The following is a 229,330-nucleotide window of genomic DNA, read 5'->3' as shown; positions in this document are numbered from 1 at the left end:
CACGGCCCGTTTCGACAAACACGTCTACGCCCCGCACGCCCACGACGAATTCACCATCGGCGTGTGCGTCGGCGGCTCCGAGGTGATCGACTACCGAGGCGGCCACATCCGTACCGGCCCGGGCTCCATCGTCGTACTGGCCCCTGGCGAGGTGCACACGGGCGGCCCCGCCACACCCACGGAGGGCTACGCCTACCGCGCCCTGTACGCCGACCCCGCCCTGCTGGCCGACGGCACCCTCGGGGGCCTCCCGCACTTTCGCGAGCCGCTCGTCGACGACCCCGAACTGGCCACCGCCTTCCGGCTCGCCCACGCCGAACTCGCCCGCTGCCCCGACCCCCTGGAGGCCGAGGCGCGCCTCCCCTGGCTGCTCACGGCCCTGGCCCGGCGCCACTCCACGGCGAGACCGGCGTCGGACCATCTCCCGGGCGCGCACGGCGTAGCGCTGACGGTCCGTGACCGTCTGGCCGACGAACTGCTGGAGCCGCCCTCGCTGGCCGCCCTCGCCACCGACCTGGGCCTGTCCCGGTACCAACTCCTGCGCGCGTTCCGTACGACGATGGGCATGCCCCCCTACGCCTGGCTCGCCCAGTACCGGGTGACCCGGGCCCGCACCCTGCTGGACTCGGGCCTGCGCCCGGCCGAGGTGGCGCCCCTGGTGGGTTTCGCGGACCAGGCGCACCTCACCCGCTGGTTCCGCCGGGTGCTGGGGGTGACGCCGGCGGCGTACCGCAACAGCGTTCAAGACACCCGGTGGTGAGACGGCTGAAACTCGCCGTATGACTGCACGCGGCTGGTTCCTGTTCTCCCTGATGGGAGTGGTCTGGGGCATCCCCTATCTGATGATCAAGGTGGCGGTGGACGCGGTGTCCCCGTCGATGGTGGTCTTCACGCGCTGTGCGCTGGGCGCGCTGCTCCTGCTCCCCTTCGCGCTGCGCCAGGGGGGCCTGACCAGGACCGTCCGCGCCCACTGGCGCCCCATGCTGGCCTTCGCGTGCATCGAGATCATGGGCCCCTGGTTCACCCTCACCGACGCGGAACGGCATCTGTCCAGCTCCACGGCGGGCCTGCTGATCGCGGGCGTCCCGATCGTCGGCGTCGTCCTGGCCCGCTTCTTCGGTGAGACGGAACGGCTGGGCATCCGCCGGGTGACCGGCCTGGGCCTCGGCCTCGCGGGCGTCGCGGTGCTCACGATCCCCCACCTCACAGGCGGCGACGCGCGCTCACTCGGAGAGGTGTTCCTGACGGTGCTGGGCTACGCGACGGCACCCCTGATAGCCGCACGCCGCCTCAAGGACGTCCCGACCCTCCAGCTCACGGCCCCCTGCCTGGCGCTGGCCGCCCTGGTCTACGCCCCCGCCGCCGCGGCCACCTGGCCCTCCGAGGTCCCCTCCACCCAGGTCCTGGCCGCCCTCGCGGGCCTCGGTGTCATCTGCACGGCGGTCGCCTTCGTGGCCTTCCTCGAACTGATCAAGGAGGCGGGCCCGACCCGGGCCACGGTGATCACGTACGTCAATCCGGCGGTCGCGGTGGCGGCGGGCGCCCTGTTCCTGGACGAGCCCCTGACGGCCGGCATCATCGTGGCCTTCACCCTGATCCTGGCGGGATCGGTCCTGGCCACGGCCGCGGCGCCGAAGAGGCCGGCACGCCCGCTAACATGGTCCACACGGCAGACGAGCCGGGCGGACGGCCGCGTGGAGTCCCCCTAGGGGGCTTCCCGAGGAACGTCCGGGCTCCGCAGGGCAGGGTGGTGGCTAACGGCCACCTGGGGCGACCCACGGGACAGTGCCACAGAAAACAAACCGCCGGGGACCTCGGTCCTCGGTAAGGGTGAAACGGCGGTGTAAGAGACCACCAGTGCCCAGGGTGACCTGGGCAGCTAGGTAAACCCCACCCGGAGCAAGGTCAAAAGGAGCGGCTGTAAAAGGCGGCTCTGCGCGGACGTTCGAGGGCTGCCCGCCCGAGTCCGCGGGTAGACCGCACGAGGCCGACGGCAACGCCGGCCCTAGATGGATGGCCGTCGCCCCGGGCTCCGCGAGGAACCCGGGGAACAGAACCCGGCGTACAGCCCGACTCGTCTGCCGCTCCTCGTTGCTCACGCCGCGGTTGCTTACGTCGCGTCGCCGAGTACGCCGAGGGTCGCGGTCAGGAGTACGGACGCGAAGGCGTACAGGAGCAGGACGGTGCCGATACTGCTCCAGAAGTACTTCTGGCGGGCGACGTGCGCGTTGGCCCAGATCTGTTCGGCGACGGCGGTGGTCAGTTTTCTGTCGTCGGCCAGGAGGCGTGAGAGCGCTTGGGTGTAGCCGTCCTCGGGGGAGCGGTAGGCGCGGGCGATGTGTTCGAAGAACAGCAGGTTGGGTGGCTGCTCGTTGTTCCCGTTGTTCCCGTTGGTCTTCCTGCGCGGGCGCAGGACCAGGCCGGCGGCCATCGCCGAGCCCGCGGTCAGCGCAGCGCCCAGGGATGCGGCGAGGTCGAAGGGGAGGTTGCGCGGGGATGTGGTGGTGACCAGGCTGTACAGGATGCCTCCGATGACTCCCGCCGCGGTGAGCGTCACCGCCGCCTTGGCTTCGGCGTGCTTGATCCAGTCGGTGACGATCTGGAGCGTTCGCCAGGCGTTGTCCACGCCGGACGACTGCGGCGGGTGTATCCGCGGTATGGACGTCGGCCGACGTCGCGTTCTGGGCACCATAGGGGTCCCTTCGTTCCTCGGTGATACTTCCGGCGTCAGGCGGGAAGCCACAGCCACGCCTGTGCCTCGTACTCCTTGAACTCGGCGCGCACACGCCGGAACTGCTCCGGGTCCAGCCCCGGATAGCCCTCCCCGACGACGTACTCGTAGAGCGGGTCGGAGACCAGGGCGGCGAAGTCGACCTGCGGATTGTTCCGGAGAGCGGTGCGCAGGACCGCGCTGTCGAGCATGCGGCTGACCTTGATGATGCCGCTGCCCGAGTAGCCGAGGGCGCCGATTCCGACCGGTCCCACGACGGTGGCCAGGCGCAGGCGCATCCGGTCGCGGAAACGGCGGTTGTCGGCGCCGAGTTGGTCCTGCCAGGAACGCAGTACGTGCGGCAGTGCCCGGTGCAGTTCCGTCTTGTCCGGGAGGAAGATGTTCATCCCGTCTCCGGTGCCCTGGTGGTCGGTCTCCTCCAGGGAGATGCCCAGACCTCCGAGGACCTGCCGGACGAGGTGGGCGAGCCGGAATTGCAGGTCGCTCTGTTCCGGGGACGTGCGGCGGCTGTATCCCTCGATGTCCACGGCGAACCCCATACGGAGTCCGACGGGCCCCAAGGCGCCATCAGCGGGGGAGCGGGCGGAGCGGGGCTCGTCGGGCGTCGCGGACGAGCGGACGGAACCGCCGCCCGGCTGAGACGGCCCCCGTTGGGTATCGCCGCTCGGCTGAGACGGTCTCCGCTGGGTATCGGCGCCCGGCTGAGGGCCGGCCGCGTCGGGTACGGGGCCGAGCAGGCGGCGCAGATCCTCGGCGCGCAGGCGGGCGCTCGTCAGATAGTCGGCGTCGTTGCCGAGTTGACGGGGGAGCCACTCGGCGAGTTCCCGGTCGGTGGGGAAGAGGCCGGCCCGGTCCTTGGTCATGTTGTCGACCGCTATGCGCACGGTCTGCAGCATGTCCCGCACATTGGCGTGGACCAGGGCGAGTCGAGCCTCGTCGTCGCGCAGCGCACCGAGTTCGGCGGGGGCGTCGGCCGGGTGCCGACGGGCCAACTCGGGCAGCTGCTCGGTACGTTCGACGACCCGCCGGATCAGGGTGCCGATCACCTCTCCGTCGCCCCGGACCCGGGCCTGGTAGCGCAGCTTCGCCGCGTGCAGGGAGTAGCGGCACAGGGGTGGCATGTCGGGTTGCCCCTGGCTCCACGTCCAGGCGCTGAGCTGTGCGTCCTGGTCCTGCGGGGCCAGTACGACGATGCGCCGCCCGGGCCCGGTGTCGTCCGGCGAGAGCTCCCACACGGCGAAGCCCTGCTCGGTGGTCCAGCCCCGCTGCCACCAGTAGGGAGCGTTGTCGCCGTCGGGAAGAGCCCTGCGGACCTCGGCGGCCGCGAGGTCGAGCGGCGGGATGTCCGCACCGACGAACTTCGCCTGGTACACACGCGTCTCGCCCAGCAGCGCCTCGGTGCCGTCGGCGGTCAGCCCGGCCCACCACCGATCGAACTCCACCCAGCCGGGAGGCGAGGCCGAGCCGATGCGCAGGCGTCTGGAGGCAGACCCGAGCGGCGCCGCCAGAGCGACCGACAGGTTGACCACGTCGTGCTCGCGCCGCACCACCGCCTGGAAGTCCGCCGTCGGGAGCTCCTGAGCGGCCGCGGGCCTTCCCGGAACGAGGGTTCTGGGATCGGGCGGCAGCGCGGTCGGCAGGCCCGTGCCGGCGATCGGCTGGTCCATGCCGAGCTCGTCCCGGCAGCGCTCCCAGATGCGGCGTATCTGCTCGTACCCCTGCGGGGCATACGGTCCGTCAAGCGCCGTATAGAGATGGACGACGAGCTCCTGATCAATCGGCGACCTGGCCAGGTCCGTCGTCATCGCCACCTCCCCGGGTGACGGTGCCTACGCCGGGCTCGGCGCCCTGCGGCGGCGGGCCACCGAGCGAGTGGACCAGATGATTCGCCTGGTCCCGGGTGTGCGGCGGGGCCGGGATCACCGGGTCGGCACCGATCCTGGTGATCCGCACCGGCCCGGACAGCTCGAGTTCGGAGGTGACGTCGCGTACACCGTCGCCGTCACCGGCCGCCAGCGCTTCGGCGAGCTCGTCCACAAGGGCCTGCACCCGGTCCCAACGCTGGGGCGAGAGCCTCCATTCGAGCAGATCGCCCAGCACCTCCAACACGTCGGTTCGCGTCTCGTCGTCGATCGTCTGCCGACCCGTCACCGATCCCCCTCGACCCCGTACTCTTCACTTAGCGTATCCGTCGCGACACAGATCTATACGTCCGAGCCGCCGCTCCGGTTCCCCCACGTGGATCCGGACAGCGGGGCGACGGTGATCGCCTACCCGGGGGAGGGGTATGAGCATGGACACCGGGGAGCCGGACCTGCTCGCCGAGATGGCGGGCATGCTGACCGGCTCCGCCGCACAGGACGGACAGGCGCGCGGTACCGCCCTTGCCTGGTTCTCGTCCGCCGGAGCAGCGCTGTCGGAGCGGCTGGAGTCGTCGGCCGACGCGGGAGACGACGAGCGGACCGTCGCACTGGCACAGCATCTGGTGCACTTCCTGATCGCCGTACAGGACTGGGCCGCTCTGGAGACGACCAGCCGTCTCGGCCTCGCGGGCGCGGCGCGCCTCGGAACCGACCCGGTGCGTATGGACCTGCTCCAGAGCCTGGGGGTCGCGCTGCAGCACCAGGGACGGGACGCCGACGCCGAGCCGGTGTTCCAGGAGGTCGCCGACCTCGCCACCGACCTGGACGACCAGCCGGTCCGTGCCTCGGCACTGGCCCACCTCGGACAACTCCACCACCGCCGTGGTGACCTGGCCCGGGCCGCGGCCCTGCTGCAGCAGGCGGCGCTGGCCTACCGCACCGCCCGCCATCCGCGCGGCGAGGCCCGGACGTCGGGTGATCTGGCTCCGCTTCTGCACGCGCTCGGCGACCCGGACCAGGCGGCCGACTACTCGGCCCGCGCCCGGCGCCTCTTCCACGCCATGGGCGACCGGCTGAACGAGGCGCGGTCCCTGCGGCTCGTCGCGGCGGCCCAGGCCGAGGCGGGCGCCGACGAGGAGGCACTGCGCACCCTCCGGGTCGCCGTCGAGATGTTCGACGCCGACGGCGCCGCCCCCGACGCGGCAGAGGCGCTGCACACCGCCGCACGTCTGCACCGGCGGCGCGGAGACACACCCGCCGCGCGGGCCGCCGCACGCGAAGCCCTGGACAGGACACGCGCCACCGGTGCGCCCGCCCGCGAAATGGAGGAGCTCCACGCCGTCCTGGAGGCGGAGGAGGCCGTGGCCGCTCTGCTCACCGCCGAGACGAAGGAGGAACGGGACGCGGCCGTCACGGGTCATCCCGCACTGCTCGGCGGGCTGGCGCTGCAGATGCTCGTCAACCGGCGGGACGCGATCGGCTCGGTTCCGGACGCGGTCCGGCCTGTTCCGGACGCGACGGGCGGGCGGGCCGGAGAAGGCCGTCTGGACGCGGCACTGGATCACCTCGCGGCCCTGCCCGACGGCGCTCTGGCCGAGTGGTGCCGGATCGACTGGGCGGAGCTGTGCAGGGTCGCCGGGGACAACGCCGAGCCGCTGCCGTCCGGCCTGTCCGAACCGCTGCGGCAGAGGCTGCTCACGGACCGCCCCGACCGGCGCGGCGCCCTGCTCACCGAGGCGCTCGCACTCGTCCCCGCCGACCGCCATCCAGGAGCACACGGACTCCTCCTCGCCGAACTCGCCCAGCTGTACGCCACGAGCTCCGGCGGTGACCCCGAGGGCCACGACCAGTCGATCCGGCTCGCCGAGCAGGCGGCCCGGCTGCTGAACCGGCCGGAGAGCCGGGACAAGTGGGCCGTGGTCCAGGCCTTCCTGGGATCGGCCTGGCGCTCCCGCCCGCGTGGGAACAAGGCCGAGAACATCGCACAGGCACAGCGTGCCCTCCGCGGCGCCCTCACCTTCTTCCGCCGTTCCACCAGCCCCGTGGAGTGGGCGGCGACCGTCGCCAACCTGGCAAACGCCTACTGGGAGTGCCCGGCCGACCGGACCCGCAACCTGCGCCGTGCGCTGCACCGCCACCTCGCAGCCTTGACCGTGTTCACCCGGGAGGACTTCCCGGACCGTTGGGCGATCGCGCAGAGCAACATCGGTCTCGTCCTGTCCGAACCGGCGCTCGCCGCGGACCCCGACGCACTGGAACTCGGCCGGCGCCACCTCGAACAAGCAGTACGGATGCCTGAACTCAGCGGCCCCGCACGCGCCCACGCGCTGGTCAACCTGAGCCGCTGCTACCGGATGCGGCTCCAGGGCGACCACGATGCCAACCAAAGTACGGCCCTGCACCACGCGCAGCAGGCCTTCGCGCTCTACGAGGAGTCACGGCTCCCGCTCGACATGGCGAACGCCGCCACCGCCATCGCCGACGCCCTGGCCAACACCGCCGTCCGCAGCGGCTCGGCCGCCCTCGACGAGGCGGTCGCGTGGTACCGACGCGGCCTCGAACTGGCCCCCGCGGACGAGGACCCCCTCATGCACGCCTCCATCGCGGACAACCTGGCCAACACCCTCGTCCAGCGCCGCGAGGTCACGGCCGAGGAACTCGACACCGCGATCCTGCTCCACACGACGGCGCTGGAGACGTACGAAGCGCACGGCGACCACCACGAAGCGGCACGCGCCCGCTACAACCTGGCCGCCACCCTGCGCCGCGGGGACCGGCCCGACACCGAGCGAGCCGTCCAACTGCTGGAAAGCAGCCTCGAGACACGCACACCGGACACGGTGCCCCTGGAGTGGGCCGAGTCCGCCACCGAGCTGGCCAGGGCCTGGCTGACCTCTCTCAGCCCCGAGGGCAGGGGCGACCGGGTCGCCAGGGCGGTGGGGCTCCTCACCGAGGTCGTGTCGTTCGTCCCGTCGGCGAGCGCGCCCGACCACGCCCGGCGCGCCTGGGGCCTGCTGGGCGACGCGCACGCCGAGACCGGGGCCTGGCCCGCGGCGGCCGACGCCTACGAGCGGGCTCTCGAAGCGGCTGAGAACCTCTACCGGATCACCGTGCTGCCCGGCGGCAAGGAGGCAGAACTCGTCCAGACCGCCGACCTTCCCCGAGAGGCCGCCCACGCCCTGGTCCGTGCCGGGCGCCCGGAGCGCGCGGTCGCCGTCATGGAGCAGAGCCGGGCCCGGGACCTGGGCGACAGACTGCAGCGCGACCGCGTCGAACTGGACGTCCTGGGCCGGGAACACCCCGACGTCGTGGCCGACTTCCGCTCAGCCGTGCGGCGCGTTCGGACGGTGGAGGCCCGCCGGCGTGCCGACCGGGGCACGGCCGAGTCCGGCGCCCCGCGCCGCCTGCGCGCCGCGATGACGGATGCGCAGGCGCAGCTCACCGCCGCCACCGAAGCCGTCCGGGCCCTGCCCGGCTTCCACGACTTCCTGCGATCGGCGCCGATGGCGGCCGTGCGCCGGGCCGTGGCCGACGGACCTCCGCTGGTCTACCTCATCACGGCACGACACGGCAGTGTGGCCCTCCTCGTCCAGGGGCTGCCGGAGGAACCCGGAATCCGTATCGACGTCGTACAAGCACCGCTGTCCGAACCGGAGTTGCTCCTTGCGCTCGCCGCACACCCGTCGCTGGAGGAGGACGAGGACCTACGGCCGTTGCTCGACCTGCTGGGCACCCGGCTGATGGCTCCGCTGGCGAAGCGCCTGCGCTCCCTGGACGTCAGCCGTGTCGTCCTGGTGACCACCGGCATCCTCGGCGTCCTGCCCGTCCACGCCGCCCGTATTCCAGTGGAAGTTCCGGTGGAAGAAACGACGCGCTGCCTGTTCGACGACGTCGCCGTGTCGTACACACCCTCCGCGCGCGTGCTCATCGCCGCCCGGACCACGGCCACCGAGCATCCGTACCGCACGCCCCGGCTGCTGGGAGTCGCCGAGCCCCATCCGTGCGAACCACCGCTTCCCTGGGCCGGACCCGAACTCGACGCGGTGCGCGGGCTGTTCACCGACCCCGGTCGGACGCTGACCGGGGCCGACGCCACGAAGGAGAACCTGCTTCAGGCGCTTCCGGCCGCGACCCATCTGCACTTCGCCGGGCACGGCTATTACGATTCCGCCGACCCGGTCGCATCCAGTCTGGAACTCGCCGACGGCGACCGCCTCACCCTTCGTGAACTGCTGGACGGCCAGGCCCTCGCCGGCATCCGGCTCGTCGTGGCCTCCGCCTGCCGGACGGCGGTGACCGACATGACGCGCCTGCCCGACGAGGCCATCGGCCTGCCCGCCGGGCTGGTGCAGTCCGGAGCGGCCGGCGTCGTCGGAAGCCTGTGGGAGGTCAACGACCGCTCCACGGCGTTGCTGATCGCCAGGTTCTACGCCTACCACCTGCTCGGCGCGCCGGAACAGCACGAGCCGCCGATGCCGCCCGCGGTGGCACTGGCCCGTGCCCAGTCCTGGCTGCGTGACGCCGACACAGTCGAACTCAACAGGTTCGCCGCGTCCGTGGGTCTGCGCCGGGCTCGCGCCACGTACGCCGAACGGCCTTCCCATTGGGCGGCCTTCGTCCTGGTCGGCGAGGGCTGACCCGTGGGCGGCAGGTGCGAAGACCGCGTAGGGCACATCGCAAAGAGAGGCGGGGCGCGGTGACACGGGACGAACTGAGCGCGGCGGTGGCGGAACGGCTGCGCAGAGTGGCCGCGACTCGGGATCTCACCCTCGTACTGGAACCCGGCGCGGAGGACGAGGCCATCCGGCTGACCGCCCTGCTGGACGCGCACGGCTACGAGGACGAGGACGAGGACGAGAACGGGAGCGCCGGCGACGCCGAGTACCCCGGCGAGGGGGAAAGCGAGGGGGAAAGGAAGGCCGCGCTCATCGCCCGTCACCGCCTCGGTTGGCTGCATTGGTACCGCTATCGCGCTCTTCCCGACGACCGACCGGCGGAGGAGGAGAGGGAACTCGACGCCGCCGCGGCCATGTTCACCCCCTGCCTGCTCGCCGGTATGACCTCTCTCCCCGAGCCGCTCCGCCCGCTGCTGATCCACCAGGCCGTCGTGGACGCCACGGCCCTGCTGGAACTGGTGCTCCGCTCCGCCGATCCGCGCCTTCCCGACCGAGCCGTACGCCGGTGGCGCCGTATTCTCGACGTGACTCCCGGCGACCATCCCGACCGGGACGTCATGCTGGCCAACCTGGCGATCACCCTCCTGCAGCGCTTCGGCACCCAGGCATCCCCCCAGGATCTGGACGCCGCCGTCGACGCCGCGCGGGAGGCGACCCGTCTCACCCCGGCCGGCCATCCCGCTCTGGCCCGCAGACTCTCCAACCTCGGACTGACGCTCCGTAAACGGTATGAACACGGTGGTCGGCAGGCCGACCTGGAAGAGGCGATCCAGGCCGCGGAAGAGGCCGTGGTACACACTCCCGAAGGGCACCCCGACCGCCCCGCCGTGCTCGCCAACCTCGGCATGGCCCAGGCCGTCCGGTTCGGGAGGGACGGTATGTCCGGCGATCTCGACGAGGCGGTCCGTACCGCCCGAGCGGCCCTGGACCGTGTACCCGCCGACCACCCCGACCGGCCGACCATGCTCAACGGCCTCGCCGTCGCGCTGCGCCGACGAACCGGGCGCGGTGCGGGAGACGACCGGGAGCGCGACCTGGACGACGCCGTCGACGCCGCGCGGGAGGCCGTAAGCCTGACCCCGGCAGACCACCCGGACCGCGCCGGGCTCCTGTCCAACCTCGGCCTCGTGCTGCGGACACGGTACGAAATCCTCCACGAAGGGGACGGGGGAGGACGACGCGAGGAGGCTGAGGACGGAGACGGCGACGGGGACGGAGACCTCCGGGAACGCGGTGCGGAGGACATCGACGAGGCGATCGAGGCGGGCCGTGAGGCCCTCTCCCGCACGCCCCGCGACCACTCCGAGCGGGCCGCCCGGCTGTCCAACCTCGGTCTGGCGCTGCGCATACGGTTCGAGGAGCGCGGCGCTGCCACCGATCTGGACGAGGCCATCGACAAGGGCCGGGACGCCGTCGGCCTGCTGTCCCCGGACCACCCCGACCTGGCCGGCGTCTCCTCCAACCTCGGCCTCGCGCTCCGTCTCCGACACCTGACGACGCGTCAGGACCGCACCACGGCGGACGAGGACCTCCATGAAGCAGTCTCCGTCTTCACCGCTGCCGCCCGGACGAAGACCGCCGCACCCTCACTGCGCGTCTACGCCGCCCGCAGCGCGGCCGACCTGACCGTCTCCTCCGATCCCGGGCGCGCCGCCGACCTGCTGGAACACGCCGTCCGGCTGCTTCCTCAGGTGGCTCCCGGGCAGCAGGCGCGAGGTGATCAGCAGTACGAACTCGGCCGCACCGCCGGGCTGGCGGGCGAGGCGGCCTCCCTCGCCCTGGCCGGTCCGTCCGGGTCCCCCGGTGCGGAGGAAGACGGGCAACGGGCCGTGCGGGCGCTGCGGTTGCTGGAGGCCGGGCGGGCGGTCCTCCTCAGCCAGGCGCTGGACGTCCGGGGCGACCTGACCGAACTCCGTGAGCGGCATACGAACCTGGCGGAGCGGTTCACCCAGCTGCGGGCCCTGCTGGACGGGCAGTCCGGTGCCCCGGCCGACCGCCGCCGCTGGGCGGCCGGTCTCACCGATCTCCTCGCCCGTATCCGCGGCCTGGAGGGGTTCTCCTCGTTCGCCCGTCCTCCCGCCCTTTCCGACCTGCTCGACGAGGCAGGGGAGGGTGCGGTGGTCGCCTTCGCTGTCAGCCGCTACCGCAGCGACGCCCTGCTTCTCCACGGCACAGGTGTCACTGCCCTCCCGCTGCCCGGGCTCATCTGGGACGACCTGCTGGAACAGATCCGCGTGTTCCACCGTGCCCTGGAGTCCGCGGGGGACGCGGAGGCGTCCCGGCAGCAGCTCCAGGACGCTCAGAAGACACTCCGAGGTGTCCTGGAATGGCTCTGGGACCGGGTCACCGGGCCGGTCCTGGACGCGCTGGGCCATACCGCCGAACCAGCGCCCGGCGAGCCGTGGCCCAGGGTGTGGTGGGCGACCGGCGGAGTGCTGGGGCTGCTGCCGGTGCACGCGGCCGGTCATCATGGCGATCCGCCCGGCGGGCCCTCGGGCACGGGACGGCGCACGGTCATGGACCGCGTGGTCTCCTCTCACACGCCTACGGTCCGAGCCCTGAGCCACGCCCGACGCCGACGGGAGACACAACGCGAGACCCAGCGGGCAAGGACAGCGGCGACCAACCTCGGGACGGCCCAGGCGGGAGCGGCCGCGGAGGAGGACCGGTCGCTGATCGTCGCCATGCCCGTCACGCCCGGCGCACCACCGCTGCACAAGGTTCGCCTGGAGGTCCAGAAGGTCAGCGGTCGGCTGCCCCGACCGGTCGTTCTCTCCCCGGACATCTCTCCGGACCCCTCCCCGGACGAAAAGGGAAACGGAAGCGGAGACCTTCTCCCGACCCGGGACAACGTGCTGGCGCACCTGCCCGGCTGCGCGGTGGCGCACTTCTCCTGCCACGGCGAGGCCCGCGCCGACGACCCGTCCAGCAGCCGGCTGTTCCTCCTGGACCATGAGACGGCGCCGTTCACCGTCGCCGGACTCGCGCCCGTACGCCTCGATCGGGCTCAACTGGCCTATCTGTCGGCGTGCCGGACCGCGTTCAGCGGCTCCACGCGGCTCGCCGACGAGGCGATCCATCTGGTGTCCGCGTTCCAACTGGCGGGATTCCCGCATGTCGTCGGCACCCAGTGGGAGATCAGCGACGCCAGAGCCGTGGAGATCGCGGACCTCTTCTACACCGAGACACGGAACGAGGAAGGGGAATTCGACAGCGACCGGGCCGCGTTCGCGCTGCACCGGGCGGTGCGCAAGCTACGGGACCGCATCCCGCGAACTCCCTTTCTGTGGGCCGCATTTGTACATGCCGGGGCCTGACCGGGGTGCATTGCCACATACTGGTCCGGGTGTCATTGCACGATCGGATGGACGCGGTCGGACGGAGTAGGCGTTGGCGCTGTTCAGCAGGGATCGACGGCCGATCGAGGACCTGATCCGCAAAGCCAACTCGGTGTTCGAGAAGTTCTCTTCGGACGACGAGTACTTGGAGTCGGCGGTGAGGCCTTTGCTCGTGGAGCTGTGCGTCGCGGTAAAGGCCGATGAGTTCAGGACGGTGGACGAACTCGAAGCGGTTGCCGCCCCACTGCGTTCCATGCCGCCCGTCACCGCGGCGTTCTGCGCCGCGAGTGTGCTCCACACGGGTGGGCGGGTATTGGCCAAGGAGCCCCTCGGCGAGTCGCTGACGCATTTCATCGCGACTGCCGGCATGGCCGGTGCCTGGAAGGCGGTGACCCTGGTCGAGGGCAGACAGAGCGTTCACAACCTGATCAGCTCGCTCGACGTGCTGTGGCGGTACGAGCCCTCGCCGTACCGGGAGTTCGATCACGCGCAGACCGTCTATGTGAGCGGGCACCTCGCGCTCGGCCTGGGGCTCGACCACGACACGTTGGCCAGTCGCTGGCGGCAGGCTCTGCGGCTGCTGGCCGAGGCCGATCCGACAGCGGCACGGAGCGCGGCGGAGCGCGACAAACTCGCGCACACCAAGCGGCACTTGGAGCAGGAGTGGCGCGCACAGCTGGCATCGCTCTCGGCGACCTCCTGAGATGTTCCGCTCCCGAAGACCTCACCGGCACGAGGCAGCCCGCGCCGAAGCCGCCACCGGGCTGTACGAGCGGTTCGTGAACACGAAGCCGACGGTGCTCCAGACGCTGGAGGACGCGGCGATGGAAGCGATCGTCACCGGTGTCTGCTACCGGGTCACACCTCGTACCTCGCTGGGTGTCTCCCTGCCGACGCCGGACCCGGACCCGGACGCCGGCCGTAACGGTCTGCTCGCCGAGGCGATCGCTCTGCTGGATCCGGTGGTGGAGCGAGATGTCCAGCAGCCGGGCACCCTGGCCCTGATGGCACGCTGCCTGAAGGCGCTGCACCGTGAAACGGGCGACGTCGCACCACTGCGGCGCGCTGTCGCACTGTGGGAGAGGGCCGCGACCGCCGATCCGGCCTCCGCCGCTGTCCGGCACGACCTCGGCGCCGCGCTCGTCGACCTCGCCGTCTACGAGGGCGGTGCCGCGCACGTGGCCGAAGCGGCCCGCCACGCACACGAGGCGACCCGGCTGTGCACCGCCACCGACAGGCGGAAGGCGACCTATCTGTGTGGTTTCAGCCGCGCTCTGTGCGCCCTCTTCGAACGCACGGGCAAGGACGACGTCCGAAAGCTGGCGGTCAGTGAGGCGGCCTCCGCGGCGACCTTGAACGGTGAACCGGTACCCGCCGAGTGCGGGTACGCGCTCGGGGCGGCCCTTCTGACGTCCTACGAGGCGACAGGCTCCCTGCTGGAGATCGAGTACGCCGTCTCCACGCTCCGGCAGGTGGTGGATCTCGAGCCCCTTCCTGAGTACCTGCTGGCCCTGGCCCGGGCTCTGTGTCTGATGTACCCGACATGCCGGGACGAGCGGATCCTGCGCGAGGCCGTTCAGACGTCCCGGCGCGCCCTTGCCGCGGCCCTGCCCTCGGACCCCACGCGATACCGGTACCTCCAGCAGGCGGCGCACGCCCGGCTGCTCAGCCACGCGGCACACGGCGGCCGGGGAGTGGTCGACGTCGCGGTGCCGTTTCAGCGCCTGGCCATCGGTTCCATGCCCGAGGACCATCCCCACCGCGTCGACGCGATCGGGGTGCTGGCCGACATCTGGCTGGCGCAGTACGAGAAGACCAAGGAGACCGCGGACCTCGACGGGGCGTACGAGGCCACCCTCGTGGCGAAGCGGCTGAGCAAGGAACACCCCGACCACCACCGTCACTTGGCCCGGTACGGCAGGGGAGCACGGCTGGCCGTAGAGACGACGAAGGATGCTGCCTACCTTCGGCTGGGCATCAGCGCCACCACCGAAGCGCTGAACACGGACGGTCTGCCCAAGGACCTCGAGGCGTCCTACCTCCTGCAGACCGCCACCCTGCTGATCGACTACACCGACCTGCACCCCGACGACGAACTGCGACAGGCCGCCAGAAACATGTTGGCCGAGTGCACCAGGATCGACGATCAGGAACCACACGTGCTGGCCGAGGCCGCCGGCCGGTGGGCGGATCTCGCCATCGCGGCGGAGTCGTGGCTGGAAGCCGGGACGGCCCATTTCGGCGCGCTCAGCGCGATGTGGCGGATGACCGGCATGGAAGTCAGCCGCGAGTCCCAGGAAAGCACCCTGCATCGTTTCTCCGGAATGGCCTCGTCGGGCGCGGCCTGTCTGGTGCAGGCGGGAAAGCCGATGCACGCGCTCACCGTCCTGGAGCTCGGCCGCGGGGTGATGATGACGCGGGACCTGAATTTCTACGACGAGATACGGGCCTTACGACGCTCCGCACCGGAGCTGAGCCACCGGCTGTCCGAGCAGTTGAAGAAGCGCGACGAGGCGGCGGCGATGCTGGGCAGCCGACTGATCCTCGCGACAGAGGGCTTACCGGGCGACGGGCGGATCGGCGACCTGCGGCGCGTCGCCGCGCGCAATCTGAAGATGCTGGCGGCGGAGGTGCGTAAAGTCCCCGGCCATGAGCGGTTCATGGAACCGCCGTCGGACGAAGAACTGCTGGCGGCGTCCGGCCAGGGGCCGATCGTCGTCGTCAACCTCAGTCCGCTGCGGTCGGACGCGCTGGTGGTGCGGCCGACCGGTGTCACGGTGGTCCCCCTGCCCGCCATCACTCCGGAGGCGGTGGCCACGCTCGTGGATACGTTCCAGGCAGCCGTGGCGAAGGCCGACGCCGCCGCGAACGACACGATGCTCGACGGGCTCGCCTGGCTCTGGGACAACCTGGCCGAGCCGGTACTCTCCGTCGCGGCACCGGGAAAGCGCCGCGTCGGTCCCCTGCCCCGCCTGTGGTGGTGCCCCACCGGACCGTTGAGCCATCTGCCCCTGCACGCCGCCGGACACCATCGCGCGGGCGACGGACGGACCGTCGCGGAACGGGTGATCTCTTCCTACATTCCGACGATCTCGGCACTGCGGCGGGTCCGCGCTCGGCAGACGGATCCGTCGGCCGCTGACCGGGGCCTGCTCGCGGTGGCGGTCAGCCGTACCGAATCCGGCGAGCAGCCGCTTCCGGGCGCACGCTCCGAGGCCGCCGAGATCGCCAAGGTCCACCCTTCCACCCGGATCCTGGCCGACGCTGCGGCGACCAACGCCAGGCTGCTGCGCGAACTTCCCGGATACGGCCGGGTGCACTTCATCTGTCACGCTCTCACCGACACTCGCTCGCCGTCGCTGAGCCGGCTCGTTCTGCACGGTGCCGATGACGTGTTGACCGTCGATGACATCGCCCGTCTGGACCTGTCCTCGGGGAAGCTGGCCTATCTGTCGGTGTGCGAGGCCGCACGGCCCGGTGCGAAGATCACCGACGAGGCGGTCCATATCGCGGGGGCGTTCCTCATCGCCGGATACCCCGACGTCGTCGGCACCCTCTGGCCCATGCCGGACGCGGCGGGACGCCGGCTGGCGCGGCGGTTCTACCGACAGATCTCCGACGGCAGCGGCCCGGCGCACGCGCTGCACCACACCGTGACACAGGCGTACCGGCGCGCCCCCGCCAGCCCTGTTCTGTGGGCGAACCTGGTGCACATTGGCCGATGACAGCAGTTGGCGAGAACAGGCGGCGTTCTCACGGCATTTCGTGCGTCTCGTAGAGTCGCGGGGATGAAACCGGAAAATGCCGAGGAGTTGCTGCGGGACGTACACGCCCGGCTGCTGCCCGTCGATGCGTTCACCCCTGAACTCGCCGAAGCCATGCGCTACGCGCGTGTGGTGGCCGACGGACTCGTCTTCGCCTACGCCCTCGACAAGCCCACCACTGTGCGCATCCTCACCGACAACGACGTGGAGCGTGCGGGGCTGGAGAACCTGGGGCGGGCGGGGTACGCGAACCTGATGCGCGTACCCGTCGAGCACGAGGAGGTGTCGATCGGGGGACGGGCAAGGCTGCACTCGCTGTACGGAGACTCCCCGTTCGTCGCGAGCAAGGCGCTGTTCCTGTCCGAAGCGGCCCGGCAGTTCACCGGCGAGCCGCTCCCGGACGCCGGTGCCCTCGTCGTCGTACCGAACCGGCACCTGCTCGCGTACCACCCGATCACCGACGGCTCCGTGGTCGACGCCGTCAACGGCCTCGCCTCATACGCGTTGGGCACTTACGAGGACGGTCCGGACGCACTGTCCCCGCGGGTCTACTGGTGGCACCGCGGCGGGCTGACGTCGCTCACGGTCATCGACCACGACACGCGAAGCTTCTCCCTGCGGCCGCCACCGCACCTGCTCGGCCTGATGAAGGGCCTGGTCAACCTCGACCGCGCCGGCCGTCTCGCCACCGGCGGTGCGACCACGCCTGCGGACGTCACCGAACTCACCCGCACCACGGCCGAGTCGATAGCACGCGTCGCCGATTCCCCGGCGGGACTGGGCGAGGCCTTCGCGTCCGCCGTCACCCTTGCCCACGCGCACTGCGCCGCCGATCCCGGCGCCGCGGACGTCGACACGTGGGACGCGTGGGCCACCGCCGTACAACTCGGCTCTGCCCTGTACACCGGCGGGCAGCCGCAGGAGGGCTGCTTGGGCGAGGACCACGCATGGCGGCTGCCCGCCACATCCGCCGAACCACCCGCTGACGCCCGCGCCTGGCTCGACGCCCTCTATCTCGCGATCGTGTGCCGCCAGAAGGACCGGATCGGCCGGCTGTGCCAGGTGCCACTGGAGACACTGCGGCAGGACGATTCCGTCGACGAGTACGTCGTGCACTGGATGGAAACCCTGCAGGCCTATTTCTCCGAGCGTCCCATGGACGACGTCGTGGAGAAGCTGCTCGCCACCATGGAGAAGTCCATGCCCGACGCGCTGACCCACGCGCCGAAGGACTTCGTGAACCGCGTCGACTACCAGCCGGTCGCCCTCTTCCACCGCCTGATCGCACGCGACCACGACGCCTTCGCCAAGGCGCTCCCCGAAGCGCTCGCGGAGCACGGCGGCTACTGGGGTGAATCCGGGGCGCCGCGCGCCCGAGTGGCCCTGGGACCGCTCGCGATGGCGAGCATCGCGTACGACTACGGGTTCCCGGTCGCCGCGAAGCACCCGTACATGCCCGCGTATCTCCTCAACCGCGAACGGATCGAGGAAATCCCCTCGGCCTGAACCAACGATGGCCGGCGCGCCATGACCGGCTGCCCGCACGGCTAGGAACGCCGAAGAATGGCATCCATCGTCGCCTCCAGATACGCCGGGAACTCCTCGGGCGAGGGCAGCACGGTCGGCGTGGCGTGGCCGAGCTGGGCGTGCCCCAGATAGAAGCTGTACGCCATCAGCGCGCGCCGTCGGGCCTCGTCCTCGGCGAGGTCCAGTTCGGTGAAGAGCCCGGCCAGATAGCCGATCCGGCGCTCGGTGACCTGTCTCAGCGCGGCGGCCACCTGCGGGTGGTCGGTGCTGGCGAGCAGTGAGATCTCGAGCGGATCGGCCCTGGCCGGCTTGATGACCTGCGTGAACAGCCGGCGCAGGCGTTTTTCCGGGTCCGGCTCGGTCTCCACCGCCGCGATGATCTCCTCGGTGTCCGCCTCGACCCAGCGGGCGAGCGTGGCCTCGATCAGTGCCTCACGGTTGTCGAAGTGCCAGTAGAAGCTGCCCTTCGTGGCACCGAGCCGGGCCGCGAGCGGCTCGACCGCGACCGCCGAGAGGCCGCCGCCCTCCTTGATGGCGGCGAGCGCGGCATCCGCCCAGTCGCGGGCGCTGAGCCGGGCCTTCCTGGTCTGCCGCCTCTCCGCCTTCTGCCGTTGCACCATGTCCATACGCTACCGTATGGTCGACCATACGCAAGCGTATGGAGGTACGCCATGCTCAAGGACAGGCCCGTGGCCGTGGGGTTTCCCGAAGGCGCCCGGCTGATCAGGACGGCGGTGGACCGGCCCGACTACCAGGACGCGTACGCCATGGAGCTGCTGCCAGGGATGCCGCGCGACCCGGCGGCCTGGACGGGCATCCTGCGGGATGCCTTCCCGATCAAGGCGCAGCAGGACGGCGAGGCTCTCATGGACGTGAGCACGGCCGGTCTGGACGCCTGGGCCTCGATCGTCATCGACGACAAGTACGTCACCCTGTGCAGCTCGGTGAAGACCAACGCATGGCGCTCCCGGCTCTACTGGGGCGTCGTGAAGCGCGTGCACCCCTTCATGGCCCGCGCCATGATGATCCGCACCCACCGCAAGCTCGCGCTCGCCGCACAGAAGGCCGCGTAGCAGAAGGTCTCGCGGCAGGGGTTACGTCGCGGCCGGCCCCAGCGACCGCTCCGTCACCCGGGTCAGATGCCGCTCGAAGACCTCGCGCGTGTCCGGTGTCAGTGTGCGCAGGGCGACCAGGGCAGTGATCACGACGTCGCAGAGCTCGCCCTGGACGTCCTCCCACGTATGAGTGACGCCCTTGCGCGGGTTCTGACCCGTCGCGCCGATCACCGCCTCCGCGACCTCGCCGACCTCCTCCGACAGCTTCAGCATGCGCAGCAGCATGCCCTCCTGCCCGCCCTGCGGACGGTTCGCGTCCAGCCAGGACCACAGGTCGTCGATGCGGGCCCAGAGGTCGGGCAGGTCGCAGGGTGCCGTCGCGTGCGTGTCGTGATCGGTCATGCGGGCAGCCTGCCACGGCATCGCTGCGCGGTTCCCCTGCCGCTCGGCTACTCGTCGAACAGCGACTCCTGTTCCCCCTCCTTCTGCTGCCGCACCCGGCTGTTCCGCGCCCCCACCACCACCGCCGTGACCGCCGCCGTCACGCCCAGGGCCACGGGGACCATCCAGCCGCGGTCGAAGACATGGCCGAGGGCATGGTCGAGGGAGAGACGGCCGGGGCCGGTGACGGCGAGGGCGGTCGCGGCCAGGCCGAGAACCACCGGGTACTCGTAACCGCCCTCATAGGCGAAGAAGCCGTTGGGTGCGGCGATCGTGGCCGCGCCCGCCATCGCGCCGGCCGTCACCGCACCCGCGGCCGGCGTGGCCAGGCCCAGCGCCAGCAGGGTGCCGCCGCCCGCCTCCGCGAGCCCTGCCGTCACCGCACTCTCTTTCCCCGGTGAGTAGCCGATGGACTCCATGAACTTGCCGGTCTCCTCGATGCCACCCCCGCCGAACCAGCCGAGTAGCTTCTGCGCGCCGTGTGCGGCGAGCACCCCGCCGGTACCCATTCGGAGCAGCAGCAGGCCCAGATCACGTCGGTCGTAACAGGTCACGGTGACTCTCCATCAGGACAGGCAGACAGCAGGAACAAGGTCCCCTCCGCGTATCCACCGTCGCATCGGGCACACTCGCGCGGCCTGTCCGGGACGCCGTTCGGGTGGCGGGGCCCAGGGAGCGGTGTGAGTCTGGCTGGCATGACGATTCAGCCAGCCAAACTCAGCGATCCGGCCGTCCGGGCCTTCGTCACCGCTGTCAACGCCCATGACCGCGAGGGCTTCCTGCAGATCCTCGCCCCCGGCGCGACGATGTCCGACGACGGCTCCGACCGCGACCTCGCCGACTGGATCGACCGGGAGATCTTCTCCACCCACGGTCACATGGAGGTCGACAACGAGGCCCGCGGCGGCCGGGCCCTCGTCGCCCGCTACAGCAACGACACCTGGGGCGAGATGCGCACCAGGTGGAGCTTCACCGTCGAGGACGACGGGCGGATCTCCCGCTTCGAGACCGGGCAGGCCTGAATGCCCACGAACACCGCTTGTGTTCGTGCGCACTTCAACTTCTAGCTTCCCTGTCCATGGAGACCAACACCAGGATTCTGGGACGCAGCGGAATCGAAGTGAGCGCGCTCGGCTTCGGCTGCTGGGCGATCGGTGGGGAGTGGGCGGACGCCGACGGGCAGCCGCTCGGCTGGGGCAAGGTCGACGACGAGGAGTCCGTACGGGCGATCCACCGCGCCCTCGACCTCGGTGTCACCTTCTTCGACACCGCGGACGATGGGGGTACCTCCCTGCTCGAACGAAGTTGAGAGCTTGGGGGAGGCCTCGGGCACAGCGAGCGCGTGCTCGGCCGTGCCCCCGGCAAACGGCGGGACGACGTCGTCATCGCCACCAAGTGGGGCAACGCCTTCGACGAGGACACCCGCACCCTGGTCGGCGCCGACGACTCCCCGGCCCACGCCCGCCGTGCCCTCGAAGCCTCCCTGCGCCGCCTCGGCACCGAGCACATCGACCTCTACCAGCTGCACATCTCCGACGCGGATCCGGTCAGGGCCGCCGGACTCCGCGACCAGTGCGAGGAGTTCGTCCGCGAGGGACTCATCCGCGCGTACGCCTGGAGCACCGACGACCCCGAACGCGCCGCCGTCTTCGCACAGGGCGAGCACTGCACGGCCGTGCAGCACGCACTGAACGTGCTCCAGGACGCCCCGCAACTTCTGCGGCTCTGTGAGGAGTTGGAGCTCACCGGCAACAACCGCAGTCCCCTCGCGATGGGGCTGCTCGGCGGCAGGCGGCACGCCGGGCTCGAATCCGGGGACATCCGCAGCAGGCCCCCGGCCTGGCTCCCGGGATTCGGCGACGGCTCCGGCGCCGACCCGCAGTGGCTCGCCCGGGTCGACGCGCTGCGCTCCGTCCTGACCAGCGACGGCCGTACGCTCGCCCGGGGCGCCCTCGCCTGGCTGTGGGCGCGCAGCCCGCGCACCGTGCCGATCCCGGGGTTCCGCTCGGTCGCCCAGGCGGAGCAGAACGCGGGCGCGATCGCGAAGGGGCCGCTCACCGCCGGGCAGCTGGCCGAGGTCGACCGGATACGCGGCAGCTGAGCGGCCCCGACGGGAGCCGGCCGCTCAGTGGGCCTGGCCGTCGTACTGGACGTACGGCTGCTGCTGGGCGTCGTACGCCTGCTGCCGCATGCCCTGGACCTGCTGTGCGTACTGTCCGCCGCCCTGCTCGGTGAGCGTGATCTGTCCGGCCCTGATGGTGGCCAGGCGCGGGGCGCGGCGGGCGATCGACGAGTCGGGGGTGACCATGACGAAGGTGAGGCCGTGCTCCCGCCACAGGCCCTCCAGCAGGGCCATGATGTCGTCGCGGGTGCCCTCGTCGAGGTTGCCGGTGGGCTCGTCGGCCAGCAGCACCTTCGGTCGCTTGACCAGCGCGCGGGCGATGGCGACACGCTGCTGCTGGCCGCCGGACATCTCGGACGGGACATGACCGAGGCGCTCGCCGAGGCCGACCGAGTGCAGGGCCTCCGCCGCCCGCTCGCGGCGCTCGGCCGGCTTGACGCCGAGGGGGACCAGCGCCGTCTCGACGTTCTCCTGCGCGGTCAGTGTCGGGATGAGGTTGAACGCCTGGAAGATGATGCCGATCTTCTCGGCGCGCAGCCGGGTCAGCCTGGCCTCGCTGATGGTGGCGAGGTCGACGCCGTCCAGCTCGACGCTGCCGGCGGACGGGCGGTCCAGGCCGCCGATCATCTGGAGGAGGGTGGACTTGCCGCCGCCGGTGGGGCCCTGGATGACGAGCTGGTCGCCGTCCTCGATGGTGAGGTCGATGCCGCGCAGCGCCTCCACCGTCTCCTTGCCCCGGGTGTAGCGCTTGGTGACGCCGGTGAGTCTGTACATGGGTGCTCCGTGAGTAGCGAAGGCGTGGGTGAGGGCAGGGGGTGTTACGAGACGCTGCGCAGGGCGTCGGCGGGGCGCATCCGGGAGGCGCGCCAGCCGCCCATCGCGCCGGCGATCAGACCGCCGGTGACCGCTAGGCCCACCGCGAGCGCGATGGTGGTCATCGAGACGGGCGCGGTCAGGGCGCTCTCCAGCTTGCTCGCGGTGGACCGGCCGGGACCGCCGCCGCCCGGTCCGCCCATGTTGCCGCCGGGCCCGCCGCCGGTGCTGCCGAGCTGTGCGGTCAGCTTGGGGCTGATCGCGGTGACCGTGTAGGCGGCCGCGAGGCCCAGGGCGATGCCGAGGGCGCCGCCGATCAGACCGTTGACCATGGACTCGCCGACGACCTGACGGGTCACCTTGCGTGAGGGCCAGCCCAGCGCCTTCAGAGTGCCGAACTCACGCACACGGCGGGACACGGCCGAGGAGGTGAGCAGCGCGGCCACCAGGAAGGCCGCGGCCAGCACCGCGATCGACAGCCACTTGCCGACGCCGGCGGCGAGGCTGGAGGCGGTGGACAGCGAACCGGAGACGGTGGACGCCAGATCGGAGGAGGTGGTGACCGTCGTGCCGGAGATGTTCGCCTGGATCTCCTTCTTCACGGCGGAGATCCGCTGGGAGTCGGTCGCCTTGACGTAGATCGTGGTGACCTTGTTCTTGGCGTCGGCCAGCGTCTGCGCCTGCTTCAGCGGCAGATAGACGTCGGTGCTGGACTCGCTGCTGCTGGGTGTCGCGATGCCGATGACCGTGTACTTGGTGCCGGAGATCTTGAAGGTCGAACCCACCTTGTACTTCTTCGACTTGGCGTAGGACTTGCTGACCACCGCGACCTTGGCGTCGGTCTGCGACGCGGTGAACGTCCTGCCCGAGGTGATCTTCGTCGAGGCCAGCGGGCCGAGCTCCTGGTCGGTGACGTCGATGCCGGCCACGGAGTAGTTGTTGACGTCGAAGTCGGCGCCGCCGCCCTGCACCTGCGGCTGGCCGCTGCCGCCGGTGGAGCCGCCCGGTCCGCCCGGTCCGCCCTGGGCCCGGCCGTTGCTGCCGCTGCCGCTGGAGCTCTGCGCCTTGCCCTGGGTGAAGGAGCCGTCGACCTTGGTGACGTTCAGGGAGAGGGCACCGACCGCGCTCGCCACGCCCTTCTGCGCGGAGACCTTCTCGACGAGGGAGGCCTTCAGGGCCTGACCGCCCTGTGTCATCACCCGGTCGGAGCTCTGCGAGGTCTTCGAGCTCGATTTGGCGTCGAACTTGAAGTTCGGGCCCTGCGAACTGCCGGCCTTCGGTGCGGATTGTGCCTTGGTGACCGTCATGTCGGTGCCGAGACCGTAGAGCGATTTCAGGACTTTGTCCTGCGCCTGCGTCATACCGGCCGACACCGAGCTGACGGTGATGACCAGCGCGATACCGAGCGCCAGACCCAGTGCGATGACCAGGGCCGCCTTCTTGCGGCGGCCCAGCTCGCGCTTGAGATAGATGCCAAACATCCCGTTCCTCGAAGGTTCTTGGCGCCCGCTGTGGGCGCGGCCACAAGCTATGGAGGAACCTTTGCGGCGCACTGAGTAAAACGTGTGTCAGAGCTGAGAAAGCGGGCTAGGGAATCAAATTTTCATAAGACAGCAAATTCCTAGCCTGTAGAGGGCCTCCTGCAAGGAAACCGCTGTTGAGTGCGGTGTACGGTCCCGGGATGCGCGATTCTTCTCGGCTCACCCGGCGTGCCGCTCTCGGTCTGACGGCCGCCGCCCTTCCCCTGTCCGCGGCCGGCCCCGCCCACGCCACGGCCGTCATCGGCGGGGACCGGCTGGCCCGTGGCGGAATCCAGGCGCGGGGCGCCACCGGTCTGCCCAAGAAGCTCACCGCCCGCTCCTGGATCGTCGCCGACGGCGGGAGCGGGGAGGTGCTCGCCGCGTTCAACGCGCACCGGCGTCTGCCGCCCGCGTCCACGCTGAAGATGCTGTTCGCGGACACCGTGCTGAAGAAGTTCGAGCGGACCGAGCGGTACAAGGTCACCGACGCCGATCTGGCCGGGATACCGTCCGGCTCCAGCCTCGTCGGCGTCAAGCCCGGCATCACCTACACCGTCGAGCAGCTCTGGCAGGGAGTGTTCCTGCACTCCGGCAACGACGCGGTGCATGTGCTGGCCCTCATGAACGGCGGGGTCGCGAAGACCGTCGCGGAGATGCAGGCCGAGGCCGAGGACCTGCAGGCCTTGGACACCCATGTCGTCAGCCCCGACGGCTTCGACCACCCGGAACAGCTGTCCTCGGCCTACGATCTGACCCTTTTCGCCCGTCATGGACTGAAGAACGAGGACTTCCGCGGATACTGCGGCACCAGGACCGCCGACTTCCCGGCGGGCGGCAAGAAGACCTTCCAGATCCAGAACACCGACCGCCTGCTGACGGGGGCCTGGGGCCGAGGCGCGTACAAGGGGCTGATCGGCGTGAAGAACGGCTACACCAGCCATGCCGGCAACACCTTCACCGGCGCGGCCACCCGCGGCGGCCGCACCCTGCTGGTCACCGTGATGCACCCCGCCGGCAGCAACGCCGTCTACGAGGAGACCGCCGCCCTTCTCGACTGGGGCTTCGGCGCGGGGAGTTCGGCGCAGGCGGTGGGCACGCTGGTCGAGCCGCTCAGCGAGGGCGGGGCGAAGGCGAAGTCGGCCCGAGCCGCCGCGGGCGCGCCCGGCTCGGCGTCCGGACGCCCGTCGACCTGGCGCCTGCTGGAAGGGGGCGCCGGGACGGTGGCGCTGCTGGGAGGCGGCGTGTGGGCACTGCGGCGGCGCTGGGCGGGGAAGAACGCGGGCAACGCCGCGGGGAGGGCCGCAAAGAGGGCCACAGGCAAGCATGCGCGGGAGACGGGCCTGGACGAGACGGACGTGGAGCGCGCCGGCCGCGGTTGAGAAGCCGACCGACTCGGCAGCCGGTCCACGCGACAGCCGTTCCACCCACCGGTGCGTACCCCGCGGTCCCTCGCGAGGTCCACCCCCAACCCGGTCCGGTGGAACGGCTGCCGCCTCCCCCCATCGGTGTGGTCAGCGGAACCTGGATGCTCCAAGTGTGAAGTTCTTGTGGAGGAAGTTGAGCATAGGCCCGCTACCGGCCGCAATACCGCGGATGTTCAAATTCCGCTTGTGCAGGTTGGGGAGTTGACGGAGCGTGGGGGCGCTCAGCCCCGTCCCGTGTACGGCATCGTCGTCGCCAGCACCGTTGCGAACTGCACATTCGCCTCCAGCGGCAGCTCGGCCATGTGCCGCACGGTGCGCGCCACGTCGGCCACGTCCATCACCGGCTCCGGTGCCGTCTCGCCGTTCGCCTGCAGCGCGCCCGTTCCCATCCGTGCCGTCATGGCGGTGGCCGCGTTGCCGATGTCGATCTGCCCGACGGCGATGCCGTACGGCCGCCCGTCCAGCGACAGCGACTTGGTGAGGCCGGTCAGCGCGTGCTTGGTCGCGGTGTAGGCGGCCGAGTGCGGCCGGGGCGTATGGGCGGAGATGGAACCGTTGTTGATGATCCGGCCGCCCTGCGGCTTCTGCTCCTTCATCTGTCGGTACGCCGCCTGCGCGCACAGGAACGCCCCGTTGAGGTTGGTGTCCACCACATGCCGCCAGGCCTCGAAGGGCAGGTCCTCCACGGGCACCCCGCCGGGTCCGAATGTGCCCGCGTTGTTGAAGAGCAGGTCCACCCGCCCGAACCGGTCGCGCACGGCGGCGAAGAGGGCCGTGACGTCGTCGGGGTCCGCGACATCGGTGCGTACGGCGAGCGACTCGCCGTCGGGAACCAGTGCCGCCGTCCCCGCCAGCCTCTCCGTGCGCCGCCCGGCCAGCGCCACCGACCAGCCGGCGTGCATCAGCTCCACGGCGACCGCGCGCCCGATACCGGATCCGGCGCCGGTCACCACCGCGATCCTCGATTCCTTGTCAGTCATGGCACCGCAGCGTAGGCGCCGCCTCCGCGATGCGAAATCAAGTATCCGCCATACGGTCGCCTCGGGCCGCACCCATGGGCTCGGACCGGGACGCCCTCTGGGCTCAGACGGCTCAGACCGGGACCGCCTCCCCGGGGTACCGCACCCCGATCCGCTCCCGTATCGCGTCCAGCGTCCGCATCACGGCGAGGGTGCCGTCGAGCGGTACGAGCGGGGACTCGGTCTCACCGGCCCGCAGGGCCCGCATGACCTCCGTCGCCTCGTGCCGCAGGCTGGTGCGCGGCCCGTCGGCCGGGTCCAGGACGAACTCCTCCGGGTCGCGGCCGTCACGGTGCAGGACGAAGCGGTCGGGGTGGAAGAAGCCGGTCGGGATGTCGATACGGCCGAGCGATCCCGTGACCGACGCGGTGTTCGCCGTACCGCCGACGACGGAGCAGTGCACCGAGGCGAGAGCCCCGCTCTCCCAGGAGAGCAGTGCTCCCGTCTGCAGATCGACACACTCGTCCGAGAGCACCGCTCTCGCCAGCACGTCCGCCGGCTCACCCAGCAGCAACTGCGCGAACGACACCGGATACACACCCAGATCCAGCAGCGCCCCGCCGCCCTGCGCCGGATCCCGCAGCCGGTGGGCGGAGGGGAAGGGACCCGCGAGACCGAAGTCGGCGTGCACGGTGCGCACCTCGCCGATCGCCCCATCGTCGACCAGCGCCTTCAGCCGCCGGATCAGCGGGTTGCAGTACATCCACATCGCTTCCATCAGGAAGCTGCCGCGCTCCTTCGCCAGCGCGACCAGTTCCTCCGCCTCGCGCGCGTTGAGCGTGAACGCTTTCTCGCACAGCACGTTGCGCCCGGCCTCCAGACACAGCCCGGCGGCTGCCCGGTGGGCGGAGTGCGGGGTGGCGACGTACACGACATCGATGTCCTCGTCGGCGGCGAGCGAAGCCCAGTCGCCGTACGCCCGCCCGATCCCGAACCGCTCGGCGAACACCCGCGCGGGGCCGAGGCTGCGCGAGGCCACCGCCGCGATCTCCGCGTCCGGCAGGTCGACCAGATCCGCCGCGAACGCCGCCGCGATCCCGCCCGTCGCCAGGATTCCCCACCTCACGTTCCGCTCCGCCATCCCGGCCCCGCCCTCGCTCATGTGACCCTCGACACCGCGTACGAGCTGAGAGCATAGGTGTCGCTTCGAGCAAAGCGATCGACGAGGCCGGAAAACCGGAGCGGCCGAAAAAGGGGAGGGACGACACATGCCCGAGCACGCGTCAGCGGCGTCGACACCGGACATGGAGCGGCAGCAGCCCGCACCCCGGAACCCGGCCACCCGCTCGGCCCGTGGCACCGGCCTTCTCGTCACCCTCGTCCTCGGCGGCCTCACCGCCACGCCCCCGCTCGCGATGGACATGTACCTCCCGTCCCTGCCGGAGGTCACCCGCTCCCTGCACGCACCCGCCGCGACCGTCCAGCTCACGCTCACCGCCTGCCTCGCCGGAATGGCGCTCGGGCAGCTGGTGGTCGGCCCGATGAGCGACCGCTGGGGCCGCAGACGCCCGCTCCTCGTCGGCCTCGCCGTCTACCTCGTCGCCACCGCCCTGTGCGCGGTGGCGCCCACCGTCGAGACCCTGGTCGCCCTCCGGCTGGCCCAGGGCCTCGCGGGCGCGGCCGGGATCGTCATCGCGCGGGCCGTCGTACGCGACCTCTACGACGGCGTGGCCATGGCCCGCTTCTTCTCCACCCTGATGCTGATATCCGGGACCGCGCCGATCGTCGCGCCACTGATCGGCGGGCAGATCCTGCGGGTCACGGACTGGCGGGGCGTCTTCGTGATCCTCACCGTGGTCGGCGCCGTGCTCGCCACGCTTGTCTGGTTCCGGCTCCCCGAGACCCTGCCGCCCGCCGAACGCCACGAGGGCGGGGGCCGCGAGGCCCTGCGCGCGATGCGCGGTCTGCTCTCCGACCTCCCCTTCACCGGCTACATGCTCGCCGGCGGCTTCGCCTTCGCCGCGCTGTTCGCCTACATATCCGCCTCGCCCTTCGTCGTCCAGGAGATCTACGGCGCCTCCCCGCAGACCTTCAGCCTGCTGTTCGGCCTCAACTCGGTCGGCCTGGTGATCGCCGGACAGATCAACGGCAAGGTGCTGGTCGGCCGGGTGCGTCTGGACAAGGTGCTGGCCGTCGGCCTGACCGTGACCGTCCTCGCCGCGACCGCCCTGCTGCTGATGTCCACCGGCGCCCTCGGCGAGGTGGGCCTGGCCCCGGTCGCCGCCGCGCTCTTCGTCCTGATGTCCGCGATGGGCATCACCCTCCCCAACACACAGTCCCTCGCCCTGCTGCGCACCCGGCACGCCGCCGGCTCCGCCTCCGCGCTGCTCGGCACCACCTCCTTCCTCGTCGGGGCCGTCGCCTCCCCGCTCGTCGGAGTCGCCGGGGAGCACACCGCCGTACCGATGGCACTGGTCCAACTGGCCGGAGCGCTGGTGGCCCTGGCCTGCTTCGTGGGAATGTGCCGTCCCTGGACCACTTCCGCGGACGCGGAGGCCGGGGATTCCCCCCGCGCAGGCGAAACAGAAAACCCGGGGGAGGAGAACTGAGCGCACCGAGGCTCCGCGTCGACACACCGGAACGGGCCGGGCTCGACGCCGGGGAACTGCACCACCTCGTCCGCGAGGTCCACGACCTGACCACCGGCGAGAACCCCTGGGCGCCCGGCGTCGTCGTGGTGGCCGGACGTGGGCCGGTCATCGCCGTCGAGGAGGCCGCGGGCTGGGCCGCGCGGTACGCGTCGTACGACCCGGAGACCGACCAGGGCGTCGAACTGCCGCCCGAAGCCCGCGTTCCGATGACCGTCGACACCCCCTTCGACCTGGCCTCCCTCACCAAGCTGTTCACCTCCGTCGCCGCCGTGCAGCAGATCGAGCGGGGCACGCTCGGCATCGACGCGCGCGTCGGCGCCTATCTGCCCGAGCACCGCGGGGCCGCCGCGCACGGCACCACCGTCCGGCAACTGCTCACCCACACCTCCGGGCTGCGCCCCGAACTCCCCCTGTACGACTGCCTGGACGACACGGCCCGCCTCGCCCTGCTGCGGGCCGAGGAGCCGACGGGCGAACCGGGGACGTACCTCTACTCGGACCTGAACATGCTGCTGCTCCAGGCCGTGCTGGAGCGGATCACCGGACGCACCCTCGATGTCCTCGTGCACGAGGGGATCAGCAGGCCGCTCGGGATGACCGCGACCGACTTCGGGCCGTGCCGGGGCGCCGCGGCGACCGAGGACCAGCGACGGCCGTGGGCCAAGGCGGACCGGGGGATGCTGCGGGGCGTGGTCCACGACGAGAACGCGTGGGCGCTGGGCGGGGTCGCGGGCCACGCGGGCCTGTTCTCGACGGGACGCGATCTGGCGGTCTTCGGCCGGGCGTTGCTGGCGGGCGGCTCGTACGGCCCCGCGCGCATCCTCGGCCCCGACTTCGTGGAGCTGCTGCTGACCCCGCCGGGGCTGGGCTTCGCCGTCGACCAGCCGTGGTTCATGGGGGAGCTGTCGGGGCGGGGAGCCGCGGGCCACACGGGCTTCACGGGGACCTCGCTGGTCCTGGACCCGGCCACGGACACGTTCCTGGTGCTGCTGGCCAACACGGTGCACCCCAGGAGGCGCCCGCCGGACAGCGGGCCGAGGGCGCGGGCGGCGACCCGGATGGCCCGGGCGGTTCGGGAGACCTGAGAGAATCGCAAGGTGAACGCCCCCGTCTCCCCGGCCGAAAACCTCCGCGCAGCCCTCGCGGGGCTGCTCGACGGGCTCCCGCCCAAGCAGGCCACCGGTGCCGTGGAGCGGCTGATCGCCACCTACCGGGGGCAGACCCCGACCCACGCGCCCATCCTGCGGGACCGCGCGGACGTCGCCGCGTACGCCGCGTACCGGATGCCCGCCACGTTCGAGGCGGTGCGCGCGGCGCTGGAGGCGTTCGCCGAGGCCGTGCCCGGGTGGGCGCCCGGCAGTCATGTCGACGTCGGGGGCGGGACCGGCGCGGCGACCTGGGCCGTCAGCGCGACCTGGGACGGGGTCCGGCCGGTGACCGTGCTGGACTGGGCCGAGCCCGCGCTGGCCCTCGGCCGGGAGATCGCCGCCGCCAACCCCGCGCTGCGGGACGCCACGTGGCAGCGCTCTCGTATCGGGGCGGCGCTCACCATCGAGAGCACTGATCTCGTCACCGTCTCCTACGTCCTCAACGAACTCTCCGAGGCCGACCGGACCGCCCTCGTCGACGCCGCCGCTGCCGCCGCGCGGGCCGTCGTGATCGTCGAGGCCGGCACACCCGCCGGATACGCCCGCGTCATCGAGGCCCGCGACCGGCTCGTCGCCGCCGGATTCCAGGTCGCCGCCCCCTGCCCGCACAGCGCCGCCTGCCCCATTGTCCCCGGCGAGGACTGGTGCCACTTCTCGGCCCGGGTCAGCCGCTCCTCCCTGCACCGCCAGATCAAGGGCGGCTCACTGCCGTACGAGGACGAGAAGTTCAGCTACGTCGCCGCCGCCCGTATCCCGGTCGCCCCGGCCGCCGCCCGCGTGGTGCGGCGCCCGCAGATCCGCAAGGGCCAGGTGCTCCTCGACCTGTGTGAGGCGGAGGAGCAGTTGCGCCGCGCGACGGTCACCAAACGCCACGGCGACCTGTACAAGGCGGCCCGGGACGCCGACTGGGGCGACTCCTGGCCGCCGCACGATGACGACCCGTCACACCCGTAGCCCCTATTGCTCCCGCAGCTCCTGCGTGCAGCACTTCACGCTGCCGCCGCCCTTGAGGAGTTCGCTCAGATCCACGCCGACCGGCTCGAAGCCGCGCTCCCGCAGCGGCCCGAACAGCCCGGCCGCCGCCTGCGGCAGCACCACGCGCAGACCGTCCGACACGGCGTTCAGCCCGAACACGGCCGCGTCCTCGTCCCCGGCGGTCAACGCGTCCGGGAACAATCGCCGCAGCACCTCCCGGCTGCCCGGCGAGAACGCGGGCGGGTAGTACATGACCTCGTCCCGCGCGTCGTCGAGGACGGCCAGGGCGGTGTCCAGGTGGTAGTAGCGGGGGTCGACCAGCTCCAGACCGATCACCGGGCGGCCGAGGAACTCCTGTGCCTCGCCGTGCGACAGAGGGCTCGCCCGGAAGCCGCGCCCGGCCAGTACGAAGGAGGCGGTGACGGCGAAGTCGCCCTCGCCCTCGTTGACGTGGACGGGCTGGTGGAGGCGCGTGAAGCCGTGCGTGCGGAACCAGTCCAGGTGCGCGGCGGCCTCGTCGGCCCGCTCCCGGTGGGCGAAACGCGCGCCCAGCACCCGCCCGTCCACCACGGTGGCGCCGTTGGCCGCGAACACCATGTCGGGCAGCCCGGGGACCGGGGTGAGTTCCTCGACGGTGTGGCCGAGGGCGCGGTAGAGGTCACGCAGCTGTTCCCACTGGGCGACCGCGAGGGGTGTGTCGACGGGCTTGCGCGGGTCCATCCACGGGTTGATGGAGTACGTGACCTCGAAGTGCCTGGGTGAGCACATCAGATAGCGCCGGGGTGTGGCGCAGCGGGAAAGGGCCAAGGTGGGCTCCTCCGGTACCGCAGGGGGCGTTGCTGCCCATGGTGCGGTTCCGGCCGACCGGGCGCGTGTGCCGAACGGGTTGTCTTCCTGGTTAGGGCCTTGTCCGGCGGATCATGCCGGAGTCGCGGGGCATGACACGCCCATCTGCGGCGTTGTCGTCGGTTGCCGACGCTCCGCGTCGACGCCCTCCTCCGCCTTGCAGCTGGACGCACCATGCCTCGCTCACCTGCGCTGATGAGGCACCGTTGCCTGGAGCCGGCCTGATCCGCCGGACAGGCCCTAGCCTCGACCCATGGTCAAGAAGCCCGCCCCCGACGTGACCCGCCGCAGCGAGAAGTCCCGCCGCGCGATCTACGACGCCGCCCTCGCCCTGGTCGCGGAGGCCGGCTACCCGAAGACCACCGTCGAGGGGATCGCCGCCCGCGCCGGGGTCGGCAAGCAGACCATCTACCGCTGGTGGGGCTCGAAGGCGGACGTCCTCCTCGAAGCCTTCCTGGACCTCGGCGAGCAGGTGGCGCGGGTCGCGGGGCAGGAGCCGTACGAGATCCCGGACACCGGTGACCTCGCCGCCGACCTCAAGGACGTCCTGCGCGCCACGGTCGACGAACTGCTCGACCCCCGCTTCGGGGCGCCCTCCCGCGCCCTGGCCGCCGAGGGCGTGGTCAACGAGCAGCTCGGCCGCGAGTTCGTCGGAAAGCTCCTCGAACCCCAGCTCCAGCTGTACGTCGACCGGCTGCGCTCCGCGCAGACCCAGGGGCACGTACGACCAGACGTGGACCCGCGCATCGCCCTGGAGCTGTTCGTCTCGCCCCTCGCCCAGCGCTGGCTGCAGCGCACCGGACCGATCTCGTACGACTAGACCGACACCCTGGTCGACTACGCGCTGGGTGGACTCGCCCCGCGCTGACCGAAAATCGCAGGTCGGAAGCCGGGTATGTCCCGACAAGCCACCCCGGCGCACGGGACGGCGGGAGCATGGGGCATGCTGTCGGCAGCAGAGCGAGGCGAGGCGATACATGAGCGCGACGTTCGGCGGCCGCACCGGCCGGCAGGGCAAACTCTCCCAATGGCTGCGCGGACGCCGCCCGCAGGGGACGGCCGACGACGACGGCCGTGAGGCCCTGCTGCTCGCCGCCGCCGGAGCGGGACTGCCGCTCGCGCCTGCCGCGCACCCCGCACCCGGCTACGGCTGTTCCTGCGACCGCGTCGGCTGTCCCACCCCCGCCCGGCATCCGGTGTCGTTCGCCTGGCAGACGCAGTCCACCACCGACCGCGCCCAGATCGAACGCTGGGCCCGGCATCAGCCGCAGGCCAACTTCATCACCGCGACCGGCATGGTGCACGACGTCCTCGACGTCCCCCTGGAGGCCGGGACCCAGGCGCTGGAGCGGCTGCTCGGCTCCGGGGTCGAGGTCGGTCCGGTCGCCGAGAGCGATGACGGCCGCATGCTGTTCTTCACCCTCACCCGTGGCACGCCCGAGGACGAGGACGAGTGGTGGCCGTGCGAACTGGACTGCCACCCCGAGACGATGGACGAGCACCCGGGGCTGCGCTGGCACTGCCGGGGCTCCTATGTGCTGGTACCGCCCGCCCGGCTGCCCGGTGACGACGACCGGACGGTGCGCTGGGTACGCGGCCCGGAGCATGCCCTGCCCGACCCGCTCAGCCTTCTCGAGGTGCTGACCGACGCCTGCGCCCGGCACGCCGGCGAGGAACCCGGCCACACGGCGGCGGCCTGGCCCCTGCGCCACTGAGGGCGCCTTCGGCTACTCGCCCTGCGCCGCCGTCAGTCCCTGGATGCGGCCCACCATCGACACCTTGCCGTCGCCCGAGCCCGCCTTCGGGTCCAGGACGACCTCGTTGGAGACGAACTCCAGCGTCAGCGACTGCTTCACCTCGCCCTTCGTCAGGGCCTGCACGTCCTTGTTCGGGGCCGGGACGGACGTGCCCGCGGCGGCGGTCTCCTTCTCGTAGTGGTGCGTGGCGAAGAACACCAGCGCCCCGCCGTCCTTGGTGCGCAGCGCCAGCGGCGCGTAGTCGCCGTCCGTGCGCGGCTCGTCGATGTACTGCGTGGCCAGACCGGGCTTGCGGGCCTCCTCGGCGCGCGTCTTGCGCCAGCCGCTGGTGTGCTCACCGTCCGCGAAGACGCTGCCGCCGCTGTTCAGATACCTCGCGTACTGCCGGCTCAGGTCCTGCGGGCGGACGGCGAGTTCGGCGGCGGTCGCCGGTACGGCCTCGGCCCAGCCGTCCTTGTCCGTCTTGAACTCGGGCACGCTGTCCGGGGCGAGCAACGTCAGATACGCCACCTGGAAGGGCTCGGACAGGCTGTCGCGGGTGAACACGAACACCCAGCGGGCGCTGCCGCCCTTGTTGGCGGCGGTGTCGGCGACGAACCAGCGGGGCCAGCCCGCCTTCTTGGGGATGGTGAACTTCGCGTCCGACAGCTTCAGCGGCACGTGCGCCGCGTTGCCGCCGGGGTTGTTCGCATGGCCGGCCTTCAGCCGGGCACTGTCGATGTCGCCGAGGGCACCGGTGACATAGTCCGCGTCCAGGGAGCTGTCGAACGCCTGGTCCGCCCGGTTGTAGGCGTCAGTGAACCGCGCCAGCGCCTTCGCCGCCTCGGCCTTGGTGGTGGCGGGAATCACCTCGCGCTCCCCGTGCACCACCACGCACCCACTCGCCGTCAGCGACAAAGCGACCAACGAGGCCGCTCTGAGTGCGTTCCGGTCACACCTACGAAGCGTACGAGACCTGCGATCCCTGCGCATTGGCTGCTTTCACCTTCCCCTTCCCGGAGCCGAACCCTACCGGGGCGGGGCGACGGGCGGGTGGCGGGTTCCCGTACTGGTCCCGGCGCTTGGCGGGCAGAACGACGGCGGGGTCGCCCGGCCCCGTGGCCCGGGCGACCCCGCCGTTGCTCTCCGGTGCCTTGCCAGACCTTGTCAGGCATTCCTGTCAGACCTTGTCGCGGACCGCCGGAGGTGTCGGCTGTGGGGTCTTGCGGGTGAGGAGGCCCGTCGGGGCGAGGAAGACGGCCAGTGTCGGGATCAGGTACAGGAGCCATACCGTGACCTGGACGACGGTCGGGTCGGGCTGGAAGTTGAACACGCCCTTGAGGAGCGTGCCGTACCAGCTGTCCGGCTCGATGGTGTCGCTGATGTCGAAGGCCTGGTTCCGGATGCCGGGGATCCAGTTGGCCTCCTGGAGGTCGTGGAAGCCGTAGGCCAGCACGCCCGCGGCGACGACGACCAGCATGCCGCCGGTCCAGGTGAAGAACTTGGCCAGGTTGATCTTCAGCGCGCCGCGGTAGAACAGCCAGCCCAGGAGCACCGCGGTGAGTAGGCCGAGGGCCACGCCGACCAGCGGGCGCGGCGTGCCGTCGCTGGCCGCGTGCACCGACGCCCACACGAACAGCGCGGTCTCCAGACCCTCCCGGCCGACGGCCAGGAACGCGGTCGCGACCAGCGCGCCGGTGCCCATCGCCAGCGCCGCGTCCAGCTTGCCGTGCAGCTCCGCCTTCAGGTGCCGGGCGGTGCGCCGCATCCAGAAGACCATCCACGTCACCAGGCCCACCGCGATGACGGACAGCGACCCGCCGAGCGCCTCCTGCGCCTCGAACGTCAGCTCCTGCGAACCGAATTCGAGGGCGAACCCGAAGCCCATGGCGATGGCGACGGCGGTGCCGATGCCGATCCAGATGGGCTTGAGGGCGTCCTTGCGGTCCGTCTTGACCAGGTAGGCGATCAGGATGCAGACGACGAGCGACGCCTCAAGACCCTCGCGCAGGCCGATCAGATAGTTGGAGAACACGGGTCACGCCTCCTCGGAGAACAGCGTCCGGCCCCACCAGTCGCGCTTGTCCCGGACACCGGGCGGAACCGCGAACACCGCCGAACCCACATGCTGGATGTACTCGTTGAGCGCGTCCTTCGCCGACAGCTGCCGCTGCAGCGGGATGAACGCCTTGCGCACGTCACGCTGGTAGGCCAGGAAGAACAGCCCCGCGTCCAGACGCCCGAGCCCGTCCGTGCCGTCCGTGAAGGAGTAGCCCCGGCGCAGGATCGTGATCCCGTTGTTGGAGTCGGGGTGCGCGAGACGCACGTGCGCGTCCGGCTTCATCGCCTTCAGGAACGGCTTGTCGTGCTCCTTGGCCTTGCCGACCGGCGCGCCCTCGCCCTTGTCGCGGCCGAAGATGTCCTCCTGCTCCTGCAGCGAGGTGCGGTCCCAGGTCTCGATGTGCATCCGGATGCGCCGCGCGACCAGATACGACCCACCGGTCATCCACGCCGAGTTCTTGCCGCCGTCGCCCTCGCCGACCCAGACGTACTTCTTCAGCCGGTCCGTCTCCGTCCCCGCGATGTTGCGCGTGCCGTCCTTGAACCCCATGAGATTGCGCGGGGTCTGGGCGTCCGGCGTGGTCGAGGAGGTCTTGCCGAAGCCGAGCTGCGACCAGCGGATGACGACCTTGCCGAAGCCGATGCGGGCCAGGTTGCGGATCGCGTGCACGGCGACCTGCGGGTCGTCCGCGCAGGCCTGGACGCACAGGTCGCCGCCGGTGCGGGTGCGGTCGAGGTTGTCGCCGGGGAACTTCGGCAGGTCCACAAGTGCCTCGGGCCGCCGGTCCGCCAGTCCGAACTTCTCGAACAGCGACGGGCCGAAGCCGATCGTCAGCGTCAGCCGCGACGGCTTGAGGCCCAGCGCCTCACCGGTGTCGTCCGGCGGTGCCTCGGCCAGTCCGCCGTACGCGCCCTCGCCGACCGCCTTCCCGGCGGTCATCCGGTGCGCGGCCGCCGTCCAGTCCTTCAGCATCTGCACGAACTCGGCGCGGTCCTCGGTCTGCACGTCGAACGCGGCGAAGTGCAGCCGGTCCTGTACCGGCGTGGCGATGCCCGCCTGGTGGGTGCCGTGGAACTCCACCGCGGCGCCCGCCTCGGCGGCGACCGGGTCCACGTCGTCGCCGGTCCTGGCCATCGCCACCGCACCGCCGGCCGCGGCGGCACCGAGCGCGAGCCCGGCGCCGCCCCAGCCGATCAGCGAACGGCGGGTGGGAGAGGTGCTCTCCTGGGTCTCGGTCATCGGAGCGCCCCCTACTTCTTCACGACGGCGACGGCGGCGGCGAGCTTCGACAGCGGTTCCGCGACGGCGTTCACCGCGTCGGACAGCTCCTTGCGCTGGTCCTTGGTGACCTTGTCGTACGAGATGAATTCGTACGAGCTCTTGTCGGAGCGGTACTTGTCGAGCTCCGCGTTCAGCGCGGTGAACTGCTTGTCGAGCTCGGTGGTCAGCGCCTGGTCGTTCTTCGACGCGACCGGCTTGAGCAGCTCGTACGCCTTCTCGGCGCCCTCGACGTTGCCCTTGAAGTCGACCAGGTCGGTGTGCGCGTAGCGGTCCTCCTCGCCGGTGACCTTGCCGGTGGCGACCTCGTCGAGCAGTTCCTTGGCGCCGTTGGCCATGGAGGTCGGGGTGATCTCGGCCTTGCCGACCCGCTCCTGCCAGTCCTTCAGGTCGGTCACCAGCTGGTCGGCGAGGGTCTTCTCCTCGTCGCCGATCTTCTTGTCCTGCCAGAGGGCCTTCTCCAGGCGGTGCCAGCCGGTCCATTTCTGGCCGTCCTCGAGGCCGTCCTCACGGACGTCGACCTTGGGGTCGATGTCACCGAAGGACTCGGCGACCGGCTCGGTGCGCTCCCAGCCCAGACGCGAGGGCGCGTACGCCTTCTGCGCTGCGGCCAGGTCGCCGTCCTTGACGGCCTTCACGAAGGTCTCGACGAGCGGCAGCGTGGCGTCGGCCTGCTGCTGGACGTACTCGCGGTAGTCGGCGACCGCCTTGTCCAGCTGAGGGTCACGCTCGGCGGTCGAGCCGCCGCCGGTGACCGTGAGCTTCTGCCGTACGCCGTGGCCCTTCATGCCCGGGACGCAGGCGATCTCGTACGAGCCCGCCTTGACCTCGGCGGTCAGCGTGTACTTGGTGCCGGGGCCGATGTTCTCCTTCTCGGAGACGATCCGGTCGTCCGGGAAGAGGATCTCGACCTCGGTGGCCTTCGAGCCCTTGTTCTCGATCTTCAGCGTGACGTGGCCGGCCGGGACCGACTTGGCGGAGGTCTTGCACTTCGAGTCGGCAGCGGTCACCTGGATCGTGTCGCCGTCCTTGGCATCGCTTTTCGCCGTGCAGGCCGTGAGGGCGGTCAAGGCCGCCGTGGCGACAGCGGCGGTCACGGAGAGTCGGGCGGCTCGCATGCAGGCTCCAAGCGGAAACGATGTGGTGAGGCTTGCCTAACTTACATGAGGCTTACCTCACTACTACCCGCCCGGGTGGCTATTCAGCGCTGACGGAAATCTCACAGGCACGGCTTGATCTCGTCGACTCAAAGTCGACCCCAAGGAATGGTAAAGGATAAGTCAAGCGATGTGGCGGCGGGACACCTCGCCCGGCTGGTCATGGGCGTCCGGAGCGGTCACTCGGTGCAAACCCCGGCCGGTGGACCGTCGACCGCGACACGACCGGCGCACAGGATCGCGACCCGGTGCGCACAGACCACCGCAAGCGCCGGACCGTGCAACACCACGACCACCACGTCACCGGTGTGCGCCCTGTCCCGACGCGGCCTGCTGCCCGACGAGGGCACTCGGTGGGGCGAGTTGGCCCGTGCCGCAGTGTTTCAATGCCTGGGTGACTGATTACGACGTGCTGCGCGTGTTCTGCGCGGCGAACGGCGGATACGGCAACGAGCTCGGCGTCGTCCGTGACGGCTCACGCCTGCCCGACCGGGAGGACCGGCAGGCCTTCGCGGCGAAGCTCGGTTTCAGCGAGACCGTGTTCGTGGACGACCCCGAGCGCGGGGTCATCGACATCTATGCCCCCACCCTGCGCCTTCCCTTCGCCGGTCACCCCTGCGTCGGCACGGCCTGGCTGCTGGACGTGCCCGAACTGGTCACCCCCGCGGGCACCGTCGGAGCCCGGCTGGACGGCGAGTTCAGCTGGATCGAGGCGCTCCCGGAGTGGGCCCCGCCGCGCACCCTGCGCCGGTACGCCACCGCCGCCGAGGTCGACGCCCTGCCCGTCCCCTCACCCGGCGAATGGATTTACGCCTGGGCCTGGGAGGACGAGTCGGCCGGCCGGATCCGCGCCCGTGCCTTCCCCGGCCGCGACGACGGCATCGAGGAGGACGAGGCCACCGGCGCGGCGGCGCTGCTGCTCACCGCGCAGCTGGGCCGGGCACTCAACATCACGCAGGGCGCGGGCTCACAGATCCTCACGGCACCGCAGCCGGGCGGATGGGTCGAGGTGGGCGGTCGGGTCTTCCTGGAACGCCAGCCCGAGCGTCATGCCGAGAGTCAGGCCGAGCACCAGGCCTGGTCGGCCTAGACGGCCTGGACGGCCCAGGCGGCCTAGGCGCTCAGCGGAAACTCTTCGCCCAGCTCCCGGAAGAGCGCCGTGTTCAGCGCGAACGCCCGCTTGCACTCGGCGATGATCCGCTGCTTCTCCAGGTCGTCGGCGGCGACCGTGTCCAGCAGCTCCCGGTAACCCCGCTTGAACGCGGCGGGGTTGGGGATCCCCTCGAACACATAGAAGCGGACACCGTCGCCCTTCTTCGCGAACCCCCACGTCCGCTCCGCCCGGTCACGGATGATCTGGCCGCCGGAGAGGTCGCCCAGGTAACGGGTGTAGTGGTGGGCGATGTACCCGGCCGGCCACCGCTCGGCGCACTCCCGCACCCGGTCCGCGTACGCCCGCGTGGCCGACAGCGCGGTCAGCCCCGCCCGCCACCTGGGCCCGCGCAGATGCGCCAGGTCCAGCTCCAGCGCCGCCAGCCGGTACAGCTCGGGCCGCACGAACGGCCCGGCCACCGGGTCCGACGCCAGCCGCTCGGCCTCGCCCTCCAGTGCCTCGTACACGAACCACAGCTGTTCGGTGTACCGCGCGTACGCCGCCACGCCGAGCCGCCCGCCGAGCAGGTCGCTCATGAACGTCGAGGTCTCGGCCTCCACGTGCTGCTCGTGGGACGCCGTGCGGATGAGTGTCGAGAACGAGAAGGAGTCCATGGGCAATGTCCTCGGTAGGTTTGCCGACACCCTGTCGGTAAAAGTCTACAAGAGAAAGCCCGCCCTCCAAAGCCGGCGGAGGACGGGCTCAGGCGCAGGGGCGCGATCACGGCAGGGTCAGGATCTCCGCCCCGCTGTCCGTCACCACCAGCGTGTGCTCGAACTGCGCGGTCCGCTTCCGGTCCTTGGTCACGACGGTCCACCCGTCGTCCCACATGTCGTACTCGTGCGTCCCGAGCGTCAGCATCGGCTCGATCGTGAACGTCATCCCGGGCTGCATGACCGTCGTCGCGTGCGGGCTGTCGTAGTGCGGGATGATCAGCCCGGAGTGGAAGGACGAGTTGATCCCGTGGCCGGTGAAGTCCCTCACCACGCCGTACCCGAACCGCTTGGCGTACGACTCGATGACCCGGCCGATGATGTTGATCTGCCGGCCCGGCTTGACCGCCTTGATCGCCCGGTCGAGTGACTCCCGGGTCCGCTCCACCAGCAGCCGCGACTCCTCGTCGACGTCACCGACCAGGTACGTCGCGTTGTTGTCGCCGTGCACCCCGCCGATGTACGCGGTCACGTCCAGATTGACGATGTCCCCGTCCCGCAGCACCGTCGAGTCCGGGATGCCGTGGCAGATCACCTCGTTGACGCTGGTGCACAGCGACTTGGGGAACCCGCGGTAGCCCAGCGTGGACGGGTAGGCACCGTGGTCGCACATGTAGTCGTGGGCGACCTTGTCCAACTGGTCCGTGGACACACCCGGCGCGATGATCTTCGCGGCCTCGGCCATCGCCTGCGCGGCGATGCGCCCGGCGATCCGCATCGCCTCGACGGTCTCCGGGGTCTGCACCTCCGGGCCGGTGTACGGCGTCGGCGCGGGCTTGCCGACGTACTCGGGGCGACGGATGTTCCCGGGTACCGAACGGGTGGGAGAGAGCTCCCCTGGTACGAGCAGCGACTGGCCAGACATGCCAGCGAGTCTAACCAGCGGACATGGGGGAACATGTCGTTGGCGAGAGGAGCTGGTCATGGCCCTGTTCAAGAAGCGCACGGTCGGCAAGCCGGGCGAGTGGTACTACTGCCTGGAGCACAAGAAGGTCGAGGAGGGGCCGGAGTGCCCGGCCAAGGACCGCTTCGGGCCCTACACCACCCGGGCGGAGGCCGAACACGCGATGGAGACGGCCCGAGAGCGCAACCTCGAGTGGGAGAACGACCCACGCTGGCACGACGCACCGACCGGCGGCGACCCGGACGAGGACTGATCAGGCTCGGCGGGTGATAGTGCCTCGGCGGGTACGTCGGCGGCGCGGGCGAGGCCTTCGCAGGCCGCCGAGAAGGTTGCCGCCCGTCTCGAGAGACTTCCCCGGCAAACTCGTCGGCCCCTCGGAGAGGTCGGGCGGATCACCAGGGCGTGGCCGGAGGTGCCGTAAGGGGCTCCGCCAGTCTCGGCAGGCGGCCGTGGAAACCCCGTCGGGCCCTCGGAGAGAACTGTCGGCTCACCAAGGCGCAGCCGGAGGTGCTGTCAGGGTTTCTGCCAGTCTCGGCAGGCGGTCGCGGAAACCCCGTCGGGCCCTCGGAGAGAACTGTCGGCTCACCAAGGCGCAGCCGGAGGTGCTGTCAGGGTTTCTGCCAGTCTCGGCAGGCGGTCGCGGAAACCCCGTCGGGCCCTCGGAGAGAACTGTCGGCTCACCAAGGCGCAGCCGGAGGTGCTGTCAGGGTTTCTGCCAGTCTCGGCAGGCGGCCGTGGAAACCCCGTCGGGCCCTCGGAGAGAACTGTCGGCTCACCAAGGCGCAGCCGGAGGTGCTGTCAGGGTTTCTGCCAGTCTCGGCAGGCGGTCGCGGAAACCCCGTCGGGCCCTCGGAGAGAACTGTCGGCTCACCAAGGCGCAGCCGGAGGTGCTGTCAGGGTTTCTGCCAGTCTCGACAGGCGGTCGCGGAAACCCCGCCGGGCCCTCGGAGAGGCACCGTTCTCGCCTGCCGCCGCGCTCACCAGGTGCTGCACCGTGTCCAGGTCCAGTTCCGCGCCCTCCGGGACGGCCAGTGAGTCGTGGGCCATTGCCTCCAACTCGCCGCCGCCGGAGCCCAGGGCCAGTACCGTCACGCCGGAGCGTCGGGCGTCGTGTACCCGTTCCAGCAGTGGCGCGGGCTCCTCGGGGGCCACGACCAGCAGGGTCTCGCCGCGCCTTGCCGCACCGATCCGTCCCGGTCCGACCGCCAGATGCGCGGGGTCCGAGGGACGCGCGTCGTGCCGGACCAGCGTCGGGGCCAGCTCCGGCGTCCCCGACCACGCGGCCTCGTCGACCAGATGGGCCGCCAGATGCCACGGCTCGTACTCCGGTGTGCCCACGAGCAGCAGCCCGCCCCCGTGCGCCACCACGGACCCACGCAGCGCCCCGGCGAACCGCCGCGTGGCATCCAGCCACTCCGTCCCGGCAAGTACTTCGCGCAGCAGCGCGACCCGTACGGCGTCCATACGACCGCATCCTGCCGCAACCGGTCACTCGTGACGCGGAGTTCACCACAAATTCGCTCAACTCGGGGACAGCCCTGTGACCGGAGACCCACGTCCGCGTTGGGAGCCAGCCTGATGACAGCAGTCACCGTCCCCTTCCGCGCCGGCAAGGAAGGCTACGCCAGCTTCCGGATCCCGGCGGTCGTCGCTACAGCCTCCGGCACCCTGCTGGCGTTCTGCGAGGGCCGGGTCGGCTCCGCGAAGGACCACGGTCATATCGACATCGTGCTGAAGCGCTCCACGGACGGTGGCCACACCTGGGGCCCGCTCGAGGTCGCCGCGAGCAACGGCGACGACCTCGCCGGAAACCCCGCCCCCGTCGTCCTCGACACCGGCCGCATCCTGCTCGTCCACATCCGCGCGGCCGCCACCGCGAACGAGGACTCCATCCTGCGCGGCGGGGTGAAGACCGCCGACGGCCGCCGCGTATGGGTGCGGCACAGCGACGACGACGGCGTCAGCTGGTCCGAGCCGAAGGAGATCACCAAGTCGGTGAAGAGAGCGGGCTGGCGCTGGTACGCCACCTGCCCCGGCCATGCGATCCAGCTGCGCACCGGCCGGGTCCTCGTCCCCGGCAACCACACCGTGCCGCCCACCGGCACCGACCTCGGCAACGAGCCCAGGTACAACAGCGGCCACTGCCTGCTCAGCGACGACCGCGGCGAGACCTGGTTCCTCGGCTACGTCGACGAGAACACCGACGGCCGTGTCAACGTCAACGAGACCACCGCCGCCGAACTCCCCGACGGCCGCGTCTACTTCAACACCCGCAACGACTCCCCGTCCCCCGGCAACCGCGCCGACGCCCACTCGAAGGACGGCGGGAAGACCCTCGTCGAACCGTTCCGCCCGCAGGCCGACCTCACCGCCCCCGTCTGCGAGGCGAGCGTCCTCCAGCTCCGCGACCCCGACCTGCTCCTCTACTCCGGCCCCGCCGACCCCACCGACCGCGCCCTGATGACCGTCCGCGCCTCCACCGACGGCGGCACCACCTGGCGCCCGGTCCACACCGTCGACGGGCTGCCCGCCGCCTACTCCGACCTGGTCCGCGTCGACCGGGACACCGTCGGACTCCTCTACGAGACCGGCGACTTCGGGCCGTACGAGACGATCACCTTCCGGCGGTTGCCGGTCGCGGATCTCACCTGACGCGGTGCGCGAACGACGGCGGACGTAGAGTCGCCGCATGACCTCTACCGACAGTGCACAGCAGCCCGCGAAGGCCTCCGCCAAGGACCCCTGGGACCTGCCCGACGTCTCCGGGCTCGTCGTCGGCGTGCTCGGAGGCACCGGGCCGCAGGGCAAGGGCCTCGCCTACCGGCTCGCCAGGGCCGGCCAGAAGGTGATCATCGGCTCCCGGGCCACCGAGCGCGCCCAGGCCGCCGCCGACGAGCTCGGCCACGGCATCGAGGGCTTCGACAACGCCGAGGCCGCCCGGCGCAGTGACGTCGTGATCGTCGCCGTGCCCTGGGAGGGGCACGGCAAGACCCTGGAGTCCCTGCGCGAGGAACTGTCCGGCAAGCTCGTCGTGGACTGCGTCAACCCGCTCGGCTTCGACAAGCAGGGCGCCTACGCGCTGAAGCCGGAGGAGGGCAGCGCCGCCCAGCAGGCCGCCGCCCTGCTCCCGGACTCCCGGGTGACCGCCGCCTTCCACCACCTCTCGGCGGCGCTCCTCGAGGACCCGGAGATCGAGCGGATCGACACCGACGTCATGGTGCTCGGCGAGGAGCGGTCCGACGTGGAGATCGTCCAGGCGCTGGCCGGGCGCATCCCCGGCATGCGTGGCATCTTCGCCGGGCGGCTGCGCAACGCCCACCAGGTGGAGTCACTGGTCGCGAATCTGATCTCCGTCAACCGCCGGTACAAGGCGCACGCGGGACTTCGTATCACGGACGTGTGAGCACGGCTGTCACAGATGTGCGAGTGCGCGGCCACCGTCGTGCGAGACGGGCGGGCGCATGGGGGACACTGGACGCCACCAGCAGTGTCCCCCGACAGGAGCCCCCCGACATGCCCCGCCTCGCCCTCTACACCCTCGTCGTCTGTCTCCTCGCCCTGGCCGCCGCGGTCGTCTCCTTCGTCCAGGGCAGCTGGCTGGGGATCGTCTGGGTGCTGCTCGCGGGTCTGTCGTCCAACATGACCTGGTACTACATCAAGCGCGGCCGCGGCGCCGGCGGCAAGTCCGTCACGAGCTGACCGCGCAGTACTCGTCGGTGCCCAGCCAGAACCGGTAGAGCTGCTGGCCGCAGTACCGGTCGTCGCCGGTGATCCCCAGACCGCGCAGGATCGCGTCGATCACATCGAAGAACGCGTGGTTGAGGGACGGCACCCACAGCAGCGCGAACACGAACAGCAGGCCGAACGGCGCGAACGGCTCCACCTGGCGCTTCACGTTGTACGACAGCCAGGGCTCGATCACGCCGTAGCCGTCCAGGCCGGGCACCGGCAGGAAGTTCAGGATCGCGGCCGTGACCTGGAGCAGCGCGAGGAAGGCCAGCGCGTACCGGAAGTCGCGCGGCACCCCGTCCAGGGCGTGCAGCCAGAACGGGGCCGTGCACACCGCCGCGAACAGCACGTTCGTCAGCGGGCCCGCCGCCGAGATCAGGCTGTGTCGCCAGCGCCCCCGGATCCGGCCGCGCTCGATGAACACCGCGCCGCCCGGCAGACCGATCCCGCCCATGATCACGAACAGCACCGGCAGCACGATGCTCAGCAGCGCGTGCGTGTACTTCAGCGGGTTCAGCGTGAGGTAGCCCTTGGCGCCGACGGAGATGTCCCCGCTGTGCAGCGCGGTGCGCGCGTGCGCGTACTCGTGCAGACACAGGGACACGATCCAGGCCGCCGTCACGAACAGGAACACGGCGATCCCCGGCTGCTCGGCGAACCCGGTCCAGGTGGCCCACCCGGTGACCGCCGTGACGGCCAGGATGCCGAGGAAGACGGGACTGATCCGCCGGTCGCTGCGGGTGCGGGCGGTTGCGGAGGTCATCGGCGGGGCTCCCTGGGGGACTGGGGCGGTCGGCGAGCCCGACCGTACCGGGCACGAGGGGAAAACGTCTCGCGGTGCGCGGTCGGTTCCTGAAGGGTGGGGGCATGGGAATGTGGCGGGTGTTCTACGAGAGTTGGCAGATGGAGTGCTGCGGTGCACCCTTCTCGGTCGGGGAGGAGGTGAACTGGCCGCTCGCCCCCATGGACCCCGAGGACGTCAGGACGTGGATCCCGGACGAGGGACATGACCGGTACGACGGGACGGTCAGGTTCGACGCCCACGGAGACGGTTGGCCCACGACCCGGGGCCGGGTCCTCGACATCCGTCTCGTGCGCCAGGTGTACGCGGAGCGCAGCCCGGGAGCGCACACGCTCGAACCCGTGCCCGACACGAGGTCGCTCACACCCGTCGACACCTGCCCGAAGTGGTTCGAGCACGAGGAACCCCGTACGACATCGGGACTGCGCCGCGCCCACCTCACCACCGGTGCCCTCGTCACCCTCGACGCCCCGGACGCCTCGCCGCCCGAACCCCGTGACCGGCCCTGACACCACCGGAGACAATGGACCCCGTGCGCTATCGCATCCTCGGCACCACCCAGGCGCTCCGCCCCGACGGCACGGCCGTTCCCGTGGGCGGGGCGCGGCTGCGTGCCCTGCTGACCGTGCTGGCCCTGAGACCCGGCCGTACCGTGCCGGTGGGCCTGCTGGTCGACGAGGTGTGGCACGGGGACCCGCCCGCCGACGCGGCCGGGGCGCTGCAGGCGCTGGTGGGGCCAGGCTGCGCCGGGCGCTCGGCGCGGACGCGGTCGCCTCTGCGGAGGGCGGCTACCGGCTCGCCGCCGCCCCCGACGACATCGATCTGCACCGCTTCGAGCGGCTCACCGGCGACGGCCTGCGCGCCCTGGCCGACGGCGACCCCGCCAAGGCGGCCGGCGCCCTCGACGACGCCCTCGCGCTCTGGCAAGACCCCGCACTCGCCGACCTGCCCGACCGCACCGCGGAGGCCGCCCGCTGGGAGACCCGCCGCCTCGACGCCCTGCGCGGTCGGCACACCGCCGCGCTGGCCCTGGGCGAGGCCGAGCACTCCCTGCCCGAACTCACCGCGCTGTGCGACAGCCACCCGCTGGACGAGTCCCTCCAGTCCCTGCGGCTGCGCGCCCTGCGCGAGGCGGGCCGCGCGGCGGAGGCCCTGGCCGCCTACGAGGACGTACGACAACTGCTCGCGGACCGGCTCGGCTCCGACCCCGGCCCCGAACTGCGCGCGCTGCACGCGGAGTTGCTGGGCCTCTCGGCGGGCTCCCGGGAGCCGACCGGCGTGGCAGGAGCGGACCTCTTCGCCCGCGGCCGTACCGCGGAGGCCGCCGCCGAAGTCCGCCCGACCGGCATGACCGGCATGACCGGCATGACCGGCATGACCGGCAACCTCCCCGCCCGTCTCACCTCCTTCGTCGGCCGTGAGGGCGACATCGAGGCCATCCGGGGTGACCTCGCGGCCGCCCGGCTGGTGACCCTGCTCGGGCCCGGCGGGGCCGGCAAGACCCGGCTGTCACAGGAGGCCGCCGAGACCGTGCGCCATGCCACCCGGGACGGGGTGTGGCTGGCCGAGCTGGCACCCGTCGACGACCCGGACGCCGTACCGGGAGCCGTCCTCACCGCGATCGGCGCCCGCGAGACCGTGCTGCACGGCGCCGGTGCCGAGACCGTGCGAGCCGTCGCCGCCGACCGGCACGACGACCCCGTGGAGCGACTGGTCGAGCACTGCGGCCGCCGCCGCATGCTGATCATCCTGGACAACTGCGAACACGTCGTGGACGCGGCCGCCCGCCTGGTGGAGCGGCTCCTGGCACGCTGCCCGGAGCTGACGGTCCTGGCCACCAGCCGCGAACCCCTCGGCGTGCCGGGCGAGTTGCTGCGCCCCGTGGAACCGCTGCCGGAGCCCTTCGCGCTCAGGCTGCTCGCCGACCGGGGCACGTCGGCGCGCCCCGGGTTCCAGGTCGACGACGACCACGAGGCCTGCGCGGAAATCTGCCACCGCCTCGACGGCCTCCCCCTCGCGATCGAGCTGGCGGCCGCCCGGCTGCGGATGATGACACCGCGTCAGATCGCCGACCGGCTCGACGACCGCTTCCGCCTCCTCACCTCCGGCAGCCGCACCGTGCTGCCCCGCCAGCAGACCCTGCGTGCCGTCGTCGACTGGTCCTGGGACCTGCTCGACGAGGACGAACGGGACGTCCTGCGCAGCCTGTCGGTGTTCGCAGGCGGCTGCGACCTCGCGGCCGCCGAGGCGGTGTGCGGACCGGTCGCGCTGGACGCGCTCGGTTCCCTGGTCGACAAGTCCCTCGTCGTGGCCGCCCCCGCGCCCGACGGCGCGATGCGCTACCGGCTCCTGGAGACCGTCGCCGAGTACGCGGGCGAACGGCTCGACGAGGCCGGGCAGCGCAAGCGGACCGAGCGCGCGCATCTGACGTACTACCGCGAACTCGTCCGCACGACCGACCCGTTGCTGCGCGGCCCCGGCCAACGCGACGCCGTCCGGCGGCTCCAGCTGGAGTATGAGAACGTGCGCACCGCCCTGCGCCACGCCGTCGCCGAACAGGACGAGCAGGAGGCGCTCTGCCTGGTCCTCTCCCTGGTCTGGTACTGGCAGATGCGCGATCTGCGCATCGAGGCGCGCATCTGGTGCCACGAGGCCATGGCCCTCGGCCCCGACCCGTTCACCGAGCCGGCGCGCCGCGCCGAACCGGTCTGGCAGCGCTGCGTCGACACCCCGCCCCCGCTGACCGGCGAACTCCTCGCCGAGGCCCGACGCGGTGTCCACCTGGTCCATCTCTCCTGCATGGACACGGAGCTGGACGCCTGGCAGGTCCCGGCGGCGCAGACGAAGCTGCGCGTGATCACCGAGGTGTACGAGCCCGGTCTGCCGCAGACGTGCCGTGCCCCCGGCATGTACTGGTTCTTCGCCGTGATGCTGACCGGCAGCGCGGACCGGCTGCTCGAGATCGTCGACGGCTGCGTGAGCACCTGCCGACAGACGCCGGGCTTCGAGTGGGAGCTGGCCGGATCCCTGCAGATGCGGGCCAACCTCCTCGCCAACCGCACCGCCTGGGCGGGCGACGCGACCCGGGACGCGGAGGAGGCGCTGGAGATCTTCCGGCGCCTCGGCGACGACTGGGGCACCGCCGAGGCGCTCTCCGCCCGCGCCGAGGCCCGGGAACGCAAGGGCGACTACGTACGGGCCGCCGCCGACTACCGGGTGGCCGTCGAGCACGCCGAACGCCTCGGCGCCCGCGCCCAGATGGCCGTGCTCAGCGCCCGGCTGGGCAGCGTGCTCATCGAAGCGGGCGAGACGGAACGCGGCGAGAGCATGCTGCGCGAGGTCACCGCCGTCGGTGACGGCACGACCCACGAGGCCATGCCCATGGCCCGGCTCTTCCTCGCCTGCCGGCTCAGCCTGACCGGTCGCACCGGGGAGGCGCGCGAGCAACTCCGGCTGCTGCGCGAGGAGTTCAAGATCGCGCACTTCATCGTCTTCGACGCCATGATCCTCGGCCAGGAGGCCTGGGTGGACGCCGTCGACGGCCGCCACGCGGAGAGCCTGGACCGGGCCCGGGCGGCGCTGCGGCACGCCGCCGACCCGCTGTCCCGGGTCATCACCCCGCACCTGGACTCCATCTGCCTGACCGTCGCGGCGATGGCCCTGGCCGGCCTCGACGGCGGCACCCGCGCCACCGACGCCGCCCGCTGCCTGGCCGCCGCCGACGCGCTGCTGCCGCCGGGCCATGTCGCCTCCGGTACGGAGCGCGAGGTGCGCGAGCAGACCGTGGCCCGGATCCGGTCCGTGCTCGACGACGAGGCGTACGAGGCCGCGTACGCGCAGGGCGGCGGCCTCTCCCTCGCGGAGGCCACCGCCCTGGTCCGACAGGCGTGACGAACGTCAGTTCTTGGTACGGAACTTATGGATCGCGACCGGTGCCATCACCGCGGTGAGCCCCGCCGACCAGGCCAGGGTCACCCACAGCCCGTGCGTGACCGGTCCGCCGACCATCAGACCGCGCGCGGTGTCCGCCAGGGCCGACAGCGGGTTGTACTCGGTGAAGTTCTGCAGCCAGCCCGGCATCGAGGCGGTCGGCGCGAAGATCGACGAGCCGAACTGCAGCGGCATCAGCACCAGGAAGCCCATGGCCTGTACGGACTGCGCGTTCTTCATGATCACACCGAGGGTGAGGAACACCCACATCAGGGCCGAGCCGAACACCGCGGACAGACCCACCGAGGCGAGCAGCCCCGGCCAGTTGTTGATGTCGAAGCCCACGAGCACGCCGACGATGACGAGCACGACGGTCGCGAAGAGCATCCGCATCAGCTCCACCGCGATCTTGGCGAACAGCACGGAGCCACGCCCGATCGGCAGGGACCGGAAGCGGTCCATGACACCGGAGTTGAAGTCCGTGTTGAAGCCGGTGCCCACGCCCTGGGCCATGTTCATGCCCATCATGGCCATGAGGCCGGGCACGACGTACTGCACGTACTGGTCCTGACCGCCGCCCAGCGACTGCCCGATGGAGCCGCCGAAGACGTAGACGAACAGCAGGGTGAAGATCACCGGGAACAGGATGGCGTCGAACATCGACTCCGGGTCCTGCCGGATCCACAGCAGATTGCGGCGGATGAGCGCGCCGGTGTGGCGCAGATGGGCACGGAGCGGGATGGGCGCGTCGACCGCCTTCGAGGCGACTGCGTTCGGAGAGAGAGTGGTCGAAGGGGCGGCGCGAAGCGCCTCGTTCAGGGTGGTGGTGGGCGACGGGTGGGAGCTCATACGGCGACCTCCTCGCGGATCTCGGCGGGCGTGGCGTCCTGCGGGGCACTGGCGCGGTGGCCGGTGAGGGACAGGAACACCTCGTCCAGACTGGGCAGTTCGGTGGTGATCGAGGAGATGGTGATGCCGCGTGCGGTGACCGCGCCGACCACGGCGGTCAGCTGCTCGTCGCTGAGGATCGGCACCAGCAGGGAGCCCGCTTCGGTGTCCACGGTCGTACTGGCCAGACCGGTGATGCCCAGCTCGTCGAGCATCCCGGCGAGCGGGTGCAGCTCCAGCGGGTCCGCGGGCCTCACGCGCAGCGTGCGTCCGCCGACCCTGGCCTTCAGCTCCTCGATGCCGCCGTTCGCGATGACCTTCCCGCGGTCCACGACGGTCAGCTCGGAGGCGAGCTGCTCGGCCTCCTCCATGTACTGCGTGGTCAGCAGGACGGTGACCCCGTCCCCGACCATGGCCTTGACCTCGTCCCACACCTCGTTGCGGGTACGGGGGTCGAGTCCCGTCGTCGGCTCGTCCAGGTAGAGGACGGCGGGCCGGCCGATCATCGAAGCGGCCAGGTCGAGCCGCCGCCGCATACCGCCGGAGTACGTTCCCGCGGGCCGCCGGGCGGCCTCGGTCAGCGAGAAGCGCTCCAGCAGCTCGTCGGCGCGGGCGCGGGCCTCCTTGCGCGGCAGGTCCAGCAGCCGCCCGATCATGTACAGGTTCTCCCAGCCCGGGAGCTTCTCGTCCACCGATGCGTACTGCCCGGTGAGGCCTATGACCCGGCGCAGCTGCCGGGGCTGCCGTACGACGTCGTACCCGGCCACGGTGGCGTGTCCGGCGTCGGGGGCCAGCAGGGTGGAGAGGATGCGTACGAGGGTGGTCTTGCCGGCTCCGTTCGGCCCGAGCACACCCATCACGGTGCCCTCGCGCACATCCAGGTCGACACCGTCCAGTGCCCTGGTCTCGCCGTAGTGCTTGACCAGCCCCCGCACGGTCACGGCGCTGTTCGCGCCACTGGGGTTGTCGTCGATTCGCTTCATGCCCCAGACGTTGTCAGCCCCGACCGACAAACCACCTACAGACCGCCTACAGAGCCCGACGGACAACCGACAGCACCGACAATTCCCCGACGAGCACCGCAACCATCAATTGAGGAACCACGACGGCGAGCAACCAGGTCCGCGAGAGCGGCGCCGGTTTAGGCGCAAAAAGGTGACAGCCCCGCCGACGGGGGACGATCGGCGGGGCTGTCGGTGGTGCGACGGTGGCTCAGTGGCGCGGCTGGGCCTCAGCGGCCTTGCCTGCCGTTCCTCAGTGGACGGAGTGCTCCTCCAGCGGGAACGTCCCGCCCACGACGTCCTCCGCGAACTCCTTCACCGCGCTGCCCATGACCTCACGCAGGTCGGCGTACTTCTTCACGAACTTCGGCACCCGGCCACCGGTCAGACCGAGCATGTCGGTCCACACCAGCACCTGCGCGTCCGTCTCCGCACCGGCGCCGATGCCCACGGTCGGGATGTGCAGCACGCGCGTCACCTCGGCGGCGAGCTCGGCCGGGACCAGTTCGAGGACCACCGCGAACGCGCCCGCGTCCTGTACGGCCTTGGCGTCGCGCAGCAGCTGTGCGGCAGCCTCCTCGCCGCGCCCCTGGACGCGGTAGCCCATGGCGTTCACGGACTGCGGGGTCAGACCGATGTGGGCCATGACCGGGATGCCGGACTCCACCAGCAGCCGGATCTGCTCGTAGGAGCGCTCGCCGCCCTCCAGCTTCACCGCGCCGACGCCGGCCTCCTTCACCAGCCGGGTCGCCGAGCGCAGCGCCTGCACCGGGCCCTCCTGGTACGAGCCGAAGGGCAGGTCGCCGACGATCAGGGCGCGCTGGGTGCCGCGTACGACCGCGGCCGACAGCATGGTCATCTCGTCGAGGGTGACGGGCACGGTCGTCTCGTACCCGAGGTGGCAGTTGCCCGCCGAGTCGCCGACCAGGAGCACCGGGATGCCGGCGTCGTCGAAGACGGACGCGGTCATCGCGTCGTAGGCGGTGAGCATGGGCCATTTCTCGCCCCGCTCCTTGGCGAGGGCGATGTCGCGGACGGTGATGCGGCGTGTGCCCTTGCCCCCGTACAGCGCTTTGCTGCCGTCGGAGGGCTTGTTCTGGGCAGCCGATAGCTGCGTCATTGCAACGGCTCCTTCAGTCATCTCGAGGCGCCCTCACGGCGTCCCCGGATCCCCTCCATGGTGGCACCTCGTGCCAGGGAGGGCCAGGGGATCCCCGTGTGATCCCTTACGTCGTCCCTTGCTCCATCGCATCGCAGTCCGCTCGCACCCCGCCCGTGTGCCGCCCGTGTGCCGCTCGGTCCGGGGTGGGCGGTGAACGAGCGGTGCGCGGTGGGCCGTGAACGAGCGGTGCGTGGTGGGCCGTATCCGGGCGCTGTCCGATGGGCCATGGCCGCGCTGCGTAAGGTCTCGGTAAAGGAATTAAGATACGATACGGTTCCGTATTGGAAGTGGCCTAGGGTCGTCAACATGACAACTCCTGCCGACCGTGCCTCTCACGGTTCCCGGATACCTGAAGCGGTGCACCGCCGCCGCTGGGCGATCCTCGGCGTCCTGATGCTGAGCCTGCTGATCGTTGTGCTCGACAACTCGATCCTGAACGTCGCCGTCAAGACCATCTCCACCCCGGCGCCCACCGGACTGGGGGCCACCCAGAGCGAGATCGAGTGGGCGATCAACGCCTACACCCTCGTCTTCGCCGGCCTGCTGTTCACCTCCGGCCTCATCGGCGACCGGCTGGGCCGCAAGAAGGTCCTGCTCGGCGGCCTCCTCGTGTTCGGCATCGGCTCCGCCCTCGCCGCCGAGTCCGGCTCCCCGGACGAGCTGATCGCCTACCGCGCGCTGATGGCGCTCGGCGCCGCCTTCGTCATGCCCGCCACGCTCGCCGTGCTGATGAACGTCTTCGAGCGCGAGGAGCAGCCCAAGGCCATCGGCATCTGGGCCGGCGGCGTCGGACTCGCCATCGCCATCGGGCCGATCACCGGCGGCGCGCTCCTCGACCACTTCTGGTGGGGCTCGGTCTTCTTCGTCAACGTACCCATCGTGATCCTCGCGCTGGTGCTGATGATCTGGCTGGTGCCCGACTCGCGCGACCCCAAGCCCGGCCGCCTCGACCCCGTCGGCGTCGTGCTCTCGGTCGTCGGTCTGGTCCTGCTCGTCTACGGCATCATCAAGGGCGGCGAGCTCGCCGACTTCACGGACGCCAAGGTCCTGGCGACCATCGCGGCCGGTCTCGCGGTCCTGGCCGGCTTCGTCGTCTTCGAGAAGCGCAGCGACCACCCGTCCCTGGACGTCACCTACTTCAAGAACAAGGTCTTCTCGGCCGCCATGAGCGCCATCGCGCTGGTCTTCTTCGCGCTGATGGGCGTGACGTTCTTCGGTGTCTTCTACACCCAGAGCGTGCGCGGCTACTCACCGCTGGAGTCCGGTGTGCTGATGCTGCCGCTGGCCGCCGCGCAGATGATCTTCGCGCCGCGGGCCCGGCTGGTCGTCGACCGGTTCGGCAACAAGGCCACCACCACGGCCGGTCTGCTCCTCATCGCGGTGACGCTGGTCATCTTCGCCACCTTCGAGGCGGACACGCCGATCTGGATCCTGGAGGTCGACTTCTTCCTCATGGGCACCGGCATGGCGCACATCATGACGCCGACCTCCGTCGTCATCATGCAGGCCCTGCCGCGCGAGAAGGCCGGCTCGGCCTCCGCGCTCAGCAACACCTTCCGCCAGGTCGGCGGCGCCCTCGGCATCGCCGTGCTCGGCTCGGTCCTGGCCACCTCGTACCGCACCGGCATCGAGGACAAGCTGAGCCTGCTGCCGCCCGGCCTCAGGGACACGGCGGGAGAGTCCATCGAGGCCACCCTGGGTGTCGCCCGCAAGCTCGGCCCGCAGGGCAAGGATCTGGTCGGCCCCGCCAACGACGCGTTCCTGCACGCCATGCACGTCACCGCGCTGTGCGGCACGGGCGTGGCGATCATCGGCGCGATCGTGACGGCACTCTTCCTGCCGGGCAAACCGCAGGCACCGCAGGAGGGCAAGCCGGAACAGGAGTTGGTCGCCGCCGCGGACTAGTCCGCGAGGCGAAGTCCGGAGAGGCACCACGGGGGGAGGAGGCGGCTGCGGGACAATTCCCGCAGCGCAGTGAAAGGACGATACGACGTGAGTCTTGCCGACAGCCGGCCGCAGCAGCTCGGTCCCGTACGGGGCCGCCCGCGCAGCGAGGCCGTGGAACACGCCATTCTGGAAGGCGTGATGAAGCTCCTGGAGGAGGGCGTGCCCCTCGCCGAGCTCTCCATCGAGCGCGTCGCCCGCACCGCCGGCGTCGGCAAGGCCACCATCTACCGCCGCTGGAGCGGCAAGGAGGACCTCTTCGTCGACGTCATGCGCGCCGCCGAGCCCCCCGACCCCGTGCTCCCCGGCACCTCGATGCGCGACGACCTGGTCGTCCTGCTCGAATCGCTGCGCCAACGCGGGCTGGTCAGCCGCTCGTCGGCGATCCTGCACAACGTCCACGTCCAGATGAAGAGCAGCCCCAGGATCTGGGCCGCCTACCACGCCGGAGTGATAACTCCCCGGCGCAACCTGGGCCTCGAAGTGCTGCGCCGCGGACAGCGCAACGGCGAGCTCCGCGAGGACGTCGACATCGAACTGGCCAACGACATGTTCGTCGGCCCCATGCTCGTCCGCTCCACCCTGCGCCCCGACGCGGAGCTCCCGGAAGGGCTGGCGGAGCAGATCGTCGACACGGTGCTCGAAGGCCTACGGCCCGTCAGCCGACCCGGCACTTAGCCCGAATGTGCGCGTTTCGTCACAGTCCAGGTGGGTGTCGCCGCAGCCGGAACCCCTCGCGCCGACTTGTTCGTCATCGTCTTCCGTACGGCCGCCGCTCGGCGGCAGGAACGGATCCGATCATCCCCTAGGGTCGTAACCCAGGGGGAAGACGGTGCGCACGGCAGGTTGTGAGGCAGACGGTATGGCGCAGCAGGCGTACATGACGGAGACGGACAACGGCGGCTCGGGGCCCGAGCACCGGGGATCCCGGCTTCGGCACCTGCTGGGGCGCCTGCGCAGAAGCCTGTTCGACGGCTGGCGCGGAGATCCGCGCATCTGGCGTCGAGGCATCGTCACGGCCGTGATCGCGCTGCTGCTCGCCCTGGTGATGCTGGTGCACTCACGCATCCCGAACCGGGTGGGCAACCTCGGCAGTCTCACAGAGACGTTCCTGCCCTGGCTGGTCCTGCTGATCCCGGTGCTGCTCGTCCTCGGGGCCGTACGGAAGTCGGCGACCGCGCTGATCGCGGTGCTGCTTCCGGCCATTGTGTGGCTGAACCTCTTCGGCGGCCTGCTCACCGACAAGACGAACTCCGGCGGCGACCTGATGGTCGCGACGCACAACGTCAACGCCGACAACCCGGACCCGTCCGCCACGGCCAGGGATGTGGCCGCGTCCGGCGCGGACGTGCTGGCGCTCGAGGAACTGAAGGCGTCGGCCGTACCGCTGTACGAGAAGGCGCTGGCGGCGACCTACAAGTACCACTCCGTACAGGGCACGGTCGGCCTGTGGAGCAAGTACCCGCTCACCGCGGTCAGGGCCGTGGACATCAAGCTGGGCTGGACCCGCGCCATGCGCGCGACGGTGGCCGCGCCGACCGGTCAGGTCGCGGTCTACGTAGCCCATCTCCCCTCGGTACGGGTGAAGATGGAAGCCGGCTTCACCGCCCGCCAGCGCGACAAGAGCGCCGACGCACTCGGCGAGGCCATCGCCGACGAGCCACTGCGGCGGGTGGTGCTGCTCGGCGACCTGAACGGCACCATGAACGACCGTTCCCTGAACGCCGTCACCTCCCAGCTGCGCTCCACACAGGGCGCGGCGGGCAGCGGCTTCGGCTTCAGCTGGCCGGCCTCGTTCCCGATGGCGCGGATCGACCAGATCATGGTCAAGGGTGTCGAGCCGGAGAGCTCGTGGACACTGCCGAAGACGAACAGCGACCACTTGCCGGTCGCGGCACGTGTGAAGGTCGACACGTCCTCGTAACCCGCTGGAATGCCGGCCAGGGGGACTTTGTTCCGTACTTGAACATACACTGTACGGACTCCGCTCTCCCTGAAAGGCAAACCCCTCCATGCCCCTGGCCCTGCTCGCGCTGGCCGTAGGCGCCTTCGGTATCGGCACGACCGAATTCGTCATCATGGGCCTCCTGCCCGACGTCGCGACCGACCTGCACATCTCGATCCCCACCGCCGGGCACCTGGTCTCGGCGTACGCGCTCGGCGTGGTGATCGGCGCCCCGCTGCTGGCCGCGCTGACCGCCCGTATGCCCCGCCGCACCGTCCTCATGGCCCTGATGGGCCTGTTCGTCGCGGGCAACGCGCTGTCCGCCCTCGCCCCCGGCTACGACTCGCTCCTCGCGGCACGCTTCCTGAGCGGTCTGCCGCACGGCGCCTTCTTCGGCGTCGGCGCGGTGGTCGCGACGAACATGGTGACGCCGGAGCGCAAGGCCCGCTCCGTCTCCCTGATGTTCCTCGGCCTGACCGTCGCCAACATCGCGGGTGTGCCGGTGGCCACGCTCATGGGCCAGCACCTGGGCTGGCGGGCGACGTTCCTGGGCGTGAGCGCGATCGGGGTGGCGGCGATAGCGTCCCTGGCCCTGCTGATCCCGCGGGCTCGCACCGACGCCCCCTCCGTGGGCCTGCGAGGCGAGTTGTCGGCGCTCAACTCGCTGCCGGTGTGGCTGGCACTCGGTACCACGGTGACGGGCTTCGGCGCGCTCTTCGCGGCGTACAGCTACGTCACGCCGATGCTGACGGACGCCGCCGGTTACGCCGACTCCAGCGTGACGCTGCTGCTGGCGCTGTTCGGCGTGGGTGCGACGGTGGGCAACCTGGTGGGCGGCCGGCTGGCGGACCACGCGATGCGGCGTACGCTGTTCGGGGGCCTGCTGTCGCTGACGGCGGTCCTGCTCCTGTTCCCCCTCCTCATGAGCACGCCGCTGACGGCGGCCCTGGCAGTGATTCTGCTGGGCACGGCGGCATTCATCACGGGTTCCCCCCTCCAACTGATGGTCATGGAAAAGGCCTCCGCGGCCCCCTCCCTGGCCTCCTCGGCCAACCAGGCGGCCTTCAACCTCGCCAACGCGGGCGGAGCCTGGATAGGCGGCCTGGCCCTGGCGGCCGACTTCGGGGTGACGTCCCCGGCGGTGGCGGGGGCGGGGCTGGCGGTACTGGGACTCGCCGTGGCGAGTACGGCGTACTTGGTGGACCGGCACCGGGCAACTCCGTCGGCCGGCCTCGCCGAGCGGGTGGTTGCGTCACACGTGCCGGAGCAGCCGGGGGCGCTGCAGCACTGACTTGGGGGGAGCTGTCGCGGGCCCCTGCTGAGGGGTTGCTGTTGGGGCCGCTCGCTTCTTGGTCAGTGGCGTGCTTCCGCGAGGCGAGTCAAGGGCGCTCCGTTCCACTCCGCGTCGCCTTCGGCGATGGCCCTGCGGGCCACCCTTGACACGTCTCGCTCCAGCACGGGTGAGAAGCGAGCGAGCGGTCCGGAGAGACCGGTGGCCAGGCGGGGTTCGCGGGCAACTGTCGGCTGCGTCTGGGTCCGGCGTCGACGGGCGCGGGCGCGCCTCGCCAGCACGCCGGGTGGGCTTGGCGGCGAGCGGCGAGCGGTGGGTGGGGGTGGGGGAGAGTGGGGTCGGGTGGGTGGCTGGGTGGATGGGGTGGGGGCGCGCGGGTTGGTGCCGTGGGCATCCACCCCTGCTGGATCCTGCTCGTGGCCGTTGGCGGTCGTGCTCTCCAAGGCGATTGGTCGAATTGGGTCAATGGGCTCGGGCATGCCGCCAGGTGGACGGAATGGTTTGCCTCGGACGCTGGCCCAAACCGGCCAATCACCGCCTCGTGTGACTTGAGAGGCGGAAGTGACGACTTCGTGGGGCCGTGACAGCCGCAGGCCTGTGACCGCCCGCCGACCCTCCCCCTTTCTCCGGCCGCCTGCCCCCAACCCGGCCCCACCCACCGTTCGCCGCTATGAGGGTGAGCGGGCAGCGGAATCGGAGTCGCCGGAAGTGCCTCGATCCGCAACGCTGTTGCTGTGACCGCTTCCATCCACTGAGAGTCCCACGGCGCCCGTGCCGCCGCGGAGTTCGGAGTTCCGGCAGTGCTTTTCGACGTCACCCGTAGCGAACTCGCCGACATCTTCGGCGAGAACCGGATCGCGACCCTGCCCGCCACCGCCTTCCCACCCTCCACCGCGGACACAGAGGGCGCCCGCCTCCTGCAGACCGTCGGCGTTCCCACCGGGACGCTCTGGTTGCGTGAGCCCGACGAGGACGACGGCCTGCTGCCCCTCGTCCAGGACGTCGTCCACAACGAGGACTTCGAGGACGCTGTGGAAGGCACGGGTGACTGGCCCGTCATCGGCTGGCTGCTCAACGCCCACCTCGCCCTCGACCCCGGCACGGGCAAGGTGTACGCCTTCGACGCCGGCGAGGAGACCGTGCAGGAACTCCACACGGACGTCTCCTCCCTCGTCCAGGTCACCCTTCGGTTCCAGCGCCTGCTCGAGGAGTTCACCTTCAGCGGCGACGACGGCGACGAGGAAGCCGACTTCGAGCGCCTGGAGCGCGAGGTTGAGCGCATTTGTCAGGAGACGAGCAGCATTGACCCGCTCCCCTTCCAGGACGACGAGACCGTCTGGTCGGTGGTCGGCGAGGAGATCGCCATGGGTCAACGCTTCAAGGGCGACAGCCCGGGAGCCCGCTCGCTCTACGGGTGATCGCCGGCCGGTGTCGCCCACTCACCGCGCGGTCTGCGCGGTGCGCAGGCCGTTCCCCATGACTCCTTCAACGAGCCAGCCAAGAAGGGGATATGGCTACGACCAGGCCTTCCATCAGGTGCTCTAAGCGACCGTGCTGATCACAGTCCTTAACGAGCGCCTGTGACCAGCACTTTCACAACACGCCCTGGGGCCTCGCGATCATCGGCCCTACGCCGACCGCCACCTTGCGGACGCTTCACCTCTGCGGTCTCGCCATCAGAAGCGGCGTCTAAGCGCGCCCGGCGAGGGACAGCCCCCTCGGGGCCACCAACGCCGCCTCAGTTCCTCAGTTCGCACCACACCGTCTTGCGGTCCGGGGCCTGGTCCACGCCCCACCGGTCGGTCAGTGCGTCGAGTAGGGCCATGCCTCGCCCGGACTCGGAATCCTTCGTTGCCGAGGCTGACAGCAGGATGGGCAGGGTGCGGGTGTCGGGGTCAGTCACCTCGATGCGGGTGTGGCCGTGCCCCGGCTTGCCGATGACCCTGACGGTCACGGGCGTGCCCTCGCCCACGTGGTTGATGACGTTCGTCAGCAGCTCCGTCGCACACAGACGTACGTCGAAGTCGTGGTCGCGGAGATGGTGGCGGAGTTCCGGTACGGCCTTCGGCGTGGCGAGCAGCCGGAGTTCGTATGGCGTCATCGCTCGGCCACCGTCTTTCGGAGTGCGGCGGCGAGCGCGTTGGCCGTAGCCGTGTTGCAGTTCCCGAGCGCGACGAGGCCGGCGGGCGTTGCGTACGTACCGGCGAAGCTCGGCAGGTCGACGCGGAGGGAGGGCAGCGTGATGCCGTGGAGGGCGAGGGCGGAACGGAGGTCCTCGACGCAGAGGGAGACGTCGGAGGCGGTGGGGGAGCAGTCCGGCATGGGTGGCGTCGTCCTCTTCCTGTGCGTTGTGTGACGAACACCTCACAGACTGTCGTCGGGGTCGCTACCGTGAAAGGGGTTTCGCGTTCGCGACCGGGACAGCGGAAGGTGAACGATGGCACGGCGCAAGGACATTGACGGCTCGATGAGCGTCCCGACCTTCTACGGCAAGGAGTTGCGGTGGAAGCGGGAGGCGGCGGGGATGTCGTTGGAGGCGTTCCTTGAGGGCAGCTTCTACGGCAAGACGTTCCTCAGCGACATCGAGCGCGGGGAACGGAGGATGCCGATCGATCTGGCCCGGCATGCGGACCGGGTGCTCAACACCGACGGGTTCTTCGAGCGGCACTGCGAGGATGTGCGGAAGGCGCGGAGGGGACCGCATGCTGCCTACTTCGAGAAGGTCCTGGAGGCGGAGAAGTACGCGGAGTCCATTGAGGAGTGGTGCCCCATCACCTTCCCCGGGCTGCTCCAGACCGCCCCGTACGCTCGGGCGCTGGTCCGGTCGGCTCACCCGGCGGCCTCCGACGAATGGGTCGAGGAGAAGGTGACGGCCCGACTCGCCCGCGCCCGCCTCTTCGAGGAGGATCACTCCACCCCGGACTACTGGGCGGTCCTGCACGAGTCGCTCATCGCGGATCCGATCCTTCTTCCGCTGGAGATGGCCGAACAGCTGGACCGGGCCGTGGAGTTGGCCGAACGACGCCGGATCACTCCGCAGATCGTTCCGCGGACGTGCGGCCCGTATCCCCTGATGGCCGCCTCCATCAAGGTCATGACCTTCCCGGACGCACCGCCGCTGCTCTACATCGAGGCGTCGTACAGCGGTGACACCATCGACGATCCGGCCCTCGTGAAGCAGTACCGCAAGGCATACGATCGGCTCAGGGCCGTCGCGCTGTCACCAGACACGTCCCTCGACATGATCAAGGCAGCGGCAGAGGATTACCGAAATGGCAAGCAACCGGATCGACTTGAGTGACGCGCTCTGGTTCAAGAGCAGCTACAGCAATGGTGACGGTGGGGACTGCGTCGAAGTCGCCGGCGACTTCCCCGGCGCCGCCCTCTGGCGCAAGTCGAGCTACAGCAACGGCGACGGCGGCAACTGCCTCGAAGTCGCCGACAGCATCCACGGACTCGTCCCCGTCCGTGACTCCAAGGTCCCCCACGGCCCCGCCCTCATCCTCAGCGCCGCCGCCTGGGCCCCCTTCGTCGCCTCGCTCACGTCTCGGGCCGCTTCGCGGCCCGGGTCCCGGTCCGGTCGGCGCGGCTGATCGCTGAGGGCTGCGGTCTCTTGTGGGCCGAGGTCGAGAAACCGGTCATCGAAGGGAAGGTCGTCTCGGCGGTCCCGCTGAGCGGCAAGCGCCTGAGGCTTCCGCGGCGGCGAGCCGGTTCAGTGAACGCCCCTTTCGGGGATCGTCGGCAGGACCTTCTCGGCGATGTCGACGAGAGCCCCGTCGTTGGGGAGGGCGCCGGTCTGGCTCCACACGGTGATGTCGTAGTAGCCGCCGAGGTCCTTCCGGTCGAGGGCCACTGACAGCGTCCTGGCCAACGGACCCTGCTGGACCGGCGTGCCCTTCTGGTCACCGCCGAGATTGATCTCCAACTTCATGGTGTGGTCCGAGGAGAAGACCGCGGGCCGGCCGAGAACCTTGAGCGTCCTGACGTCGTTCTCGATCCTGTCACCCGCGATGTCGATCAGCCGCACGTACTGGGCGGTCGACATCTTGTCGTAGGTGGCCGAGAGCTTCACGCTGTACGTGTCGAAGTCGATCTGGGCGTCCGGCTCGGCGACCTTCCCGTCGGTCAGGGGTGCGGTGCCGCTGCTGCCGGAAGCGGAGCTCGCGACTTCTTCGGGCGTTCCCAGGAGCCGGGCCAGGTCGGGCCGGTTGAGCGCCTTGCACAGATCGTCGCCGGTCACCGCCCGGGGCGTCCTCTCGTACGCCTTCGGCAGCTTCTCGTGTTCCGTGTCCGAACAGGAGGCGGGCTGCGGCGCGTTGGCGTTGACCGGCATCACGCGGTCGCCCAGCCACACCGCGGCCGCGAGCGCCCCGAACACGGCCAGGGCCGCGACGGCCTGGCCCCAAGCGTTGTGGTCCTTCTCCGGCTTGTCCGGGCCGGGACGTGGTCCGGTTCCGGCTCCGGCATGGCTTCCGGCCGGTGCCGAGGCCGCAATCGGGTCCGCGGTGGGGGCCTGGGCCTGATCCAAGGCCGTGGCCGGGGCGGCGGTATCGGTCACCGTCCCGCCTGCGGCGGACGCCGAACCCTGGCCCTGGTTCCGGTGCGCGCGCAGCGCCCGGACCACCGTGTGGACGCGTATCGCCGTGAACACGAGGAACGCCGCCCCGATGGCGCCCGCGACCCCGTCGCTGTCGCGGGCGGCGAGATACATGAGGCGCAGGCCGAAGACGGACCCGATCACGATGAACAGGGGTTCGCGGACCCAGAAGGGCAGCACGCGCAGGAGTAGACCAAGCATCTGGTGATTTCATCAGGTACATGATCACATTTGCCGTGATGGAGGCCACAGTTCCGGGGGCGTCTCCGGCCCGCTTCCCGCACGGTGCGCCTCGGCTGGAGGCCGTGGACACCCGCGGCGGACAGGTCCTCCTCGGACCCGGAGCGGACATGTTCCGGGACATCCCCTACCGGCGCACCTGTTGATCCCGGTCAGGAGGACGGCAGGAAGACGGGAGGGACGCCCTGCTCCTCGGCGCCGCCGCCTGGGCCCCCTTCGTCGACGCGCTCACGTCTCCGGGACGTCGAACCGGGCCAGGTCCCGCAGCCAGGCCCGTGCGTTGCCGTCCGACGGTGCACGCCAGTCGCCCCGCGGGGAGAGCGAACCGCCGGCCAGGACCTTTGGCCCGTTCGGCATGGCCGAGCGCTTGAACTGCGCGAACGCGAAGTAGCGGCGGCAGAAGACCTCCAGCCAGCGCCGGATCTCCGGCAGGTCGTACGCCACCCGCTTGGCCTCCGGGAAGCCAGGGGGCCACGCCCCGGACTCCTCGTCGTGCCAGGCGTGCCAGGCCAGGAAGGCGATCTTCGACGGCCGGAAGCCGTACCGCAGCACGTGGAAGAGCGTGAAGTCGTGCAGTGCGTACGGGCCGATCTTCGACTCCGTCGACTGCATCTCCTCGCCCGGCACCAGCTCCGGGCTGATCTCCGTGTCGAGGATCGCGGCCAGCGTCTTGCCGGTCTCCTCGTCGAACTGGCCGCTGCCGATGACCCAGCGGATCAGATGCTGGATCAGCGTCTTCGGCACGCCCGAGTTGACGTTGTAGTGGCTCATCTGGTCGCCCACGCCGTACGTGGACCAGCCGAGCGCCAGCTCCGAGAGGTCACCGGTGCCGAGCACGATGCCGCCGCGCTGGTTGGCCAGCCGGAAGAGATAGTCCGTGCGCAGACCCGCCTGCACGTTCTCGAAGGTGACGTCGTACACCGGCTCGCCGGAGCCGAACGGGTGACCCATCTCCTCCAGCATGAGCCGTGCGGTCGGTGTGATGTCCAGCTCGGCCGCGGTGACACCCAGGGAACGCATCAGCGCATGCGCGTTGTCCTTGGTGTGGTCGCTGGTGGCGAAGCCGGGCAGCGTCCAGGCCAGGATGTCGCTGCGCGGGCGGCCCGCGCGGTCCATCGCGCGGGCGGCGACGATCAGCGCGTGCGTGGAGTCCAGGCCGCCGGACACCCCGATGACCACCTTCGGGCCGCCGATCGCCGCCAGCCGCTGCTGGAGGCCCTCGACCTGGATGTTGTACGCCTCGTAGCAGTCCAGGGCGAGGCGGTCGGGGTCGGCCGGCACGAACGGGAAGCGCTCCAGGCGACGGCGCAGCCCCAGGTCGGTGAGCGGCGGATCGAGTTCGAACCCAACCGTCCGGAAGTCACTCGTCCGCGCCCTGTGCGTACGGCGGTTGTCGTCGAACGTGCCCGTCCGCTGCCGCTCCTGCCGCAGCAGGTCGAGGTCCACGTCGGCCACCGCGTACTCGGCGCCGAGCGGGAACCGCTCGGTCTCGGCCAGCAGTGCGCCGTTCTCGTAGATCATGGTCTGCCCGTCCCAGGACAGGTCTGTGGTCGACTCGCCGAGGCCGGCCGCCGCGTAGACGTACGCGGCGATGCAGCGGGAGGACGCCGAGCGGCACAGCAGCTTGCGGTCCTCGGCGCGCCCGACCGTGATCGGACTGCCCGAGAGATTGACGAGGACGGTCGCGCCGGCGAGGGCCGCCTCCGCGCTGGGCGGCACCGGCACCCACATGTCCTCGCAGATCTCCGCGTGCAGTACGAGACCGGGGACGTCCTCCGCCGCGAACAGCAGGTCCACGCCGAACGGTACGGTCTCGCCGCCGGCCCGGATCGATCCGCCGCGCTCGTCGGCGCCGTCGCCGATCTGCCGACGCTCGTAGAACTCCCGGTAGTTCGGCGGGTACGACTTGGGGACCACACCGAGGATCCGGCCGCGGTGCACGATCACCGCGCAGTTGTAGACCCGGTTGCGGTGGCGCAGTGGGGCACCGACGACCAGCACCGGCAGCAGGTCCGCCGAGCCGGCCACCACCTCGCCGAGCGCCTCCTCGACCTGGTCGAGCAGCGCGTCCTGCAGCAGCAGGTCCTCGATCGAGTAGCCGCACAGCACCATCTCCGGGAAGACGGCGACGGCGACCCCCTCCTCGGCGCACCGGCGTGCGTGGCGCAGGACCGCTGGGGCGTTGGCGTGCGGGTCCGCGATGACGGTGTGACCCGTACACGCGGCGACGCGTGCGAAGCCGTGCTGATAGATCGAGAAGAAGTTCAACGGAGGCACTGGCCCAGTGTAATCGTCAGAGCGACGCGATGAGGGGCGTGGAGTGTTGTGCACCCCACGCCCCTCTACGGCATCTACCGCACCTACCGCGTCAGCGGATCAGTGACGCCGGTACGACTGCACGTAGCCGTTCGCGGGTGAGCCCACGCCGGTGACGTCGTCGTAGCCCTTCACCGCGGACAGCGAGCTGTCCTTGCCGAGGCTGCGGACCGAGGTCGCGAGGCCGCCGCTGGGCGATCCTCGGCGTCCTGATGCTGAGCCTGCTGATCGTTGTGCTCGACAACTCGATCCTGAACGTCGCCGTCAAGACCATCTCCACCCCCGCCCCCACCGGACTGGGGGCCACCCAGAGCGAGATCGAGTGGGCGATCAACGCCTACACCCTCGTCTTCGCCGGCCTGCTGTTCACCTCCGGCCTCATCGGCGACCGGCTGGGCCGCAAGAAGGTCCTGCTCGGCGGCCTCCTCGTGTTCGGCATCGGCTCCGCCCTCGCCGCCGAGTCCGGCTCCCCGGACGAGCTGATCGCGGACGCGGACCTCCCCGAAGGGCTGTCGGAGCAGATCGTCGACACGGTCCTCGAAGGCCTACGGCCCGTCAGCTCACCTGGCACTTAGCCCGAATGTGCGCGTTTCGTCACAGTCCAGACCGGTGTCGTCGCAGCCGGAACCCCTCGTGCCGACTTGTTCGTCATCGTCTTCCGTACGGCCGCCGCACGGCGGCAGGAACGGATCCGATCATCCCCTGGGGTCGTAACCCGGGGGCAGACGGTGCGCACGGGGCCCGAGCACCGGGGATCCCGGCTCCGACGCCTGCTCGAGCGCTCCCGGAGCTACTTGTTCGACGGCTGGCGCGGTGATCCCGGGATCTGGCGCCGGGGCATCGTCACCGGTGCGATCGCGCTGCTCCTCGCTCTGGTGATGCTGCTGCACTCGCGCATCCCCAACAGAGTGGGCAACCTCGGCAGCCTCACGGAGACGTTCCTGCCCTGGCTGGGCCTGCTGATCCCGGTGCTGCTGGTCCTCGGTGTCGTACGGAAGTCGGCGACCGCGCTGATCGCGGTGCTGCTGCCGGGCATCGTGTGGCTGAACCTCTTCGGTGGGCTGCTCACCGACAAGACGGGCGCCGGCGGCGACCTCATGGCCGCGACACACAACGTCAACGCCGACAACCCCGACCCGTCCGGCACGGCACGCGACGTGGCCGCGTCCGGCGCGGACGTGCTGGCGCTGGAGGAGCTGAAGGCCTCCGCCGTGCCGGTGTACGAGAAGGCCCTGGCGCCGACGTACAGGTACCACTCGGTGCAGGGCACCGTCGGGCTGTGGAGCAAGTATCCGCTCACCGGCGTCAGGGCCGTGGACGTCAAGCTGGGCTGGACGCGCGCGATGCGGGCCGTCGTGTCCGCCCCGTCCGGCCAGGTCGCGGTGTACGTCGCCCATCTCCCCTCGGTGCGGGTGAAGATGAAGGCCGGGTTCACCGCGCGGCAGCGCGACACGAGCGCCGACGCGCTCGGCGAGGCCATCGCGGACGAGGCCGTGCCGCGGGTCGTGCTGCTCGGCGACCTGAACGGCACCATGAACGACGGCGCCCTCAACGCCGTCACCTCCCAACTGCGCTCCACGCGGGGCGCGGCGGGTAGCGGCTTCGGGTTCAGCTGGCCGGCGTCCTTCCCGATGGCGCGGATCGACCAGATCATGGTGAAGGGGGTCGAACCGAAGAGCTCGTGGACGCTTCCGGCGACGGGCAGCGACCACCTGCCGGTGGCCGCGCGTGTGAAGGTCGACACATCCGCCTCGTGAGAGGGCTTCGACCACCGGGTGCTTATGTGACGTGATCACATCAGGCAGTATTCTGGGCTTCGTCGGGACCCGCACATCCGGTCGATGCAGTCTTACCTTCAGCGGGAGGCACGATGCAGCGCAAGACCATCACGGCCGAGGATCGGCACGGTTCGGAATGGGGCTGGTTCCTGGCGTGGCTCGCGGTCGGCGGGTGTCTGGCCCTGGGGCTGGTCGCCCTGTTGTCGGTGGGCGTGGTCCTGATCGCCCTGGCCGCCGCGGCCGCCGTGTTCCTGCTCCGCAAGGGACACAGGACCGCCGTCGTCGGGGGCCTCACGGGCCTGGCTCTGCCCCTCTTCTACGTCGCCTACCTGAACCGGGGCGGCCCCGGGAACGTCTGTCACGCGACGGCGGGCGGGAGCACCTGCACCGACGAGTTCGCGCCGGTGCCGTTCCTGGCCGCCGGTGCTCTCCTGTTCGCCGCCGGATTCGTGATCTTCCTGGTGCTCGACCACCGGCACAGGGGGACGCACTGACGTGCGGAACCCTTTCCGGTTCTCCGTGCTCTTCGGCCGGAAAACCGGAAAGGGATTCTCTCACTTGCTGGAGCGAGGGCTGGGCGTAACGACCTGAGTCGACGTCGAAGCGGAACCCTGGTGCATGGCCTCGTCGAATTTCGGGAAGCACACGTACCATTTACCGGAACTCTTGCAGGCCGCCAATTTGAAAGCTGGATCAGAGGTATCGCGCCGGTGGTTTTCGACGCATTTCTCGTTCTGCCGCGGCTTTACGGTGGCACCCTTCGGAATCACACCGGAGCTGCACATCTTTCCGGTCAGGACCACGGTCGCGGAATCGGCCTTCGCCTTGACGGAGCCGACCCCGAGGTCCTTTGCCCGGACCGAGGAATTGTTCATTCCGGTGAACAGTACCTTCAGCACCCCACGCTCCCGCGGGAGCACGAAGGAGGAGGCGCGGTCGAACTGGCCGGAGAACAGGGCCGTCGAGTACTGCACGGCCACCGTGCCCGGGTCCATCCCCTTCGTGTCGACTGCGGTGCCGGGTGTGCCGGTGGCGGTGGCGCCGGACGAGCATCCGGTGGCAGCCAGCACCAGGGCTGCCATGAGTGGGGCGGCGCCCCACGCGCCCGTCCGGTGAGGACGAGGCGCACGGGACGGCCCGTGGGACGGGCTCATTGTCAGGAGGTCCATCCGAAGCCGTTCGAGGTGCGGTGGTGTACCAGGTTCGAGCACCCGCCCGCCTTGCTGTCGTGCCAGGCACTGACCCTGGAGCCGTTCTTCTTGCCGTAGACGTGCACGTTGTGCTTGAAGACGGCCGTGTCGGTGCTGAAGCCGCAGGAGGCCCAGCCGGACGGACCGAGGAGGAAGAGGACGATCTTCTCGAAGTCGGTGTTCTTGAAGGTCTCGGCGCCGCCGGTGCCCCAGCCGTCGCTCTGGTAGCTGAACTTCGGCTGCGGGGTGCCGGACGTCGACCAGCCGTCGTACTTGAACTTGTACGCGTTGTTCCTGGCGCTCAGGGTCCCCACGTGGCCGTACAGCGGCCAGCGCAGGTTGGTGGTGAGGGACGTGATGGTGATGTTGACCGGGTCGATCCACGCCGTCTTGGTGTGCGCGTTGCTGTACGGCGTGCTGCTCGCCGCTTCGGCCGCGCCCGACTCGTTGTAGGGCTGCGCGGCCGGGGTGACGGTGTCGCTCGCGTCACCGGTCGAGGAGGCGGACTGCGGCGTCTCGGGCGTGTCGTTGGTGTCCGCCGGCGAGGCCAGGCTGGCTTCCTGGTTCGGCGTGATGGTCCCGGTGAGCACGCGCTCCTGGCAGGTGCTCGGGTTGTACCCGACCTCCTGCTCGTAGCTGGTGCCGGACGACGAGCTGGTGGTGGAGCCGTCGAACTGGCAGGTGCCGTCGGTCTGCACCGAGCCGTTGACGGTCTTCACGGTGCCCGTGATGCCGAACTTGGTGGTCGCGTCGTCGGAGTAGGTGATCCACCCGTCGCTGCCGATGTCCACACCCGGAACGCCGGTGGAGGAGGCGGACGGGGTCGGGCTGGGTGACGTCGTGCCGCAGCCGGGGTTGACCGTGCCCGCGGCGAATTTGCTGACCGTGTCTGTGCAGGCGTCTGGAGCCGCATGCGCCAGGCTGGGGATTCCAAGGACCAGAAGTGAAGCAGACATGACAACAGTCGCCACGGGGCGCGGCCTGAATCGGGACATGAGGTGCCTTTGCTTGAATCAATAATGAAAAATGGAACCGGGCTGATTCAGGACGGATTTCAGCACCCGCCGTGCGGCGTGGACCTCCCCCTGAGTCGGAACAACCGTACGAGTGATCGATTGTGAAGATCAAGTGCGGACTCCTTCATTCCTGCAAAGGTATCTTTTCCGTGCGCTGGTGTTTCTTTTGCTTTCTCGGGTTGCCTTTTTCCTTCGGGGTGCGATAAAGGTCAAAAAAGGGGCGTGGGGTCTTGGTGACCCCACGCCCCGTCCGCTCGGCGGATCAGCGCGTCAGCGCATCAGTGGCGCCGGTAGGACCGCACGTAGCCGCCGCCCGGAGAGCCCACGCCCGTCACGTCGTCGTAGCCCTTCACCGCCGACAGCGAACTGTCCTTGCCGAGGCTGCGGACCGAGGTCGCGAGGCCGCCGCTGGCGTCGAAGCCGTTCACGAAGTCGAGACGGGCCACCGCCAGGCCGGAGCCGGTCGGGTTGTCCGTGACGTCGTGGAAGACACCCGTCTTGCCGTACTTGCTGTAGATCCCCGGGTTGGCGAAGCCGATTGCCTTGCCGCCCTGGGCCTCCTGGGCCAGCGCCTGGACCGCCGCGATCACCGGAGCGGCAAGCGAGGTGCCGCCGATGCGGTACTCGCTGTACTGCTCGGTGCCGTCCGGGAAGGTCTGCGTCTGGCCGACCAGGAAGCCGGTGTTCGGGTCGGCGATGGCCGCGATGTCCGGGACGACGCGGTTGCCGGCGGCGTTGTTGGCCGTGGCCAGCGCCTTCGGGACGACGTTCTTCTGGTAGTACGGCTGCGGCACGGTCTTGCTGGTGCCGCCGCCCGCGCCCGAGGTGAAGGCGCCGGGGAAGCCGGTCCAGCTCTTGCCGTCGGCCGACAGGGTCGCCTTCTCGGTGCCCCAGCCGGTCTCCCACATGTACGTGTCGCCCTTGCCGACGGCCAGCGAGGTACCGCCGACCGCGGTCACCCACGCCGAGTTGGCGGGGGTGTCGACCTGCTTCGTACCGGTGTTGGCGACCTCGTCGCCGTTGTCACCGGAGGAGAAGTAGAAGCCGATGCCCTGCACCGCGCCGAACTGGAAGACCTGGTCGTAGGCGGCCGCGAGGTCCGGCGTCTGGTTGGCCTCGATGTCGCCCCAGGAGTTGGAGACGATGTCGGCCAGGTGGTTGTCGACGATCTTGCTGAGCGAGTCGAGCAGATCGTCGTCGTAGCAGGAACCGGCGCCCACGTAGGTCACGTCGGCGTTCGGCGCCACCGCGTGCACGGCCTCGACGTCGAGGGTCTCCTCGCCGTACCAGCCGGCCGCGCCGCACTCCTTGGTCTTCGTGTAGTTCTTCGGCAGCACCTGCTTCAGCTGACCGGTCCTCCACGCCGCGTCACCGTGCTTGTTCGCGTAGGACGCCGCGTCGAAGGCGATGGTCGGCGAGGCGTACGCGTCCGTGATGGCGATGCGGACGCCCTTGCCGGTGTACGTGCCGGCGCCGTAGGCGGCGCGCAGCTGCTTGCCGGTGTAGCCCTTGACGGCGTACGGGATCTTCTTGCCGTACGCGTCCGGCAGCGTGGTCGCGACGTTCGAGCCGTAGTACGAGGAGAACGGCCCGGCGTTCTTGAACACCGCGTCCGGCGGCGGCAGCTGGTCGTTGTGGGTCGCCTTGTGCGGCGCGTTGTCCAGGCCGGTGACGGTCAGGACGGCGCCCTTGAGGCTCTCCGGCACGGAGGCCGTCTTCGACGGCGCGTGGTAGGTCTTCGAGCCCCTGGTGTAGTTGTGCAGCTGGGTGCCGAACGCCTTCTCGGCGGCGGACACGTCACCGGTGACGGCGATGTAGTGCTGCGTGACCTTCGTGACCGTGAGGCCCGACGACCTGAGCCAGGACTTGACGGCGGACACCTGGGCCTTGGTCGCACCGAAGCGGGCCTGCGCCTGCTTGGCGCTCAGGTACTTGCCGTACGTCTTCGAGTTCGGGTCGGACACCGCCTTGGCATAGGCGGCGAGGCCGGCCGCGTTCCGGCCGGAGAGGTACACCCGGGCGGAGACCTGGGCGCTGTTCGAGGTGGCGCCCTTGTCCGCCTTGGTCGTGGCCCAGGCGGGCTTGGTGCCCGCGAGGGCGTTTCGGCCCGGGTTGTCCACGGCGTGCGCCGCGGGTATGCCGAACGCCAGCGCACCGGCGATCATGGGCAGTGTCGCTGCCATGCTCACACCGGCGCGCACCGTGGCACGGTTGGATCTCATAGAACCCCCTGCGATGCGGTTCGCATGCATGTAGTGGTCGGTACGTCGTGGATCCGGGCGCCGGCCCGCGGCGGTTAGGCCCGCGAATGGATCACACGATGGGGGCCACTCTTTCGATGAACCGTTCATGCCAGGGGAACGCAAAAGTCAAGAGAACCCCAAGGAACCGTCATCCAGGGGGAATTGCGGCTTTCGTCCTGGTGGCCGTGTTATGAACGCGGCTTGGCGCCCCGCTCCTTCAACATGTCGGCCATCAGCTGGATCTCGGACTGCTGCGCGTCGACCATGCCCTGGGCGAGCTTCTTCTCCACGCCGACGGTGCACTTGGCGACGCACCCCTCGGCCATGTGGATGCCGCCCTTGTGATGGTCCGTCATCAACTGGAGATAGAAGACCTCGGCCTGCTTGCCGCTGAGGGTGCCGAGCTTCTTCAGGTCGGCGTTGGTCGCCATGCCCGGCATCAGCGCGCCGTCCTTGCCGGACGCCATGTCGCCCATGCCCATCCAGGTCATCGGCGGCTTCGCCGACACCTTCGGCAGCTCCCACAGGTCCAGCCAGCCCAGCAGCATGCCGCGCTGGTTGGCCTGCGTCTGCGCGATGTCGTAGGCGAGCCGGCGTACTTCCTCGTCCGTCGTACGGTCGCGCACGATGTACGACATCTCGACGGCCTGCTGGTGATGGACCGCCATGTCCCGCGCGAACCCGGCGTCCGCCGAGTCGGCGCTCGGAGTCCCGGTCCCCGGGTCCCCGTCCTCGGCGACCGCGTAGGTGATCGCTCCGGCGGCGACGAGCACGGCCGCCGCGGCACCCGCGATCCAGCCGATGTGCCGCCTCACTTCATCATCCCGCCGGTGCACGAAGCGCCCGGCTCGGGCGTCTGCTTGCCCTGGACGTAGGTGGCGAAGAACTTGTCCACGGCCGGGTCGTCCGCGCTCTTCACCGTGAGCTGGTGGCCCCACGCCGAGAGGATGAGCGGCGCCGCCTGGTTCTCGTACGGGCTCATGAGCGTGTACGGCGTCTTCTTCACCTTGGCCGCGAGCGCGTCGACGTCGGCCTTCTTCGCCTTGCTGGTGTACGTCACCCAGACCGCGCCGTGCTCCAGCGCGTGCACGGCGTTCTCGTCCTTCACGGCCGCGGTGTAGACGTCACCGTTGCAGTTCAGCCAGACCGGGTTGTGGTTGCCGCCCACCGGCGGGTGCATCGGGTACTTCACGGTCGTGGTGACATGGGTCCGGGCCAGCTTGCCGGACCAGGTCCGCACCCCGTCCGTGCCCGTGGTGAAGTGGCCCGAGTCCCCGGAGCCGGCGCCCTTTGAGTCGCTCGCCGTGCTGTCGCTGTCCTTCTGCGAGTTCACGAGCACCACACCGCCGACGACGAGACCGGCGACCACCACCACGCTCGCGGCGATGACGAGCACCCGGTTGCGGCGCTCGCGGGCCTGCTCGGCGCGCCGCATCTCCTCGATACGTGCCTTGCGCGCGGCGTTGTTGCTGTTCTTGGCGGAACCCATGGCTGTTGTCCTTCTGGGGAAAGGGCCGGAACGGACGGGACGGTCGGGCTCACTGATCGTAATGGGGGAGAGGCCCCGTTCCGTAGGGAGGGCATGGGAAAGAATATTTGAACGCCGAATGCGCATTATTTACGCTGCGGATATGCGGCTGCTGCGCTCCACCGACCTCGCCCTGCGTCTCCTGATGCGGCTCGCCGTCGCCGGTGCGTCCACCCCCACGACGCGCCAGGTCGCGGCGGACATCGACGTGCCGTACACGCACGCCACGAAGGTGGTGGCCGAGCTCCAGCACCTCGGCCTCGTGGACGCCCGGCGCGGCCGGGGCGGCGGTCTCGCGCTCAGCGAGAAGGGGCGCCGGGCATCGGTCGGGGCCGTGGTGCGCAGGTTCGAGGGGGACGGCGAGGTCGTCGAATGCGAGGGTTCCTCGCCCTGCCCCCTGAACTCCGACTGCCGGCTGCGCGGCGCCCTGCGCCGGGCCCAGGAGGCGTTCTACGCCACGCTGGACCCGGTCACGCTGGAGGAGATGGTCGCGGGGCCGACCGGCCCCCTGCTGCTGGAGATCTCCTCGCGGCCCTAGCCTTTGCGCGTCCTCAGTTCTGCGCCAGCCACAGGTCGGGGCCGAACACCTCGTAGTGGATGTCGGCCGGGGCCACGCCCTGCTCGATCAGCTGGGTGCGCACCGCGCGCATGAAGGGCAGCGGACCGCACAGGTACGCGCGCGTGCCGGAAGCCACCGGTACGACCGTGAGGTCGACGAGCCCCGCGCGGCCGGCCGGCTCGGCGTCCTGCTCGTAGAAGAAGTGCGCGGCGCCGTCGGCCAGCTTGGCGGTGTACGCCTCGTGGTCGTTGCGCAGCGCGTGGTCGGCGGGGGAGCGGTCGCCGTGCACGACGGTGACCGGGGCGCGGTGACCGTCCTCCGCGAGCTGCGCCAGCATCGCGATCATCGGGGTCACACCGATGCCGGCGGAGGCGAGCAGCAGCGGGGCGCCGGTGACGTCCTCCAGGACCAGGTCGCCGTAGGGGGCGGACAGCTCCAGCACGGTTCCCGCCGCCACGTGCGCGTGCAGGTGGTTCGAGACCTCGCCCTCGGGTGTCGTACCGCCGGACACCCGCTTCACGCTGATCTGCCGCTCGGTCGCGCTGGGCGCCCCGGAGAGGCTGTACTGCCGGATCTGCCGGGCGCCGTCGGGGAGGGTGACGCGCACCGAGAGGTACTGGCCCGCGCGGAAGCCGCGCACCGGGCCGCCGTCCACCGGCCGCAGCCGCAGGGTGATGACGTCGGCGGTCTCCGTGACCCGCTCGGTGACCTCCCACTCGCGCCAGCCGGTCTCGTCGGCGCTCTCCTCGTACAGCCGCCGCTCGATGGCGATCAGGGCGTTCGCCATCAGCCAGTAGACCTCGTCCCAGGCGGCCGCGACCTCGGGCGTGACGGCCTCGCCGAGGACCTCGACGATGGCGGCGAAGAGGTGCTCGTGGACGATCGGGTACTGCTCGGGCGCGATGCCGAGCGAGGCGTGCTTGTGGGCGATGCGGCTCAGCATCGCGTCGGGCCGCTGGTCGGGGTGGTCCACGAGGTGCGTGGCGAAGGCGGCGATGGACCCCGCCAGGGCTTGGCGCTGGGTGCCCGCGGCTTGGTTGCCCCGGTTGAACAGGTCGCGCAGCAGTTCGGGGTGGGCGGTGAAGAGTCCGTTGTAGAAGCGCTCGGTTATCTCGCCGATGGCGGCGCCGACGACGGGAAGGGTGGCACGGACGGTGGCAGCGGACTGCTCGGACAGCATCGGGGCTCCTGGGCTCCTGTTGATGGGCTGTGGTCGTCAGCCATTAAAACTTGCATCATGAATGCAAATTAAAGCGGGGGTGGGGGAACCCGACCGGCCATTACTTATGTCACTCCGAGCAGGCAAGATGGGCTGCAGAGCAGTACACGTGCCGGACGCGAGGCGTTCAGGCCGAGGTCGGCCGGGCGATCATGGTCCGCAACGCGCGTGAAACGGTGTTGTGGTGTGATGCTCAGGTGCCCGACCGCCTCCCGGCGCCTTCCGGGAAGGGCGGCCTGACCAGCAAGGATGGGGAAGCGGAAGATGGACAAGCAGCAGGAGTTCGTGCTCCGGACGTTGGAGGAGCGCGACATCCGGTTCGTGCGCCTGTGGTTCACCGACGTGCTGGGCTTCCTCAAGTCCGTGGCCGTGGCCCCCGCCGAGCTGGAGCAGGCCTTCGACGAGGGCATCGGCTTCGACGGCTCCGCCATCGAGGGCTTCGCCCGTGTGTACGAGTCCGACATGATCGCCAAGCCGGACCCCTCGACCTTCCAGGTGCTGCCGTGGCGTGCCGAGGCGCCCGGCACCGCCCGTATGTTCTGCGACATCCTCATGCCGGACGGCTCCCCGTCCTTCGCGGATCCGCGCTACGTCCTCAAGCGTGCCCTCGCCCGCACCTCCGACCTGGGCTTCACCTTCTACACCCACCCGGAGATCGAGTTCTTCCTGCTGAAGGACCGCCCGCTGGACGGCACGCGCCCGACGCCCGCCGACAACTCCGGCTACTTCGACCACACCCCCCAGAACATCGGCATGGACTTCCGCCGCCAGGCGATCACCATGCTGGAGTCGATGGGCATCTCGGTCGAGTTCTCCCACCACGAGGGCGCACCGGGCCAGCAGGAGATCGACCTGCGCTACGCCGACGCCCTGTCCACGGCGGACAACATCATGACGTTCCGCCTGGTCATGAAGCAGGTGGCGCTTGAGCAGGGCGTCCAGGCGACCTTCATGCCGAAGCCCTTCTCCGAGCACCCCGGCTCCGGCATGCACACCCACCTGTCCCTCTTCGAGGGCGACCGCAACGCGTTCTACGAGTCCGGCGCCGAGTACCAGCTCTCCAAGGTCGGCCGCTCCTTCATCGCGGGCCTGCTCAAGCACGCCGCGGAGATCTCCGCCGTCACCAACCAGTGGGTCAACTCCTACAAGCGCATCTGGGGCGGCTCCGAGCGCACGGCGGGCGCCGGCGGTGAGGCCCCCTCGTACATCTGCTGGGGTCACAACAACCGCTCGGCCCTGGTCCGCGTGCCCATGTACAAGCCCGGCAAGACCGGCTCGGCGCGCGTGGAGGTCCGCTCCATCGACTCCGGCGCGAACCCGTACCTCGCCTACGCCCTCCTGCTGGCCGCGGGCCTCAAGGGCATCGAGGAGGGCTACGAGCTCCCGCCCGGCGCCGAGGACGACGTCTGGGCCCTGTCCAACGCCGAGCGCCGCGCGATGGGCATCGAGCCCCTCCCGCAGAACCTCGGCGAGGCCCTGACCCTCATGGAGACCAGCGACCTCGTCGCCGAGACCCTCGGCGAGCACGTCTTCGACTTCTTCCTGCGCAACAAGCGCCAGGAGTGGGAGGAGTACCGCTCCGAGGTTACGGCGTTCGAACTGCGGAAGAACCTGCCGGTGCTGTAGGCGTCGGCAGGCGGAGGGGCCACGACGTGGCCCCTCCGGTGCGAGCCTCGTGCTCCTCGCCCGCGGGGTCGCCCGTCCGGCCGTACGGTGGAGATCCGGAGCGGCTCGGCCACCGTGGACCAGGCGGGCGCGGGGGCGGAATGCCGCGCCGACCGCTTCGGAGCCGGTGTCGGACTCTCCGGTTAGGCTCGGGCCAGGACGACCTTGATCCGAGGGGAGGCCGCGGATGACGCCGGGGCGCAGGAGCAGTACCTTCACGCGGCTGCTGCGGCACGGTTTCACCGACCCCTCGGCGGCCGAGCGGCTCCTGGACAGCGCCGAGCTCTCCGCCGTCCGCGACGACCCGGTCCTCCTGGAGGCGCTGGGCGCCACCGCCGACCCGGACCTCGCCCTGCACGGACTCGTACGGCTCCTGGAGGCCCAGCCCGGCCCCACGGCCCACCGCGAGCTGCTGGACACCCTGATAGCGGCCAAGCCCCTGCGCGACCGTCTGCTCGGTGTCCTCGGCGCCTCCGCCGCCCTCGCCGACCACCTCGCCCGGCACCCGCGCGACTGGGAGGCGCTCGTCACCTACGAGCCACGCGACCTGCACCCCGGGGTCGAGGAGTTCGAGCGGGGCCTGGCCGACGCGACCGACCCGGTCTCCCTGCGCGTCGCCTACCGGCGCTGCCTGCTGTCCATCGTCGCCCGTGACGTGTGCGGCACCACCGGCGTCGCCGAAACCGCCGCCGAGCTCGCCGACCTCGCCACCGCCACCCTGCGCGCCGCCCTCGGCATCGCCGCGGCCGCCGCCCCCGACGACGCGGCCCTGTGCCGGCTCGCGGTGATCGCGATGGGCAAGTGCGGCGGCCACGAGCTGAACTACGTCTCCGACGTGGACGTGATCTTCGTCGGCGAGGCCCTGGACGGAGCCGACGAGGGCAAGGCGCTGCGCTCCGCCACCAGACTGGCCTCGCACATGATGCGGATCTGCTCGGAGACGACGGTCGAGGGCTCCATCTGGCCCGTGGACGCCAATCTCCGCCCCGAGGGCCGCAACGGCCCTCTCGTCCGCACCCTCAGCAGCCACCTCGCCTACTACCAGCGCTGGGCCAAGACCTGGGAGTTCCAGGCGCTGCTCAAGGCCCGCCCGGTGGCCGGCGACGGCGAACTGGGGCAGGACTACATCGCCGCGCTCGACCCCCTGGTCTGGAAGGCCGCGGAACGCGAGAACTTCGTCGCCGACGTGCAGAAGATGCGCCGCCGCGTCGTCGAGAACATCCCCGCCGCCGAGATCGAGCGCGAGCTGAAGCTCGGCCCCGGCGGGCTGCGGGACGTCGAGTTCGCCGTCCAGCTGCTGCAACTGGTGCACGCCCGCTCCGACGCCTCGCTGCGCAGCGGCACCACCCTGGACGCCCTCGGGGCCCTGGCCGACGGCGGCTACGTCGGCCGCGCGGACGCCGTCCAGCTCGACGAGGCCTACCGCTTCCTGCGCTCCATGGAGCACCGCATCCAGCTCTACCGGCTGCGCCGTACCCACCTCGTCCCCGAGGAGGAGGCCGACCTGCGCCGCCTGGGCCGCTCCCTGGGGCTGCGCGCCGACCCGGTGGCCGAGCTGACCCGCGAGTGGAAGCGGCACACGGGCGTCGTACGGCGTCTGCACGAGAAGCTCTTCTACCGCCCGCTGCTCGACGCCGTCGCCCAGCTCGCCCCCGGCGAGGCCCGGCTGAGCCCCGAGGCGGCCCGCGAACGCCTGGTAGCCCTCGGCTACGCCGACCCCGCCGCCGCCCTGCGCCACCTGGAGGCGCTGGCCTCGGGCGTCACCCGCAAGGCCGCCATCCAGCGCACCCTGCTGCCGGTCCTGCTGGGCTGGTTCGCGGACTCCGCCGACCCCGACGCCGGCCTGCTCAACTTCCGCAAGGTCTCCGACGCGCTCGGCAAGACGCCCTGGTATCTGCGGCTGCTGCGCGACGAGGGCGCCGCGGCCGAGAACCTCGCCCGCGTCCTGTCCGCCGGGCGCCTCGCCCCCGACCTGCTGATGCGCGCCCCCGAGGCGGTCGCCCTGCTCGGCGACGGGGACGGCGGCAGCGGGCTGGAACCGCGCGGCCGCGCGCACCTGGAGCAGGAGATACTCGCCGCGGTCGGCCGCGCCGAGAACGCGGCGCAGGCCGTCACGGCCGCACGTGGCGTGCGCCGCCGGGAACTGTTCCGTACGGCCGCCGCGGACATCGTCGACTCCTACGGCACCGAGACGAAGCCCGCCGAACCCGACCAGGGAGCGCTGGTCGACCGCGTCGGCACCGCCGTCTCCGACCTCACGGCGGCGACGCTCGCGGGCACGCTGCGGGCCGTGGTCCGCGAGGGCTGGGGCGACACGCTGCCCACCCGCTTCGCGGTCATCGGCATGGGCCGGTTCGGCGGCAACGAACTGGGATACGGCTCCGACGCCGACGTCCTGTTCGTGCACGAGCCGCGGGAGGGCGTCGAGGAACGGGAGGCCGCGGACGCGGCCAACAAGGTCGTCTCCGAGATGCGCCGCCTGCTCCAGATCCCCAGCGCCGACCCGCCCCTGCTCATCGACGCGGACCTGCGCCCGGAGGGCAAGTCGGGCCCGCTCGTGCGGACCCTGAAGTCGTACGAGGCCTACTACCGCCGCTGGTCCCTGGTCTGGGAGTCGCAGGCGCTGCTGCGGGCCGAGCCGGTCGCCGGGGACGAGGAACTGGCCGGCCGCTTCATCGAGCTCATCGACCCCCTGCGCTACCCGGCGGAGGGCCTCGGCGACGAGGCGGTCCGCGAGATCCGGCGCCTGAAGGCCCGCATGGAGTCCGAGCGCCTCCCGCGCGGCGCCGACCCCAAGCTCCACACCAAGCTGGGCCCCGGCGGCCTCTCCGACGTCGAGTGGACCGTCCAACTGCTTCAGCTCCGGCACGGCTGGGTGGAGCCCGGCCTGCGCACCACGCGCACCCGCGAGGCGCTGGCCGCCGCCCGCGCGGCGGACCTGATCTCCACCGAGGACGCGGCGACCCTGGACGAGGCCTGGGTCCTCGCCACACGCGTCCGCAACGCCGTCATGCTGGTCCGCGGCCGGGCCGGCGACACGTTCCCCTCGGAACGCCGCGAACTGGCCGCGGTCGGCCGCTACCTCGGCTACGGCCCCGGCCACGCGGGCGACATGCTCGACGCCTACCGCCGCACGACGCGCAGGGCACGGGCGGTGATGGAAGAACTCTTCTACGGAGCGTGAGCCTCCGGCGGTTCGGCAGGGGGTTCACCGGTGGTGCGGGGCTTCACTGCCGTGACGGTTCGGGGGGTGTGCGAAGGCTGTGGTGGTGCGGGTACGCGGTGAAACCGCCGGTCTCCACTGTCGTGGCCGGTCGCCGCTGCGGCAGGTCATGGGCGGGCGGCCCCAGAGGGCGGGCGCGGCTCTGTCGGGCTGCGCCGGCGCGCCGCCGGCGCACTGCTGCGAGGGATCACGACCACCCCGCTGTCGACGGTGAGGGTGCTGCGGCCGCCGCCAGGCGCAGTGGCGGTGGCTGCCTGTTGCCAGGCTGTTCTGCGGTCGGCGACTGCCGCCGATGCCACCGCATGCCGCGGCTGCAAGAACATCGCCACTCACCAGAATCCGCCGCCACGGCGCTCAGCCGCCACGGCGTTGACCGGCGGTGCCGTACTCGGCCGGACCCCCGCGGCCCCACCTGCCGCTGTCGCCCGCCGGCGGTGCCGTACTCGGCTGGACCCCCCGCGGCCCCGTTGGCAGTGCCCAACCGGCCGGACCCCCGCGGCCCCACCTGCCGCTGTCGCCCGCCGGCGGTGCCGTACTCGGCTGGACCCCCCGCGGCCCCGTTGGCAGTGCCCAACCGGCCGGACCCCCGCGGCCCCACCTGCCGCTGTCGCCCGCCGGCGGTGCCGTACTCGGCTGGACCCCCCGCGGCCCCGTTGGCAGTGCCCAACCGGCCGGACCCCCGCGGCCCCACCAGCCGCTGTCGCCCGCCGGCGGTGCCGGAAAGTTGAACCCCCTGCCGAGCCACGCAGTGGTCACGCCTTGTTCGGGAGCAGTGGGCCCACCCTGCCCCGCCCCGGTGCCACCCTCGGCATTGTGTACGGCAGGGTGCCGTACCACAGGCGTGCCACCGTGAAGCCGAAGGTGAGGCAGAGGATGCCGCCCACCGCGTCCAGCCAGAAGTGGTTGGCCGTGGCGACGATGACCAGCAGGGTCGACGCCGGGTAGAACAGGCCCAGGACGCGGACCCATGGGGTTCTGGCCAGCGCGAAGATCGTCAGGCCGCACCACAGGGACCAGCCGATGTGCATCGACGGCATCGCGGCGTACTGGTTCGACATGTGCTTCAGATCCCCCGAGGCCATCGAACCCCAGGTGTGGTGGATCATCACGGTGTCGACGAAGTGGCCGCCGTTCATCAACCGGGGCGGGGCGAGTGGATACAGATAGTAACCGACCAGGGCCACGCCCGTCGTCGCGAACAACACCAGTCGGGTCGCCGCGTAACGCCCCGGGTGGCTGCGGTACAGCCACACCAGCACGGCCAGCGTCACCACGAAGTGCAGCGTCGCGTAGTAGTAGTTCATGCCCACGATCAGCCAAGACACCGAGTTCACGGTGTGGTTGACCGACTCCTCGACGGCGATTCCCAGCCGGTGCTCGGTCCTCCAGAGCCAGTCGGCGTTGCGCAGCGCCCCACCCCGTTGCTCCGGTACCGCGTTGCGGATGAGCGAGTACGTCCAGTAACTCACCGCGATCAGCAGGACCTCGAACCAGAGACGGGGCCGCCGCGGAGTGCGCAACCGGCGGAGGAAACCCTGCTCGCCCTCGCCCGTGACTGACTGCGGAACGGCCACCTGCTCGCGACCTTCCGGTTCTGTCACGGTCGAGTCACTCATAGGCACAGAGTCTGCCAGAAAAGGCTTGTCCGACCGATCATCCCAAGGCCGGGTTCCTGCCGCACGTTCTACCGTGGGAGGACTCCCGGCCCTCCTGCCGGCGCAGCGTGCGGGATGGGGGATTTCTCCCCTTCAGGGAGGACTCTAGGAGGCTTCAGGAACCAGGCAGGAATCAGGGACGATTCCGCTCACCCGGGGCCGAAGCGGTCGAGCCGCGCACCACCAGTTCCGGCATGAAGACGAACTCGCTGTGCGGGGCGGGCGTCCCCCCGATCTCCTCCAGCAGCGTGCGCACCGCGGCCTGTCCCATCGCCGGCACCGGCTTGCGGACCGTGGTCAGCGGCGGGTCGGTGAAGGCGATCAGCGGGGAGTCGTCGAAGCCCACGACCGAGACGTCCCGGGGCACTTCCAGACCCCGCTGGCGGGCCGCCCGTATCGCGCCCAGAGCCATCATGTCGCTGGCGCAGACCACCGCCGTACAGCCTCGCTCGATGAGCGCCGTGGCGGCCGCCTGGCCGCCCTCCAGGGTGAACAGCGAGTGCTGCACGAGCTCCGTCTCGATCACCTCGGCGTTCAGACCCACCTGGTCCTGCATCGCGCGCACGAAGCCCTCGATCTTGCGCTGCACGGGCACGTACCGCTTCGGCCCCAGGGCGAGTCCGATGCGGGTGTGCCCCAGGGAGGCGAGGTGCGTCACGGCCAGCGTCATCGCCGCCCGGTCGTCCGGCGAGATGAACGGCGCCTGCACCTTCGGCGAGAAGCCGTCGACCAGCACGAACGGCACGCCCTGCGCCCGCAGCCGCTCATAGCGCTGCATGTCGGCGGTGGTGTCCGCGTGCAGTCCGGAGACATAGATGATCCCGGCGACCCCGCGGTCGACGAGCATCTCGGTCAGCTCGTCCTCCGTCGACCCGCCCGGCGTCTGCGTGGCCAGAATCGGCGTGTAGCCCTGCCGGGTCAGCGCCTGGCCGATGACCTGGGCCAGCGCCGGGAATATCGGGTTCTCCAGCTCCGGGGTTATCAGGCCCACCAGGCCCTCGCTGCGCTGCCGCAGCCGTACCGGACGCTCGTAGCCGAGCACGTCCAGCGCGGCCAGCACGGACTGGCGGGTGGTGGCGGCGACGCCCGGCTTGCCGTTGAGAACGCGGCTGACGGTCGCTTCGCTCACCCCCGCCTGCGCTGCGATGTCGGCAAGCCGTGTGGTCACGGCACCGGACTGTACCGGCCGTACCTCACCTTGCGCACCAATGGGACGCCGTGCGCGCGCGGTCCCACGGCCCGCTGCGGGTTGCTGCGTCATCGCGCTCCCTCGTCCTTCTGGTCGGCTGGTCGGCGTCCGTTCCGCAAGGGATGATTCCCGTCCTGGAAAGCGGCGGCAAGAGCTTGCAGAGTCTTGCACAAGTGTGCCACTGCCCGCAGACCTCCTGGGAAACACGGTTGCGGCGGGGTCTAGCAGAGGTCACGGCGAGGTAACCCTTGTGCTCTCTTGCACTTTTTTTCTGCAAGGTCTTTCGCAACGCTTACATGGCTGTTACGTTCTCGACGCCCGGCGGCCGCAAAGGCGCAGTCGGCAAGTCGCAGGAGCGGCGGACGGGACCGCTCTCTGCACCACTCGGGCTTTAACCCTCAAGGAGAACTCATGCGGCGTGGCATAGCGGCCTCCGCGCTGGTGGCGTCCCTCGCCCTCACGGCGACGGCGTGCGGCGGGAGCGACAGCGGCAGTGACAAGGCGGACGGCCCGGTCACCATCACCTGGTGGGACACGTCCAACGCCACGAACGAGGCACCGACGTACCAGGCCTTGATCAAGGACTTCGAGGCCGCCAACAAGAACATCAAGGTCAAGTACGTCAACGTGCCCTTCGACCAGGCGCAGAACAAGTTCGACACCGCCGCCGGCTCCAAGGGCGCCCCGGACGTGCTGCGCTCCGAGGTCGGCTGGACCCCGGCCTTCGCCAAGAAGGGCTACTTCCTGCCGCTGGACGGCACCGACGCCCTCGCGGACAAGGACAAGTTCAAGTCCAACCTGATCACGCAGGCGCAGTACGAGGGCAAGACGTACGGTGTGCCGATCGTCACCGACACCCTCGCGCTCGTCTACAACAAGGCGCTCTTCAAGAAGGCCGGCATCAGCGAGGCCCCCAAGACCTGGACCGAGCTGAAGGCCGACGCGGCGAAGCTCAAGGCCAAGGCCGGCGTCGACGGCTACTGGGGCTCCACCCAGGCCTACTACGCCCAGTCCTTCCTCTACGGCGAGGGCACCGACACCGTCGACGCCTCCGCCAAGAAGATCACGGTCAACTCCGACGCCGCCAAGAAGGCGTACGGCACCTGGCTGAACCTCTTCTCCGGCAAGGGCCTGCACAAGGCCGACACCACCGCGGACGCCTACGCCCACATCCAGGACGCGTTCGTCAACGGCAAGGTCGCCGCGATCGTCCAGGGCCCCTGGGAGATCACGAACTTCTACAAGGGCTCGGCCTTCAAGGACAAGTCCAACCTGGGCATCGCCACCGTCCCGGCCGGCTCCTCCGGCAAGGCGGGCGCCCCGACCGGCGGCCACAACCTCTCGGTCTACGCCGGCTCCGACAAGGCCCACCAGGCCGCCGCGCTGAAGTTCGTCAACTTCATGACCTCGGCGAAGTCCCAGTCGACCATCGCCCTGAAGAACTCCACGCTGCCCACCCGTGACGACGCCTACACCGACCAGGTCAAGGCCGACCCGGGCATCGCCGGCTACGGCACGGTCCTCGCCGCCGCCCAGCCGCGCCCCGCGCTGCCCGAGTACAGCTCCCTGTGGGGCCCGCTGGACACCGAGCTGCCCAAGATCGCCGGCGGCAAGGAGTCCCTGGACAAGGGCCTGAGCAACGTTGAGCTCGCGATCCAGAAGCTGGTTCCGGACTTCAGCAAGTAAGCCCCCTGTGGCCGCCGGATCTCTCCAGGAACATGGGGGAGAGATCCGGCGGCCACCGGCCGTGCCCAGCCCGTCCCCCTTGAACATCCAGAAGGTGTCGAACCATGACAGTCGCCATCGACCGCGCGACCGGCAAGCGCCGCGGTGACCGCGCGCCTCGGCCCGGGCTGGGCCAGCGCCTGAAGCACGGATTCCAGAAGCACTGGTACGCCTACGCGATGATCGCCCCGGTGGCCGTCGTGCTCGGCGTCCTGGTGATCTACCCCCTGGTGTACGGCCTCTACCTGACCCTCACCGACGCCAACAGCCTCAACACGGCCCGCACCATCGGCGTCAACCACATCGATGCGACGTACAAGTTCATCGGCCTCGACAACTACAAGGACATCCTGTTCGGCCCGACGTCGTACGACCGCTTCTGGTCGCACTTCATCTGGACGATCGTATGGACGGCGCTCTGTGTCGCCCTGCACTACGGCATCGGTCTCGGCCTCGCCCTGCTGCTCAACCAGAAGCTGCGCGGCCGTACCTTCTACCGGCTGATCCTGATCCTGCCGTGGGCCGTGCCCACCTTCGTCACCGTGTTCGGCTGGCGCTTCATGCTCGCCGACGGCGGCATCATCAACTCCTTCCTCCACACGCTCCACCTGCCGACACCTGACTGGCTGGAGGACACCTTCTGGCAGCGCTTCGCCGCCATCATGGTCAACACCTGGTGCGGTGTGCCGTTCATGATGGTCTCGCTGCTCGGCGGCCTGCAGTCCATCGACTCCTCCCTCTACGAGGCCGCCGAGATGGACGGAGCCAACGCCTGGCAGCGGTTCCGGTACGTCACCCTTCCGGGTCTCAGGTCCGTCAGCTCCACCGTCGTACTGCTCGGCATCATCTGGACTTTCAACCAGTTCGCCGTCATCTTCCTGCTGTTCGGCAACACCGCCCCAGACGCGCAGATCCTGGTCACCTGGGCCTACTACCTCGGTTTCGGACAGCAGCCGCGTGACTTCGCTCAGTCCGCCGCCTACGGCATCCTGCTGTTGGCCATCCTGATCGTCTTCACCTCGTTCTACCGCCGCTGGCTGAACCGCAACGAGCAGCAGCTCGCGATCTGAGGCAGGAGCCCCCATGAGCACCACGACACCTCCCGAGATCACCGCCGACAAGCCGGTGACCCCGCAGGCTCTCGCCGCGCTGAACCGCCGCCCCGCGCGCGGCCGCGGCGAGCGCGGCCTCATCGCCTCCCTCACCTCCCACGGCATCCTCGTCGTCGCGAGCCTGATCGCGCTCTTCCCGATCGCCTGGCTGGTCTACCTCTCGCTCGGCCCGGACAAGGACGACTACCTCCACCCCGGAGGCATCTGGTCGAAGATGACGTTCGACAACTACTCGTTCGTCCTCCAGCACACGAACTTCTTCGACTGGATGAAGAGTTCGCTGATCGTCTCGCTGGGCACCACGGTCGTCGGTGTGATGGTCGCCGCCACCACCGGCTACGCCGTCTCCCGCATGCGCTTCCCCGGCTACAAGAAGCTGATGTGGGTGCTGCTGGTCACCCAGATGTTCCCGATCGCCGTCCTCATCGTGCCGATGTACCAGATCCTCTCGGACCTGCAGCTCATCGACACCTACCTCGGTCTGATCCTCGTCTACTGCTCGACCGCGGTTCCCTACAGCGCCTGGCTGCTCAAGGGCTACTTCGACACCATCCCGTTCGAGATCGACGAGGCGGGACGCGTCGACGGCCTGAGCCCCTTCGGCACCTTCTTCCGGCTGATCCTGCCGCTCGCCAAGCCCGGCCTCGCTGTCGCCGCGTTCTACAACTTCATCACCGCCTTCGGTGAGGTCGCCTTCGCCTCGACGTTCATGCTGGACGACACCAAGTACACCTTCGCCGTCGGTCTGCAGAGCTTCGTCAGCGAACACGACGCCCAGCGCAACCTCATGGCCGCCACGGCCGTGCTCGTCGCGATACCCGTCTCCGCGTTCTTCTACCTCGTGCAGAAGAACCTGGTGACCGGCCTCACCGCCGGCGGCACGAAGGGCTGACCCCCCTTCCGGAAAGGGCTCCCGCGCGCCTGACCGCGCGGGTGGCGGCCGCGGTGCTCTATCCGACCCCGCTGGCACCGCGGCCGCCTCGCACACCCCCAGCCGTACACCCACCGCCGTACGCAGACCCCCATGACCCGAACCGAGTTACGCATCAAGGACGCCATGAGCCAGCAGCACCCTGCCGCCCCGGCCCCGACCGCCGCCGTCGTCACCGTCGCCAAGCGCCGCGACTGGTGGCGGGACGCGGTCATCTACCAGGTCTATCCGCGCAGCTTCGCCGACAGCAACGGCGACGGCATGGGCGACCTGGAGGGCGTACGCTCCAGACTTCCGTACCTGCGCGACCTCGGCGTGGACGCCGTATGGCTCAGCCCCTTCTACGCCTCGCCGCAGGCCGACGCGGGCTACGACGTGGCCGACTACCGCGCCGTCGACCCCATGTTCGGCAACCTCCTGGACGCCGACGCGCTGATCCGCGACGCCCGCGGACTGGGTCTGCGCGTCATCGTCGACCTGGTCCCCAACCACTCCTCGGACCAGCACGAGTGGTTCAAGCGCGCGCTCGCCGAGGGCCCCGGCTCGCCGCTGCGCGACCGCTACCACTTCCGCCCCGGCAAGGGCGAGAACGGTGAACTCCCGCCCAACGACTGGGAGTCCATCTTCGGCGGCCCGGCGTGGACGCGCGTGACGGAGCCGGACGGCACCCCCGGCGAGTGGTACCTGCACCTCTTCGCCCCCGAGCAGCCCGACTTCAACTGGGAACACCCGGCGGTCGGCGACGAGTTCCGCTCGATCCTGCGCTTCTGGCTGGACATGGGCGTCGACGGCTTCCGTATCGACGTCGCCCACGGACTGGTGAAGGCGGCGGGTCTCCCGGACCTCGGCTCGCACGATCAGCTGAAACTGCTGGGCAACGATGTCATGCCGTTCTTCGACCAGGACGGCGTGCACGCCATCTACCGGCAGTGGCGCGTGGTCCTCGACGAGTACTCCCCCAAGCTCTCCGAGCAGGGGGTGCCCCCAGAGCGCATCTTCGTGGCCGAGGCGTGGACCCCGACCGTCGAGCGCACCGCGAACTACGTGCGCCCCGACGAGCTGCACCAGGCCTTCAACTTCCAGTACCTGGGCACGGAGTGGGACGCCGAGGAGCTGAGGACGGTCATCGACCGCACCCTGGAGGCCATGCGCCCGGTCGGCGCCCCCGCCACCTGGGTCCTGTCCAACCACGACGTCACCCGGCACGCCACGCGCTTCGCCAACCCGCCCGGCCTCGGCACCCAGATCCGCACCGCGGGCGACCGCGAACTGGGCCTGCGCAGGGCTCGTGCCGCCACCCTCCTGATGCTGGCGCTGCCCGGATCGGCGTACATCTACCAGGGCGAGGAGCTCGGCCTGCCCGACGTCGTCGACCTGCCCGACGAGGTGCGCCAGGACCCGGCGTTCTTCCGGGGCGCCGGTCAGGACGGCTTCCGCGACGGCTGCCGTGTCCCGATCCCGTGGACCATTACGGGCTCGTCGTACGGCTTCGGCAACGGCGGGAGCTGGCTTCCGCAGCCCGCGACCTGGGGCGAGCTGAGCATCGAGGCGCAGACGGGCGTGCCCGGTTCGACGCTGGAGCTGTACCGCTCGGCGCTGAGCGCCCGCCGCTCGCAGCCGGACCTCGGTGCCGGCGACTCGGTCGAGTGGCTGCGCGCCCCCGAGGGCGTCCTGGCCTTCCGGCGCGGCGAGTTCGTGTGCGTCGCGAACACGACGGGGGAGTCGGTGACGACCCCGGCGTACGGCCGCGTCCTGCTCACCAGCGGCGAACTGACGGAGGCCGACGGCGAGGCGAAGGTGCCCGCGGACACGACGGTGTGGTGGACGACGGCGTGACGGCCGACGTCAGAGGCATTCACTGACGGCTTGCCGAGTCTCCAGGGCCTGCCACTTGTTCAGGGTGGCAGGCCCTTACCGGTATGTCCGGTGACCGACTTTCCGGAGGTGAGTGTCAGGGTCAGGGTTTGCGGTGGCGTTCTGGAGTGGGACCGAGTCCCGGCGGTTGGCCGAGGAATTTGCGGGCTTCGTCAGCGTTCGCCGCGACGCCGACAGTCACCCATGCGTGCCCATCCCGTTCCAGAAGGACCCGAGGGCCTTCGGGGTCAATGTGGGCCGCCTTCGGGCCGGGAGTGAGGGGGACGGCGCGGCGGGTGCCGGTGATCTGCCGGTCCGCTTCCCGGCGCCGGTCACGACGTGCAGCCCAGACCTCCAGCGGTTCGTCCTCGGGCTCCACGGTGCGCTTCCTACCCGGCCGAGGTCTGCGGCACCGGCTGGTCCGGCTCGTCCAGCCACACCGTAGCGCCGGACGGTTCGACGGTGAGGCCGTATCGCTCGACCGGCGGGCGCCGCGCAGCTCCCACCACCGGTGGGCGGCCCGAACCTCCTCCCACAGGCGGCGGGGGCCGCTCTGGTACACGCCGGGCGGCTCGGTGCCGGGCCGGCGGGCGGCGGCCCACGAGCGGTCACGGATGCCGTACCACCAGGCAGCCGGGGTGCCGTCCGTCTCCGTGTACGAAGTGCTGACGTATCGCGAAAGCCGGCCGGACCGGCATCACCCCGTCTACGACCGGCTCCTGAGCCGGGCCCGTGGGGTGCACGAGACCGGCCTGACCGAGTCGACCTCCGAAGCGCACATGGCCGGATCTGAAATTCTTGTCGGCCTGGCCGATCAGCTGTTGGCCGTGTGGGACGGGAAACCTGCATGGGGATACGGCGGCACAGCGGGCGTAGTGGCCTACGCCGAACGATCCGGCGTCCCTGTATGCGTGCTGTGGCCGGAGGGCGCCACCCGCTGACCGCCACCTCGACGGCTCCGCTCCCCAAGGCTGACACAGCACGGTGCGACCTGCCGTCTCCGTAACTTTTTGCATCAACTTTCAACGGCCCGCTGCCCTTTTGGGTGACGGGCCTTTAACATCTCGCCAACCGAAAGGTTTCAGCAAGGTTTCAGCAAGAGCCTTCAACGGTGAAGGAACCCCCACATGGCACGCAGAACCCTCTCCGGGGCGCTGGCCCTCACGGCCGCCGCCCTTGTCATGACCCCGACGGTCGCACAGGCCTCCCCGCCGGGCACCAAGGACGTCACCGCGGTCCTCTTCGAATGGAAGTACGCCTCGGTCGCCCGTGAGTGCACCAACACCCTCGGCCCCGCCGGCTATGGATACGTGCAGGTCTCCCCGCCTGCCGAGCACATACAGGGCCCGCAGTGGTGGACGTCGTACCAGCCGGTGAGCTACAAGATCGCGGGCCGTCTCGGCGACCGTGCGGCCTTCCAGAACATGGTGAGCACCTGCCACGCGGCGGGCGTCAAGGTCGTCGTCGACACGGTCGTCAACCACATGGCGGCGGCGAGCGGCACCGGCACCGGCGGCTCGTCGTACACGAAGTACGACTACCCCGGCCTGTACTCCTCCTACGACTTCGACGACTGCACCGCCCAGGTCACCGACTACGCCGACCGCTGGAACGTCCAGCACTGCGAACTCGTCGGCCTGGCCGACCTGGACACCGGCGAGGAGTACGTCCGCAAGACCATCGCCGGCTATATGAACGACCTGCTCACCCTTGGCGTGGACGGCTTCCGCATCGACGCCGCCAAGCACATCCCCGCGGAGGACCTGGCCAACATCAAGACGCGCCTGACCAACCCCTCCGTCTACTGGAAGCAGGAGGTCATCTACGGCGCGAACGAGGCCGTCCAGCCCACCGAGTACACCGGCAACGGTGACGTCCAGGAATTCCGCTACGCCTACGACCTCAAGCGCGTCTTCAACAACGAGCGCCTCGCCTACCTGAAGAACTACGGCGAGGGCTGGGGCTACATGAGCAGCTCGGTGGCGGGCGTCTTCGTCGACAACCACGACACCGAGCGCAACGGTTCCACCCTCAACTACAAGGACGGCGCGAACTACACCCTGGCCAACGTCTTCATGCTGGCCTACCCCTACGGCGCCCCGGACATCAACTCCGGCTACGAGTGGTCCGACGTGGACGCGGGCCCGCCGAACGGCGGCACGGTCAACGCCTGCTGGCAGGACGGCTGGAAGTGCCAGCACGCCTGGCCGGAGATCAAGTCGATGGTCGCCTTCCGCAACGCGACACGCGGCCAGTCGGTGACGAACTGGTGGGACAACGGCTACCAGGCCATCGCCTTCGGCCGGGGGAGCAAGGGGTATGCGGCGATCAACCACGAGGCGAGCGCCCTGACCCGCACCTACCAGACGTCCCTGCCCGCGGGTACGTACTGCAACGTCCAGAACAACACGACGGTGACGGTGAACTCCAGTGGGCAGTTCACCGCCACCCTGGGCGGCAACACGGCGCTCGCGATCTACGCGGGCAAGTCGAGCTGCTGACCCGGGCGAGACCCGCACCGCTGCGCCACGGCGGTGCGGGGTCACGGTAGTTGAAATTTCTTACCGATGCTTTCAAGCCCCTTGCTGTAAACCTTTCGCCAGCGATACGGTCGCGCGGGCGCCCGGCATCGGAGCCGTGCCGCGGCGTTGGGGTCGGACCCAAGAGAGCCGTAATCGCAAGGAGTTCACGCCTGTGATACCGAGATGGACGGCGCCGCGGACGCGCCGTACCCCGCAAGTGAGAAGGGTCGCGGCGACCGCCGTCGTCGCCCTCGCCGCCGCGCTCGTGCAGCCGCTCGCCGCGCACGCCGCGGCCCCCGCGCCCCCTTCGGACGCGAAGCTCGCCGCTCAGCCCGCCCGGCACGACGACACGCGCGAGCAGTTCTATTTCGTCATGCCGGATCGTTTCGCCAACGGGGACACGTCCAACGACAAGGGCGGTCTGACCGGTTCACGCCTGAGCACCGGCTACGACCCCACCGACAAGGGCTTCTACCAGGGCGGCGACCTCAAGGGCCTGACCAAGCGGCTCGACTACATCAAGGGTCTCGGCACCACGTCCATCTGGATGGCGCCGATCTTCAAGAACCGGCCGGTGCAGGGGGAGGGCGCCAACGCCTCCGCCGGGTACCACGGTTACTGGATCACCGACTTCACCCGGGTCGACCCGCACTTCGGCACCAACAAGGACCTCGAAACCCTCATCACCAAGGCGCACGCCAAGGGCATGAAGGTCTTCTTCGACGTCATCACCAACCACACCGCCGATGTCGTCGACTACAAGGAGAAGTCCTACGACTACCTCTCCAAGGGAGCCTTCCCGTACCTGACCAAGGACGGGCGGCCCTTCGACGACGCCGCCTACGCCGACCGCGCCGCCGGCGGGAAGTTCCCGGCCGTCGACACCGACTCCTTCCCGCGCACCCCGAAGGTCACGAGCAACAGCAAGGTCCCGGCCTGGCTCAACGACCCGACGATGTACCACAACCGGGGCGATTCGACGTACGCGGGCGAGTCCACGACGTACGGCGACTTCTCCGGGCTCGACGACCTGTGGACCGAGCGTCCCGAGGTCGTCAGCGGCATGGAGAAGATCTACCAGCGCTGGGTGCGGGACTTCGGTATCGACGGCTTCCGGATCGACACCGTCAAGCACGTGAACATGGAGTTCTGGACGCAGTGGGCGATGGCGCTGGACAAGTACGCCGCCGCGCACGGCCGCAAGGACTTCTTCATGTTCGGTGAGGTCTACTCCGCCGACCCCGCCATCACCTCCCCGTACGTCACCCAGGGCCGTCTCGACGCCACCCTCGACTTCCCCTTCCAGGAGGCGGCCCGCCAGTACGCCTCCCAGGGCGGCAGCGCGCAGAAGCTGGCCGGGGTCTTCGGCGACGACTACAAGTACACGACCGACAAGGCCAACGCCTACGAACAGGTCACCTTCCTCGGCAACCACGACATGGGGCGGATCGGGTACTTCCTCGACCAGGACAACCCCAAGGCCACGGACGCCGAACTGCTGAAGAAGGACCGGCTCGCCAACGAGCTGATGTTCCTGAGCCGCGGCAACCCGGTCGTCTACTACGGCGACGAGCAGGGCTTCACCGGCTCCGGCGGCGACAAGGACGCCCGCCAGACGATGTTCGCCTCCAAGGTCGCCGACTACCTCGACGACGACGAGATCGGCACCGACCGCACCCACGCGAGCGACGCCTACGACACGAGCGCACCGCTCTACAAGGAGATCGCCGCTCTCGCCAAGCTCCGGAAGGACAACCCGGCGCTCACCGACGGAGTCCAGACCGAGCGGTACGCGGCCGACGGCTCCGGCGTCTACGCCTTCACCCGCACGGACGCCAAGGCCGGCGCCGAGTACGTCGTCGCCTTCAACAACGCCGGCGAGGCCAAGACGGCCACCTTCGCGACCGGCTCCGCGGACATGACGTACCGCGGGATCTACGGCACGGACGCCACCGCGAAGACCGACGCCGACAAGAAGCTCACCGTCACCGTCCCGGCCGGCTCCGCCGTCGTCCTCAAGGCGGCCGGCACCCTCGCCAAGCCCGCCACCAAGCCGACGATCACCCTCAAGGCCCCGGACAGCGGCGCCACCGGAACCGTCGAGCTCTCCGCCGACGTCGCCGGCGGTCAGCTCAACCGGGTCGTCTTCGCCGCCCAGGTCGGCAATGGCAACTGGCGCGTCCTCGGCTCCGCCGACCACGCCCCGTACATGGTCACCCAGGCCATCGGCAAGGACGTCCCCTCCGGCACCGCCCTGCGCTACAAGGCGGTCGTGATCGACTCCGCGGGCCGGACCGCGAGCGCCATCGCCGCGAGCACCACCGGCACCCCGCCCGCCCCGGAGGTCCCCACGGCCTCCTCCCGCGACTACGCGATCGTCCACTACAAGCGCACCGACGGCGACTACGCGAACTGGGGCCTGTACGCCTGGGGCGACATCGCCGACGGCGAGGCCACGAACTGGCCCGCCAGCCACCCCTTCGTCGGCCGCGACGCGTACGGCGCCTTCGCCTACGTCAAGCTGAAGCCCGGCGCCTCCAACGTCGGCTTCCTGGTCATCGACAAGGACGGCAACAAGGACGTCTCCGCCGACCGGAGCATCGACGTCACCAAGACCGGTGAGGTGTGGGTCGAGCAGGGCAAGACGGACGTCCTGACCCAGCGGCCCGACTATCCCGCGCAGGACAAGACCAAGGCGGTCATCCACTACCACCGCGCCGACGGGAGCTACGACGGCTGGGGCCTGCACGTCTGGACGGGCGCGGCGAACCCCACCGACTGGTCGAACCCCCTGAAGCCGGTGAAGACTGATGCCTATGGCGCGGTCTTCGAGGTGCCGCTCAGCGACGGTGCCACCAGCCTCAGCTACATCATCCACAAGGGCGACGACAAGGATCTCCCCGCCGACCAGTCCCTGGACCTCAAGTCCAACGGCTACGAGGTGTGGCTGTTGAACGGCCAGGAGAAGTACCTGTTGCCGCAGCCCGCGGGCAGCGCGGCCGCCCTCGACCTGACCACCTCCAAGGCGGTCTGGATCGACCGGAACACGGTTGCCTGGAACGGTGTCGACGGTGCCGTCTCCACTCAGCTGCTCTCCTCCCACGACGGCTCGATCGCCGTCAAGGACGGGACGCTGACCAGCGATGACGAGCGTTGGCTGCGACTGACGAAGACCACGCTCAGCGACGCCCAGAAGGCCAGGTTCCCGCACCTCAAGGACTACACCGCCTGGTCCGTCGACCCGCGTGACCGCGACCGGGTGCGCCAGGCCCTGAGCGGCCAGATCGTGGCCTCGCAGCGCGCGGCGAACGGCGCGGTGCTGGCCGCGACCGGTGTGCAGATCGCGGGTGTGCTCGACGACGTGTACGACGCGACCAAGGTGAAGCTCGGACCGGTCTTCCACGACGGAAAGCCGACCCTCTCCGTCTGGGCGCCGACCGCACAGAGCGTCGCCCTGGAGCTGGACGGCTCCAAGGTGGCCATGCACCGCGACGCGGCCACCGGCGTCTGGTCCGTCACGGGCCCGTCGTCCTGGAAGAACAAGCCCTACCGGTACGTCGTGAAGGTCTGGGCCCCGAGTGTCCGCAAGGTCGTGACGAACAAGGTCACCGACCCCTACTCGGTCGCCCTCACCGCGAACTCCGAGCGCAGCCTCGTCGTCGACCTCAACGACAAGGCCCTCGCCCCGGGCGGCTGGTCGACCCTGCGCAAGCCCAAGGCCGTGCCGCTGAAGGACGCGCAGATCCAGGAGCTGCACATCCGCGACTTCTCCGTCGCCGACAAGACGGTCCCGGCGAAGGACCAGGGCACCTACCTGGCCTTCACCGACCAGGGCAGCGACGGCTCGAAGCACCTGCGTGAGCTGGCGAGGTCGGGCACGTCGTACGTGCACCTCCTGCCCGCCTTCGACATCGCCACCATCCCCGAGAAGAAGGCCGACCAGGCCACCCCCGACTGCGACCTGGCCTCCTTCGCGGCCGACTCCGACAAGCAGCAGGAGTGCGTCGAGAAGACCGCCGCGAAGGACGCCTACAACTGGGGCTACGACCCGTACCACTACACGGTCCCCGAGGGCTCGTACGCCACCGACCCGAACGGCACCGCGCGCACGGTCCAGTTCCGCAAGATGGTCAAGGGGCTCAACGACGACGGCCTCCGGGTCGTGATGGACGTCGTCTACAACCACACGGCGGCCAGTGGCCAGGCGGACACCAGCGTCCTGGACAGGATCGTGCCGGGCTACTACCAGCGGCTCCTCGCCGACGGAAGCGTGGCCAACAGCAGCTGCTGCTCCAACACCGCGACCGAGAACGCCATGATGGGCAAGCTGGTGATCGACTCGATCGTCACCTGGGCCAAGCAGTACAAGGTCGACGGCTTCCGCTTCGACCTCATGGGCCACCACCCGAAGGCCAACATCCTCGCCGTGCGCAAGGCGCTCGACGCGCTGACCCTCGACAAGGACGGCGTCGACGGCAAGAAGATCATCCTCTACGGCGAGGGCTGGAACTTCGGCGAGGTCGCGAACGACGCCCGGTTCGTGCAGGCCACGCAGCAGAACATGGCCGGCACCGGCATCGCCACCTTCTCCGACCGGGCCCGTGACGCGGTGCGCGGCGGCGGCCCCTTCGACTCGGACCCCGGCATCCAGGGCTTCGCGTCGGGGCTGTACACCGACCCCAACGCGTCCACGGCCAACGGTACGAAGGAGGAGCAGAAGGCCCGTCTGCTGCACTACCAGGACCTGATCAAGGTGGGCCTGTCCGGCAACCTGAAGGCCTTCACCTTCACCGACACCGCGGGCAAGGAGGTCAAGGGCTCCGAGGTCGACTACAACGGCGCTCCCGCGGGCTACGCGGACGCGCCCGGCGACGCCCTCGCCTATGTCGACGCGCACGACAACGAGTCCCTGTTCGACGCCCTCACCTACAAGCTGCCCAAGGACACCTCCGCGTCCGACCGGGCCCGGATGCAGGTCCTGGCGATGGCCACGGCCGCCCTCTCGCAGGGCCCGTCCCTGTCCCAGGCGGGCAGCGACCTGCTGCGCTCCAAGTCGCTGGACCGCAACTCCTTCGACAGCGGCGACTGGTTCAACGCCATCCACTGGAACTGCGCGGACGGCAACGGCTTCGGACGCGGGCTGCCCATGGCGGCCGACAACGAGTCCAAGTGGTCGTACGCCAAGCCCCTGCTCAGTTCGGTGAGCGTCGGCTGCCCGCAGATCACCGGCAGTTCGGCCGCGTACCAGGACCTGCTCAGGATCCGTACGACGGAGAAGGCGTTCTCCCTCGGCACGGCCGCGCAGGTGCAGTCCCGGCTCTCCTTCCCGCTGTCGGGGAAGGACGAGACGCCGGGCGTGATCACCATGGAGCTGGGCGATCTGGTCGTGGTGTTCAACGCGACGCCGGAGAAGCAGGAGCAGCGGATCGGCGCCCTCGCCGGGACGTCGTACCGGCTGCACCCGGTGCAGGCCGAGGGCACGGACACGGTGGTGAAGACCTCCTCCTACGCGGCCGGCTCGGGCACGTTCACCGTTCCGGCGCGGACCGTGGCGGTGTTCACCCGGGCGGCGCAGTAGGGTCGGGTCGTCGTCGTAGAACAGGAGTGTCCATGCCGCAGATCACCGTCGACTATGCGCACCCGGTCGAGGACTCCTTCGACCTGGACGGTTTCGGGCGGGCGCTGCACGAGGCGACCGTCGAGATCGCCGCGGCGAAGCCGGAGGCGTGCAAGACGCTGTTCCGGTACAGCGACTCCTGCGTGTTCGGGTACGCGGACCCCGAGGCGAACGGGCACGCCATCGTGTACGTGACCATCGGGCTCCTCGCCGGGCGCAGCGACGAGACGAAGGCGAAGCTGACGGAGGCCGTGCTGGAACTCGTCCGCAGGCATGTGACGCCGGAGGACGGCGTCACGCTGCATGCCTCCGCCGAGGTGCGCGACCTGGATCCGTCCTACCGGAAGTTCGAAGGGTAGGACGGCTAGGACGCCAGGGACATGAGCCGGCCGACCAGGTCCGTGAACGGACCGTCGGTCGGCTCTTCCTTGAGCATGTCGCGCATCACGGCCGCCATCTCCTCGTCGTGGGCGGCGCTCACCGCCGCCAGCGCGGCGAAGTCATGGACGAGCTGGACCTCCAGCTCGGCGCGCGGGATGCGACGGCCGTCCAGCCAGATCAGGGCCGTCGACTCGGCGAGCGAGACCCAGGACCGGACGACCAGTTCCAGGCGCGCGGGCGGATCGGTGATGCGCAGATGCGAAAGGATCTGTTCGTACGCGGCCTGGCGTACGGAGTCGATGAGCGCGTTCGTGGCCGACGAGCCGACCGCGGGGCCGCCGCGCATCAGGGCCGAGAAGCCCGGACCGTGCTCGTCCACGAAGTCGAAGTACCGGCGCATCACGCGCAGCAGCCGACGGCCCAGCGGGCCCTCCTGCGGTTCGACGAACCGGCCGGCCAAATCCTCCGCGGCACGCTTCAACGCGGCCTCGTACAGGCTGAGTTTGCCGGGGAAGTAGTGGTAGACCAGCGGGCGTGAGATACCCGCCGCCGAGGCTATCTCGTCGATCGAGACCTCGTCGGGCGAGCGGCGGCTGAACAGTTCGAGGGCGACGCCGATCAACTGCTGCCGCCGCTCCTCCACTCCCATTCTGCGGCGAACCCCGGTAGTCATGCGAACACCTTACCGATCGGATCCGGACCGTAACGGGCCGGACCGGTCGTTGCGTTCGCATGGAACCGTCACATGTCCAGCACGAGACGCTCACCTCGCGCACGTGAGACACAGATGAGCATCGAGTCGGCCCGCTCCGTGTCCGTGAGCAGCTCGTCCCGGTGCTCCACCTCGCCCTCCAGCACACGCTGTTGGCAGGTCCCGCAGAAGCCCTGCTCGCAGGAGTACGCCGTGTCGGGCAGTTCCTCGCGTACGGCGGCCAGCACGGTGGAGTCGGCGGGGACGGTCACCGTCCGCCCGCTGCGCCGGAGTTCGAGCTCGAATGCCGTGTTGCCGTCGGTGGAGGTGCGCGGCGCGAACCGCTCCAGGTGCAGCGTGGCGCCCGCCGGGAGCCGCTCCTCGACCGCCGCCAACAGTCCCTCGGGTCCGCAGCAGTACACGGCGGCTCCCTCGGTCACGTCCGTGAACAGCGCGTCCAGGTCGGGCCGCCCCTCCTCGTCCTCGGCGACCACGGTCAGCCGGTCGCCCGCCAGCTTCTCGACCTCCTCCAGGAACGGCATCGCGGCCCGCGACCGTCCGCCGTACAGCAGCCGCCACTCGGCGTTCTCCGGCAGGGCCCGCAGCATCGGCAGGACCGGGGTGATCCCGATGCCGCCGGCGACGAAGACGTACGAGGGCGCCTCGACGAGCGGGAAGCGGTTCCGCGGCCCGCGCACCTCCAGCTCCATGCCCTCGGCAAGCTGTTCGTGGACCTCGCGCGAGCCGCCCCGCCCGTCCGGGACCAGCCGGGTGGCGACGGTGTACGAGGAGGTGTCCTCAGGGTCTCCGCACAGCGAGTACTGCCGTACCAGCCCGGACGGCAGCACCAGGTCGAGATGGGCGCCCGGCTCCCAGCGCGGCAGCTCCCGTCCCTCCAGGCGCAGCCGTACGACCCCTTCGGCCACCGTCTCGTGCGAGGCCAGCAGCAGCCGCAGGGCCCGCGACCGCGGCCGGCCGGAGACCGGCGGGTCGAGGGCGGGCAGCGGCCACAGCGGGGAGTCCTGGACCCGGCGCCGCAGGGCCCGTCTGGCCAGCAGCGCGGCGCCCGCGAGGACGACGACGGTCCGCAGCTTCGGCATCAGGACGTCCCCTTCTCGGCGGCCAGTGCCGCGGGGGAGGAGGCCAGATAGGCGACGGCCTGTGCGGTGGAGCCCTCCTGCGAGGGGTGGTAGGTCCGGCTGAGGTAGCGGGGGATGGACTTCAGCATGTCGCCGGTCGTGGGCAGGGTGCCGCGCCGACCGCTCACATAGAAGTCCTTGAAGGAGGCCTTGCCGTCGAGCAGTGTGGGGTCGTTCTCCATGAAGAAGCGGGCCCCGCGCTGCCACAGGAACACCAGCGCGGTGAAGGCCGTCGCCCAGGTGCGCGCCCGGCGCCGGTGGCTTCCGTCGACGTGCATGAACAGGTCGAAGGCGACGGAGCGGTGTTCGACCTCCTCGGCGCCGTGCCAGCGCAGCAGGTCCAGCATGGTCGGATCGGCCTGGCGCCGGTCCAGTTCGTCGGCGTTCAGGACCCAGTCGCCGAGGAATGCCGTGTAGTGCTCGATGGCCGCGATGAGCGCCACGCGTTCCAGCAGCCACCACTTGCGGGCCCGGCCCGGTGATGGGGGTACCACCCACGCGTTCAGCAGTGGGGGAGTGCGGTCGCCGAGCAGTTTCTCGAAGAACCAGTCGACCTGTGCGGTGTAGGGCGTCGGGTCGAGGCCGAGTTCCTTCAGGTGCGGCAACACCTCGTCGTGGGCCTGGGAGTGCATGGCCTCCTGGCCGATGAACCCGATGACGTCCTCGCGGAGCCGGTCGTCCCGGATGAGCGGCAGCACCTGCTTGTAGACGTGCACGAACCACCGCTCACCGGCGGGCAGCAGCAGGTGCAGCACATTCATGGTGTGCGCGGCGAACGGGTCCCCGGGCACCCAGTGCAGCGGGGTGCCCTCCCAGGAGAAGGACACCTTGCGGGCCTTGAGCGGTATCCGCTCGGACTCCACCGGCCGGGCCTGCGTGTTAGACATGGCGTCAATGTACTGGCGAGTAAGTCCCGGGGAAACCCTTGTGCGGGTACTTGTTGACGCCAGTGTCAGTAAACGGTGGCTAGCGCAGTCCGTGCAGCGTGGTCCCGTCGTCGAGGGTGCCCGACAGCTGTGCCTGGGTGCCCTGCTTCGCCGGTACGGCCAGTGTGCTGCCGCTGGCGGCGGCGGTGACCCCGCCGGTCGTGCGGATCGACGCGGTGTCCTTGCCGCCTGCGGCCAGCAGGTACCACGTCCCCGCGTCGGACTTCCACAACACCCCGGCCAGCACATGCGGATCACGCGCACCGCACGCCGTCACGTCCGTCGCCTTGGCCGCCACCGCCCCGTAGCGCCCGCCCGGTGTGTGGAACTGGGCCAGCGCCGCCGTCCCGTCGCCCCGCCAGGTCTCCGCGCGGGTGCACACCCAGCCGGCCGTCCCGCTGTTCTCGGGCAGTGTCTGGTCGGCGAACGCCCAGGCGTTGACGCTCCTGATCCCCGCCGCGCGCTCGGCGGACAGCGAGCAGGCGAACGGCGCCCAGGTGCGCAGCGCCTCCGCCCCGTTCGCCTCGTGCGGCTTGCCGGGCCGGCCCGTGGTGAGGTGGGCGGGGACCAGTTCGCCGAGGTCGGTGGTGAGCCGGGTGCCGGAGGCGTCGGTCAGCTGCAGCACGTTCCACGACATGCACGCGCCGGGCTGCATGACAGGGCTGGCCAGCGGGCCGGTGACACCGTCGGTCAGGCCGAGGTCCATCGCGCCCGCGCCGGGCTTGGTCAGGTCCCGCTCGGCGGCCGCCTTCACCCAAGGAGCCGTCAGATAGCGGACGTTGCCGTCGGAGCGGCCCAGCACCAGCGCGCTCGCCCCGACGCCGGTGGCGCCGTCGGCGCGGGCGAGGTCGAGGGCCGCGCCCTGTGTGCCGTCCTTCGGCTCGGCGTAGCGGGCGATGCGCAGGCCGTCGTAGAGGATCACCACGCGGGCGTTGTCGACGTCGCCCGCGTACAGCAGCTGGGGCGGTCCGGCCGGGCCGCCGGTCTGGGTGCCGGGGGTTGCCGAGACGCGGACCGTCTCCCCGGGGCGGGCCCAGACGGCGAGGGCGCGGCGCAGCAGGGCGGTGTCGCCGGTGAGGGGGCCGCGCGCGGGCCAGACGGAGAAGTCGGCGCGTGCCGAGGTCTTCCAGGCGGTGGGCGCGATCCTGGTCAGCTTGGCCGGGGTCGAGGGCGGCCTCGGCCGCCGGGTTCTGCGCGTACGCGGGGGCGGCGGCGCCGTCGGGGCCCCAGCCGCCGCCCGGCAGGACGACCAGGGCGCCGCACACCGCGAGGGCGGCCGCGGCGGCGAGCGCGGCCTTGGTGTGCTGTCTGCGCCGCATCAGGTCGGTGGGCCGGGCCTGCAGCGAGCAGGGGTCGAACTCGGGGGAGGCGAGCAGCGCGTGCTGCGCGGGGACGTCGTCGGCCTCCAGCAGCGCCTCGTCCGGGTCCTCGGCCCCGGCGGCCACCAGCAACTGCCGTACGTCGCCGTCGGCGAGCCGCTCCAGACCGCGCAGCACATACGCGGCACGGGCCGGGCCGGACAGGGTCGCGAGGCGCTGGTCCAGGGCGAGTTCGTCGGCGCCGCCCGAGCGCGGGAACAGGCGCAGGCCCCAGACCTGGGGGAGCAGCGGGGGCAGCTGCCACATTCCGCGGCCCCGGGTCCGGGTGGCCTTCAGGGCCGAACGCACCACTTGGAGGCGGACGAAGGCGTAGCCGGGGTCCGTGTCGGAGCCCGTCGACTGGGCCGGGATCGCGGCGGCCGAGGTGCGGCCACGGGGCAGCGCGCGCTGGGTGAGGGCGTGCGCGGTCAGGACGCGGCGGCCTCGGCCGAGGCCCGGCGGCAGCACCAGATAGGCGAGCCGGACCAGGCGCGGGTAGTGCTCGACGAGCGCGGCCTCGGCCTGCTCGACGTCGACGACCGGGCCGGGGCCTTTGGCGGAGTGGGGTGCGTGACGCGGGGCTACATCCTGTGACTGCACGTCCTTCAGAACGAGTGAGCCGTTGGTTGGTCACCCGCCGTGCAGGGGGCTCAGTCGTCCGGCTCGACCAGTGCCCGCGCGTAGTTGGCCATCGACCGCTGGTAGCGCGGCAGATGGGGCGCGAGGGCGCCGAGGACGAGGGACAGCCCCTCGCGGTCGCGGCCGAGGCTGGACAGGCACAGGGCGAGACAGGCGCGTACCGCGTCGTCCAACTCATCCGACGGGGCGCCCAGTTCGGGCGTGAGCAGCTTGACGCCCTCCTCCGCCCGCCCGATGTTCCTGAGCGAGCTGGACAGCTGGATCTTCGCCCGGCGGCCCCTGTAGCCGCTCAGCCCGCGGGCGAGCGCCTCGCGGTACAGCGGTACCGCCTTGTCCGAGTGACCGGTCGAGTCCCAGGCGCAGGCTCGCTCGAACGGGCCCAGCGGGCTGTCCTCGGGCAGTTCGGCGACGAGCGCGTCGATCACGGCCCGGAAGTCGGCCCCCGCAGCGGAGCTGCTGACGGATGCGGTCTCCTCCGCGTAGTCGTCGAAGCCGGCCCAGGCGGCGGTCACGCGATCTTCCCAGTCTCGGTTCACCGGCACACCCTTGCACGGGTGTGCCCACGGCGGCACTCGATTTGAGTGCATCGCCCCCGGCGCCCGTATCGAAGGGCGGAGCCCCTCGCAAAGGCTCTCTGCGGCATGCTTACGCCCCTCAGGACCGGAGGAACAGATGAGGCTGACCCGACCGATGCTCGCCGTGACGGGCGCCGCGGCCGCGCTGCTGCTGGCGGGGTGCGGCTCAGGCGGCGGAAAGAGCGCCGCGGACGCCGTGCCGACGACGGCCACCGGCAGCCTGGAGAGCCTGGCCGCCGAGGTGAAGTGCAAGCCGGACATGCAGACGGACGCCGACGAGATCCGCCAGGCCATCTGCAAGAACACCGACGGCAAGTTCGTCCTCGCCACCTTCGCCACCGACCGCGGCCAGCGTGAGTGGATCAACGACGCCAAGGACTACGGCGGTTACTACCTCGTGGGCCGCAAGTGGGTGGCCGTCGGCGACGACGGGGTGGTCAAGGCGCTGCGTGGCACGCTCGGCGGTGAGGTGGAGATCGGCACCGACCACAGCTCCCACGGTGCGCACGGCGGCTGACGGCCCGCGCGCGGGGCGCGCACAACGGCGAAGGCCGGCGGCGGGAGGACCCGCCACCGGCCTTCTTCGGTGGGCCACCGAGGTGGCCCACCTCAGGAGATCATCCGCACCGCTGACCGTTGTTGATGCAGTTGGCGATCTTGTTCGCCAGGTTGTTCTTCGTGACGCTGATGAAGTCGTCGTGGTCGGTGGCCGGCTTGTGGAGCTGCTCCGGGAAGCCGTCGACCGCGTAGGCGTTCTTCACCTGGCCGTTCTCGACGGTCGGCGGGGTGATGTTGTACACGAGGCGCATCGTCAGCTGCGGGATCGCCTTGAAGCCGTTGCCGCAGACGCCGCTGGCCGGGTCGGCGAAGGCCACGTGCGTACGGTGGTTGGCGCTGTCGATGTTCTGGCCGTCCCAGCAGCTCTGGAAGGCGAACGTACGGACCACCTTGCTGCCCTGCGGGCAGATCGGGTACTGCTCCGTCAGCTGGACCTTGTTCTCGAAGCCGGTGCAGCTCCAGTGCGCGTTGGCGTTGGCCAGCCCGTTGGTGGTGGTCTTGGCGTCACCGGTGATGATGCGCAGGAACTGCGGCATCGCGACGACCTTGCTGGACGGGTTGCCGACGTACTTGATCTGCGCCTGGACCGGCGTCAGGATCTTGCCGACGTTGCCTTCCTTGCCGCCGCCGTCCGCGTTCTGGTCGAAGTCCTGCGTGCCGTCCTGGACACGGACCACGGGCCAGTAGTACGACGACAGGTCGTTCTGGTTCTGGCAGCTGGTGGGGGCCTGCAGGAAGGTGTTGTTGTCGGAGAACGCGTTGACCTTCTGGTTGCCGACGTAGTCGTGCAGATGGTGAGCGCCGTTGGCCACGCCGGGCGCCACGATCACGTTGTCGGTGTTGTGGTTCTTGTTCGCGTTGACACCGCACCGGGTGGTGAACGTACCGGTCGAGGCGTTGCCGCCGTTCTGAGGCTTGCCCTGGACGTTCGCCGCGACCTTCGTGATGTCCACGAAGTCGGCCGCGACCGGGCCGTTGCCGGCCTGTCCGCCGCCGGCCTGCGCCTGCCCGCCGTTCTGCTGCTGACCACCGGTGTTCGCCTGGCCACCCGTGTTCGCCTGACCGCCGGTCTGCGCCTGCCCGCCGTTCTGCTGCTGGCCCGTGTTGGCCTGGCCGCCGACGTTGGTCTGGTTGGCGGTCTGCGTCGTACAGGCGGCGAGCTGGGAGAGCGAGTTGTTGAACTGGCCGCCCACCCGCTGGATGTCGATCCTGATCCGGTCGATCGTGGCGGTCCGCTTCGACTTCAGCGGGCTGACGATCGCGTTCTGCACGAAGCTCGCGTCGTTCGTCTGCGCCTGACGCGTGGAAGCGAGCCGGGCGTAGGCCTCGGTGATCTGCTTGTCGAGGTTCGCCAGCTCCGCGGCCACACCGTTGCGGGCCGCGTTCGGTACGTTCGTCAGCTTCTGGCCGACGTCCGGGCAGGAGATCGTCGCGACCTGCGCGGCCGCGGCCTTGGTCTGGTTCTGCGCATAGTTGTTCGACTCGTGCGCGGATGCGTAAAAGTTCGCCCAGATCAGCCCGCCCCCACCGAGCGCTAGGGCCGCCGATGCGGCAATGGCCTTGGTGGCCAGCGGCGTACGGCGTTTGCGTGTGTTGCGTCCCATGGAACTCCTCTGACTTCCTTAACGGGGCAGCATCGAGGCGCCCGACAGGAGTGAAGCTGCTCCCATCCATACGGACGGTGCCCCGGGCGTGTTCAGCCGCCTCACAAATTCATCAGAGGACTGGCCGTCGATCCTGCCTCAACGGCCCCTTGAACAGCAGGAGTTACGGGAAAGTAGTGGAGAACTCGCGCAACGTCAGCGGTCCCGGTCCAGATAGGCCAGCACGGCCAGGACGCGCCGATTGTCGTCGTCCGACACCTCCAGTCCCAGTTTGGCGAAGATGTTGGAGGTGTGTTTGGCGATCGCCCGTTCCGTGACGACCAGTTGCGCCGCGATCGCCGCGTTCGACCGGCCCTGCGCCATCAGCTCCAGGACCTCCCGCTCCCTGGGGGTGAGACGGCCGAGCGGATGGTCGTCGGCGGACCGCCGGGACAGCAACTGCTGGATCACCTGCGGATCCATGGCCGTACCGCCCGCCGCCACCCGCCGTACGGCGTCCACGAACTGCTCCGCGTCGAACACCCGGTCCTTCAGCAGATAGCCCACCCCGCCGCTGCCGTCGGCCAGCAGCTCGCGCGCGTACAGCTGCTCCACGTGCTGCGAGAGGACCAGCACCGGAAGTCCGGGCCGGTCCCGCCGCGCCTCGAGGGCGCACTGCAGGCCCTCGTCGGTGTGGGTGGGCGGCAGCCGTACGTCGACCACGGCCACGTCCGGCTCCAGATCGGCCAGCGCGCGGGCGAGCTCGGGGCCGGACTCCACGGCCGCCGCGATCTCGAAGTCGTAGGCCTCCAGCAGCCGGACGAGCCCGTCCCGGAGCAGGAACAGGTCTTCGGCTAGGACAACGCGCACGGAATCTCCATGGTCACCATGGTGGGACCGCCCGCGGGGCTGCCGACGGCCAGGACGCCGTCGAATGTACCCAGTCGCCGCTCGACTCCGGCGAGTCCGGAACCGGCTCCCGCCTCGGCACCGCCCTTGCCGTTGTCGGTGACCGTGATCCGCAGCATGCCGTCGCCGTGGTGGATGTCGACCCAGATCCGGTCGGCGCCGGAGTGCTTGACCGCATTGGTGAGCACCTCGCTGACCGCGAAGTACGCCGCCGACTCCACCGGCGCGTCCGCGCGACCGTCGAGCTCCACGGTCACCTCGGTGGGCAGCGGCAGCCGGAGCGCCAACGCCCGTACGGCGTCGCCCAGTCCGCGTTCGGCGAGGACCGGCGGATGGATGCCGCGGACCAGGTCGCGCAGCTCGGCGAGGGCGTCCACGGAGTTGCGGCGGGCCTGGGCCAGCAGCTCCTTCGCCTTGGCCGGGTCCTTGTCGAGGAGCATCTCGATCGTGCCGAGATCCATGCCCATGGCGACCAGCCGGGCCTGTGCCCCGTCGTGCAGATCCCGCTCGATACGGCGCAGTTCGGCGGCCGAGGTGTCCACGGCGTCGCGCCGGGTCTCGGTCAGCACCCGTACGCGTTCGGCGAGTTCGCCCTGATCGGCGCCGAGGACGGCCCGGGTGAGCCGGAAGTGGGCGACGAGCAGGCGCGGGGCGAGCCGGTAGGCGGCGACCAGGAGGACGGCGCCGGTGGCGGCCGCGCCGAGCGCGGTCGGCTGGTCGGTGACCGGCACGAAGCCGTACCAGTAGGTCTGGCCGTCCGCGAGCACCCGCCACAGCCCGGCCGCCACCGCGAACCCCTCGAAGGGGTAGAGGAGCAGGACGGCCGGGAGGAGCGCCGTGAGGTAGCCCGCCGTCATGTCCACCAGCAGCCACCGCAGGTCCCGCCTGACCTGCGGGTCGCGGAGCATCCCGAAGCACCGCGCCCAGAGGTTGGCGTCCGGGGGTATCGGCCGGTACGCCGACGGGATCCGCACCCCGCACCACTCGGCCGCGAGCCGCCGCCGTACGTCCGCGAAGTCCCGCACACCGCCCAGGACATAGGGGGTCGTGACGATGCCGATGCCGATCGGGATCGTCGCGATGGAGACGACGGCCAGCGTGAAGACGAGCACGGCGACGGGCAGCATCACCAGGGCCAGCACGAATCCCCGTACGGCGGCCAGCACCACTTCCCGGGTGCGCCCGCCGGCGCCGCCGCTCTTCGTGTCGGTGTTCATGGCGCAAGTCTCGCCGACCCCCGGGCGCGGGTCACTGGGCCCGGAGCCCGGTCAGGAGGTGGTGCCGGATACACCACGGACGGCCGCGAGAACCTTCGCCTCCACCTCCGGATCCAGCCCCTTGCTCGTCCGGTCCGGCCGCTGGGGTGCGACGCCGCCGATGTCCCGCAGCCATGCCCAGGTGTCGGCGACGGTCTCGGTGACCGGGCGGCACTCCAGCCCCGCCGCCCCGGCTCGCGAGACGTCCGCGGAGTGCAGGGCGTCGTACATGTCGCTGCCCTGCGGCACCCACACCGGCAGCTGCGTCCACGGCTCGATGCCCGCGCCGAGGACGACGTCCGGGGCGGTCCACACCGGTTCGGCGTCCGAGCCGGTGACCTGGACGCAGGCGTCGAGAAGTTCGCCCATGGTGGCGTGACCCTGCGGGCTCACCAGGTTGTACGGCCCGCTCAATCCCTGTTCCACCGCCCCGAGAACCCACTGGGCGAGGTCGCGGACGTCGACGTACTGCAGGCGCAGGTCCCGCGGTCCGGGCGCCAGGACGGGGCCGCCGCGGGCGATCCGGGTCAGCCACCAGGGCAGTCGGCCCACGTTCTCGTACGGGCCGAGGATCAGCCCGGCCCGCACCAGCAGCGAGCGGTCCGCGCCGAAGGCCTCGACGGCGGCCAGTTCGCCGCCCCGCTTGTCCCGCGGGTACTCGGTCTGCTCCGCGTCGGCCGCGGCGCCCTCGACCAGCGACGCGTCCTCGGTGTACCCGGCGGCCGGGGCCCACGCGTACACCGAGCAGCTCGACACATACACATACCGCCCGGCGCGGCCCCGCAGCAGCCGCGCCGTCTCCCGCACGGCTCGGGGCGCGGCCGACCAGGTGTCGACGACGGCGTCCCACTCCTCGCTCCCGGCGAGGGCCGCCAGTCCGTCGGGGGCGGTGCGGTCGCCGTGCAGCGACCGCGCCCCCGGCGAAGGAGCGTGCCGTCCCCGGTGGAAGACGGTCACCTCCCAGCCGCGCCCGAGGGCCGACTCGACGACGGCCCGCCCCACGAACTCCGTACCACCCAGCACCAGAAGTCTCATGCCCGAGATCGTGCCCGGCGGGGCCGCGGGACGGAACCGTACTCTGCCGAGAGCAGAGGAGGTCAGGGCAGAGGGGGGCCAGCGCGGAGGAAGTCAGCGCCCGGTCGGCGGTGTGTACTTGTAGCCGACGCGGCGGACCGTCTGGATCGCCTTGCGGTGCTCGGCGCCGAGCTTGCGGCGCAGCCTGGCGATGTGCACGTCGACCGTGCGGCCGTCGCCGATGTGGCCGTAGCCCCACACGGTGCTGACCAGCTGGTCGCGCGTGTGCACCCGGTGGGGGTGTGCCACCAGATGCGCGAGCAGTTCGAACTCCAGGTAGGTGAGGTCGAGCTCGCGCCCGTCGACCTGGGCGGTGCGCTGCACGGTGTCGATGCGCACGAGCGGCTCGTCGCCGTCGGACGCCGTGTCGGGCCGGTCCGGCACCGCGACCGGCGGCTGCTCGTCCGCCGGGACCAGCACCAGATAGCCGACCATCGCCGGCCGACCGGGCAGAGCGGGCAGGGTGTGCTGCGGCGCGGGCAGCCAGGTGGTGCCCGGCGGCAGGAGGTCCACGATCCGGGCCGCCTCGTCCCGGTCCACGGCACGCAGGCGGTGACGGGCGGGGGAGGCCAGGGTGGAGGCGGAGGAGAGAGAACGAGTGGTCGCCATGAGAGGTCAGCTCTTTCGCGCGAGGAGTCCGTCGGGAGGACGGCGGCCGCGATTCGTGGTCGGGCGCGCCGAGGGACGTACGTCGTTCCGCGCCGGCCGAAGACCGGGGTGTACGGCTTCAGAGGGCCGGCGCGTTCATCGCGCGGCAACACACCCGGTCGAAGTCGTGGTGCTGACGGGAGGGCCAGAAGGGCTCGAGGTCATGACGACCCGTCGCGCTGCACTTCTGGAAGTCGGCCATGCGCCCATTGAAGCAGACGCACGCCCACGACAGTCCGTGCGTGCCTCTGCCGGTTCTCCGTCTCGACCTTGACGGCCAGAACCTCGTCGGTGTCCGTGCCCCACCATGACATGCCCCACCGACAACGCGAGGGGGCGCCCACCGCGAACGGTGGGCGCCCCCTCGGAGCGAGTGCGTGGGATCAGACCTGGCCGGCCTTCTCCAGCGCGGAGCAGCAGGTGTCGACGAGCAGCCGGGTCACCACGTACGGGTCGACGTTGGCGTTCGGGCGGCGGTCCTCGATGTAGCCCTTGCCGTCCTTCTCGACCTGCCACGGGATACGGACCGAGGCACCGCGGTCGGAGACGCCGTAGGAGTACTCGTTCCACGGGGCGGTCTCGTGCAGACCGGTCAGCCGGTCGTCGATGCCGGCGCCGTAGTTCTTGACGTGGTCGAGCGGCTTGGAGCCCTCGCCGAGCGACTCGCACGCGGTGATGATCGCGTCGTAGCCCTCGCGCATCGCCTTGGTGGAGAAGTTGGTGTGCGCGCCGGCGCCGTTCCAGTCGCCCTTGACCGGCTTGGGGTCGAGGGTGGCGGAGATGCCGAAGTCCTCGGCGGTGCGGTAGAGCAGCCAGCGGGCCACCCACAGTTGGTCGGCGACCACCAGCGGGGCGAGCGGGCCGACCTGGAACTCCCACTGGCCGGGCATGACCTCGGCGTTGATGCCGGAGATGCCCAGGCCCGCCTTCAGGCAGTTGTCCAGGTGGGCCTCGACGATGTCACGGCCGAAGATCTCGTCGGCGCCGACACCGCAGTAGTAGCCGCCCTGGGGGGCCGGGAAGCCGCCCTCGGGGAAGCCCAGCGGGCGGGCGCCGTCGAAGAACGTGTACTCCTGCTCGATGCCGAAGATCGGCTCCTGCGCGGCGAAGCGCTCCGCCACCTCGGCCAGCGCGGCACGGGTGTTGGAGGAGTGCGGGGTGAAGTCGATGTTCAGGACCTCGCACAGGACGAGGATGTCGTCGCCGCCGCGGATCGGGTCCGGGCAGGAGAAGACCGGCTTCAGCACCCGGTCCGAGGAGTGGCCCTTGGCCTGGTTGGTGGAGGACCCGTCGAAGCCCCAGATCGGAAGCTCGGCACCCTTGGCGTCGTCCGCGAGGATCTTGGTCTTCGAACGCAGCTTGGCCGTCGGCTCGGTGCCGTCGATCCAGATGTACTCAGCCTTGAAGGTCACGGGGCCACATCCTTCGGGGGTGGGTCAGGCGCACTTGCGGGTGCTGCGGCGCTGCGGCACTGGGGCGCCGCTGTCGATGCCCGGAGCCTGTCAACAGGCGATTTCCCGATCATTGCTCGAATGTGAACCCCGTGTTACCTGGTGTTTCTGTGTCGCGTCTCACGTTGAGAGGTCGTGGGTGGCCGGGGTAAGCGGCCGCGCGACCGGACGGTCGCCGGCTTCCCCTCCGTCAAAGCCGGTGACCGGTCCGCGCCCGGCGCGGGACGCGCCGCGGGCCCCGAACGTGCCGGTCCTGCCGCTCCTGGCCCGGAGCGGCAGGACCTGTGACCCCGCACGGTGGTGACCCGCACGGTGGGGAGGCCGAGTCGCGCGCGCCGGACCGGCCTCGCCTCACCGCGTTCCTGGACGTCCGGGCGTCACCCCACCTTCTCGATGACCGCGCGGCGGATGAGGAACTTGCCGGGCTCGCGGACCTGCTCGAAGGCAGCGTTGTTCAGCAGGACACAGCTACCGGACACGGAGGTGACCTTCACCGTCGTGGACTTGTTGTTGTCCAGGTTGGTGACCTTCAGGGTGGTCCCCGCCGGGAACTGGTTGCTGGAGGCCGCCGGGGCACCACCCTCGCCGGAGAGCGTCACGGTGGAGCCGTTGCAGACCTGCTGGCCGGAGCCCGCGGCAGCGCCACCGGCGTTGTTTCCCGCGTTCCCGGCGTTCCCGGCGTTGCCAGCGTTCCCGGCGTTCCCCGCGGGCGGCGCCGACTGCTGTCCGTTCTGCTGACCGGCCTGCTGTCCAGCCTGCTGACCGCCCGCCGCCTGAGAGCCCTGAGCCGACTCCCCAACGGTGCATCCGGCAGCCTTCTGCTGGACCTCGATCTGCTTGATGACCGCCTCGCGGTTGGCGATCCGGGCCGCTGACTGCGCATCCGGGTTCGCCTTCTGGTCCGCGATGAACTTGTCGTTGTTGCCGTGGGCCGTGGCCAGCCCCTGGCATACGTTCGAGTCGGCGGCGGCCAGGGGTTTGGCGTTCTGCGGGCTCTGTGCCGCGTTCGACGTGGCCGCCATGGCGAAGGCCCCGCCGCCCGCCACCGCCGCGGCGCTGACCAGCAGCGCGACCTTCTTCTTCGTGCTGAGAGTTCGCCTGCGCGACATGCGCGCCTCCTGAAGAGGTAGGGGTGCGTACGCCGCTATGTACGAGATCCCGAACGAGGTTACTCAACGGTCACGGGGAAACCCTGAAGTAACCTGTGTCACACCGGAGTTGAGATCCGCTCAGCTCTTGGTCCGGGAGAGGGCGTCCTGTACGGCCTCGTCCGTGCGTCCGACGACCGCCGTGCCGTCGTCCGCCGTGATGATCGGCCGCTGGATGAGCTTCGGGTGCTCGGCAAGTGCCTTGATCCAGCGATCGCGCGACGCCTCGTCCCGCGGCCAGTCCTTCAGGCCCAGTTCCTTGCCGGCCTCCTCCTGGGTACGGGTGATGTCCCACGGTTCGAGGCCGAGGCGGTCGAGTACGCCCCTGATCTCGTCCTCGCTCGGCACGTCCTCCAGATAGCGGCGGACGGTGTACTCGGCCCCCTCGGCGTCGAGCAGGCTGATGGCGCTGCGGCACTTGGAGCAGGCGGGATTGATCCAGATTTCCATGCGGTCCACGGTACGCGAACCCGCGGCGGAGCAAGGTCGCTGTTCGATTTTCTCGGCGTCCCGTGGATGTCTCTTCCGTACCCTGTGCAGCACCCGAAGCCACCTGTCTCACCAGGGCATTTGGGCGTTGCTGCGACCTCGCCGATTGTCAGTGGGGGCCGGTAGACTGGATGCAGTGTTCGAGGATGTCGCCGGGTTCTCCGGACGGCACCCTGACCGCGACCGGAGGATGCCTGTGCCCGCTGCCGCACTGAAGTCGAAGCCGCTGCCCACCCAGTCCACCGCGAAGCGTTCCGTCCTGCTCGACTCGCCCTACGCGCCGGCGCAGAAGAGCCCGCTGCCGGCGGGCCGTCCGCGCGAGTGGTACGTCACGCACAACCGCCGCCTCAAGGCGATGCGCCTCGCCATAGCCCTGCTCGACTCGGGCGTCTACGTCCCCAACCAGGCCCGCAACGAGACGATCCGCAGCACGGCGGAACTGATCGGCATTCACCCGCCGTCGGACACGACGTGCCACATGGTGCGGGCGTTCATGCGGTACTCGCGGTGACCGTGGCGCCGGGTGCCCTTTGCTTTGGGCGCCCGGCGCCGACGGGGCCGTCCCCTTGGGCCACCTGGGCCGACTAGGCCGACAGCTCCCGCTCCAGTGGTGTCCGGAAGCGTGGGGTCACCCGGGAGCCGTTCAGCACGGTGCGCAGGTGTTCCGCCTGCGCCGCGATCGCCGTCTCCCCCTCCCTGCCCACGCCCTCGGCGGCCAGGATCCGCCAGACGATCTCGCCGTCGGCCCGCTGGGCCCACCCCCCGACCACCCGTCCGTTCCACCACACGGTCGGCCCCACGTTCCCGCTGTAGTCGAAGAGACTCGCACGCAGCTCCGGTGCGAGGTACCAGTCCCGCCGCTGCCAGCCCATCGCCGTCGGGTCGAGCGCCGGGAGCAGCGCCGCCCAGGGTTCGGCGGGTTCCGCCACCGGTCCCGCGTCGCCCTCCGTGACGTACCCGGTGTCGCCCTCGTCCAGCGAGACCGCCTCCGCCCCGATCGCGGACAGCGCCCGGCGGACCTCGGTCACCCGCCACCCCGTCCACCACTTCAGGTCGGCCTCCGTCGCCGGACCGCATGCGCCCAGCCAGCGGCGCAGCAGCCCGGCCTGGGCCTCGGCGACGTCCAGTTCGGGGTGTGCGGGGGCCACCGCCCAGCGGAACTGGCTGGAGGTCCACGAGCCGAGCGGGCGGCCCCGGACCACCTTGCCCTCCACGCCCAGCACGCGCAGGAGCCGGGTGGAGACCGTGTGGACGCCCTCGTAGCTCTTCCCCGCCGCGTACACGAACTGCTCGCGCAGGCGTGGTTCGTCGGCCGCCAGTTCCGTCGCCGTCGCCTGACCACGCCGGGCCAGCGCGGCCAGCGTCGACTCCTCGACCTCCGCCAGCCAGGCCGCGTCCGGCGCGCCGGCCTTCGCCATGTCCTTGAGCAGTGAGGCACGTTCGCGGGCGGCCACGGTCAGGCCCGTCGACGCGTGGACCACCGCCGTGAGGTCCGTGGGGAACACGAACACCGTGTGCCGCATGCCGTGCATCCGCACCAGCGTGCGGTCCTCGTACAGCGCCCGCTCCGTCTCGGGCAGCGTCTTCACCGGGTCGGCAAGCCGCGCGCCCACCGCCAGATACACCGTCGCCGGGTCGGAGCCGTGCAGCGCCACGAGCGAGGCGGCGACCTCCTCGGGGGCTGCCGCCCGTGCCGTACCAGCCAGCCGGTGGCGCAGGGCGAGCCGGGCTCTTCGCTCCGCCGCCCCGATGTGCCGCTGTACCCCGCCGCCCATGCCGACCTCCGCCCGTCGAGCCGTCCACCGCGTCCAGCACGTTCCTGAGTGCATCTTCGCCGACGCCACTGACAGCCGGTCCCCGTCACCCGTTCTGCCTGCTGGACATGCGGGCACCCCCGCACACGGCCTTCACTTCGAATCAGAGACCGGAAGGTTCAGGAGGTGCCGGGACCAGAGGGAGGCCGTGTTGCCATGACCACCCCCACCGAACGCGCCCAGCGCGGCAAGGCCACCCGCAAGCGCGTCCCCCGCTCCTCCCACGCCCTGTGGCTGCCGCCCGTCGACCGGCCCGACCCGGTCGCCGTACTGCAACGGCAGGGGCGGGACCGGCTGCCCGAGCTGCTGCCGGTCCGGTACGGGCGGATGGCGACCTCGCCGTTCTCCTTCCTGCGCGGCGCGGCCGCCGTCATGGCCGCCGATCTCGCCTCGCAGCCCAACACCGGGCTCGGCGTGCAGCTGTGCGGCGACGCCCATCTGCTCAACTTCGGTGTCTACGCCTCCCCGGAGCGGGTGCTGCTGTTCGACCTGAACGACTTCGACGAGACCTTCCCCGGGCCCTTCGAGTGGGACGTCAAGCGGCTCGCGGCGAGCGTGGCGGTGGCCGGCCGGGAGAACGGGTTCCCCGAGCCGAAGGTCCGCGGGGCGGTCCTGGCCGCCGCGGCCGCCTACCGCGGGTCCATGCGGCGGCTCGCCTCGCTCGGTGAACTCGCGGTCTGGTACGAGCGCATAGAGGCCGACAGCGTGCCGACGATCGCCCGCTCCGCCCGCCGCCGCAGCCGCGTCGAGTCCACGCTCACCCGCGCCCGCCGCCGGACCAGCCTGCAGGCCCTCGGCAAGCTGACCGAGACGGTCGACGGACAGCCGCGGATCATCCAGGTCCCGCCGCTCCTCGAACCGGCCGGCGCCCCCGACATGGCCTCCCTGCGCAAGATCTTCAGCGACTACCGCTCCACCCTCGCCGAGGAACGCCGCGTCCTCCTCGACCGCTACCGCTTCGTCGACGCCGCCCGCAAGGTCGTGGGCGTCGGCAGCGTCGGCACCCGCTGCTTCATCGTGCTCCTCCTCGGACGCAACGGCGACGACCCCCTGTTCCTGCAGATCAAGGAGGCCACCAAGTCCGTACTGGAGGACCATCTGCCCAGCGGGCCGTACGTCCATCCGGGACACCGTGTGGTGGCGGGGCAGCGGCTGCTCCAGGCCGCCGGCGACATCTTCCTCGGCTGGATGACCGGGCCGCAGGGCCGCGCCTACTACTGGCGTCAGCTGCGCGACATGAAGGGCTCGGCCGACGTCGCCGGGATCACTCCGGCCGGGCTCGTCGAGTACGCGGGACTGTGCGGCACCGCCCTGGCCCGCGCCCACGCCCGCTCCGGCGACCGCATCGCCATCGCCGGCTACCTCGGCATCACCGACGTCTTCGACCGCGCGGTCGCCGACTTCGCGCAGACCTACGCCGACCAGACCACCGCCGACCACACGGCCCTCACCACCGCCATCACGGCGGGCGTGGTCCAGGCGACGCCGGGGGTCTGAGCGCGGGCGCTCAACTCCCGTAGCGCGCCGGTGTTTTCGCCGTGGAGGTAAGTCAAAGGGACCGGCTCGCTCAGGAGGCCCGGTCACGCACGGAAATCGGGATGCACCGCGTGTGACCGCATCCCTACGCTGGTGTCACATCGACCACCCTTCCACGCCAACGGAGGACCGTCATGGGCACCATCGTCCTGTCCGGGACCGCCGTCCTGGTGATCCTGGGATTCGGAAACCACATGTGGTGGCTCGCCGCTGTCGCCGTGCTCTACCTGTACGTGCAGTACGGGCGGGGCGCGAGACCGACCGCCGGGGGAGATTCGGCGGGTGCGGCGCCCACCACCTACCAGGCGTACCGCGAGCGCCGTGACCGGCAGGCCAAGTGGGAGCGCCGCTACCGTCGTGAGCGTCCCTACGAGGCCCGGCGTCAGGAGCGCGAGAAGAGCGGCTGAGCCCCGCGGGAGCCCTCGGTCACAGACCGGGGGCTCCCCACACCGGGAACCAGCGGCTCAGGTCCTGCTCGATCCGCAGATCGTTCGCGAGGGCCGCCTTGATCTGGAGTTCCAGCGCGTTGTCGCGCCGCTCGGCCCCGCCGGGCCGCGGTGCGAAGGGGTAGAACGTGCCCCGCTTGTAGAGGTAGACGAGAGCCAGGCTGCGGCCGGAGTCGTCCCGGAACCCGGCCAGCGAGCACAGCAGCTGCGGCCCGAAGCCGTTGACCTCCATCGAACTGTTCACCGCGTGCAGATCGTTGACCAGCTGCGGGAGCTGGTCGGGCGTGCGCTGCGAGACCAGCCAGGAGTAGCCGTAGTCGTCCTGGCGCAGTTCCACCGGGGGCCCTTTGCGGTCGGCGTCCGCGTCGAGGAGCGCCTGGACCTCCCGGTGGGTCTGCTCGAAGGCCGCGCCCTCCACCGTGGCGAAGCACACCGCGCCGCCTCCGGTGGGGGTGAACCCGGCCGCGGCCTCCAGTGTGATGGCCGCCGAGGGCAGCGCGAACAACTGGTCGAGATCGGGTGCGACGGGCTTCGTACGGCCCAGCAGGATGTCCAGCAGCCCCATGCTCAGCCCGCCTTCCCCGGTGTCGCCGCCTCACCCAGTTCGGCGGAGATCCGCCCCAGTTGCTCCAGCCGCTGCTCCAGGCTGGGGTGGGTCGAGAAGAGCTTCGCCAGACCGGGCTCCGCGCCCAGCGCCGGGGTGAAGAAGAAGGCGTTGAAGGCCTGGGCCGTGCGCAGGTCCTCGGTGGGGATGCGGGCGATGTCGCCGGAGACCTTGGTGAGCGCGGAGGCCAGCGCCGAGGGGCGTCCGGTGAGATGGGCGGCCGCCCGGTCCGCCGCCAGCTCCCGGTACCGGGACAGGGCCCGGATCAGCAGGAAGCTGATCGCGTACACGACCATCGAGACGCCCATCACGATCCCGAGGACGGCGACGGTGTTCTGGTCCCTGCGGCCGCGGAACAGCGACGAGTAGAAGGCGAACCGGACGATCAGGCCCGCCAGTACGCCCAGGAAGGACGCGACCGTGATCACGGCGACGTCCTTGTGCGCGACGTGCGACAGCTCGTGCGCCAGCACGCCCTCCAGCTCGGCGGGCTCCAGCCGGCGCAGCAGACCCGTCGTCACACAGACGACGGCATGGTCCGGGTTCCGTCCGGTCGCGAACGCGTTCGGCAGATCCATGCCCGACACGGCGACCACCGGCTTGGGCATGTCCGCCTGGGCGCACAGCCGGTCGACCACCCCGTGCAGATCGGGGTACTCCTCCCGCTCCACGACCCGGCCGTGCATCGCGTACAGCGCGACCCGGTCGGAGAACCAGTACTGCGCGACGAGCATCCCCGCCGCGACCACCACGACCAGCACCCAGGACTTCAGCAGCACGATCAACGCGGCGACGAACCCCACGTACAACAACCCGAGCAGGAACAGCGTGACCCCCATGCGCGCGGTCAACCGCCGATCGCTCCGGAAGCGGCTCTGCATCTTGCATCACCCCGCAGTCAGGCACTCGTCCCGCTGTCCAGTGTGCACCTGCCGACCGCCATGAACAGGTCCCGATCGGCCCTGATACCGGCAAAGATTCCCGGTGGGCGCGGGTGTGCGCCGGCGACCGGGTCAGACGCACTCCACGCCGTCGTCCCGCTGCGCGACCTTGTGCAGCGCCTGGGCGACGACCTGGGCGTCGTCGTCGGTCAGGTGCGCCGAGAAGTGGCGGTGGATGCTGCGCAGGTACACCGGCGCGGTGGCACGCAGCGCGGCGGCGCCCTCGTCGGTGATGGCCGCCCAGGACACCCGGCGGTCGTGCGGATCGGGCATCTTGCGCACCAGCCCGGCGCGCACCATGTCGTCGACCAGGCGGCTGACCCGGGTGCGGCTGAGGACGACGCGGTTGGCGACTTCCTGCATGCGCAGGCCCTCCTCGCCGGCGGCCTTGAGCTCGAGCAGTACGTCGTACCACGTGAGGGGGACGCGGCCGTCGCGCTGGACGTCGCTCTCGATCGCGCGCAGGGCGGCGTTGTGGGCGAGCAGCATCGCCCGCCATGCCTCTAGTCCGTAGTCCCGGTCAGCCATCGGTCGATTCTACCCGCCGTTGCGTGCGTGCGCACACACTGGTTATGGTGTGTGCGCACGCACGGAAATGGGGGCCGGGGTACGGCCACGTGGGTGCGCACGGAGTGCGAGTCTTCATCGGAGGTGCCACATGGCGCAGAACCTGACCCGTGACGAGGTCAAGCAGAAGATCGACGCCGGCGCGGTGACGGTCCTGGAGGCCCTGCCGGAGTCGTACTACAAGGAGGCCCACCTGCCGGGCGCCCGCAATCTGCCGCTCGACGAGGTGGACACCCTCGCGCCCGGGCTGCTGCCCGACAAGCAGGCCGAGGTGATCGTCTACTGCACGGGCACCACCTGCCCGAACTCGGGGATCGCCGCCAAGCGGCTCATCGAGCTCGGCTACGAGCGGGTCTACACGTACAAGGACGGCAAGGAGGACTGGATCGGCGCCGGGCTGCCGACCGAGTCCGCCTGACACCGAGCCGGCCAGTGACGAGGAAGTCGGAAGAGGGAAGAGGGTACGACCGATGACCGAAAGCGCAACGACACCGACCCGCCTGGTCGACGGTGTGGAACTCCCGGCGGCCGGCACCTGGAAGGTCGACCCTGGACACGCCGAAGTCGGCTTCATGGGACGCCACTTCATGCTGACCAAGGTGCGCGGCCGGTTCACCGGTGTGGACGCCACCGTCCGCATCGGCGAGCGGCCCGAGGACAGCAGGGTGACCGCGGTGATCGACATGGCCAGCGTCGAGAGCGGGGACCAGACCCGCGACGACCATCTGCGGTCGGGTGACTTCTTCGACGCGGAGAAGCACCCGCAGTCCGTCTTCGAGTCCACCTCCGTGACCTGGGACGGCAAGAGCGGCAGGCTCGACGGCAATCTGACGATCAAGGGAGTGACCCACCCGGTCTCGCTCGACGTCGACTACCTGGGCTACGCCCGCGACCCGTGGGGCGGCGACCGGACGGTGTTCTCCGCCCGCGGGAAGATCAACCGGGAGGACTGGGGACTGACCTGGAACATGGCCCTGGAGACCGGCGGCATCCTCGTCTCCAAGGAGATCGAGCTCTCGCTGGAGATCGAGGCGGTGCGGGAGGCCTGAGCCACCGGCCGCCCGGAGGGTGATCGATCCCCACCCTCCACATGGCTGGTTGTCATGTCCTGCGGCGGCCCGGCATTTGACCCGGGCCGCCCTTCGCCATGCGGGTTCGGCACCGTGCCGGGCCCGCCGTCAGGCATGCCCTCAGAACCCCAACTCCCGCTCTGACCTGGGAACTTGACAGGTTTCGGAGCGGTGAACGTACAGTCGGCTCCGGTCGCCGGACGCGGCAGTGACAGGCAGGGAAAGAGAAGTTCACAACTGGCCTGTTTCACTTGTCCGTTCGAGAACGGCTGTGTAATCGTACGGATGCGGACCGGAGTCCGCACACGGGGGAACGGACGGGGGACACATGGCAGGGATCAGAGATTCCGCGCACGTCGATCCGGGCTTCTCGGCCGGGAAGTAGGCACCTTTCACCCGCTGAGAGGCCGCCCCCGCGAGCCGCCGGGCGCTTCGTACCCGGCAGTCGCCGCCACCTCGCACCACCGCTGCCGCCGCGGCACGGGCACGTATGTCCGCGGCCGGTGAGGTCATCGCCGCCCGGACCCGGAAGAGCGGTCCGAAGCGGTTCAGCACGTCTGTCTCCACAAGGTTGTTCCCGCACATGACCCGGAGGAAGCGTGAACCCGCACAGCACCCTGGTCGGTTCCGACAACCGGCAGTTCACCGATCTGACCCAGCACGAGATCCAGGCCCTGCGCACCCGCTTCAACCTGGCCGACGCCCACACCCACCAGCGCCAGTCCGCCACCCAGCAGGACATCGTCTCCCGGCTGCCCGAGCTGTGGTACGAGGCGGAGAACGGGCTGCAGGCCACCTACGAACAGCGGTTCATCGAGTCGTTCTTCCGCCTCCACGGCCAGCGGACCGCGCTGGCACGCAGGAAGACGATGCTCTCCTACGCCGCGTCCATCTCCACCATGGTCGCCGGCATGTACCTCAAGCAGCAGCGGATGTCGGTGACCCTCGTCGAGCCCTGCTTCGACAACCTCTACGACGTCCTCGACAACATGGGCGTACCGCTCTACCCGATCGACGAGGCCGCGCTGCACGACCCCGACCGTATATACGCCGAGCTCAAGCGCCGGGTGCGCACCGACGCGCTGTTCCTGGTCGACCCCAACAACCCCACGGGCTTCACACTGCTGCAGTACGGGCGCCGGGGCTTCGAGGAGGTCGTACGGTTCTGCAAGGACCACAACAAGCTGCTGATCTTCGACTTCTGCTTCGCCTCCTTCACCCTGTTCGGCTCCGAACTGGAGCGGTTCGACGTCTACGAACTGCTGGAGAGCTCCGGCGTGTCCTACCTGGCCATCGAGGACACCGGCAAGACCTGGCCGGTGCAGGACGCCAAGGCGGCCATGATCACGCCCAGCGACGACATCCACGAGGACGTGTACAACCTGCACACCAGCGTCCTGCTCAACGTCTCGCCGTTCGTCCTCAACATGCTCACGCAGTACGTCGAGGACTCCCGCGCCGACCAGCTCGGCTCGGTCCGCGAGGTGCTCGGCGTCAACCGGGACGCCATCGGCAAGGCCCTCGACGGCACCGTCCTCGAACTCCAGAACCCGGTCGCCGACGTCAGCGTCGCCTGGGCCCGCATCAACCACCCCGAGCTGACCGCCACCGAGCTGCAGCGCGTCCTGGGCGCAGCCGAGGTCTACGTCCTGCCCGGCCGCTACTTCTTCTGGAGCCAGCCCGACAAGGGCGAGTCCTATGTCCGCTTCGCCCTGGCCCGTGAACCGCGCACGTTCGCCGACGCGATGGTGCGGATGCGCGAGGTGCTCGACCGTCATGCCGGCTGAGCCGCCCGCCGGCGAGCATGCCGGATCCGCGGACGAATACGCCGACGCCGCCCTGTTCCTCGGCATGAACAGCGCCGACGACACCCTGCGGATCGCCTGCAAGGCGTTCTTCGCCGCCCGTCTGGACCGCACGCTGGTGATGAGCCTGGAGCAGGTCGGCCGCTGCGACGACGTCATCTGGGGCTACGGCCGTGAACTCCAGGACGCCTACTACCCGTTCATGGACAACCTGCACACCCTCATGGACATCCGCCGCCTCGGCTACGACGAGGCCGACCTGCGGTGGGCGCTGGACGGCGAGGGGATTTTGCAGCGGCTCCCGGCACATGAACGGCTGCTGCTCGGCATGGTCGGCAACCGCAAGGGGCTGCTGCACAGCGCGAGCCCCCGGCTGCCGCACCACACGGGGCTCGCGGTGCGGGCGCCCGCACCGGTCGACGGGCCGGAACCCGTCTTCCCCGAACCGCTCGAAGCGCTCTACCGCCAGTCGCTCGTGCTGCGCGTCCCGGCCGGCGTCCTGTGAGCGTCGGCCCGTCCCGGGCCCCGTCGCAGGGGCCCGGCGAGATGTCGAGAGGAGACCGCACGGTGATCGGGGGACTGACGGTCGCACTGGTCACCCCCGTCACGGACACGGGGGATGTGTCCGAGGACGGGGTGGCCCGACTGGTCGCGACGCTGCGGCCGCACGCCGACGCCCTGCTTCCGGCGCTCAGCACCGGTGAGGGCACCCGGCTGACGGACCGCCAGTGGCGGACGATGGTCGCGGCGACCGTCCGGCACGCCGACGGGCTGCCGGTGTTCGCGGGCATCCTGCGGCCCACCACGGCCGAGGTCGCCGCCCGCGCCCGCGCCGCCGAGGAACTCGGCGCCGCCGCGGTCGTGGCGACCACGCCGTACGGGCCCGGAGTGCGCCAGGAGGACATGGTCCGCCACTTCACGGACCTCACCCGGGCCAGTGGCCTGCCCGTGATCGTCTACCACGAGTCCTGGGCCTCGGGAAACTCACTCGACCGGGACACCCTGCTGCGGATCTGCGCACTGCCCGGCATCGCCGCGGTCAAGGACTCGGCGGGCGACCCCCGCGCCACCCGGGAACTGATCGCGGCCCACCCCGGCGTGCCCGTACTCCAGGGGCTGGAACACCTGCTCCTGGAGTGCGGGTCGCCAGGGCCTGTTGCGAGAGTCCCGCCTGCCCGTCGACGCCCGGCACGCTCCCCCAAGCTCTTCGAGCAGGGGGGACCCCCACTCGCCGCACCGGGCACAGACCCAAGTACATCCAGTACGAGGGCCTGCACCCGGCACGCCGAGAGCACGCTCCCCCAAGCTCTCGACTGCGCTCGAGCAGGGGGGACCCCCATGACGCCGCAGGGCCCGCCCTCCGGGCGGACGACGGGACCCTCGCAACAGGCCCTGGGCGGCTGCGTCGTCGCCCTCGGCAACGTCGAACCCGGGCTGTGCCGGGCCCTGCTCGGCGAGCCGGCCGCCGCGGACGCCGCCCGGCTCACCGAGGCGTGCGCCCGGTACGGCCTCGACCGCGACGACTGGTACCTGACCCTCAAGACCGAACTGCACCGACGCGGAGTCCTGGAAACCGCCCGGGAGGTCCCGGAGCCCATGGACAAGGAGGTCCCGCGGTGAACGTCACCGCACACCCCACCGACAGCCCGCACAAGCGGCTGTTCCTGCTCAACCGCGCCCGGCCCACGGCCGGGACGGTCGCGCGCATCGAGGAGCTCGAGGCCGAGTGGATCGGCCCGCTGCTGGCCCGCCTCACCGAGCGCACCGAACCTCTCGCCACCCGCGCCGAGTGGCTCATACGACTCGACGAACTGCTGACACGCGAGCGCGCGGGCAGCCCGGCCGGCAGCTATCTCGCCGAGAAGGCCACCCGCGAGGAATTCACCCACGTCGTCCGGGAGTTCGCGCTCGACGGACTCACCGAGGCACAGAACTTCTTCCCCGCGATACCCCGGCTGCCACTGCGCGCCCAGATGGCCGTGATGCGCGTCCTCATCGACGAGTTCGGCTGCGGCAACCAGCGCCAGGCCCACTCCCAGCTCTATCTCGACCTGCTCGCCGAACTCGGCCTGCCCCAGGACCTGGAGAGCCACCTCGACACCACCGGCGATGAGACCTACCAGTTCCTCAACGTCTTCTACTGGCTCACCCAGCGCGCGGAGGACATCGACTGCTTCCTCGGCGCCCTCGCCTACCTGGAGGCCAGCATCCCCGACGCCTTCACCGTCCAGGCCCGCGCCTGCGAACGCCTCGGCATCGTGAACGGCCGCTACTACACCGAGCATCTGCACATCGACACCTTCCACATGCGGGAGATGCAGCTGGCGATCAAGGAGTGCGAAGCGGCCGGCGGCATCGATCCCACCCGGCTGTGGATCGGCGCCCAGCTGCTGTCCGAGCTGATCGGCGGCGCCTTCGACGCGGCTGTGACCCGGGCCCGGGAGGCGGTATGAGCGACGCGGTGCTCGAAGAACTCCCCGGCGACCGGGTCCTGGTCACGGTCGCGGGCCGCGAGTTCGAGATCGACGCGGCGTGCCCGCACCGGCTGGGCCGCCTCGTCCACGGGTACGTCAACCCACGCACCCTGCGCATCACCTGCCCCCTGCACCGCAGCAGCTTCGACCTGGCCTCCGGATGTCCGGTGACCGGCCCCGCCGAGACGTCGCTCACCGTCCACCGGACCGGTGTCCTCGGCCAGAGCTACCGGCCCGAGCAGGTGTGGCTGCCGGCCTCCGAGCGGCTCCTGGACTGGGACGACGGCTTCCACGACCTGATGCTCGGCGACCGGCTGCGCATGACCGCGTACCGCACCGCGATCACCGAGGCGGTACGACCCGGCGCGACCGTGCTCGACCTCGGCACCGGCACCGGCATCCTGGCCCGCTGGGCGCTGGAGGCCGGCGCCGCCCGGGTCTACGGCATCGACCTCAACGAGAAGATCCTCGTCACCGCGGCCGACCGGCTCGCCGCCGCCGGATTCGGCGACCGCTTCCACCCGCTGTCCGGCATCTCCTTCGACCTGGAGCTGCCCGAACCCGTCGACCTCGTCGTCTCCGAGATCATGGGCAACCTCGCCGACAACGAGAACTGCGCCGCCATCCTCGACGACGCCCGCCGGCGCTTCCTGCGTCCCGGCGGGGCCATGCTGCCGCGCGCGGTCGAGAGCTATCTCGTCCCCGTGGCCGCCGAACAGGCCCACGCCCAGCTGCGCGACGGCGCGCCCCAGGACGCCGACAGCCGCGCGGGCTTCGCCGAACTGCTGCGCCGCCGGGGCGCGCGCAACCCGTTCGACCTCTACTACGACACGGTCGTCCCGGCCGCCGCCCGGCTCGCCGCACCCCGGCTGCTGCGCCGCTACGACTTCCGGGACGGCGGCGGGCACCCGGCCGAGTACAGCGTGCCGCTCGTCCACATCGTCCAGCGCGACGGCGTGTTCACCGGCTTCCAGGGCTACTTCGTCGCCGACCTGTCCGACACCGTCGCCCTGGACATCTCCGGCGACGACATCGGCGCGGACGACCCCGGGGGCCCGTACGACCTCCGACAGCTGGAAGCACGCCTACCTGCCGGTCGCCGAGCCGGTCGCGGTACGGCGCGGCGACCGTATCGCCGTCACCTTCAGCCGGGGCGTACCGACGGGGGAGGACTCCTTCGGGCAGGTCTACCGGTGGCGGGGCGGTGTCGTCTCCGGCGACGTCACCATCGCCCGCTTCGACCAGCGCACCCGGCCTGGGGAGACCTCATGAGCGACGACCCGCGGCTGCCCGCGACCGCCGACACCATCGCCGTCTTCACCGACCTTAACTGCTCGTTCGCCCATGTCGCGGTGCACCGGCTGCACGAGACCCGGCACCGGCTGGGCCTGGCGGGACGCATCCGGTTCGACTTCCGGGCCTTCCCGCTGGAGCTGTTCAACCGCGAGGTCAACGCCCGGCCCGGCGTCGACTCCGAGATCTCGGTGCTCGGCGCGGTGGAACCGGACGCCGGCTGGCGCCTGTGGCAGGGCCCCGACTGGACTTACCCGGTCACCATGCTCCCCGCGCACGAGGCGGTGCAGGCGGCCAAGGCACAGAGCTGGGAGGCGAGCGAACGCCTCGACCGAGCCCTGCGCCGCGCCTTCTGGGCCGAGGGCCGGTGCATCTCGCTGCGCCACGTCATCCTCGACATCGCCGAGCGGACGGGCACCGTCGACGTCGGCCGGCTGGCCGCGGCCCTGGACACCGGGTCGTCCCGCGCGGCCGTGATGGCCCAGTACGACGCGGCCCGCGACGACCGTGTCAACTGCAGCCCGCACATCTTCCTGCACGACGGCACGAACAGCGCCAACCCCGGAATCGAGGCCCACTGGCTGGGCGGCGATTTCGGGGCCGGCTACCCGGTGATCGACAAGGACCGCCCCGAGATCTACGAGGAGCTCCTCACCCACGCGGCGTCCCTGCTCCCGGCGACGACGTGACACAGAGTGTCCGATGGCACCGGTCCGGTTACGGATCTAGTACGGAGCCCGCATCTGTGCGTACCCGAGCAGGCCTATCACCGCGCCGACGCAGCCGAGGACTATCGCCGTGGACACCCATGACGAGCGGCGGGGTCCCACCGGGTCCGGGTCGGCGCGGAACGGTGCCGGGTCCGGGGGGTTCTCCTTCCAGCGGGCGGCGAGCATCCGGGCGCGGGCGGAGGGCTCCTTGTGCTCGGCGGAATTCGCCCAGCGGTGATCGAACTCCCGCTCCCAGTCGTCCTGTTCAGTCATCCCCGTTCAACCTCTCTCGTCCCTCTCTCGTCCGACAGAACCAAGGAGGATGATCCCCCGAGAGTAGGAAGCCTGGGAAGCGCGGAAGGTTGCCCAGGATGCCGAGTGGACGGCGGACCACTAGCATCTGAAGTGCCAGACCTACGACCGCGCCGAACTCTCAGCTCTGAGGCCGCGGCCATCCGTCCGATTCGTGCTTCGCATACCGCACGAGGGGTGGAAGGAAGGTACGTCCATGAAAGCTCAGCGTGCTAGGCGTCTCGTGGCGGCGTCCGCCGTCGGGGTGCTGCTGGCCGGCGGCACCACCATCGCCACAGCGGGAACGGCCTCGGCCGCCACCCCGACCCAGGTCACGACCAACCGCGGCTGCTTCCACGGCGGCTGGTGGAACAACTGTGGCTTCGGCTTCGGCAACTTCGGTGGCTTCGGCTTCAACAACGGCTTTGGCTTCAACAACGGCTTCAACACCGGCGGCGTCGTAGTGATCCTGGTCGGTTGACGAAGGCGGTGTGACAGAGAAAAAGCACCCCAGCGCACGACTGAGGGCCGCCACCTGCAGTGATGCGGGTGACGGCCCTCAGCCACTTACTCGGGTGCCTTACGGACAGGCGTCTTTACACGTCGAAGTAGAGCTCGAACTCGTGCGGGTGCGGACGCAGCTGCAGCGGAGCGATCTCGTTCGCGCGCTTGAAGTCGATCCACGTCTCGATCAGGTCGGACGTGAAGACGTCACCGGCGAGCAGGAACTCGTGGTCGCGCTCGAGCGAGTCGAGAACGGCCGGGAGCGAGGTCGGAACCTGCGCGACGTTCGCGTGCTCCTCGGGAGCCAGCTCGTAGAGGTCCTTGTCGATCGGCTCGGCCGGCTCGATCTTGTTCTTGATGCCGTCGAGGCCCGCGAGGAGCAGGGCCGAGAAGGCGAGGTACGGGTTGCCGGAGGAGTCGGGCGCGCGGAACTCGACGCGCTTGGCCTTCGGGTTGGAGCCCGTGATCGGGATACGCATCGCGGCGGAGCGGTTGCGCTGCGAGTACACCAGGTTGATCGGCGCCTCGAAGCCCGGGACCAGACGGTGGTAGGAGTTCACCGTCGGGTTGGTGAAGGCCAGCAGCGACGGGGCGTGCTTGAGGATGCCGCCGATGTAGTAGCGGGCGGTGTCCGACAGGCCCGCGTAACCGGCCTCGTCGTAGAACAGCGGGTCGCCGTTGCTCCACAGCGACTGGTGCACGTGCATGCCCGAGCCGTTGTCACCGAAGATCGGCTTCGGCATGAAGGTCGCCGTCTTGCCGTTGCGCCAGGCGACGTTCTTCACGATGTACTTGAAGAGCTGGAGGTCGTCGGCGGCCGCGAGCAGCGTGTTGAACTTGTAGTTGATCTCGGCCTGGCCGGCGGTGCCCACCTCGTGGTGCTGGCGCTCGACCTTCAGGCCGTTGCGCTCCAGCTCCAGGGAGATCTCGGCGCGCAGGTCGGCGAAGTGGTCGACCGGCGGGACCGGGAAGTAGCCGCCCTTGTAGCGGACCTTGTAACCACGGTTGTCCTGGAGGGCACCGGTGTTCCAGGCGCCGGCCTCGGAGTCGACGTGGTAGAAGGACTCGTTCGCGCTGGTCGCGAAGCGGACGGAGTCGAAGACGTAGAACTCGGCCTCGGGACCGAAGTACGCGGTGTCGGCGATACCGGTGGAGGCGAGGTAGGCCTCGGCCTTCTTCGCCACGTTGCGCGGGTCACGGGAGTACTGCTCGCCCGTGATCGGGTCGTGGATGAAGAAGTTGATGTTGAGGGTCTTGTCACGGCGGAACGGGTCGACCCGGGCGGTCGACAGGTCCGCGCGCAGCGCCATGTCGGACTCGTGAATGGCCTGGAAGCCACGGATCGAGGATCCGTCGAAGGCGAGCTCCTCGTCCGGGTCGAACGCCTCGACGGGCACGGTGAAGTGCTGCATGACGCCCGGCAGGTCGCAGAAGCGGACGTCGACGAACTTGACGTCCTCGTCCGCGATGAACTTCTTGGCCTCGTCGGCGTTCTGGAACATCCAGCTCCTCCTACTCCCGACCGTCCTCGCCGGGGTGGTAGTTCGTTCGTGCGGCCAGTGCGGTGGCACACGCTGTCCCCGACCCTAGGGACGGGTGATTTCTCGGGCGTGACCCATTTGTTTCGCAGAAGTTAACCGGCTTCGGTTCCACGGTAGCGCCGACACACCCCGCCGTGCCCCGGGCGTCCGGGCGGGCAGTACCGTGGGCGGGTGGACAACAGGCAAGCAATGGGATCGTGGCTTTCCGGGCCGCGCGCGGCCATGGAAGAAGCCGGTGCCGATTTCGGATACCGCGGCGAACAGCTCGGTCTGCCCGAGGAGGGTCCGGGTTCGATCGCGCGCCCGGGACGCCGGCTGGGGGCGCTGGCCGTGGACTGGGGCCTGTGTCTCCTGATCGCATACGGCTTGATCGCCGACAGCTATCACCAGGCGGCGCAGGTCTGGGCGCCGCTCATCCTTCTCGTGCTGCTGGTCCTCACCCTCGGCACGGTCGGCTCCACGCCGGGCAAGCGGCTGTTCGGGCTGCGGGTCGTCGCGCTGGAGACCCGCCGGGTGAACCCGCTGCGCGCGCTGCTGCGCACGGCCTTGTTCTTCCTCGCCATCCCGGCGCTCGTCTGGGACCGCGACGGCCGCGGTCTGCACGACCGGCTGGCCGGAACGGTCGAGGTCCGCATCTAGCGGTCCTCATCCGACGGTCGAGGTCCGCGTCCAGCGGCTTTCCAGCGGCCGTGGGACGACTTTCCAGCGGTCGTACGACGAAGGGGGCGCCCGGTGATTCCGGGCGCCCCCTTCGTCGTACCTCTGAGGGGTGTCGTACCTCTGGGGGAGTCAGCGGGCCTTGCCGCCCTTGGGCATCCGCATGCCCTTGGGCATCGGGCCCTTCGGCAGCGGCATGTTGCTCATCAGGTCGCCCATGGCGCGCAGCCGGTCGTTGGTGGTGGTGACCTGCGGGCCGGACAGGACGCGCGGGTACTTCAGCATGGTCGTGCGCAGCTTCTTCAGCTCGACCTGGCCCTCGCCCGTGCCGACGATCACGTCGTGCACCGGGACGTCCGACACGATGCGGGCCATCTTCTTCTTCTCCGCGGCGAGCAGGCTCTTCACCCGGTTCGGGTTGCCCTCGGCGACCAGCACGATGCCGGCCTTGCCGACCGCGCGGTGCACCACGTCCTGGCTGCGGTTCATCGCGACCGCGGGGGTCGTCGTCCAGCCCCGGCCGATGTTGTCGAGCACGGCCGCGGCGGCGCCCGGCTGGCCCTCCATCTGCCCGAACGCGGCCCGCTCGGCCCGGCGGCCGAAAACGATCGCCGCCAGGAGGAACGCGAACAGCAGGCCCAGGATGCCCAGATAGATGGGGTGGCCGATCAAGAAGCCGATCGCGAGGAAGACACCGAAGGTGCCGATGCCGACAGCCGCGAGCACAAGACCGATCTTTTTGTCGGCCTTCCGGGTCATCTTGTACGTAAGGGCGATCTGCTTCAGTCGCCCTGGGTTCGCAGCGTTCGCTGCGGTTTCCTTCCTCGCCATGCCACGAAGTCTACGTGGCCCCGGGAGTGCCCACGACGGCAGTGCCCGCGGAGGGGGCGTCAGGGGCGGGTGGCCGCCTGCTCCAGGACGCGCTGCGCCTCGACCCGGTCCTTGGCACGACGGCGGTCCTCCAGGACCGAGGTCCAGGCATTGCGGCGGGCGGTGCGCTGGCCGCCGCTCATGAGCAGGGACTCGACGGCACGGAGTGCGTCGGTGAAGGTCGGGATGGCGGTGGCGCGAACGGGCGCGGCCTGCATGGTGGAGGTCCCCCTCGACGGCGTCGGGTACGGGTGTACGTGGCGTGATACCAGGGTCACTGATTGGTGTTACCAGGGTGTGACTGACCGGTCAAACGCCAATGAAGCCTTGATGGGGTGGGGGTGGAGTGAATACGCGGCCCTGACGACGCCCTCATCTGCGAGGACTGTCAGGACCGCGCGTTCTCGGTCTCTACTGACCAGTAAGTTCTTGTGCGAGAATTCACACGGTTGTCCCGCACTCGTACGGAGCAACGACGATGACGATCTGTCAGACGGCCCGGGGAGCTGTCAGACGGCCTGGGCGGCGGTGTACGTGCCCCGCTTCTCGATGGCCATCTGGTACAGGCGCCCGGCGCGGTACGAGGACCGGACCAGCGGGCCGGACATCACACCGGAGAAGCCGATCTGCTCGGCCTCCTCCTTCAGCTCCACGAACTCCTGCGGCTTGACCCAGCGGTCCACCGGGTGGTGACGCACGGACGGGCGCAGATACTGCGTGATGGTGATCAGCTCGCACCCGGCGTCGTGCAACTGCTTCAGCGCGTCGCTGATCTCCTCGCGGGTCTCGCCCATGCCGAGGATGAGGTTCGACTTGGTGACGAGGCCGTAGTCGCGGGCGTCGGTGAGGACCTTCAGGGAGCGGTCGTAGCGGAAGCCGGGGCGGATCCGCTTGAAGATCCGGGGAACCGTCTCGAGGTTGTGCGCGAAGACCTCGGGCCGGGTGGAGAAGACCTCTTCGAGGTGCTCCGGGACGGCGTTGAAGTCGGGGGCGAGGAGCTCGACCTTGGTCCGCCCGGCCGCGCGCTCCGCGGTCTGCCGGTGGATCTGGCGCACGGTCTCGGCGTACAGCCAGGCGCCGCCGTCCGCCAGGTCGTCGCGGGCGACGCCGGTGACGGTGGCGTAGTTCAGGTCCATGGTGACCACGGACTCGCCGACGCGGCGCGGCTCGTCACGGTCGAGGGCCTTGGGCCTGCCGGTGTCGATCTGGCAGAAGTCGCAGCGCCGGGTGCACTGGTCGCCGCCGATGAGGAAGGTCGCCTCGCGGTCCTCCCAGCATTCGTAGATGTTCGGGCAGCCGGCTTCCTGGCAGACCGTGTGCAGACCCTCGCTCTTCACGAGCTTCTGCATCTCCGTGTACGCGGGACCCATTTTCGCCCGCGTCTTGATCCACTCGGGCTTGCGCTCGATGGGGGTCTCGCTGTTGCGGGCCTCCAGGCGCAGCAACTTGCGTCCGTCGGGTGAGACTGCGGACACGACCGGCTCCCTGCTGATTGCTTTGAGTAGTCTTCGATTCTTCGGCGTACACCAGCGTACGCCCGTGGTTGTTGGGACTTTCCCGTGAGGCCAACCTCACCTCGACGGGGTCCATTCCCGAGGTCGGACGGAGGTCAGACGGACGCCTTCTCGATCACGCGCGGCTTGAGGTCGGCGTTCTCGAGGATGTCCTTCAGATGCCGCTCGACCGTCGGCAGGATCTCCTCGACCGTGATCTCGCGGCCCAGTTCGTTGGCGAGGGAGGTGACCCCCGCGTCCCGGATGCCGCACGGGATGATCCGGTCGAACCAGGCGTTGTCCGGGTTGACGTTGAAGGAGAAGCCGTGCATCGTGACGCCCTTGGCGACGCGGATGCCGATCGCGGCGATCTTGCGGTCCTCGCGTCGCTGGCCGGCGTTGGAGGGGGCGTACTCCGGGCCGTTCAGCCGGGGGTCGAACTCCTCGTCGTTCAGCCGCGGGTCGAAGTCCAGCGAGAGTCCGCCGAGGGCCGGCCGCTGCTCGACGGGGTCACCGAGCACCCACACGCCGCTGCGGCCCTCGACCCGGGCGGCCTCGACGTCCAGCTCCGCGCAGGTGCGGATCAGCGCCTCCTCGAGGCGCCGTACGTGCGCGACCACGTCCACCGGGCGGGGGAGCTTCTGGATCGGGTAGCCGACGAGCTGGCCGGGGCCGTGCCAGGTGATCTTGCCGCCGCGGTCCACGTCGATGACCGGGGTGCCGTCGAGCGGCCGCTCGCTGTCCTCGGTGCGGCGGCCCGCCGTGTAGACCGGCGGGTGTTCGAGCAGCAGGACGGTGTCGGGCACCTCGTCGGCGAACCGCGCCGCGTGCACCCGGCGCTGCTCGTCCCAGGCCTCCTGGTACTCGACGGCCTGTGCGCCGAACCCCATGCGGACGAACCGCAACTCACTCACGGCAAGCGCCTCCCTCGGCGACGGGTGTGTCAGGCATGTAATGCGCCCAAGCCACTGTACGACCGGTCCGCTCACGTCAGCCCAGGGGGCAATCCTCACACGATCGGATGAATGAACTGCAAAGTGTGCGACGGACTGCTCACTCTCCGCTACATTCGCGCCGTTCATGAGGCCATAAGGGCTGCTCACAGGCAATCCGGGCACTTCGAAGGCCCGGAAGGCAGGAGACCGCACCGCAGATGACGGAACGACCCGCGCAGCGCACTCCCAATCGCCAGCTCGCCGCGCTCATCGCAGAAGCGGGATTCTCCAACGCAGGTCTGGCCCGTCGCGTCGACCAGCTCGGCCTCGAACACGGGCTGGATCTCAGATACGACAAGACATCCGTGACCCGCTGGCTGCGCGGACAGCAGCCCCGGGGCACCACGCCCGCGCTCATCGCCGAGGTCTTCACGCGCCGCCTCGGGCGCCGGCTCACGGCCCAGGATCTCGGTCTGGACGCCTGTGCGCCGGTGTACGCCGGGCTGGAGTTCGCGTCCACCCCCGAGGAGGCCGTCGACATCGTCAGCGGGCTGTGGCGCAAGGACTCCGGCAGTCATGCCGAACTCCGCAAGATCGCCTTCACTCCGGCGGGGCTCGTCGTGCCCAGCCGGGACTGGCTGATCGGCCGGGCCGACGACCGGGTGGCCCGCGGCGAGCCGCTGCCCAAGGTGCCCCCACAGGGACGGCCCGTCGTTCCGCGCCCGCGCGGCCAGGCCGAGCGCGGCCCCGGCCAGAAGGTCACCGGCGGCGACATCGCCGCGCTGCGCTCGGTCGGCGAGCTCTTCCGCACCCTCGACGACGCCTACGGCGGTGGCCACGCCCGCCAGGCCCTCGTGCGCTACCTGGAGCACGAGTGCGAGCCGATGCTGCGCGGCACCTACGGCGAGCAGACGGGCCGCCGCCTGTTCGCCGCGGCCGCCGATCTCACCCGGCTCGCCGGCTGGACGTCGTACGACATCGCCGCGCACGGACTCGCCCAGCGCTACTTCGTGCAGGCGCTGCGGCTGGCACAGGCGGCCGGGGACCGGACGTACGGCTCCTACGTCCTGGTCACCATGAGCCGCCAGGCCGTCTACCTCGGGCACGGCCGCGAGGCCGTCCAGCTGGCGCGGGTGGCGCAGCAGGGGGTGGGGACCACCGCCCCGCCCGTCGTGCAGGCGCTGCTGCACTCCGCGGAGGCCCGCGCGCACGGCGTGCTCGGCGAGGTGCGGGCCTGCACCGGCGCGCTGGTCCGCGCCGAGCGCGCCCTGGAGGCCGCCCGGCCCGGCGACGAAGTGCCGTACTGGGCGCGGTTCTTCGACGAGGCGCAGCTCGCCGACGAGTTCGGGCACTGCCACCGCGATCTGCAGCAGTTCCGCGCGTCCGCGCAGCACGCGGAGCGCTCCCTGCAGCTGCGCGCCCCGACGTTCGCCCGTAGCCGCCTGTTCTGCCGTGTCGTCCTCGCCACCGCCCGCCTCGGTCTCGGCGAGCTCGACCAGGCCTGCCTGCTGGGCGCGGAGGCGGCCGGGCAGGCGGTGGAGATGCGCTCGGTACGGGCGATCGAGTACGTCAAGGACTTCGAGCGCCGCCTCGAGCCCTACAAGGACGCGGCACCGGTACGGGGATACCGGGACAAGGTGGCGGCGCTCGGGTGACCTCGGCTAGGCCGCGCGCTTCATCGCGGGCAGGGGGTCCGCGCGGTGCAGTGAGCCCGCCGCGCCCAGGTCCGCCAGGATCGCCGCCGCGGCCCGGTGGGCCGAGTGCAGGGCGCCCTGGACGGTGCTGGTGTCGCGGTGGTCGCCGCACACGTACAGGCCCGCCAGGAGCCGTACCGGGCGGCGCAGGTCGTGCGGTGGGCGCATCGCCGGGACCGCCTCGGCGGTGTGGTGCACGGCGAGGGTCTCCCAGCGGCGGGTCGAGGTGCCGTACAGCCGGGACAGGTGCATCCGTACGGCCGTGTCGACCCCCTCCGGGGGAGTGCCCAGCACGGTCGACGAGATGAGCGCCCGGCCCGCGGGCGCGCGGCTCGGGTCGACGGCGCTGACCATCGCGGTGTGCGCGACCGGACCGCCGCGGTCGGCGTCGAGCAGCAACGAGGCACCGGTGCCCAGGGGTTCGTCGGTCGTGTGGTGCACCACCGTCACCGGGTGGAAGTCCGGCACCCGCAGACCGGGCAGCAGTTCGGCCGCGGCTCGCGCGTCGGTGGCCAGCAGCACGGCACGGCAGCGGATCTCGCCGTGCTCGGCGGTGGTCACCGAGGTCGTGGAGACCGAGGTGGCCCGCACCCCCGTGTGCACGGTGCCGGGCGGCAGCGCGCGGGCGAGCAGTTCGGGCAGCGCCTCGGCGCCGCCCTCGGGCACGCTGAGCCGTCCGCTCGCGAAGGCGCGCAGCGCGAGGTCGGCGCACCGGCTGGACGTCCTCAGCTCCGGGTCGCACAACAGGGCGGCGAGCAGCGGGCGCAGGAAGCCGTCGATCGTGCGGGCGGGCACCCCGCGGACGGCGAGCGCCTGTGCGGCGGGCAGTTCGGGGCGGGTCAGGATGCGCTCGACGGGCGTGGCGGCGATCCGGGCCAGCGCCACCCCGAGCCGGGCCTGGTCGACGGCGCCGCCCATGGGTGCGCCCGCGCGCGCGGGCGACGCGACCGCGCCCCTGGGAGCGCTCGCGAGGGCGCGCACCGCGTGGAGTGCGCCCCTTGCGCTCCCTCCGCCCGCCGGAGCGCCCGCGCGGTGCCGGCGTCCGTCGTGGTGCAGCAGGACGCCCGGCGCGAAGGGGCGCAGAACGAGGGCGTCGAGCCCTGGTGTCAGACGTAGCTCGGGATAGGAGGTGGACAGGAGCTGTCCGATCCGGTCGAGCCGGAAGCCGTCGACCTTCTCCGTCGACATACGGCCGCCCACGTAGGGGGCGGCCTCCAGGACTGCGGTCGTGACGCCCGCGCTGGTCAGCCGATGAGCCGCCGACAGTCCGGCGATTCCGGCTCCCACGATGACGACGTCCGCCTGGTACACGGGCTCAAGCACGAGGCCCCTCCTCGATGTTGCGCGGCCGGTGGAGACGTGATGCCCCCAACTGGCTCCAGGGATACCCGAGTTCAGGTCGAGGTTAGGGCCGTGATCGGTCGAGGACAGTCGCGCACCGACAGAGCACGGTCGCACGACGGTCGCACACAGTCATGTCCCGGTTACGCCAGAGCCGCGCGGATCGCGTCCTCGATTCCCGGGAAGGCGAACACGAAACCCGACTCCAACAGCCGCTTCGGCAGCACCCGTTGACTGCCGAGCGCATCCCCCGCCAGCTCGCCCAGCACGGAGCGCAACACCGGTGCCGGGACCGGCAGGACGGCCGGCCGGTGCAGCACCCGCCCCATCGCCGCAGTGATCTCACGGTTGGTCAGCGGGGTCGGGGCGGTCAGATTGACCGGCCCGGACAGCTCCTCGGTGTCGATGAGATGGCGGATCGCGGCCACCTCGTCGTGCAGCGCGATGAACGACCAGTACTGCCGCCCGTCCCCCATCCGCCCGCCGAGCCCGGCCCTGAACAGCGGGAACAGCCGCGCCCAGGCACCGCCCTCACGGGCCACCACCAGCCCCGTACGGGCGCACACGGTCCGTACGCCCGCCTCCTCGGCCGGCGCCGCCGCCTCCTCCCACTCCACGCACAGGGAGGGCAGGAAACCGTCCCCGGGCGGCGCCGTCTCGTCCACGGCACGGTCGCCGGTGTCGCCGTAGAAACCGATCGCGCTGCCGCTGACGAAGACACGCGGCGGCTCGTCCAGCGCGGCGACAGCCTCCGCCAGCGCCGCCGTGCCGAGCACCCGGCTGTCCCTGATCCGCCTCTTGTACGCGTCCGTCCAGCGCCGGTCGCCGATGCCGGCGCCCGCGAGGTCGACCACGACATCACAGCCGACCAGCCCCGCCGTGTCCACGTACTGCCCCTCAGGGTCCCAGCAGACCTCCTGCGCGCCGCGGGCCGCACGCCGGACCAGCCGCACCACCTCGTGCCCGTCGGCGACCAGGGACCGCACCAGAGCGCTGCCGATGAGACCGGACGCACCGGCCACCGCGATTCGTGAACGTTCCATGAGCCCATCCTGCCCCGTCATGTCTAAGGTGGCCGTCATGCCGGATCCGTACATACGCACCGCCCTGCCGGACGACGACGAGGAGTTGACGCTCCTGGACAAGGCCACCTGGTCGTATCTGCACGCGGTGATGCCCGAGCCGCAGCCGCCCTACGACTCGTTCTTCAGCGAGCGCCACGCCCCCGACGACACGCTGGTCGCCGAGCTCGACCGCCGCATCGTCGGCTACATCCGCCTCGCCTTCTCGACCCCACTCGCCTCGAACGCGCACGTACGGCAGATCCAGGGGCTGGCCGTCCACGACGACGCCCGCGGCAGGGGCGTCGGCCGCGCGCTGCTCCGGGCCGCCGTCGACGAGGCCCGCCGCCGCGGCGCCCGGCGTATCACGCTGCGTGTCCTCGGGCACAACACCCCCGCGCGGCGGCTCTACGAGTCGGAGGGGTTCGTGGTCGAGGGCGTGCTGCCGGAGGAGTTCCTGCTGGCGGGGGAGTACGTGGACGACCTACTCATGGGCCGCTCCCTGTGACCCCTGTCGGCATGACCCCTGCCGGTCCGGCGGCCGCCCCTAGGACGTGACCAGGTCCCCCGTGCTCACCGGTGCCGTCGCCGTGGCCGCGCGGCGCGCGTCGGGGGCCACCTCGTCCGCCGTCAGGACGTAGCCCGTCTCGTCGTCGGACGTGGAGCGGGCGAAGACCACGCCGTACACCCGGCCGTCCGTGGTCAGCAGCGGCCCGCCGGAGTTGCCGGGGCGGACCGTGGAGCGGATCGAGTAGATCTCGCGGGTCACCGTGGCGTCGTTGTAGATGGTGCTGCCGTTCGCCCGCACCCGGTTCGCCACGGTCGCCGCCTGCAGATTCAGATCGCCGTCCTGCGGATAGCCCGCGACCACCGCCGAGTCCCCGCGGCCGGCAGCGTCGTCGAACCGCAGCACGGGCGCGCGGAGCCCGGGCACGTACAGCACCGCCACGTCCCGGTTCGGGTCGAAGAGCACCACCCGGGCCTCGTACGACCGCCCGACACCGCCGATCCGCACCCTCGGGCGGTCGATGCCGGCCACCACGTGGGCGTTGGTCATCACATGCTCGCGCGCGTACACGAAGCCGCTGCCCTCGCGACCCTGGTTGCCGGCGGCGCCCTCGATCTTCACCGTGCTCGTCCTCGCGGCCGCGGTGGCGCGCGCCGTGACGCTGTCGCCGGAGGGCTTGGCGACCTGTGCCGTCGACTCGTTCTCGAACGGGTTGAAGACCTGCGGGAAACCCGCCTCCGTGAGCGCGGACGTCGCGCCCGAGAACCACGAGGGCGTGGTGTCCGGCATCGCGTTCTGCACCGCACCCAGCAGCGCCGAGTCCCGTATCGCCGTCGTCACCACCGGCGACGAGGAGGCGCCCAGCACACTCGCCGCCATCCAGGCCACGATCAGCACCGCGAGCGAATTGGCCGCCGCCCCGCCTATCCCGTCCAGCACCCGCAGCCCGTCCCGGCCCGCACGGTCCAGCTCACGCCGCAGCCGCAGCGCGAGGCGCCCCGCGAGCTCGTGCCCCACCACCGCCGGGACCAGCACCGTCAGCACCGCGGTCACCGTGGCCGCCGTCGACCCCCGCGTGACCAGGTCCATCATCCACGGCAGCACCCACACCCCGAGCACCGCGCCGCCCACGAACCCGGCCAGCGACACGCATCCGGCCAGCAGTCCGCGCCGGTAGCCGGACCCCGCGTACACAAGGATCACCAGCGCAAGGAGGAGGTCGAGCAGGTCCACGGAGCCGCCTTTCTCTCGGAACCCCTAGTACGCGCGGGACGGGCACAGTGATCAGTCGGGCGAGCGTGGCTCCGGAACCGGCCACGCACACATGTACCTCCAAAAACGCATCGGATAGGGACGATGGTTCCACCAGGTGGCACACCACACATCGCAGACGGAGTGGATCACACCCACAGTGGAACCCATGCGTTTGCCGCGAAGAACGCCCGGGCCGGGAAGATGGCGCGTGCGCCTGCCCGGCCCCGTCCTGGTGCTGGTCGGCTGTCTGCCCGGCCTCACCGCCGTCCTCGCCCTGGGGCTGTCCGTGCGCGGCCCCGACCGACCGGTCGCCCAGGCCCGGCCCGCACAGCCGGCGGCGGCCAGCCCTGCGGCGGCGCCGCACCGGGCGGCCAGGCCCCACATCGTGCCGCGGGAGGTCTGGCTGGACGGCAGCCCGGCGCCCACGCAGCCGCCCCCGCGCTACGACGACAAGGTGCTCGCGGTCTTCGTCCACCACACCGACTCGCCCAACGGCTACGACTGCGCCGACGCGCCCCGCATCATCCGTCACCTCTACGCGGGCCAGACCGGCGCCCGCAGCTGGGACGACATCGGCTACAACTTCCTCGTCGACCGCTGCGGCACGGTCTACGAGGGCCGCGCCGGCGGTGTCGAGCGGGCCGTCACCGGCGCCCACGCCCAGGGGTTCAACCACCGCACCACCGGTATCGCGGCCATCGGCACCTTCACCGCGGGTGCGTCCGTGCCGCGGGCGATGACCGACGCGATCGCCGCCGTCGCCGCCTGGAAGCTCGGCTCGGCCGGCATCGACCCGCGCGGCCGGGTGCGGCTGGTCTCCAGCAACGGCCTCAGCCGCTACGAGGCCGGCACCACCGCCACCCTCCCCGCGCTCGCGGGCCACAACGACGGGTACATGACGAGCTGCCCGGGAGCGGCCCTGGCCGCCCGGCTCCCGGAGATGCGGGAGAAGGCGGCCCGCCTGCAAGGCAGGACCACAGCCACCCTCACCCCCACAGCAACGCCATAGGCGGCCCGCAGCTCCCTCAGATCCCCGCGTCCTACGGTCAGGGCGACACAACCCGACCGGAGGTGGGGATCATGAACAGCAGTCGTAGCGGGGACACCACGCAGAACGCCGGCTGGGCCAAGGCCGCGCGCAGCCCCTGGGTGGTCGTGTGCGCGGTCGCGACGGTGATCCTCGGCCCGGCCGCGGCCACCGCGTCCGCCCTCGACCAGGCCAACAAGGCACCCCTCCACCACGCGGTGCGGGCGGACCAGCCGCAGGCGTACATCCCCGCCGACACCGGCCGACGCCGCACCGCGGCCTGACGCTCACCCGGGGGATCTCACTCCCTGAACCGGTCCCACAGCTTGGGGTACCGCTCCGCGAGCGCCCCTTCGCTCTCGAAGTCGACGGGCGCCCCTTCCGGTTCCGAGGGCGCGGGCGCGAGGCCCAGGTCCGGGGCGACGGTACCGGTGAGCTGTTCGTACGCCTCGTCCGCGGCGTAGCCCAGCTCCTCACCGTCCCCGTCGATCTCCTCGTCGAACTCGCCGAGCAGGTCGGCCAGCGCGTCCGGGTCGTGCAGGGCGCCCTCGAAGACGTCCCGGCCCTGACCGATCAGCCAGCACCGGAAGAAGTCGAACGCGTCGTCGCTCGCCCCGTCGAGCAGCACCCAGGCCGCGCCCCACAGGTCCCAGCGGTAGGCCCTGTTGTAGCGGGACTCGAAGTGACGGGCGAAGTCCAGGACCGACTCCGGGTCCAGCTGGAGCAGCCGCTCCACGAGCAGGTCGGCCTGCTCCTCCGGGTCGCCCTCGGCGGCCTCGCGGGCGGCGTCCACCAGCTCCCAGAACTCCGACTCTTCCATCACGGGTCAAGCATCGGGCCTGAGCGGGTGGGGCGCACGTGGAGTGCGGCGGATTGTTATCGGCCGTAGAGCTCCGCCAGGCGCGCCGTATCCCGGGCGAACCGCTCCCGCAGACCGGCCGGCGCCAGCACCTCCACCTCCGGCCCGAGCGCCATCAGCTGGCCGTGCGCGACCTCTTCGGACTCCACCGGCAGCGTCGCGGTCACCCACCCCTCGCCGTCCGCCTCGCCCGCGCCGCGCAGCGCCTCGCGCGCGGAGACGGGATCGATGACATACGCCAGCCTGCGCACGCCCTGGGCGGACAGCCGTACGACGACCTCGTCCCGCAGGATCGACCGCGCGAACCCCTCGGCCTGCGCCGCCCAGAACCCGGGCAGATCGAACGCCTCGTCACGGACGAAGCGGGTGCCGTGGTCGGCGACGGAGGTGACCAGGTCGATACGGTACGTACGAAAGCCACCGGAGCCACGCGCCCCTGCACGGCCCACGCTGCCGCCCGCGTCGAGCGTGCCGCGGACACCGCTCGCGCCGCCGCCGCGGATACCGCCCACGTCCCGCGTGACGCCGGAGCCGTCGAGACCCTGCGCGTCGCGCGGGCTGCCTGCGTCGCGCGGGCCGTTCGTGCCGCTCGGGCCGGCCGGATTGCCCAGGCTGCCCGGACTGATGGCATTGCGCGGGCCATCTGCGTCGCCGAGACGGTCTGCGCGGCCCGAGCCGACCGCATTGCTCGTGCCGCCCGCGCCGCCTGCTTCGTCCAGGCTGCCCGTGTCGCCCGTGTCGCGGAGACGGTCCACTTCGCCCAGGCAGTCCGCGTCGCCCGGGCTGCCCGCGTGTCCCGTGCCGTCCCCGTCGCCCCGGCTGTCCACGTTGCTCGTGCCGCTCGCTTCACCCAGACAGGCCGTGTCGCCCAGGCCGTCCGGACTGCTCGCATTGCGCGGACCGTCCGCTTCGCCCGCGCCGCCGAAACGGTCCGCATCGCCTGTGCCTCGCGCCTTGCCTGCGCCGCGCGCATCACCCAAGCCGCTCGCCCCGCCCGCGCCGCGCATCCCCGTCGCACTGCGCGCCCCGGTCTCGCTGCGCGCCCTGGTCTTCGCGTCGGGGACCTTCGCCTGGTCACCCGCCCCGTCGCCCGATGGCAGAACCCGGGCGCACAGGTACCAGACGCCTGCCTTCAGTACGAGGCCGTAGGGCTCGAGGGTTCGTTCCACCTCACGTTCGCCGCGTCGGTAGTGGGTCGTGAGGCAGCGGTCGTCCCATACCGCCTCCGCGATCGTGGGGAGCAGCGTGGGGGTCTGCGGTTCGCGGAACCAGGCGGGCGCGTCCAGGTGGAAGCGTTGGGACGCGGTGCGCGGCGCGTCGCGCAGGGAAGGGAGGAGGGCCGCCGACACCTTCAGCCGGGCCGCCGAGGCGGCGTCCTCCAGGCCCATCTCCCGCAGCGCCCCCGGCACCCCGCTCAGGAACAGCGCCTCCGCCTCGCTCCGGGCGAGCCCGGTCAGCCGGGTCCGGTACCCGCCGATCAGCCGGTAGCCGCCGGCCCGCCCCCGATCCGCGTAGACCGGCACCCCCGCCTCCGACAGCGCCTGCGCGTCCCGTGCCACCGTCCGCTCCGACACCTCCAGCTCGCGGGCGAGCTCGGCGGCGGTCATGGAAGGGCGGGACTGCAGGAGGAGCACCATCTTGATCAGGCGGGCGGCGCGCATACCGTCATGATGCCGGGCCCCGCGGACAGCGAGGGGGTACGGCAGACGCCGTACCCCCTCGTGTCACCACGGGACCTACAGCCCGTACTTCTCCCGCGCTTCCTTCACCGCGGTCGACTTGACCTCGCCCCGCTTCGCGAGCTGGGCCAGGGCCGCGACGACGATCGACTGGGCGTCGACGCCGAAGTGGCGGCGGGCGTCCTCACGCGTGTCCGACAGACCGAAGCCGTCGGCGCCCAGCGAGGACCAGTCCTGCTCGACCCACTGCGCGATCTGGTCCGGAACCTGGCGCATGAAGTCGGAGACCGCGAGCACCGGGCCCTCGGCGCCGTGCAGGGCCTGCCGGACGTACGGCACCCGCTCCTCGCCGCGCAGCAGGGCGGCGTCCGCCTCCAGCGCGTCGCGGCGCAGCTCGGTCCAGGAGGTCGCGGACCACACGTCGGCCGCGACACCCCACTCCTCGGCGAGCAGCTTCTGCGCGTCCAGCGCCCAGTGGATCGCCGTACCGGAGCCCAGCAGCTGGATGCGGGGGGCGATGGGGGCACCTCCCTGCTCGAGCGAAGCCGAGAGCTCGGGGGACACGGGGGACAGGCCGGCCGACTCCGCCGTGTTGAAGCGGTACAGGCCCTTGAGGACGCCCTCGTCGATGCCGGCGGCGGACGGCTTCGCGGGCTGCGGCAGCGGCTCGTTGTAGACGGTGAGGTAGTAGAAGACGTTCGGGTCCTCACCCGGCGCCGTCTCGCCGTACATACGGCGCACACCGTCCTTCACGATGACCGCGATCTCGTACGCGAACGCCGGGTCGTACGTCAGCGCCGCCGGGTTCGTCGCCGCGATCACCGGCGAGTGGCCGTCGGCGTGCTGCAGGCCCTCGCCCGTCAGCGTCGTACGGCCGGCCGTGGCGCCGACGAGGAAGCCGCGGCCCATCTGGTCGCCGAGCTGCCACATCTGGTCGGCGGTGCGCTGCCAGCCGAACATCGAGTAATAGATGTAGAAGGGGATCACGGACTCGCCGTGCGTCGCGTACGACGTGGACGCGGCGATGAAGTCCGCCATCGAACCGGCCTCGGTGATCCCCTCGTTGAGGATCTGGCCGTTCTTGGCCTCCTTGTAGTACATCAGCTGGTCGCGGTCGACCGGCTCGTACGTCTGGCCCTTGGGCGAGTAGATGCCGAGGGAGGGGAAGAGGCTCTCCATGCCGAAGGTGCGCGCCTCGTCCGGGACGATCGGCACCCAGCGCCTGCCCGTCTCCTTGTCGCGGACCAGGTCCTTGATGAGGCGGACGAAGGCCATGGTCGTGGCCACGTTCTGCGTACCGGAGCCCTTGTCGAAGGCCGCGAACGCCTTGTCCGCCGGAGCCGGCAGCGGGGCCAGCGGGTGGACGCGGCGGGCCGGGGCCGGACCGCCGAGGGCCGCGCGGCGCTCCTGAAGGTAGCGGACCTCGGGGGAGTCGGCGCCGGGGTGGCCGTAGGGGACCTGGCCGTCGACGAACAGGCTGTCGGGGATGGGGAGTTCGAGTGTGTCGCGCATCGTCTTGAACTCGTCCACCGTCAGCTTCTTCATCTGGTGGTTGGCGTTCTTCGACGCGAAGCCCCGGCCGAGGGCGAAGCCCTTGACGGTCTGGGCCAGGATGACGGTCGGCGCGCCCTTGTGCTCCAGCGCGGCCTTGTACGCGGCGTACACCTTGCGTGCCTCGTGGCCACCGCGGGAGAGGTGGAAGCACTCCAGGATCTTGTCGTCGCTCAGCAGCTTCGCCATCTCGACGAGCGCCTGGTCCTTGCCGAAGAAGTCCTCGCGGATGTAGGCGGCGTCGCGGGTCTGGTACGTCTGCACCTGTGCGTCCGGGACCTCGCGCAGGCGGCGTACGAGCGCTCCCGTCGTGTCGAGCGCGAACAGCTCGTCCCAGGCCGAACCCCACAGCGACTTGATGACGTTCCAGCCGGCGCCGCGGAACTGGGCCTCCAGCTCCTGCACGATCTTGAAGTTGGCGCGGACCGGGCCGTCGAGGCGCTGCAGGTTGCAGTTGATGACGAAGGTGAGGTTGTCCAGCTCCTCACGCGCGGCCAGGGTGAGCGCCGTCGTCGACTCCGGCTCGTCCATCTCGCCGTCGCCGAGGAAGGCCCAGACGTGGGACTCGGAGACGTCCTTGATGCCGCGGCTGGTGAGGTAGCGGTTGAAGCGTGCCTGGTAGATGGCGGAGAGCGGACCGAGACCCATGGAGACGGTCGGGAACTCCCACAGCCAGGGCAGGCGGCGCGGGTGCGGGTAGGAGGGCAGGCCGTTGCCGCCGGCCTCCCGGCGGAAGTTGTCGAGGTGAGCCTCGTCCAGCCGGCCGTCGAGGAAGGCGCGGGCGTAGATGCCGGGGGAGGCGTGGCCCTGGATGTAGAGCTGGTCGCCGGAGCCGTCCTGCTCCTTGCCCCTGAAGAAGTGGTTGAAGCCGATCTCGTAGAGCCAGGCCGCGGAGGCGAAGGTGGCGATGTGGCCGCCGACGCCGTGTTTGCTGCCGCGGGTCACCATGGCGGCCGCGTTCCAGCGGTTCCACGCGGTGATCCGGGCCTCCATCGCCTCGTCACCGGGGACAGTCGGCTCGGCGGCGGTCGGGATGGTGTTGACGTAGTCGGTCTCGAGGAGCTTGGGCAGCGAGAGGCCGTTGCCCTCCGCGCGCTCCAGCGTGCGGCGCATCAGATACGCGGCTCGGTGCGGCCCGGCTTCCCGGGCCACGGCGTCCAGTGAGGCCTGCCATTCGGCAGTCTCCTCCGGGTCGCGGTCCGGGAGCTGGTCGAGCTCGCTCGGCTGGGTGGCGAAGGGGTCGGTCATGTCGCCGCCTTCCTCAGTCGAAGGGGGTTCCCTCATCGGTAAGGGATCTGGGTGCCCTTGGTCTTTGGCAGGACAGGGCGTGGACTTGGGTGGTCCGTCGGCGACTGTAACTCTCTGATCGATGATCGATCAAAGGGTTGAGAGGCAAAACTTCTCGATTTCGAGAAAGTCGGCACCCGGTGCCTTCATCGGTGGCACCGGGTGACGTGGAATCGCCTTGTTTTCGCAGGTGGGGAGGCGTATGAGCAGGGCTGCGCTCTCCTGAACGAAGTGAATCAGGTGAATCAGGCGCGGGGTGCGCAGCCGAGGACATGCGCCTTCACCAGCTCCGCGATCTGCGGATCCCGGCGCTTGAAGGCCTGCACCAGCTCCTCGTGCTCCTCCGCGTAGGACTGCTGGACCGTGCCCAGCCAGCGGATGGACAGCGCCGTGAAGACCTCGATGCCGAGCCCTTCCCAGGTGTGCAGCAGCACCGAGTTGTCCGCCGCGCGCACGAGCTCGCGGTGGAAGCCGACCGTGTGGCGGACCTGGGCGGTGCCGTCGGCGGCGCGGTCGGCCTCGTACAGGGCCAGCACGTGGGGCTCCAGGGCCGAGCAGTCCACGGCGAGCCGCTCGGCCGCCAGCTCCGCCGCGATGGCCTCGAGGCCGGCCCGGACCGGGTAGCTCTCCTCCAGGTCCGCCGCGGTCAGGTTCCGGACCCGTACGCCCTTGTTCGGTGCGGACTCGATCAGGCGCAGCGACTCGAGCTCGCGCAGCGCCTCACGGACCGGGGTCTGGCTGACCTCCAGCTCGGTGGCGATCCGCCGCTCCACGATGCGCTCACCCGGCTGCCAGCGCCCGCTGACGATCCCCTCCACGATGTGCTCGCGGATCTGTTCGCGCAGCGAGTGGACGACGGGCGCGGTCATGAGGGCTCCTCGGCAGTGCGGACCCCGGCGGGTCGGCGGGACCCTTAGACAATACGGCCGCGGCCCCGGCCGGGCAGAGCACGGGTGCTCTCGCCACAGGGTGATACCTGTTACAGAGGGTCCACCCCGATGCGCCTCGTACGACGAAGCCCCCGCCCGGAGAAGAACTCCGGGCGGGGGCTTCGTCGTACTGCCTGATCAGGGAGATCAGAGGCCCAGCTCGACCTCGAACTCGCCCGCCTCCAGGATCGCCTTGACCGCCGTCAGGTAACGGGCCGCGTCGGCGCCGTCCACCAGGCGGTGGTCGTAGGAGAGGGTCAGGTAGGTCATGTCGCGGACGCCGATGACCGTGCCCTCCTCGGTCTCGATGACGGCCGGACGCTTGACCGTGGCACCGATGCCGAGGATCGCGACCTGGCCCGGCGGCACGATGATCGTGTCGAAGAGCGCGCCGCGCGAACCGGTGTTGGAGATGGTGAAGGTCGCGCCGGACAGCTCGTCGGGCGTGATCTTGTTGGCGCGGACCTTGCCCGCGAGCTCCGCCGTGGCCTTGGCGATGCCGGCGATGTTCAGGTCGCCCGCGTGCTTGATGACCGGGGTCATCAGGCCCTTCTCGGAGTCCACCGCGATTCCGATGTTCTCGGAGTCGAAGTAGGTGATCGTGCCCTCGGCCTCGTTGATCCGGGCGTTGATGACCGGGTAGGCCTTCAGCGCCTGGGCCGCCGCCTTCACGAAGAACGGCATCGGGGAGAGCTTGACGCCCTCGCGCGCGGCGAACGAGTCCTTGGCCTGGGCGCGCAGCCGCATCAGGCGCGTGACGTCGACCTCGACGACCGACGACAGCTGGGCCTGCTCGTGCAGCGCCTTGACCATGTTGTCGCCGATGACCTTGCGGATGCGGGGCATCTTGACGGTCTGGCCGCGGAGGGGGGAGACCTCCAGGGTCGGCGCCTTCTTGGCGGCCGGAGCGGCGGCGACGGGGGCGGGAGCCGGAGCGGCGGCCTTCGCGGCCTCGGCGGCTGCGATGACGTCCTGCTTGCGGATACGGCCGCCGACGCCGGTGCCCTTGACGGTGGCCAGGTCGACGCCGTTCTCGGCGGCGAGCTTGCGCACCAGCGGGGTCACGTACGCGCCCTCGTCACCGGCGGTCGCGGGCGGGACAGCCGGGGCGGTCGGCACCGCGGCGACCGGGACGACCGGCGCGGGGGCCGGAGCGGCGGCGACGGGGGCGGGGGCGACGGGGGCGGGAGCGGCCGGAGCCGGGGGAGCCACCGGAGCGGGCGCCGGTGCGGCCGGGGCCGGAGCCGGGGCAGCGACGGGCGCCGGAGCCGGAGCAGCCGGAGCCGGAGCCGCGCCCGGGGCGCCGATGACGGCCAGCTTGGCGCCGACCTCGGCGGTCTCGTCCTCGCCGACCACGATCTCCAGCAGCACGCCGGAGGCGGGCGCCGGGATCTCGGTGTCGACCTTGTCGGTGGAGACCTCGAGCAGCGGCTCGTCGGCCTCGACGGACTCGCCGACCGCCTTCAGCCAGCGGGTGACGGTGCCCTCGGTGACGGACTCGCCGAGCGCGGGCAGGACCACGTCCGTGCCCGTGGCGCCACCGGCAGGGGCGGCCGGAGCCGCGGCCACGGGGGCCGGGGCGGGAGCGGCGGGGGCCTCGGCGACCGGTGCCGGCGCGGCGCGGGGAGCCGGAGCCTCGGCGGCGGCCGGGGCCGGAGCGGCGACGGGCGCGCCCGTGCCGTCGTCGATGACGGCCAGCTCGGCGCCGACCTCGACCGTCTCGTCCTCGGCGACCTTGATGGAGGCCAGGATGCCGGACGCGGGGGAGGGGATCTCGGTGTCGACCTTGTCGGTGGAGACCTCGAGCAGTGGCTCGTCGGCCTCGACGCGCTCGCCCTCGGCCTTCAGCCAGCGGGTGACAGTGCCCTCGGTGACGCTCTCGCCGAGCGCCGGAAGGGTTACGGAAACCGCCATGGTTTCGGTTGCTCCTTACGGAAAGTGCGGAAGTCTGTGTCGTCGCGTGCGTCGACCGAGGGTCAGTCGTGCATGTGGAGGGGCTTGCCGGCCAGGGCCAGGTGGGCCTCGCCGAGCGCCTCGTTCTGCGTCGGGTGGGCGTGGATGAGCTGCGCGACCTCCGACGGCAGCGCCTCCCAGTTGTAGATCAGCTGGGCCTCGCCGACCTGCTCGCCCATGCGGTCGCCGACCATGTGGACGCCGACCACGGCGCCGTCCTTGACCTGGACGAGCTTGATCTCGCCCGCGGTCTTCAGGATCCGGCTCTTGCCGTTGCCGCCCAGGGGGAACTTGACGGTGACGACCTTGTCCGCGCCGTAGACCTCCTTGGCCTTGGCCTCGGTGATGCCCACGGAGGCGACCTCCGGGTGGCAGTACGTCACCCGCGGCACGCCGTCGTAGTCGATCGGAACGGTCTTGAGACCGGCCAGACGCTCCGCCACCAGGATGCCCTCGGCGAAGCCGACGTGCGCGAGCTGGAGCGTCGGGACCAGGTCACCGACGGCCGAGACGGTCGGGACGTTCGTCCCCATGTACTCGTCGACCAGGACGTAGCCGCGGTCCATCGCGATGCCCTGCTCCTCGTAGCCCAGGCCCTGCGAGACCGGGCCACGGCCGACGGCGACGAGGAGGACCTCCGCCTCGTACTCCTTGCCGTCGGCGAGGGTGACCTTGACGCCGTCCTGGGTGTACTCGGCCTTCGAGAAGAACGTGCCGAGGTTGAACTTGATCCCGCGCTTGCGGAACGCGCGCTCGAGAAGCTTGGAGGAGTTCTCGTCCTCGACCGGGACGAGGTGCTTGAGGCCCTCGATCACCGTGACGTCGGAGCCGAAGGACTTCCACGCCGACGCGAACTCGACGCCGATGACGCCGCCGCCCAGGATGATCGCGGACTTCGGCACGCGGTCCAGGACGAGGGCGTGGTCGGAGGAGATGATGCGGTCGCCGTCGATCTCCAGGCCCGGCAGCGACTTCGGCACGGAGCCGGTCGCGAGGAGGATGTGGCGGCCCTGGACGCGCTGGCCGTTCACGTCCACGGAGGTCGGGGAGGACAGCCGCCCCGTGCCCTCGATGTAGGTCACCTTCCGCGAGGCGATGAGCCCCTGCAGACCCTTGTACAGGCCCGAGATGACCTCGTCCTTGTACTTGTGGACGGCCGGTACGTCGATGCCCTCCAACGTGGCCTTCACACCGAACTGCTCGCTCTCGCGGGCCTGGTCGGCGACCTCGCCCGCGTGCAGAAGTGCCTTGGTGGGGATGCAACCCCGGTGCAGGCAGGTGCCGCCGACCTTGTCCTTCTCGATCAGGGCGACGTCCAGGCCCAGCTGAGCCCCGCGCAGGGCCGCGGCGTAACCACCGCTACCACCGCCGAGGATCACTAGGTCGAAAACGGTGCTGGCGTCGTTCGCCACGTCACGTCCTCCATGCATGTGCGCCACGCCGGTCTTCGGTGACCGGTCGGCGGCTGGTGTCCGGCCGCTGTTCTTCGGCCCTGTGGTGGGGGCCCTGTCCTGCCGGGCTCCATCTTCGCACCTGTCGCTCGAGTTCGAGACGCGGGGCCACAGTGTGAGGCGTCCCACTTGACCGGATGTGAGGCGTCCCACTCGGCCGAGCGGACCGCGGCACCCCCGGTATGGCGGGCGCCGCGGTCCCCGTCCCCGGGGGGAGGGTCAGTCCAGTTCGCCGTCGGCGCTCAGCTCGGCCAGCCGCACCAGCGTGCGCACCGCCGAGCCCGTGCCGCCCTTCGGGGTGTAGCCGAAGGGGCCCTGCTCGTTGAAGGCGGGCCCGGCGATGTCCAGGTGGGCCCAGGTGATGCCCTCGCCGACGAACTCGCGCAGGAAGAGACCGGCGACCAGGCCGCCGCCCGCGCGCTCACCCATGTTGGCGATGTCGGCGGTGGGGGAGTCCATGCCCTTGCGCAGGTGCTCGGGCAGCGGCATCGGCCACGAGGGCTCGCCGACCTGCTCGGCGGTCTCGTGCACCGTGCTGCGGAACGCGTCGTCGTTGGCCATGACGCCCATGGTCCGGTTGCCGAGCGCCAGCACCATCGCGCCGGTCAGCGTCGCCACGTCCACGATCGCGTCCGGCTGCTCCGCCGAGGCGGCCCACAGCGCGTCGGCGAGGACCAGCCGGCCCTCGGCGTCCGTGTTGAGCACCTCGACGGTCTTGCCGCTGTACATGCGCAGCACGTCACCCGGGCGTACGGCGGCGCCCGAGGGCATGTTCTCGGCCAGCGCCAGCCAGCCGGTGACATTGACCTCCAGGCCCAGGCGCGCGGCCGCGACGACGGCGGCGAACACGGCGGCCGCGCCGCTCATGTCGCACTTCATCGTCTCGTTGTGACCGGCCGGCTTCAGGGAGATGCCGCCCGAGTCGTAGGTGATGCCCTTGCCGACGAAGGCCAGGTGCTTGTTCGCCTTCGCGTTCGTGTACGACAGCTTCACCAGGCGCGGGGCCGACGCCGAGCCGCCGCCGACGCCGAGGATGCCCCCGTAGCCGCCCTTGGCCAGGGCCTTCTCGTCGAGCACCTGCACCTTGAGGCCGTGCTCCTTGGCCGCGGTCTGCGCGATCGCGGCGAACTGCGCCGGGTTGAGGTCGTTCGGCGGCATGTTGATCAGGTCGCGGGCGCGGTTGAGCTCCTCACAGACCGCGGTCGCGCGGGCCAGGGCCGCCTTGTGCGCCGCGTCGCGGGGCTTGCCGCCGAGCAGGGAGGCCTCGGCGAGCGGCGTCCGGCCGTTCTTCGCCTTGGCGTCCTTGCCGTTGTCCTTGTACGTGTCGAAGGAGTACGCGCCCAGCAGCACGCCCTCGCCGATCGCGCCCACGGCGTCGGCGTCGGCGACGGGCAGCGCGAAGGCGGCCTTCCTGGTCCCGGCGAGCGCGCGGGCGGCGACACCGGCGGCCCGGCGCAGCGTCTCGGCGTCGTAGGGCGCGTCCTTCTCCGGCTCCGCGCCCAGGCCCACCGCCACCACGAGCGGTGCCTTGAAGCCGGCCGGGGAGGGCAGCTTCGTCAGCTCACCCTCGGCACCGGCGGCGCCGAGGGTGTCCAGGACGTCGGCGAGCCGGCCGTCGTACGCCTTGTCCACGGCTTCGGCACCCGCCGCGACGACGGGTCCCTTGGCGCCCTTGGCGACACCGATCACGATCGCGTCGGCCCGCAGGCCGGGCGCCGCGGCGGTGCTGAGAGTAAGAGCAGTCACTGTGGTGAAACTCGCTTCCGATGTGAAGTTGCTGTGGCCGAGTGGGTGGGTCGACCGGGCCCGGGGGAGCCGACCCCGGGCGGGGCGCGTCTCGAGCGGGGCCTTCACCCTGTCGGCGAACACCCGGGACGAGCCTACGCGCGTGTGTGCGTCCGCTCATTCCCGCATGCCGTTCACCGGTGCGTGGCGCCATGGTCATCTTCGGCGCCGGGCGCCTACCAGGACCGCGTCGGCGTCGCCGGGTCCGGCTCCACGGCGGTGGGCGCGCCGAGGCCGAGCCCGGTGACCGAGGTGCCGGACAGCCGGTCGGCCAGCGAGCGGCGCCCCGGGAGGAGCACCGGCACGGCGTTGACCAGGAACAGCGCCACCGCCAGCGCCCACACCAGCACCGACAGGGCGAACTGACCCTCGATCAGCAGGACGCAGGCGACCGCGTACACGGCGACGTCGGCCGCGGTGGTGACGGCGGCCCGGCGGGCGGCGTGCCGGGACAGCCGCGGGGTGACCCGGAGCCCGAGGAGCCCCTTGCCGACGGTGCGGCCGAGCAGGGCGAGGCAGGCCCACTGGTAGAGGAACGTGACGACGACGAGCGCGGCGAAGGCCTCCTCCACGTCCAGCACGACCTTGTCCCACAGTGAGAGGCCCAGGTCCGTGGAGGCGTCGACGACGTCACCGCGGGAGGTCAGCAGGTCGAACCCGCCGCGGGTCGCCAGTTCCGGAACGTCGGTGACGAGTGCTGATATCCGGTGGAAGGTGAGCACGGCGAGCAGCGAGGCCGCCGCGATCACCAGCCCGAAGTCGATGATCCAGGCCACGGCACGGCGCAGCTTCGGCATGGAGGTCCCCCGATCACACGTACTTGTCCATGTCGGCGGACGAGCCTAGCGACCCAGTGAGAGAACCACGAGTGCCGTGGTGGCGGCCGTCTCGGCGAGCCCGCCGAACACATCACCGGTGATCCCGCCGAAGCGGCGTGTGCAGTGGCGCAGCAGGAGTTCGGCCACGGCGACGGCGGCGACGACCGCGAGGGCGGTACGGGCGATGTCGTACGGCCCGAAGAAGGCGCCCCCGCCGCGGCGAGCGCGACGACGGCGAGTGCGACGGCCACCGCGCCGCCGCGCGGCACCACCCCGGCGACCGCCGCCCCCAGTCCGTCCGGCCGGGCGGCCGGTATCCCGGCGCGGGCCGTGAGGGTCAGCGTCAGCCGGGCGGCGGTCGCCGAGACGATTGCGGCGAGCGCGCCCCGGGCCCACGAGTCGCCGTACGCCTGGGCCAGCGCGGCCACCTGGGTCAGCAGGACGAACAGGAGGGTGATGACCCCGAACGGGCCGATGTCCGACTGCTTCATGATCCGCAGTGCTTCCTCGGCGGGCTTGCCGCTGCCCAGCCCGTCCGCGGTGTCGGCCAGCCCGTCGAGGTGCAGGCCCCGGGTGAGGGCGGCGGGTACGGCGGCGGTGGCGACGGCCGCGAGCAGGGACCCGGCGCCGAGGAACAGCGACAGGCCGCCGAGTGCCGCCGCGCAGCCGCCGATCACGAGCCCGGCCAGCGGGGCGCAGAGCATGCCGCCGCGTGCGGCCTCCCGGTCCCAGCGGGGGACACCGACCGGGAGCACGGTGAGGATGCCGAAGGCGAAGCGCGGGCCGTCCGGCCAGGGGATCTTGGACACCGGCGCAGGTTACCCGGCGGTCGGACCGCTGCGCACGGCCGCGGGGGAGACCGGGCGGGATCGCCGGAGAGACTCGGCGGGATCACCGGGACACTCGGCGATCAGTCGAGATGTTCAGGGATAAAGTGCGCACATGGGGCACTGGCTGGAGCGGAACATCATCGAACCCGGCAAGCTTCCGCTGCTCCTCGCGCTGACCGCGTTCGTCCTGACCTTTCTGATCACCCGTGTCATCACCCGTCTGATCCGGGTGGGCCGGGGCCCGTTCGGCAATGTGAAGGCGGGCGGGCTGCACATCCACCACGTCGTGCCCGGTGTCATCCTCACCGTCATCGGCGGGTTCGGGGCCGTCGCCGCCGCCGACCGGCACGGCTTCGGGGCGGCCTTCGCCGCGGTCGTCTTCGGTGTCGGCGCCGGGCTGGTCCTCGATGAGTTCGCGCTGGTCCTGCACCTCGCCGACGTCTACTGGACCGAGGAGGGCCGCCAGAGCGTCGAGGTCGTCGTCGTCACGGCCGCCCTCGTCGGGCTGCTCCTCGCGGGCTTCGCGCCGTTCGGCGTCAACGACCTCTCGCAGGAGGAGCTCCAGGACCGCGGCACGGTCGTCCTGACCATCACGGGCAACTTCGTCTGCGCCCTCGTCGCGCTCTCCAAGGGCAAGCTGCGCACCGCGCTGTTCGGCGTGATCGTGCCGGTGGTCGCCCTCGTCGGCGCGATCCGCCTGGCCAGCCCCGCCTCCCCCTGGGCCAGACGCTTCTACCGCAACCGCCCGCGCGCCCGGGCCAGGGCCATCCTGCGCGCCTACCGTCACGACCGCCGCTGGGCCGGCCCCAGCCGCGCCCTCCAGGACTGGATCGCCGGCAAACCCGACTCGAGCCCACCGAGCCTTCCCGGCCACCACTGAGGACACGGGGGCACGGCCCGGCCTCAGGTGCGCAGTGGCGGTAAGTCCCGGTCGGAGCCCGCTCGTCTCCCCAGGCGCACGGGGGCGCGGCGGTGGCGGTGCAGCAGGGCCGTCGCCCCGCACAGTGCCATGACGCCCGCGATCGCGGCCAGATGTTCCTTGCCCGCGAGGTTCTCCTTCACCACGACCTCGACGACCATCGCCGTGGTCACTCCGGCCGCCGTGACATGGGCGCCGTAGCGCCACCCCACGTACACGGCGAGCCCCACCACGGCCGCCGACGGACCGGCGTCCACCACCAGCGCGTCCGAGGCCGGCAGGCCCAGCGGGGCATGCGGGCCCAGGGCGATGCCGAGGCGGGCGTACAGGGTTCCGGCGAGTGTCGCGATGTACGCGATGGCCAGCGTCCGCCACCAGCCGAGGCAGATCTCGGCGATCCCGAACACGAACAGGATCTGGGCGAGCGCACCCCACACCGGCAGGTCGAGGGCCGGCACGAACAGCGACAGCGGAGTCCGCAGGAGTCCCAGCCACAGCGGGTCCTCGGCGCGCACGGCTCCGATGTTCTGTACGAACCGGTAGCCCCACGACTGGTTATGCACGAAATGCAGCGTCGCGGTCAGACACACCGCCGCGATCGTCATCGGGATCGCCTGCAGGCGCCGCTTGGGCAGCGGCTCGCGCACGGTGACCCAGAGCAGCCCCCATTCGGCGCGGGCCCAGCGGGCGAGTGTCCTCATCTGTATGTCTCCAGGTGCTTGCGGTGCAGCCACTTCGGCAGCCCGGGTGCCTCCAGAAACCCCTCCGCGCGCGCCGACGCCAGGCCGATGCGCGGCAGGTCCGCGCTCTTCTCGAAGAGCAGGAACCGGGGCTCCCAGATGGGCCGGTACTTCGCGTTGGCGCGGTACAGCGACTCGATCTGCCACCAGCGCGAGAAGAAGCTGAGCAGCGACCGCCACAGCCTCAGCACCGGCCCGGCGCCGAGGCGTGCGCCACGCTCGAAGACCGAACGGAACATCGCGAAGTTCAGTGAGACCTGAGTGATCTTGATCTCCCCGGCCCGCCGCAGCAGCTCGATGACCATGAACTCCATCAGCCCGTTGTCGGAGTCCCGGTCCCGCCGCATGAGGTCGAGCGACAGCCCGTGCGGGCCCCAGGGGACGAACGACAGCAGCGCCTTCAGCTCGCCGTTCGCGTCCGTGCACTCCAGCATCACGCACTGCCCGTCGGCGGGGTCCCCGAGCCGCCCGAGCGCCATGCTGAAGCCGCGCTCGGTCGCCCCGTCCCGCCAGTCGTCGGCCCGGCCGATGAGGTACGTCATCTCGTCGGCCGGGATGTCCGCGTGCCGCCGGATGCGCACCTCGTACCCGGCCCGCTTCACCCGGTTGAACGCCTGCCGGACAGTGCGCATCGCGCGCCCCTCCAGCGTGAACTCGGCGACCTCCACGAGCGCCTCGTCACCGAGCTCCAGGGCGTCGAGGCCGTGCCGTGCGTACACGGTCCCGGCCTCCTCGCCCGCCCCCATCACGGCCGGGATCCACCCGTGCTCGCGCGCCTGGGCCAGCCACGGCACGATCGCCCCGGGCCAGGCCTCCGGGTCGCCGATCGGATCCCCGGAGGCCAGCGACACCCCGCCCACCACCCGGTAGGCCACCGCGGCCTTCCCGGTCGGCGACCACACCGCGCTCTTCTCCCGGCGCAGCGCGAAGTACCCGAGCGAGTCCCGTTCGCCGTGCCGGTCGAGCAGCGTCCGCAGCCGCTTCTCGTCGTCCTCGGTGAGCGGGTCGACGGCGCGCCGGGAGCGGAAGGCGGCGTAGAGGACGGCGAGGACGAGGATCGTGCTGAGCACGTTGATGACGACGTTGACCCAGTTGGGCGTGGAGATCCCGGGGAAGCGGGACTCGTCGGCGGCGACCGAGATCAGCCGCAGCGTGCCGTAGTGCCAGCGCTCCGTGAACGTCGAACGGGCCGCGTCCGGCGCCTGGTTGGTGACCGTCACCAGGAGCGCCGCCAGCAGGGAGGCGAGCAGCCCGCCGCCGACCGCGACGCCGGCGGCGAGCTTGGGGTTGGACCGGTCGCCCTTGGCGTAGAACTCCCGCCGCCCCATGAGCAGCGCGCCGACGAAGGCGGCCGTGAGGACGAGGGAGATCCAGTTCTGCGCGTACTGCCGGATCTCCGGGAACGCCATGGCGAGGGCGAACAGGGCCAGGAACACCCCGCTCAGCACCAGGTTCAGGATCCACGCGGCCCGCTTGCGGCGCCGCATCGTGATCGCCAGGAACGCGGTGAACACACCGGAGGCGAAGCCGGCCGTCAGCAGATACGGGGTGAAGAAGTTCTCCTGGTTGTGCCGCCGTACGTCCTGTCCCAGGGACACCCACACCGCGCTGAGGAAGTTGATGAAGGCGACGGCCCGCAAGTACCAGACGGCGAAGGCGGCGGCCCGCCGGGAGGCCCCGGTGGACCGCCGTTCCGTGTCACCCGGGTGCCCCGGGCCGGCTTCCTGTTCCGCGGCAATTCGGGCATCTCCCATAGGCGAGGATCATATGGGCGCGGACACGGCGAACCGCGTCATTCAGGCCGGACCGCCCGCTTCGGAGTCCCCTTCGGCACTCTTCTCGGCGTCCTCGGCGGCGCCCATTTCGACGCCCTCGTCGGAGCCCTCCTCGGCGTCCCTCTCGGTGTCCTTCTCCGGCTCCTTCTCGGGAAGCTCCGCCGCCAGCGCCGCCGCGGCCTGCACCAGCGGCAGTGCGAGCAGCGCCCCGACACCCTCTCCGACGGTCACCCCCTGGTCGAGCAGCGGCTCCAGGGCCATCCGGTCCAGCGCCTTCGCCTGTCCCGGCTCCCCGCTGCCGTGCCCGGCCAGCCACCAGTCCGGCGCCCGGAACGCGACGCGCTGCGCGACCAGCGCACACGCGGCCGCCACGACCCCGTCCAGGATCACCGGCAGCTTCCGTACGGCGGCCTGCAGCAGGAACCCGGTCATCGCGGCGAGGTCGGCCCCGCCCACGGTGGCCAGCAGCTCCAACTGGTCGCCGAGCACCGGCCGGGCCCGGCGCAGCGCGTCACGGACGGCCGCGCACTTGCGCATCCAGGTCAGGTCGTCGATCGCGAGCCCGCCGCGCCCGGTGACCACCGACGCGTCGGTCCCGCACAGCGCCGCGACCAGCACGGCCGCCGCCGTGGTCCCGCCCACGCTCACGTCGCCGAGCACCACCAGATCCGTACCGGAGTCGGCCTCCTCGTCGGCCACCGCGACACCCGCCCGGAAGGCGTCCTCCGCCTCCTGTGCGGTCAGCGCGTCCTCGATGTCGATACGACCGCTGCCGCGCCGCACCCGGTGCCGTACGACGTCCTTCGGCAGCGCGTCCGGCTCGCAGTCCAGCGCCATGTCCACGACCCGCACCGGCACGCCGAGCCGCCGCGCGAGCACCGACACCGGGCTGGCACCCTCCAGCACGGACCGCACCAGCAGCTCGGCGCTGCCCGCCGGCCGCGCGGAGACGCCCAGTTCGGCGATCCCGTGGTCACCGGCGAAGAGAACGACCCGCGGCCGTTCGACCGGTCGTACCGGCACCGCGCCCTGCGCGGCCGCCAGCCACTCACCCAGTTCGTCCAGGCGCCCCAGCGACCCGGGCGGCACGACCAGACGTTCCCGTCGCGCCTCGGCGTCACGGCGCACGCCGCCGTCCGGGCGCTCGATCAGATCGGTGAAGTCGTCGAGATTAAGCGAGCTCATTCGCCGAACAGTACCGGCAGAGAACCAACGGTTCCGTGCCACAGGGCCACCCCACCCGGACGGCGTCTTGGCACCCAAGATCGGAATCCCATACGTTCCATTTTGCAGCGGATTGTCGTACAGGGAGCCGCCCATGCCGCCCTCGCCCCCCACCCCGCAGTCCACCGACGGATTCCACGAGCCACGCCGCGAGGACTGCCCCTGGTGCGGCTCCAGACGCCTGCGCACCCGGCTGCGCGCGCCCGACTTCACCCGGCACCGGCCCGGCACGTTCGTCGTCGACGAGTGCCGCGACTGCGCCCACGCCTTCCAGAACCCACGGCTCACCTCCGAGGGACTCGCCCTGCACCACCGGGACTTCTACGAAGGGCACTTGGAGGACTTCGCCGAGCGCATCCTCGCCGCCCGCGTCGGCCTCCCCCAGGCTCTCGACTGCGCTCGAGCAGGGCGGTACCCCCATCGCCACCGGGCCGCGGCCCGCGCGATGCTCGCCCTGCCCGAGCCGGAGAGTTGGCTGGACGTCGGCACGGGCCATGCCCATTTCCCTCAGACGGCGAGGGAACTCTTCGCCTACACGTCCTTCGACGGCCTCGACCCGACGCCCCGCGTGGAGCGTGCTCGTGCGGCCGGCCGTATCGAGGAGGCCCACCAGGGCCATCTCACCACCCCCGCCGTCCTCGCCCGGCTGCGCTCCCGCTACGACGTGGTCAGCATGTTCCACCACCTGGAACACACCCCCGACCCGCGCGCCGAACTCCGCGCCGCGCTCACCGCCCTGCGCCCCGGCGGCCATCTCCTCGTCGAAGTCCCCGACCCCCACAGCGCGTTCGGCACGCTCCTGGGCAAGTGGTGGCTCCCCTACAGCCAGCCCCGCCATCTCCATCTGATGCCCCTGGACAACCTGCGCGCGGAACTGGAGTCCCAGGGCTGCACCATCGTCACCACGGACCGCAGAGCCCCCCATGTCCCCTACGACCTGTCAGCGGCCCTCTCCCTGGCCCTGACCCACGTCCTGCCCAGGGCGTTGCGCCCGGTGACCACCCCCCTGGTGGCCGCCGCGACGGCCCTCGACCACACCCTGGCCCCCCTGCTGCGCCGCACCCGCTTCTCGAACGCCTACCGCATCATCGCCCGCAAGGACCCGGCGCAACTGCCGTAGCCCTCACGCCCGCAGCACCAGGGCCTGCCCCGCCACCACCATCAGTACGTGCTCGCACTCGGCCGCGAACGCCGCGTTCAGCCGCCCCAGTTCATCCCGGTAGCGGCGCCCGGACGCGGTGGCCGGCACGATCCCCGACCCCACCTCGTTCGACACCGCGACCACGGTCCGCCGGGCGGCCCGCACCGCGGCCGTCAACTCCCGTACCCGCTCCCGCAACGCCCGTTCGCCCCCGGCCGCCCACTCCGCGTCGTCCCACGCCCCGACCGAGTCCATCGCGTCCGTCAGCCACAACGACAGACAGTCGATCAGCAGCGGCGGCCCGTCCTCCGCCAGCAGGGGCACGAGGTCGCACGTCTCCGTCGTACGCCACGACCCCGGCCGCCGCTCCCGGTGCGCGGCCACCCGGGCCGCCCACTCGGTGTCCCCGTTGCGCGAACCGCCCGTCGCCACGTACAGCACATCGGGAAACGCCTCCAGCCGCCGTTCGGCCTCCACGGACTTCCCCGACCGGGCGCCACCGAGCACCAGCGTGCGCCGCGGCACGTCGGGCACCTCCTCGTACGCCCCCACCACCAGCGTCGTCCCGTCCGGCACCGCCCGCGCCCCCGCAGCGGCCAGCCGGCGCCGCAACTCCGCGCCCGGCGGCACATCGTGGTCCAGATGCACGGCGACCACATCCGTCGTCGGCCCGACGGCCCCCACCGCCCGCAGCTTGGCCAGCGCGTCCGGCCGCCCCACCACGTCCGCGAAGACCAGGTCGTACACCTCGGCGGGCCCCGTCCCCTCCTCCAGCCCGGCCGGGGCGGACCCGGGCGGCAGATACAGCACCCGCTGCCCCGCCGGCCCGGTCACCGCGTACCCCGTGCCGCCCGCGTCCATCGCCAGCGCCCGCACCCGATGCCCCGTCAGCAGCGCCAACTCCCGCCCGTCCGGCACCCGCACCGGCTGCGGCAGCCCGGCCGGCACCTCAACGGCGGGCCCGTCGTGCGGATGCGACAGCAGCACCTGCCGCACACCCCCCAGCGAACGCCCGGCCCGAGCGGCCGCGAACGCCGCCCCGGGCGTGAGATCGAGCAACACCGCCCCGTCCACGAGCAGCGCGGCAGCGGCCCTCGCATCCGGCCCCAACGCGGCCGCACAGACGGCACAGGGACATGCGGGGCGGGGCAGTCCCGCGGGGGCACCGGTTCCGAGCAAGGTCACTTCCACGGACTGATTTTCGCTTGTCGGCGCGGGTTGCGCGCACCGGTGGCCCCGAAGGGGCACCGCCCAGGGGCGCGGGGCCGTGACATCAGCTGCTCCGCCGCGGGGCGCGACCAGTCCCACCGATCGGCAGATCGCGAACGACCTCCCGTGCTCTCACCGCCGACCCAGCGGAGCGAATAGGCTGACGCGCGCAGGAGCCGATCAAGATTCCGGCCCCTGATCTGCACGTGCCGACACCTTGGAGGCGTACATGGCGGCATGGACGTGGCGGTTCGAGAAGGCCGACGGGACGGAGGTCCAGCCCGCGGTGCAGCCCGAGGAATTCACCACGCAGGGGGATGCCGAGTCATGGATCGGTGAGCACTGGAAGGCCCTTGTCGAGGGTGGCGCGGACCAGGTGCGGCTCTTCGAGGACACCACGGAGATCTACGGGCCGATGAACCTGCACGCCGAAGAGTCGTAGGACGGCCAGGACGGCTCGCACGGGGCGGTCCCGCCGACGCGGCCGCCCCGTTCCGTATCGCCCCGGGCGCTCAGCCCCGCACGCCGCACAGATGCAGCAGCGCCGCGACCCCTCGATAGGGATCCGTCCGCCCGGCCCGCTCCTCGGCGGCCAGCAGCGTGTCCAGGTCGGCCGGGATCTCCGTGCCGTCCGCGGCCGTGTCGGTGAAGACCCGTACGCCGTACCAGGCGTGCAGCGGGGCGCCGATCCCGGCCAGCGTGGCCGTCAGCGTCTCCAGCCGGTCGGCCCGTACGTCGAGCCCCAGCCGGTTGCGGTAGGCCGTCGTGTCGAACGCGCCCAGCGCCCCGGCCCAGTCGCCCGCCAGCCCCGGCCGCATGGCCAGCGCGTTCCCGTTGCGCACCAGCAGCGACAGCAGCCCGCCCGGGGCGAGCATCCGGGCCAGCCCGGCCACCAGCGGGTCCGGCTCCTCGACGTACATGAGCACGCCATGGCAGAGCACCACGTCGAAGCTGCCCGGCAGGAAGTGCACGCCGGTGTCCCGTCCGTCGCCCTGGACGATCCGCATCCGCTCGCGGATCCCCTCCGGCTGCCCGGACAGGACCTCACGGGCGGCCGCGATCATCGTGGCGTCCTGCTCGACACCGGTCACATGGTGCCCGGCGCGGGCCAGCCGCAGCGCCTGCGTGCCCTGGCCCATCCCCACGTCGAGCACCCGCAGCCGTTGCCCGACCGGGAACCGCCCGGCTATCTGCTCGTCGAGCTGCCGGGCCACCAGCTCCTGTCGTACGACATCTCGCAGACCGCCGAGCCTGCTCAGCCACGCATCGGCCGCACCCCCGGAGAAAGCCTCTGCGCTCAGGGCCGCTCTCCGCGCTTGACCTGCGGCTTCGGCAGCCGGAGCCGGCGCATCTGGAGGGAGCGCATCAGGGCGTAGGCGACCGCGCCCCGACGGTTCTGGTCCGGGAAGCGCTCCTCCAGCCGCTTGCGCAGCCGGAAGCCCGAGACGATCGCGTCGAGCACGATCAGCACGATCACCACGAGCCACAGCAGCAGCGCGATGTTCTGCAGCGCGGCCACCCGTACGACGCTCAGCACGAGGATGACCACGGCCAGCGGCAGGAAGAACTCCGCCACGTTGAAGCGCGAGTCGACCCAGTCGCGGGCGAACTTGCGGACCGGGCCCTTGTCGCGGGCGGGCAGATACCGCTCGTCGCCGCCGGCCAGCGCCTGACGCTGCCGCTCCAGCTGGACGCGGCGCTCGTCGCGCTGGCGTTTGGCGGCCTCCTTGCGGGTCGTCGGCGTGTTGGCGACGCTGCGGCGCTGGGACTGGGCCTCACTGCGCTTGGGCGTGGGCCTGCCCTTGGGGGCCTGCGGGTCACGGGGCTGCGTGGAGTCGGTCACCGGCACCTTGTCGGTGGGCGCCTTCTCGTCCTTTGAACGGCTACGGAACACAAAACACAAGGGTACGGGGTGCCGGGGGGTGGACCCCAGCCGAGCGGGGAACGATCCGGCAACACCAGTCGTCTGTAGGAGGACAGAGGGGGCGTTGCAGACGGTTCATCCGGCGGTCACCTCGGGGGCCACCTACTCCCTACGCCGGAGCGCGACCGTCGGTACTCGTCCTTGGGGATGAGCGCATCCGTCCCCGAACAGTGCGGTAATGGAGTCAGGGCCCGTACTGTGGGTTCTGTCGCAGATCTGTGAGCTGGAGTCCGTCAGAAGGGGGCGCGCGAAGCCCATGAGCGGTGTCATGAAGCGTATGGGGATGATCTTCCGCGCGAAGGCGAACAAGGCCCTTGACCGGGCCGAGGACCCGCGCGAGACCCTCGATTACTCGTACCAGAAGCAGCTGGAACTGCTCCAGAAGGTCCGCCGCGGCGTCGCTGACGTGGCGACCTCGCGCAAGCGCCTGGAACTCCAGCTCAACCAGCTCCAGCAGCAGTCCGGGAAGCTGGAGGACCAGGGCCGCAAGGCGCTCGCGCTGGGCCGTGAGGACCTGGCCCGCGAGGCGCTGTCCCGCCGCGCCGCCCTCCAGCAGCAGGTCACGGACCTCGAGACGCAGCACTCCACGCTCCAGGGCGAGGAGGAGAAGCTCACTCTCGCGGCCCAGCGCCTCCAGGCGAAGGTCGACGCCTTCCGCACCAAGAAGGAGACGATCAAGGCGACGTACACCGCGGCTCAGGCCCAGACCCGGATCGGCGAGGCCTTCTCCGGCATCTCCGAGGAGATGGGCGACGTCGGCCTGGCCATCCAGCGCGCCGAGGACAAGACGGCCCAGCTCCAGGCCCGCGCGGGCGCCATCGACGAGCTCCTCGCCTCCGGCGCCCTGGACGACCCCTCCGGCATGGCCAAGGACGACATCCAGGCCGAGCTGGACCGGCTCTCCGGTGGTACGGATGTAGAGCTGGAACTGCAGCGCATGAAGGCGGAGCTGGCCGGAGGCTCGCCCCAGCAGGCGATCGAGGGCGGCACCGGCCAGTCGCAGTCCCAGCAGCAGCCGCAGGACACCCCGCGCTTCGACAAGCAGTAGCCACACGCCTGGAGGGCCGAGATGGCGGACATGATCGTACGGATCATGGGGGAGGGTCAGGTGAGGCTGGCCGGCAGCCACCTCGCCGAACTCGACAAGCTGGACGACGAGCTCCTGTCCGAGATGGAGAACGGCGACGGCCCCGCCTTCCGCCGCACCCTCCAGGCACTCCTCACCAGGGTCCGCGACCTGGGCGAACCGGTACCCGACGACTCCCTGACCCCCTCCGACCTGATCCTCCCGTCACCCGACGCGACGCTGGAGGAGGTCCGGGAACTGCTCAGCGACGACGGTCTGATCCCGGGGTGACGGGCCTGGGGGCGGCGGCGTCCGGCGACGTACTGTTCACCCCGTGAGCACCCTGGAACGCGCCCGCGGCCAACTGACGGCGCACCCCCTCGCGCTCGACGCGGCGATCGCGGCGGGCGCTCTGGTGTGCATGGTCGTCGGCTCCTTCGTGGACCCCCAGGGGGAGGCCGACGTCATCTGGGGCGTCCGCAGCCCGGACCCGCTCAGCCTGGTCCTCATCACCGTCGGCGCCGCCGCGCTCGTCTTCCGCCGCAGCGCCCCCAAGACGGTCCTCGCGGTCACCGGCACCGTCGCCCTGGTCGAGTGCGTCACCGGTGACCCCCGCGCCCCGGTCGCGATGGCCGCCGTGGTCGCCCTCTACACCGTCGCCTCCCTCACCGACCGCCCCACCACCTGGCGCGTCGGCCTGCTCACCATGACCGTGCTGACCGGCGCCGCCATGCTCGCGGGACCGCTGCCCTGGTACGCCCAGGAGAACCTCGCCATCTTCGCCTGGACCGGTATCGGCGCCACCGCAGGAGACGCCGTCCGCAGCCGCCGTACGGTCGTGCGGGCCATGCGGGAGCGCGCCGAGCGCGCGGAGCGCACCCGGGAGGAGGAGGCCCGGCGGCGCGTCGCCGAGGAGCGGCTGCGCATCGCCCGCGATCTGCACGATGTCGTCGCGCATCACATCGCCCTGGTCAACGTTCAGGCCGGGGTCGCCGCCCATGTCATGGACAAGCGCCCCGACCAGGCCAAGGAGGCCCTCGCGCATGTGCGCGAGGCCAGCCGCTCCGCGCTCAACGAGCTCCGCGCCACCGTCGGCCTGCTGCGCCAGTCCGGCGACCCCGAGGCCCCCACCGAGCCGGCCCCCGGCCTCAGCCTGCTCGACGAACTCGCCGGCACCTTCCGCAGCGCCGGGCTCCCGGTCCAGGTCGCCCGCGCCGACCAGGGCACCGCACTGCCCGCCGCCGTCGACCTGGCGGCGTACCGGATCATCCAGGAGGCCCTGACCAATGTGCAGAAGCACGCGGGCCCCGAGGCCAGGGCCGAGGTCAGCGTCGTACGCGTGGGACCGAACATCGAGGTCACCGTCCTGGACGACGGCTCCGGGGACAACGCCACCGTCGAGGTGGGCGGCGGCCATGGACTGCTCGGCATGCGGGAACGCGTCACCGCCCTGCGCGGCACCCTCACCACGGGTCCCCGCTACGGAGGCGGCTTCCGCGTGCATGCGATCCTTCCGGCCAAGACCCGCACCGCCGCGACGGGGGAGACCGTATGACGATCCGTGTCCTGCTCGCCGACGACCAGGCACTGCTCCGCAGCGCGTTCCGGGTGCTCGTCGACTCCGAGCCCGACATGGAGGTCGTGGGTGAGGCGTCCGACGGCGCGGAGGCGGTACGGCTGACCCGGGAGCGGCAGGCCGACGTCGTCCTGATGGACATCCGGATGCCGGGCACCGACGGCCTCGCGGCCACCCGCCTCATCAGCACCGACCCCGCCCTCACGGATGTCCGTGTGGTGATCCTGACGACCTTCGAGGTCGACGACTACGTGGTGCAGGCGCTGCGCGCGGGCGCTTCCGGCTTTCTCGGCAAGGGGGCGGAGCCCGAGGAGCTTCTCAGCGCCATCCGGATCGCCGCGGGCGGCGAGGCCCTGCTCTCCCCGACGGCCACCAAGGGCCTGATCGCCCGCTTCCTGGCCCAGGGCGACGCGGGGGACGACGGCCGCGACCCCGCCCGCTCGGAGCGGCTGAACGCGCTCACGGGCCGGGAGCGTGAGGTGCTGGTCCAGGTCGCCGCCGGTCACTCCAACGACGAGATCGCCGAGCGCCTCGAGGTCAGCCCGCTGACGGTGAAGACCCACGTCAACCGGGCCATGGCCAAGCTGGGCGCCCGGGACCGGGCACAGCTCGTGGTGATCGCGTACGAGTCGGGCCTGGTCCGCCCCAGAACGGACTGACCTCGCGGTGCCCCCCCCAGGTGGGCACCGCTCCGATTACACGCGGGCACTTCTGTACGGCAGCTACACGCGGGGTGCTTCTTTACGGCAGCGCCAGCATCCGCTCCAGCGCCAGCTTCGCGAACGCCTCGGTCTCCTTGTCGACCTCGATGCGGTTGACCAGGTTGCCCTCGGCCAGGGACTCCAGGGCCCAGACCAGGTGCGGGAGGTCGATGCGGTTCATGGTCGAGCAGAAGCAGACCGTCTTGTCGAGGAAGACGACGTCCTTGCCCTGGGGCGCGTAGCGGTTCGCAAGGCGGCGGACCAGGTTCAGCTCCGTGCCGATGGCCCACTTGGAACCGGCCGGGGCGGCCTCCAGGGTCTTGATGATGTACTCCGTGGAGCCGACGTAGTCGGCGGCGCTCACGACCTCGTTGGTGCACTCGGGGTGGACCAGGACGTTCACACCGGGGATCCGGGCGCGCACCTCGTTGACCGAGTCCAGGTTGAAGCGGCCGTGGACCGAGCAGTGGCCCCGCCACAGGATCATCTTCGCCGCGCGCAGCTCGTCGACGGTCAGGCCGCCGTTCGGCTTGTGCGGGTTGTAGACGACGCAGTCCTCGAGGGACAGGCCCATGTCGCGGACGGCGGTGTTGCGGCCCAGGTGCTGGTCCGGCAGGAACAGGACCTTCTCGCCCTGCTCGAAGGCCCACTCAAGAGCCCGCTTCGCGTTCGAGGAGGTGCAGATCGTGCCGCCGTGCCTGCCCGTGAACGCCTTGATGTCCGCGGAGGAGTTCATGTACGAGACGGGCACGACCTGCTCGACCATGCCGGCCTCCGCCAGCGCGTCCCAGCACTCCGCCACCTGCTCGGCCGTCGCCATGTCGGCCATGGAGCAGCCGGCGGCCAGGTCGGGCAGGACGACCTTCTGGGCGTCGGTCGTCAGGATGTCGGCCGACTCGGCCATGAAGTGAACGCCGCAGAAGACGATGTACTCGGCCTCCGGGCGTGCCGCCGCGTCCCGCGCCAGCTTGAAGGAGTCGCCCGTGACGTCGGCGAACTGGATGACCTCGTCGCGCTGATAGTGATGGCCGAGCACGAAGACCTTGTCACCGAGCTTTTCTTTGGCCACGCGGGCGCGCTCGACCAGGTCCGGGTCGGACGGGGCGGGCAGGTCGCCGGGGCATTCGACGCCGCGCTCACTCTTGGGGTCGGCCTCACGGCCGAGGAGCAGCAGGGCGAGGGGAGTCGGCTGTACGTCGAGCTCCTGGATCTGGGCGGTGGTCACGACACGCACCCTTTCTTGTTCTTTTCGTCGAACTGACGCTATCTATCATAACCGCTTCACGTCAGTTTGACGATGGCGATAGCGTCGATGTGACGTGAATCCCGCCCGGCTCGCCCCGGGTTCACTGTTCGCTCCACGACGCGTATGCGAGCATGAAGAGGAACCGAAAACGCAAGTGCTCGGCCCGGAATGAATTCGTGGGCCCCGCCGGTTGCACTGTCGGCAAGCAGTCTCCGTACAACCCGGGAGAGATAGATGTCCGTATCGGACGAGACCACCACCGTCACCGACGGCATCGTTCTGACCGACGCCGCTGCGTCCAAGGTCAGGGCCCTGCTCGACCAGGAAGGCCGTGACGACCTCGCGCTGCGCGTCGCCGTCCAGCCCGGCGGCTGCTCCGGCCTGCGCTACCAGCTGTTCTTCGACGAGCGTTCGCTCGACGGCGATGTCCTGAAGGACTTCGACGGGGTCAAGGTCGTCACCGACCGCATGAGCGCCCCGTACCTGGGCGGCGCCACCGTCGACTTCGTGGACACGATCGAGAAGCAGGGCTTCACGATCGACAACCCGAACGCGACCGGCTCCTGCGCCTGCGGCGACTCCTTCAGCTGAACCGCACCCCGAACACCGCGAAGGCGGCGGCCCCCTCCGACGGGGCCGCCGCCTTCGCGTATCCCCGCGCCGCGGCTAGCGCGTCGCCGAGGACGGCTGCGGCAGTCGTGCTCCAGGCTTCCGCAGCGGGATCTCCTTGCCGTCCGAGCCGACGACCTTGCGGGTGCCGAGGGGTTCGTCCAGCTGGACGGTCTGCTGGAACTGCTTGGCGATCATGATGCAGACCTTGTCGGGCCACGGCTTCTCCGTCACCGTGACCGTCACCCGGTCAGCGCTCTCGTCCGCGGACGCCGTGTAGTCGGCGCACACCCCGCCCATGAAGCTCACGGTCAGCTCCTTGTCGTCGGCCGTGTAGCCGTCGACATGGACGTCCTTCGTCTTCGGCGCCGAGGTCGGCTCGTCGTCGCGCGGTGAGGACGGTTGCGTGGCCGGTGCCGACGAGGCCAGGTACTTCGGGTCGACCGCCGGATACGTCACCGTGAAGGCGCCCCGCGCCTGCGACCCCGTCACCTCGAACAGCCAGGACGGGACCAGCGCCTGCCGCCCCTCGACCGAGTGCGAGGCCAGCCCGAACACCGCGCGGTCCACCGTGACCGTGGAAGGGTCCTGTGCCGGGGTGGGCGTCGCCGACAGCGGTGAGGTCGGTGCCGACGTCGACGTGCCGCAGGGCTGCTCGAGCCGGTCCTTCAGCGGTACGGGGCTGGCGCAGCCGCCGATGCCCATGCGCGCGTCGGTCCGCGGTGCCGAGTTCATCAGGTCCAGCGTCCTGCGCGCGCTCAGCACGGGATACGTGTCGCCCTTGACCGGCGTCTTCAGCAGCCCGTAGCCGCCGATCACCTCGCCCTGCCTGCCGACGGTCAGACCGGTCGTCCAGCCGTAGGTGGGCAGGCCGCCGACCACCGGATCGGCGTTCACCACCCGCTGGGCGCCCATCACCTGGCTCGCGTCGACCTTCGCGTCGTCCTGGCCCAGCGCCTTCAGGACCGGTGCCGCGGCCTTCCGCGCGTCCGCCACGCTCACGGAGTCACCGGCCGGGGCGCCGGGGTCCTGGGCGCAGACGAGGGTGCTCTTGCAGTTGTCGGTGCCCGGCGTGTACCGGCTGAAGGTCCAGCTGCCCGGGGCCTCCTTGTTCACCTGGAGACTCGGCCCCGAGCCGTCCTTGTCCGGCCCGACCCGCCAGGTCTGCCCCTCGGCCACCGGCGTCCCGTCGATCCCGAACGCCTCGGCCAGACGGGCCACCTCGTCCTTGGTGACCTCCCCGGCAGGCCGGTACACGGCGGCCGAGCCGGGCCCGTCGGGCAGCTTGCCGGTCGCCTCGTAGGTCACGCCGTACGGATTGGGCTCACCGGGCGCGATGCCGTTCGTACCGCCCGACGCGGAGGCATAGCCGTCAAGGGCGAGCGGCGGGGGAGTTCCCCCACCCCCTGGCGCCCCCGACCCACTGCTCCCTCCCGAGCCACCACTGGCATGCGCGGCCAGATACGCCCCACCACCACCGACCAGCAACACGGCGGCCGCGACAGAGGCGACAAGCGCCGCCGACCGCCGCCGCGCGCTCCGCTCCTCACCGCCGCCGAAGCCCCGCCCGACCTCGGGAACCTCACCGCCCGCCCCGACGACATCAGCCTCCGCCTCGGCCGCCGGTGCACCGCCGGAGCTGTCCGTGCTCGGGTGCCCAGGCTCCGGCGCGGCGGGTTGGTCGTCCGCCGTCCTGTGCCCGGCTTGGGCCTCGGTGGCGGCGGTGCTCGGAGCCTGGGCCGCCGGTGCACCGCCGGAGCTGTCCGTGCTCGGGTGCCCAGGCTCCGGCGCGGCGGGTTGGTCGTCCGCCGTCCTGTGCCCGGCTTGGGCCTCGGTGGCGGCGGTGCTCGGAGCCTGGGCCGCCGGTGCACCGCCGGAGCTGTCCGTGCTCGGGTGCCCAGGCTCCGGCGCGGCGGGTTGGTCGTCCGCCGTCCCGTGCCCGGCTTCGGCCTCGGCGGCGCTCGGAGCCTGGGCCTCGGTCGTCGGCGCAAGCGCGGCGCTGTCCGAATCCGTGCGCCCGGTCTCCGGCCCGGTGGCCTCCTCGCCCGCTGTTCCGCGTGCGGCCCGGGGCTCGGCGGCCTCGGGTCCGGCGTCGTCACCGTCGCCCGGCGCTTCGAGCGCGGCCTGCGGCCCCGTGGCTTCGCCGTCCCGCGCCCCCGGGGCCTTGTCAGCCGCTGCCTCGCCGTCGGGCTCACTCGCGTGGGCGGCGCTCTCCGCCCCGGTGGCCCCGCCCTTCGGTGTCTCGTCCCCGGTCTTCGGGGCAGCGGATGTACCGGCGGACGCCTCCGCGACCTCGCTGCCCGTCGCTTCGCGAGCCGTGTCCGAGGACTGCGTCGTCTCCGAGTCGCCCGTGGGAGTTCCGACGCCGGGCTCGGTGTCGCGCGGACTGCCGGAGGCCTCCGCATCGTGGTCGGGTCGCTCGGTGTTCACCGCATCGCTCCTCGCTGGGTCGTATCCCGCATCCCCTTCACGGGGGACGGCAATGGGACGCAGCGGGGGAGCGCGCGGTTCCCTGAAAGGCGCCGGGGCGGCTCAGGGGGCGTACCTCACTCGGTCGCCAGTCAGTCGCCGTAGTCGGACATAGCGTCCAGCAGCCGGGCGGACCTGACCGGGACGGTCACGCCGTGGATGAGTGACGGGGAGACCGGACGGGCATCGATGTGCTCCGGAGCGGCCCAGTGGGGCGCCATCCGCGCACAGTCCCCGCGCAGCGACGCAAGGTCGCCGTCGAGGTCGGCCGGAGCGGGGGCGTGGACCTTCAGGTTTGTCATGGCGGAACCGTAAGCACGTCGAGCCGCGCGAAGAAAGATCTACTATCGGGTAGTTTTGCCAACTTCAGAGCCCCGCCCGAACCCGGTAGCGTGAACTGTCAACCGGTAGCGTGAACTGTCAACCCGCCTCCCTCCAGGAGAGTCCCCGCCGTGCGCATCGCAGTCACCGGCTCCATCGCCACCGACCACCTCATGACCTTCCCCGGCCGCTTCGCCGACCAGTTCGTCGCGGACCAGCTGCACACGGTCTCGCTCTCCTTCCTGGTCGACAACCTGGACGTACGCCGGGGCGGCGTAGCCGCGAACATCGCCTTCGGCATGGGACAGCTCGGCTCGCGGCCGATCCTGGTCGGCGCCGCGGGCTTCGACTTCGACGACTACCGCGCCTGGCTCGAGCGGCACGGTGTCGACACCGAATCGGTCCGTATCTCCGAGACCCTGCACACCGCCCGCTTCGTGTGCACCACCGACGCGGACCACAACCAGATCGGCTCCTTCTACACGGGCGCGATGAGCGAGGCCCGCCTCATCGAGCTGAAGACCGTCGCGGACCGCGTCGGCGGCCTCGACCTGGTCCTGATCGGCGCCGACGACCCGGAGGCGATGCTCCGGCACACGGAGGAGTGCCGCTCCCGTTCCCTCGCGTTCGCCGCCGACTTCTCCCAGCAGATCGCCCGCATGGACGGCGAAGAGATCCGGATACTGCTGGACGGCGCGACGTACCTCTTCTCCAACGAGTACGAGAAGGGCCTCATCGAGTCCAAGACCGGCTGGACCGACGAGGAGATCCTCGGCAAGGTCGGCCACCGTGTCACCACCCTCGGCTCGCGCGGCGTCCGCGTCGAGCGGGCCGGCGAGGACCCGATCGAGGTCGGCTGCCCGGAGGAGGAGCGCAAGGCCGACCCCACCGGTGTCGGCGACGCCTTCCGCGCCGGCTTCCTCTCCGGCCTCGCCTGGGGCGTCTCCCTGGAGCGCGCCGCCCAGGTCGGCTGCATGCTCGCCACCCTCGTCATCGAGACGGTCGGCACCCAGGAGTACCAGCTGCGCCGCGCCCACTTCATGGACCGCTTCACCAAGGCGTACGGCCATGACGCCGCCGCCGAGGTCCGGGCGCACCTGGCCTGATCAGGACACCCGGCGGACCACGTACGCCGACCCCTGGTCCGCCGGCTCCTCACCCACGTACTCCTGCCCCCGCATCTCGCACCACGCGGGAATGTCCAGCCGGGCCGCCTCGTCGTCCGACAGGACCCGCACCGTGCCGCCCACCGGCACGTCCCCGATGACCTTGGCCAGCTCGATCACCGGGATCGGGCAGCGCTTGCCGAGGGCGTCCACCACCAGTTCATCGGCCCGCACCACGGTCGCCGGAGCCGGCGCTCCCAGCTTCTCCCGCACCCCGGCCACAGCCCCCGCGAGCACCCCGAGGAACCGCTCGACGTCCTCCTCGGCCGTCCCCGGCGGCAGCGACACCCGCACGTTCCCCTCGCTCAGCACCCCCATCGCCTTCAGTACATGGCTCGGGGTCAGTGTGCTGCTCGTGCAGGACGATCCGGACGATACGGAGAAACCCTCCCGGTCCAACTCGTGCAGCAGGGCCTCTCCGTCGACATAGAGACAGGAGAAGGTGACGATGCCGGGCAGCCGGTGCTCCGGATCGCCGACCACCTCCACGTCCGGCACCAACTGCGGTACCCGTGCCCGGATCCGCTCCGTCAGCTCCCGCAGCCGTACCGCCTCGGCGGCCGCATCCGCCCGTACCGCCCGCAGCGAGGCGGCCGCGGCCACGACGGCGGGGATGTTCTCGAACCCGGCGGCACGCCCCGACTCCCGCTCGTCCACGGGCCCTTGGGAGGCGAACCGCACTCCCTTGCGCACGACGAGCAGCCCGACCCCGGAGGGCCCGCCCCACTTGTGGGCGCTCGCCGCGAGCAGCGACCAGTCGCCCTCCACCCGCCCCCAGCCCAGCGACTGGGCCGCGTCCACCAGCAGCGGTACCCCGGCCGCCCGGCACGCCTCGGCCACCGCCGCGACCGGCTGCTCGGTGCCCACCTCGTGGTTGGCCGACTGCAGACAGGCCAGCGCGGTGTCGGGCCGCAGCTCCTTCTCGTACGACTCGACGCTCACCGCGCCCGAACGCAGCACCGGCACCCGGGTCACCGTCCCGCCGTCCGCCTCGAACGCCTCTGCCGAATGGAGCACCGAGGAGTGTTCGACCGCTGACACGATCAGGTGACGTCCGACCCGCCGACGCCCGGCCAGCGCACCCGCGACTCCCGTATGCACGGCACGTGTACCGGACGAGGTGAACACCAGCTCATCACCCCGGCACCCCACGGCCTCGGCAGCCGCCTCCCGAGCGGCGTCCAGCAGCAGCCTGGCCCTGCGTCCTTCCCTGTACAACCGAGCGGGATCGGCCCACCCCTCGTCGAGGGAGGCCAACAACGCCTGACGGGCAACAGGATGAAGAGGAGCGGCAGAGGCGGCATCGAAATAGGACATACAGCAACGTTAAAGCTTGCGGCAGGTACGAAGGGGCGCGGGACTGTGCCTATGTGCGGCTCCGCCGCGTGGGCGCGACCAGCCGAGACGATCCCGCACCCGCCAAACCACCCGAACCCCCGAGCTACTGGGCGCTTTCGGGTGACCCGCAGCGCGTATGGCACCCTCCCCTCGAACCCCCGGAGGGCGTCGGCTAGGGTTTGGTCCGCATAAACATCAAACCCCTGCCCGACGCGGGACGGCGACCGACCAGCGAGAAGGCCGCAGCCAACCGCGCGGGCGAGACTCTCGGGAAGGCGCTACGTGAGTCCCAACGGCTCCGACCGCTCGCCGCGGCGCCCGATGCGGCGGAAGCTGCTGCAGGCAATGACCGCGGGCCTGGTCCTGGCGACCGCTACCGGTTGCACATACAAGGACTTCCCCCGCCTTGGTATGCCCACCCCGGTCACGGAAGAGGCTCCGCGCATCCTCTCCCTGTGGCAGGGCTCCTGGGCTGCCGCGCTCGCCGTCGGCGTGCTGGTGTGGGGCCTGATCCTCTGGGCGACCATCTTCCACAGGCGCAGCCGCACCAAGGTCGAGGTACCTCCGCAGACCCGGTACAACATGCCGATCGAGGCCCTGTACACGGTGGTCCCGATCATCATCATCTCGGTCCTGTTCTACTTCACGGCCCGGGACGAGACGAAGCTCCTGGACATCTCCAAGAAGCCCGACGTCACGGTCAACGTGGTCGGATTCCAGTGGAGCTGGGGCTTCAACTACATCGCGGACGTACCCGGTTCCACCGGAAACGCCAAGACGTCCCCGGAACTGGCCGCCATTCCGGACCGGTTCAAGAAGGACTTCCCGGCGAACGCCGGCGGTGTCTACGATGTCGGTACGCCCGGCACGAAGAACCCGCAGACCGGCAACCCCGGCCCGACCCTCTGGCTCCCCAAGGGCAAGACGGTCCGTTTCGTCCTCACCTCGCGTGACGTCATCCACTCCTTCTGGGTGGTGCCGTTCCTGATGAAGCAGGACGTGATCCCGGGCCACACCAACGCCTTCCAGGTGGTTCCCAGCCAGGAGGGCACGTACCTCGGCAAGTGCGCCGAGCTCTGCGGCGTCGACCACTCCCGGATGCTGTTCAACGTGAAGATCGTCTCTCCTGAGCGTTACGAGCAGCACCTCAAGGACCTCGCCAAGAAGGGGCAGACCGGTTACGTTCCCGCCGGCATCGCGCAGACGCCGCACGAGAAGAACCGGGAGACGAACAACCTGTGAGCATCCTCAACGAACCCCAGGGTGCCGCGGCAGCTGAAGACTCGTACGAGAACGAGCTGCCGGTCAGGCGCAAGCAGCCCGGCAACGTCGTGGTGAAGTGGCTGACGACCACCGACCACAAGACGATCGGCACGATGTACCTCGTCACGTCGTTCGCGTTCTTCCTGATCGGCGGCGTGATGGCACTGCTCATGCGTGCCGAGCTGGCCCGTCCGGGACTGCAGTTCATGTCGAACGAGCAGTTCAACCAGGCGTTCACGATGCACGGCACGGTCATGCTGCTGATGTTCGCGACGCCGCTGTTCGCCGGCTTCACGAACTGGATCATGCCGCTCCAGATCGGTGCCCCCGACGTCGCCTTCCCCCGCCTGAACATGTTCGCCTACTGGCTGTACCTGTTCGGCTCGACGATCGCGGTCGGTGGCTTCCTCACCCCCGAGGGCGCGGCCGACTTCGGCTGGTTCGCCTACTCGCCGCTGTCGGACGCGGTCCGCTCGCCGGGCATCGGCGCCGACATGTGGATCATGGGTCTGGCCTTCTCCGGCTTCGGCACCATCCTCGGCGCGGTCAACTTCATCACCACGATCATCTGCATGCGAGCCCCGGGCATGACGATGTTCCGCATGCCGATCTTCGTGTGGAACGTGCTGCTGACCGCGCTGCTGGTCCTGATCGTGTTCCCGGTGCTGGCCGCGGCGCTGTTCGCCCTGGAGGCGGACCGTAAATTCGGTGCCCATGTGTTTGATTCCGCCAACGGCGGAGCCTTGTTGTGGCAACACCTCTTCTGGTTCTTCGGCCATCCAGAGGTGTACATCATCGCGCTGCCGTTCTTCGGCATCATCTCCGAGGTCATCCCGGTCTTCGCCCGCAAGCCGATGTTCGGCTACATGGGCCTGATCGCGGCGACCATCGCGATCGCCGGTCTGTCCGTGACCGTGTGGGCCCACCACATGTATGTCACCGGCGGTGTGCTGCTGCCGTTCTTCTCCTTCATGACCTTCCTGATCGCGGTCCCGACCGGTGTGAAGTTCTTCAACTGGATCGGCACCATGTGGAAGGGCTCGTTGTCGTTCGAGACACCGATGCTCTGGGCGACCGGCTTCCTGATCACCTTCACGTTCGGTGGTCTGACCGGTGTCATCCTGGCCTCGCCGCCGATGGACTTCCATGTCTCGGACTCGTACTTCGTGGTGGCGCACTTCCACTACGTGGTCTTCGGTACGGTCGTCTTCGCCATGTTCTCCGGCTTCCACTTCTGGTGGCCCAAGTTCACCGGCAAGATGCTCGACGAGCGTCTCGGCAAGATCACCTTCTGGACGCTGTTCATCGGCTTCCACGGCACGTTCCTGGTCCAGCACTGGCTGGGCGTCGAGGGCATGCCGCGCCGCTACGCCGACTACCTCGCGGCCGACGGGTTCACCGCCCTGAACACGGTCTCGACGATCAGCTCCTTCCTGCTCGGCCTGTCGATCCTGCCGTTCCTCTACAACATCTGGAAGACGGCGAAGTACGGCAAGCCGGTCGGCGTCGACGACCCGTGGGGCTACGGCCGTTCGCTGGAGTGGGCGACCTCCTGCCCGCCGCCGCGGCACAACTTCGTCACCCTGCCGCGGATCCGCAGTGAATCCCCGGCGTTCGACCTGCACCACCCGGAGATCGCCGCCATGGAGCAGCTGGAGCTCGCCGGTCATGGCACCAGCGCCATCGCGGGCAGCAAGGAGGCCGGCAAGTGAAGATCCAGGGCCGGTTGTTCATCTGGCTGAGCGTCTTCTTCCTCGCCATGGCGGTCGTCTATGGCGTGTGGTCGAAGGAGCCGGCCGGTACCACGGCGCTCTTCCTGGCCTTCGGCCTGAGCATCATGGTCGGCTTCTACCTGGGCTTCACCGCCCGGCGGGTCGACGCGGGTGCCCAGGACAACAAGGAGGCCGACGTCGCGGACGACGCGGGCGAGCTGGGCTTCTTCAGCCCGCACAGCTGGCAGCCGCTCGCCCTCGGCATCGGTGGCGCGTTGGCCTTCCTCGGTGTCGCGGTCGGCTGGTGGCTGCTGTACTTCTCGGCGCCGATCATCCTTATCGGCCTGTTCGGCTGGGTCTTCGAGTACTACCACGGTGAGAACCGCACCCAGTAGTACCGCCAGGGGCCTCGGCGCCGCGCCGACAGGGGAGCCCGGACACTCCGTCAGGAGGTCCGGGCTCCGTCTTTTGCGGTTCGGGGGCGCCCCGTGGCCGTCCCCCGTTCGGCCTCACCCACCGCGCCGCGGCCGGTGAAGCTTCTTAGCGTGAGGTCCATGAGAACCTCTCCGCGCACCCGCACCGTCGTCGTCGGCTGCACGCTGCTGGTGACCGCCCTGGGCGTCGGCGCCACCGCGTGTGGTTCGGACGAAAACCCGCTGGCGGCCGAGCCGTACGACGCGGCGGACCAGATCTCCCTCAACACCCCCACCGGGGCGGGGAAGAAGGTCGACCCGGACAAGCCGCTGGAGGTCACCGCGGAGGACGGTGAGGGACGCATCACGGACGTCACGGCCACCGACTCGACGGGACGCTATGTGGCGGGCGAACTGGCCGCCGACGGCAGCCGCTGGCACAGCACCGCCCCGCTGGCCGCGAACGCCCACTACACGGTGCGGGTCAGCACCGAGGACGAGGACGGGGCGCCCGGCCGCAAGGTCCTCACCTTCGACACCAGCAAGCCCACCAGCAAGAAGACCCTGGACGTCACCTTCGGGCCCAAGGCGGGCCAGTACGGCGTCGGGCAGCCCGTCACGGCCGACCTCAGCCAGCCCATCAAGGACAAGGCCCAGCGGGCCGTCGTCGAGCGCGCCCTCAGGGTGGACTCCACGCCCGCCGCGGACGGCACCTGGTACTGGGTGAACGACAAGCAACTGCACTTCCGCCCCAAGGACTACTGGCCCGCCCACGCGACCATCGTGGTGCACAGCAACCTGGAGGGCGTGAAGATCGGCGACCGGCTGTGGGGCGGCAAGGCCAAGCCGCTCACGCTCACCACGGGCGACAAGATCCTTGCCGTCACGGACGCGTCGGCGCACTCCATCTCGGTCTACAAGAACGACGCGCTGATCAAGACGATCCCGGTGACCACCGGAAAGCCCGGTTTCGAGACCCGCAACGGCGTCAAGGTGGTGCTGGAGAAGCAGTACCTCGTACGCATGCGCGGCACCACCGTCGGCATCTCCGAGAACAGTTCCGACTCCTACGACCTGTCGGTGTACTACGCGACCCGCGTCACCTGGTCGGGCGAGTACGTGCACGCGGCACCCTGGTCGGTGGGCTCACAGGGGTCCGCGAACGTCAGCCACGGCTGCACCGGTATGAACACCAGCAACGCCGAGTGGTTCTTCGACACGTTCCACCCCGGCGACCTGGTCAAGGTCGTCAACTCCAACGGGCACGAGATGGAGCCGTTCGGCAACGGCTTCGGCGACTGGAACCTCGACTGGACCAAGTGGCGCACGGGCAGCGCCCTGACCAACGGCAAGCAGGACACCCCGAAACCCCAGGACGCGGACCGCCTCCGGCCGACGGCGGTATGACCGCCCTGGGGTGCTGGAGGGCTCCTAGACGCTCTGGAGCTTCTTCTGCCGCAGCAGGGACGCCAGGGCCGCCGCGAACTCCACCGGCTCCACAGGGAGCGTCACAGCCGCGTCGGCGCGGCTCCAGGTGGCCAGCCAGGCGTCCTGGGGGCGGCCGATCAGCAGGAGCACCGGCGGGCAGTTGAACACCTCGTCCTTGATCTGGCGGCACAGGCCCATGCCCCCCATGGGCACGGCCTCGCCGTCCAGCACACAGACGTCGATGCCACCCTTGCCCAGCTCCGTCAGAACGGCCGCGGGAGTCGCGCATTCCACGAACTCCACCACAGGGACGTCGGGAGCCGGCCTGCGGCCGGTGGCGAGCCGCACCTGCGCGCGGGTGTTGGAGTCGTCGCTGTAGACCAGCACCGTGGCGGTCGGCTGCATTGTTCCTCCGAGACGTCAGCGTCGTACGGACAGGACCGATGGGCCGGATGCTACCCCTTCCGACACCATGTCAACACTGGGTCGGACAGGACTTCGAAAGACCGGTGGATGGGCCATCCGGGCAGTACACACGGTACGGACACTCCGAACGGCACCCCCCGGAGTGAGGGCGGGATAAGCGACCGACATAATGTCGGCGTGGCGACAGCAACGACAGTAGATACCGGGCACGCGCACCCGTCGGTCAATCGGCCGAACCTCACCAGCGTCGGAACCATCATCTGGCTGAGTTCCGAGCTGATGTTCTTCGCGGCCCTCTTCGCGATGTACTTCACCCTTCGATCGGTGACCGGTCCCGAGCACTGGAAGCGCATGGCCGAGGCCTTGAACTTCCCGTTCTCGGCGACGAACACCACGATCCTGGTGCTCTCTTCCTTCACCTGCCAGATGGGCGTCTTCGCCGCCGAGCGCGGTGACGTGAAGAAGCTCCGGGCCTGGTTCATCGTCACCTTCATCATGGGTGCGATCTTCATCGGCGGTCAGATCTACGAGTACACCGAGCTGGTGCGGAAGGACGGGCTCTCGCTCTCCTCCGACCCGTACGGCTCGGTGTTCTACCTGACCACCGGCTTCCACGGCATGCACGTGACGGGCGGCCTCATCGCCTTCCTGTTCGTCCTCGGCCGCACCTACGCGGCCAAGAGGTTCACGCACGAACAGGCGACCGCGGCCATCGTCGTGTCCTACTACTGGCACTTCGTCGATGTCGTCTGGATCGGCCTCTTCGCCACGATCTACATGATCAAGTAGCCGGGGCCGTTCCCGCACGCGTTTCTCGAAACGCTCATCCCAGAAGCATCGACGCAGAAGATCCTGACACCGGGGTAATCCGTGAAAAAGCTCTCCGCACGACGACGCCATCCGTTGGCGGCGGTCGTCGTCCTACTCCTCGCGCTGGCGGCCACGGGGGGGCTGTACTCCGCGTTCGCGCCCGCGAGCAAGGCGCAGGCCGATGAAACCGCCCAGTCCCTGACCATCGAGCAGGGCAAGAAGCTCTACTCGGTCGGCTGCGCCAGCTGCCACGGCACCGGTGGCCAGGGCTCCTCCGACGGCCCGAGCCTGGTGGGCGTCGGCGCCGCGGCCGTCGACTTCCAGGTCGGCACCGGCCGTATGCCCGCCGCCACCTCCCAGGGCGCCCAGGCCCCGCGCAAGAAGCCCGTCTACACGCAGGCCCAGATCGACCTGCTCGCGGCGTACGTCGCCTCGCTGGGTGCCGGTCCGCAGGTGCCGACGGGCGAGCAGTACAGCCCCGAAGGCGCGGACATCTCCAAGGGCGGCGAACTGTTCCGCACCAACTGCGCGCAGTGCCACAACTTCACCGGCAAGGGCGGTGCGCTGACCGAGGGCAAGTACGCGCCGACACTTGAGGGCGTCGACCCGAAGCACATGTACGAGGCCATGCTCACCGGCCCGCAGAACATGCCGTCCTTCCCCGACACGACCCTGTCGGAGAAGAACAAGAAGGACATCATCGCGTACCTGAACGCGGTCGACAGCGACAAGACGGAGAACCCCGGCGGTCTCGAACTGGGCGGCCTCGGGCCGGTCACCGAGGGCCTGTTCGCGTGGATCTTCGGTCTCGGCGCACTGATCGCGGTCGCCGTCTGGGTCGCCGCTCGGACCGCAAAGGCCAAGAAGTCATGAGTAGCCAAGACATTCCAGAAGAGAACCTGCCCGCTGAGCAGGAGACCGCGCACGGCGCGGTGAGCATCGCGGACGAGAAGGACCCGTTCGCGGACCCGGGCCTGCCGCCCCACGAGCACCGGATCCAGGACATCGACGAGCGGGCCGCCAAGCGGTCCGAGCGCGTCGTCGCCCTGCTGTTCACGGTCTCGATGCTCGCCACCGTCGGCTTCATCGCCTCGTACGTGGCGATCCCGCACGACAAGTCGATCTTCGTCTTCCCGATCGGCCACCTCAGCGCGCTGAACTTCGCGCTGGGCCTGACCCTCGGCACGGCGCTGTTCTGCATCGGCGCGGGCGCGGTCCACTGGGCCCGCACCCTGATGTCCGACGTGGAGATCGCCGACGAGCGTCACGCGATCGCGGCGCCGCCGGAGGTCAAGGCGAAGGTCATCGCCGACTTCAAGCAGGGTGCCAAGGAGTCGGCGATCGGCCGCCGCGGGCTGATCCGCACCACGATGTTCGGTGCGCTCGCCCTGGTGCCGCTCTCCGGCCTCATGCTGTTGCGTGACCTCGGCCCGCTGCCCGGGACCTCGCTCCGGCACACCCTGTGGGCCAAGGGCAAGCTGCTCGTCAACATGAACACCAACGAGCCGCTGCGTCCCGAGGACGTCGCCGTCGGCTCGCTGACCTTCGCCAAGCCCGAGGGCCTGGAGGAGACCGACGAGGAGTTCCAGAACGAGATCGCCAAGGCGGCCCTGATGATCGTCCGGCTCCAGCCGGCCAACATCAAGGACAAGCGCGAGCTCGAGTGGTCGCACGAGGGCATCGTGGCGTACTCGAAGATCTGCACCCACGTCGGTTGCCCGATCTCGCTGTACGAGCAGCAGACGCACCACGTGCTGTGCCCCTGCCACCAGTCCACCTTCGACCTCTCCGACGGTGCCCGGGTGATCTTCGGCCCCGCCGGTCACGCCCTGCCGCAGCTCCGCATCGGCGTGAACGACGAGGGCTACCTCGAGGCGCTCGGCGACTTCGAAGTGCCCGTCGGTCCTGCATTCTGGGAGCGCGGATGAGCACCAACGAGAACAACGAGCGACGCGGCAAGGCGCCCGCCGGCGAGCGCGTCGCCGACTGGGCCGACGGCCGGCTCGGGATCTACTCCCTGGCCAAGTCCAACATGCGCAAGATCTTCCCCGACCACTGGTCGTTCATGTTGGGCGAAGTGTGCCTGTACAGCTTCATCATCATCATCCTCACGGGTGTGTATCTGACGCTGTTCTTCCACCCGTCGATGAACGAGGTGGAGTACCACGGCAGCTACGTCCCGCTGCAGGGCCAGCTGATGTCCGAGGCGTTCAACTCGACCCTGCACATCTCCTTCGACGTGCGCGGTGGTCTGCTGATCCGGCAGATCCACCACTGGGCCGCGCTGATCTTCCTCGCCGGCATGTTCGTGCACATGATGCGCGTGTTCTTCACCGGCGCGTTCCGCAAGCCGCGTGAGATCAACTGGCTGTTCGGCTTCCTGCTGTTCGTCCTGGGCATGTTCACCGGCTTCACCGGTTACTCGCTCCCGGACGACCTGCTCTCCGGCACCGGTGTCCGCTTCACCGAGGGCGCGATCCTGTCCATGCCGATCGTCGGCACGTACATCTCGTTCTTCCTCTTCGGCGGTCAGTTCCCCGGCCACGACTTCGTGGCCCGGTTCTACTCGATCCACATCCTGCTGCTGCCGGGCATCATGCTCGGCCTGGTGGTCGGCCACCTGATCCTGGTCTTCTACCACAAGCACACGCAGTTCGCGGGCCCCGGAAAGTCCGAGAAGAACGTCGTCGGCATGCCGCTGCTGCCGGTGTACATGGCGAAGGCCGGAGGCTTCTTCTTCCTGGTCTTCGGTGTCATCGCGGCCATCGCGGCCGTCGCGCAGATCAACCCGATCTGGGCCATGGGCCCCTACCGTCCGGACCAGGTGTCCACCGGCGCCCAGCCCGACTGGTACATGGGCTTCGCCGAGGGCCTGATCCGCTTCATGCCCGGCTGGGAGATCAACTTCTGGGGTCACACGCTCGTCCTGGGCGTGTTCATCCCGCTGGTGCTCTTCGGTGTGGTCCTGGCGGCGATGGCGGCCTACCCGTTCATCGAGTCCTGGATCACCGGTGACAAGCGCGAGCACCACATCCTGGACCGTCCGCGCAACCACCCGACCCGTACCGCTCTGGGTGTCGCCTGGGTCACGATGTACATGATCACGCTGGTCGGTGGTGGCAACGACCTGTGGGCCACGCACTTCAGCCTGTCGATCAACGCCGTTACCTGGTTCGTCCGGATCTTCTTCATCGTCGGACCGGTCATCGCGTTCATCGTCACCAAGCGGATCTGCCTCGGCCTGCAGCGCCGGGACAGGGAGAAGGTGCTGCACGGTCGCGAGACCGGCATCATCAAGCGCCTGCCGCACGGTGAGTTCATCGAGATCCACGAGCCGCTCAGCCAGGAGCAGCTGCACACCCTCACGGCGCACGAGCAGTACGCGCCGGCCGCGATCGGCCCGACGGTCGACGAGAACGGTGTCGAGCGCAAGGTGCCGGGCACGCAGAAGCTGCGCGCCAAGCTCAGCGACGCGCTCTACGGCGAGGACTCCCAGATCCCGAAGGCCACCGTCGAGGAGTACAAGGAGATCACGAGCGGCCACGGCCACCACTGATCGCTGCGCACGCCACGCCACGGCAGGGGCCCCGTCCGGTGTTCGGACGGGGCCCCTCGCCATGCCCGGCGGCTGGATAGGGTGGACCTCGTTGAGACTCGTGTCCCGGAATCCGGGACCTCACCCAGGAGCGGCTTATGAGCGCTGTGACCCCCGCTGGAGGCGACACCGCGGCGGGCCGTTCCTGGCCCGAGGTGCTGAACGCCCTGCTGGACGGACGTGACCAGAGCGCCGACGCGACGGCCTGGGCGATGGACCGGATCATGCGCGGCGAGGCGACCGACGCCCAGATCGCCGGCTTCGTGGTGGCCCTGCGGGCCAAGGGCGAGACCGTCGAGGAGATCACGGGCGTCGTCCGCGCGATGTACGAGCACGCCAAGGTGATCGAGGTGTCCGGCCGCACGGTCGACATCGTCGGCACGGGCGGTGACGGCGCGAAGACGGTGAACATCTCCACGATGTCCGCGCTGGTGGTGGCCGGCACCGGCGCCAAGGTCGTCAAGCACGGCAACCGGGCCGCCTCGTCGGCGTCCGGCTCCTCCGACGTCCTGGAGAAGCTCGGCGTCAACCTCGACCTGACGCCCCAGCGGGTCGCCGAGGTCGCGGAGGAGGCGGGCATCACCTTCTGCTTCGCCGTGAAGTTCCACCCGGCGCTGCGCCATGTCGCCGCGGCCCGCAGCCAGTTGGGCATCCGCACGGTCTTCAACGCTCTCGGCCCGCTGACAAATCCGGCCAAGGTCCGATCCCAGGCGGTCGGCGTCGCGGACCCCCGGCTGGCGCCGATGATCGCGGGCGTCCTGGCAGAGCGAGGCAACTCCTCCCTGGTGTTCCGCGGCGACGACGGGCTCGACGAGCTGACCACGACGTCCACCTCCCGCGTCTGGGTCGTCCGGGACGGCAAGGTCACCGAGGAGAGCTTCGACCCGCGGGACGTCGGCATCGAGCTGGTGCCGGTGGAGGCGCTGCGGGGCGGGGACCCGTCGTACAACGCGGAGGTCGCCCGGCGGCTGCTGGACGGCGAGAAGGGGCCCGTACGGGACGCCGTGCTGCTGAATTCGGCGGCGGCCCTGGTGGCCCTCGATCCGGGCCCCGGCACCCTCGCCGAGCAGCTCGGCGCCGGAATGGCCAAGGCCGCGGAGTCGATCGACTCGGGCTCGGCCAAGCGGGTGCTCGAACGGTGGGTGGCCGCCAGCAACGCGTGACATGACCGGTCGGCGGTCCCGCGATCCGGACACGGGTTGCGGGACCGCGATCACTTCAGTACTTTTCTGTCCAGGTCATGAGTGACAGTCATGAGGCCCCGGCCGACTGTCCGGCAACCCTCCGTCCGTGGCGGGGTGCCCCGGGTGAGGACCAGGTCGTAGGCAGCGAGGTCTACGGCAAGCGCGGACCCCTCGCACACCAGGGGTCCTGGTCGTCGAGGGAGCTTTCTGTGAGCAAGCGAATGCGATAGGGCGCAGAGCCCCGCTTCCGCGTACCCCTTTCACCTTCCCCACGCTCGAGTCGTGCGCGCTCGCGTGGTGGTTCCGCCTTGCCACTCACAGGAGTTCACCATGTCCGTCTCCACCGCTGCCGCCGCCCAGACCATTTGTTCCCCTCTTCCCGTTCTGGGTGGAGATGTCACCGTCCCGCTCGTCACGGGTGGCGAAGTCACCTACGCCGCGCTCGACTACGCGGCCAGCGCTCCCGCCCTCCAGCGCGTCTGGGACGACGTGGCGGCCTACGCCCCCTACTACGGCAGTGTCCACCGCGGCGCCGGCTACCTCTCCCAGCTCTCCACCGACCTCTTCGAGAACGCCCGCAGGACGGTCGCCGAGTTCCTCGACTGCCGCGCGGACGACCAGGTGATCTTCACCCGGTCCACCACCGACTCCCTCAACCTGCTCGCCGCCGCGCTCCCCGCCGACTGCCAGGTCTTCGTCTTCGAGACCGAGCACCACGCCTCGCTGCTGCCCTGGAAGGACGCCCGGGTCAGCTACCTCGACGCCCCGCGCAGCCCGCGGGAGGCGGTCGCGACCCTGGAGCGGGCCCTCGCCGACCGCGACCCTCACGGCCCGGCCCTGGTGTGCGTCACGGGCGCCTCCAACGTCACCGGCGAGCTGTGGCCGGTCCGCGAACTGGCCGCCGCCGCCCACGCGCACGGCGCCCGGATCGTCCTGGACGCCGCCCAGCTGGCCCCGCACCACCCGGTGTCGGTCCAGGACCTGGACGTCGACTGGGTCGCCTTCTCCGGCCACAAGCTGTACGCCCCGTTCGGCTCCGGTGTGCTGGCCGGCCGCGCCGACTGGCTACGCGCGGCCGAGCCGTACCTGGCGGGCGGCGGCGCCAGCCGCGGGGTCAGCCGCCGTGCGGACGGGGGCGTGGCCGTGGACTGGCACGAGACCGCCGCCCGCCACGAGGCCGGCTCCCCGAACGTCATCGGCGTCTACTCCATCGCCTCCGCCTGCAAGGCCCTCACCGAGGCCGGCTTCGACACCCTGGTGGCCCGCGAGGAGTACCTGATCCGCAAGGTCAGGGCGGGCCTGGCCGAGGTCCCGCAGGTCCGCGTCCTCTCCCTCTTCGGCGACGACGCCCCGCGCGTCGGTGTGATCTCCTTCGTCGTCGAGGGCTGGAACAGCTCGCACTTCGCCGCCGCGCTCTCCGCCGAGTACGGCATCGGGGTCCGCGACGGCCTGTTCTGCGCGCACCCGCTCGTGCGCACCCTGCTGGGCGGCGACCCGCAGGCCCAGGGCGAGTGCGGCGCTCCGGAGGCCGCGCCCGGCGAGAAGTCCCTCAACGCCGTCCGCGTCAGCTTCGGCGCGGGCACGCCGGACGAGCACGTCGACCGTTTCGTGAACGCCGTGAAGGAACTGGTCCAGGACGGCGCCAAGTGGCAGTACCGCACCGAGGACGGCCGCTGCGTCCCGGCGGTCTGACCGCCGTACGTCACCGCGGTACACGCTCCCCTGTCAGCGGGACTCCTGACGGGGGAGCACGGGGTGGGTCGACGTGACCGTCCAGCCGTCCGATCTGTCCATCAGGGCCCTGGTCAGTTGTCCAGCCCGATCGAGAACGCCGCCTCGAGGTCGTGCTGTGAGTACGTGCGGAAGGCCACGTGCGTGTCCGTGGCCTCCACCCCCGGGATCTTGCTGATCCGGCCGGGGATGACCTCCGCCAGTTCCTCGTGCTCCTTGACCCGCACCATCGCGATCAGGTCGTACGTACCGGTGACGGAGAAGACCTCGCTCACCGAGTCCAGCGAAGCGATCGACTCCGCGATCTCGGGGATCCGGTCCACGCTGGTCTTGATCAGAACGATCGCTGTGATCACGGCTGGTTCTCTCCCTCGGGGCCTGGGGTGGCCCTCACTCTATCCGTGACCAGATCCGTCAGGGAGGCACGCAGGGTCTCGCGCAGCGTCCGCATCTGTTCCGGGCCGTAGGTCCAGCTGTCGTACTCGTTCTGTACGAGCAGCCGGCCGCCGAAGCTCGCGACGCCGATCTTGGGCGGCATGCCCGGCGCGTTGGCCGTACCGCCGAAGCGGAGCAGCTCCATGTCCTCGGGGACGGGGTGCGCGGGGATCCGGCCGACGTTGGAGATGCCGTAGGTGACCACCGGTACGGGCACCGCGATGCCCCTGGCACCCGCCCTGAGCGCGGCGAGAAGGAAGCGCTCGGGGTCGCGCCGGTCCAGGGAGCTGGCGACTTGGCCGGCCACCTCCCGGCCGACGGTCTCCGGGCGGTCGTCGTACCGGACGGCCAGCGTGGTCTGCAGCCCGGTGATGCAGTTGAGCACGCTGCTCAGGGGCAGTTGCGGGGTCAGCCGGGTGCGCAGATCGACACCGTGACCGCAGGTCATCGTCAACGGACCGTACTCCGGTGCCAGTTGCGCGCGTACGGCGGTCATCACCAGCCCTGTGACGAGGCTGTTGACGGTCACCCCGCGGGCCCGGGCGGCGTCCACCACGGCCTCGGTGGTCCGAGGGGCGAACTCCAGCCGGTCGACGACGAAGCGGCGCGCCTCGGCCGGACGGTCGGGGCGTCCCAAGCCGTCCGTGGGCAGCGTGGCGGGTTTGGCGTCGGCCGCCGCGCCCTGCGCGATGGCGTCCACCAGGGCGTCGATCTCGGCGTCGGGGAAGGCGCCGGCCAGCCGGGTGTCGATCGCCTCGGGCAGCGCCTCTCGCCGCTCGGGGGAGGGATCCGCGCCGGCCGCCAGGGCCGTGTAGTACTGCCAGAACTCGTCGAGAAGGGCGAAGGCCGACCGGCCGTCGGCCACGCCGTGGTGGACGCCGAGCACCACCTGGCTGCGCTCACCGTCGGTCAGCAGCCAGGCGTGCAGCAGGCTCTCGGTCCAGTCGGGCCGTGAGTTGATCAGCTCGGCGTAGGTGTCCTCGATGCCGTCGAGGACGGTGAGCGGCGGCTGGACCCGGTCGCGGACCCGCAGCAGCAGGCCCCCTTCGCCGGACGTCACCTCCGAGCGCAGGATCGGGTGGTGCTCGGTCAGCAGGCCGAGCGCCCGCCTCGTCAGCGTGATGTCCGGGCGGCCGCGGACCAGGGACTCGACGAACTCGGGCATGTCGTACAGCGGGAGACCCGCGGCACCCAGATCCAGGAAGTAGACGCTCTCGAAGGGAGATATGGGGCGCTGACGCGTCATGGTGTGGAGGTCTCCGATGTCGGTGGACTGGGGGGCGGCTCCCGCCGCGCGGGTGCCCGCGGGGCGGTGCCGAGACGGTGCAGAGCGGCGTCGAACTCCTCCGGTCCGAGCGGGGGAGCGGGCAGCGGGTGGGCGCCGGCCGGACGCAGGCCGTCCAGCAGCAGGGCCAGATGGCGGCGCCAGGAGCCGGGCGCGGCCGGTGCGGCCCGGCCCAGCGCGGCCAGCAGGAACAGCAGGTCCTCCACCGTGAGGTCGGCCCGGATCGTGCCCTGCGCCTGGCCGCGGCGCAGAAGGGTCTCCAGCGTGCGGTGGTTCTCCTCGCGCAGGGCGTCGAGCGTGGGCACGCCCTGGATGCCGGTGGTCATCAGGTCGCCCGCGCCGCGGTCGGCGGCCAGGAGGGCGAAGACATGGTCGAGGTAGGCGGTGAGGCCGCTCCAGGCGTCGGCCCGCTCACGGGTCTGCCGGGCCAGGGCCAGGATCGGGGTGAGCGCGTCGTGGAAAACGGCCTCGATCAGTTCGGCGCGCCCGGCGAAGTGACGGTAGAGCGTGGCGTTGCCGACTTCGGCCCGGCGGGCGATGTCGTCCAGCGGGGCGTCCACCCCGCGTTCGGCGTAGATCTCCCGGGCGGCGGCGATCAGCGTCTCGCGATTGCGCCGCGCGTCGCTGCGCCTGGGGGTTCGCCGGTCCTCGCCGCTGGCCATGGGCGGCACCCTAACACCAACCGTGGACTACTCCCCGTTTCCGCTGTTAGGGTCGCGCCGTCAACCGGGGAGTACTCCACGGTTGCCTGTGTCCGGCCCGTTCGAAGCGAGGAACTCACTTGTCCGTGACCGGCTTTGAAGATCTGTCAGCACTCGGCCAGGAATTCGTCGACGACCCGTATCCGGTCTACGAGCGCATGCGCGCCAAGGGCCCGGTGCACCGGGTACGGACCTCGGCGTCGGGGGAGTTCTGGCTCGTCGTGGGCCACGAGGAGGCGCGATCCGCGCTGGCCGACGCACGGCTGTCCAACGACATCAGGCACTCGGCCGGATGGCAGGACGACGGCGGCAACGCCATCGGCCTGAACATGGTGCAGACGGATCCCCCGCAGCACACCCGGCTGCGGGGGCTGGTAGCGAAGGACTTCACGCCCCGGCGCATCGAGGCGCTGCGCCCCAAGATCCAGCGGATCGCGGACGAACTCGTGGACGCCATGCTGCCGCTGGGCCGTGCGGACCTGGTCGAGGCGTTCGCGCTGCCCCTCCCCCTGGCCGTCATCTGCGAACTGCTCGGCGTACCGGCGAACGACCGCAAGACCTTTCACGACTGGTACCTGGAGAGCACCGACTTCACCCGGCCCGAGGCCGCCGGTGCCGCGGCCCAGGCCATGACGGGCTATCTTGCCGACCTCATCGCCGCCAAGCGGCAGGAACCCGGTGAGGACCTGCTGAGCGCGCTGGCCGGGCACATGGGCGAGGAGGAGGACCGGCTCTCCTTCGAGGAGATGCTGGGCATGGCCTTCCTGCTGCTGGTGGCCGGCTACGAGACGGCGGCCAACCTGCTGTCCAGCGGCACACTCGCCCTGCTGCGCCACCCCGACCAGCTGGCGGCCCTGCGCGCCGACTGGTCACTGCTGGAGAACGCCGTGGAGGAGATGCTCCGCTACGACGGACCCGTCGAGACCACGGCGTTCCGCTACGCCAAGGAGCCCGTGGAGATCGGCGGCACGGTGATCGGCGCCGGGGACTCGGTGGCAGTCGTGCTGGCCGCCGCCTCGCGTGATCCCCGGCGGTTCGCCCGGTCCGACCGCTTCGACATCCGCCGGGACGCCCGCGGCCACATGGCGTTCGGCTACGGCATCCACCACTGCCTGGGCGCACCGCTGGCCCGTGTGCAGGGCGCGATCGCCTTCCGCACGCTGCTGGAGCGGTGCCCCGGACTCGCCCTGGACACCGAGCCCGACGCCGTCGTGTGGCGCCCCAGCCTGATGCTGCGCGGGCCGCACCACCTGCCGGTCACCTTCGGCTGATCTGCCGGCGTGTGCTGTGTCCGGTCAGCGTGGTTCGGGTGCCATCGGCAGCGGTCCGGTGGTCAGGCTCATTCCGGCATGGGGCGAGACGGTGGTGCCCGGTACCGGCCGCAGCCGCCACCGGGAGGCGATGGTGGCCAGCGCCAGTGTCGCCTCCGTCATCCCGAAGACGTCGCCGATGCACTTGCGGCTGCCCCCGCCGAACGGCAGATACGAACCTCGGGTGACGTCCCTGGCCCGCTCCGGCAGCCACCGGTCCGGGTCGAAGACCTCCGGGCGCGGGAAGAACTCCGGGATGCGGTGGATGACGTAGGGGCTGATCAGCAGGTCGGAACCGGCTTCCAGCCGGTGCCCGGCCAACTCGGTGGGTTCGGTGGTCATCCGGGTGTACATCCAGGCCGGCGGGTACAGCCGCAGTGCCTCGGTGAAGATCCGCTGGGTCTGGGCGAGCCTCGGCACGTCGGCGTAGCCCGGGATCCGGCCGCCCAGCACCCCGTCGACCTCCGCGTGCAGCCGCGCCTCGGCTTCGGGGTGGGCCGCCAGCAGATGCCAGGCCCAGGTCAGGGCGCTCGCGGTGGTCTCCACACCGGCCAGCAGCAGCGTCATGACCTGGTCGTGGACCTCCTGGTCGGTCATCGCGCCGCCGTCCTCCTCGTCCCGTGCGGCCAGCAGCGCGGACAGCAGGTCGCCGCGGTCCTCGCCGGAGCGCCGGTAGTCCCCGACGATCGTGTCGATGAGAGCGTGCAGCCGGGCGAGCGCCGTGTCGAACTCCCGGTTGGCGGCCAACGGCAGCCTGGCCAGCAGACCGGTGGGGTCCATCGCGCGACGGAACGCCCCGCGCACCATGACGGGCAGGCCGCGCTGGATCTCCGCGACCGAGTGCGGTGCCATCTCGGTCGAGAACAGCGCGCGGGCCGTCACCCGTGCGGTCAGGGCCTGCATCGCGTCACCGACGTCGAGGGGCCGTCCCGCCCGCCAGGTCTCCGTGTGCGCCGCGCACTCCTCGCGCATCACCTCGGCGTACGTCGCGATGCGCGCCGTGTGGAAGGCCGGCTGGACCATGCGCCGCTGCCGGCGATGGTCGGCCCAGTCGGAGGTGATCAGCCCGTTGCCCAGGATGGGGCGGGCCTTCTCCTTCACCGGGCCCCCGGTGTCGTAGACCCGCGCGTTCAGCAGCACCTGCTGCACCAGCTCCGGATGGCAGGGCAGGTAGGTCGGCTTGGTGCCGAGCCGCAGCTCGACCAGATCGCCCACGGCGGGCAGCGAGGCCAGGAACTCCAGGGGACGACGCGCCAGGTGCAGCGCGTGGCCCACCAGCGGAAGCCGGCCCGGCGCCTTGGCGATCCGCCAGCCGCGCCTGGCCAGGTCGGATTGGGTCTTCATGCCGGATGTGCCCTCCGGTGACGGTACGGACAGGGAGACGGGGGGACGGAGAAGGACGGTGGGGACAAAGGAGGACGGTGGAGGATCGGGTCAGCGCCGTTCCAGCACCATCGGCAGCGGCCCGGACTCCAACGTGGCCTTCGGCTCCGGGCGCAGCCGGGACCCGGGCGCGGGGCGCAGCCGCCAGCGTGCGCCGACGGTCGCCACGATCAGCGCGGTCTCGGTGAGCGCGAGGACGTCGCCGATGCACTTGTGGCTGCCCGCGCCGAACGGAAGCAGGGCCCCGCGCGGCACCCGCTCGGCCCGTTCGCCCTCCCAGCGCCCGGGATCGAAGGACTCCGGGTCGGGGAAGAGCTCCGGGTTGTGGTGCAGGGCGTAGGCGCTGTAGAGCATCATCGTCCGGGCGGGGATCAGCCGGCCGCCGAGTTCCACGTCCTGCGCCGTGACCCGCATCGCCATCCAGGACGGCGGGTACAGGCGCAGCGCCTCGGTGATGACATTGCGGGTGTACGGCAGCGCGGGCAGGTCGTCGTAGACGGGTGTCCGTCCCTCCAGTGCCGCGTCCACCTCGGCGTGCACGCGCTTCTCCACCTCGGGCAGCGTGCCCATGAGATGGAAGACGAAGGCCAGGGTGGAGGCGGTGGTCTCGCTGCCGGCGACCAGGAAGGTGACGACCTGGTCCAGGATCTGGCCGTCGTCCAGCTTCTCCCCGGTCTCGGGGTGTTCCGCCCGCAGCAGGGTGGAGAGCAGATCGCCGTGGTCCGTGTCGGACCGCCGCCGCAGGGCGATCATGTCGGCCACGATCTGCCGCAGCCGCGCGTTGGCGTGGTCGTAGGCACGGTTTCCCGGGGTGGGCAGCTTCTCCATGATGCCCAGCGGGGCGACCGTGCGCTTGTAGATGCCGTGCGAGACCGTCCGCAGGCACTGCCGGGCCTCCTCGATGGTGGCGTCGTCGAGCCCGGTGGAGAACAGGGTGCGCGCGGCGACCCGCATGAGCAGGGCGTGCATGGCGTCGCTGATGTCGAGGGTCTTTCCGGCCTGCCAGGCGTCGGTCACGGCCCGGGTGTCCTCGGCCACCGCCGTCGTGTAGGCGGCGATCCTCGTCGGGTGGAAGGCGGGCTGGATCAGCCGGCGCTGGAAGCGGTGCTCCTCGCCGCGGGACACGGACAGGCTGTTGCCGAGCAGTTGCCGTGCCTTGTCGAAGACTCCTCCCTTGTCGAAGACGCGCGGGTTGAGCAGCACGTGCCGGACCAGCTCGGGGTGGGCGGCGAGGTAGGCCCGGCCGGGGCCGAGCCGGACCTCGACCAGGTCGCCGTACGCGGGCAGTGAGGCCAGGAACTCCAGGGGGCGGCGCCACAGGGCGGGTACGTGTCCCAGGAGCGGCAGGGCGCCGGGGGCGGTGCCGATCCGCCAGTGCCCTGCCGCCGCGGGTGACTTGGAGGTACGCATCCGGCGGCCCCTACTGGATACGCGAGTTGACGTCGTTCACCGGGGCCTGGTAGCGCCGGTCCCGTGTGGTCCACACGAAGTTGCCCTGGATCAGGTCGAGCAGGACGTCCCGGGTGATGTCGTCGAACGCCTTGATGCACTCCATGTCCTCGGCCATGTCGTCGAGGCGGGCCTGGAAGAAGTGCCGGAAGCCGGCGTCGTCGGCCATGTCGCACAGCCGGAAGCAGTTGGTGATCTGGCCGAGGGCGTGTTCGCGGTCGTAGGAGTAGAAGTCGTTGACGATGGCCAGCCCGCGGGTGGTCATCCGGGCGGCGAGGCCCGTCTTGGAGTGCTCGGTCAGCTCGCGATGGCGGTAGATCGGGTAGGACATCCGCATCCAGAAGTCCACCCCGACGTCGGTGACGCGGAACCGGAAGTACTGCTCGGGCGAGGTGCTGCAGAGCACCTTCTTGAGCAGGGAGTCGCGGAACATGTGGTCGCTGGTGACGAAGGCGCGGGCCCCCTCGTACGCGAACTCCGCGTCCTCGGCGGAGTAGTACCGCTCACAGACCGCGCGCAGCTGGGGCAGGAAGAGGTCGAAGTCGTGCAGGGCGGCGTCCATGTCGTCCCACACGAAGGTCACGCAGTTGAGTACGCAGACCGCCTTGAACGCCTCCATGTCCTTGATGTGGCGGGCGCTCTGCGACCAGCGCACCACGTCCATGTAGGAGATCCAGCGCTTGTCGGAGACGCTCTTGCCCAGGGGGGCCACCGCCCGGTTGCAGGCGTCTATGACCTCGCGCAGTTCGGCGTCCGTCATGGGCACCTTCCGCGCCTCGTACCCGACGTGCCGCTCGAACAGGGCGGCGAAGCGATCGGTGCACTCCTGCCAGTGGCGGGCCGTGCCCGCGGGGGCCGTGGTGGCGGGCGCGGTCAGGTCCGCGGTCATGAGTTCCTCCTGGTGGCCGTGACGGCGAGCTGCTTGAGGGCGGTGACGGCGGCGGCGGTGAAGGGGGCGGTCTCCAGCGCCCGGACGGCCTGCCGATAGCGGTCATCGATCATGTGTTCGACGGCGTCCCGGGCGCCGGTGGACGCGAACAGTGCCCGGACCTCCTCGGCGCCGGCCTCGTCCAGCCCGGGGTCGCCGATCAGTGCGCGCAGCCGGGCGCGCTGCGCCGTGTCGCCGGCGCGCAGGGCGAGCGCGACCAGGGTCGTGTTCTTGCCGGCCCGCAGGTCGTCCAGGCGCGACTTGCCCGTGTCGCGGACGTCGCCGTAGACCCCCAGCAGGTCGTCGCGGAGCTGGAAGGCCTCGCCCAGGGGCAGGGCGAACGCCGAGCAGGCGGCCAGGGCATCCGTGCCGGCTCCCGCGAGGGCGGCGCCGATGTGCAGCGGGCGTTCGATGGTGTACTTGGCGGTCTTGTAGCGGTTGACGGTGAGCGTGGCGTCGACGTCGTCGGTGAGCTCGCCGGTGGCGCGGAGGTCCAGGTACTGCCCGAGCATCACCTCCGTGCGCATGTCGGTGACGAGCGGCAGTACCGCCGCCGACTGCGCGGAGGTGAGGTCCGCCGTGTGCAGCAGCTGGTCCGACCAGGCGAAGGCGAGGTCGCCCAGCAGCACCGCGGCGCCGATTCCGAATCGCTCGGTACGGTCGTCGCCGCGTTTTCCGGCGAGCATCCGGTGGATGGTGGGACGGCCGCGCCGGGTGTCACTGTCGTCCATGATGTCGTCATGAATGAGGGCGAACGCGTGGAACATCTCCAGTGACGCCGCCACGCGTACCACGGCCGTCAGGTCGGTTTCTCCGCCGGCCGCCTTCCAGCCCATCACGGTGAGCATCGGCCGGATTCTCTTGCCGCCCACCATGAATTCTTCCAGCAATTTCACGAGCCTGGCCATTTGTGGGTTGCCCGAGTTTTGTCTCCGGCTCTCCAGGAAATCCACCAGGACGGCGTCCACGGCGTTCCTCGCGACGCTCGGATCGAGTATGCCTGGAGAAATGGTCTGAGTACTCATATATCTGTGCTTCATCCCCGCTCATAGGACCAGTGGAACCGGCTCCGCATCCACGAAGGCGCTTGGGCACGTGCGTAGAGAAAGCAGAGAAAACCGGACACTGCGGAAATTTGCCGGGCGATGCCGCCCGGCGGCCGGGAGGCCGGGCCGACGTCAGGAGAGGAGATCGACGCGGAGTTCTCTGAGCCCGCGGATGTTGACCTGCGGACGCCACACGACGTCCTCGCGGCTGAGTGTGATGTCACGGTGGCGGCGCAGCAGTTCGGTGAGGACGAGCCGTGCCTCGGTCTTCGCCAGCAGGGCGCCGATGCAGTAGTGCGGGCCGCCCCCGAAGGACAGCGGCCGGACGTCCGGGCGCCGCAGGTCGAGGCGGTCGGGGTCGGGGTAGCGGGCCGGGTCGCGGTTGGCGGCGCCGAGCAGGATCATCACCTTGGAGCCGGCCGGGATCGTGGTGCCCTCGAGCTCGATGTCATCGGTGGTGATACGGGCCACCAGCTGGATGGGTGCGTCGTACCTGAGCAGTTCGTCGATGCCGTTCTCGACGAGGCCGGGGTCCTCGCGCAGGGCACGCAGCTGGTCGGGGTGGCGCAGCAGGGCGAGCATGCCGTTGCCGATGAGGTTGACGGTCGTCTCGTGACCGCCCATGAAGAACATCATGACGTTGGCGACGATCTCCTCGTCGGAGAGCTTCTCGCCGTCGAACTCCGCCAGCAGCAGGCGGGAGATGATGTCGTCGCGCGGGTTCGCGCGCCGCTCCTCCAGGTGTCCGGCGACATAGGCGCCGAACTCCTCGGCCGCGTCGTTCATGGCCCGGCGGGTGGTCTCGTCGGTGGCCGGGTCGATGACGTGGCCCAGTGCGTCGGTCCACTTCCGGCACAGGTCACGGTCCTCCACGGGAAGGCCGCCCAGGCCGCAGAAGACGGTCACCGGCACCAGGGCCGCGAGCTGCCCGATGAGGTCGATGTCCCGGCCGTCGCCCATGTCGTCCATGATCCGGTGGACGATGCCGGCGATCCGGGGGGCCGTCTCGCGGATGGCCCTGGCGGTGAACAGCGGGTTGGCCAGGCCGCGCAGCCGGCGGTGCGCCTCGCCGTCCCGCATCAGCATCCAGCTGCGGGCGGCACGCACGATCGGACTGTCCCGTCCGCCCCGTTGTGCGGCCCATTTGGGGTCTTGCGGATATTCGCTGCTCAACTTGGGATTTCGTATGAGTGCGGCGACCGCGTTGTATCCCGACACCACCCAGTGACCGTACGGAGTCCGGTGGACCGGGTCCATGTCCCGAAGGCGCTTGTAGAGCGGGTACGGGTCGGTGCGTAATCGCGGGTCGCGAGCATTGAACAAAGGTTTACCGTCAGTTGGTTCCATGCCTGTCTCCCCCATGAAAATCGGCAGCCCACTGCGCGGGTCCGTCGCGTCGGTCGTGAACCCGGTGACCGAATAGTAGGCACATGACAAGCACGGGTGACAAGGTCCGGCGCCCTGGACAAGATCCTCAACTCCGTATTAGCGTCGAGTCGTTGGCGAACACACCGATCAGAGCTACAGGGGGAAGAGCGGTGCGACGCACTGTTTTCCAGGACGAGCACGAGGCGTTCCGTGCGGTGGTGCGGGGCTTAATCGAGGCAGAGGTCGTACCCGTCTATTCCGAATGGGAAACGGCCGGCCGGGTACCGCGTGACTTATATCTCAAGCTGGGAAAACTCGGCATCTTCGGGTTCGGCATCCCCGAGGAGTTCGGCGGCTCGGGCGAGAAGAGTTTCAAGTTCAACGCCGTCATCGCCGAGGAGTGCGCCCGGGCCGGTGTCACCTTCGGCGGGGCCAGTGCGCATCTGGCGCTTCCGGCCACCTTGGTGAACTACACGACCCCGGAGCAGAAGCGGCGCTGGCTGCCCGGGTTCGTCACCGGCGAACTGATGACGGCCATCGCGATCACCGAGCCGGGGGCCGGCTCCGACGTCGCCGGCCTGCGGACGGCCGCCGAGCTTGCCGAGGACGGCAGCCATTACCTGCTCAACGGCTCCAAGGCCTTCGTCTCCGGAGGTGCCCAGGCCGATCTGGTGCTCGTGGCCTGCCGCACCTCCGCCGACCGGTCCGACCGGCGTGGCGGCATGTCCCTGCTCGCCGTGGACACCCGGGCACCGGGCGTGACGGTCGACTCCGAGCCGGTCACGCTCGGTCTGCGGTCCTCCGACATCGTCCAGATGACCTTCACCGATGTCCGGGTCCCGGTCGGTGACGTGCTGGGCGAGCCGGGCGGCGCCTTCGCGTGCCTGGCCGACATCTTCCCGCAGGAACGCCTCGGCATCGCCGTCGGCGCGTACGCGCAGGCGGCCGCGGCGGTCCACCTCACCACCGAGTACGTGCGTGAGCGCACCGCCTTCGGCAAACCGCTCGCCGCCTTTCAGAACACCAAGTTCGTGCTCGCCGACTGCAAGGTCACGGTGAACGCGCTGCAGGCGGTCGTCGACCAGGCCCTGGACGCCTTCGACAGCGGGGAGCTGACCGCCGAGGAGGCGGCCGCGACCAAGCTGTACTGCACGGAGACGGCGGTCCGGGTGCTCGACAAGTGCCTGCAGCTGCACGGCGGTCTCGGCTTCACGATGGACCATCCGATCGCCCGGCTGTACGCCGACAACCGTGCGAGCCGGATCTTCGGCGGCACCAGCGAGATCATGCGCACGATCGTCGCCAAGTCCATGGGGCTCTGACGCGGCGGACGCGGGGCGCCGAGAGGAACGCAGGACGTCGGTCCGAGAGGAGCGCAAGACGTCAGGGGAGGGGTGTCCGTCGCGGCGGACACCCCTTTCGCCGTGTCCCGGTGTCCCTCACCCCCCGCCGGAATCCGGTACCGCCCCCCTGACCCGTCGCCCGAACCGCACCCACGCGAACAGGAAGCCCAGCGAGAAGCCCACCAGATGGGCCAGATAGGCCACGCCCGGGCCCTGGGAGGCGCGGCCCGCCGCCAGCCACTGGACGGCCGCCCAGAAGGGCAGGACGACCCAGGCCGGGAAGCGCAGCGGGAGGAAGAACAGAAAGGGGAGGAGACTGGTGACACGGGCATCGGGGAACAGGTACAGGAACGCTCCGAGTACCGCCGAGATCGCCCCGGACGCGCCCACCAGCGACTGCTGGGACGAGGCGTTGGCGGCCGCGTAGCCGATCAGCGCGAGATAGCCGCAGCCGACGTAGAACAGGGTGAACTGCACGCGGCCCATCCGCTCCTCGGTCATCGCCCCGAAGACATAGAGGAAGAGCATGTTGCCGAGCAGATGCACCCAGCTGCCGTGCACGAAGAGAGCCGTGGCGGGAGTGAGGGCTTCCTGCGCCGGCTGTTCGAACAGCTTCGCGGGGATGACCCCCCAGTGCCGGAAGTACGCCCGCTGCACGGCGAGCAGCGCGTCCCCCGTGCCGTACGCCGGATTGAGCCCGGACGCCGGCCCCATCACGAAGATCAGGCAGCACAGGGCGATGAAGGTGTACGTCATCGGCGCCGGCGTGCCCCGGACCGCTCTGAAGGTCCTGCCTGCCACCGTGCCCCAGTTGCTGATCATGGGCACAGAGCATGACGTAAGGGGACGCACCGGCGCAGACCGCCTCGCCGCCGTGGACGCACCAGCGGCGGGTCACCACCAGGCCTTAGGGTTACGAGCCACACGCGTCGGGCAGATGGCGCGTCACGGACACTAGAAGGAAGAGAACAGCCACGATGCCGGTTCCCCTGCCTACCGCCACGACGCGGTGGCGCTGCTCCCTCTGCGGCAACCTCACGCGCTTCGACGTGACACGAGCCTCGAAGGTCGTCGAGTACGTCCACCTCGACCTGGCCGGAGAGCCGAAGGTCGAGGAGCGCGAGGTGGTCAGTGAGACCATCGAGTCGGTCCGCTGCCGCTGGTGCAACGCGGTGGACCAGGTGGAACTGGTGGACAGGCCGGGCGCCGACTCCTGACCGGGAGCGGCCCCGCAGGGATATCGGGGTGTGACGGCCCCGTACGGATATTGGGGTGTGACGGATGGTGGAGACCGCAGGCGGGGGGCCGGGCGACGGCACCGCTGAGGTGCTTGACCGTCCGCTGCCCGACGGTGTGCGACGCCGTGTCGTACAGATCGTCTCGGACGGTTTCGGCGGGCTGACCGTCGGCGAACTGCCCGCCCAGTTGCGGCAGTACGCCCGGTTCGCCCCGAACCGCCGGGCGAAGTTCGCCGGGAACGCCATGGCGGCGGCCCTGGAGACCGATGCCCTGTTCCGGCAGCGCATCGGCGAGAAGCTCAGAGAGGCCCAGCCGGAACTCGCCGGCGCCCTCGACTCCGGCTCGCCGCCCCCGGCCGCGGACCCGCTCGACGTGGCGGCCGCGGCCTATGTACTGCGCCCCACGGGCTGGGTGAAGCTGGTCACCGCGGCCGGCGAGGAGGCCCAGCGGGCGGATGCCGAGCGCGCGGACGAGGAGAGCCGGGCCGAGCTGGAGCGGCTGCGCGAGGAACTCGACCACGCCCGGGAGCAGACCCGGGCCGAGACCGAGCGGCTTCGTACCGAACTGGAGACGGCGAAGAAGGAAGCGGAATCGCTTCACCGCAAGCTCCGGGCGGCCCTGAGCGACGTCAAGCGCGGCGAGGCGGCCCTGCGCAAGGTGCAGGGCGAGATCGAGGCCGTACGGGCCGAGGGGAACGCCCAGGTGTCCACCGCCGAGAGCGAGACCCGGCGGCTCAAGGCGCGCCTGGGGGAGGCCGAGGCCGCCCTGGAGGCGACCCGGAGGGCCGCCCGGGAGGGGCGCAGCGTCGAGGACATGCGGGTACGGCTGCTGCTCGACACCGTGCTGGAGGCGGCCCAGGGGCTGCGCCGGGAACTGGCGTTGCCGCCCGTCTCCGTCCGTCCGGCCGAGACCGTGGACGCGGTCGAACCGGGACGAATGACCCCGAAGGACATCGCCGCGCGGGCCTTGTCGGACAGCGATCCGGCCATTCTCGACCAGCTTCTCGCCCTGCCGCAGGCGCACTTGGTGGTCGACGGCTACAACGTCACCAAGACCGGCTATCCGCAGATGCCGCTGGAGAAGCAGCGCCTGCGGCTGCTCGGCCAGCTCTCGCAGCTCGCCGCGCAGACCGGCGCCGAGGTGACCTGCGTCTTCGACGGTGCCGAGCTGGCCGCGCCCGTTCTGCTCGCCCCACCGCGCGGCGTGCGGGTGCTGTTCTCCAAGCCGGGTGTCACGGCCGACGAGCTCATCCGCCAGCTGGTGCGCGCGGAGCCGCCGGGCCGTCCGGTCATCGTCGCCTCGACCGACCGCGAGGTCGCCGACGGGGTCGCCAGGGCGGGTGCCCGACCCGTCGCGTCTGCGGTGCTTCTGAAGCGACTGTCCTGAACATTCAACGCGCATATGCAATGCCCGAATTGACCGGTCTGTCGCTCAACGTAGCGTCAACCGAGGATCACGCCATGTGAGTTGTGTGCAAAGAATGCCTTGCGAGGCAGGATTTTTTGGTGTGAGGATTTGAACTGATCACAGCATGGTCACTAGGGTCTGGGCTCGAACCTCCACACGGGTGATCACTCAAAAGAAGGAGCCCGTCTCCGTGGCGTCCCACCGTCGACCCAAGCAGCCGAGCCGCACGCGCGTGACCGTGCTGACCACCGCAGCCGCCGCTGCCGTCGCCCTGAGCGCGAACGCCGCCAACGCGGCACCGAGCGAGAAGCTCAGCAAGGACGAGGTCAAGGCGAAGGTCGACAAGCTCTACGAGCAGGCGGAGCAGGCCACCGAGAAGTACAACGGGGCCAAGGAGAAGCAGGAGAAGCTCCAGAAGGAGATCTCCACGATCCAGGACAACGTCGCCCGCGGTCAGGGGGACCTCAACAAGCTGCGCGACGGCCTGGGCTCGATGGCCAGCGCCCAGTACCGCTCGGGCGGCATAGACCCGTCCATCCAGCTCTTCCTCTCCTCGAACCCGGACGACTACCTCGACAAGGCGTCCACGCTCGACCAGTTGAGCAGCCAGCAGGTCGAGGCCCTGAAGAAGATTCAGGACAAACAGCGCGAACTCGCCCAGGAGCGGGCAGAGGCCACCGACAAGCTCAAGGACCTCGCCTCCACCCGCACCGAGCTGGGCAAGAAGAAGAAGGAAGTCCAGGGCAAGCTCGCCGAGGCGCAGAGGCTCCTCAACACGCTGACGGCCAAGGAGAAGGCGGCGCTCGCCGCCGAGCAGAGCCGCGCCAGCCGCTCCTCCACCGAGCGCGTGGACCTCGGCAACGACACCTCCGCCTCCGGCCGGGCCGCCGCGGCCTTCTCCGCCGCGCAGGCCCAGATCGGCAAGCCGTACGTCTACGGCGCCACCGGCCCCTCCTCCTTCGACTGCTCGGGCCTGACCTCCTACGCCTACGCCCAGGCCGGCGTCTCCATCCCGCGCACCTCCCAGGCCCAGGCGGGCATCGGCACCCGCCTCTCCATGAGCCAGCTCCAGGTCGGCGACCTGGTGTTCTTCTACGGGGACCTGCACCACGTCGGCCTCTACGCCGGTAACGGCCAGGTGCTGCACGCCCCGCACACCGGTGCCGTCGTGCGCTACGAGGCGATCGGCAACATGCCGTTCCAGTTCGGCGTCCGCGTCTGACCCCGCGGCTGCCGCCCGAACGGGGGATTCGCGACAACGCGAGCTGACTCCACGACCCGCTGCTGACCTGCGTCGGCGGCGGGTCGTCGCGTTGCGCGACCGGCTGGAGGACTTTGGACGCTGCGTGTCCGCGCGGCTACTGTCTGGCGAGTTTCCGAACAGTCAGCCGTCCGCCAGCGGAAGGAGCGCGGCTTCCCGTGGGGTCCCATCGCCGCCTTGTACCGTCCGGGTTCAACCGGGGCGCCGTCGTCCTGTGCGTCCTGTCCGCCGCCGCCGCGGCCCTCGGCGCCGTACCGGCGGCAGCCGCGCCGCACGGCGACCCCCGCGCCGAGGTGGACCGCCTCTACCAGGAGGCGGAGAACGCGACCGAGGCCTTCGACAGGGCCGGCGAACGCGCGGGCGTGCTGCGCAGGCAGGTCAGCGACGCACAGGACCACATCGCCCGTCAGCAGGAGCGCATCAACACCATGCGGGACGAGCTCGGTTCGCTGGCCGGCGCCCAGTACCGCTCGGGTGGCATCGATCCCACCGTGGCCCTGCTCTTCTCCGACGACCCGGAGGACTACCTCGACAAGGCGGCCACGCTCGACCGGATCGGCGCCCACCAGGCCGGCCGGCTCAAGGAGCTTCAGTCGGCCCTGCGCGAACTCGCCCAAGAGCGCTCCGAGACGGTCGGGAAGCTCACCGAACTGGAGCGGAGCCGTAAGGCCGTCGCCTCGCACAAGCGGACCGTCGAGAAGAAGCTCGCCGAGGCCCGCAAGCTGCTCAACTCCCTGCCGGACGCGGAGCGCGCCGCCTACGAACGGGCCACCCGCGGCGCCCGCCAGTACATGCCGGAGCTCTCCGGCTCCGCCGCCCCGGCCGGCCGCGCCGCCGCCGCCCTCGCCGCCGCCCGCTCCGCCCTCGGCCGCCCCTACGTCTGGGGCGCCAACGGACCCTCCGGCTTCGACTGTTCGGGCCTGATGCAGTGGTCGTACGCGCACGCCGGGGTCCAGCTGCCGCGCACCTCGCAGGAGCAGCGCTACGCGGGTCGGCGGATCCCGCTCTCCCAGGTGCGCCCCGGTGACCTGGTCGTCTACCGCTCCGACGCCGGCCATGTGGCGATGTACGCGGGCAACGGCCAGGTGATCCACGCGCCCCACCCCGGCGCGCCGGTGCGCTACGACCCGGTCGGGATGATGCCCATCTCCTCGGTCACCCGGGTCTGACCCGGCGCGTCGGGCCGTACGATCGGGAAATGGCTGGTCGCAGACGGGCGTGGCGCTCGGGAGTGGTGGGACTCTGTCTGCTGCTCGTTCCCCTGACCGGGTGCGGCGGCGGACGGACGGGCGCCGACTCCGCGCGCACCGAGGTGCAGCAGATGCTCGACCGGCGGGCGGCGGCGCTCCTCGGGCACGACGAGGCGGCATACGACAGGACGGGCTCACGCACGCAGTACGAGAACCTCCACACGGTCCCGCTGGACTCCTGGACCTACCGGCTGACCGGCCTGCACCGCACCGGCTCCACGGCCACCGCCGCCGCCGAGCTCCGCTACCGGCTGCGCGGCATCGACACGGCCCCGGTGACCACCGGCCGCACGCTCACGCTCCGCCACAGGGCCGACGGGCAGTGGTACGTCGCCGCCGACAGGCCCGCCAAGAAGGCGGCCCAGCAGCTGTGGGACCAGGGCGCGGTGACGGCCGTCAAGGGCGGCCACAGCCTGATCCTCGGGGTCGGGCAGTCGGCCACCGCACTGCACACCTATGCACGGCTCGCCGACCGCGCGGTGCCCGCCGTCTCCCAGGCGTGGGGCACGCACTGGACACGGCGGGTCGTGGTCCTCGTACCGAAGTCCCTGGAGGGCATGGCGGGCGTCCTCGGCTCACCAGCCTCCTCCTACCGCGGGATCGCCGCGGTCACCACGGGCGAGGCGGGCGGCTCCGGCAGGGCGCCCGCGGACCGGGTCGTGATCAACCCGGAGGCGTACGCCCTTCTCGGCGACGTCGGCAAACAGGTCGTGCTCACCCATGAGACGACCCATGTGGCGACCCGTGCGGACACCACCCCGGCCACCCCGCTGTGGCTGTCCGAGGGCTACGCCGACTGGATCGGCTACCTCGGCACGGGCCGCACACCCGCCGAGGCCGCACCCGAGCTGGCCCGCGCCGTCCAGGAGAACCGGGTACCGCCCGATCTGCCCACCGACAAAGACTTCGGCTTCGACAGCGACCCCACCAGACTCGCCCAGGCCTACGAGACTGGCTGGCTGGCCTGCCGGATGATCGCCGACCACTGGGGCGAGCTCCGCCTGGCCGAGTTCTACCGAACCGTCGGCACCCACGGAAAGCGCGCGGGCGCGGTCGAGGCCGCCCTGAGGAAGGTGCTCGGCACGACGCCCGAGCAGTTCACCACGCAGTGGCAGGACTACGTGCGAGCTCAGCTGGGCTGAGCGAGCTGTTCTCCCGCTCAGGAAGAGACCGGAGTCCCGTTCGTGTGGGTCGGCTGGCTCGGTACCTGGGGGGTGTGGGGCTCGGAGGCTGTGGTGTGCCACAGGGTGTGGGCGGCCAGGAGGGTGGTGGTGAGGAGCAGGCCGTTGCGCAGGAGCAGGAGGGTCGTGCCGTACCGGTCGCTGGCCACGACGTGGGCGAAGCCGATCGGGAATTCCAGGAGTGTGACGAAGGCCGCCGGCATCAGGAGAAGGGCGGGCAGGCCCATGCGGCTCTGGCGGAAGCACAGGCAGACGGCGGCCAGGCCGATCAGCCATACGAGGTACTGCGGGCTGATCACCCGGCTGGTCACCGTGAACATCAGCACCGCCGTGAAGGCCGCCTCCGCGAGTGCCTGCGGCGGGAACCGGGTCGCCCGCAGGCGCCACAGCACCAGCCAGCCGAAGGCCGCGCCGGTGAGTGCCAGGGCGGCCGTGCTCACCAGGCCGACGTACGGGCCGAGGAACTCCACCGAGCCGTAGTTCAGCAGCACCTGGCCGTGCCAGCCGAAGTGCCGCGCCACATGGAAGACCAGTGCGCCCAGCGACTCCACCTCGGTACCCCGGCCGCGCTGGGCGGTGAGGAAGGTGAAGGCGCCGGGCATGGTCATCGAGAACAGCACCGCCAGCGCGGCCGCGGTCACCGCCGCCGCGGCCCACGTCCGGCGCCGTACGGTCCCCACGAGCAGCAGCACCGGCCACACCTTGACCATCGCCCCGAAGCCCGCCAGGACGCCCATCACACGGGGGTGCCGGGTCCCGGCGAGCAGCGCGGCGACCGCCACCGCGGTCACCATCAGGTCGTAGCGCGCGTACACCGTGGGGCCGAGGAGCGGGACGGCGGCCACCCACATCCAGGCACCGCGCGGCGATGCGTCGGGGCGCCTGCCCGCGTACAGCAGCAGCGCCAGGACCGTCAGGTCGGCGAGGCCGGCCAGGACGAAGAAGGCCGTGGTGTAGGCGAGGAAGGGCAGGGCACCGGGAGCGAGGACCGCCAGCGCCGCCGCGGGCGGGTACTGCCAGGTCACATCGCCCACCGGGAAGCTGCCGTGGCGCAGCACCTCGTACCAGCCGTGGTAGATCACGGACACGTCGGTCGTGACGTCCACCCCCGGGATGACGAACACCCGCACCACGAAGAGCACCAGCACCAGCCGGGTGACGCCCCAGGCGCCCAGCAGCCACACCGGGGACCGCCCCGCGCCCGTCCTGTTCACCTGAACCCCTGTCGTCCGACTGTCGTGGGTGCGGACCCATGATTCCCCGTCGGCCTGTGCGAGTGCCATGAAGCACGGCCGCGGGCGCCCGTGCCCCTCGTGCGCCGGTTGGGTAGGGTCGGCGGCGATGCACAAGACCCTGATCGTGACCAACGACTTCCCGCCCCGGCCGGGCGGCATCCAGGCGTTCCTGCACAACATGGCGCTGCGCCTGGACCCCGACCGGCTGGTCGTCTACGCCTCCACTTGGAAGCGGAGCCGGGAGGGTGTCGAGGCGACGGCCGCCTTCGACGCCGACCAGCCCTTCACCGTCGTACGCGACCGTACGACGATGCTGCTGCCGACGCCAGGGGCGACCCGGCGGGCGGTCGGGCTGCTGCGCGAGCACGGGTGCACCTCGGTGTGGTTCGGGGCGGCGGCACCGCTCGGGCTGATGGCCCCGGCCCTGCGCAGGGCGGGCGCCGAGCGGCTCGTGGCCACCACCCACGGCCACGAGGCCGGCTGGGCCCAGCTGCCCGCCGCACGGCAGGTGCTGCGCCGGATCGGCGAGTCCACCGACACGATCACCTACCTCGGCGAGTACACGCGCTCGCGGATCGCCGGCGCGCTGACGCCCGAGGCGGCCTGCCGGATGGTCCAGCTGCCCCCGGGCGTCGACGAGAAGACCTTCCACCCGGATTCGGGCGGCGACGAGGTACGGGCGCGGCTCGGGCTGACGGAGCGGCCGGTCGTGGTGTGCGTCTCGCGCCTCGTGCCGCGCAAGGGGCAGGACACGCTGATCCGGGCCATGCCGGCGATCCTCGCCAAGGAGCCGGACGCCGTTCTGCTGATCGTCGGCGGCGGGCCGTACGAGAAGGATCTGCGTCGGCTCGCCCGGGAGACCGGGGTCGCCGACTCGGTGCGCTTCACCGGCGCCGTGCCCTGGTCACAGCTGCCCGCGCACTACGGCGCCGGGGACGTCTTCGCCATGCCGTGCCGGACCCGGCGCGGCGGGCTGGACGTCGAGGGGCTCGGGATCGTCTACCTGGAGGCCTCGGCCACCGGACTGCCGGTCGTCGCCGGGGACTCGGGCGGGGCGCCCGACGCGGTGCTCGGCGGGGAGACCGGATGGGTCGTGCGGGGCGGCTTCCCCGAGGACGCCGCCGACCGGATCGTCACGCTCCTCGGGGACCCCGAACTGCGCCGCCGGATGGGGGAGCGCGGGCGGCGGTGGGTCGAGGAGAAGTGGCGCTGGGACCTGCTCGCCGAGCGGCTCGAGGCGCTGCTGTGAGGCGGCTGCTCAAGGCACTGCTGCAAAAGGCTGCTCCCCTGTAAAAAGCTGCTGCAAAGGTTCGATTCAGACCCTGCCCATCCTCTAGGCGGAACCGGAAAATCCGCACATGCTGCGCGCATGACAGCGAAACTGATGCAGCGTCAGCTGACGAGACGTCAAATCCTGGGCATGGTCGCCCTCCAGACCGCCGCCGCGGCCGGTCTCACCCGTGTCGGTCTCCAGTCCGCCCACGCCGCCGAACCGGCCGTCGTCGAGAGCGCCCCCGCGATCGTCGTCGGCTCCGGCTACGGCGGCGCCGTCGCCGCCCTGCGCCTCGGCCAGGCCGGCATCCGCACCCTCGTGATCGAGATGGGCCGGCTGTGGAACACCGCCGGCTCCGACGGCAAGGTCTTCTGCTCCACCAGCGCCCCGGACGAGCGCTCCATGTGGTTCCGCACCCGCACCGAGGCGCCGCTGGCCACCTTCCTGTGGCTGGACCTCGTCAACAAGAACATCAGCTCCTACCCGGGCGTCCTGGACCGGGTGCACTACGACAACATGTCCGTGTACGTCGGACGGGGCGTCGGCGGCGGCTCCCTGGTCAACGGCGGAATGGCGGTCACCCCGCTCCAGTCGTACTTCACCGAGCAGTTCCCGACCGTGGACGCCACGGAGATGTACGGCACGTACTTCCCGCGCGCCCGTTCCATGCTCGGCGTCAACACCGTCGACCCGGCCTGGTTCGAGTCGACCGAGTGGTACAAGTTCGCCCGCACCTCCCGCAAGGCCGCCGCCAACGCGGGCCTGAAGACCACCTTCGTGCCGAACGTCTACGACTTCGGCTACATGCAGCGCGAGGCGGCCGGCACGGCCACCAGGTCGGCGCTCGCCGGTGAGGTCATCTACGGCAACAACTACGGCAAGCGCAGCCTCGACAGGACGTATCTCGCCGCCGCGCTCGGCACCGGCAACGTCACCATCCACACGCTGGAGAAGGTGAAGTCCGTCAGCCGGGCGGGCGACGGGACGTACGTCCTGACCGCCGACCGGATCGACACCACGGGCGCGGTCGTCGAGACCAAGCAGTACAGCTGCACCTACCTCTTCCTGGGCGGCGGCAGCCTCGGCACCACCGAACTCCTGGTCCGTGCACGGGACACCGGCACCCTGCCCGACCTGAACTCCAGCGTGGGCGCGGGCTGGGGTACCAACGGCAACACCATGCTCGGGCGCGCCAACCACATCTGGGACACGGTCGGCGCCAACCAGGCGACCATGCCCGTCCTGGGCATCGACGACTGGGCCAACACCGACAACCCGGTCTTCGCCGAGATCGCCCCGCTGCCCATGGGTTTCGAGCACTGGGTCAGCCTCTATCTGGCGATCACCAAGAATCCGGAGCGGGCACGGTTCACCTATGACGCGGCCTCGGGAGCCGTGAAGCTCGGCTGGACCCCGGCCCAGAGCGCGGTGTCGGCCGGCATGGCCAAGAAGCTGTTCGACCGGATCAACCTGGCCAACGCCACGATCTACCGGTACGACCTGTTCGGTTCGACCAGCAAGGTCTTCGCCGACGACTTCACGTACCACCCGCTGGGCGGCTGCGTGCTGGGCAGGGCCACCGACGACTACGGCCGGGTGAAGGGCTATTCGAAGCTGTACATCACCGACGGCTCGCTGGTGCCCGGGTCGATCGGCGTGAACCCCTTCGTCACCATCACCGCGCTCGCCGAACGCACCATGGCGCGGGTCCTCGCCGAGGACACCGCGCCATGACGCACCGTCAGGGGGCCCGCTACTTCTGGTAGATGGCCTCGATCTCGTCCGCGTAGTCCTTCGCCACCACATTGCGCTTGAGCTTCAGGGACGGCGTCAGGTGGCCCGACTCCTCCGAGAACTGGGAGGACAGAATGCGGAACTTCCGCACCGATTCCGCCTTCGACACCGCGGCGTTGCCGTCGTCGACCGCGTCCTGGATTGCAGCGATGAGATCCGGGTCCTCGCGCAGCGACGCCGCGGTGGAGCCCGCCGGCTTGCCGTGCTCGGCGGCCCAGCGGCCCAGGAACTCCTCGTCGATGGTGACCAGCGCGCCCACGAACGGCCGTCCGTCGCCCACCACCATGCACTCCGCGACCAGCGCGTGCGCCCGGATACGGTCCTCGATCACGGCCGGGGCGACGTTCTTGCCGCCCGCGGTGACGATGATCTCCTTCTTGCGGCCGGTGATCCTGAGGTAGCCGTCCTCGTCGAGGGTGCCGATGTCACCGGTGTGGAACCAGCCGTCGGCCAGCGCCTCGGCGGTCGCGGCCTCGTTGTTCCAGTAGCCCTTGAACAGGTGCTCGCCGTGCAGCAGCACCTCGCCGTCGTCGGCGATGCGGATGACCGAACCGGGCAGCGGCTGGCCGACCGTGCCGATCTTCTGCCGGTCCCAGGGGTTGAACGCGGTCGCCGCGCAGGACTCGGTCAGGCCGTAGCCCTCCAGGACCGTGAAGCCGATACCGCGGAAGAAGTGGCCCAGACGCTCGCCCAGCGGGGCGCCGCCCGAGATGGCGTACTCGCCCCGGCCGCCGAGCACCGTGCGCAGCTTGCTGTAGACGAGCTTGTCGAACACCTTGTGCTTGATCTTCAGACCGATGGACGGGCCCGACGGCGTGTCCAGCGCCTTGCTGTACGCGATCGCCGTGTCCGCCGCCTTGTCGAAGACGGCGCCCTTGCCGTCCGCCTGCGCCTTGGCGCGCGCCGAGTTGTAGACCTTCTCGAAGACGCGCGGGACGCCCAGGATCAGGGTCGGCCGGTACGCGGCCAGCTCGTCGGTGAGGTTCTTGATGTCCGGGACGTTGCCCAGCTTGATCGGCGCCATCATCGGCGCGACCTGGACCAGCCGCCCGAAGACGTGCGCGAGCGGCAGGAACAGCAGGACGGAGCACTCGCCGGTGCGGAACAGCGGCCGCAGCCGCTCCACGATGTTCCCGCACTCGGCGAAGAAGCTGCGGTGGGTGAGGACACAGCCCTTGGGCCGGCCGGTGGTGCCGGACGTGTAGACGATGGTCGCCGGGTCGTCCGCCTTGGCGAGCGAGCTGCGCTCCTCGACGGTGGCGTCCGCGACGTCCTGGCCGAGCCGGCCCAGCTCCTCCACGCCGCCGGCCTCGATCTGCCAGACGTGTTTGAGGGCGGGCAGGCGGTCGCGCACCGACTCGACGGCGGCGGCGTGGGTGTCGAGCTCGACGACGCACGCGGTGGCACCGGAGTCGCTCAGGATCCACTGCACCTGCTCCGGCGAGCTGGTCTCGTACACCGGCACGGTGATCGCGCCGGCGCTCCAGATCGCGAAGTCGAGCAGGGTCCACTCGTAGCGGGTACGGGACATCAGGCCGACACGGTCGCCGGGCTGCACGCCGGAGGCGATGAGTCCCTTGGCTGCGGCGCGCACCTCGGCCAGGAATGCCGTGGCCGTGACGTCCTGCCAGACACCGCCGACCTTGCGGGCGATGACAGCGACGTCGGGATGCTGCGCGGCGTTTCTGCGGACGATGTCTGTCAGATTGCCGTCCGCAGGGACCTCGTACAAAGCCGGAAGGCTGAACTCGCGCAAGACTGCTGCTCCTCATAGGGCGCCGGCGCCACGACGTTGTGCGATGCGACGGTGCGGTCCAAGGTCCGGGCAGGTACTCCGGTTGTCCACCACGAACCTCGAGGATCAGTGGTTGAAATCCAGAGCACGACTGGACTGCCCGGACGTTACCCGCCGGTATGGCTTTTTCGACAGGGGTTCCCGGCGAGATGTTCGCTGCGTCACACAGACTGGTGTTCCTTCACGTACGGTAGTCCACCCCCTTGCTGACTGGCCAGTAACCACGGGTCCGACCGACACTGTTCACCTGTGCCGTACACGCCTACCCTTGATCACCATGGCACCCACAACCGGCGGTAACCGAAGGTCACGCGTCCATGTGGTCAGCGACGTGCACGGCAACGTCCACGATCTGGCCAGGGCGGGTGACGGTGCCGACGCCCTGATCTGCCTGGGCGACCTGGTGCTCTTCCTGGACTACGCCGACCACTCGCGCGGAATCTTCCCCGACCTGTTCGGTCTGGCGAACGCCGACCGCATCGTCGAGCTGCGCACCGCCCGGCGCTTCGAGGAGGCGCGGGAGTTCGGGGCCCGGCTGTGGGCGGGCATGGGCGCCGACCGCGCCTCCGCGATCGAGAAGGCGGTGCGCAAGCAGTACGCCGAGATGTTCGCCGTGTTCCCGGCGCCGACGTACGCGACGTACGGCAATGTCGACATGCCGCCCCTGTGGCGCGAATACGCCGGTCCCGGCACCACGGTCCTGGACGGCCAGCGGGTGGAGATCGGGGGCTGGACCTTCGGCTTCGTGGGCGGCGGCCTGCGCACCCCGATGCGGACGCCGTACGAGATCGGCGACGAGGAGTACGCGGCGAAGATCGAGGCGGTCGGCGAGGTCGACGTGCTGTGCACGCACATACCCCCCGAGGTCCCTGAACTGGTGTACGACACCGTCGCGCGCCGCTTCGAGCGCGGCAGCCGCGCCCTGCTGGACGCGATACGCCGCACCAGGCCCCGCTACGCCCTGTTCGGGCACGTCCACCAGCCGCTGGTGCGACGGATGCGGATCGGCGCGACCGAGTGCGTGAACGTGGGGCACTTCGCCGGGACGGGACGGCCCTGGGTACTGGAATGGTGAACGACCCCAGATGGGGTGAAGGCGCCTGGTCGGGCGCGCGGTAGCCTTCACGCTGCACACACGTGCGCACGCTCGCGCACCACGCACCCGACTACCGGCGCGCATCCGGACTACCGGCCCGCATCTGGAGGAGCCACGGCGATGGCGGAACACACCAGTTCGAGCATCACGATCGAGGCGGCCCCGGCCGACGTCATGGCGGTGATCGCCGACTTCGCCCGCTACCCGGACTGGACCGGCGAGGTGAAGGAGGCGGAGGTCCTCAAGACCGACGACCAGGGCCGCGCCGAGCAGGTCCGCCTCGTCATGGACGCCGGGGCCATCAAGGACGACCAGACCCTGGGCTACACCTGGACCGGCGAGAACGAGGTCTCCTGGACCCTGGTGAAGTCCCAGATGCTGCGCTCCCTGGACGGCTCCTACCTCCTCAAGCCCGCCGGCGCGGGCGCCACCGAGGTGACGTACCAGCTCACCGTCGACGTCAAGATCCCCATGCTCGGCATGATCAAGCGCAAGGCCGAGAAGGTCATCATCGACCGGGCGCTGGCAGGGCTGAAGAAGCGGGTGGAGTCGCCCGAGAAGTAGGCGCGGCGTCCCGGGGCGGCGCACGGCGGTAGCGTTCACCCTCATGCGCACCATCCTGATCACGGGCCCGGGCGGCTGCGGACGTACGACCGTCGCCGCCGCCACCGCTCTGCGCGCCGCGGGCATCGGGAGCAAGACTCTCGTGCTGAGCGCGGACCGCACCGACACCCTCGGTGCGGCGCTGGGCGCGGCGACGGGACCGGCCCCGGTACAGGTCGCGCCCGACCTCACCGCCTGGCGGCCCGACGCGGTGGAACGCTTCCGCGAGGACCTCACCGCGTTCCAGTCCCGCGCCGCGAACGTCCTCGACCTCCTCGGCGCCTCCCGCCTGGACGCCGAGGAGGTCACCCCCCTCCCCGGCGCCGAGGAGCTGTCCTTCCTCCGCGCCCTGCGGGACGCGGCCCTGTCCGAGCGCTACGACCTCCTGGTCGTCGACCTCCCGCCCACCCCGCAGGCCCTCGCCCTGCTCGCCCTGCCCGAGGAACTGCGCCGCTACCTGCGCAGGCTGCTGCCGCCCGAGCGGCAGGCCGCCCGCGCCCTGCGCCCCGTCCTCGGCCGGCTCGCCGGAGTCCCCATGCCCGCCGAGTGGCTGTACGAGACGGCCGCCCGCTGGGACGTCGAACTGGCCGCCGTCGAGGCAGTCATGGCCGACCGCGCGACATCCGTACATCTGGTCGCCGAACCGGGACCGGCCGGCGCCGAAGCCGTCCGCGCCGCCGGCCTCGGGCTCGCCCTGCGCGGCCTGCGCACCGAGACCCTGATCGCCAACCGCCTGCTGCCCGAGCTGACGTCCGACACCTGGCTCGCCGGACTCGCCGCCCAGCAGCGCAAGGCCCTCGCCGACTGGCAGGAGTCCTACGACGTCCACCCGGTCGCCCACCTCGGCCGCGATCCGCACGGCCACGACGACCTGGCCGCGCTCGCGGTGCCCGCCGTCAACCCGGTGCCCACCCCCGTCGAGTGGCCCGTCACCGACCGGATCGCCGAGGACGGCGTACTCGTCTGGACCGTCCCGCTGCCCGGCGCGATACGCGACGAACTCGACCTCGTCCGACGCGGCGACGAAATCGTGATCACGGCCGGCCGCTTCCGCCGGATCGTGGCCCTCCCGTCCGCCCTGCGCCGCTGCACCGTCGCCGGCGCGGCGTTGCGCGAGGGGGAGCTGCGTATCCGCTTCGCGCCGGATCCGGATCTCTGGCCGCGCGGGAAGTGATTCCCGCTTGCCGGGTAGCGGGGCGAGGGGCGATCCGGTTCGTGCGGATGCGGACCCGTGACCGCGCCAGAAGCGATTCCCGCTCGCCCGGCGCCGGAGCGGCGGCCGATCCGGTCGCGCCGACGGTGAACCCCGCACGCCCATTCGGGTAACGTCGTAGAGACGAACCGTAGTCAGGAGTCCGTCATGAGCGAAGAGCGCCCCACACCTGACGCCCCCGAGGCGGACGAAGAGGTTCGGGCGACCGACGCCGATGCCTGGTCCACGGCCTGCGCCGAGGACCTGGAGGCCGAGCGGGCCCGCCGTCGTGCCCAGTACGGCCCTCCTCAGGGCTCGGCCGCCGAGGAACTGCGCAAACTCGTCGACGCCGTCGCCGACAAGCTGTCCGGCCTCCAGTCCCCGCTCCTCGGGGCGGTCGCCGGGCCCGCCGCACAGCAGATGGTGCGGCAGGCCGTCCAGCAGGCCAAGGCCGCCGTCGAGCCCGTCATAGAGCGCAACCCCGATGTTTTCGACCACCTCGCGGCGGCAGGGAACGAACTGCTCGCCGCGTACCGCTCCGCCGTCCAGGCACAGGAACAGCGCTGGACGTCCCGCACGGAAGACCTGAAGGACCGGGGCGACGGCACCGGCTCAGGAGAACGCATCGACTTGGACTGACAGCCCCCGCCGGTAGGGCCTCGGGTACGGTTGGCCGTAGCGGGGCTCGACCGAAACTGAGGGATTCATGGGACTCACCATCGGCGTCGACATCGGCGGCACGAAGATCGCGGCCGGCGTGGTCGATGAGGAAGGCAACATCCTCTCGACCCACAAGGTGCCGACCCCGGGCACGCCCGCGGCGATCGTGGACGCCATCGCCTCGGCCGTGGAGGGCGCACATGCCGGTCACGACATCGTCGGCGTGGGCATCGGTGCGGCCGGTTACGTGAACCGGCAGCGCTCGACCGTCTACTTCGCCCCCAACATCGACTGGCGCCAGGAGCCGCTGAAGCAGGAGGTCGAGGCCCGCGTGGGTCTCCCGGTCGTCGTCGAGAACGACGCCAACGCGGCCGCGTGGGGCGAGTACAAGTTCGGCGCGGGCAAGGGCCACCGCAACGTCATCTGCATCACCCTCGGCACCGGCCTCGGCGGCGGCATCATCATCGGCAACAAGCTCCGCCGCGGGCACTTCGGCGTGGCCGCCGAGTTCGGCCACATCCGGATGGTCCCGGACGGGCTGCTGTGCGGCTGCGGCTCGCAGGGCTGCTGGGAGCAGTACGCCTCCGGCCGCGCCCTGGTCAGATACGCCAAGCAGCGCGCCAACGCCACCCCGGAGAACGCCGAGATCCTGCTCGGCATGGGCGACGGCACCCCCGAGGGCATCGAGGGCAAGCACATCTCCATGGCCGCCCGCCAGGGCGACCCGGTCGCCGTCGACTCCTACCGCGAGCTGGCCCGCTGGGTCGGCGCGGGCCTGGCCGACCTGGCCTCCCTCTTCGACCCCTCCGCGTTCATCGTCGGCGGCGGCCTCTCCGACGAGGGCGAGCTGGTCCTCGACCCGATCCGCAAGTCGTACAAGCGCTGGCTGGTGGGCGGCAACTGGCGCCCCGTCGCCGATGTGATCGCCGCCCGGCTGGGCAACAAGGCGGGCCTGGTGGGCGCGGCCGACCTGGCCCGGGAGCCGGACCCGATCATGTGACGTTCACTTTTCCGAGTTACGGCACCTGTGCCGCCCCCAAGGGGCGCGGGGAACTGCGCGACCAGCCACAACGCACCCGCAGCCGCGCACGCACCTCGCGCCCCGCCCCATTGGGCGTACATTGATCCACATGGCGCCGCTCCCCAACTCCCGCACGGAGCCAGACGGTTCCGCGGTCATCCGCGTCCTCAGCTACAACATCCGCTCGATGAGGGACGACAACGTCGCCCTCGCCCGTGTGATCACCGCCTGCGCCCCCGACCTGGTCCTCGTCCAGGAAGCCCCCCGTTTCTTCCGCTGGCGCAAGAAACTGGCCCGGCTCGCGGCCGCGTCCGGGCAGGTGATCCTCACCGGGGGCGCCACCGCGGCGGGACCGGCGATCCTGTGCGGCCTGCGGGCCACCGTCGAGCGGACGCAGGACGTACTGCTCCCGCTCACGCCGGGACTGCACAGACGGGGCTTCGCCACCGCCGTGGTGAAGTTCGGCGGCACCCGCCTCGGCGTCCTGAGCTGCCATCTCAGCCTGCAGCAGGACGAGCGCCACGAGCAGGCCGGCATGCTCCTCGACCGGCTGGCCGGCCTGGGCGTGGAGCACGCCGTCGCGGGCGGCGACCTCAATGAACGCCCCGACGGCCGCACCTTCCGGCGCCTGGCCGAGGGACTGCGGGACTGCTGGGCCACCGCGCCCTGGGGCGGCGAGTACACCTCCACCCCCACCGACCCCCACCAGCGCATCGACGCGATCTTCGCCACCCAGGGCATCGAGGTCCTCGGCTGCGGGGTGCCCCTCGATCACCCCGGAGTGACCCGGGCAGACCTGAGGGCGGCCACGGACCACCTTCCGGTCCTGGCCGCTCTCAGGATCCCGTCGGCGTAGCGGCTCGCGCCTCGCTCAGACGACCGCGCCCCGCCCCGGGTCGCCGTCCTCGTCGTCGTCCGTCTTCATCCGGGTCACCAGCGTGACGAAGCCGCCGAGGAAGCCACCGATGCCGAGCGTCGCCAGCCACCACGTCATGTCCCAGCCGAGCAGCACGGCCAGCAGGAGCAGGATCGGACCGCCCACCACCCCCAGCCAGGCGAACTTGGCCGTCGCGTCGGCGGCGGGCAGCGGCGGCGGCTCGGGCGGCACGAAATGGCCCTCGTCGTCCTCGTCGAAGTCGTCCTCGGACGGCTCCGGCGCCGTGTAGTCGCGCGGCCCGACGCCGGGCGCGAAAGAGACGGAGCTGCCCAGCGGTTTCGCGGGCTGCTGTGCCTCGGTGTCGTCGTCCTCGTCCGGCACGGGCTCGGGCAGCGCGAGATCCTCGATCGACTTGAACGGCCTGGCGCCCGGCGGGTCCGCCGGCTCCGCGCCGTACCCGGCGACGATCGCCGCCCAGGCCGCCTCCTCGTCGAGGGGCACGCCCTTCTCGTCCGGCTCGCGGTCCTCGCGGTCGGAGTCGTGCTCAGCCAACTGAGGCCGTCCCTTCTTTGCCGACACTGGGTGCGAGCCGGCCGATGAAGGCGAGGCTCTCCTCGAAGATCCGGTCCGCATCGTGGTCCAACGTCGCCACGTGGTAACTCTGTTCCAGCACGACCTCCGTTACGTCCAGGGAGGACACCCGGCTCAGGATGCGGGCCGAGTCGGCCGGCGGCACCACATGGTCCTGGGCGCTGTGCAGGAGCAGCAGCGGCTGGGTCACCTGCGGGAGCTCGCCGTCCAGCAGCCGGAAGTAGCTGCGCAGGGAATGGGCCGCGTGCAGCGGCACCCGGTCGTAGCCCGTCTCCGCGGCGCCCGCCTTCGCGATGTCGCTGGCGATGCCCTTCGTCGTCCGCACGAGGTGCCGGGCCACCGGAAGGGCGTACGCGGACAGGCCGTGCACCTTGTTCGCCGGGTTGACGACCACCACGCCGTCGACCCCTTCCCCGTGCTTCGCGGCCAGCCGCAGGGCGAGCGCGCCGCCCATCGACAGGCCGGCCACGAACACCCGCGCGCAGCGCTCGCGCAGCACGCGCAGCTCGCGGTCCACCTCCGCGTACCAGTCCTGCCAGCCCGTGAGCTGCAAGTCCTCCCAGTGCGTGCCGTGGCCGGGCAGCAGCGGCAGCGACACGGTCAGGCCCCGCGCGGCATGATGATCCGCCCAGGGGCGCAGTGACTGGGGCGAGCCGGTGAAGCCGTGGCAGAGGAGAACACCAACCTCCCCGCCCTCGTGGCGGTACGGCTCGGCTCCGGGGAGAACCGGCACCTTTCGGTCTCCTGTCCATGAGAAGGGCGTGAACGACTCCGGTGTGCTTCACCGTACGCGACCGCACTGACACCGACCAGGGTCGTCGGTCCCTTTGACAGCGCTCCGGGATAAGGTCTGATCGACGGAAACAGGAGGCACTCGGTTGTTGTACGGCACGATGAAGGTCGCCATCGGGGGACCGCTGAAGGTCGCCTTCAGACCCTGGGTGGAAGGCCTGGAGAACATTCCCGCCGAGGGCGCCGCCATCCTGGCGAGCAACCACCTCTCGTTCTCGGACTCGTTCTTCCTGCCCGCGGTCCTCGACCGCAAGGTCACCTTCATCGCGAAGGCGGAGTACTTCACGACGCCCGGGGTGAAGGGTCGGCTGACGGCGGCCTTCTTCAAGGGCGTCGGCCAGCTTCCGGTGGACCGCTCCGGCGCGCGTGGCGCGGGCGAGGCGGCGATCAAGAGCGGCATAGAGGTCCTGGAGCGCGGTGAGCTGTTCGGCATCTACCCGGAGGGCACGCGCTCGCCCGACGGCCGCCTCTACCGCGGCAAGCCCGGCGGCCTCGCCCGCGTGGCCCTCGCCACCGGCGCGCCCGTCATCCCCGTGGCGATGATCGACACCGAGAAGATCCAGCCGCCCGGGAAGGTCGTCCCGAAGCTGATGCGGCCCGGCATCCGCATCGGCAAGCCGATCGACTTCACCCGCTACCAGGGCATGGAGCACGACCGTTTCGTGCTCCGCGCGGTGACCGACGAGGTCATGTACGAGATCATGAAGCTCTCCGGCCAGGAGTACGTCGACATCTACGCGACCGCAGCCAAGCGGCAGATCGCGGAGGCGGCGAAGGCCTCGAAGGAAGCCGAGAAGGCGGAGAAGAAGAACGCGGAGTCCTAGACAGGAAGCCTGGGCGGGAGGCCTTGGCGGGGCGGTCCGGGACCGGGGGGTGGGGGAGCGCGTGCCGAAGCGCGAGAAGGTCATGAGGATGTCGGTCGAGCTGCCGCTGTGGCGCGCGCTCGCCGGCTACCGGGTCCTGACGATGCTGTACGCGGTCGGCCTGTTCGCCTCCGCGTACCACGACTACGACCGCCCCGCCCTCGCCATCGCCTACTACGGCCTGCTGTGCGCCTGGACGCTCGCCACGCTGCCCCGGGTGCGCAACGCGGCGGCCTGCACCAAGCGCTTCCTCGCCGTCGACCTCGCGATCGCGCTCACCGGCATCGTCCTCACCCCGTGGGTCGTCACCGGCCACCACATCCACCGCGGTGGCCCCACCCTGCCGTCGATCTGGACGGCCGGCTCGGTCCTCGCCTTCGCCATCAAGGGCGGCTGGCGCTGGGCCGCGTTCGCCTCCACGCCCGTCGCCGTCGCCAACCTCATCGAGCGCGGCCGGCCGGCCCGCGACACCGTCCACAACGTGATCCTCGTCTGGGTCGCCTCCATCGCCATCGGATACGTCGTCGAGGTCGCCCGGGCCTCCGAGCGTACCCTCGCCCGCGCCCTGGAGATCGAGGCCGCCACCCGGGAGCGGGAGCGGCTGGCCCGTGACATCCACGACGGCGTGCTGCAGGTGCTGGCGATGGTGCAGCGGCGCGGCGCGGTCATCGGCGGGGAGGCGGCCGAGCTGGGCCGGATGGCGGGGGAGCAGGAGGTGGCGCTGCGTGCGCTCGTCTCCGGCGGCCTGGTGCCCGTCCCGCGCGTGTCGTACGACGCCGCCGAGGGGGCGGTCGTACGGGCCGTGGACGAACCCGACGACACCGCGGGGCCGGTCGACCTGCGCACCCTGCTCGTCCCGTACGCCGGTGCCCGGGTCGGCTTCGCCGAGCCCGGCGCCCCGGTGCCGCTGGCGCCCGGTGCGGCCAGGGAACTGGCGGCCGCCGTCGGCGCGGCCCTGGACAATGTGCGCAGGCACGCGGGTCCGGACGCGCGGGCCTGGATCCTCGTCGAGGACGAGCCGGGCGAGGTCGTGGTGACCGTCCGGGACGACGGGCCCGGCATCCCCGAGGGGCGGCTCGCGCAGGCCGAGGGCGAGGGGCGGCTCGGGGTCGCCCAGTCGATCCGGGGGCGGCTGCGCGATCTGGGCGGCAGCGCCGAACTGGTCTCGACTCCGGGGCAGGGCACGGAAGTCGAGCTGAAGGTACCCAAGGCCCCCAAGGATCCGAAGGCCCCGAAAGACCCGAAGGACCCGGACGTCTCCCGGGGGAAGGCGGAGAAGCGATGACGCAGCGGCAGGGTCCGATCAAGGTGATGGTGGTCGACGACCACCCCATGTGGCGCGACGCGGTCGCCCGCGACCTGACCGAGTCCGGCTTCGAGGTGGTCGCCACCGCCGGGGACGGCGAGCAGGCGGTGCGCCGCGCGAGGGCCGCGGCGCCGGACGTCCTCGTCCTGGACCTCAACCTGCCCGCCAAGCCCGGCGTCCAGGTCTGCAAGGAACTCGTCGGCGCCAACCCCGCGTTGCGCGTCCTGGTGCTCTCGGCGAGCGGCGAGCACGCCGACGTCCTGGAGGCCGTGAAGTCGGGCGCGACCGGATACCTCCTCAAGTCGGCCTCCACCGAGGAACTGCTGGACGCCGTGCGCCGTACGGCCGTCGGCGACCCGGTGTTCACGCCCGGCCTCGCCGGTCTGGTCCTCGGCGAGTACCGCCGGCTGGCCTCCGAGCCCGCGCCCGCCGCCGACGCCGACGAGCCGGGGGCGCCCCGGCTGACCGAGCGCGAGACCGAGGTGCTGCGGCTGGTCGCCAAGGGCCTGAGCTACAAGCAGATCGCCGAACGCCTGGTCATCTCCCACCGCACGGTCCAGAACCACGTCCAGAACACCCTCGGCAAGCTCCAGTTGCACAACCGGGTCGAGCTGGTGCGGTACGCGATAGAGCGCGGGCTCGACGACGACTGACAGGCCCCGTCAACCAACCTCCTGACATTTCACCGGAATTGCGCTTCCCGCCCATCCCTGTGTGACCGGGATCACCATTAGCGTGACCTGCATCAGGCAACCGCGGCGAAGGGACTTTTCCATGCGGGTCGGAGTACTGACCGGAGGCGGCGACTGCCCGGGGCTCAACGCCGTCATCCGGGCCATCGTGCGCAAGGGCGTGCAGGAGTACGGCTATGACTTCGTCGGCTTCCGGGACGGCTGGCGGGGACCCCTCGAAGGCGACGCCGTCCGCCTCGACATTCCGGCCGTGCGCGGCATCCTGCCCCGCGGCGGGACGGTCCTCGGCTCCTCGCGGACCAATCCGCTCAAGCTGGAGAACGGCATCCGCCGGATCAAGGACAACCTCGCCAAGCACGAGATCGGGGCGCTCGTCACGATCGGCGGCGAGGACACCCTGGGCGTGGCCGCGCGGCTGTCCGACGAGTACGGCGTGCCCTGTGTCGGCGTGCCGAAGACGATCGACAACGACCTCTCCGCCACCGACTACACCTTCGGCTTCGACACCGCCGTCGGCATCGCCACGGAGGCCATCGACCGGCTGCACACCACCGCCGAGTCTCATATGCGGGTCCTGGTCTGCGAGGTGATGGGCCGTCACGCCGGCTGGATCGCCCTGCACTCCGGGCTCGCGGGCGGCGCGAACGTCATCCTCATCCCCGAGCAGCGCTTCGACCTCGACCAGGTGTGTGCCTGGATCACCTCACGCTTCAAGGCGTCCTACGCCCCGATCGTGGTCGTCGCCGAGGGCGCCATGCCGAAGGACGGCGACATGGTGCTCAAGGACGAGTCGCTGGACTCCTTCGGGCACGTGCGGCTCTCCGGTGTCGGCGAGTGGCTGGCCAAGCAGATCGAGAAGCGCACCGGCAAGGAGGCGCGGACCACCGTCCTCGGGCACATCCAGCGCGGCGGCACCCCGAGCGCCTTCGACCGCTGGCTCGCCACCCGCTTCGGGCTGCACGCCATCGACGCGGTCCGCGCCGGCGACTTCGGCAAGATGGTCGCGCTGCGCGGCACCGACATCGTCCGCGTCCCGATCGCCGAGGCCACGGCCAGGCTCAAGACCGTGGACCCGAAGCTGTACGAGGAAGCCGGCGTGTTCTTCGGCTGAATCCCGAACTCCTCGGCCTCCCGGGGGAGGCCGCCCGACGTGCGAACGCCGCCGCGGCACCCGTGGCGGCGTTCTTCGTGTTCATGGCGTGGCCACTACAGCACGGGCCCCCGCTCGGCGCACGCACTCGTCCCACGCACCCGGTCGATCAGTTCCCGTACGATCGTCGCCCCGTTCAGGGTGAGGACCGACTCGGGGTGGAACTGCACCCCGCCGAACCCGGGCCCCCGCAGCGCGTGCACCTCACCGTTCGCGGCGCGGCTCAGCTCGACGCCGTGTGCCGTCAGCTCCAGGAGGGACTCCTCGTCGCAGCGGGCCACGAAGCTGTTGTAGAAGCCGACGGTCTCCTGCCGCCCGAACAGGTCGACCGTCGTCTGCGCCCCCTGGTACGGCACCTCCTTGCGTACGATCTCCAGGCCCAGCTCGGCCGCGATCAGTTCGTGCCCGAGGCAGACGCCGAGGACGCCGTACCGGTGGATGGGGGTCCCCCCTGCTCGAGCGGAGCCGAGAGCTTGGGGGAGGATCACCTCGGCGGTGAGCTCGCGCAGGAAGCGCATCTTCGGGTCGGCGAGGTCCGCGGGATCGCCGGGCCCGGGGCCCAGCACGACCGGGCCCTCGTGGGCGAGCACCGTCTCCCGCAGCCCCGGCTCGTCGTAGCGCCGGACGGTCACCGTCAGTCCACTCGACCGCAGCACGTGCGCGAGCATCGCCGTGAAGGTGTCCTCCCCGTCGACGACGAGCGCGTGACCATCCAGGGCCTCGGAGCGCTCCTGCATCCGCAGCCAGAACGGCGCGAGCGAGGCCCGGCGCCCGTCCAGTGCAGCCCGCACCTGGGCGTCGTCGGCCAGCCTGGGGCGCGTGTGCTCCCCGCGGGGGCGGGAGGGCCGTACACCGAGAGCCGCCAGGACCCCCGCCGCCTTGGCGTGGGTCTCCGCCACCTCGCCCGCCGGGTCCGACCCGCGGACCAGAGTGGCGCCGACCGGGACGCGCAGCCGCCCCGCCGCGTCGATGTCCGCGGTGCGGATGAGGATCGGGGAGTCCAGCGTCTGGGCGCCGCCCGAGTCACGGCCGATCAGGGCCAGCGCGCCCGCGTAGTAGCCGCGGCCCCCGACCTCGTGCCGCTCGATGACCCGGCACGCGTTCTGCACCGGCGAGCCGGTGACCGTGGCGGCGAACATGGTCTCCTTCAGGACCTCCCGCACGTCCAGGGAGGACTTGCCGCGCAGCTCGTACTCGGTGTGCGCGAGGTGCGCCATCTCCTTCAGCCGCGGGCCGATCACCACCCCGCCCATGTCGCCGACCGTGCACATCATCTTGAGCTCCTCGTCGACCACCATCGACAGCTCCTCGATCTCCTTGCCGTCGGCGAGGAAGTCCAGCAGGTGCTCGGGCGTCGGGCCGCCTTCCGGGTAGCGGTACGTGCCGCTGATCGGGTTCATGACGACGGTGCCCCCGGACATCCGGACGTGCACCTCCGGGCTCGCCCCGACCAGCGTGCGCCCACCCGTCTCCCTCCGCCGCCCTTCCGGGGAAGGCCCTTCGGGCCCCTTTTGATCTCCGGTGTGAACAACGAAGGTCCAGTACGCGCCCCGCTCGCCCTCCAGCAGCCGCCGGAACAGCGCGAGGGCGTCCGCGCGTGCGAACCCCGGGATCTCACCCTCGTACGTCCGCCGGATGACGAAGTTCGCGCCCTCGCCCCGCCCGATCTCGTCGCGCAGCACCCGGCCGACGATCTCGCCGTACTCCTCGTCGCCGACGTCGAAGCCCCCGCCCTCGACCCGCACGTCGTGCGCGGGCAGCTGCGCCAGCGCGTCGGCCAGGGGCACGGTGCCGGTCTCCTCGGGGATCAGCACGGTCAGCGGTGTGCCGTCGTCCCGGACGTCGAAGCCGCGTTCGCGGATCTGCCGGAAGGGGACGAGCGCGAGGCCCTCGTCGGGCAGGTCCGCGAGCCGCTCGCACGTGGTGACGGGGCCCAGGAACACCTCCACGGTGTTCTCGTCGTGGCCCGGGGTGCGGCGGCGGAGCAGGGCGAAGGGACGTGAGTCGGACAGCAGGTCCAGCAGGTTCATCGGTCGGTGATCCTTCTCGGTCTTCTTGACGGAGAGGGACGACCCCGGAAACGCCGAAGGCCGCCCCTCGGGCGGCCTTCGCGAAGTCTTGCGTACGCGCAGTCAGTGGGCCGCCGGATGAGCGGTCCACCACCAGTTCTGGGTCGAAAGCGCGAACATGCGGTGCACCCTACCCGATCTCCGGCGCGTCCACAGGTGAGCGCAGAGCCGTCTCACCTGTCGAGCCGGGAGAAAACGACGCGACACGACCCCGTAGTGTTGAGAGCGTGACCGTGAACGCTAAGACCAGCGCGAGCGCTGGCAACACCTGGCGAGACCTGCCCGCGGCGCAGCAGCCCGAGTACCCCGACGCCGAGGCTCTGCGCGCAGTGATCGCGGACCTCGAGTCGTATCCGCCGCTCGTCTTCGCGGGCGAGTGCGACCAGCTGCGCGCCCGGTTGGCTGCTGTCGCCAAGGGAGAGGCGTTCCTCCTCCAGGGCGGCGACTGTGCCGAGGCCTTCGACGCGGTGTCCGCCGACCACATCCGCAACAAGCTCAAGACGCTGCTCCAGATGGGCGCCGTGCTGACGTACGCCGCCTCGGTGCCCGTGGTGAAGGTCGGCCGTATCGCCGGCCAGTACTCCAAGCCGCGCTCCAAGCCGACCGAGACCCGCGACGGCGTGACCCTGCCGACGTACCGCGGCGACTCCGTCAACGGCTTCGACTTCACCGAGGCGAGCCGCGTCCCGGACCCCGAGCGGCTGAAGCGGATGTACCACGCGTCCGCCTCGACGCTGAACCTGGTGCGCGCCTTCACCACCGGCGGTTACGCGGACCTGCGCCAGGTGCACGCCTGGAACCAGGACTTCGTGCGCTCGTCCCCGTCCGGCCAGCGCTACGAGCAGCTGGCCCGCGAGATCGACAACGCGCTGAACTTCATGCACGCCTGCGGGGCCGACCCGGAGGAGTTCAAGACCGTCGAGTTCTACTCCTCGCACGAGGCGCTGCTGCTGGCCTACGAGTCCGCCCTGACCAGGGTCGACTCCCGCACCGGCAAGCTGTACGACGTCTCCGGGCACATGGTGTGGATCGGTGAGCGCACCCGGCAGCTGGACCACGCGCACATCGAGTTCGCCTCGAAGATCAGCAACCCGCTCGGCATCAAGCTCGGCCCGAGCACCACGGCCGAGGAGGCGCTGCAGTACATCGACCGCCTCGACCCCGAGCGCGAGCCGGGCCGGCTGACCTTCATCGTCCGCATGGGCGCCGACAAGATCCGCGACAAGCTCCCCGAGCTGGTCGAGAAGGTCACGGCGTCCGGTGCCGCGGTGGCCTGGGTGACGGACCCGATGCACGGCAACACCTTCGAGGCGGCCTCCGGCCACAAGACCCGCCGCTTCGACGACGTGCTCGACGAGGTCAAGGGCTTCTTCGAGGTCCACAAGGCGCTGGGCACCCACCCGGGCGGCATCCACGTCGAGCTCACCGGCGACGATGTCACCGAGTGCGTGGGCGGCGGCGACGAGATCTTCGTCGACGACCTGCACCAGCGCTACGAGACGGCCTGCGACCCGCGCCTGAACCGCAGCCAGTCGCTCGACCTGGCGTTCCTCGTCGCCGAGATGTACCGGGACCAGTGACGGGTCCGGCTGTCAGGGACACTGTCAGAGACAAGTGAAGTGGGGCGCGGATCACATACGATCCGCGCCCCTTCCCACTTTTGCGGTTCCCCAGCGATGGGTAAGGTTAGGTTTGCCTCACCGATCAAACGGGACGGCACCAGACATCGATCCCGTCGGGAGGTGAATCCGCGTGTACGTGTGCAGCTGCTTCGGCGTGACCGAGGCGCAGGTCAAGAAGCACGCGGAGGACGGCGCGTGCACCCCGCGCCAGATCGCCTCGCAGTGCAAGGCGGGTACCGACTGCGGTTCGTGCGTACGGCGCATCCAGTCGATCCTCGGCCGTGGCGCATGCCCGCGCCGTGAGCTGGCCGACCAGGGCAGGCCGGTCCTGGCCGAGCTGGACAAGACCGGGCCGGACGAGACCCGGCTGGACGAGGCCGCCTAGCTCTCCGGCTGCTCGATCAGCTGCGCGATGTAGAGCGCCTCACCGAGCTTCTCCACCAGCTCCAGCTGGGTGTCCAGGTAGTCGATGTGGTGCTCCTCGTCGGCGAGGATGTCCTCGAAGATGTTCGCGGACGTGATGTCGCCCTTCTCGCGCATCACCTTGATCCCGCGCCTGAGCCGGTCGATCGCCTCCACCTCGACCTCCCGGTCCGCCTCGAACATCTCCCGGACGGTCTGTCCCACCCGCACATGGAACAGCCGCTGGTAGTTTGGCAGCGCCTCCAGGAACAGGATGCGGTCGGTGAGCACCTCGGCGTGCTTCATCTCGTCGAACGACTCGTGCCGCGTGTACTTGGCGAGCTTCGTCCAGCCGAAGTTCTCCTGCATCTTCGAGTGCAGGAAGTACTGGTTGATCGCCGTGAGCTCACCGGTGAGCTGCTCGTTGAGGAATTCGATGATCTCGGGATCGCCCTGCATCGCACGGGCTCCTTCCGCATGGGGAAATGGGGAGGCTGCGGGCGCATGATTGCACCGGTGTCGAAGATCGTCCAGTAAGTGCGTACTTAGTAAGTAAGTGGGGGGTTGCCATTGGTTGTCCGATTTAGGGCAGGGCTGGTCAAGTGCACTGCTCCGGGTCTGTCAGGATGGAGTCATGGGTCATCCGGTGGAGCGCGAATCTGGAGAAGCGGCAGGGTCCGAGCTTCCGCCGGGGCAGCGACTGCAGCGCGGGTGGCCGGTCACGCACTATGGCCCGGTACCCAAGTTCCGGCCCGAGCGCTGGGAGTTCAGGGTCTTCGGGGCCACCGCCGACGGCGAGAAGCACTGCTGGAACCACGAGGAGTTCACGGCCCTGCCGTACACCACCGTCGTGGCCGATCTGCACTGCGTGACGAAATACAGCATGCTCGGCGCGGAATGGGGCGGCATCCCGGCCCGGACGATCCTGGAGATCGCCCCGCCCGCGACCGACGTCACCCATGTGATGGTCTGGGCGGAGTACGGCTTCAGCTCGAACCTGCGCCTGTCGGACTTCGCCTCCGACCGCTCGATCTTCGCCACCCACAAGGATGGTGAACTCCTCACCGCCGAGCACGGCTTCCCGGTCCGTCTCGTGGTGCCCCACCTCTATGGCTGGAAGGGGCCCAAGTGGGTGCGCGGCGTGGAGTACATGACCGCCGACCGCCGCGGCTTCTGGGAGGAGCGCGGGTACCACAACATCGGCGACCCCTGGAAGGAACAGCGCTACTCCTACCAGGAGGAGCCCGGGGACGGCCCCGAGCTCTGACATCTCCCGGCGGCCCGCTCAGTGGTGGTACCGATGCACCACCGCATGGCCCTTGCCCCTGCCGATCGTCCACTTGTTGACCGGCGTCGTGACCACGAAGGCCACCACGAGCGAGATCAGCAGTGAGCCCCAGAACAGCAGGTCGTCCAGCTGCGCGTCCATCGCGTCCGGCCACAGCACGATCACGCCGTTGTCGATCAGCTCCATCACCGCGATCGACAGGGTGTCCGCGGCCAGCGCCACCCGGAAGGCGGTGCGGAAGTCGACGCCCGCCTTCAGCACCCCGCGCAGGGTGAGCGAGTAGCCGAAGAAGAAGGCCAGCACGATCGCCAGGATCGTCGTCGGCAGATTCCCCCACCCGAGCGCCGTTCCCACGACCATGCCCAGCACCTCGCCGATGGCGCAGCCGGTGAGGCAGTGCAGGGTGGCCTGCGCGGCGACGGGCCAGGTGGCGACGGCCGGCCCGTGGTGGTGGGCGTGGGTGTGCGGGTGTGTGTCCGCGTGTGCGTGTGCCTCGTGCTGCATGAGTGCCCCCAATGTCAGGTAACGGTTCCTGCACCGAGCGGGAACCGTATACCCCCCTGGGGTATTCCTCAACGCGTTATCCGTCGCGCAGTTTCTTCAGCCGCTCCACATCCGCCGCATGCCCTTCCTTCCCGCCGGGCGTCTCGATGATCAGTGGTACGCCCTCGGTCGCGGGGTGCGTCATCAGCGCCCGGAACGGGTCCTCGCCGATGTGCCCGGAGCCGATGTTCTCGTGGCGGTCCTTGTGAGCGCCCACCACGTCCTTGGAGTCGTTGGCGTGGATCAGCCTCAGCCGGCCCTCGCCGACCGTGCCGACCAGCAGGTCCAGCGTCCGGTGCATGCCGTCCGGGCCGGTCAGGTCGTGCCCCGCGGCGAAGATGTGACAGGTGTCCAGGCACACGCCCAGCTTCGGATGCGCGTCCAGCGCCTCGAAGTACGGCCCGAAGTCCCAGGTGCGGGAGCAGAGCGAGGCGCCCTGCCCGGCGGTCGACTCCAGCAGCAGGAACGGATCGTCGTCGTGGGTGAGCTCGTCCAGCAGCGGCAGCATGTGTTCCCGCACCTGCCGCAGCGCCACCGCCCGCTCCCGGCCGCCGGTCGCGCTGCCCGTGTGCACGACGACCCCCAGCGCGCCGATCTCCCGCCCGCGCCGCAGCGAGTGCCGCAGGGACTCCACCGACCTCTCGACGGTCGCCTGGGTGTGCGAGCCGAAGTTGATCAGGTACGGCGCGTGCACATACGCGGGCATCGACGCCTCGGCGCACGCCGCCCGGAACGCCTCGTCCTGCCGCGGGCTGCCCGCCGGGGTGGCCCAGCCGCGCGGGTTGGCCACGAAGACCTGCACGGTCTCGGCCTTGAGGTCGCGGGCGTACGACAGGCCCACGGAGTGCAGGCCGCCGGCCACGGGGACATGACCGCCGACGGGATTGCGGGAAGGGCCGGGGACGGCGCCTGAGGAATGCTGACTGCTCACCCGTTCAGGGTGTCACGCCCTTGGATCGCCCCGTGCCGGTGCTCCCGCCCGCTTGCTCCCGCCCGTCTCCGGTCACCGGATGGTGATCGTGATCGTCGATCCCTTGGGCGCCGTGTCGCCGCCCTCGACCGACTGCTTCTTCACCGTGTCCCCGAACAGCCCGAGCAGCCCGCGGTCCTCGTCGACCTTGAAGCCGGCTCCCTCCAGCGCCTTGTGCGCGTCGTCGACGCTGTCCCCGACCACGTCCGGGACCTCGATCATCTCCGGACCCTTGGAGATCGTCAGCGTCACCGTGTCGCCCTCGGCGGCCCGACTGTCGCCCACCGGGGTCTGCTGGGCGACCTGGCCCTTGTCGTACTGGGAGTTCACCTGCCGCGCGGCGACCTCCACCTTGAGACCGGCGTTCTCCAGCTCCTGCCTGGCGTCGGGAAGGTCGTCGCCGGTGACGTCCGGGACGTGGATCGGGCTGCCCTTGCTGACGACGAGCGCGATCGCCGAGCCCGCGTGCCGCTTCGTACCGGCCGTCGGGTCGGTGCTGATCACCGAGCCCCTGGCGACGCTGTCGCTGAACTCCCGGGTCACCATCCCGGGATCCAGCCCGTCCGCCTTCAGCCGGGCCCTGGCCTTCGCCAGCCCGATGCCCTGGACATCGGGCACGTTCACGGTCTCCGGGCCCTTCGAGATGACCAGCGTCACCGCGTTGTGGCCGCGGATCCGGGTGTTGGCCGCCGGATCGGTGCGGATCACCGTGCCCCGCTTCACCGTGTCGTCGTAGGCGTACTCGACCTTGACGTCGAGCCCCGCCTCCTTCAGTCGCGCCTTCGCGTCCGCCTCGGTCTTCGCCAGCAGCGGCGGAACCCGGGTGAACTGACCGGAGTTGATGTACCAGACACCGGCGCCGACACCGAAGACCAGCAGCACGGCGGCGATGACCGTGATCAGCGTGCGCCGTGGCCGGGCCGTGCCGGGCCGGTCGGGCACGGGCGGCGCCTGCAGCCGGCTGGTGCGGTCGACGGCCCCCACCGGGTCGTCGTCCTCGTTGACCGGCAGCAGCCGGGGCACCGTCAGCGAGCGCGGGATCACGCTCGTACGGTCCTCGGCGATGTCGTGCTGCGCGGAGAGCGCCTGCGGCGGCACGGCGTCCAGCTGCGCGTCGGTGAGCCCCGCGCGGGCGTCGCGGAGCCGGGCCAGCAGTGCCACGGCGTCCTGAGGCCTGAGGTCCGGGGTGCGCGCGGTGGCTGCGGCCACCAGCTCGTCCAGCTCGTACGGCAGTCCGGGCACGGTGGCCGAGGGCGGCGGCACGTCCTCGTGGATGTGCTTGTAGAGCACCGTGGCCGGGGAGTCCCCGGCGTGCGGCTTCTCGCCTGTCAGCATCTCGTACAGGACGACACCGCAGGCGTACACGTCGACCCGCGGGTCGGCCGTGCCGTGCTCGATCTGCTCGGGCGCGAGATAGGAGACGGTGCCCAGGACGGTGCCGGTGGTGTTCGTCACCGTGTCCACGGACCGCACCAGACCGAAGTCGGCGACCTTGACCCGCCCGTCGTCCCCTATCAACACGTTCTCGGGCTTCATGTCCCGGTGCACGAACCCGGCGCGGTGCGCGCCGCCGAGCGCGGCGAGCACCGGCTCCAGGATGTCCAGCGCCGCACGCGGCTGCAGCGCACCGCGCTCGCGCAGCACGTCACGCAGGGTGCACCCGGCGACGTACTCCATCGCGAGATACACATACGACCCGTCGGTCCCCTGGTCGAAGACCTGCACCACGTTGGGGTGCGCCAGCCGCGCCACGGACTTCGCCTCGCGGATGAACCGCTCCACGAACGACCCGTCGGCCGCCAGCGTCGGATGCATCACCTTGAGCGCGAGCACCCGGTCCAGGCGGGTGTCCAGGGCCCGGTAGACCGTGGCCATCCCGCCGACCGCGATCCGCGCCTCGACGCGATAACGGCCGTCGAGCACCTGCCCGACGAGAGGGTCCTGAAGGGTCGTATCCACGCAGGTGAGTGTACGAGCCGCGACCGACAGGCCCGGGGGTTACGCCGATCCGGGGACGGAATGCAGCAGAGCTGTGACTGTTGTGCGACTAGAAGGCGGGGCGCTCGGGATCCAGGTGTGCGCGCCCCTCGGTGGGGGAGGAGGCCTCGGCGAAGTGCCGGGGCGGGATGCGGCCCGCCCGCCGCGCCAGCCGGCCCGCCTCCACCGCGTGCTTCATCGCCTCCGCCATCAGCACCGGCTCCTGCGCTCGCGTCACCGCGGAGGCGAGCATCACACCCGCGCACCCCAGCTCCATCGCCAGCGCCACGTCCGACGCCGTACCGGCCCCCGCGTCCAGGATCACCGGCACCCGCGCGTGCTCGACGATCAACTGGAAGTTGTGCGGATTGCGGATGCCGAGCCCGGAGCCGATCGGCGAGCCCAGCGGCATCACCGCGGCACAGCCGACGTCCTGAAGCTTCCGGGCCAGCACAGGGTCGTCGTTGGTGTACGGCAGGACGGTGAAGCCGTCGTCCACCAGCGTCTCCGCCGCGTCCAGCAGCTCGACCGGATCCGGCAGCAGCGTCCGCTCGTCGGCGATGACCTCCAGCTTGATCAGATCGGTGCCCAGTGCCTCCCGCGCCAGCCGGGCCGTGAGCACGGCCTCACCCGCGGTGAAACACCCCGCCGTGTTCGGCAGCACCCGGATGCCGAGCCGCTCGAGGACCGACAGCACGGAGCCGTGCACCTCGGGATCGACCCGCCGCATCGCCACCGTCGTCAGCTCCGTGCCGGAGGCGATCAGCGCCCGCTCCAGCACATCCAGGCTGGGCGCACCGCCCGTACCCATGATCAGCCGGGACGAGAGGGGCGTACCGCCGAGGACGAAGGGATCGTCGGCCATGGGTCAGCCTCCTTGCACGGCGGTGAGGACTTCGACGCGGTCTCCCTCACACAGGGTCGTGGCGGACCACCGCGCGCGCGGGACGACGGTTTCGTTGAGCGCGGCGGCCACCCCGCGCGGTGCCGCGGTGAGGGACTCGACGAGGGTGCCGAGAGCGGTGCCGGGCGCGATCTCCCGGCGCTCCCCGTTGACCGAGATGTTCATGCGGGCCGCTCCGAAGGAGCCGGGGCCGACGGGACGGCGAGATCGGCGTCGAAGCGCTTCGGCGTGAACGGGCGGGCCAGGTCGGGGAGTTCACCCGTGACCAGGACATGCGCCATGACATCGCCGGTGACCGGGGTGAGCAGCACGCCGTTGCGGAAGTGCCCGGTGGCCAGCAGCAGCCCGTCGAGCGCGGTCGGACCGAGCATCGGCGCGTTGTCCGGGGAGCCGGGGCGCAGTCCGGCCTGCGTCTCCGTCATCGCCAGCTCGGTGATCCCCGGCATCAGCTCGTGGGCGTCCCGCAGCAGTTCGTACACACCGCCCGCGGTCACCGTCGTGTCCCAGCCCAGTTCCTCGCTCGTCGCCCCCACGACCAGCTCGCCGTTCTCCCGGGGCACCAGATAGACGTGCCCGCCGCGCACCAGCGCCCGCACGGTACGGCTCAGGAACGGCGCGTACTGCCCAGGCACCGTCAGCCGCACCACCTGCCCCTTCACCGGCCGCACCGGCGGCAGCAGGTCCTCCGGCACGCCCGCGAGCCGCCCGCTCAGGCTGCCGGCCGCGAGCACCACCCGGTCCGCGCCCAGGACGTCTCCCTCACGGGTGACGACACCCACGGCCCGCTCCCGTACGACGGACAGCCGCTCCGCCCACGTGCGGTGGAACACCACCCCCGCGCGCTCGCACGCGGCCACCAGCGCGGCCGACAGCCGCCGCGGATCGATCTGATCGTCCCCGTCCACCCGCAGCCCGCCGCGCACACCGGGCGCGAGCATCGGCTCCAGGCGCCGGCACTCCCGCCCCGACAGCCACTCGGACTCCAGGCCCGATCGCAGCTGGAAGGCGTGCAGTTCGCGCAGATGGGCGCGGTCGTCGGCGTCCAGCGCGACGGCGAGCGTGCCGCACCGCCGGTAGCCGACGTCGTGGCCGGTCAGCTCGGTGAGCTCGGCCACGAAGTCCGGATAACGGCGGGCCGAGGCGAGGTTCAGGCCCAGCAGGGTCTGCTCGCCGTAGTGCAGTTCCGTGACCGCGGCCAGCATCCCGGCCGCCACCTGGGCGGCCCCGCCGCCCGGCTCGGGATCCACCACGGCGGTGACGAGCCCGCGCTGCGCGGCCCGCCAGGCCGTGACCAGGCCGATGACTCCGCCCCCCACGACGAGGACGTCTGACGTACGTGACGACATGGGCGTCCAGCCCCTCCCTTCGCCGGCATGACCCGGATCAGGTTCGTACGGTCGGAGGCCGCCAGCCTCCCTCTCAGCCCGGTGCGTCCGGGCTCCCGCGAGTGCTTGTACGGGGGCCACCCTAGCCCGACGGGCTTCGCCCGGGTAAGGGAGCCTCCCTCCTCGGGAGCGGGAGTCGCGGCGGGGCAGCGGAACGAGCGTTGTGGAGCAGGTCACCCAGCACGCCCCCTGACTGGCGGTTTGTCAGTTGACTATGGTGATCGGGTGAGCGAGCAGACGCAGCAACGGGGCACGTCACAGGCGCGGCGCGTGGTCGTCGTCGGCGCGGGCATGGCCGGGGTGCAGACCGCGGTCGCCCTGCGGGAACAGGGCTTCGCCGGTACCGTCACGCTGATCGGCGCGGAGCCGCACCAGCCGTACGACCGGCCGCCGCTGTCCAAGGCCGTGCTGCTCGGCAAGGCCGAGGGCTCCGCCTTCGACGTCGACTTCGAGTCGCTCGGCATCGAACTGCGGCTGGGGTCCGAGGCGGACGGCGTGCGCCCCGCCGACCACGAACTGGACACCGATTCGGGGCCCGTTCCGTACGACGTCCTGGTCCTCGCGACCGGCGCCGAACCGATCCGTCTGCCCGGCACGGAGGGCGTCCCCGGAGTACATCTGCTGCGCACCCTGGACGACGCCGAGCGGCTGCGGCCCGTGCTCTCCCAGCAGCACGACATCGTGGTCGTCGGCGCGGGCTGGATCGGCGCCGAGTTCGCCACGGCGGCCCGCGAGGCGGGCTGTGCGGTGACGGTCGTCGAGGCCGCCGACCGCCCGCTCGCCGGAGCGCTCCCCGCCGAGGTGGCCGCCCCGATGGCCGCCTGGTACGCCGACAGCGGCGCCGCGTTGCGCACCCACGCGCGCGTGGAGCGCGTCGAGCCGGGCGCGGTGGTGCTCGACGACGGCGCGCGGCTGCCCGCGGGCGCCGTCGTGGTCGGCATCGGCGCGCGCCCCGCCACCGACTGGCTCACCGGCTCCGGCATCGAACTCGGCGCACACAGCGAGATCGTGGCCGACGACCATCTGCGCGCCTCCGCCCCCGACGTGTACGCGGTCGGCGACTGCGCCTCCTTCCCGTCGGCCCGCTACGGCGAGCGGCTGCTCGTCCACCACTGGGACAACGCCCTCCAGGGCCCGCGCACGGTGGCCGCCAACATCATCGGCGAGGCCCCGGCCGTCTACGACCCCGTCCCGTACTTCTGGTCCGAGCAGTTCGGCCGTTTCGTCCAGTACGCCGGTCATCACGAGTCCGCCGACACGATGCTGTGGCGCGGCGACCCGCTCGGGCCCGCCTGGACCGTCTGCTGGCTCCGCGAGGACCGGCTCGTGGCCCTGCTGGCGGTGGGCCGACCGCGGGACCTGGCCCAGGGGCGGAAGCTGATCGAGGCGGGCACACCGGTGGCCGCGGACCTGCTGACGGATCCGGCGCGGCCCTTGAAGCAGGCCTCGGCACGGTAGTGAAAAAGCCCAGCTCGGACGGGCCCGGCTTCCGAGTGTCAGTCCGGGATGGCAGGCTGTTTCCGTGACCG

201 protein-coding genes, 1 other RNA gene, 9 pseudogenes and 2 riboswitches (2 of these 213 only partly in view) are annotated in these 229,330 nt (G+C 70.7%); of the genes and pseudogenes, 107 read left to right on the top strand and 104 right to left on the bottom strand.

Translation table 11 applies throughout. The features are described from left to right. From N8I87_RS12005 to rnpB, 3 genes and pseudogenes are all read left to right on the top strand, one after another. Positions 1-760 carry the 3' portion of an AraC family transcriptional regulator gene (locus tag N8I87_RS12005; protein ID WP_263208164.1) on the top strand. Its footprint begins 65 nt before the window's first position, so the window shows 760 of its 825 coding nt (coding positions 66-825); the start codon falls outside the window, past its left edge; the stop codon is at positions 758-760. A 19-nt stretch (positions 761-779) separates the two neighbouring features. Continuing rightward, positions 780-1,559, top strand: a pseudogene (locus N8I87_RS44325) (DMT family transporter); the annotation flags it as partial. 115 nt (positions 1,560-1,674) lie between these two features. Further along, positions 1,675-2,081: RNase P RNA component class A (rnpB, locus tag N8I87_RS11995), an RNA gene on the top strand. A gap of 29 nt (positions 2,082-2,110) precedes the next feature. Here the strand turns inward: rnpB and N8I87_RS11990 are convergent. The 3 genes from N8I87_RS11990 to N8I87_RS11980 all read right to left on the bottom strand — a co-directional run bounded on the left by N8I87_RS11990 (position 2,111) and on the right by N8I87_RS11980 (position 4,882). Next, on the bottom strand, positions 2,111-2,626 hold the full coding sequence (locus N8I87_RS11990) for a Pycsar system effector family protein (protein ID WP_263208159.1): 516 nt from the start codon (positions 2,624-2,626) through the stop codon (positions 2,111-2,113). 101 nt (positions 2,627-2,727) lie between these two features. Then, positions 2,728-4,536, bottom strand: a complete 1,809-nt coding sequence (locus tag N8I87_RS11985; RefSeq protein ID WP_263208156.1) for a CATRA conflict system CASPASE/TPR repeat-associated protein — start codon at positions 4,534-4,536, stop codon at positions 2,728-2,730. Next, positions 4,505-4,882: a CATRA system-associated protein gene (locus tag N8I87_RS11980; protein WP_263208153.1), complete on the bottom strand. Its 378-nt coding sequence runs from the start codon at positions 4,880-4,882 to the stop codon at positions 4,505-4,507. Before N8I87_RS11980 ends, N8I87_RS11985 begins: the two co-directional genes overlap by 32 nt. A gap of 136 nt (positions 4,883-5,018) precedes the next feature. On the opposite strand from N8I87_RS11980, the gene N8I87_RS11975 reads away from it, so the two are divergent. The 5 genes from N8I87_RS11975 (at position 5,019) to N8I87_RS11955 (ending at position 17,877) form a co-directional block, all read left to right on the top strand. Next, positions 5,019-9,230: a CHAT domain-containing protein gene (locus tag N8I87_RS11975; protein ID WP_263208151.1), complete on the top strand. Its 4,212-nt coding sequence runs from the start codon at positions 5,019-5,021 to the stop codon at positions 9,228-9,230. Positions 9,231-9,289: 59 nt separating this feature from the next. Beyond that, the gene (locus tag N8I87_RS11970) at positions 9,290-12,586 is read left to right on the top strand and encodes a CHAT domain-containing tetratricopeptide repeat protein (protein WP_263208149.1); all 3,297 of its coding nucleotides are present in this window, start codon (positions 9,290-9,292) and stop codon (positions 12,584-12,586) included. Positions 12,587-12,659: 73 nt separating this feature from the next. Beyond that, entirely contained in the window at positions 12,660-13,310 is a 651-nt protein-coding gene (locus tag N8I87_RS11965) for a hypothetical protein (protein WP_263208148.1), read from the top strand. A 1-nt stretch (position 13,311) separates the two neighbouring features. After that, positions 13,312-16,332 carry a CHAT domain-containing protein gene (locus tag N8I87_RS11960; RefSeq protein WP_263208146.1) on the top strand — a complete coding sequence of 1,007 codons (3,021 nt, stop codon included), beginning with the start codon at positions 13,312-13,314 and terminating at the stop codon, positions 16,330-16,332. A gap of 63 nt (positions 16,333-16,395) precedes the next feature. After that, on the top strand, positions 16,396-17,877 hold the full coding sequence (locus tag N8I87_RS11955; protein ID WP_263208143.1) for an immunity 49 family protein: 1,482 nt from the start codon (positions 16,396-16,398) through the stop codon (positions 17,875-17,877). Positions 17,878-17,918: 41 nt separating this feature from the next. Here N8I87_RS11955 and N8I87_RS11950 read toward each other — a convergent pair whose 3' ends face one another. Then, entirely contained in the window at positions 17,919-18,518 is a 600-nt protein-coding gene (locus N8I87_RS11950; RefSeq protein ID WP_411577217.1) for a TetR/AcrR family transcriptional regulator, read from the bottom strand. Between the two features lie 51 nt (positions 18,519-18,569). Here N8I87_RS11950 and N8I87_RS11945 point away from each other — a divergent pair, with 51 nt between their 5' ends. After that, the gene (locus tag N8I87_RS11945) at positions 18,570-18,971 is read left to right on the top strand and encodes a DUF2867 domain-containing protein (protein WP_263208139.1); all 402 of its coding nucleotides are present in this window, start codon (positions 18,570-18,572) and stop codon (positions 18,969-18,971) included. A 21-nt stretch (positions 18,972-18,992) separates the two neighbouring features. Here the strand turns inward: N8I87_RS11945 and N8I87_RS11940 are convergent, their stop codons facing one another. Together N8I87_RS11940 and N8I87_RS11935 are read right to left on the bottom strand one after the other, a co-directional pair. After that, complete coding sequence (locus N8I87_RS11940) at positions 18,993-19,355, bottom strand: MazG-like family protein (RefSeq protein ID WP_263208138.1); 363 nt, start codon at positions 19,353-19,355, stop codon at positions 18,993-18,995. A gap of 47 nt (positions 19,356-19,402) precedes the next feature. Further along, positions 19,403-19,948, bottom strand: a complete 546-nt coding sequence (locus N8I87_RS11935) for a DoxX family protein (protein WP_263208136.1) — start codon at positions 19,946-19,948, stop codon at positions 19,403-19,405. 141 nt (positions 19,949-20,089) lie between these two features. On the opposite strand from N8I87_RS11935, the gene N8I87_RS11930 reads away from it, so the two are divergent. Beyond that, on the top strand, positions 20,090-20,416 hold the full coding sequence (locus N8I87_RS11930; protein ID WP_263208134.1) for a nuclear transport factor 2 family protein: 327 nt from the start codon (positions 20,090-20,092) through the stop codon (positions 20,414-20,416). 56 nt (positions 20,417-20,472) lie between these two features. Then, positions 20,473-21,495: pseudogene (locus tag N8I87_RS11925) on the top strand (aldo/keto reductase). Positions 21,496-21,519: 24 nt separating this feature from the next. Here the strand turns inward: N8I87_RS11925 and N8I87_RS11920 are convergent. Continuing rightward, entirely contained in the window at positions 21,520-22,290 is a 771-nt protein-coding gene (locus N8I87_RS11920) for an ABC transporter ATP-binding protein (RefSeq protein WP_263208132.1), read from the bottom strand. Between the two features lie 44 nt (positions 22,291-22,334). Next, positions 22,335-23,810 carry an ABC transporter permease gene (locus N8I87_RS11915; RefSeq protein WP_263208131.1) on the bottom strand — a complete coding sequence of 492 codons (1,476 nt, stop codon included), beginning with the start codon at positions 23,808-23,810 and terminating at the stop codon, positions 22,335-22,337. Between the two features lie 200 nt (positions 23,811-24,010). Here N8I87_RS11915 and N8I87_RS11910 point away from each other — a divergent pair, with 200 nt between their 5' ends. Next, positions 24,011-25,228, top strand: a complete 1,218-nt coding sequence (locus N8I87_RS11910; RefSeq protein WP_263208128.1) for a D-alanyl-D-alanine carboxypeptidase family protein — start codon at positions 24,011-24,013, stop codon at positions 25,226-25,228. A gap of 266 nt (positions 25,229-25,494) precedes the next feature. Here N8I87_RS11910 and N8I87_RS11905 read toward each other — a convergent pair whose 3' ends face one another. After that, entirely contained in the window at positions 25,495-26,253 is a 759-nt protein-coding gene (locus N8I87_RS11905; protein ID WP_263208126.1) for an SDR family oxidoreductase, read from the bottom strand. 112 nt (positions 26,254-26,365) lie between these two features. Next, complete coding sequence (locus N8I87_RS11900) at positions 26,366-27,373, bottom strand: Gfo/Idh/MocA family protein (RefSeq protein WP_263216401.1); 1,008 nt, start codon at positions 27,371-27,373, stop codon at positions 26,366-26,368. 127 nt (positions 27,374-27,500) lie between these two features. On the opposite strand from N8I87_RS11900, the gene N8I87_RS11895 reads away from it, so the two are divergent. The 3 genes from N8I87_RS11895 to N8I87_RS11885 are packed head-to-tail and all read left to right on the top strand — an operon-like array spanning position 27,501 to position 30,985. Then, positions 27,501-28,841: a multidrug effflux MFS transporter gene (locus tag N8I87_RS11895; protein ID WP_411577216.1), complete on the top strand. Its 1,341-nt coding sequence runs from the start codon at positions 27,501-27,503 to the stop codon at positions 28,839-28,841. Beyond that, positions 28,838-29,968 carry a serine hydrolase domain-containing protein gene (locus tag N8I87_RS11890; RefSeq protein ID WP_263216399.1) on the top strand — a complete coding sequence of 377 codons (1,131 nt, stop codon included), beginning with the start codon at positions 28,838-28,840 and terminating at the stop codon, positions 29,966-29,968. Before N8I87_RS11895 ends, N8I87_RS11890 begins: the two co-directional genes overlap by 4 nt. A gap of 12 nt (positions 29,969-29,980) precedes the next feature. After that, positions 29,981-30,985 (top strand): small ribosomal subunit Rsm22 family protein, encoded by a 1,005-nt coding sequence (locus N8I87_RS11885; protein ID WP_263208124.1) that lies wholly within the window; start codon positions 29,981-29,983, stop codon positions 30,983-30,985. Between the two features lie 3 nt (positions 30,986-30,988). On the opposite strand, the gene ddaH is transcribed toward N8I87_RS11885, so the two are convergent. Further along, positions 30,989-31,813: a dimethylargininase gene (gene ddaH / locus N8I87_RS11880; protein ID WP_411577215.1), complete on the bottom strand. Its 825-nt coding sequence runs from the start codon at positions 31,811-31,813 to the stop codon at positions 30,989-30,991. A 292-nt stretch (positions 31,814-32,105) separates the two neighbouring features. On the opposite strand from ddaH, the gene N8I87_RS11875 reads away from it, so the two are divergent. Beyond that, positions 32,106-32,672, top strand: coding sequence for a TetR/AcrR family transcriptional regulator (locus N8I87_RS11875; protein WP_263208122.1), 567 nt, complete (start codon positions 32,106-32,108; stop codon positions 32,670-32,672). Between the two features lie 157 nt (positions 32,673-32,829). Further along, the gene (locus N8I87_RS11870; protein ID WP_263208120.1) at positions 32,830-33,567 is read left to right on the top strand and encodes a bifunctional DNA primase/polymerase; all 738 of its coding nucleotides are present in this window, start codon (positions 32,830-32,832) and stop codon (positions 33,565-33,567) included. A gap of 12 nt (positions 33,568-33,579) precedes the next feature. Here the strand turns inward: N8I87_RS11870 and N8I87_RS11865 are convergent, their stop codons facing one another. The 4 genes from N8I87_RS11865 to efeO all read right to left on the bottom strand — a co-directional run bounded on the left by N8I87_RS11865 (position 33,580) and on the right by efeO (position 38,046). Further along, entirely contained in the window at positions 33,580-34,581 is a 1,002-nt protein-coding gene (locus tag N8I87_RS11865; protein ID WP_263208118.1) for an SCO2278 family lipoprotein, read from the bottom strand. Positions 34,582-34,768: 187 nt separating this feature from the next. Next, positions 34,769-35,623 carry an iron uptake transporter permease EfeU gene (gene efeU, locus N8I87_RS11860; protein WP_263208116.1) on the bottom strand — a complete coding sequence of 285 codons (855 nt, stop codon included), beginning with the start codon at positions 35,621-35,623 and terminating at the stop codon, positions 34,769-34,771. A 3-nt stretch (positions 35,624-35,626) separates the two neighbouring features. Then, positions 35,627-36,889, bottom strand: coding sequence for an iron uptake transporter deferrochelatase/peroxidase subunit (gene efeB, locus N8I87_RS11855; protein ID WP_263208114.1), 1,263 nt, complete (start codon positions 36,887-36,889; stop codon positions 35,627-35,629). Positions 36,890-36,900: 11 nt separating this feature from the next. Continuing rightward, positions 36,901-38,046, bottom strand: coding sequence for an iron uptake system protein EfeO (gene efeO, locus N8I87_RS11850; protein WP_263208113.1), 1,146 nt, complete (start codon positions 38,044-38,046; stop codon positions 36,901-36,903). Between the two features lie 433 nt (positions 38,047-38,479). Here efeO and N8I87_RS11840 point away from each other — a divergent pair, with 433 nt between their 5' ends. Beyond that, positions 38,480-39,175: a PhzF family phenazine biosynthesis protein gene (locus N8I87_RS11840; RefSeq protein ID WP_263208111.1), complete on the top strand. Its 696-nt coding sequence runs from the start codon at positions 38,480-38,482 to the stop codon at positions 39,173-39,175. Positions 39,176-39,198: 23 nt separating this feature from the next. Here the strand turns inward: N8I87_RS11840 and N8I87_RS11835 are convergent, their stop codons facing one another. Beyond that, positions 39,199-39,852 (bottom strand): biliverdin-producing heme oxygenase, encoded by a 654-nt coding sequence (locus tag N8I87_RS11835; RefSeq protein ID WP_263208109.1) that lies wholly within the window; start codon positions 39,850-39,852, stop codon positions 39,199-39,201. A gap of 106 nt (positions 39,853-39,958) precedes the next feature. After that, positions 39,959-40,816 carry a type I methionyl aminopeptidase gene (map, locus tag N8I87_RS11830; protein ID WP_263208106.1) on the bottom strand — a complete coding sequence of 286 codons (858 nt, stop codon included), beginning with the start codon at positions 40,814-40,816 and terminating at the stop codon, positions 39,959-39,961. 58 nt (positions 40,817-40,874) lie between these two features. On the opposite strand from map, the gene N8I87_RS11825 reads away from it, so the two are divergent. After that, complete coding sequence (locus tag N8I87_RS11825; protein ID WP_263208104.1) at positions 40,875-41,108, top strand: hypothetical protein; 234 nt, start codon at positions 40,875-40,877, stop codon at positions 41,106-41,108. Positions 41,109-41,722: 614 nt separating this feature from the next. Here the strand turns inward: N8I87_RS11825 and N8I87_RS11820 are convergent. Then, positions 41,723-42,319, bottom strand: a complete 597-nt coding sequence (locus tag N8I87_RS11820; protein WP_263208102.1) for a hypothetical protein — start codon at positions 42,317-42,319, stop codon at positions 41,723-41,725. Between the two features lie 114 nt (positions 42,320-42,433). Between N8I87_RS11820 and N8I87_RS11815 the strand changes: the two genes are divergently transcribed. The 3 genes from N8I87_RS11815 to N8I87_RS11805 all read left to right on the top strand — a co-directional run bounded on the left by N8I87_RS11815 (position 42,434) and on the right by N8I87_RS11805 (position 44,554). Further along, entirely contained in the window at positions 42,434-43,507 is a 1,074-nt protein-coding gene (locus N8I87_RS11815; RefSeq protein WP_263208100.1) for a sialidase family protein, read from the top strand. A gap of 37 nt (positions 43,508-43,544) precedes the next feature. Continuing rightward, on the top strand, positions 43,545-44,258 hold the full coding sequence (gene npdG / locus N8I87_RS11810) for an NADPH-dependent F420 reductase (RefSeq protein WP_263208099.1): 714 nt from the start codon (positions 43,545-43,547) through the stop codon (positions 44,256-44,258). Between the two features lie 110 nt (positions 44,259-44,368). Next, complete coding sequence (locus N8I87_RS11805) at positions 44,369-44,554, top strand: hypothetical protein (RefSeq protein WP_263208097.1); 186 nt, start codon at positions 44,369-44,371, stop codon at positions 44,552-44,554. On the opposite strand, the gene N8I87_RS11800 is transcribed toward N8I87_RS11805, so the two are convergent. Then, on the bottom strand, positions 44,544-45,347 hold the full coding sequence (locus N8I87_RS11800) for a site-2 protease family protein (RefSeq protein WP_263208096.1): 804 nt from the start codon (positions 45,345-45,347) through the stop codon (positions 44,544-44,546). The genes N8I87_RS11805 and N8I87_RS11800 overlap by 11 nt on opposite strands. 104 nt (positions 45,348-45,451) lie before the next feature. Between N8I87_RS11800 and N8I87_RS11795 the strand changes: the two genes are divergently transcribed. Both N8I87_RS11795 and N8I87_RS11790 read left to right on the top strand, forming a co-directional pair. Then, entirely contained in the window at positions 45,452-45,895 is a 444-nt protein-coding gene (locus N8I87_RS11795; protein WP_263208094.1) for a DUF6578 domain-containing protein, read from the top strand. Between the two features lie 172 nt (positions 45,896-46,067). After that, on the top strand, positions 46,068-49,277 hold the full coding sequence (locus N8I87_RS11790) for an ATP-binding protein (protein ID WP_411577214.1): 3,210 nt from the start codon (positions 46,068-46,070) through the stop codon (positions 49,275-49,277). A 6-nt stretch (positions 49,278-49,283) separates the two neighbouring features. Here the strand turns inward: N8I87_RS11790 and N8I87_RS11785 are convergent, their stop codons facing one another. The 3 genes from N8I87_RS11785 to panB form a co-directional block, all read right to left on the bottom strand. After that, a complete protein-coding gene (locus N8I87_RS11785) occupies positions 49,284-50,165 on the bottom strand; it encodes an ABC transporter permease (protein ID WP_263208093.1) in 882 nt (293 codons plus the stop codon). Then, entirely contained in the window at positions 50,162-51,187 is a 1,026-nt protein-coding gene (locus N8I87_RS11780) for an ATP-binding cassette domain-containing protein (RefSeq protein WP_263208092.1), read from the bottom strand. The genes N8I87_RS11785 and N8I87_RS11780 overlap by 4 nt, the downstream gene beginning before the upstream one ends. A 271-nt stretch (positions 51,188-51,458) precedes the next feature. After that, positions 51,459-52,325, bottom strand: coding sequence for a 3-methyl-2-oxobutanoate hydroxymethyltransferase (gene panB / locus N8I87_RS11775; RefSeq protein WP_263208090.1), 867 nt, complete (start codon positions 52,323-52,325; stop codon positions 51,459-51,461). 348 nt (positions 52,326-52,673) lie between these two features. Here panB and N8I87_RS11770 point away from each other — a divergent pair, with 348 nt between their 5' ends. The 5 genes from N8I87_RS11770 (at position 52,674) to N8I87_RS11750 (ending at position 58,965) form a co-directional block, all read left to right on the top strand. Beyond that, the gene (locus N8I87_RS11770) at positions 52,674-54,272 is read left to right on the top strand and encodes an MFS transporter (protein WP_263208088.1); all 1,599 of its coding nucleotides are present in this window, start codon (positions 52,674-52,676) and stop codon (positions 54,270-54,272) included. A gap of 87 nt (positions 54,273-54,359) precedes the next feature. Beyond that, positions 54,360-54,989, top strand: coding sequence for a TetR/AcrR family transcriptional regulator (locus N8I87_RS11765; protein WP_263208086.1), 630 nt, complete (start codon positions 54,360-54,362; stop codon positions 54,987-54,989). 184 nt (positions 54,990-55,173) lie between these two features. Continuing rightward, entirely contained in the window at positions 55,174-56,235 is a 1,062-nt protein-coding gene (locus N8I87_RS11760) for an endonuclease/exonuclease/phosphatase family protein (RefSeq protein WP_263208084.1), read from the top strand. An 88-nt stretch (positions 56,236-56,323) separates the two neighbouring features. Next, positions 56,324-57,547 carry an MFS transporter gene (locus N8I87_RS11755; protein WP_263208082.1) on the top strand — a complete coding sequence of 408 codons (1,224 nt, stop codon included), beginning with the start codon at positions 56,324-56,326 and terminating at the stop codon, positions 57,545-57,547. 800 nt (positions 57,548-58,347) lie between these two features. Next, entirely contained in the window at positions 58,348-58,965 is a 618-nt protein-coding gene (locus N8I87_RS11750) for an SUKH-4 family immunity protein (RefSeq protein ID WP_263208079.1), read from the top strand. Positions 58,966-59,285: 320 nt separating this feature from the next. Here N8I87_RS11750 and N8I87_RS11745 read toward each other — a convergent pair whose 3' ends face one another. Then, a complete protein-coding gene (locus N8I87_RS11745; RefSeq protein WP_263208077.1) occupies positions 59,286-59,648 on the bottom strand; it encodes an ATP-binding protein in 363 nt (120 codons plus the stop codon). Beyond that, the gene (locus tag N8I87_RS11740) at positions 59,645-59,869 is read right to left on the bottom strand and encodes a hypothetical protein (protein ID WP_263208075.1); all 225 of its coding nucleotides are present in this window, start codon (positions 59,867-59,869) and stop codon (positions 59,645-59,647) included. The genes N8I87_RS11745 and N8I87_RS11740 overlap by 4 nt, the downstream gene beginning before the upstream one ends. 115 nt (positions 59,870-59,984) lie before the next feature. On the opposite strand from N8I87_RS11740, the gene N8I87_RS11735 reads away from it, so the two are divergent. From N8I87_RS11735 to N8I87_RS44725, 3 genes and pseudogenes are all read left to right on the top strand, one after another. Beyond that, a complete protein-coding gene (locus N8I87_RS11735) occupies positions 59,985-60,848 on the top strand; it encodes a helix-turn-helix domain-containing protein (protein ID WP_263208072.1) in 864 nt (287 codons plus the stop codon). Further along, positions 60,820-61,140 (top strand): DUF397 domain-containing protein, encoded by a 321-nt coding sequence (locus tag N8I87_RS11730; RefSeq protein WP_263208070.1) that lies wholly within the window; start codon positions 60,820-60,822, stop codon positions 61,138-61,140. Before N8I87_RS11735 ends, N8I87_RS11730 begins: the two co-directional genes overlap by 29 nt. Beyond that, positions 61,092-61,229 (top strand): annotated as a pseudogene (locus N8I87_RS44725) (DUF1062 domain-containing protein); the annotation flags it as partial. The gene N8I87_RS11730 and the pseudogene N8I87_RS44725, both read left to right, overlap by 49 nt. A gap of 30 nt (positions 61,230-61,259) precedes the next feature. Here N8I87_RS44725 and N8I87_RS11725 read toward each other — a convergent pair. Next, positions 61,260-62,345 carry a DUF6215 domain-containing protein gene (locus N8I87_RS11725; protein WP_263208068.1) on the bottom strand — a complete coding sequence of 362 codons (1,086 nt, stop codon included), beginning with the start codon at positions 62,343-62,345 and terminating at the stop codon, positions 61,260-61,262. Between the two features lie 20 nt (positions 62,346-62,365). On the opposite strand from N8I87_RS11725, the gene N8I87_RS11720 reads away from it, so the two are divergent. Continuing rightward, positions 62,366-62,530 carry a hypothetical protein gene (locus N8I87_RS11720; RefSeq protein ID WP_263208066.1) on the top strand — a complete coding sequence of 55 codons (165 nt, stop codon included), beginning with the start codon at positions 62,366-62,368 and terminating at the stop codon, positions 62,528-62,530. Positions 62,531-62,612: 82 nt separating this feature from the next. On the opposite strand, the gene N8I87_RS11715 is transcribed toward N8I87_RS11720, so the two are convergent. After that, entirely contained in the window at positions 62,613-64,652 is a 2,040-nt protein-coding gene (locus N8I87_RS11715) for an NAD(+) synthase (protein ID WP_411577373.1), read from the bottom strand. 260 nt (positions 64,653-64,912) lie between these two features. Between N8I87_RS11715 and N8I87_RS11710 the strand changes: the two are divergent. The 3 genes and pseudogenes from N8I87_RS11710 to N8I87_RS11700 all read left to right on the top strand — a co-directional run. Beyond that, a pseudogene (locus N8I87_RS11710) lies at positions 64,913-65,188 on the top strand (MFS transporter); the annotation flags it as partial. A gap of 306 nt (positions 65,189-65,494) precedes the next feature. Then, on the top strand, positions 65,495-66,457 hold the full coding sequence (locus tag N8I87_RS11705; RefSeq protein ID WP_411577372.1) for an endonuclease/exonuclease/phosphatase family protein: 963 nt from the start codon (positions 65,495-65,497) through the stop codon (positions 66,455-66,457). A 113-nt stretch (positions 66,458-66,570) separates the two neighbouring features. Then, positions 66,571-66,972: a hypothetical protein gene (locus N8I87_RS11700; RefSeq protein ID WP_263208060.1), complete on the top strand. Its 402-nt coding sequence runs from the start codon at positions 66,571-66,573 to the stop codon at positions 66,970-66,972. Positions 66,973-67,032: 60 nt separating this feature from the next. Here the strand turns inward: N8I87_RS11700 and N8I87_RS11695 are convergent, their stop codons facing one another. The 5 genes from N8I87_RS11695 to N8I87_RS11675 all read right to left on the bottom strand — a co-directional run bounded on the left by N8I87_RS11695 (position 67,033) and on the right by N8I87_RS11675 (position 72,416). Beyond that, a complete protein-coding gene (locus N8I87_RS11695) occupies positions 67,033-67,560 on the bottom strand; it encodes a hypothetical protein (RefSeq protein ID WP_263208058.1) in 528 nt (175 codons plus the stop codon). Between the two features lie 74 nt (positions 67,561-67,634). Continuing rightward, positions 67,635-68,624 (bottom strand): hypothetical protein, encoded by a 990-nt coding sequence (locus tag N8I87_RS11690; protein ID WP_263208056.1) that lies wholly within the window; start codon positions 68,622-68,624, stop codon positions 67,635-67,637. Positions 68,625-68,962: 338 nt separating this feature from the next. Beyond that, positions 68,963-70,906, bottom strand: a complete 1,944-nt coding sequence (locus tag N8I87_RS11685) for a S53 family peptidase (RefSeq protein WP_263208054.1) — start codon at positions 70,904-70,906, stop codon at positions 68,963-68,965. A gap of 209 nt (positions 70,907-71,115) precedes the next feature. Next, a complete protein-coding gene (locus N8I87_RS11680; RefSeq protein WP_263208052.1) occupies positions 71,116-71,742 on the bottom strand; it encodes a DUF305 domain-containing protein in 627 nt (208 codons plus the stop codon). Beyond that, positions 71,739-72,416: a thioredoxin-like domain-containing protein gene (locus N8I87_RS11675; protein ID WP_263208049.1), complete on the bottom strand. Its 678-nt coding sequence runs from the start codon at positions 72,414-72,416 to the stop codon at positions 71,739-71,741. The genes N8I87_RS11680 and N8I87_RS11675 overlap by 4 nt, the downstream gene beginning before the upstream one ends. A 142-nt stretch (positions 72,417-72,558) precedes the next feature. On the opposite strand from N8I87_RS11675, the gene N8I87_RS11670 reads away from it, so the two are divergent. Further along, positions 72,559-72,993: an RrF2 family transcriptional regulator gene (locus tag N8I87_RS11670; protein ID WP_263208047.1), complete on the top strand. Its 435-nt coding sequence runs from the start codon at positions 72,559-72,561 to the stop codon at positions 72,991-72,993. A gap of 13 nt (positions 72,994-73,006) precedes the next feature. On the opposite strand, the gene N8I87_RS11665 is transcribed toward N8I87_RS11670, so the two are convergent. Beyond that, positions 73,007-74,194 (bottom strand): globin domain-containing protein, encoded by a 1,188-nt coding sequence (locus N8I87_RS11665; protein WP_263208045.1) that lies wholly within the window; start codon positions 74,192-74,194, stop codon positions 73,007-73,009. 303 nt (positions 74,195-74,497) lie between these two features. On the opposite strand from N8I87_RS11665, the gene N8I87_RS11660 reads away from it, so the two are divergent. Beyond that, positions 74,498-75,859 carry a glutamine synthetase family protein gene (locus N8I87_RS11660; RefSeq protein WP_263208043.1) on the top strand — a complete coding sequence of 454 codons (1,362 nt, stop codon included), beginning with the start codon at positions 74,498-74,500 and terminating at the stop codon, positions 75,857-75,859. A gap of 226 nt (positions 75,860-76,085) precedes the next feature. Next, positions 76,086-79,082: a bifunctional [glutamine synthetase] adenylyltransferase/[glutamine synthetase]-adenylyl-L-tyrosine phosphorylase gene (locus N8I87_RS11655; RefSeq protein ID WP_263208042.1), complete on the top strand. Its 2,997-nt coding sequence runs from the start codon at positions 76,086-76,088 to the stop codon at positions 79,080-79,082. Positions 79,083-79,873: 791 nt separating this feature from the next. Here N8I87_RS11655 and N8I87_RS11650 read toward each other — a convergent pair. Both N8I87_RS11650 and N8I87_RS11645 read right to left on the bottom strand, forming a co-directional pair. Beyond that, a complete protein-coding gene (locus N8I87_RS11650) occupies positions 79,874-80,737 on the bottom strand; it encodes a phosphatase PAP2 family protein (protein ID WP_263208041.1) in 864 nt (287 codons plus the stop codon). Positions 80,738-80,909: 172 nt separating this feature from the next. Continuing rightward, positions 80,910-81,944 carry a LacI family DNA-binding transcriptional regulator gene (locus tag N8I87_RS11645; protein WP_263208040.1) on the bottom strand — a complete coding sequence of 345 codons (1,035 nt, stop codon included), beginning with the start codon at positions 81,942-81,944 and terminating at the stop codon, positions 80,910-80,912. 432 nt (positions 81,945-82,376) lie between these two features. Here N8I87_RS11645 and N8I87_RS11640 point away from each other — a divergent pair, with 432 nt between their 5' ends. The 4 genes from N8I87_RS11640 (at position 82,377) to N8I87_RS11625 (ending at position 87,569) form a co-directional block, all read left to right on the top strand. Continuing rightward, complete coding sequence (locus N8I87_RS11640) at positions 82,377-83,651, top strand: extracellular solute-binding protein (protein ID WP_263208038.1); 1,275 nt, start codon at positions 82,377-82,379, stop codon at positions 83,649-83,651. A gap of 104 nt (positions 83,652-83,755) precedes the next feature. Beyond that, complete coding sequence (locus N8I87_RS11635; RefSeq protein ID WP_263208036.1) at positions 83,756-84,760, top strand: carbohydrate ABC transporter permease; 1,005 nt, start codon at positions 83,756-83,758, stop codon at positions 84,758-84,760. 13 nt (positions 84,761-84,773) lie between these two features. After that, entirely contained in the window at positions 84,774-85,694 is a 921-nt protein-coding gene (locus tag N8I87_RS11630; RefSeq protein ID WP_263208034.1) for a sugar ABC transporter permease, read from the top strand. Positions 85,695-85,859: 165 nt separating this feature from the next. Further along, complete coding sequence (locus N8I87_RS11625) at positions 85,860-87,569, top strand: glycoside hydrolase family 13 protein (RefSeq protein WP_263216395.1); 1,710 nt, start codon at positions 85,860-85,862, stop codon at positions 87,567-87,569. A gap of 121 nt (positions 87,570-87,690) precedes the next feature. Here the strand turns inward: N8I87_RS11625 and N8I87_RS44320 are convergent, their stop codons facing one another. Then, positions 87,691-87,966, bottom strand: coding sequence for a DUF6087 family protein (locus tag N8I87_RS44320; protein ID WP_411577213.1), 276 nt, complete (start codon positions 87,964-87,966; stop codon positions 87,691-87,693). Positions 87,967-88,258: 292 nt separating this feature from the next. Between N8I87_RS44320 and N8I87_RS11620 the strand changes: the two are divergent. From N8I87_RS11620 to N8I87_RS11605, 4 genes and pseudogenes are all read left to right on the top strand, one after another. Then, positions 88,259-88,528: pseudogene (locus tag N8I87_RS11620) on the top strand (hypothetical protein); the annotation flags it as partial. Between the two features lie 186 nt (positions 88,529-88,714). Beyond that, positions 88,715-90,088 (top strand): alpha-amylase, encoded by a 1,374-nt coding sequence (locus N8I87_RS11615; RefSeq protein WP_263208032.1) that lies wholly within the window; start codon positions 88,715-88,717, stop codon positions 90,086-90,088. Positions 90,089-90,281: 193 nt separating this feature from the next. Further along, positions 90,282-95,687, top strand: a complete 5,406-nt coding sequence (gene pulA, locus N8I87_RS11610) for a pullulanase-type alpha-1,6-glucosidase (RefSeq protein WP_263208030.1) — start codon at positions 90,282-90,284, stop codon at positions 95,685-95,687. A 32-nt stretch (positions 95,688-95,719) separates the two neighbouring features. After that, entirely contained in the window at positions 95,720-96,085 is a 366-nt protein-coding gene (locus tag N8I87_RS11605) for a 5-carboxymethyl-2-hydroxymuconate Delta-isomerase (protein WP_263208029.1), read from the top strand. 5 nt (positions 96,086-96,090) lie between these two features. Here N8I87_RS11605 and N8I87_RS11600 read toward each other — a convergent pair whose 3' ends face one another. The 5 genes and pseudogenes from N8I87_RS11600 to N8I87_RS11580 all read right to left on the bottom strand — a co-directional run bounded on the left by N8I87_RS11600 (position 96,091) and on the right by N8I87_RS11580 (position 101,447). Continuing rightward, positions 96,091-96,780, bottom strand: coding sequence for a TetR/AcrR family transcriptional regulator (locus N8I87_RS11600; protein ID WP_263208027.1), 690 nt, complete (start codon positions 96,778-96,780; stop codon positions 96,091-96,093). Positions 96,781-96,848: 68 nt separating this feature from the next. Continuing rightward, complete coding sequence (locus N8I87_RS11595) at positions 96,849-97,898, bottom strand: PDR/VanB family oxidoreductase (RefSeq protein ID WP_263208024.1); 1,050 nt, start codon at positions 97,896-97,898, stop codon at positions 96,849-96,851. Next, complete coding sequence (locus N8I87_RS11590) at positions 97,898-98,824, bottom strand: metal-dependent hydrolase (RefSeq protein WP_263208021.1); 927 nt, start codon at positions 98,822-98,824, stop codon at positions 97,898-97,900. The genes N8I87_RS11595 and N8I87_RS11590 overlap by 1 nt, the downstream gene beginning before the upstream one ends. 79 nt (positions 98,825-98,903) lie before the next feature. Beyond that, positions 98,904-100,821 (bottom strand): annotated as a pseudogene (locus N8I87_RS11585) (hypothetical protein). Positions 100,822-100,871: 50 nt separating this feature from the next. Then, positions 100,872-101,447 carry a tetratricopeptide repeat protein gene (locus N8I87_RS11580; RefSeq protein ID WP_263208020.1) on the bottom strand — a complete coding sequence of 192 codons (576 nt, stop codon included), beginning with the start codon at positions 101,445-101,447 and terminating at the stop codon, positions 100,872-100,874. An 85-nt stretch (positions 101,448-101,532) separates the two neighbouring features. Here N8I87_RS11580 and N8I87_RS11575 point away from each other — a divergent pair, with 85 nt between their 5' ends. Further along, positions 101,533-101,952 (top strand): hypothetical protein, encoded by a 420-nt coding sequence (locus tag N8I87_RS11575; RefSeq protein ID WP_263208018.1) that lies wholly within the window; start codon positions 101,533-101,535, stop codon positions 101,950-101,952. Positions 101,953-102,052: 100 nt separating this feature from the next. Here the strand turns inward: N8I87_RS11575 and N8I87_RS11570 are convergent, their stop codons facing one another. From N8I87_RS11570 to N8I87_RS11530, 8 genes are all read right to left on the bottom strand, one after another. After that, positions 102,053-103,597 carry a DUF1996 domain-containing protein gene (locus N8I87_RS11570; protein ID WP_263208016.1) on the bottom strand — a complete coding sequence of 515 codons (1,545 nt, stop codon included), beginning with the start codon at positions 103,595-103,597 and terminating at the stop codon, positions 102,053-102,055. A gap of 195 nt (positions 103,598-103,792) precedes the next feature. Beyond that, the gene (locus N8I87_RS11565) at positions 103,793-104,446 is read right to left on the bottom strand and encodes a LuxR C-terminal-related transcriptional regulator (RefSeq protein ID WP_263208015.1); all 654 of its coding nucleotides are present in this window, start codon (positions 104,444-104,446) and stop codon (positions 103,793-103,795) included. Continuing rightward, positions 104,431-105,702 carry a sensor histidine kinase gene (locus N8I87_RS11560; RefSeq protein ID WP_263208013.1) on the bottom strand — a complete coding sequence of 424 codons (1,272 nt, stop codon included), beginning with the start codon at positions 105,700-105,702 and terminating at the stop codon, positions 104,431-104,433. The genes N8I87_RS11565 and N8I87_RS11560 overlap by 16 nt, the downstream gene beginning before the upstream one ends. A gap of 51 nt (positions 105,703-105,753) precedes the next feature. Beyond that, entirely contained in the window at positions 105,754-106,776 is a 1,023-nt protein-coding gene (locus N8I87_RS11555) for an SDR family oxidoreductase (protein ID WP_263208011.1), read from the bottom strand. Positions 106,777-106,869: 93 nt separating this feature from the next. Then, a complete protein-coding gene (locus N8I87_RS11550) occupies positions 106,870-107,424 on the bottom strand; it encodes a winged helix-turn-helix domain-containing protein (protein WP_263208010.1) in 555 nt (184 codons plus the stop codon). A 422-nt stretch (positions 107,425-107,846) separates the two neighbouring features. After that, the gene (gene glnII, locus N8I87_RS11545) at positions 107,847-108,875 is read right to left on the bottom strand and encodes a glutamine synthetase (RefSeq protein ID WP_263208008.1); all 1,029 of its coding nucleotides are present in this window, start codon (positions 108,873-108,875) and stop codon (positions 107,847-107,849) included. A gap of 416 nt (positions 108,876-109,291) precedes the next feature. Then, a complete protein-coding gene (locus tag N8I87_RS11535; protein WP_263208006.1) occupies positions 109,292-110,023 on the bottom strand; it encodes an SCO2207 family protein in 732 nt (243 codons plus the stop codon). 120 nt (positions 110,024-110,143) lie between these two features. After that, positions 110,144-110,512, bottom strand: a complete 369-nt coding sequence (locus N8I87_RS11530; protein WP_263208003.1) for an arsenate reductase family protein — start codon at positions 110,510-110,512, stop codon at positions 110,144-110,146. Between the two features lie 235 nt (positions 110,513-110,747). Here N8I87_RS11530 and N8I87_RS11525 point away from each other — a divergent pair, with 235 nt between their 5' ends. After that, positions 110,748-111,062 (top strand): hypothetical protein, encoded by a 315-nt coding sequence (locus N8I87_RS11525; RefSeq protein ID WP_263208002.1) that lies wholly within the window; start codon positions 110,748-110,750, stop codon positions 111,060-111,062. Between the two features lie 73 nt (positions 111,063-111,135). Here N8I87_RS11525 and N8I87_RS11520 read toward each other — a convergent pair whose 3' ends face one another. Next, complete coding sequence (locus N8I87_RS11520; protein ID WP_263208000.1) at positions 111,136-112,326, bottom strand: winged helix DNA-binding domain-containing protein; 1,191 nt, start codon at positions 112,324-112,326, stop codon at positions 111,136-111,138. Positions 112,327-112,521: 195 nt separating this feature from the next. On the opposite strand from N8I87_RS11520, the gene N8I87_RS11515 reads away from it, so the two are divergent. Together N8I87_RS11515 and N8I87_RS11510 are read left to right on the top strand one after the other, a co-directional pair. Further along, positions 112,522-113,862 (top strand): DUF2252 domain-containing protein, encoded by a 1,341-nt coding sequence (locus tag N8I87_RS11515; protein ID WP_263207998.1) that lies wholly within the window; start codon positions 112,522-112,524, stop codon positions 113,860-113,862. A gap of 173 nt (positions 113,863-114,035) precedes the next feature. Beyond that, positions 114,036-114,308, top strand: coding sequence for a hypothetical protein (locus N8I87_RS11510; protein ID WP_263207997.1), 273 nt, complete (start codon positions 114,036-114,038; stop codon positions 114,306-114,308). Positions 114,309-114,327: 19 nt separating this feature from the next. Here N8I87_RS11510 and pspAB read toward each other — a convergent pair whose 3' ends face one another. The 3 genes from pspAB to N8I87_RS11495 form a co-directional block, all read right to left on the bottom strand. Then, a complete protein-coding gene (pspAB, locus tag N8I87_RS11505) occupies positions 114,328-114,912 on the bottom strand; it encodes a PspA-associated protein PspAB (protein WP_263207995.1) in 585 nt (194 codons plus the stop codon). Positions 114,913-114,914: 2 nt separating this feature from the next. Continuing rightward, a complete protein-coding gene (gene htpX / locus N8I87_RS11500) occupies positions 114,915-115,832 on the bottom strand; it encodes a zinc metalloprotease HtpX (RefSeq protein WP_263207994.1) in 918 nt (305 codons plus the stop codon). Positions 115,833-115,964: 132 nt separating this feature from the next. Then, on the bottom strand, positions 115,965-116,420 hold the full coding sequence (locus tag N8I87_RS11495) for a MarR family winged helix-turn-helix transcriptional regulator (protein ID WP_263207992.1): 456 nt from the start codon (positions 116,418-116,420) through the stop codon (positions 115,965-115,967). Between the two features lie 130 nt (positions 116,421-116,550). Here N8I87_RS11495 and N8I87_RS11490 point away from each other — a divergent pair, with 130 nt between their 5' ends. From N8I87_RS11490 to N8I87_RS43980, 7 genes are all read left to right on the top strand, one after another. Further along, the gene (locus N8I87_RS11490) at positions 116,551-116,877 is read left to right on the top strand and encodes a rhodanese-like domain-containing protein (RefSeq protein WP_263207989.1); all 327 of its coding nucleotides are present in this window, start codon (positions 116,551-116,553) and stop codon (positions 116,875-116,877) included. Positions 116,878-116,929: 52 nt separating this feature from the next. Then, positions 116,930-117,508: a YceI family protein gene (locus tag N8I87_RS11485; RefSeq protein WP_263207987.1), complete on the top strand. Its 579-nt coding sequence runs from the start codon at positions 116,930-116,932 to the stop codon at positions 117,506-117,508. 620 nt (positions 117,509-118,128) lie between these two features. Continuing rightward, positions 118,129-119,316, top strand: coding sequence for an aminotransferase class I/II-fold pyridoxal phosphate-dependent enzyme (locus N8I87_RS11480; protein ID WP_263207984.1), 1,188 nt, complete (start codon positions 118,129-118,131; stop codon positions 119,314-119,316). Beyond that, the gene (locus N8I87_RS11475) at positions 119,306-119,839 is read left to right on the top strand and encodes a DUF6190 family protein (RefSeq protein WP_263207982.1); all 534 of its coding nucleotides are present in this window, start codon (positions 119,306-119,308) and stop codon (positions 119,837-119,839) included. The genes N8I87_RS11480 and N8I87_RS11475 overlap by 11 nt, the downstream gene beginning before the upstream one ends. 62 nt (positions 119,840-119,901) lie before the next feature. Beyond that, positions 119,902-120,954, top strand: a complete 1,053-nt coding sequence (locus tag N8I87_RS11470) for a dihydrodipicolinate synthase family protein (RefSeq protein WP_263207979.1) — start codon at positions 119,902-119,904, stop codon at positions 120,952-120,954. Continuing rightward, complete coding sequence (locus N8I87_RS11465; protein WP_263207977.1) at positions 120,951-121,787, top strand: iron-containing redox enzyme family protein; 837 nt, start codon at positions 120,951-120,953, stop codon at positions 121,785-121,787. Before N8I87_RS11470 ends, N8I87_RS11465 begins: the two co-directional genes overlap by 4 nt. Continuing rightward, positions 121,784-123,790: a methyltransferase domain-containing protein gene (locus N8I87_RS43980; RefSeq protein ID WP_317633455.1), complete on the top strand. Its 2,007-nt coding sequence runs from the start codon at positions 121,784-121,786 to the stop codon at positions 123,788-123,790. The genes N8I87_RS11465 and N8I87_RS43980 overlap by 4 nt, the downstream gene beginning before the upstream one ends. 36 nt (positions 123,791-123,826) lie before the next feature. Here N8I87_RS43980 and N8I87_RS11450 read toward each other — a convergent pair whose 3' ends face one another. After that, the gene (locus N8I87_RS11450) at positions 123,827-124,084 is read right to left on the bottom strand and encodes an SCO2583/SCO2584 N-terminal domain-containing protein (RefSeq protein ID WP_263207975.1); all 258 of its coding nucleotides are present in this window, start codon (positions 124,082-124,084) and stop codon (positions 123,827-123,829) included. A gap of 235 nt (positions 124,085-124,319) precedes the next feature. Between N8I87_RS11450 and N8I87_RS11445 the strand changes: the two genes are divergently transcribed. Next, positions 124,320-124,583 (top strand): hypothetical protein, encoded by a 264-nt coding sequence (locus tag N8I87_RS11445; RefSeq protein ID WP_263207973.1) that lies wholly within the window; start codon positions 124,320-124,322, stop codon positions 124,581-124,583. Positions 124,584-124,698: 115 nt separating this feature from the next. On the opposite strand, the gene glnA is transcribed toward N8I87_RS11445, so the two are convergent. After that, positions 124,699-126,108, bottom strand: coding sequence for a type I glutamate--ammonia ligase (gene glnA / locus N8I87_RS11440; RefSeq protein WP_263207971.1), 1,410 nt, complete (start codon positions 126,106-126,108; stop codon positions 124,699-124,701). Positions 126,109-126,318: 210 nt separating this feature from the next. On the opposite strand from glnA, the gene N8I87_RS11435 reads away from it, so the two are divergent. Beyond that, positions 126,319-126,786, top strand: a complete 468-nt coding sequence (locus N8I87_RS11435; protein WP_263207969.1) for an RDD family protein — start codon at positions 126,319-126,321, stop codon at positions 126,784-126,786. Positions 126,787-126,936: 150 nt separating this feature from the next. Here N8I87_RS11435 and N8I87_RS11430 read toward each other — a convergent pair whose 3' ends face one another. From N8I87_RS11430 to lipB, 4 genes are all read right to left on the bottom strand, one after another. Then, positions 126,937-127,635, bottom strand: coding sequence for a DUF4191 domain-containing protein (locus N8I87_RS11430; RefSeq protein WP_263207967.1), 699 nt, complete (start codon positions 127,633-127,635; stop codon positions 126,937-126,939). A gap of 59 nt (positions 127,636-127,694) precedes the next feature. After that, on the bottom strand, positions 127,695-127,892 hold the full coding sequence (locus N8I87_RS11425; protein WP_263207964.1) for an SCO2195 family GlnR-regulated protein: 198 nt from the start codon (positions 127,890-127,892) through the stop codon (positions 127,695-127,697). A 291-nt stretch (positions 127,893-128,183) separates the two neighbouring features. After that, positions 128,184-129,149: a lipoyl synthase gene (gene lipA, locus N8I87_RS11420; protein ID WP_263207962.1), complete on the bottom strand. Its 966-nt coding sequence runs from the start codon at positions 129,147-129,149 to the stop codon at positions 128,184-128,186. 134 nt (positions 129,150-129,283) lie between these two features. Then, the gene (gene lipB / locus N8I87_RS11415) at positions 129,284-130,081 is read right to left on the bottom strand and encodes a lipoyl(octanoyl) transferase LipB (protein ID WP_263207960.1); all 798 of its coding nucleotides are present in this window, start codon (positions 130,079-130,081) and stop codon (positions 129,284-129,286) included. A gap of 239 nt (positions 130,082-130,320) precedes the next feature. Here lipB and N8I87_RS11410 point away from each other — a divergent pair, with 239 nt between their 5' ends. Further along, on the top strand, positions 130,321-131,757 hold the full coding sequence (locus N8I87_RS11410; protein WP_263207959.1) for an NsdA family TPR-like regulatory protein: 1,437 nt from the start codon (positions 130,321-130,323) through the stop codon (positions 131,755-131,757). A 6-nt stretch (positions 131,758-131,763) separates the two neighbouring features. On the opposite strand, the gene N8I87_RS11405 is transcribed toward N8I87_RS11410, so the two are convergent. Beyond that, positions 131,764-133,119 (bottom strand): NAD(P)/FAD-dependent oxidoreductase, encoded by a 1,356-nt coding sequence (locus N8I87_RS11405; protein ID WP_263207957.1) that lies wholly within the window; start codon positions 133,117-133,119, stop codon positions 131,764-131,766. Positions 133,120-133,280: 161 nt separating this feature from the next. Continuing rightward, on the bottom strand, positions 133,281-134,180 hold the full coding sequence (locus N8I87_RS11400) for a TIGR01777 family oxidoreductase (RefSeq protein WP_263207955.1): 900 nt from the start codon (positions 134,178-134,180) through the stop codon (positions 133,281-133,283). Between the two features lie 37 nt (positions 134,181-134,217). Between N8I87_RS11400 and N8I87_RS11395 the strand changes: the two genes are divergently transcribed. Next, complete coding sequence (locus tag N8I87_RS11395) at positions 134,218-134,706, top strand: GNAT family N-acetyltransferase (RefSeq protein WP_263207954.1); 489 nt, start codon at positions 134,218-134,220, stop codon at positions 134,704-134,706. A gap of 39 nt (positions 134,707-134,745) precedes the next feature. Here the strand turns inward: N8I87_RS11395 and N8I87_RS11390 are convergent, their stop codons facing one another. Further along, positions 134,746-135,939, bottom strand: a complete 1,194-nt coding sequence (locus N8I87_RS11390; RefSeq protein WP_263207951.1) for a MarP family serine protease — start codon at positions 135,937-135,939, stop codon at positions 134,746-134,748. 187 nt (positions 135,940-136,126) lie between these two features. Here N8I87_RS11390 and N8I87_RS11385 point away from each other — a divergent pair, with 187 nt between their 5' ends. After that, complete coding sequence (locus N8I87_RS11385) at positions 136,127-136,969, top strand: peptidoglycan recognition protein family protein (protein ID WP_263207950.1); 843 nt, start codon at positions 136,127-136,129, stop codon at positions 136,967-136,969. 71 nt (positions 136,970-137,040) lie between these two features. Next, a complete protein-coding gene (locus N8I87_RS11380; protein WP_263207949.1) occupies positions 137,041-137,271 on the top strand; it encodes a hypothetical protein in 231 nt (76 codons plus the stop codon). A 17-nt stretch (positions 137,272-137,288) separates the two neighbouring features. Here the strand turns inward: N8I87_RS11380 and N8I87_RS11375 are convergent, their stop codons facing one another. The 10 genes and pseudogenes from N8I87_RS11375 to N8I87_RS11330 form a co-directional block, all read right to left on the bottom strand. Then, positions 137,289-137,807 carry a DUF4240 domain-containing protein gene (locus tag N8I87_RS11375; protein ID WP_263216391.1) on the bottom strand — a complete coding sequence of 173 codons (519 nt, stop codon included), beginning with the start codon at positions 137,805-137,807 and terminating at the stop codon, positions 137,289-137,291. 56 nt (positions 137,808-137,863) lie between these two features. Continuing rightward, positions 137,864-138,286 (bottom strand): annotated as a pseudogene (locus tag N8I87_RS11370) (WYL domain-containing protein); the annotation flags it as partial. Positions 138,287-138,925: 639 nt separating this feature from the next. Next, positions 138,926-139,507 (bottom strand): annotated as a pseudogene (locus tag N8I87_RS11365) (helix-turn-helix transcriptional regulator); the annotation flags it as partial. A 75-nt stretch (positions 139,508-139,582) separates the two neighbouring features. After that, positions 139,583-142,324: a pyruvate dehydrogenase (acetyl-transferring), homodimeric type gene (aceE, locus tag N8I87_RS11360; RefSeq protein WP_263207948.1), complete on the bottom strand. Its 2,742-nt coding sequence runs from the start codon at positions 142,322-142,324 to the stop codon at positions 139,583-139,585. 284 nt (positions 142,325-142,608) lie between these two features. Further along, positions 142,609-143,232, bottom strand: coding sequence for a GntR family transcriptional regulator (locus N8I87_RS11355; protein WP_263207945.1), 624 nt, complete (start codon positions 143,230-143,232; stop codon positions 142,609-142,611). 207 nt (positions 143,233-143,439) lie between these two features. Then, on the bottom strand, positions 143,440-145,206 hold the full coding sequence (sucB, locus tag N8I87_RS11350) for a 2-oxoglutarate dehydrogenase, E2 component, dihydrolipoamide succinyltransferase (protein ID WP_263207943.1): 1,767 nt from the start codon (positions 145,204-145,206) through the stop codon (positions 143,440-143,442). A gap of 62 nt (positions 145,207-145,268) precedes the next feature. Further along, complete coding sequence (lpdA, locus tag N8I87_RS11345; RefSeq protein ID WP_263207941.1) at positions 145,269-146,657, bottom strand: dihydrolipoyl dehydrogenase; 1,389 nt, start codon at positions 146,655-146,657, stop codon at positions 145,269-145,271. Positions 146,658-146,915: 258 nt separating this feature from the next. Further along, on the bottom strand, positions 146,916-148,442 hold the full coding sequence (locus tag N8I87_RS11340) for a leucyl aminopeptidase (protein ID WP_263207939.1): 1,527 nt from the start codon (positions 148,440-148,442) through the stop codon (positions 146,916-146,918). Between the two features lie 215 nt (positions 148,443-148,657). Next, positions 148,658-149,278: an RDD family protein gene (locus tag N8I87_RS11335; protein ID WP_263207937.1), complete on the bottom strand. Its 621-nt coding sequence runs from the start codon at positions 149,276-149,278 to the stop codon at positions 148,658-148,660. Between the two features lie 45 nt (positions 149,279-149,323). Next, positions 149,324-150,108: pseudogene (locus N8I87_RS11330) on the bottom strand (adenosylcobinamide-GDP ribazoletransferase). A 133-nt stretch (positions 150,109-150,241) separates the two neighbouring features. On the opposite strand from N8I87_RS11330, the gene N8I87_RS11325 reads away from it, so the two are divergent. After that, on the top strand, positions 150,242-151,009 hold the full coding sequence (locus N8I87_RS11325) for a hypothetical protein (protein ID WP_263207936.1): 768 nt from the start codon (positions 150,242-150,244) through the stop codon (positions 151,007-151,009). A gap of 23 nt (positions 151,010-151,032) precedes the next feature. On the opposite strand, the gene N8I87_RS11320 is transcribed toward N8I87_RS11325, so the two are convergent. Genes N8I87_RS11320 through cobT form a run of 3 tightly spaced genes read right to left on the bottom strand, consistent with a single transcriptional unit; the run spans position 151,033 to position 154,748 of the window. After that, positions 151,033-151,749: a hypothetical protein gene (locus tag N8I87_RS11320; protein WP_263207933.1), complete on the bottom strand. Its 717-nt coding sequence runs from the start codon at positions 151,747-151,749 to the stop codon at positions 151,033-151,035. Next, complete coding sequence (locus N8I87_RS11315; protein WP_263207931.1) at positions 151,746-153,542, bottom strand: phosphatidylglycerol lysyltransferase domain-containing protein; 1,797 nt, start codon at positions 153,540-153,542, stop codon at positions 151,746-151,748. The genes N8I87_RS11320 and N8I87_RS11315 overlap by 4 nt, the downstream gene beginning before the upstream one ends. 42 nt (positions 153,543-153,584) lie before the next feature. Continuing rightward, on the bottom strand, positions 153,585-154,748 hold the full coding sequence (gene cobT / locus N8I87_RS11310) for a nicotinate-nucleotide--dimethylbenzimidazole phosphoribosyltransferase (protein ID WP_263207929.1): 1,164 nt from the start codon (positions 154,746-154,748) through the stop codon (positions 153,585-153,587). A 133-nt stretch (positions 154,749-154,881) separates the two neighbouring features. On the opposite strand from cobT, the gene N8I87_RS11305 reads away from it, so the two are divergent. Next, the gene (locus tag N8I87_RS11305; protein WP_263207928.1) at positions 154,882-155,907 is read left to right on the top strand and encodes a class I SAM-dependent methyltransferase; all 1,026 of its coding nucleotides are present in this window, start codon (positions 154,882-154,884) and stop codon (positions 155,905-155,907) included. Positions 155,908-155,910: 3 nt separating this feature from the next. Here N8I87_RS11305 and N8I87_RS11300 read toward each other — a convergent pair whose 3' ends face one another. Further along, positions 155,911-157,119 carry a bifunctional adenosylcobinamide kinase/adenosylcobinamide-phosphate guanylyltransferase gene (locus N8I87_RS11300; RefSeq protein WP_263207926.1) on the bottom strand — a complete coding sequence of 403 codons (1,209 nt, stop codon included), beginning with the start codon at positions 157,117-157,119 and terminating at the stop codon, positions 155,911-155,913. A 247-nt stretch (positions 157,120-157,366) separates the two neighbouring features. On the opposite strand from N8I87_RS11300, the gene N8I87_RS11295 reads away from it, so the two are divergent. Further along, positions 157,367-157,579 carry a hypothetical protein gene (locus N8I87_RS11295; RefSeq protein WP_263207924.1) on the top strand — a complete coding sequence of 71 codons (213 nt, stop codon included), beginning with the start codon at positions 157,367-157,369 and terminating at the stop codon, positions 157,577-157,579. 70 nt (positions 157,580-157,649) lie between these two features. Here the strand turns inward: N8I87_RS11295 and N8I87_RS11290 are convergent, their stop codons facing one another. Then, complete coding sequence (locus tag N8I87_RS11290; protein WP_263207922.1) at positions 157,650-158,351, bottom strand: class I SAM-dependent methyltransferase; 702 nt, start codon at positions 158,349-158,351, stop codon at positions 157,650-157,652. 83 nt (positions 158,352-158,434) lie between these two features. Then, a complete protein-coding gene (locus N8I87_RS11285; protein ID WP_263216389.1) occupies positions 158,435-159,070 on the bottom strand; it encodes a DUF3043 domain-containing protein in 636 nt (211 codons plus the stop codon). A gap of 247 nt (positions 159,071-159,317) precedes the next feature. Between N8I87_RS11285 and N8I87_RS11280 the strand changes: the two genes are divergently transcribed. The 4 genes from N8I87_RS11280 to N8I87_RS11265 are packed head-to-tail and all read left to right on the top strand — an operon-like array spanning position 159,318 to position 162,362. Further along, positions 159,318-160,109 (top strand): PspA/IM30 family protein, encoded by a 792-nt coding sequence (locus N8I87_RS11280; RefSeq protein WP_263207920.1) that lies wholly within the window; start codon positions 159,318-159,320, stop codon positions 160,107-160,109. A 30-nt stretch (positions 160,110-160,139) separates the two neighbouring features. Beyond that, positions 160,140-160,418: a PspA-associated protein PspAA gene (gene pspAA / locus N8I87_RS11275; protein ID WP_263216387.1), complete on the top strand. Its 279-nt coding sequence runs from the start codon at positions 160,140-160,142 to the stop codon at positions 160,416-160,418. 43 nt (positions 160,419-160,461) lie between these two features. Next, on the top strand, positions 160,462-161,682 hold the full coding sequence (locus tag N8I87_RS11270; RefSeq protein ID WP_263207918.1) for a sensor histidine kinase: 1,221 nt from the start codon (positions 160,462-160,464) through the stop codon (positions 161,680-161,682). Further along, complete coding sequence (locus N8I87_RS11265) at positions 161,679-162,362, top strand: response regulator (protein ID WP_263207916.1); 684 nt, start codon at positions 161,679-161,681, stop codon at positions 162,360-162,362. Before N8I87_RS11270 ends, N8I87_RS11265 begins: the two co-directional genes overlap by 4 nt. Before the next feature lie 82 nt (positions 162,363-162,444). On the opposite strand, the gene nadA is transcribed toward N8I87_RS11265, so the two are convergent. After that, positions 162,445-163,629 carry a quinolinate synthase NadA gene (gene nadA, locus N8I87_RS11260; RefSeq protein ID WP_263207914.1) on the bottom strand — a complete coding sequence of 395 codons (1,185 nt, stop codon included), beginning with the start codon at positions 163,627-163,629 and terminating at the stop codon, positions 162,445-162,447. A 255-nt stretch (positions 163,630-163,884) separates the two neighbouring features. On the opposite strand from nadA, the gene N8I87_RS11255 reads away from it, so the two are divergent. Next, positions 163,885-164,241, top strand: coding sequence for a HesB/IscA family protein (locus N8I87_RS11255; RefSeq protein WP_263207912.1), 357 nt, complete (start codon positions 163,885-163,887; stop codon positions 164,239-164,241). 75 nt (positions 164,242-164,316) lie between these two features. On the opposite strand, the gene N8I87_RS43975 is transcribed toward N8I87_RS11255, so the two are convergent. Together N8I87_RS43975 and N8I87_RS11245 are read right to left on the bottom strand one after the other, a co-directional pair. After that, positions 164,317-166,689 (bottom strand): hypothetical protein, encoded by a 2,373-nt coding sequence (locus tag N8I87_RS43975; RefSeq protein WP_317633454.1) that lies wholly within the window; start codon positions 166,687-166,689, stop codon positions 164,317-164,319. A gap of 131 nt (positions 166,690-166,820) precedes the next feature. Continuing rightward, positions 166,821-167,030 carry a hypothetical protein gene (locus tag N8I87_RS11245; RefSeq protein WP_263207910.1) on the bottom strand — a complete coding sequence of 70 codons (210 nt, stop codon included), beginning with the start codon at positions 167,028-167,030 and terminating at the stop codon, positions 166,821-166,823. 150 nt (positions 167,031-167,180) lie between these two features. Here N8I87_RS11245 and N8I87_RS11240 point away from each other — a divergent pair, with 150 nt between their 5' ends. Next, positions 167,181-168,155 (top strand): carbohydrate kinase family protein, encoded by a 975-nt coding sequence (locus N8I87_RS11240; RefSeq protein ID WP_263207908.1) that lies wholly within the window; start codon positions 167,181-167,183, stop codon positions 168,153-168,155. Here N8I87_RS11240 and N8I87_RS11235 read toward each other — a convergent pair whose 3' ends face one another. Next, a complete protein-coding gene (locus N8I87_RS11235; RefSeq protein ID WP_263207906.1) occupies positions 168,156-169,532 on the bottom strand; it encodes a cysteine desulfurase/sulfurtransferase TusA family protein in 1,377 nt (458 codons plus the stop codon). It abuts the gene before it with no gap. 303 nt (positions 169,533-169,835) lie between these two features. Between N8I87_RS11235 and ctaC the strand changes: the two genes are divergently transcribed. The 4 genes from ctaC (at position 169,836) to N8I87_RS11215 (ending at position 174,348) form a co-directional block, all read left to right on the top strand. After that, the gene (ctaC, locus tag N8I87_RS11230) at positions 169,836-170,795 is read left to right on the top strand and encodes an aa3-type cytochrome oxidase subunit II (protein WP_263207905.1); all 960 of its coding nucleotides are present in this window, start codon (positions 169,836-169,838) and stop codon (positions 170,793-170,795) included. Beyond that, on the top strand, positions 170,792-172,528 hold the full coding sequence (gene ctaD, locus N8I87_RS11225) for an aa3-type cytochrome oxidase subunit I (protein ID WP_263207903.1): 1,737 nt from the start codon (positions 170,792-170,794) through the stop codon (positions 172,526-172,528). Before ctaC ends, ctaD begins: the two co-directional genes overlap by 4 nt. Beyond that, positions 172,525-172,923 carry a cytochrome c oxidase subunit 4 gene (locus tag N8I87_RS11220; protein ID WP_263207902.1) on the top strand — a complete coding sequence of 133 codons (399 nt, stop codon included), beginning with the start codon at positions 172,525-172,527 and terminating at the stop codon, positions 172,921-172,923. The genes ctaD and N8I87_RS11220 overlap by 4 nt, the downstream gene beginning before the upstream one ends. A gap of 159 nt (positions 172,924-173,082) precedes the next feature. Further along, positions 173,083-174,348 carry a L,D-transpeptidase gene (locus N8I87_RS11215; RefSeq protein WP_263207900.1) on the top strand — a complete coding sequence of 422 codons (1,266 nt, stop codon included), beginning with the start codon at positions 173,083-173,085 and terminating at the stop codon, positions 174,346-174,348. 24 nt (positions 174,349-174,372) lie between these two features. Here the strand turns inward: N8I87_RS11215 and N8I87_RS11210 are convergent, their stop codons facing one another. Continuing rightward, positions 174,373-174,774 (bottom strand): response regulator, encoded by a 402-nt coding sequence (locus tag N8I87_RS11210; RefSeq protein WP_263207898.1) that lies wholly within the window; start codon positions 174,772-174,774, stop codon positions 174,373-174,375. Positions 174,775-174,972: 198 nt separating this feature from the next. Between N8I87_RS11210 and ctaE the strand changes: the two genes are divergently transcribed. From ctaE to N8I87_RS11180, 6 genes are all read left to right on the top strand, one after another. After that, on the top strand, positions 174,973-175,584 hold the full coding sequence (gene ctaE, locus N8I87_RS11205) for an aa3-type cytochrome oxidase subunit III (protein ID WP_263207895.1): 612 nt from the start codon (positions 174,973-174,975) through the stop codon (positions 175,582-175,584). Positions 175,585-175,665: 81 nt separating this feature from the next. Then, positions 175,666-176,478 (top strand): cytochrome bc1 complex diheme cytochrome c subunit, encoded by an 813-nt coding sequence (gene qcrC, locus N8I87_RS11200; RefSeq protein ID WP_263207893.1) that lies wholly within the window; start codon positions 175,666-175,668, stop codon positions 176,476-176,478. Beyond that, a complete protein-coding gene (qcrA, locus tag N8I87_RS11195; protein ID WP_263207891.1) occupies positions 176,475-177,533 on the top strand; it encodes a cytochrome bc1 complex Rieske iron-sulfur subunit in 1,059 nt (352 codons plus the stop codon). Before qcrC ends, qcrA begins: the two co-directional genes overlap by 4 nt. Continuing rightward, a complete protein-coding gene (gene qcrB, locus N8I87_RS11190; protein ID WP_263207889.1) occupies positions 177,530-179,161 on the top strand; it encodes a cytochrome bc1 complex cytochrome b subunit in 1,632 nt (543 codons plus the stop codon). Before qcrA ends, qcrB begins: the two co-directional genes overlap by 4 nt. 137 nt (positions 179,162-179,298) lie before the next feature. Beyond that, positions 179,299-180,363, top strand: a complete 1,065-nt coding sequence (trpD, locus tag N8I87_RS11185; protein WP_263207887.1) for an anthranilate phosphoribosyltransferase — start codon at positions 179,299-179,301, stop codon at positions 180,361-180,363. A 73-nt stretch (positions 180,364-180,436) separates the two neighbouring features. Continuing rightward, a riboswitch (SAM riboswitch) is annotated at positions 180,437-180,553 on the top strand. A gap of 161 nt (positions 180,554-180,714) precedes the next feature. Beyond that, a complete protein-coding gene (locus tag N8I87_RS11180) occupies positions 180,715-182,076 on the top strand; it encodes an aminotransferase class V-fold PLP-dependent enzyme (protein ID WP_263207885.1) in 1,362 nt (453 codons plus the stop codon). A gap of 113 nt (positions 182,077-182,189) precedes the next feature. Here N8I87_RS11180 and N8I87_RS11175 read toward each other — a convergent pair whose 3' ends face one another. The 3 genes from N8I87_RS11175 to N8I87_RS11165 are packed head-to-tail and all read right to left on the bottom strand — an operon-like array spanning position 182,190 to position 184,497. Continuing rightward, positions 182,190-182,471 carry an Lrp/AsnC family transcriptional regulator gene (locus N8I87_RS11175; protein ID WP_263207883.1) on the bottom strand — a complete coding sequence of 94 codons (282 nt, stop codon included), beginning with the start codon at positions 182,469-182,471 and terminating at the stop codon, positions 182,190-182,192. Beyond that, positions 182,468-183,796, bottom strand: a complete 1,329-nt coding sequence (locus N8I87_RS11170; protein ID WP_263207881.1) for a phthiocerol/phthiodiolone dimycocerosyl transferase family protein — start codon at positions 183,794-183,796, stop codon at positions 182,468-182,470. Before N8I87_RS11170 ends, N8I87_RS11175 begins: the two co-directional genes overlap by 4 nt. After that, positions 183,793-184,497, bottom strand: coding sequence for a TetR/AcrR family transcriptional regulator (locus N8I87_RS11165; RefSeq protein ID WP_263207879.1), 705 nt, complete (start codon positions 184,495-184,497; stop codon positions 183,793-183,795). Before N8I87_RS11165 ends, N8I87_RS11170 begins: the two co-directional genes overlap by 4 nt. A 125-nt stretch (positions 184,498-184,622) precedes the next feature. On the opposite strand from N8I87_RS11165, the gene N8I87_RS11160 reads away from it, so the two are divergent. Then, on the top strand, positions 184,623-185,807 hold the full coding sequence (locus tag N8I87_RS11160; RefSeq protein ID WP_411577212.1) for a cytochrome P450 family protein: 1,185 nt from the start codon (positions 184,623-184,625) through the stop codon (positions 185,805-185,807). A gap of 24 nt (positions 185,808-185,831) precedes the next feature. Here N8I87_RS11160 and N8I87_RS11155 read toward each other — a convergent pair whose 3' ends face one another. The 5 genes from N8I87_RS11155 to N8I87_RS11135 all read right to left on the bottom strand — a co-directional run bounded on the left by N8I87_RS11155 (position 185,832) and on the right by N8I87_RS11135 (position 191,759). Then, positions 185,832-187,190, bottom strand: a complete 1,359-nt coding sequence (locus N8I87_RS11155) for a cytochrome P450 (RefSeq protein ID WP_263207877.1) — start codon at positions 187,188-187,190, stop codon at positions 185,832-185,834. Positions 187,191-187,280: 90 nt separating this feature from the next. Beyond that, positions 187,281-188,639, bottom strand: coding sequence for a cytochrome P450 (locus N8I87_RS11150; protein ID WP_263207875.1), 1,359 nt, complete (start codon positions 188,637-188,639; stop codon positions 187,281-187,283). A gap of 10 nt (positions 188,640-188,649) precedes the next feature. After that, positions 188,650-189,567 carry a terpene synthase family protein gene (locus N8I87_RS11145; protein WP_263207873.1) on the bottom strand — a complete coding sequence of 306 codons (918 nt, stop codon included), beginning with the start codon at positions 189,565-189,567 and terminating at the stop codon, positions 188,650-188,652. Then, positions 189,564-190,502 carry a polyprenyl synthetase family protein gene (locus N8I87_RS11140; RefSeq protein WP_263207871.1) on the bottom strand — a complete coding sequence of 313 codons (939 nt, stop codon included), beginning with the start codon at positions 190,500-190,502 and terminating at the stop codon, positions 189,564-189,566. The genes N8I87_RS11145 and N8I87_RS11140 overlap by 4 nt, the downstream gene beginning before the upstream one ends. A gap of 282 nt (positions 190,503-190,784) precedes the next feature. Continuing rightward, positions 190,785-191,759: a cytochrome P450 gene (locus tag N8I87_RS11135; RefSeq protein WP_263207869.1), complete on the bottom strand. Its 975-nt coding sequence runs from the start codon at positions 191,757-191,759 to the stop codon at positions 190,785-190,787. 431 nt (positions 191,760-192,190) lie between these two features. Between N8I87_RS11135 and N8I87_RS11130 the strand changes: the two genes are divergently transcribed. Then, the gene (locus N8I87_RS11130) at positions 192,191-193,342 is read left to right on the top strand and encodes an acyl-CoA dehydrogenase family protein (protein ID WP_263207868.1); all 1,152 of its coding nucleotides are present in this window, start codon (positions 192,191-192,193) and stop codon (positions 193,340-193,342) included. A gap of 117 nt (positions 193,343-193,459) precedes the next feature. Here N8I87_RS11130 and N8I87_RS11125 read toward each other — a convergent pair whose 3' ends face one another. Beyond that, positions 193,460-194,185, bottom strand: coding sequence for a rhomboid family intramembrane serine protease (locus tag N8I87_RS11125; protein ID WP_263207865.1), 726 nt, complete (start codon positions 194,183-194,185; stop codon positions 193,460-193,462). Between the two features lie 155 nt (positions 194,186-194,340). Between N8I87_RS11125 and N8I87_RS11120 the strand changes: the two genes are divergently transcribed. From N8I87_RS11120 to N8I87_RS11100, 5 genes are all read left to right on the top strand, one after another. Next, a complete protein-coding gene (locus N8I87_RS11120; RefSeq protein WP_263207863.1) occupies positions 194,341-194,580 on the top strand; it encodes a hypothetical protein in 240 nt (79 codons plus the stop codon). A gap of 64 nt (positions 194,581-194,644) precedes the next feature. Continuing rightward, the gene (locus N8I87_RS11115) at positions 194,645-195,988 is read left to right on the top strand and encodes an NYN domain-containing protein (protein ID WP_263207861.1); all 1,344 of its coding nucleotides are present in this window, start codon (positions 194,645-194,647) and stop codon (positions 195,986-195,988) included. Between the two features lie 211 nt (positions 195,989-196,199). Then, positions 196,200-197,231, top strand: coding sequence for a C40 family peptidase (locus tag N8I87_RS11110; RefSeq protein ID WP_263207859.1), 1,032 nt, complete (start codon positions 196,200-196,202; stop codon positions 197,229-197,231). A 197-nt stretch (positions 197,232-197,428) separates the two neighbouring features. Beyond that, complete coding sequence (locus tag N8I87_RS11105; protein WP_263207857.1) at positions 197,429-198,439, top strand: C40 family peptidase; 1,011 nt, start codon at positions 197,429-197,431, stop codon at positions 198,437-198,439. 29 nt (positions 198,440-198,468) lie between these two features. Further along, a complete protein-coding gene (locus N8I87_RS11100) occupies positions 198,469-199,662 on the top strand; it encodes a hypothetical protein (RefSeq protein ID WP_263207856.1) in 1,194 nt (397 codons plus the stop codon). A gap of 17 nt (positions 199,663-199,679) precedes the next feature. Here the strand turns inward: N8I87_RS11100 and N8I87_RS11095 are convergent, their stop codons facing one another. Further along, positions 199,680-200,915 (bottom strand): glycosyltransferase 87 family protein, encoded by a 1,236-nt coding sequence (locus tag N8I87_RS11095; protein WP_263207855.1) that lies wholly within the window; start codon positions 200,913-200,915, stop codon positions 199,680-199,682. 127 nt (positions 200,916-201,042) lie between these two features. Here N8I87_RS11095 and N8I87_RS11090 point away from each other — a divergent pair, with 127 nt between their 5' ends. Together N8I87_RS11090 and N8I87_RS11085 are read left to right on the top strand one after the other, a co-directional pair. Further along, complete coding sequence (locus N8I87_RS11090) at positions 201,043-202,185, top strand: glycosyltransferase family 4 protein (RefSeq protein WP_263207854.1); 1,143 nt, start codon at positions 201,043-201,045, stop codon at positions 202,183-202,185. Positions 202,186-202,305: 120 nt separating this feature from the next. Beyond that, positions 202,306-203,943 carry a GMC oxidoreductase gene (locus N8I87_RS11085; RefSeq protein WP_491743933.1) on the top strand — a complete coding sequence of 546 codons (1,638 nt, stop codon included), beginning with the start codon at positions 202,306-202,308 and terminating at the stop codon, positions 203,941-203,943. A gap of 19 nt (positions 203,944-203,962) precedes the next feature. On the opposite strand, the gene N8I87_RS11080 is transcribed toward N8I87_RS11085, so the two are convergent. Continuing rightward, the gene (locus N8I87_RS11080; RefSeq protein ID WP_263207852.1) at positions 203,963-205,759 is read right to left on the bottom strand and encodes an AMP-dependent synthetase/ligase; all 1,797 of its coding nucleotides are present in this window, start codon (positions 205,757-205,759) and stop codon (positions 203,963-203,965) included. 316 nt (positions 205,760-206,075) lie between these two features. On the opposite strand from N8I87_RS11080, the gene N8I87_RS11075 reads away from it, so the two are divergent. The 6 genes from N8I87_RS11075 to N8I87_RS11050 all read left to right on the top strand — a co-directional run bounded on the left by N8I87_RS11075 (position 206,076) and on the right by N8I87_RS11050 (position 211,226). Further along, positions 206,076-206,873 carry a metallophosphoesterase family protein gene (locus N8I87_RS11075; RefSeq protein ID WP_263207850.1) on the top strand — a complete coding sequence of 266 codons (798 nt, stop codon included), beginning with the start codon at positions 206,076-206,078 and terminating at the stop codon, positions 206,871-206,873. 141 nt (positions 206,874-207,014) lie between these two features. Continuing rightward, positions 207,015-207,458: an SRPBCC family protein gene (locus tag N8I87_RS11070; protein WP_263207848.1), complete on the top strand. Its 444-nt coding sequence runs from the start codon at positions 207,015-207,017 to the stop codon at positions 207,456-207,458. Between the two features lie 43 nt (positions 207,459-207,501). After that, the gene (locus N8I87_RS11065; RefSeq protein WP_263207846.1) at positions 207,502-208,671 is read left to right on the top strand and encodes an ArsA family ATPase; all 1,170 of its coding nucleotides are present in this window, start codon (positions 207,502-207,504) and stop codon (positions 208,669-208,671) included. Between the two features lie 186 nt (positions 208,672-208,857). Next, positions 208,858-209,328, top strand: coding sequence for a DUF5304 domain-containing protein (locus N8I87_RS11060; protein WP_263207843.1), 471 nt, complete (start codon positions 208,858-208,860; stop codon positions 209,326-209,328). Between the two features lie 67 nt (positions 209,329-209,395). Next, positions 209,396-210,349, top strand: coding sequence for an ROK family glucokinase (locus tag N8I87_RS11055; protein WP_263207841.1), 954 nt, complete (start codon positions 209,396-209,398; stop codon positions 210,347-210,349). Positions 210,350-210,479: 130 nt separating this feature from the next. Continuing rightward, positions 210,480-211,226, top strand: coding sequence for an endonuclease/exonuclease/phosphatase family protein (locus N8I87_RS11050; protein WP_263207839.1), 747 nt, complete (start codon positions 210,480-210,482; stop codon positions 211,224-211,226). 15 nt (positions 211,227-211,241) lie between these two features. On the opposite strand, the gene N8I87_RS11045 is transcribed toward N8I87_RS11050, so the two are convergent. Together N8I87_RS11045 and N8I87_RS11040 are read right to left on the bottom strand one after the other, a co-directional pair. Beyond that, entirely contained in the window at positions 211,242-211,799 is a 558-nt protein-coding gene (locus N8I87_RS11045) for a hypothetical protein (protein WP_263207837.1), read from the bottom strand. Then, positions 211,792-212,571, bottom strand: a complete 780-nt coding sequence (locus N8I87_RS11040) for an alpha/beta hydrolase (protein ID WP_263207835.1) — start codon at positions 212,569-212,571, stop codon at positions 211,792-211,794. The genes N8I87_RS11045 and N8I87_RS11040 overlap by 8 nt, the downstream gene beginning before the upstream one ends. Positions 212,572-212,719: 148 nt before the next feature. Between N8I87_RS11040 and N8I87_RS11035 the strand changes: the two genes are divergently transcribed. The 4 genes from N8I87_RS11035 (at position 212,720) to N8I87_RS11020 (ending at position 216,602) form a co-directional block, all read left to right on the top strand. After that, positions 212,720-213,454 carry a lysophospholipid acyltransferase family protein gene (locus N8I87_RS11035; RefSeq protein WP_263207832.1) on the top strand — a complete coding sequence of 245 codons (735 nt, stop codon included), beginning with the start codon at positions 212,720-212,722 and terminating at the stop codon, positions 213,452-213,454. A 61-nt stretch (positions 213,455-213,515) separates the two neighbouring features. Beyond that, entirely contained in the window at positions 213,516-214,778 is a 1,263-nt protein-coding gene (gene macS / locus N8I87_RS11030) for a MacS family sensor histidine kinase (protein WP_263207829.1), read from the top strand. Then, entirely contained in the window at positions 214,775-215,452 is a 678-nt protein-coding gene (locus N8I87_RS11025) for a response regulator (RefSeq protein ID WP_263207828.1), read from the top strand. Before macS ends, N8I87_RS11025 begins: the two co-directional genes overlap by 4 nt. A gap of 121 nt (positions 215,453-215,573) precedes the next feature. Further along, complete coding sequence (locus N8I87_RS11020; RefSeq protein WP_263207825.1) at positions 215,574-216,602, top strand: 6-phosphofructokinase; 1,029 nt, start codon at positions 215,574-215,576, stop codon at positions 216,600-216,602. A gap of 95 nt (positions 216,603-216,697) precedes the next feature. Here N8I87_RS11020 and N8I87_RS11015 read toward each other — a convergent pair whose 3' ends face one another. Both N8I87_RS11015 and N8I87_RS44315 read right to left on the bottom strand, forming a co-directional pair. Next, the gene (locus N8I87_RS11015) at positions 216,698-218,671 is read right to left on the bottom strand and encodes an anthranilate synthase family protein (protein WP_263207824.1); all 1,974 of its coding nucleotides are present in this window, start codon (positions 218,669-218,671) and stop codon (positions 216,698-216,700) included. Positions 218,672-218,773: 102 nt separating this feature from the next. Then, the gene (locus tag N8I87_RS44315) at positions 218,774-218,830 is read right to left on the bottom strand and encodes a trp operon leader peptide (protein WP_078912442.1); all 57 of its coding nucleotides are present in this window, start codon (positions 218,828-218,830) and stop codon (positions 218,774-218,776) included. Positions 218,831-218,937: 107 nt separating this feature from the next. On the opposite strand from N8I87_RS44315, the gene N8I87_RS11010 reads away from it, so the two are divergent. After that, positions 218,938-220,290: a class II 3-deoxy-7-phosphoheptulonate synthase gene (locus N8I87_RS11010; protein WP_263207823.1), complete on the top strand. Its 1,353-nt coding sequence runs from the start codon at positions 218,938-218,940 to the stop codon at positions 220,288-220,290. A 172-nt stretch (positions 220,291-220,462) separates the two neighbouring features. Next, positions 220,463-220,717, top strand: a complete 255-nt coding sequence (locus tag N8I87_RS11005) for a (2Fe-2S)-binding protein (protein ID WP_263207821.1) — start codon at positions 220,463-220,465, stop codon at positions 220,715-220,717. On the opposite strand, the gene bfr is transcribed toward N8I87_RS11005, so the two are convergent. Then, positions 220,714-221,193: a bacterioferritin gene (gene bfr / locus N8I87_RS11000; protein WP_263207819.1), complete on the bottom strand. Its 480-nt coding sequence runs from the start codon at positions 221,191-221,193 to the stop codon at positions 220,714-220,716. The genes N8I87_RS11005 and bfr overlap by 4 nt on opposite strands. A 175-nt stretch (positions 221,194-221,368) precedes the next feature. On the opposite strand from bfr, the gene N8I87_RS10995 reads away from it, so the two are divergent. Next, positions 221,369-222,001: a sulfite oxidase-like oxidoreductase gene (locus N8I87_RS10995; RefSeq protein ID WP_263207817.1), complete on the top strand. Its 633-nt coding sequence runs from the start codon at positions 221,369-221,371 to the stop codon at positions 221,999-222,001. Positions 222,002-222,019: 18 nt separating this feature from the next. Here the strand turns inward: N8I87_RS10995 and N8I87_RS10990 are convergent, their stop codons facing one another. The 6 genes from N8I87_RS10990 to thiO form a co-directional block, all read right to left on the bottom strand. Then, on the bottom strand, positions 222,020-222,526 hold the full coding sequence (locus N8I87_RS10990; protein WP_263207815.1) for a DUF4396 domain-containing protein: 507 nt from the start codon (positions 222,524-222,526) through the stop codon (positions 222,020-222,022). Positions 222,527-222,602: 76 nt separating this feature from the next. Further along, entirely contained in the window at positions 222,603-223,496 is an 894-nt protein-coding gene (locus N8I87_RS10985; protein ID WP_263207813.1) for a deoxyribonuclease IV, read from the bottom strand. A gap of 72 nt (positions 223,497-223,568) precedes the next feature. Next, complete coding sequence (pknB, locus tag N8I87_RS10980) at positions 223,569-225,494, bottom strand: Stk1 family PASTA domain-containing Ser/Thr kinase (protein WP_263207812.1); 1,926 nt, start codon at positions 225,492-225,494, stop codon at positions 223,569-223,571. An 88-nt stretch (positions 225,495-225,582) separates the two neighbouring features. Further along, positions 225,583-226,377 carry a thiazole synthase gene (locus tag N8I87_RS10975; RefSeq protein ID WP_263207810.1) on the bottom strand — a complete coding sequence of 265 codons (795 nt, stop codon included), beginning with the start codon at positions 226,375-226,377 and terminating at the stop codon, positions 225,583-225,585. A gap of 3 nt (positions 226,378-226,380) precedes the next feature. Beyond that, on the bottom strand, positions 226,381-226,581 hold the full coding sequence (gene thiS, locus N8I87_RS10970) for a sulfur carrier protein ThiS (RefSeq protein ID WP_263207808.1): 201 nt from the start codon (positions 226,579-226,581) through the stop codon (positions 226,381-226,383). Then, positions 226,578-227,762 (bottom strand): glycine oxidase ThiO, encoded by a 1,185-nt coding sequence (gene thiO / locus N8I87_RS10965; RefSeq protein WP_263207806.1) that lies wholly within the window; start codon positions 227,760-227,762, stop codon positions 226,578-226,580. The genes thiS and thiO overlap by 4 nt, the downstream gene beginning before the upstream one ends. Further along, positions 227,760-227,871, bottom strand: a riboswitch (TPP riboswitch). (Overlaps the previous gene by 3 nt.) Positions 227,872-228,026: 155 nt before the next feature. Here thiO and N8I87_RS10960 point away from each other — a divergent pair. Further along, complete coding sequence (locus N8I87_RS10960; protein WP_263207804.1) at positions 228,027-229,259, top strand: NAD(P)/FAD-dependent oxidoreductase; 1,233 nt, start codon at positions 228,027-228,029, stop codon at positions 229,257-229,259. A 64-nt stretch (positions 229,260-229,323) separates the two neighbouring features. Further along, positions 229,324-229,330, top strand: the beginning of a protein-coding gene (locus N8I87_RS10955; RefSeq protein ID WP_263207802.1) for an Rv2175c family DNA-binding protein. It continues 359 nt past the right edge of the window; 7 of the gene's 366 nt are visible here — the first part of the coding sequence; the start codon lies at positions 229,324-229,326; its stop codon lies off the right edge, out of view.

It is taken from the genome of Streptomyces sp. HUAS 15-9 (assembly GCF_025642155.1).
Taxonomy (GTDB): Bacteria; Actinomycetota; Actinomycetes; order Streptomycetales; family Streptomycetaceae; genus Streptomyces.
Note: the sequence above shows the minus strand (reverse complement) of the source record. Positions and strands in the feature narration are given on the sequence as shown.

Coding starts and splice junctions, on each gene's coding strand:
- N8I87_RS11985 (WP_263208156.1), bottom strand. CDS start 4,536: ATGACGACGGACCTGGCCAGGTCGCCGATTGATCAGGAGCTCGTCGTC.
- N8I87_RS11975 (WP_263208151.1), top strand. CDS start 5,019: ATGAGCATGGACACCGGGGAGCCGGACCTGCTCGCCGAGATGGCGGGC.
- N8I87_RS11960 (WP_263208146.1), top strand. CDS start 13,312: ATGTTCCGCTCCCGAAGACCTCACCGGCACGAGGCAGCCCGCGCCGAA.
- N8I87_RS11955 (WP_263208143.1), top strand. CDS start 16,396: ATGAAACCGGAAAATGCCGAGGAGTTGCTGCGGGACGTACACGCCCGG.
- N8I87_RS11950 (WP_411577217.1), bottom strand. CDS start 18,518: ATGGTGCAACGGCAGAAGGCGGAGAGGCGGCAGACCAGGAAGGCCCGG.
- N8I87_RS11945 (WP_263208139.1), top strand. CDS start 18,570: ATGCTCAAGGACAGGCCCGTGGCCGTGGGGTTTCCCGAAGGCGCCCGG.
- N8I87_RS11940 (WP_263208138.1), bottom strand. CDS start 19,355: ATGACCGATCACGACACGCACGCGACGGCACCCTGCGACCTGCCCGAC.
- N8I87_RS11930 (WP_263208134.1), top strand. CDS start 20,090: ATGACGATTCAGCCAGCCAAACTCAGCGATCCGGCCGTCCGGGCCTTC.
- N8I87_RS11920 (WP_263208132.1), bottom strand. CDS start 22,290: ATGTACAGACTCACCGGCGTCACCAAGCGCTACACCCGGGGCAAGGAG.
- N8I87_RS11915 (WP_263208131.1), bottom strand. CDS start 23,810: ATGTTTGGCATCTATCTCAAGCGCGAGCTGGGCCGCCGCAAGAAGGCG.
- N8I87_RS11910 (WP_263208128.1), top strand. CDS start 24,011: ATGCGCGATTCTTCTCGGCTCACCCGGCGTGCCGCTCTCGGTCTGACG.
- N8I87_RS11905 (WP_263208126.1), bottom strand. CDS start 26,253: ATGACTGACAAGGAATCGAGGATCGCGGTGGTGACCGGCGCCGGATCC.
- N8I87_RS11900 (WP_263216401.1), bottom strand. CDS start 27,373: ATGGCGGAGCGGAACGTGAGGTGGGGAATCCTGGCGACGGGCGGGATC.
- N8I87_RS11895 (WP_411577216.1), top strand. CDS start 27,501: ATGCCCGAGCACGCGTCAGCGGCGTCGACACCGGACATGGAGCGGCAG.
- N8I87_RS11875 (WP_263208122.1), top strand. CDS start 32,106: ATGGTCAAGAAGCCCGCCCCCGACGTGACCCGCCGCAGCGAGAAGTCC.
- N8I87_RS11870 (WP_263208120.1), top strand. CDS start 32,830: ATGAGCGCGACGTTCGGCGGCCGCACCGGCCGGCAGGGCAAACTCTCC.
- N8I87_RS11865 (WP_263208118.1), bottom strand. CDS start 34,581: ATGCGCAGGGATCGCAGGTCTCGTACGCTTCGTAGGTGTGACCGGAAC.
- efeB (WP_263208114.1), bottom strand. CDS start 36,889: ATGACCGAGACCCAGGAGAGCACCTCTCCCACCCGCCGTTCGCTGATC.
- efeO (WP_263208113.1), bottom strand. CDS start 38,046: ATGCGAGCCGCCCGACTCTCCGTGACCGCCGCTGTCGCCACGGCGGCC.
- N8I87_RS11835 (WP_263208109.1), bottom strand. CDS start 39,852: ATGGACTCCTTCTCGTTCTCGACACTCATCCGCACGGCGTCCCACGAG.
- map (WP_263208106.1), bottom strand. CDS start 40,816: ATGTCTGGCCAGTCGCTGCTCGTACCAGGGGAGCTCTCTCCCACCCGT.
- N8I87_RS11825 (WP_263208104.1), top strand. CDS start 40,875: ATGGCCCTGTTCAAGAAGCGCACGGTCGGCAAGCCGGGCGAGTGGTAC.
- N8I87_RS11820 (WP_263208102.1), bottom strand. CDS start 42,319: ATGGACGCCGTACGGGTCGCGCTGCTGCGCGAAGTACTTGCCGGGACG.
- N8I87_RS11815 (WP_263208100.1), top strand. CDS start 42,434: ATGACAGCAGTCACCGTCCCCTTCCGCGCCGGCAAGGAAGGCTACGCC.
- npdG (WP_263208099.1), top strand. CDS start 43,545: ATGACCTCTACCGACAGTGCACAGCAGCCCGCGAAGGCCTCCGCCAAG.
- N8I87_RS11805 (WP_263208097.1), top strand. CDS start 44,369: ATGCCCCGCCTCGCCCTCTACACCCTCGTCGTCTGTCTCCTCGCCCTG.
- N8I87_RS11800 (WP_263208096.1), bottom strand. CDS start 45,347: ATGACCTCCGCAACCGCCCGCACCCGCAGCGACCGGCGGATCAGTCCC.
- N8I87_RS11795 (WP_263208094.1), top strand. CDS start 45,452: ATGGGAATGTGGCGGGTGTTCTACGAGAGTTGGCAGATGGAGTGCTGC.
- N8I87_RS11785 (WP_263208093.1), bottom strand. CDS start 50,165: ATGAGCTCCCACCCGTCGCCCACCACCACCCTGAACGAGGCGCTTCGC.
- N8I87_RS11780 (WP_263208092.1), bottom strand. CDS start 51,187: ATGAAGCGAATCGACGACAACCCCAGTGGCGCGAACAGCGCCGTGACC.
- panB (WP_263208090.1), bottom strand. CDS start 52,325: ATGACGCAGCTATCGGCTGCCCAGAACAAGCCCTCCGACGGCAGCAAA.
- N8I87_RS11770 (WP_263208088.1), top strand. CDS start 52,674: ATGACAACTCCTGCCGACCGTGCCTCTCACGGTTCCCGGATACCTGAA.
- N8I87_RS11760 (WP_263208084.1), top strand. CDS start 55,174: ATGGCGCAGCAGGCGTACATGACGGAGACGGACAACGGCGGCTCGGGG.
- N8I87_RS11755 (WP_263208082.1), top strand. CDS start 56,324: ATGCCCCTGGCCCTGCTCGCGCTGGCCGTAGGCGCCTTCGGTATCGGC.
- N8I87_RS11745 (WP_263208077.1), bottom strand. CDS start 59,648: ATGACGCCATACGAACTCCGGCTGCTCGCCACGCCGAAGGCCGTACCG.
- N8I87_RS11740 (WP_263208075.1), bottom strand. CDS start 59,869: ATGCCGGACTGCTCCCCCACCGCCTCCGACGTCTCCCTCTGCGTCGAG.
- N8I87_RS11735 (WP_263208072.1), top strand. CDS start 59,985: ATGGCACGGCGCAAGGACATTGACGGCTCGATGAGCGTCCCGACCTTC.
- N8I87_RS11730 (WP_263208070.1), top strand. CDS start 60,820: ATGGCAAGCAACCGGATCGACTTGAGTGACGCGCTCTGGTTCAAGAGC.
- N8I87_RS11725 (WP_263208068.1), bottom strand. CDS start 62,345: ATGCTTGGTCTACTCCTGCGCGTGCTGCCCTTCTGGGTCCGCGAACCC.
- N8I87_RS11720 (WP_263208066.1), top strand. CDS start 62,366: ATGATCACATTTGCCGTGATGGAGGCCACAGTTCCGGGGGCGTCTCCG.
- N8I87_RS11700 (WP_263208060.1), top strand. CDS start 66,571: ATGCAGCGCAAGACCATCACGGCCGAGGATCGGCACGGTTCGGAATGG.
- N8I87_RS11695 (WP_263208058.1), bottom strand. CDS start 67,560: ATGGCAGCCCTGGTGCTGGCTGCCACCGGATGCTCGTCCGGCGCCACC.
- N8I87_RS11690 (WP_263208056.1), bottom strand. CDS start 68,624: ATGTCTGCTTCACTTCTGGTCCTTGGAATCCCCAGCCTGGCGCATGCG.
- N8I87_RS11685 (WP_263208054.1), bottom strand. CDS start 70,906: ATGAGATCCAACCGTGCCACGGTGCGCGCCGGTGTGAGCATGGCAGCG.
- N8I87_RS11675 (WP_263208049.1), bottom strand. CDS start 72,416: ATGGGTTCCGCCAAGAACAGCAACAACGCCGCGCGCAAGGCACGTATC.
- N8I87_RS11670 (WP_263208047.1), top strand. CDS start 72,559: ATGCGGCTGCTGCGCTCCACCGACCTCGCCCTGCGTCTCCTGATGCGG.
- N8I87_RS11665 (WP_263208045.1), bottom strand. CDS start 74,194: ATGCTGTCCGAGCAGTCCGCTGCCACCGTCCGTGCCACCCTTCCCGTC.
- N8I87_RS11660 (WP_263208043.1), top strand. CDS start 74,498: ATGGACAAGCAGCAGGAGTTCGTGCTCCGGACGTTGGAGGAGCGCGAC.
- N8I87_RS11655 (WP_263208042.1), top strand. CDS start 76,086: ATGACGCCGGGGCGCAGGAGCAGTACCTTCACGCGGCTGCTGCGGCAC.
- N8I87_RS11650 (WP_263208041.1), bottom strand. CDS start 80,737: ATGAGTGACTCGACCGTGACAGAACCGGAAGGTCGCGAGCAGGTGGCC.
- N8I87_RS11640 (WP_263208038.1), top strand. CDS start 82,377: ATGCGGCGTGGCATAGCGGCCTCCGCGCTGGTGGCGTCCCTCGCCCTC.
- N8I87_RS11635 (WP_263208036.1), top strand. CDS start 83,756: ATGACAGTCGCCATCGACCGCGCGACCGGCAAGCGCCGCGGTGACCGC.
- N8I87_RS11630 (WP_263208034.1), top strand. CDS start 84,774: ATGAGCACCACGACACCTCCCGAGATCACCGCCGACAAGCCGGTGACC.
- N8I87_RS11625 (WP_263216395.1), top strand. CDS start 85,860: ATGAGCCAGCAGCACCCTGCCGCCCCGGCCCCGACCGCCGCCGTCGTC.
- N8I87_RS11615 (WP_263208032.1), top strand. CDS start 88,715: ATGGCACGCAGAACCCTCTCCGGGGCGCTGGCCCTCACGGCCGCCGCC.
- N8I87_RS11605 (WP_263208029.1), top strand. CDS start 95,720: ATGCCGCAGATCACCGTCGACTATGCGCACCCGGTCGAGGACTCCTTC.
- N8I87_RS11600 (WP_263208027.1), bottom strand. CDS start 96,780: ATGACTACCGGGGTTCGCCGCAGAATGGGAGTGGAGGAGCGGCGGCAG.
- N8I87_RS11595 (WP_263208024.1), bottom strand. CDS start 97,898: ATGCCGAAGCTGCGGACCGTCGTCGTCCTCGCGGGCGCCGCGCTGCTG.
- N8I87_RS11590 (WP_263208021.1), bottom strand. CDS start 98,824: ATGTCTAACACGCAGGCCCGGCCGGTGGAGTCCGAGCGGATACCGCTC.
- N8I87_RS11580 (WP_263208020.1), bottom strand. CDS start 101,447: ATGCACTCAAATCGAGTGCCGCCGTGGGCACACCCGTGCAAGGGTGTG.
- N8I87_RS11575 (WP_263208018.1), top strand. CDS start 101,533: ATGAGGCTGACCCGACCGATGCTCGCCGTGACGGGCGCCGCGGCCGCG.
- N8I87_RS11570 (WP_263208016.1), bottom strand. CDS start 103,597: ATGGGACGCAACACACGCAAACGCCGTACGCCGCTGGCCACCAAGGCC.
- N8I87_RS11560 (WP_263208013.1), bottom strand. CDS start 105,702: ATGAACACCGACACGAAGAGCGGCGGCGCCGGCGGGCGCACCCGGGAA.
- N8I87_RS11555 (WP_263208011.1), bottom strand. CDS start 106,776: ATGAGACTTCTGGTGCTGGGTGGTACGGAGTTCGTGGGGCGGGCCGTC.
- N8I87_RS11550 (WP_263208010.1), bottom strand. CDS start 107,424: ATGGCGACCACTCGTTCTCTCTCCTCCGCCTCCACCCTGGCCTCCCCC.
- N8I87_RS11535 (WP_263208006.1), bottom strand. CDS start 110,023: ATGTCGCGCAGGCGAACTCTCAGCACGAAGAAGAAGGTCGCGCTGCTG.
- N8I87_RS11530 (WP_263208003.1), bottom strand. CDS start 110,512: ATGGAAATCTGGATCAATCCCGCCTGCTCCAAGTGCCGCAGCGCCATC.
- N8I87_RS11520 (WP_263208000.1), bottom strand. CDS start 112,326: ATGGGCGGCGGGGTACAGCGGCACATCGGGGCGGCGGAGCGAAGAGCC.
- N8I87_RS11515 (WP_263207998.1), top strand. CDS start 112,522: ATGACCACCCCCACCGAACGCGCCCAGCGCGGCAAGGCCACCCGCAAG.
- N8I87_RS11510 (WP_263207997.1), top strand. CDS start 114,036: ATGGGCACCATCGTCCTGTCCGGGACCGCCGTCCTGGTGATCCTGGGA.
- pspAB (WP_263207995.1), bottom strand. CDS start 114,912: ATGGGGCTGCTGGACATCCTGCTGGGCCGTACGAAGCCCGTCGCACCC.
- htpX (WP_263207994.1), bottom strand. CDS start 115,832: ATGCAGAGCCGCTTCCGGAGCGATCGGCGGTTGACCGCGCGCATGGGG.
- N8I87_RS11495 (WP_263207992.1), bottom strand. CDS start 116,420: ATGGCTGACCGGGACTACGGACTAGAGGCATGGCGGGCGATGCTGCTC.
- N8I87_RS11490 (WP_263207989.1), top strand. CDS start 116,551: ATGGCGCAGAACCTGACCCGTGACGAGGTCAAGCAGAAGATCGACGCC.
- N8I87_RS11485 (WP_263207987.1), top strand. CDS start 116,930: ATGACCGAAAGCGCAACGACACCGACCCGCCTGGTCGACGGTGTGGAA.
- N8I87_RS11475 (WP_263207982.1), top strand. CDS start 119,306: ATGCCGGCTGAGCCGCCCGCCGGCGAGCATGCCGGATCCGCGGACGAA.
- N8I87_RS43980 (WP_317633455.1), top strand. CDS start 121,784: ATGAGCGACGCGGTGCTCGAAGAACTCCCCGGCGACCGGGTCCTGGTC.
- N8I87_RS11450 (WP_263207975.1), bottom strand. CDS start 124,084: ATGACTGAACAGGACGACTGGGAGCGGGAGTTCGATCACCGCTGGGCG.
- N8I87_RS11445 (WP_263207973.1), top strand. CDS start 124,320: ATGAAAGCTCAGCGTGCTAGGCGTCTCGTGGCGGCGTCCGCCGTCGGG.
- glnA (WP_263207971.1), bottom strand. CDS start 126,108: ATGTTCCAGAACGCCGACGAGGCCAAGAAGTTCATCGCGGACGAGGAC.
- N8I87_RS11430 (WP_263207967.1), bottom strand. CDS start 127,635: ATGGCGAGGAAGGAAACCGCAGCGAACGCTGCGAACCCAGGGCGACTG.
- N8I87_RS11425 (WP_263207964.1), bottom strand. CDS start 127,892: ATGCAGGCCGCGCCCGTTCGCGCCACCGCCATCCCGACCTTCACCGAC.
- N8I87_RS11410 (WP_263207959.1), top strand. CDS start 130,321: ATGACGGAACGACCCGCGCAGCGCACTCCCAATCGCCAGCTCGCCGCG.
- N8I87_RS11400 (WP_263207955.1), bottom strand. CDS start 134,180: ATGGAACGTTCACGAATCGCGGTGGCCGGTGCGTCCGGTCTCATCGGC.
- N8I87_RS11395 (WP_263207954.1), top strand. CDS start 134,218: ATGCCGGATCCGTACATACGCACCGCCCTGCCGGACGACGACGAGGAG.
- N8I87_RS11385 (WP_263207950.1), top strand. CDS start 136,127: ATGCGTTTGCCGCGAAGAACGCCCGGGCCGGGAAGATGGCGCGTGCGC.
- N8I87_RS11380 (WP_263207949.1), top strand. CDS start 137,041: ATGAACAGCAGTCGTAGCGGGGACACCACGCAGAACGCCGGCTGGGCC.
- N8I87_RS11375 (WP_263216391.1), bottom strand. CDS start 137,807: ATGGAAGAGTCGGAGTTCTGGGAGCTGGTGGACGCCGCCCGCGAGGCC.
- aceE (WP_263207948.1), bottom strand. CDS start 142,324: ATGACCGACCCCTTCGCCACCCAGCCGAGCGAGCTCGACCAGCTCCCG.
- N8I87_RS11355 (WP_263207945.1), bottom strand. CDS start 143,232: ATGACCGCGCCCGTCGTCCACTCGCTGCGCGAACAGATCCGCGAGCAC.
- sucB (WP_263207943.1), bottom strand. CDS start 145,206: ATGGCGGTTTCCGTAACCCTTCCGGCGCTCGGCGAGAGCGTCACCGAG.
- N8I87_RS11335 (WP_263207937.1), bottom strand. CDS start 149,278: ATGCCGAAGCTGCGCCGTGCCGTGGCCTGGATCATCGACTTCGGGCTG.
- N8I87_RS11325 (WP_263207936.1), top strand. CDS start 150,242: ATGGGGCACTGGCTGGAGCGGAACATCATCGAACCCGGCAAGCTTCCG.
- N8I87_RS11320 (WP_263207933.1), bottom strand. CDS start 151,749: ATGAGGACACTCGCCCGCTGGGCCCGCGCCGAATGGGGGCTGCTCTGG.
- N8I87_RS11315 (WP_263207931.1), bottom strand. CDS start 153,542: ATGGGAGATGCCCGAATTGCCGCGGAACAGGAAGCCGGCCCGGGGCAC.
- cobT (WP_263207929.1), bottom strand. CDS start 154,748: ATGAGCTCGCTTAATCTCGACGACTTCACCGATCTGATCGAGCGCCCG.
- N8I87_RS11305 (WP_263207928.1), top strand. CDS start 154,882: ATGCCGCCCTCGCCCCCCACCCCGCAGTCCACCGACGGATTCCACGAG.
- N8I87_RS11295 (WP_263207924.1), top strand. CDS start 157,367: ATGGCGGCATGGACGTGGCGGTTCGAGAAGGCCGACGGGACGGAGGTC.
- N8I87_RS11280 (WP_263207920.1), top strand. CDS start 159,318: ATGAGCGGTGTCATGAAGCGTATGGGGATGATCTTCCGCGCGAAGGCG.
- pspAA (WP_263216387.1), top strand. CDS start 160,140: ATGATCGTACGGATCATGGGGGAGGGTCAGGTGAGGCTGGCCGGCAGC.
- N8I87_RS11265 (WP_263207916.1), top strand. CDS start 161,679: ATGACGATCCGTGTCCTGCTCGCCGACGACCAGGCACTGCTCCGCAGC.
- N8I87_RS11255 (WP_263207912.1), top strand. CDS start 163,885: ATGTCCGTATCGGACGAGACCACCACCGTCACCGACGGCATCGTTCTG.
- N8I87_RS11245 (WP_263207910.1), bottom strand. CDS start 167,030: ATGACAAACCTGAAGGTCCACGCCCCCGCTCCGGCCGACCTCGACGGC.
- N8I87_RS11235 (WP_263207906.1), bottom strand. CDS start 169,532: ATGTCCTATTTCGATGCCGCCTCTGCCGCTCCTCTTCATCCTGTTGCC.
- N8I87_RS11215 (WP_263207900.1), top strand. CDS start 173,083: ATGAGAACCTCTCCGCGCACCCGCACCGTCGTCGTCGGCTGCACGCTG.
- N8I87_RS11210 (WP_263207898.1), bottom strand. CDS start 174,774: ATGCAGCCGACCGCCACGGTGCTGGTCTACAGCGACGACTCCAACACC.
- qcrA (WP_263207891.1), top strand. CDS start 176,475: ATGAGTAGCCAAGACATTCCAGAAGAGAACCTGCCCGCTGAGCAGGAG.
- qcrB (WP_263207889.1), top strand. CDS start 177,530: ATGAGCACCAACGAGAACAACGAGCGACGCGGCAAGGCGCCCGCCGGC.
- trpD (WP_263207887.1), top strand. CDS start 179,299: ATGAGCGCTGTGACCCCCGCTGGAGGCGACACCGCGGCGGGCCGTTCC.
- N8I87_RS11180 (WP_263207885.1), top strand. CDS start 180,715: ATGTCCGTCTCCACCGCTGCCGCCGCCCAGACCATTTGTTCCCCTCTT.
- N8I87_RS11170 (WP_263207881.1), bottom strand. CDS start 183,796: ATGACGCGTCAGCGCCCCATATCTCCCTTCGAGAGCGTCTACTTCCTG.
- N8I87_RS11165 (WP_263207879.1), bottom strand. CDS start 184,497: ATGGCCAGCGGCGAGGACCGGCGAACCCCCAGGCGCAGCGACGCGCGG.
- N8I87_RS11155 (WP_263207877.1), bottom strand. CDS start 187,190: ATGAAGACCCAATCCGACCTGGCCAGGCGCGGCTGGCGGATCGCCAAG.
- N8I87_RS11150 (WP_263207875.1), bottom strand. CDS start 188,639: ATGCGTACCTCCAAGTCACCCGCGGCGGCAGGGCACTGGCGGATCGGC.
- N8I87_RS11145 (WP_263207873.1), bottom strand. CDS start 189,567: ATGACCGCGGACCTGACCGCGCCCGCCACCACGGCCCCCGCGGGCACG.
- N8I87_RS11125 (WP_263207865.1), bottom strand. CDS start 194,185: ATGATCAGCAACTGGGGCACGGTGGCAGGCAGGACCTTCAGAGCGGTC.
- N8I87_RS11120 (WP_263207863.1), top strand. CDS start 194,341: ATGCCGGTTCCCCTGCCTACCGCCACGACGCGGTGGCGCTGCTCCCTC.
- N8I87_RS11115 (WP_263207861.1), top strand. CDS start 194,645: ATGGTGGAGACCGCAGGCGGGGGGCCGGGCGACGGCACCGCTGAGGTG.
- N8I87_RS11100 (WP_263207856.1), top strand. CDS start 198,469: ATGGCTGGTCGCAGACGGGCGTGGCGCTCGGGAGTGGTGGGACTCTGT.
- N8I87_RS11090 (WP_263207854.1), top strand. CDS start 201,043: ATGCACAAGACCCTGATCGTGACCAACGACTTCCCGCCCCGGCCGGGC.
- N8I87_RS11085 (WP_491743933.1), top strand. CDS start 202,306: ATGACAGCGAAACTGATGCAGCGTCAGCTGACGAGACGTCAAATCCTG.
- N8I87_RS11075 (WP_263207850.1), top strand. CDS start 206,076: ATGGCACCCACAACCGGCGGTAACCGAAGGTCACGCGTCCATGTGGTC.
- N8I87_RS11070 (WP_263207848.1), top strand. CDS start 207,015: ATGGCGGAACACACCAGTTCGAGCATCACGATCGAGGCGGCCCCGGCC.
- N8I87_RS11065 (WP_263207846.1), top strand. CDS start 207,502: ATGCGCACCATCCTGATCACGGGCCCGGGCGGCTGCGGACGTACGACC.
- N8I87_RS11060 (WP_263207843.1), top strand. CDS start 208,858: ATGAGCGAAGAGCGCCCCACACCTGACGCCCCCGAGGCGGACGAAGAG.
- N8I87_RS11055 (WP_263207841.1), top strand. CDS start 209,396: ATGGGACTCACCATCGGCGTCGACATCGGCGGCACGAAGATCGCGGCC.
- N8I87_RS11050 (WP_263207839.1), top strand. CDS start 210,480: ATGGCGCCGCTCCCCAACTCCCGCACGGAGCCAGACGGTTCCGCGGTC.
- N8I87_RS11025 (WP_263207828.1), top strand. CDS start 214,775: ATGACGCAGCGGCAGGGTCCGATCAAGGTGATGGTGGTCGACGACCAC.
- N8I87_RS11020 (WP_263207825.1), top strand. CDS start 215,574: ATGCGGGTCGGAGTACTGACCGGAGGCGGCGACTGCCCGGGGCTCAAC.
- N8I87_RS11015 (WP_263207824.1), bottom strand. CDS start 218,671: ATGAACCTGCTGGACCTGCTGTCCGACTCACGTCCCTTCGCCCTGCTC.
- bfr (WP_263207819.1), bottom strand. CDS start 221,193: ATGCAGGGCGATCCCGAGATCATCGAATTCCTCAACGAGCAGCTCACC.
- N8I87_RS10995 (WP_263207817.1), top strand. CDS start 221,369: ATGGGTCATCCGGTGGAGCGCGAATCTGGAGAAGCGGCAGGGTCCGAG.
- N8I87_RS10990 (WP_263207815.1), bottom strand. CDS start 222,526: ATGCAGCACGAGGCACACGCACACGCGGACACACACCCGCACACCCAC.
- N8I87_RS10975 (WP_263207810.1), bottom strand. CDS start 226,377: ATGGCCGACGATCCCTTCGTCCTCGGCGGTACGCCCCTCTCGTCCCGG.
- thiS (WP_263207808.1), bottom strand. CDS start 226,581: ATGAACATCTCGGTCAACGGGGAGCGCCGGGAGATCGCGCCCGGCACC.
- thiO (WP_263207806.1), bottom strand. CDS start 227,762: ATGTCGTCACGTACGTCAGACGTCCTCGTCGTGGGGGGCGGAGTCATC.